Raw genomic sequence first — 230686 nt, 5'->3', positions numbered from 1 at the left:
AAGCAGGTCCGCGAAACCCTCGGCAAGATCATGACCGAATCCCAGGTCGTAGCCAGCGGCAACGCCGTCTCCGCGGCCGTCGACTCGGTGACCGGCGACCAGTACCGGGTCACGGTTTTCGCGATCCAGCGCACCCAGAACGTCCAGCAGAAGGACCCGGCCTCGGTGCCGAACCTGCTGACGGTCACCGTCGCCAAGAACGGTGGCGCCTGGCAGGTCACCGATTACGGTCCACAGAAGGTCGCCCCCTAAGCCATGTCACCTGGTCGCGGCCGGCCGCCGCAGCCCGGTATCGCGCAGGCCCGGCGCGCGCAGATCACCGAAGCGGCCTACGTCGTCTTCGCCGCACAGGGCTACGAGGACACCACGATCGAGGAGATCGCGCGGCAGGCCGGGCTGGGGCACGGCACCGTCTATCGGTACTTCGCGTCCAAATCCGAGATCCTGCACAGTGTTTTCGACTATTCGATCGAGCGGTTGCTGTCCGCGATCGAGCTCGAGCCGCTATTCGAGCCGGCCGAGTCGCTGGCGGATCTGCTCGCCCGGGTACAGCGGATGTGCGCCGGTCTGCCTGAATTGCTCGCGCGGGAACCGGAATTGGTGAAACTGATCATGGTGGAGGCCGGGGCGGCCGACGACGAACTGCTGCTGCGATTGCGCGGGCTGGCCGATCTGATGATGTCGACGCTGGCGCGCGCCCTGGCCGAGGGGCAGGCGGCGGGCTGGGTACGGGCCGAGGTGAACCCTCAGGTCTACGCGCACACCTTGATGTCACTGAGCATTCCCGGCCTGATCCGGGTGGTGCGCGCAGGACAGGTTGTTCCCGCGGAACTGACCAGGTACATGGCTGTCGCCACGCTGATGGCCCGTAGCGCGCTCGCGGTAGACCGGCCATGACCCAGCGCACCTCCGCCGAAGAGCGGGCCGCGGCGGTGCAGGCCGCGCGTCGCGGAGCGCTGGTCGCCTCGGCGCGCGCGCTCATCCTGGCGCGCGGCTACCACGGCGTGTCCGCCGCCGATATCGCCGAGCACGCCGGGCTCAGCCACGGCTCCTTCTACACCTATTTCGGCAGCCGCCGCGAAATCCTCGACGCCGTGTTCGACGACTGGTTCCGCGAGTTCCGCGACTACGCGCTGGCGGGTCTGGCCGATCGTCCCGCTCCGACGCTCGACGCGGCCGTCGAGGCGATCGCCCATGTGGTGCGCAGGCTGCTGGAACTCGCCCGCAACGATTCCGAGCTGGTGCTGTTCCTCGCGTTCAAGGCGGCGGCCATCGACGCCGAGGTCGCACAGCGGCTGTCCGACAACTACGGCCGCTCGGTCGCGCACGCCGATATCTTTCTCCGGCTCGGCATCGCGCACGGCTACTTCCGGGACGACCTGGACATCCCGACCGCCGCCGAGCTCCTGGCCTCGATCGCGCTGGCCACTGTCCTCGGGCAGCTCCAGGGCCTGTACCCGCCCGATGCCGATCCGGTCGTCGCCGTGTGCGATTTCGTCCGGTTCGCGCTGGCCGCGCGGATGTGACACAAGTCTCAATTCGCCTGGGGAATCTGCCGCTGAGCGGGGCGCTCCGTCGGCTGCTCCATTTGTTCACCGGCCGTTAAGTTTATGTTCACCTACCGCGACCACTCTGTGACCTTCCAAACCAGACCGCGCGCCCGGTTATAGCCGCGGAATCTGAACCCGAATCAGCCAGGAATCGCGTCCCCATGACATTGCGCAAACTGTTCCCCCTCGCGGTCATCGTCACCCTCTCGGCCGTGCCCGTCTTCGCCTCCGCCGAGGTCCCCGGCGTTCCGGAGCCCCTGCGGCAGCCCGCTCAGCAATTGCAGCAGCAGGCGCAACAGGCCCAGCAGGGCCTCCCGCAGGACCAGCAGAACCAGGTCCAGGGCTTGGTCCAGCAACTCCCGGCCCCGCTCGCCGGCCTGCTCCCGCCCCCGGAACCGCTCTTCGCCGACGACCTCGACGGCTGGATCAAGAACGCGCTCTACGTCCTGTCCAAGCACGGCATCCCCGGCAGCTACGAGGGCATCCACCGCAACATCCTCCGCGAATCCGGCGGCAACCCCCACGCCATCAACCTCTGGGACTCCAACGCCGCCGCCGGCATCCCCTCCAAGGGCCTCCTCCAGGTAATCGACCCCACCTTCGAGCGCTACCACGTCGAAGGCACCTCCTGGGACATCTACGACCCCATCGCCAACATCGCCGCCGCCTGCAATTACGCCGCCGCCCGCTACGGCTCCATCGACAACGTCTTCGGCGCCTACTGAGGCCGAATGCTGGGATGGCTCGGCGAGTTTCCGACCGCCTAGTGTGAGGCGATGGCGTTGTTCGTGCATTTGAGTCCGGAGAAGTATGTCCGGCGTATTCGTCGTGCGGGTATTCGTGCGGAGAGTGGTTACGGTGTGCGAACCGGCGTGTACTGCATGCCGATGCTGCCGTCGTATGTGATTGCGCACCAATGGGTTCGGGAGTTGCGCCGGGGTGGTCAGCGGCTGTTCGTTGCCGTCGACTTCCGGATTCCGGACGATGAAGTCGTGCTCGTGGGGCATTTCGCGAAGCATGGTGCGGAGGCCACTGCGGCTGCGGCGTCGGCGTTGATCGCCGAGGCCGACGACCCCCGCGGGTATGAAATCTTCGTCCCGCGGGCGATTCCCGCGGCCGCCATCCATCGAGTTCGTCACGTGCGGCAAGTAAGTGGCTGGCGCTATGCGCCGGATCAGCACGGTCGGCCGCCCTGCGCCTGCCCGGTCTGCTTGCCCGTCGGCGCCTTCAAAGCGGCTGACATTCGCGCTCGCTTCGGTGACCCGCCCGCACCCACCAAACCCGCCTTGTTGCAACAACTCCGAGACGCTGCGGATGACTCCGATGTCATGAGCGCGCTGTGGGGCCTTGGCGCCAGAAGTCGTGGCGACGCAGCCGATCTCGCATACCTCGTCGACCATCCGAATGCCGAAGTTCGCGAAGTCCTCGCTGAGGCGCTCCGAAAATTCCGCGGCCGGGACGCCCGAGAGCTCCTCGCCCGCCTCGCCCTCGATCCACATCCAGACGTTCGCGCCGCAGCCCTCGGCTGACCGTGTGAGCGGTACATGGTTGAGGCAAACGCTGAGTAGAACCCCGTGGTGTGCCGCTCAGGGCTCCTTAGCGTCGGCTGGTGGCGTGGTTGAGGCGGGTGGCGATGGCGTTCAGTTGGGTGATGAGTTCTGCGGGTTCGTGGACTTCGAAGTCGACGCCCAGGGCGATCAGGCGGTGGGCCAACCACTCTGGGGAGTCGTCTCGGGTGGCTTCGAGGCGGCAGGAGTGGGCGGTGAGTGGGGTGAGGTCGCCGGGGGAGTCGCCCAGGCGGCCGGAAATCTGGTGGGCTGGGGCTTGGATGGTGGCCGAGACGTGGAATTCTGGTGTGCCCCAGTCGGTTCGCTGGCCCGCTACGTAAGCGGCGGCGTCCGCTGCGGGTAGGGGGCGGGGGGTGAAGCGGGCGCCGGTGGGGTGGGGGGTGGTGATGCGGTCTACGCGGAAGATGCGCCAGTCGGCGCGGTCCAGGTCGTGGCCGACGAGGTACCAGCGGCGGCGGGAGCTGACTACGCCGAGGGGTTCGATGTGGCGGCGGGAAGCGGTGCCGCCGGTGTAGGTGAAACGGACGCGCTCGGTGTTGGTTACGGCTGCGGCCAGGGTGGTGAGCACCTCCGGGTCGACGGTGGGGCCGTCGTCGGTGGGGAGAGCCACCGCGGTGCCGAGGACTTTGACGCGGCGGCGGAGTTTCGCGGGCAGTACCTGGTCGAGTTTGGTGAGGGCGCGGACCGCGGCTTCATCGATGCCGGTGATGGCGGAGGCCGCGGCGGTGCGCAGGCCGACGGCGATGGCGACGGCTTCCTCGTCGTCGAGGAGCAGTGGTGGCATGGCTTTGCCCGCTACGAGGCGGTAGCCGCCGGTCGCGCCGAGAGTGGCTTCGACTGGGTAGCCGAGGTCGCGGAGGCGGTCGATGTCGCGGCGGACGGTGCGGTCGGTGACGCCGAGGCGCAGGGCCAGCTCGCTGCCCGGCCATTCGCGCGGCGTTTGGAGCAGGGAGAGCAGGCGCAGCAGGCGAGCGGGGGTGTCGGTCATGGTTTTCAGGATTCTAGAGAACTAGGACCTGAATGGTCCTAGATGGCTCCTAACTTGGTCGACATGACTTCGATCAGAACTTTCCGCATCGACATTCCGCAGGCCGACCTCGATGACCTGCACGACCGGCTTGCTCGGACCCGGTGGGCGGCGCAGCTGCCGGGTAACCCCTCCGATCGTGGGGTGCCGGTCGAGTACCTGAAGGAGCTGGCCGAGTACTGGCGGACCGAGTTCGATTGGCGCGCACAGGAAGCGGCGTTGAACGAGTTGCCGCAGTTCGTGACCGAGATCGAAGGGCTGGACGTGCATTTCGTGCATGTGCGGTCGCCGGAGCCGGACGCGCTGCCGTTGCTCCTGACCCACGGGTGGCCGAACACGTTCGTGGAATTCACGAAAACCGTTGGGCTGCTGGCGGACCCGCGTGCGCACGGACTGGATTCGGCGCAGGCCTTCCACGTGGTGATTCCGTCGGTGCCGGGTTTCGCTTTCTCGGAAGGCCCACGGGAGGAAGGGATGACGATCAAGCGGGTGGCCCGGATGTGGGTGGAGTTGATGGCCCGCCTCGGATACGAGCGCTACGGGACGCAGGGCGGGGATCTAGGTGCTTATGTCGCACCGGAAATGGCGATCGCGGCGCCGGAGAGGGTGGTGGGCGTGCATCTCGACGGCGGCATCGGCATGCCCACCGAGGCGGATGTCCCGACCATGTCCGCCGACGAGCGCGCGGAGTGGGACATGATGCAGCAGTGGATGTCCGGCGGCGTCAATCACCATGAGGTGCTGAAGGCGGCGCCGCAGACGTTCGCGCAGGCGTGGACCGATTCGCCGGTGGGCCTCTTGGCTTGGCTCATGCGGAAATTCGACGAGTTCACGCCGCTGGCCGACAAAGCCGAGGACGTGATGGATCGCGATCACCTGCTGACGAACATCAGCCTGTACTGGTTCACGAATACCGTGGCGTCATCGTCCTGGCCGATGTACGAAGGCCTGGGCAAAGCGGGCGGATTCGAATGGCCCAGCGGACAGAAGCTGGTGCCGACCGGGACCTACGGCGGCGGTTCAGCGCTGATGCGCCGACTTGCCGAGCAGGACAACGACATCGTGCACTGGCCGGAGGGCAACACCGGAAACCACTTCGTGGCGATGGAAGTTCCGGAGATGCATGCCGCCGATATCCGCGCGTTCTTCGCGAAGTTGAGCTAGCTGGTGGGCTTGCGCAGGTCCTCGTTGATGGAGGCGGGGGCCTGCGGGGCCGGGATGGCATCGCCGGAACCGGTGTTCGGGCCGGGTTCCGCGGGCGCATCCGGCGCGGGCGGCGGCGGCAGATCCGGCACGGAGAACAGTCCGACGGTCGGCGTCATCACGCAGTTCGCGAACGGGTAGTTGATGACACCCCACATCGAGGCGATCACGGTGCCCGGCCCGGAATTCACCGTCTTGGTGAGCGAGGGCAGGCCCGCCTCGGTGCGGTCGTCGAGAATGTCGATGCCGCTCGCGCCGTTGTTGACGTTGACCCACGCGACAACCAGGCCGGAGTTCAGCGGAATGCCGGTGTGCGCGGGGGAGGCGCTGAAGCGCAGCGAGCCCGGGGACGGGTTCGGGGTTTCGGCGAGCTGCGGGCCCAGGGAATTGGCGGCGGCGATGATCGTGGTGATCGGGCCGTTGCTACCGCAGCCGAAGGTGGGGGCGGCGTAGGCGAAGGGTGTCCAGCCGGGGGTGATCCCGCGCAGCTGGGAGACGTCGACGAGCTGGGTGTACTGCGAGAGCGCGGCGACACCGGCCTGGCCGGACACGTCCGCGCCGGCTTTTTCGGTGAGCTGGGCGAGTGCGCCCTGGATATCGGGGCTGTTCGGCTCGGCCGAGGCCGGACCCGCCATGGTCAGAACCGCGCCGATGCCGAGAGATGTCACTGCCGCCGTCGCCCGCGCGATGGTTCTGCCGTTCACTCAAATTCTCCTCGAAATAAACCAGGGGGTCCCCATACCCCGTCGCCAGCAACGTACCAGTTCCCCGTCTCGCTCGCGCCCCTGCGTGTTGTCTCCATGTGATCCCCCTGACAGCGCACGATTACCAGAGGGTAAGTTCGGCTCGGAAGTACGAGACATGGACGGAGTCCTGTATGAAAATATCCCTGTCCCCCGACGAGATCGCCTTCCGCGACGAATTGCGAAGGTTCTATCGGACCGAGATCCCCGCTGAGATCCGCGAACGCGTCCGCTACGGCCGCGAGTTGTCCAAAGAGCAGATCGTCACGGCAAACAAAATCCTGAACGACCACGGTCTCGCCGTGCCGAACTGGCCGGTGGAGTGGGGTGGCAAGGACTGGACCCCGATGCAGCGCCACATCTGGCAGGACGAGATGCAGCTGGCCTCGGTGCCCGAGCCGCTGACGTTCAACGCCCAGATGGTCGGCCCGGTCATCGCGCAGTTCGGCTCCCAGGAGATCAAGGAGCGCTTCCTGCCGCCCACCGCGGCGCTGGACATCTGGTGGTGCCAGGGCTTCTCCGAGCCGGACGCCGGTTCGGACCTCGCCTCGCTGCGCACCACCGCGGTGCGCGACGGCGATTCCTACATCGTCAACGGCCAGAAGATCTGGACCACCCTGGGCCAGTACGCCGACTGGATCTTCTGCCTGGTGCGCACCGACCCGAACGCCCCGAAGAAGCAGGCCGGCATCTCGTTCCTGCTCTTCGACGTCAAGAGCTCCGGCGTCACCATGCGCCCGATCAAGCTGATCGACGGCGGCTACGAGGTCAACGAGGTCTTCTTCGAGAACGTCCGGGTGCCCGCCGATCAGCTGGTCGGCGAGGAGAACATGGGCTGGACCTACGCGAAGTTCCTGCTCGGCAACGAGCGCACCGGCATCACCGGCGTCGGCCGCACCAAGGTCAAGATCGGGGTCGCGAAAGAGTACGCGCGCCAGACCCGCTCGGGTGCGGGCACCACACTGCTGGAGGACCCGCTGTTCGCGGCCCGCGTCGCCGAGCTGGAGAACGAGCTGCTCGCCCTGGAGCTCACCCAGCTGCGCGTGGTCTCCAATTCCGAGGAGGGCAAGCCGAATCCGGCCTCCTCGGTGCTGAAACTGCGCGGCTCCGAATTGCAGCAGGCGGCCACCGAGTTGCTGCTCGACATCGCCGGCCCGGACGCGCTCCCGGTGGACGCCGAGGACATCGCCTCCCCGGAATGGGCCCAGCACAGCGGCCCCGGCTACCTGAACTACCGCAAGACGACCATCTACGGAGGTTCGAGCGAAGTGCAGCGCTCCATCATTTCCTCCACGATCCTGGGATTGTGAGGCGACACCATGGATTTCGAACTTACCGACGAGCAGGTCATGCTCCGGGACACCGTCCGTGATCTGCTGGCGCGCAACTACGACCCGGAGTCCCGGCTGAAGGTCACCGACACCGAGCTCGGCTGGAGCCGCGATGTCTGGCGGCAGCTCGCCGAACTGGGCGTGCTGGGCCTGAGTTTCAGCGAGGAAGACGGCGGCATGGACGCCGGACCGGTGGAGACCATGGTGGTGCTGGAGGAGATCGGCCGCCGGCTCGCGCCCGAACCGCTCCTCGACGCCGTCCTGGTGCCCGGTGGTCTGGTGGCGGCGGTCGGCTCGGCCGAACAGCGGCAGCGGATCCTGCCCGAGGTCGCGGCGGGCGAGAAGCTGCTCGCCTTCGCGCACAGCGAGCCGGGCACCCGCTGGCCCGCGGCCGAACTGTCCACCAAGGCGGTGGCGCAGGGTGATTCGTACACCGTGACCGGCATCAAGAACCCGGTCGGGCACGGCGACTGCGCCGACGAGCTCGTGGTCAGCGCGACGCTGCCGGACGGCGGCCTCGGCCTGTTCCTGGTCGCCGCCGACGCCAGCGGCGTCAGCCGCAAGTCCTACCGCACGGTGGACGGGCAGCGCGGCGCGCAGATCGAGTTCGCCTCCGCCCCGGCCGAACTGCTGGGCGCGGCAGCCGAAGCGGTCCAGACGGCGATCGTGCACGCTCAGGCCCTGCTCTGCGCCGAATCCATCGGCGCGATGGAAGAGGCGCTGCGGCTGACCACCGATTACCTGAAGGCCCGCAAGCAGTTCGGCGTCACGCTCTCGAAGTTCCAGACGCTGACCCAGCGGGCCGCCAATATGTATGTCTCGCTGGAACTGGCGCGCAGCATGAGCCTGTACGCCAACGCGGCCCTGGCCGACGGCAAGGCCGATCCGGTGATCGCCTCGCGGGCTCGGTTGCAGGTCAGCCGTTCCGCCCGGCACGTCGGGCAGGAAGCCATCCAGATGCACGGCGGTATCGGCGTCACCGCGGAGTACCCGGTGAGCCACTACGTCGCGCGGCTCACCGCGATCGAGCGGACGCTCGGTGGCGCGCTGGAGCATTTGCAGGTGCTCAGTGCCGCGGTTGGCGAGTACGACCAGCCGGAGCTGTAGGACCCCGAAAGAGAAAGGCCGCCTTGCGCTGACAAGGCGGCCTTTTTCGTGCGGTCTACTCGGTGGGCGGCACCGGCGTCGAAGTTGCCACGGGGTCCGTGGTTTCCACCGGGACCGCCGCGTCGATGGGCGCCGGGGCCGGCATCGGGCTTTCGATCGGGGTGACGACTTCCACCGGGGCGGCTTCGGTGGGCGCGGGCGTTTCCTCGACCGGAGGTGGGGCGGCCGCGGTCGTCGTCGGCACCGGCGGGCGCCGGGTCGTCGTCGGCTCCTCGGGTTCGGTTGTCCGAGGGCGGGTCCGAGTGGTGGTCGGCTCGTCGGACTCGGTGGTGCGCGGTGTCGTCGGCCGGGTGGTGCGCGGGCGCGTGCTGGTCTCGGTTTCGCCCGGGATGTCGATCTCGCTGTCCGGGGGCGTGGTCATCGGCGTATATCCCGCGGGGCGGCGCGGCGGACCGGCCGGCGCCACCTGCCAGGTGGGGGACGGCGGGATGACGACTTTCTGTGCCGTCACCGTGGTTCCGTTCTGTACGGCCATCGCGGCGGACGGTCCGGATTTCAACGGTGGGGGCGGCACGTAGGTGTCGTGCTTGCCGACTCCGCACGCGCCGATGAGAACGAGCCCGACGGAAACCGCCCCCGCTGCGATCGCCGGACCGGTGATCTTGGCCCTGTTGCTCACCATCGGGACACTCCTGCTGTGTAATCGAGTGGGGCTCACCTTAATCGAGGTCCGGCACTGCGGCTACCACGGCACGGGTGTTTCACCAGCTCACACTTCGATTTAAAATACTCGTAATTCAGATATCGAAATGATGACTATTGCGTGTCGTTGGCACGTGTCGTCCTCGAACCAACCGGTGTGGTCGTAGCGTGTGTGAGCAAAGTTACGTGTGCGACGCCTGTACCCAGATGAGAGATTTGCCGAGGGCTCGAGAACCCTATTGCGACAACAACTCTGATCGAAGTCGGGTTAGAGGGAGTGGATGATGGGAGCTTACTCGACAACTCCGCTGCGAGCCGAGTCCGAAGCCGCCGATCCGGCAGCTACCGCACCATCGCAGCCCCAGGGGTCGAAACCGCCGCAGCGTCTGTCCACGATCCTCTCGCGGACCTTCGCCTGGCTGTTCTTCATCGGCGGCGTCGTCGGCGCCGCGCTCGGCATCGCCGGGCTGCATGTCGAAATCGCGGTGGCCGGGTTGATACTGGCCTGCACCGCCGGACTGGTGCTACTCAAGTTGCGACACGACCGTGGAGTTCGTGCCGAAACCGATTGAGTCACAATCGAACCCGGAGTTGGTTGCCGAAGCCGCTAGTGCCGTGCAGGATTGGCTGATGGCTGGACGTGATCGTAGGCAGACGGCGATCACCAGTGATGTCACCGAATTTCTGGGTCGCGCGGAGCCGTTCCTGCGCCAGAACGCGCTGCGCAACACGGTGATCGCGACTGCCGTCGGCAACCTGCTCGGTGCGAAGCACGCGCCGGGCGAGCAGTCGTGGTTCGTGTCGGTGCTCGACGACGCCGGGGAGGTCGCCGGTGTCGCTGCGCGCTCGGGCCGCAACGACATCTATCTCGGTGATCTCCCGGTGGACAGCGCCGGTGCGGTGGCGGAGGCGTTCGCCGGAGTGATTTCGCAAGCGGGTGGCGTCGAGGGCCCCTCGGAAGTGGTGTGGCCCTTCGCCGAACGCTGGTGTGCGCTGCGGCGGGTCGGCTACAAACAGGACTACGCCGTGCGGCTCTACCGGCTCGGAGCGCTGCATATTCCCCAGGTGCCCGGATCGCCCCGGCGTGCAACGGAATCCGATATCGCGCTGTGCGTGGCGTGGTCCGACGCCATGCAGGCGGAGGTCGGGCTGACCGGTCCGGGCCTGCCGATCGAGGCGTTGCGCCGGCGGATCGCGGCGGGCTGGTGGTGGTTGTGGGAGCGAGAGGGCCGCCCGGTCTGCCTGGCCGCGCATCAGGTGCCGGCCTACGGCTGGTCCCGGATCGGGCCGGTCTACACCCCACCGGCGGAACGCGGCCACGGCTACGCTGCCGCGCTGTCCGCGCACGTCTCGCGGCTGCTGCGGTCGCAGGGGCTCGACATCTGCCTGTTCGCCGACACGGACAATCCCACGTCCAACAAGATCTACCGGGGTATCGGGTTCGAACCGGTGCGCGAATACGTGCACTACCAATTCGGGTAGTCGACGGAATTCGCTAGCGCGCGACCCATTCGAAGGCATCCGCCTTGGAGCGGGCGCCCGCCGCGGTGCGTGAACGGTTCGGCTCGCCGAGTTCGGTGAGCAGGTCCTCGGTCACGCCGACCATGGCGGCCAGCGTCGCGGGGGTGAACCAGTCGGGGCGAGTGGCGAAGAGGATGTCTTCGGAGGCGGTGTTGCCGCTGGCGCCGGGAGCGAAGGGGCAGCCGCCGAGGCCGCCGAGCGAGCCGTCGACCATGGTCGCGCCTGCCGCGATGGCCGCGAGGGTGTTGGCGACGCCCATGCCCCAGGTGTCGTGGCCATGGAAGACGATGCGGCGCTTCGGGGTTTGCGCGCGGACCGCGGCGATCAGCGCGCTCACCTGAGCCGGATGCGCTTGGCCGAGGGTGTCGGCGAGCACGATGTCGGTGGCGCCGTCGGTGCGCGGGTCGTTGGCGATCGCGAGGACGCGTTGCGGGTCGACCGGGCCGTCGAACGGGCAGGTGAAGCTGGTGGCCAGGCAGAGCTGGATGGCGCCGCCCACCTCGCGGGCGATACGCACCGCGTCGGGCATGGCGGCCACGCTGTCCTCGGCGGTGCGGCCGATATTGGCCATGTTGTGCGCGTCGGAGACCGACAGGCAGTACTGGAAGTTGCGCACGCCCGCTGTCGCGGCCTTCTCGACGTGGCGCGGCGTCGCGACCCAGAGCCAGCAGCGCTGTAGCTCTTCGGGGGTGAGGGCGGCGACGAGGTCCATGGTGTTCGCCATCGGCGGCACCAGATCGGGCCGCGCCATGGAGCCGATCTCCAGCTCGGGGACCCCGAGCGCCAGGAGACGGCGCACGATCTCGACCTTGCGGTCGGTGGGGAGCACCTTGCCGGTGAGCTGCAAGCCGTCGCGCAGGGTCACATCCCGCAGGACTGCTGTCACTTCTCTTCCCGCGACTGCGCGGGTACGCACATCACGCCTGCCCAGGATCTCCGATTCGTGCCGGCCGGATTCGGATGCACTGTCGGCCTGCTCGGCGCCGGAGAACGGAGCTCACCTCTGCTGCGTCCTGCCGGGCGTCTGCGTCCACGCCGCCTACTCATGCCCGGCACCCTATCGGCGTTGGCCGCGTTGCGCGAGCACCGGCCCCCACGTCGGCGTGCTGATCTTGCCGGGGCGCGGGTGGCGCGATTACGCGTCGCCGGTGTTCAGCGCGGCTATTTCCTGCTCGGTCAGACCGAGCAATCCCGAGAGCACCTCGCTGGTGTGCTCGCCGAGATCGGGGCCCACATTGCGGATCGGCAGCGACTGCCCGCCGATGACCGGGACGATGCCGGTGAAGCCGACTTCCTTGGGTTCGGGCTCGCCGACGTCCACCGGGAAGGACTGAATCATATTGCGCGACTTCAGCTGTTCGTCGGCAACCAGATCGGCGGCGGTGTAGATCGGACCGCAGGGAATGGCGGCCTCCTCGAGGATCTTCAGGGCCTCGTCGCGGGTATGCCGGATGGTCCATTCGGCGATCGAGGCGTCCAGCCGTTCCCGATTGGTCCAGCGTCCCCAGTTGTCCTGGAGTTCCGGATCGGCGGCCAGGTCGGGACGGTCGATGACCCGCATGTAGCGCTGGAAGATGGCATCGCCGTTGCCGCCGATGATGATGCTCACCCCGTCGCTGCACGGGTAGGCGTTGCTCGGGGCGATGCCCTCCATCCGGCCGCCGACCCGTTCGCGTTTGATGCCGTAGGCCAGATAGTCGGGGACCAGCGATTCCATGACCGAGAGAATGGATTCGTTGAGGGCGACGTCGATGATGCGCTGTTCCAGCGGCACTCGCTCGACGCGCTCGCGCTGGAACAGGGCCATCACGGTGCCGAACGCGGCGTAGATGCCCGCGATGGAGTCGCCGATGGAGACGCCCACGCGGACCGGCGGACGATCCGGGTCGCCCACCAATTCGCGCAGGCCCCCGACGGCTTCGGCGACCGCCGCGAAGCCGGGGCGCTGGGCGAGCGGGCCGGTCTGGCCGTAGGCGGAGATGCGGGTGATCACCAGATTCGGGTTGGCCTCGGACAACGCCTCCGGGCCCAGACCCCACTTCTCCAGGATCCCGGGCCGGAAATTCTCCAGCAGCACGTCGCACTGCTCGAGCAGGTCGAGGACGATCCGGCGTCCCGCATCGGTTCGCAAGTCCAGGGTGATGGACTTCTTGTTCCGGTTGATAGTGCGGTAGAGCATCGAGGTATCGCCGCCGTAGAGCCGCCAATTGCGCAGCTCGTCACCGGTTTTCGGGCGTTCCACCTTGATCACCTCGGCGCCGAAGTCACCGAGGATGCGCCCGGCCGTCGGTGCGGCCACGTAGTTGCCCAGTTCCAGAACGCGCACACCGTCGAGCGGCCGAATCTCCATCGTCACAGCGCCCACGATAGGGCGCGATCCCCATGGATCGCGCCCGACCGGTTCTCAAGCGGCCTTGGCCGCGATCTGCTCGACGACCGAGTAGTGCTCGGCGTTGCCCTCGATGATGGTGCTCTGCTCGCCGTCCACGCCGACCGGGATGTCGCCCGCCAGGGTGATTCGGGTCAGACGGCGCGGCTGGCCGTCGTAGTCGTCGACGGCGTAGTGCTGGGTGGCGCGGTTGTCCCAGATCGCCACATCGCCGAGCTGCCAGTTCCAGCGGGTGGTGTTCTCCAGCTTGATGACCCGGTTCTGCAGCAGCTGGAACAGCGCCTGCGACTCGGCGGCGGTGAGGCCGACGAAGTTCTTCACGAAATGCCCGAGCAGCAGCGCGCGTTCACCGGTGACCGGGTGCACGCGCACCACCGGATGCTCGGTCTCGTAGTAGGTCGACTCGAATTCCGCGCGGTAGGCCTTGCCCTGCTCGTTGGCCGCGTGCCGGTCGCTGCGGTCGGCCGCGTAGTCGTAGGCGTTGGTGTGGCGGGCGCGCAGGTTGTGCACCAGCGCCTGCAGCGGCGCGGGCAGCGACTCGTAGGCGGCGACGGTGGAGGCCCAGGTGGTGGAGCCGCCGTACTCGGGCAGGTGCACCGCGCGCAGGATCGACGCCTTCGGAATGCGGTCCACGAAGGTGACATCGGTGTGCCAGCTGTTGGCGCGGCCGTACTCGGAATCGATGGGCAGCGACTTGACGCCCTTGGAGGTGACGGTCGGGTGCGGGGTGGTGGGGGTGCCCAGCAGCTCCGCGAACTCGTATTGGCCGTCCTCGGTCAGCTGGTCTTGACCGCGGAAGAAGATCACCTTGTGCTCGTGCAGCGCATCCTGGATCAGCGCGACCGTATCGGCGTCCAGATCACCACCCAACCGGACGCCGTCGATGCGCGCGCCGATCCGGCTGCCGAGTTTGACCACTGTTGCTGAATCGACGGACATTGGTGTGCCTTTCGCTTGAACGTTTTGCTGTGTTCGAGCACACCAGCGGGACCGCCGGCCGAACAGGTTTACCCTCAGCCGGATCGAAAGCCGTTACCCGACTTGCTCGCGCAGGTAGGCGATATCGTCGGCGACGCCGTCCGCCGGGGTTTCCAGCACCACCGGGGCGCCCGCGGTGCGGCACACCTCGGCGAGCAACTCCGGATCAATGGTGCCTTCGGACAGATTGGCGTGCCGGTCGGCGCCGGAATTGAACTCGTCGCGCGAGGAATTCAAGTGCACCAGGTCGATCCGGCCGGTAATGGCTTTGATCCGCTCGACCACGCCGACCAGCTCCTCGCCGCCCGCCCAGGCGTGGCAGGTATCCAGGCAGAAACCGGCGCCGAAATCACCGACCGCGTCCCACAGCCGGGCGATGGAATCGAAATGCCGGGCCATGGCGTGATTGCCGCCCGCGGTGTTCTCGATCAGGATCGGTACCGCGAAGCCGCCCTTGTCCTGCTGGCGTTCGAACAGCTTGCGCCAGTTCACGATGCCGGCCTCGATCTCGGCGTCGGACCGGACGTGGCCGCCGTGCACGACCAAGCCGAACGCGCCCAGCTCGGCGGCGGCCGCGGCCTGCAGGGCCACGGCTTGGCGCGAGGGCATGCGCAGCCGGTTGTTCGTGCTCGCCACATTGATCTGATACGAGGAGTGGATCACCACGTCGATCTCGCTGGCCTTGATCTGCTCGGCCAGCGGATGCGGTGTCGGTTTGTCCCAGCTCTGCGGATCCACAACGAAGAACTGGACGACTTCGGCGCCGAGTTTCTCACCCAGGCCGATCGGGTCGCTGTCCTGCCTCACGTGAGCGCCGAGTTTCATGCGACCGAGCTTAGGCCGGGCCACCGACAAACCAGCGCGAGCGGGCGATAATCGAGTTGTTGCGGGAGCGTGGGCCGGCGAGATACACCGGTAGGATCCGCGTGCTCGGCCCGATGAGGGGGTGTCCACCTGTGTTGCATGCTGGCGAGGTCTTTGCCGGTTATGTCGTCAAACGCGTGCTCGGCCAAGGCGGCATGGGCACCGTCTACCTGGCGCAGCATCCGCGGCTGCCCCGGCTGACGGCGCTGAAGCTGCTGGACCGGGAGCTGTACCGCGACGACGAGATCCGCCAGCGATTCGAGCGCGAGGCCGACCTGGTCGCCCAGCTCGATCACCCGAACATCGTCACCGTCTACGACCGCGGCGCCGAGGACGACCAGCTGTGGATCTCGATGCAGTTCGTGGCCGGCTCGGACGCCGCCAGCGCGGACGTCGACGCGATGGCCCCGGCGCGGGCGGTGCACATCATCTCCGACACCGCCGCCGCCCTGGACTTCGCGCACGCTAACGGTGTGCTGCACCGGGACGTGAAACCGGCGAACATCCTGCTGGCCAAGGCGCCGATCGGGCAGCCGGAACGGGTGCTGCTCACCGATTTCGGGATCGCGGCCATGCGGAACTCCGACAACACGCTGTCCTCGGTGGGGCAGATCACCGCCACCCTCGCCTACGCCGCGCCGGAACAGCTCAGCGGCACGCCGATGGACCACCGGGCCGATCAGTATTCGCTGGCGTGCACGTTGTTCTGGATGCTCACCGGGACGCCGCCGTTCGCCGGCGGGAATCCGGCGGTGGTGATGAACGGTCATCTCTTCGGGCCGGTGCCGTCGCTGCGGCAGGGGCGGCCCGGACTGCCGCCCGCGCTGGACGGGGTGCTGGCGCGAGCGTTGGCCAAGCGGCCCGACGATCGGTTCGCCTGCTGCACCGATTTCGCGGCGGCGGCTCGGCAGGCGCTGGCTTCCGTTGGGCCGCAACCGCATTCGGCCCAGGGGCGGCCGCCGCAACAAGCTCCGCATGCCGGCTATCCCGGGGCCTGGCCGCACCCCGGGTATGCGCCGCCTGTCTACCCCGGGTACGGCCCGCAGCCGACCCGGTCATACCAGGGACATCCACCGCAGCCGACTAATCCGTACACGGGGTACGGTCCGCCGGGCCGACCCCCGATGTACCCGAATCCGCCTGGGCCGTCGGCATATCCGCCCGCGGCCGCGGGCTACACCTCGGGAGTTCCCCCGGTGCCTGGAGTTCCGCCGGTCCCGGGCGTTCCGCCGGTCCCGGGCGTTCCGCCGGGAAGGGGCGTTCCGCCGGCGAACGGTATGCCGCTGAACTTGCAGCGGCCGCCGGTGCCGGGAAGAGCGGTTGCGCCTGGAGTACCCCCGATTTCGGGCGGGCCGCCCGTCGCGGGCAGGCCGCCGACATCGGGTCCGCGGCCTTCGCCCCCGAGTTCAGGGCGAAACCCCTTGCCACCCAGGGGAACCGATCCGCCGCGTCCTGCCAGCCCGCCGCGTCCCACGGACCCGCCGCGTCCCGCCGACCGGCCGCGAACCGACCCGCCCGCTCGCTCGGAAAGTGCTGCGCCGCAACGCCCGCCGTCGGGCACCCGCCGGACTGTGCGACCCATCACTATCGCGCTACCCGATGCCCCTATTCGCCGTGGTCGCCCGCCCACCGGCGAACAGAACACTCCGCCATAGGGATTCGCTATAGATCGTCGCCTGGAACGCCCTGGCTCCCATCCGCGATACCCGTTCGTCGGGCATTGAGGGTGTGTGACAACTGCTAGGGTTTCCGTATTCCGCGGTCGGGCGACGCCCTGATCGCGTTCTCGTGCTGTACGCCTGGCACCGGTGGGTCCCGGTGCGGGCGGGAAGTGGAGCAAGACATGCTGGCCAGCGGTGATGTTTTCGCCGGCTATGTCATCGAACGGCAATTAGGCCGCGGTGGCATGGGCTCGGTTTACCTGGCGAAACATCCGCGGCTGCCGCGGATGACGGCGCTGAAGCTGTTGAACCGGGAGATGTTTCACGACGAGGAGGTGCGGGCGCGGTTCGAACGGGAGGCGGATCTGGTCGCCCGGCTCGACCACCCCAATATCGTCACGGTGTACGACCGCGGGCTCGAGGACGAGCAGCTGTGGATCTCCATGCAATTCATCGACGGGATCGACGCCGCCTCGGTGGAGCCGCAGTCGCTGCCGCCGGCGCGGGCCGTGCAGATCATCAAGGAAACCGGTGAGGCGCTCGACTACGCGCACGGCATGGGTGTGCTGCACCGGGATGTGAAACCGGCCAATATTCTGCTGGCCCGGTCCGGTAGCGGGCGCGGCGAGCGGGTCTACCTGACCGACTTCGGTATCGCCCGATTGCGCGATGACACCGGCCATCTCACCCAGACCGGCACCTTCACCGCGACCCTCGCCTATGCCTCACCGGAGCAGCTGACCGGTTCGCCGCTGGATCATCGCTCGGATCAGTACTCGCTGGCGTGCACGCTGTTCTGGCTGTTCACCGGCACCGGCCCGTTCGCCTCGACGAACCCGGCGCAGGTGATCCAGGGTCATCTGCAAACCGCCGCGCCCGCGCTGAGCAGTGTGCGGCAGGGGCTGCCGTACGCGCTGGACGGGGTGCTGGCCAAGGCGATGGCCAAGCGGCCCGACGACCGGTTCAACTCGTGCTCGGAATTCGCGGCGGCCGCGCAGCAGGCGCTGACGGATCGCAGTCAGCCGGCGATTCCGCTGGTCGGTGGTCTGCATCCGGTGACCGGGCCGCAGTTCCCGACCGCGCACACCTCCACTCCGCAGCTGCCGACGGCGGGCGGGATGCATCCGTCCAATCCGCAGGTGCCGACCTATCAGATGGGGCAGGCCAGCGGCCCGCATTCGCTGTCCGGTGCGCCGACGGCGATCACGCCCGCGCCGCGGCTGGCCCAGCACACCATGCCGGTGGGATCGACTGCGCAGCAAACGAATTCGAGCGCGCCCTACGCCCAGCAGCACGCCTACGGCCCGCAGGGCGGGTACAACGCGCCGCCGCGCACGCCGATGGGTCCGCGGCCGGGCGGGCTGCCGCGCAAGTCCAACGCGGGCGTGATCGTCGGCGTGGTCGTCGGTGCGGTGGTGCTGGTGGTCGCGTTGCTGGCCGTCATCGGCGTCGTCGTGGGCGACGACCCGGAGACGACGCCGACCCGCACCGCCACCGCCTCGGCGACCGCGACGGCCACCTCCGCCAGCAATGCGCCCGCGACGACCGCGAGCGTGGCGGCGATCAGCCGCGAGTTCCCGAGCCTGGTCCCGGCCGAAACAGCCGGCGACTCCGGGTACAACGGCGCCACCTGCAGTTCGCACACGACCAGCGCGCCGCCGAATCCGACCGACGGCACACCGGATTTCGGTAAGTGGGGCTACGCGTGGGACTGCTTCGGCGGCGGCGACAACGAGGACCCGTTCTACACGATCTACATGTACAACTCGGCCGCCGACGCCCAGGCGGCGGTGAACAATCTGCCCAAGGATGCCACCAAGTCCAACGACACCAACGGCGGAAAGTCCTACACCAACTACAAATTCACCGATAGCGGCCCGAAGATGGTGACCGTGTTCAGCGGATCGCGCGGGCAGTACCTGATGTACACCGACGGCATCGTCGACACCCACGAGGAGGTGCTGCGCTGGTGGCGCTCGGCCCCGCTCTGAGGGTTAGAGAACCGATTCCACCGCGTCGCGCAGAGCGGCATCCGCGGGGGTGACGGTCGGCCGGAAGCGCCCGGCCACCTTGCCTTCGCGGTCGATCAGGAACTTCTCGAAGTTCCACTGGATGTCACCGGCGGCGCCCTCGGCGTCGGCGGTCTGCACCAGCTCGGCGTACAGCGGATGCCGATTTTCCCCGTTGACCTCGGTCTTCTCCAGCAACGGGAAGTCCACGCCGTAGGTGGTGGCACAGAACTGCGCGATCTCCTCCGCGCTGCCGGGCTCCTGCCCCATGAACTGGTTGCACGGCACACCGACCACGGTGAAGCCCTTCGGCCCGTAGGTCTGCTGCAGCTCCACCAGGCCCGAATACTGCGGCGTCAGACCACATTTCGAGGCCACATTGACCAGCAGCACGGCCTTGTCGCCGGCCAGCTCGGCCAGCGTGGTCGGCGCGCCGTCCAGGGTGCGCAGCGCGGTATCACGAATCGTCATTCGCCCCACGCTACTGGATCCTGCCCTGGTAGGACTCGGGCCCGAAGTACTACTACCAGGGGAGTCAGGGGAAATCCGGATGGCGCGGGGGGAGATCGCCCGACAGACTGGAGGGCATGACTTCGCACGCTCTGGGTACCGACACCGCTGAACAGGCGGCTACGACCGATGTCGCGGCCCGTGCAATAGATGTGTCCAAGGTTTACGGCTCGGGAGATACACAGGTCAAGGCCCTGGACGGGGTGTCGGCCGAGTTCGCTAAGGGGGAGTTCACCGCGATCATGGGTCCGTCCGGATCCGGCAAGTCGACCCTGATGCACTGCCTGGCAGGTCTGGACAGCGCGTCCTCGGGCGTAGTCCAGATCGGTGACACCGATCTCACCAACCTCTCGGACAAGCAGATGACGGCGCTGCGCCGGGACCGGATCGGGTTCGTGTTCCAGGCCTTCAATCTGGTGCCGACGCTCACCGCCTTGGAGAACATCACGCTGCCGCTGGATATCGCGGGGCGTAAGCCGGATCAGGAATGGCTCGATACCGTGCTGAAGCGGCTCGGGTTGACCGACCGGCTGACGCACCGGCCCAGCGAGCTATCCGGTGGTCAGCAGCAGCGGGTGGCTTGCGCGCGGGCGCTGGCGGGGAAGCCGGAGATCATCTTCGGCGACGAGCCGACCGGCAATCTCGATTCCCGTTCCTCCGGCGAGGTGCTCTCGATCCTGCGGGCCGCCGTGGACGAGTTCGGGCAGACGGTCGTGATCGTCACCCACGAACCGCATGCCGCCGGGTTCGCCGACCGGGTGGTGTTCCTGGCCGACGGGCGCATCGTCGACGAATTGCGCGATCCCACAGCCGAGTCCGTGCTGGACAAGATGAAGGCGCTGGAAACACTCTGATGTCTGCGAATCCCATGCGCAAGGTCGCCTTGCGCAACCTCGCCGCCCATAAAGTCAGACTGGCTCTGACCGTGTTGTCGGTCATCCTCGGCACGGCGTTCATCGCCGGATCCTTCGTTTTCACCGACACTTTGCAGCGCACCTTCGACGGGATCTTCGAAGGTCAGGCCAAGGGCGTCGACGTGCGGGTGAGCCCGGAGTCGCAGCAGTCCTTCGGTGTCCCGCAGGGTGCGGTGGACAAGGTCACGAAGATCGAGGGCGTGCGCGCGGTCGCGCCCGGCGTGAACGGTCCGCTGGTGCTGCTGAATTCGGCGGGCAAGCCGGTGCAGACCGGCGGCGCGCCGAGCTGGGGGCAGTCCTATGTGCCGCCGGAGCAGGCGGTCGAGGAGCCGCCGAAGTTCGTGCAGGGCGCGCCGCCGGGCAAGGCGGGCGAGATCGCGATCAACTCCGGGGGCGCCGAACGCTCCGGGTTGAAGGTCGGCGATCGCGCCAAGGTGATCATCCCGGCCCGCAGCACCCAGGAACGCCCGGCGCTCGAGGTCACGGTCACCGGCATCTACGACGTCCCTTCGGACACGGGCGGTTTCATCGGTCTGCTGTTCGAGGACAAGCAGGCGCGCGGGCTGTTCACCGACGGCTCGCACGTGGCCTATATCGATATCGCCGCCCAGCCCGGTGTCGCCGTCAACGACCTGCGAGACCGAATCGCCGCCGAGGTCAAGGGTTTCAAGGTCCAGAACGGCGACCAGGTGCGCGAGGACATGAAAGCGCAGCTGGGGGAGGCGCTGAAGTTCATCAACTACTTCCTGCTCGCCTTCGGCGCGATCGCGCTGATCGTGGGCACCTTCATCATCTACAACACCTTCTCCATGATCGTGGCGCAGCGGCTGCGGGAGTTGGCGCTGCTGCGCGCGGTCGGCGCGAGCCGGCAGCAGGTGGGCCGGACGGTGGTGTCCGAGGCGCTCGTCATCGGAATCATCGGCAGCGTCATCGGTTTGGCCGCGGGCGTGGCCCTTGCCTATGGGTTGTCCGCCGCGCTGAACGCCTTCGATCTGGGCTTGCCGACGGGTTCCATGGCGGTGCTGCCCCGCACCATCATCGTCGGTCTGATCGTCGGTGTCGGGGTCACGGTGATCAGCGCCTACGCCCCCGCGCGCAGGGCGGCGAAGATTCCGCCGGTCGAGGCGATGCGTGAGGAGTACAAGTCGGGCGATGAACCGCTGCGGCTGGGCCAGGTCATCGGTTCGGCTCTCAAGGTTCCGGGTCTGGCACGGGTGCTGGCCGGGAATTCGCTGCGACTGCGCACGACTGCCGGTTCCGTGCTCGGCGTCGCCGGTATCGCGGCGGTCGTGATCGGTGCACAGGGCACCGGAGGTCGCGCGGCGAGCATCGTCGGCGGCGGTGCGCTGGCGTTGATCCTGGCGGTGCTGCTGGTGCTGCCGGCGCTGTCTCGTCCGGTCGTCGGCGGGCTCGGTGTGCTGATCCGGCCCTTCGGGCCGATCGGGCACATGGCCCGCAACAACGCGGTCCGCAATCCGCGCCGTACAGCGGCAACGGCTTTCGCGCTGACGCTGGGTTTGATGCTGGTCTCCGCCATCGGCATGCTCGGGGCCTCGGCCAAGGCCAGCGTGAGCGTGCTGGTCGACAAGGGCATCGCGGCCGATTACACCCTCGCGGGGCCGCAGAACTCGATGATCGGGCTGTCACTCGGGGTGCCCGACGCGGTCCGCAAGGGCGTGCCGGACGCGGCCGACGTGGTCGGCTTCCGTGGTGCGGCCTTCCGGGTCGACACCGATCAGATGCGCGGCGTGTCGCCGGACGCACCGATGGACAACGTGTTCAACACCGAAATCATGCAGGGCTCCCGCACGCTCGGCGAAGGCAATGTGCTGGTCTCCGAGAGTGAAACCGCCGAGCATCGGTGGCAGGTCGGCCAGCGGATCGAACTGACCACACTGGACAAGAACCAGAAGATACCCGCCACCATCGCCGGTGTGTACCGGGACAATCCGCTGCTCGGCGACATGGTGCTCGCACCGCAGGTATTCGACAAGGTCATGCCGCCGTCCTTCCAGAACAACTTCTTCGTTCTGGTCAGCGCGAAACCGGGCGTCGATCTGGGGGCCATGCGCACCCAGCTGGAAAAGGCCACCGAGGAGTTCGCGGTGGTTCAGGTCCAGGACCGGGAGCAGGTCAAGGGCGCTCAGGGCCAGCAGATCAACACCATGCTCGCGATCCTCTACGGCCTACTCGCCTTGGCGGTGGTGATCGCCATCCTCGGCATCATCAACACCTTGGCGCTGTCGGTGGTGGAGCGGCGGCGCGAAATCGGTATGCTGCGGGCGGTCGGCACCCAGCGCGCCCAGGTTCGCCGCACCATCTACCTGGAGTCCATGCTGATCGCCGTTTTCGGCGCCATCGTGGGCGTGATCATGGGCCTCGGGCTGGGCGTCGGATTCCTGCGCACCCTCGCCGATCTGGGCATCGACCAGATCGCGATTCCCTGGACCCAGCTCGTCGTGGTGCTGATCAGCTCCGCGGTGGTCGGCGTGCTCGCCGCGCTGTGGCCGGGTATCCGGGCGGCGCGGACACCGCCACTGGCCGCCATCGCGGATCTGTAAGCAGCTCAACCTGATTGCGGACGCCGGAACCACTGTGGTTCCGGCGTCCGGTCAGCTCATGTGGCGTGCGAACCAGTCCGGGCTCGGGCCGCCGTACTCGCCGCTCGGCGGGTTGGGGCCGAATTCGGTGCAGTAGTCGATGGCCAGTTCCTCGACGACGGTGTGCACGTCGACCGCGCGCCAGGCCGGTGGAATAGCCGATGCTCCGAAACAGGCGCCGAGGATGCTGCCGCAGATCGCGCCGGTGGCGTCGCTGTCACCGGAGTGGTTGACCGCGAGCAGGATTCCGTTGCGGACCATCTGCTCCGGCGTGCCGCCGACGGTCTGCGCGGCGAGTGCCGCGTAGACGGCGATGGCCAGCGCTTCCGGGCCGATCCAGCCGGGGCCCAGCGCTTCGGTGTCCTCCGGGCGCGGGATCCGGGCGCCCACCCGGTCGGCCAGCCGGACCGCGGCATCCAGGGCTTTCGAAGTTTCCTCGTGCCGTTCGTATTTGCGCAGTTCGGTACGCGCCCGGTCGATGGCGGCGCGCAGATCGGTGCCGCGGACCAGCTCGTAGACGATGATCGCCAGGGTGCCCGCGGGCAGCCAGCCGCTCGGATTGCCATGCGTGAGCGCCGCCGCATCACAACCCAATTCGAAGACGATCTCGACCGCCAAGCCGGTGCGGTCGAGCAGATAGCCGAAACCGCACGGTGCGGAGCGGGCCAGGGCGGCGCAGCCTTTGGAATCGTTGACCGGCTCGGTGCGGGTACCCAACGGCGCGAACGGTTTTCCACGCGCGCCTGCCTTCTGCAGAGCGGAGATCACCGCCAGGCCGTTGCCGCGGCGAGCGACCAGTGCCGGGTGCACCGCGAGTCTGCTGTGCAGCTCGGTCTCCTGCTCGGGGATCTCGACCCCCTGGCCGCGCAGCCACACCAGGAATCCCTGCTGCATCATGCCGAGGGTGGCGCCGCCGCTGCCTTTCGCCCGGGCCCGCACCGAGCCCTTGATCAGCGCTTCCATCGTGAACAGCGCCAGCTGGGTTTCCTCGGAGATCTTGCCCTCGAACCGATCGCCGGTGACGCCGTTCGGGCCGTAGCGCTGGCGGATATCGACCAGCAGCAGGTTCTCTATCGGGGCGCCCAGTGCATCGCCGACCGCGCCGCCCAGCAGGGAACCGTGTACCCGATCCGCTACCGCGCGAAGGGAGCTCGAGCGGAGGGGTTGCTCGGTCGGACGGTTCGGAGGTCGCCGATCCGGCTGGGGAGGCCTGTGGATAGTTCGGGGCTGCTCCGGTTTGCGCCAGGCTTCCAGCGCTGCCTCGGCGAACTCGCAGCAGGTGCGGAAGCGGTGGTCCGGATCCTTGGCCATGGCCTTCGCGAGCACCGTATCCAGTCCGGCGGGGAGATCCGGGCGGGCGGCGCGCAGCGAAGGCGGTGGCGACTGCACGTGCCCCCACATGATCGCCGCGATATTCGGCGCGTCGTAGGGACCGTAGCCCGTCAGCATCCGGAACAGGGTGCAGGCCAGCGAGTATTGGTCGGCGCGATAGTCGACGGGTGCGGCGATCAGCTGCTCGGGGGAAGCGTAGGCCAGGGTCGCGACCAGGGTGCCCGTGCGGGTGAGGCGGCCGGAGTCGGCGAGCAGTTTCGCGATCCCGAAGTCGGTGAGCAGCACCCGCTCGGTGAAGCCGGGGCCCGCGCCCGCCGAGCGGGACAGCAGGATATTGGCGGGCTTCACGTCCCGGTGCAGCACACCCTGGGTGTGCGCGTAATCGAGCGCGCCCGCCGTCTGGTGCAGGATCTGCATCGCGCGCGCGACCGGCATCGCGTTGACCGGGATCGCCGCCGTGTCCACGCCGTCGACGTACTGCATCGAGATCCACAGATGGTTGTCCTCGATGCCGCGGTCGTGCACGGTGATGATGTTGGGGTGGTCCAGCTGGGCGACCAGGTCGGCTTCGCGTTCGAACCGGCCGCGGGTCTCCTTGTCGCCGAACAGCTCCCGGTGCAGCAGTTTCAACGCCAGCAGCTTCGGCAGCCGGGGATGCCGGGCCGCGTACACCGCGCCCATCCCGCCGCGCCCCAGCTCGCGTTCGATCACGAAGCCGGCGAATACATCACCACGGCGCAACATCCGTGCCCCCCACATCCAGCGAGCTCAATCGTTAGCAGCCTAGCCAACTCCTAGGCCGCCAATCCCGCGTCGGAGCGGTTCCCGCGCCTACCATCAGTTAGCTGAAAGTTAGCCACCCATCGATAAGGAGCTTTGATCATGGCAATTCTGGAGACCGTTCTTACCCTCGTCACCTCCGCGCTCGACCTGGCCACCCAGCTGTCCGGATTCGGGTCGGTCGGATCCTGATGGATTCCGCCTTGTCCGTCCTGTCCCTGGCGAGCACTGCGCTCACCACCTATCAGACCGTGATCGATCTGGTGGGCGCCATCATCTGAGCGCCCGCGCTTACCGAGGTCCCCCGGGCGTCCGGCCCTTGGGGGACCTCGTCGTCGGCTCTACCGTCGCCCCCGATCCCGCGCCGCGGCCCAAGCGTGCACGTCACCACGATCGATAGCGACAGCGAGCAGATCCGGGAAGGCGTCGGGCGTGCAGGCGAAGGCGGGGACGCCGAGTGCGGCGAGCGCCGCGGCATTGTCGTGGTCGTAGGCGGGCGCGCCGTCATCGGAGAGGGCGAGCAGCACCAGCACCTGCACCCCGGATTCGCGCATGGCGTTGACCCGGCGCAGCATTTCCGCGCGGATACCGCCCTCGTACAGATCCGAGATCAGCACGAACAGCGTGTCGGCGGGGCGGGTGATCAGGGACTGGCAGTAGGCCAGGGCCTGATTGATATCGGTGCCGCCGCCGAGTTGGGTCCCGAACAGCACGTCGACCGGGTCGGTGAGCTGGTCGGTCAGGTCCGCGACCTCGGTGTCGAAGACGACCAGCGAGGTGCGCAGCGCCCGCATCGACGCCAGCACCGCGCCGAACACCGACGCGTACACCACGCTGGCGGCCATCGATCCGGACTGATCGATCGCCAGCACCACATCCCGCCGCACCGCCTGCGCGGTCCGCCCGTACCCGACCAGCCGCTCCGGCACCACGGTCCGCTGCTCGGGCAGGTAGTGCGCGAGGTTCTTCCGAATCGTCTTGTCCCAGTCGATATCCCGGGGTTTCGGCCGTGTCGTCCGGGCCGCCCGGTTCAGCGCACCCGTCACCGCCGCCCGGGTATGCGCGGCGATCCGCTCCTCGATTTCCCGCACCACCTGCCGCACGACGACACGCGCTGTCGCCCTGGTGGTTTCCGGCAGCACCGAATTCAGCCCGAGCAACGTGCCCACCAGATGCACGTCCGGCTGCACCGCCTCCAGCAACTCCGGCTCCAGCAGCAACTGCGTCAACTCCAGCCGCTCCACCGCATCTCGCTGCAACACCTCCACCACCGAAGACGGAAAGTACCGCCGAATATCCCCGAGCCACCGCGCCACTCGCGGCGCGGACCCCGCCAGCCCACCCGTCCGTTTCCCGGCCGCCTCCTCATCCCCGCTGTTGTACAAACTCCCCAGCGCCTGATCCATCGCGAGATCATCCGCGTCTCCGAGCCCCCCGCCCTCCACCTCAGCCGCGGCCCCCAACACCAACCGCCACCGCCGGTGCGCGTCTCGGTCGTCGTTGCCGGTGGCGTGTTCGGGGGTCATGGGGTGGCTCCGAGGATTTGGGCGACGGCGGTCATCGCGGGAGTTCCGCGGGCTGGGTCGAGCATCGGGGGTGGGGTTTCGGGGGTTTCCGGGGTGCGGAGGGTGTTGGCGATGGCGCGGCGTTCGGCGGGTTCGAAGGTGCTGAAGGTGCGGCGGAGGAGGGGGAGGGTGGTGATGAATTGGTCTTCGGTGAGGGTGTGCAGCCAGGTGTCGATGAGGTGCAGGAGTTGGCGGTCGTGGACGAGGAGGAGGCCGCGGCTGCCGAGGAAGCCGTCGATCCAGGCGGCTTTGGCGGCGGGAGTTGGGCCGATGGACAGGGCCGCGGAGAGCCTTCGGGCGGAGTCGGGTCGGTCGATGCGGCCGGCGTCGGAGAGCAGGCGGACGGCGCGGCCGACCAGAGCACCGTGGACGTCTTCGCGGTCGGCGAGGCGGTGCAGGGCGGCTAGCCATTCGGTGGTGGCCCAGGGGTTGTCGCGGGTGTGGATGGCGGTGTGGGCGGCGTCGAGTTGGGTGCGGAGGTGCTCGGCGGCGGTGGTGTCCAAGGCGGTGACCGCGCTCGGGAGGCCCGCGCAGATGCGGACCAGCAGGCTGTCGGCGACGTGGGCCAGGGCGGCGGTGTCGGTGCCGCGGACGTCGCCGTAGCGCAGGGTGCCGATCAAGCTGGGGAGGGCGGCGAGCAGGTGGGTGACGTCGTGGTCCAGGGCCGCAACGGTTTCCAGGCGGGCGACCAAACCCGCGGTGGCCGGACCGAGGTCGGCGAGGAGCGCGGATTCCAAGGCGGCGGTGAGGTCGGCGAGGTCGATGTCGGGGCGGGCGGCGGTGTCGAGCACCTTGGCGGCGGCCGCGGCGGCGATGGTGGTGCCCCAGCGCGAGGCCTCGATGACCGCGACCGCGAACTCCGGCCGCCAGCGCAGCGACCAGCTCTCCCGGAACGTGCCGGTGCCCCGGATATCGCTGGATACCTCGGTACCCCAGGGGATTCCGAGCAGCCGCAGCCGGTGCAGCAAATGCGACCGCTGGCGTTCGCGGTCCTTACGCAGATCCAGGTCGAGGGCTTTCGCTTGCGGCTCTTGCTTCATCCGCAGCGTCCGGATCCGGGCCCGCAGGTCGGCGTCCAGCGGAACCGCGGGCGCACCGTCGGGCACCGACCCGAGCGCCTCGCCGACGACGAGCTCGGAGTTGACCACCCGTACGAGTGTCTCCTCGCCACCGCACATCACCGCCCGCACGGCTTCGGTCACCTCCGACAGCCCCGCCAACGGCCGCCCCCGCAACACCGCCAAAGTCTCTGCCAGCCGCACCGATTCGATGACATGCGCACTCGACACCGGCAGATCCTGCGCTCGCAACACCCCCGCCACCTTGGTCAGCCACCGCACCACCGGCTGCTCGGTCGCACTGAACAAATGGTGATACCAACCCGGCGAATCGATCCCCGCCCCATACCCCGACGCGGTCGCCAACCGCGAATGCGTCCACGGCACCCACGTCACCGTCGCCTTCACCTTCGGCAACCCCTTGAGCAACCGCGCATCCGGCGCCGCGGGCCCGAGCGGCCCGGCCAACGCCGGCGCATGCCACGCCCCACACACCACCGCCACCCGCCCCACCCCACCCTTGAGCGCCTTCCGCAGCACCTGCCGCATATACGCCTCACGCCGCAATGTGTGCGCATCCACGCGAGCCTCGGTGCGCAGTGCCGCCATGGCTTCGGTGATGGCGTCGAAAGCGTCCAGGTGCGGGGCGGATTCGAGGACGGTGTCCCACCAGCGTTCAGTGTCGTCGTGGCCGGCGGCGGCCGCGAGTTCGGCTACCGGGTCGATGGCGTCGCCGGGTTCTTCGCAGGCGGCCAAGACCATAGTTGAGGGGAGGTCGCAGAAGTGGACGGGCACACCGTGATCCGCGGCGTATCGCATGGCCTGCCACTCCGGGGAGAAGACGGCGAAGGGCCAGAATGCCGCGCGGGCAGGTTGATCCGGGACGTAAGCGAGCAAGGCGACGGGCGGGGCCATGCCTTCGGCGGCGACGAAGCCGACCAGAGGGTCGGCGTCGGCGGGGCCTTCGATCAGGATCGTGTCGGGCTGGAAGTCGTTGAGCGCCTGCAGGAGTGAGCGGGCCGAGCCCGGCCCGTGATGGCGTATCCCGAAGACTCGCGTTTGCGGGTCCGTGGCCGCCGAGGTCATTCGCTGATTTCGCGGCAGGCGCGGTAGAAGTCGGACCAGTCGGGGCGTTCGCGGACTACGGCTTCCAGGTATTCGGTCCAGATGGCGGTGTCGGAGACCGGGTCCTTGATGATGGCGCCGAGGACCGAGCCGGCGATATCGGCGGGGCGGAGGGTGCCGTCACCGAAGTGGGCGGACAGGGCGATGCCGTTGGTGATGACGGAGATGGCCTCGGCGGTGGAGAGGGTGCCGGAGGGGGATTTGAGGGCGGTGCGGCCGTCGGCGGTGCTGCCGGAGCGGAGTTCGCGGAAGACGCGGACGACGCGGCGGACCTCGTCGGCGGCGGGGATAGCGGGCAATTCCAAAGCCGCCCCGAGCTGTTCGACGCGGCGGATGACGATGGCGACCTCGTCGTCCTCGCTGGCGGGGAGCGGGAGCACGACGGTGTTGAAGCGGCGGCGCAGTGCCGAGGAGAGCTCGTTGACGCCGCGGTCCCGGTCGTTGGCGGTGGCGATGATGTTGAAGCCCTTGGCGGCCTGGACCTGGATGCCGAGTTCGGGGACCGGCAGGGTCTTCTCCGACAGGATGGTGATCAGGGCGTCCTGTACATCGGAGGGGATGCGGGTGAGCTCCTCGAGGCGGGCGATCGCGCCGGTGCGCATGGCGGTCATGACCGGGGAGGCGACCAGCGCGCCTTCGCTCGGGCCCTCGGCGAGCAGCCGCGCGTAGTTCCAGCCGTAACGGATCGATTCCTCGGCCGTGCCGGAGGTGCCCTGGACCAGGAGGGTGGAGGCGCCGCTGATGGCAGCCGAAAGGTGTTCCGACACCCAGGTTTTGGCCGTGCCGGGCACGCCGAGCAGCAGTAGCGCACGGTCGGTGGCGAGAGTGGCGACCGCGACCTCCATCAGCCGCCGCGGGCCCACATACTTCGGACTGATCACGGTGCCGTCGTCGAGCACGCCGCCCAGCAGATAGGTCACCACCGCCCACGGCGACATCCGCCAGCCCGGCGGGCGCGGACGATCGTCGGTGGCGGCGAGCGCGGCCAGTTCGGCGGCGTAAGCCTGTTCGGCGTGCGGGCGCAGCAGCTCCGGCACGAGATCGGTAGTGGTCACTGCAGCTCCTCGAGCATCATCGAGCGGTGGGTGAGATCGCGGGCGAGCCGATCGAATGCTTGCTGCCAGCCGGGGTCTTCGCAACGCCGGGCCACCACGGCGGCCATCCCCGCCGCACTGACCGGCAGATGCGCGGCCGCGGCCACCAGCAACGACCGATGCGCCGCGGGCCCGGATCCGTGCGCCCCGGCCCGCTGCGCCGCGACCCGCGAACGTTCGAACAACAACAGAATCAGATGCTGCGCCAGCGCTTCCGGCCACGGATGCCCCATCGCCGGCAGCAGCGCCTCGATCTCGGAGATCCAGGCCCCATCCAACCGCAGCAGATGCCGCACCCGATCGTCCTCGGGCAGCAGCGCGAACAGCTCGCGTCGGCGCAGCAACGCCACATCCGAAGGCACTCCCGCTTCGAACAGCGCTTTCGCCCACGCGGAATCATGTTGTGCCAGCGTGGCATCCACCCAGCCGTCGAACAGCGGCTGCCGGAACCGCTCGTCCACTCCGACCCGGATCACCTCCTCGGGGATGCAGAATTCCTGATCCGGCGAACCCGAGTAGACAACGCCTTCACCCTTCCGGCGAACGGCGGGGTTGCCCTCGGTTAGCGGTGACGTTGTGGGCATGGGCGGGGACGAGGGGTGATCTCCCGCAGCGGAATTGGCTGGACCATTCGAAACGCCTGAGGACGTGTTGGTCGCGCTGATCAATGTCTGCCAGTGGTGAAGCGGTGTCGCGGCGACCAATTGGCGGAGCCGCCCGGCGGTGGGATCGGGTGTTCCATTCCAGCGGTAGGTGAATTCGACTGGGCGGTCGAACATCCCGTCGCGGCGTGCGGCGGTGTCGAGCGGGTTGGGCAAGTCGATGACGAATCGCGCCGCGCCGGGCGCTGTGGATGGCTCGATGCGGAGCCAGGCCCGTGCCCGCGCCGTCATGCGCTGGCCGAACGCCGAATCCGGTAGCAGCGCCAGGAGACCAGAGGCGGTGCGCCGTACATCGGCGCGGCGATCATCCAGTGCGGCTTCGAGTAGTGATTCGTCCTTCACCGACAGCGCCTCTGAGAACGTGGCCAGTAGTTCAGCTTTGACCGCCCCGGATTCCTTCGGCCAAGCTTGCGTGAGCATCTCTCGGGCAGCGTCCGGATCCCGGTGGCGCAGGCGTGTGAACCACGCCAGCCGTTCGGCGGGTTTGGCGGACAGCCAGCTCGCCGGGGTATCGCCGGCGCCACCCTCGGACTCGCTAGGCCACTCTAGTTTTCGCCAGTCCGGATGCTGTGCCGCGAGCCATCGCCCGCGTTCCCCGGCCAAGCGCAGCAGGAGCGGGCGCAATCCCGCATGAGCGCTGGCCTGCTCGAGCAGCAGGGCGCACAGCGCATCGGGTGCCCGGAAATCGTGCGGCGCTGCGGCATCGAACCATTCCGGCAGAAACACCGAACGCTCGCGCAGCATCTTGGCCAGCCGTTGAGCCGCGGCGGCGGGCAGTTGCCGCCGTGCGTCGTCGGGAGCGGGCTCCGGCAGGTCCGTACTGGTGGCAAGCGCGCCGCCGCGTGCGAAAGCGTCCTGCAGCGCCACGGATTCGAGTAGCAGCATTGCCGGGTCAGTGGTCAGTCGCCCGGCCACCTCGCCGACCTGCTCTCCCAATTGGGCGGTGTCCACAGCTCGTCGCGCGGTGCCCAGCAAGGCGACCGAGGTCAGGTGTTCGCTTCCGGCGGTCGCCGCGGAGCCGCGCACTCCAGGCCCGCGCTCGGCCTCGAGATCGATCACCTCGCCTGTGGCGAACACCGAGAACGGCACCAGTCCGGCCGCCGTCCACTCGCCGATCACCGTCACCGGATGCCCGCCGGAGATCCCCAGCAGCTGCCACGGAGTCTCGCCCTCAGTCAACGGCAGCGCCGCGCCACTGGATTCCGTTATCTGCCAGCCATTTTCGTCGACGACCGGAACGACGTCGGTGAGTAGAACCGGCCATGCCCACAGCCACGGATCAGCGGCCAGCGCCCGCGCTTGCGCGGCCAATGCGAGACTAACCGTTCCCGCGAAGTTGGCGGATTCGGATGCGCGCGGCAGCGTGGTGAACGGCTCGTCACCGTCGTAACGCTCGCCCCACAACGCGCGCAGCGGTGCCGCACCTGGGTAGTAGTGCACATCCGCCTCGGCCATCATGCCCAGAGCGGGCACGTCCTTCGGAAAATCCGCCGTGCCGAAACTGTGCTCGACCAGCAGCGCCCACCGCTGAGTCCGACGGCCGTACAACCAAGTTCGCCGGGTATGCAGCCGCTCTTCCTCGGTCATCCGGACGCCGAGCACCATCCACTGGTCACGTACCGCCGGTTCCTCGCGCACACTCGCGGTGCGCGTGGGATACCCGATATGCGTCCGCACGCTGGCCTGCAATGGAGGAGCGAGCTCCGCGAGCCGCCGGTGCGCCGCGATGAGCAGGTGCAACCGCGCGTACTCACGCAGTAAAAGCTCGGGCCAATCCGCGTGGCCCGCGACGATTTCGGGCAGTCGCCGCAGCACCGCCGCCACCCCGGGCGCTTGCGCGTCGACCATCCGGGCCGCCATCGCCGCGAAGACCTTTCGCGATCGATCGGTCTGGGCGAGCCCGGTGCGCACCTGGTCCCCGAGCCAGATGTCGAGTTCCGCCAGCCCAGCGCCGACCCGCACCTCGCGCTGTCGCGCGGCAGGTGTGCTGACCTGCGCTCCGGTCTGGTTCATCGCCGCCCCATTCTCGTCCGTTGACCGAATTCCTACCGCACCCCACCGACAGATGACCGTCCTCCGAGCCAACCGAATTGTGCACCTGCCGGATTCGGCCGGAAAGACACCCTTGCGCTGAATGTCCGATATCTGGCATCCTGTTCTGTTCGGCTCCGTCCGAGCCACCCATTCCGGGTGCCACACTTCGAGCTGCCCGCGTGGGTTGGCGAGGGGTGGACATCGAGTGTGGGGGGCTCATTCGATGGCCATACCATCCTTCGCGGGCAGATTCGGATCTCTCCGAGTAGTCCCCGCCGCCGGTGGGCGAAATTCCCGCTGTCGGGTAGCGTTTCGCTCGAATTTGCCGATCGGGGTGGAGGGTTTGTCGTATGGCCGATGCGGCCACCGAGGCAGTACCGCGCCTCACGGAGGTGGTGGCTCGCCGCCTTGCCGATGATCCCGCGGTCACCCCGGATGTCGCGCAGGCTGTGCTGCGCGCGCTGGGTGGCGCCGAATCCACGGACCGGACAATTGGTTTCGACGATACCGGGATTTTCCTGAAGGCGATCCGGGTGCGCGGCTTCCGCGGCATCGGCCAGGAGACGACCCTGGAGCTGCCGCCCGGCCCCGGCCTGACGCTGGTGGTGGGCCGCAACGGCAGCGGCAAGTCGAGTTTCGCCGAGGCCGCCGAGCTGGCGCTGACGGGTGGTAATCGCCGCTGGGACGGGCGATCGGCCGCTTGGCGCGAAGGCTGGCGCAACCTGCACACCGGCGATTCGACCCGCATCGAACTGGAATTGCTCACCGCCGGAAGCGATCCCGAGATCACCATCGTGAAGGAGTGGCAGCCGCAAGCGCAGCTGGCGGAGGCGCACTGGACCGAAAACCGGGCCACGCAGGCGAATTCACGCTTCGACCCCACCCGCTGGGCGCCGGTCCTCGAGCTCTACCGCCCGTTCCTGTCCTACAGCGAACTCGGCGCGCTGGTCGACGGCAAACCGAGCGACCTGTTCGACGCGCTGCACCAGCTGCTCGGCCTGGACGAACTGACGGTGGCGCAGGAGCGAATCCGGTCCCGCCGCTTGTCCTTGGAGCGCGCGGCCCGCGATTCCCGAGTGGAACGGGTGGCTCTGGTCGACGCGCTGGACGCGCTCGCCGACGACCGCGCCACCCGCATGGCCAAGTTGCTGCGCCCCGCCCAGCCCGATTTGACCGCGGTGAGCCGTCACATGTCCGGCCGCGCCGACGACGCGAGCGGCCCCGACGGCTTGCGCGCCATCGTCCGCCTCGCCCTGCCGACCAGCGAACAGGTGGACGAGATCGCCGACCGGCTGGCCGCCTGCGGCGCGGCCCTGGAACGCGACGCGACCGCCGACGCCGAAGCGGACCTGCGGGTCCTGGAGTTGTTGCGCCGCGCGCGCGTGCACGCCGACGCCAGTGGCGACTGCCCCTGCCCGGTGTGCGGCCGCGGCACCCTCGACACGGACTGGGCCCGTGCCGCCGACGCCGAGATCGCCCAGCTGTCAGCCCGGGTCGACGCGCTGACGACCGCCAAGACCCGCTTGCGGGAGGCCACTCGCGCCGCGCGTTCGCTGCCCGATCAGGTCCCGCCGGAGCTGGATTTCGATCCGCGCAACCCGCCGACCGTCGACACCACCGCGGTCCACCGCGCCTGGTCGGACTGGTCCGCCCTGGCTTCCACCGACTACACCCCGGATCTTCCGGATCGCTTGCGCAGTGCGCACTCCCGGCTCGTCGACGAACTCGCGCTGCTACAGCAGGGCACCCGCAAGGAGCTCGACCGGCTCGACGAGGTGTGGGCCCCGCTGGTCCCGCGTATCGCGAGCTGGCTGGACAACGCGCGCCAAGTCGCCTTGCGCGCCGGCGAACTGCGCACCGCCAAACGCGCCGAGGACTGGCTCAAGTCGGCCACCTCCGGTCTGCGCGACGAGCGCATGTCCCCGCTGGAGACCACCGCCCGCTGGGTGTGGCGCACCCTGCGCCAGCAGAGCAATGTCGAACTCGGCGGAATTCGCTTGCAGGGCAACGCCGGAACCGCCCGGCGTGTGCTGCTGGACGTCACCGTCGACGAGGTGGAGAGCGCCGCCCTGGGCGTGATGAGCCAGGGCGAACTGCACGCGCTGGGCCTGTCGTTGTTCCTGCCGCGGGCCACCGTCGAGCACAGTCCGTTCCGTTTCGTCATGATCGACGATCCGGTGCAGGCCATGGACCCGGCGAAGGTGGACGGCCTGGCCCGGGTGCTGGCCGCGGTCGCCGCCACCCGGCAGGTCATCGTGTTCACCCACGACGAGCGCCTGGCCGAGGCGGTCCGCCGAATGCAGTTGGCGGCAAGGGTTTTGGAAGTGCAGCGGCGGGAGCGTTCGGTGGTGGAGGTGCGGGTGTCCAGCGACCCGGTGCGCCGCTATCTCGACGACGCGCGCTCGCTGGTCCGCACCCCACAGCTCCCGCCCGCCATCGCCGACGAACTGGTCGCCACCTGCTGCCGGTCCGCGGTGGAGGCCGCCAGCCAGGCCCGAGCCCGGCGCAACCTGCTCGTCGAGGGCATGCATCACCGGGAGGTGGAACGCCATCTGGAATCGGCGCACACCACCCGGGCCATGGTGGCGCTGGCGGTGATGGGCGTGACCTACAACGTCGACGACCTGAACGCCCACCTCGCCACCGAGGCGAAATGGCTGGTCCCCGCGCTGCGGGACGTCACCGCCGCAGCGCACGTGCCGATCGATCGCACCATGCGCGAGTTGATCACGAGCACCGAACGGCTCATCGCGTGGCTGACCAAATGAACGGCCCGCACCGCAACGGTGCGCCCAACGCCCCACGGCGGCGATCGAAGTCGCGCCGCCCCAGGCGACGGCCGCCCCGCCCGACGGTGGACGAACGTTTCGAAGCCGTCGACCGACTATTGGACGGCGAGGTGACCGACGCGGGCGGCGTGTGGTCCCGCGCGACGGCCTGGATTCTGCGCCTGGCCTTGGAACAGGCGGTGGACCAGTTGTGGCTGCGTACCACACCGGAATTGGCGCGCTGCCCGATGCGCGCGCAACTGCTGGCCCTGCGCGTCTATGCCGGACCGGACACGGCCGCGCAGGTAGCGACGGTATGGGCGGCGCTCTCGCGCGCCGCCCACCATCATGATTACGAGCTCGCCCCGAGCGTCACCGAACTGCGCCGCTGGCGGGATCAGACCGCCGCCATCGCCGCGGTGCTCGCCCGGGTCGAATAGCTCAGAACAGCCACAACCTCGACGACAGCGTGTCCAGCAAGCGCAGCAGGCTCGAACCGAGCCCCGACAGCGTGCTCAATGGACCGAAAGGCCCCATCACCAGCTCCTTTGTTCGTAGCGAAACACACCCGCAACGGTGATTCGGTGTGCTCGAGCCTATGGACCGGTAGCGGCTGCGACAATCACCGCCATGGCTGAGTCGCAGATGTGCCCGTGCCGGCGCGGGGAACCGTTCGGCGAATGCTGCGGACCCGTACTCGCCGGGGCCCGGCCCGCGCCCACGGCCGAAGCGCTGATGCGTTCGCGATACACCGCTTTCGCCGTCGGCGACACCGGCTATCTGAAGCGGTCCTGGCATTCCGGTCACCGGCCCGCGGAGCTCGACCTCGATCCGGAGCAGCGCTGGCTGTTCCTGGAGATCGTCCGCACCGACCGGGGCGGCCCTTTCGACGACACCGGCCTCGTCGAATTCATCGCCCACTACCGCGCCGATGGGCAGCGGGGGCAGCTGCACGAGGTCAGCCGGTTCGTCCGCGAGGACGGCGCGTGGGTCTATCTCGATGGCGTGATCGAACCCTGAGCTGCCGCGTAGGGTGACAGTGTCACCGCACCGAGGGGGTTGGAAAATGAAGCCACAGTACTGGTTTCGCTGGTTGACCATGCAGGGCATGCTGCGCATGGCGGTGCGTAAGCAAGCCCGTGGCGGCGACCCGCTCGCGCAGTTGCTCGGCGGCGCGGGCCGGCCCGCTGATTCCTTCGCCCTCATCGACCAGCTGCGCAGCCAGGGCAGAGTGGCGCGGGTTCCGGTGGGGAAGTTCACCGCCGACCACGAACTCACTCGAATCGTGCTGCGCGACAACCACTTCGGCAAAGTTCCGGTGGCCGGCACCGGCGGCAAGATGGCCGCGCTGACGGCCGTGCTGGCCCGGCGCATCCCGCTGCCCGCGAATCCGGTCGAGGCGCCATCCATGCTGGTGATCGACCCGCCCGAGCACAGCAGGATGCGTCGCCCGGTCACCTCCGCCTTCACCCCGCGGGCCACCGCCCGGCTGCGCGAGCGCGTCGAAGCCGTCACCACCGAACTGCTCGACGCGTTCCCCGCCAACGGCTCCGCCGACCTCGTCGAATCCTTTGCCGCGCAGGTCCCCAGCGCGATCATCACCGACATGCTCGGCTTCCCACAGGCCGACCGCGCCATGTTCCTGGAGTGGGGCGACCACATCGCGCCACTGCTCGATATCGGTCTGGACTGGCGCAGCTTCCGCCGCGCTTTCGCCGCGCAGGACCGGATGGACGTCTATCTCGACACGCACCTGCAACGCCTGCGCCGGGAGCCGGGTGAGGACATCCTCTCCAGCCTCGTCACCTCCGGTGATCTCGACGACCGCGAACTCAAGGCAACCGCCGGACTGCTGATGGCGGCGGGCTTCGAAACCACGGTCAACCTGATCGGCAATTGCGTCGTCCGGCTGCTGGAAAACCCGGACCAACTGGAGCGCCTGCGGGCCGAACCGGGCCTGTGGCCCAACGCGATCGAGGAATCCCTGCGGCTGGACGCGCCGGTACAGACCACCGCCCGGCTCGTCCTCGAACCGTTCGAACTCGGCGACGTGGCCCTCCGCGAAGGCAGCCTCGTGGTGGTGTCTCTGGCGGGCGCGAACCGCGACCCCGCCGTATTCGAAGATCCGCACCGCTTCGACGTCGCCCGCGAAAACGCCAAGGACCACCTGTCTTTCAGCAGCGGCATCCATGTCTGTCTCGGCGCCAGCCTGGCCCGGATGGAAGCCACCCACGCCGTCCGCGCGCTGTTCGAGCGCTTCCCCGAGCTGCGGCTCGAAGGAGAACCGAAGCGGCGCGAGACCTACACGCTGCACGGCTACGAACGCCTGCCGGTCCGGCTGGGCCGGGCGGCCGAAACCTCGGTCAGCTGAAGCCGACGGCCTGATCACCCCAGGCGGCGTGCAGGTCTCGATCGGGGTTGTCGACCACGCGATCGATGGCGTCGATGAGCAGCGTCGTGCGGGTGGCCGGCTGGTACGGCGGCCAGTGCTTGGAACCGTCCAGCGCCGCGGGCACACCGTGTGCGGCGAAAGCCAGCCAGCGCCGCATCATCCGGCCCGAGACCTCGGTTGCCACTTTGCGCCCACCGAGCCAGAACGTCGGGTCATGGTTGAGTGTGCCGAAATTGCCGAAGACATAGGGCAATTCGGTGGCGTGCCCGGCGCCGACGCGGGCCGCGCGCAGCATCGGGGTGGCGTGGTCGAAGCGGTAGGTCCAGGTGGGTGAATGGTGGGCGTGCGCGTCGGCCACCCAGTGCGCGGGCATGCGGAACGCGGCGTCGGTCGACATCGCCAAGGCCCCACGGGTTTTCGCCAGATCCGGGTATGCGGAGGTGATCTCGGCGATGCGCTCGGCCGACATGTCCGGGTGATTGGCGGCGACATCGTTGAGCATGAGGTTCACCGCGTCCGGGGTGACCGGCATGATCGGGGACCGGAACAGGCGGAACAGCGAGGCCTCGTCCTTGTTGGTGCCGATCATCAGCGGCATCCGGTGCGAGCGACCGAGCTGGAAGCGGTGAATCGGGTACTCCGGCAACAGTCCACCGTCGACCACCGGCGCCGCCGCCAACCGGCCCGGCTCCTTCATCGGCACCTCGTCCATGAGCACGCCCGCGGCCTGGACGAGCCGGTCGACGGGCAGATCGATCAGATCCATGGTCTGCGCCGGGGAGAGCTCCAGCAGTTCCAGGAAGCGCTGGGCGATGCCCGCCGCGCGCTCCTGGCTCAGCACCGTCGTCGCGGGCGGGCTCTGCGCGATCGCCTTGTGGAACAGGCCGCTGGTGCGCGGCGAGGTCATCAGCGCGGTGACACAGCCCGCCCCCGAGGATTCACCGAACAGCGTCACATTGCCGGGGTCCCCGCCGAAGCCGGCGATATTGTCGCGCACCCATTCCAGGGCCGCGATCTGATCGTGCAGGCCCAGATTCGGGGTGAAGCCGTGGAACAGCGAGGACAGATCGAGGAAACCGAGCGCGCCGATCCGGTAGTTGACCCCGACCACCACCACGTCACCGGTTTCGGCGAGTTTGCGCCCGTCGTAGATGGCCTGGGCGGCGGTGCCGAGACAGTAGGCGCCGCCGTGCACCCACACCATGACCGGGCGCGGCTCGCCGGATGCCTTCGCGCCCACGCTGTTCGGCGGCGCCCACACGTTCAGCCACAGGCAGTCCTCGCCCATCGTCAGCACCGAATCGACCGGCACCATGTTGCCCATGGTCTGCGGGGCGATCTCGCCGAACAGCGCGCAGTCGCGGATTCCGTCCCAGCGCTCCGGCGGCACCGGCGGCCGGAAACGTTTCGCGCCGCGCACCGGGGCCGCGTAGGGGATGGAGCGCCACACCGCGACCGGGCCGTCCCAGTGGCCGCGGACCCGGCCCGAGGTGGTCGGTACGACAGGGCCGGCGTCGCCTAGTTCGGCGTCGGGTTCGGTCTCGAACTGCGTCGTCATGGTCCGTACCTCCTCATTCGAGAGTACTTCCAGACGGTGCGGGCGCCCGCGAACCGCACCGAGGGTGGGTCAGGCGATACGCTGGGGCGATGCCGAGCTACAACTTCCGGTGCCGGACCTGCGGTGACACCTTCGAAGTCACCCGGCCGATGGCCGAATCCTCGAATCCCGCGGATTGCCCGAGCGGCCACGGCGACACCGTCAAGCTGCTGACCACGTTCGGGACGGTGAACCGCGGCGGCGGCAGCCCGGCCCCGGCCGCGGCGTCCCGTCCCGCCGGTGGTGGCTGCTGTGGCGGCGGCTGCTGCGGCTAGCGGGGTTTGCCGAATTCCTCGATCAGCACCGGATACTGCTCCGCGCCATGGCCGGCGGCGACCGAGCGATCCGCCATCGCCTTGATCAGCTTCGGCAGTTCGGCGTTGACGCCCAGCGCCTCGGCCTCCTCGATCATGTGCGCCATCGCGCGCACGTCGGTCTCCAGGGTCGACACCTCCGCCGGGTAGGCGCCGCGGTCGATCTGCTCGGCGTATCCGGGTAGCCAGTCGGCCACACCGGCCGCGATGGTGCGCGCGAACGGCGCGAAGGTCGCGGCGTCCACACCGGCGGTGCGGAGCATGGCCGTGCCTTGCAGCCAGGCGTTGAGGACACTCCACATCATGGTCAGGCCCGCTACGTCGTACAGGGACGCGAGCCCGTGGTCGGCACCGAGATAGCTGACTGTGCCGAGCGCCTCGAGGACCGGCTCGAAGGCTTCGAAGTCCGCCTGCGGGCCACTGTGCAGGATCACGGCATCGGCGGTTCCGATGGCCGGCGGGACGGCCATGATGGCGCCGTCCAGGTAGCGGGCGCCGCGCTGCTCGGCCCACCGGGCGGCCTCCCGGGCCTGGCCGGAGGAGCCCGAGGTCAGGTTGAGCAGCATCGTGCCGGTCAGGTCGGCGTCGTCGAGCAGCTCGTACACGGCCTGGTAGTCGGTCAGGCAGATGATCGTCAGGGAACTGGCGCGCACCGCGTCGGCGACCGTCGGCGCGAGCACCGCACCCTGGCCGACCAGCTCGTCGGCCTTGGCGGCCGTGCGGTTCCATACGGTGGTCGGATGCCCGGCTTTCAGGAACGCCCCGGCGAGTGTCGCGCCCATCAATCCGAGTCCGACGACGGTCACTGAGCTGTCTGTTTGCTTGGTCATGGCACCATCGTCAACGTTGATACCGGTGTGAAGGTCAAGTGAGGTTTTCGATGCGTATCGGGGAACTGAGTCGCCGGACGGGCGTCAACGCACATCAGTTGCGCTACTACGAGTCCCAGGGCTTGCTCGAAGCGGAGCGTGCGGGCAACGGTTATCGCGAGTACGACGAGGACGCCGTGCTGCGGGTGCAGCAGATCCGGCACCTGCTCGCGGCCGGGCTGTCCTCCGAGGACATCGCGTACCTGCTGCCCTGTGCGGTCGGCGCGACCCCCGAGCTGGTCGGGTGTCCCGAGTTGCTGACCGCGATGCGGTCCCGGCTGCGGCGCCTGGAGGATCAGATGGACCGGCTCGCGCGATCCCGCGCCGCGCTCAACGACTACATCGCGGCGGCCGAGCGCACGGGCGCCGAGAACTACCCGCCCTTCGACGAACTGGCCGCGGTACCGGCCTAGGCCTTGTGGTCGGCGTGGCCGAGGTCGCGCTCCGGAGCGACCCGGTCCCGCACCCGCTGCTTGAGCACCGCGATCTCGGGAAACCCGCCGTCGGCCTTGCGTTCCCACACCTGCTCGCCGTCGACGGTGATGCGGAAGACCCCGCCCTCGCCGGGGATCAGCGCGACCTCACCGAGTTCGGTGCCGAAGGTGCTCAGCAGCTCCTGCGCCATCCAGCTCGCGCGCAACAGCCAGCGGCATTGGGTGCAGTACTCGATCGCGACGCGTGCCATGGCGTCAACGCTAGATCAGACCGCCGAGGTGGCCGGGGTGTGGGCACGGGTGCCGAGCCGGACCGGCAGCTGTTCGTAACCGTGCAGGGTGAACAGCTTGCGGCGCTGCGGCGGCCCCGCGAGTTGCAGGTCGGGGAAGCGGTCGAACAGCGCGCGCAGTGCGTAGGTGGCCTCCATCCGCGCCAGGCTGGCGCCCAGGCAGACGTGCACGCCGCTGCTGAAAGTCAGGTGGTCCTTGGCATTTTCGCGGCCCACGTCGAATCGCGTCGGGTCCTCGAAGACCCCGGGGTCCCGGTTCGCTCCGGCCAGCGACACCACGACGGTATTGCCCTTGCGCAGGCGGATTCCCGCGATCTCGACGTCCTCGAGGGCCGAGCGGGCGGTGGTCTGCACGGGAGCGTCGATCCGCAGCACCTCCTCCACGGCATTGGGCCACAGTTCCGGTTCGGCGCGCAGCCGGGCCAGCTGGTCGGGATGCGAAAGCAGTTGGACGACACCGTTTCCGATGAGATTGACGGTGGTCTCGAACCCGGCGCCCATGAGCAGGCTGGCGGTGGCCTTGAGCCCGTAGGTGTCGAGTTCGCCGGCGGTGACCAGGCTGGAGAGAATGTCCTCGCCCGGCTCGCGGCGCAGGCGTTCGATGTGCCCGTCGAGGTAGTCGTTCATCACCTCCATGGCATCGAGCGCGGTGCGGTGCGCCTTGCGGGAGATGCCGATGTCCAGCAGCGGGGTCGCGGCATCGCCCCAGGCCAGGAACATTCCTTTGTCTTCGCGCGGGAAGCCGAGCATTTCGGAGATGATCGCGATCGGCACCTGCGCGGCGAAGGCGGCGATGAGATCGGCGGAGCCGCCGGAAGGCAACTCCTCGAGCAGTTCCTCGGTCACCGTTTCCACGCGCTCGCGCAACCTGCGGATCGCGCGCGGGGTGAACGCCGCCGCGACCGGACGGCGCATCTTCGTGTGGTCGGGCGGATCGATCACCAGCATCGAGGGTGGCTCGACGGGATTGGGCGGCAACGGGTATCGCTCGACGAACCGCTGTAGCGGGGCCGGGAGATCGAAACTCTGATTCGCGCGCACCCCGAACCGGGGGTCGCGCAGGATCGCGCGGATCAGCTCGTGATCGGCCGAGGCCCAGGCGATCGGCGTCCGGACCAGCCGCCCCTGCCCGCGCAACTGCTCGATCAGCGGATACGGATCGGTGAAACCCTGTGGGCCGCCCATCAATTGGGCGAAAGGCTGGCCGCGCCGAGCTTGCGTGCGCAGGACCAGCCGGGGCAGACCCTGGACGGAAAACCACCGGAACCAATACTGGGGTTTCATCTCTCACCAACCTCGTCGTCGCGGATAGTTCCACCGTACGGATCGCCGTGGGAGCTGAGAACGTGCTCCGGTTGGACGAACGACCTATACCTGGGTAGGAGCCGTCCCGATCATGGCCGATCTACCGCTGCGCCGTAACCCGTTCCGAGGCGATCCGCCGCTCCCGCGCGGCCGGATCCGGGTTGACCACCTGCACCAGCGACGCACCCGCCGTCAGCACCGCGACGAACCCGTCGATCAGCTCCGCCGGCGTCTCCCACGGCGTGCTGGACAGCACCCGGTCGCCCTCGCCGAAACCCTGTCGCATCGCGGACCGCTTGGCCTCGGCCAGCACCTCGGCGACCGGCATGCCCTCCAGCGCGACACCGGCGCCGCGCGGCAGGAACTGATCGCCGTGCACCCGCACATGGGTCGCGAAATCGGTGACACCCAGCGGCAGATCGCGCACCGGCGCCCCGAGTGGATCCAGCGACAGCGCCGCGACCTCGCCGATGCCATCGGCGTCGTCGATCCGGGCGGCGGTCACCAGTGCGAGTTCGGCATCCGGGTCCGGCCGCAGCACGACTTCCGCGCCGGCCCACCAGCAACCGAGCAGCACCGCGGCGGTCTGCCAGTGCGCGGGCAACAGCAGTGCCACCCGGGCGCCCGGTGTCAGGCCGAATTCGTCGCGAATCAGGTTGGCGGTCTTGGCCGCCCAGTTCGCCAGCGTCAGCCCGGACAGTTCGATGCGGGCGCCGGTGGCGTCGTCGTAATAGGTCACGCGGGGTGCGGCGGGTTCGCGCGCGAGGATCGGGTCGAGCACCGACTCGGTCAGGGTCGTGTGCTCACGCATTGTTCAGTTCACGCATTTCGGTCCGTTCTGGCCAGCGGAGATCGGTGGGGCGGGCGGCACCGGTGTCGCCGACGTCGACGACGAACCGGTGAAGTCGAACATGGAACTCGCGGCCGAGCCCGGACCAGAATAGTCGCTTGCCAGCACGACGCTGACCGCTTCCGGCGACATCATCGGATCCGCGACGACGGTGAGTCCGCCCAGGACCCGCGCCACCTCCTTGGCCTTGGCGTTCGAGGTGCTCGCCGCCAGGACCCGCGTGCTCATCACGCTGCCGCCGTTGTAGTTGCCGACCTGGCCTGGCTGGAAACCCTTGACGGCCAGCGCCTGTGACACCTTCGAGGCCAGCCCGCCGACACCGCTGGCATTGAGGACGCTCACCGTCACGGTCGTCGGATCGAAGCTGGGCTCCTCGGACTCGTCGGACTTGCCGTCCACCAGCGCCGAGACGAACGCCTTCACCATGCGCGGCTCCACCCGGACCACGGATTCACCGTCGTTGGTCATGCCGTTGAGGTCGGCCACCGGGATGGTCTCGAATTTCACATGCCCGCCGGAGAGGTCCTTGAGCTGCTTGAGGAACGAGATCACATCCCAGCTGCCGTCCAGCACCACCGTGCGCCCGACCGCGGAGCTGAGGTCCTGCAGCCGCATCGGGTTGCTGAGGGTCCGCGCGCTGAGCATCTGATTGGTCAGCTGCGCCAGGAAGACCTGCTGACGGACGATCCGGTCGATGTCGCCGCGCGGCAGGTTGTGCCGCTGGCGCACGAAGCTGAGTGCCTGCGCGCCGTTGAGGCGCTGGCGTCCGGCGGGGAAGTCCGCGCCCGACATCCACTCGTCCACCGGCTCGTTCAGGCACACCTCCACGCCGCCGACCGCATCGGTGAGCAGTACGAAGCCCAGAAAGCTGATTTCGGCGTAGTGGTCGACGGTGAGGCCGGTGAGCGTGCCGACGGACTTGATCAGCGCCTGCCGCCCGGCCTGGATGGACTGCGTCTCCGCCGAGGACTCCGAGACGCCCTGGGCCAGCAGTTTTTCCTTCAGGGTCAGCTTGGTGGCGCCGTAGGCCGAGTTGATTTTGCTGGGGCCGATGCCGGGCACTTCGACGTAGCTGTCGCGGGGGATGGAGATGGCGGTCGCGGACCGGCCGTCGTTCGGGACGCGCACCAGCATGATGGTGTCGGTGTTCATGCCGACTTCGTCGCCGGCGTGCAGCATCGCCCGTTCGTCCGCGCTGAGCGGGTTGCCGTGCGCGTCGGTGCGGCTGTCCACACCGACCAGCAGGATGTCGGTGGCACCGTCGCGCTGGCCGCCCAGGCCCAGATCGCTGATCCGCTCGATGCCCGAGACCAGCGAATCGATACTGCGCCAGGCGAATCCGGTGAGCACGAACACCAGCACCGCACCGGCCGCGACCACGATGCGGCCGAGGCCCACCGATCTCTCTCCAGTCACTCTCAGCGTCCTTCCAACTGACCCGATGCCCGCCTTCCGCCGCCCCGCAACCGCCCGAATGCCTGAACCCCGGACTTCTTGGGGCTCAAGGCTAACCGGCGGTTACCAGACCGGAGCGCACCCGCAGGCTGCACGGCGTGCCAGACTGCACTCCGTGACCGGATCGCCCGAATCGTTTGCTCACCTCGTCGTGACCGGCGCGCACGGCCAAGTGGGGCGCGAGTTGCTGCGCCTGGCGCCCGGTGCGCGCGCCTACGGCCGCGGCGACCTCGACATCACCGACCCCGGCGCCGTCGCCGCTGTGTGTACCCCGGGAACCGTGGTGCTCAACTGCGCGGCCTACACCGCGGTGGATCAGGCCGAAACCGACCCGGAAGCCGCTTTCGCGGCCAATGCGACCGGACCCGCCGTCCTCGCCGCTGCCTGCGCGCGGGCCGATGCCCGGCTCATTCACCTCTCGACCGACTATGTCTTCGGTGGTACCCACAATCGGCCTTATGACACGGGCGATACGACCGCGCCCGCAACGGTTTACGGCCGCACCAAACTGGCGGGGGAGCAGGCGATCATGGACTCGGGCGCGCACGCCCACATCGTGCGCACCGCATGGGTATACGCGGGCGGCACAGGCGATTTCGTCGGCACCATGCGGCGGCTGGAACGCGAACGCGACACCATCGACGTGGTGAACGACCAGCTCGGATCGCCCACCTACGCCGCCGACCTGGCCGTGGGCCTGCTGGAGCTGGCCGGACGCCCGGACGCGCCACGCCTACTGCACGCCACCAACACCGGCCAGGCCACCTGGTTCGACCTGGCTCGCGCGGTCTTCGAGGAGGTCGGCGCGGACCCCGCCCGAGTGCGGCCCTGCGACTCGTCCGCATTCCCGAGACCCGCACCGCGCCCGGCGTATTCGGTCCTGTCCAACCGCGCCTGGATCGAGGCGGGTCTGACCCCGCTCCGCCCTTGGCGAGAAGCCCTCCACGCCGCTCTGCACTGATTTCCACAACCCTGCCGCCCGGGACCGCTTGCCGCGCGCAAACTTCCGGCAGTGCGCCCGTCAGTCTCCCTGGACTCGGGGACGCGCGGGCGCGGCGCGGCGACTAGGCTCCAGAGCCGTGAGCGCTTCCGATCAGTTGGCCCCTGGTGGCCTGGCCGTTGTCACGGTGACTTATTCACCTGGCGAACATCTCGAGCACTTCATCTCCACCCTGGCCACCGCCACCAGCGAGAAACCGCAGGTGATCCTGGCCGACAACGGATCCACCGACGGGACGCCCGAACTGGCCGCCGAGGCCAACGCGCACGTGCGCCTGCTGCGCACCGGCGGCAATATCGGTTACGGCGGCGCCATCAACCGCGCGGTCGCCGAGATCGACCCGAGCATCGAGTTCATCGTCATCGCCAACCCGGACATCCGCTGGAGCACCGACTCCATCGATCAGCTGCTCACCGCCGCCCAGCGCTGGCCGCGCGCGGGCGCCCTGGGCCCGCTGGTGCGCGAACCCGACGGCAGCGTCTACCCGTCCGCCCGCGCGGTGCCCGGCCTGCTCGACGGTGCTGGCCACGCCATCCTCGGCTCCGTCTGGCCCGGCAACCCGTGGACCCAGCGCTACCGCCGCGACAACGAGCAGCTCGCCGAACGCACCGTCGGCTGGCTGTCGGGCTCCTGCCTGCTAGTTCGCCGCCAGGCCTTCGACTCCATCGACGGTTTCGACTCCCGCTACTTCATGTACATGGAGGACGTGGACTTCGGCGACCGGATGGGCAAGGCCGGCTGGCACAACGTGTTCGTGCCGACCGCCGAGGTCACCCACGCCAAAGGTCATGCCGCCGGCAAGCATCCGGAACTGATGCTGCCCGCGCACCACGCCAGTGCCTACCGCTTCCAGGCCGATCGGCATCCGCACTGGTGGCAGGCACCGCTGCGGCTGGCACTGCGGGCCGGACTTGCGATTCGCGAGCGGATTGCGGTTCGATCGGCGCTGCGCCAGCAGGCGCGCGAAGCAGCTCAGTAGCCGCACAGCAAGCTAGCCTGGATCAGGCATGTGCCCTGGCGGAAATGATCCAGAAGTGAACGGGGAACGTTGATGGGCAGTGACCCTGCAAAGAACGCAGGCAACACCGACGCGGTGATCCTGGTCGGGGGCAAGGGCACCCGGCTGCGTCCGCTCACCCTTTCGGCGCCCAAGCCGATGTTGCCGACCGCCGGGCTGCCCTTCCTCACGCACCTGCTCGCGCGCATCGCCGACGCCGGGATCACCCACGTGGTGCTCGGCACCTCGTTCAAGGCCGAGGTGTTCGAGGAACACTTCGGCGACGGCGCCGAGCTCGGCCTGGAGCTCGAGTACGTCACCGAGACCGAACCGCTGGGCACCGGCGGCGGCATCCGCAACGTGCTGTCCAAGCTGCGCGCCGACAACGTGATGGTCTTCAACGGTGACGTGCTCGGCGGCACCGACCTCGGCGCGATCCTCGACACCCACGAGAACACCAACGCCGACGTCACCCTGCACCTGGTGCGGGTGAGCGACCCGCGCGCGTTCGGCTGTGTGCCCACCGACGAGAACGGCCGCGTCACCGCCTTCCTGGAGAAGACCCAGGATCCGCCGACCGACCAGATCAACGCCGGCTGCTACGTCTTCCGCCGCGAATACATCGAGAAGATCCCGCCCGGCCGCCCGGTCTCGGTGGAACGCGAGGTCTTCCCGGCGTTGCTCGCCGAGGGCGCGAAGGTGCAGGGCCACGTCGACTCCTCCTACTGGCGCGACATGGGCACTCCGGAAGACTTCGTCCGCGGCTCCGCCGACCTCGTCCGCGGCATCGCCCCCTCCCCGGCCCTGCCCGGCCAGCGCGGCGAATCCCTGGTCCACCCGGGCGCGGGCGTAGCCCCCGGCGCGCTGCTCATCGGCGGCACCGTTGTCGGCCGCGGCGCGGAAATCGGTGCGGGCGCACGCTTGGACGGCGCGGTCGTCTTCGACGGCGCGGTCATCGAAGCAGGCGCGACGGTGGAGCGCTCCATCATCGGCTTCGGCGCTCGCATCGGCCCCCGCGCTCTCGTCCGCGACGGCGTCATCGGCGACGGCGCGAACGTCGGCGCTCGCTGTGAGCTGTTGCGCGGTGCCAGAGTCTGGCCGGGCGTCGAGATCCCGGATGGCGGCATCCGCTTCTCGACCGACGTCTGAGTCAGCTCTTCCAGAGGTAGCGCGTCTTCGGGCGACCGGCTCGGCCGTAGTCGGAGCGGCGCAGGACCAGGCCGTCGTCGGCGAGTTTCTCCAGGTACCGCCATGCCGTGATGCGGGAGACGCCGATGGAGGTGGCGGTGTCGGCGGCGGTCATGCCTTCGGCGGCGTCGCGGACGACGCGCGAGATTTCCTCGAGTGTTTGGGGCGCAACGCCTTTGGGTGCGCTGGCGCGTTGGTCTGTGGTGCGCAGGGCGGACAGCGCTCGATCGATGTCGTTCTGCGTGATCGCGGATTCCCCTGCGGGCAAGGCGGTTCGGAATTCGCGGTAGCGCTCGAGTTTTTCGCGGAACGCGGCGAAGGTGAAGGGCTTGAGCAGGTAGAGGACGACGCCGTGGGAGACCGCAGTGCGGACCAGGGCGAGGTCGCGAGCCGAGGTGATCGCGATGACGTCGGGGCGGGGAGCGAGGCCGGAGAGCGCGGCGGCGACATCCAGACCGCTGGTGTCGGGCAGCCCGATGTCCATGAGTACCAAGTCGATCGGCGTGCCCTCGGCGGCGGCTTCGGCGGCGGCGCGCATGGCGTCGCGGCCGGTGTGGGCGATGCCGGCCGGGGTGAAGCCCTCGATGCGGGCGACGTAGGCGTGGTGCGCCTCGGCGATCAAGGGTTCGTCTTCGACGATGAGCACTCGGATCACGATTGTTCCTGTCTAACTGCGTTATTCGCGGTGTCGCGTGGGATTGCCACGGTCACCGCACTTTCTGGGTTTCGCTCGGTGCCGATGACACCGCCGTGGCGGCCGACGAGCCGGTGCACCAGCGCCAGCCCGAGACCTTGGTGGTCAGATTTGGTGGTGTAGCCGCGCTCCGCGGCGCGGGCGAAGGCTTCCTGCGACATACCGGGACCGCTGTCGGCGACCCGGACCAGCAATGCGGAAGGCTCCGGCGGTCCGGACTCGCCCCCCGGCCCGGAATCCTGTTGCCGGACAGTGACTTCCACCCACCCTCCCGCTCGATCTGCAGCAGCGTCGATCGCGTTGTCGATGAGGTTGCCGACCAGGGTGACTGCCTCGTGGGCGGACAGCGGCGCGGTCGAATCCAGCGCGGTGTCCTCGGAAATGGTGAGCTCGACACCGCGTTCGGCGGCTTGGTTCACCTTGCCCAGCAGCAGCGCCGCCAGCGCCGGATCCCCGACGGCGGCGAGCAAACGGTCGATGAGATTCTGCGAGAGCTCGAGTTCGGCGGTGGCGAACTGCACGGCTTCCTCGTGCTTGCCGAGTTCGACCATGGTGACCACGGTGTGCAGCCGGTTCGCCGATTCGTGGGCCTGCGCGCGCAGCGACTCGGCGAAACCGCGCACCGAGTCGAGTTCGCCCATGACGGTGCGCAATTCGGTGTGATCGCGGATCGTCATGACGGTGCCGAGCGGCGCCCGCCCGGACTGCACGATGTCCTGGTTGACGAGCAGGATCCGGTCCCCGGTGACATGCATTTCGTCGCGCACCACGCCCCAGCTCATGCGCTGCATCGACACCGGCAGGTCCGCGCGGTGCACCGGCCCGTCCGGCAGGTCCAGCAATCGGCGCGCCTCGTCGTTCACCACCTCGGCCGCTTCGTTCGTGCCGAACACGACCAGACCTTCGTGGATGGAGTGCAGGACCGCGTCGTGCTGTTCGTACATCACGCGTAGTTCGTCGGGTGCGAGCCCGTGGGTCTGCCGGCGTAGTCGGCGGCTCAGCAGGAAGGACCCGGCCGCCGCGACCAGCAGACCGAGCAGCGCCACGCTCAGGATCTTCGGCAGCTGATTGCCGATCTCCTCGCTGATGCGCGCCCGGGTCACCCCCGCGGACACCAGGGCGATGATCCGCCCGGACTCGTCGCGCACCGGGGTGACCGCGCGGATGGAGGGCCCGAGAGTGCCGGTGAAGGTCTCGGTGAAGGTCTCCCCGGCCAGCGCGCGATCGATGTTGCCGCTGAACGGGTGGCCGATCTGCGCCGGATTGGTGTGCGTGTATCGGGTCCGGTCCGGCCCCATCACCACGATGAAGTCCATGCCGGTCTGGACCCGGATCCCCTCGGTCACCGGTTGCAGCAGGGCGGTCGGATCGGGGGAGCGGACCGCGGCCGCGGTGGACGGGACCTTCGCCACGGTCACCGCGACGTCGATGGTCTCCTGCTCGGTGGTCCGATCGCTGGTGCGCCGCGCGTCGAATACCGCCAGCACCGCCCCGATTCCGATCACCAGCGCGATCACGATCAGCTGCAGCACGAACGCCTGTGCGGCGAGGGATAGTCGACCTCGTCTCACCTGCCGACCTCCAAACGCACGAGCTGAACGTAATGCAATAAACCGTGACCCAGGTCACCCGGGTCGTCATCATTTTGCACAGGGGTCCACAGGCCCGTTCACGCCGGTACCTTCGGAAGGCAATCCTCGCCATGAGCGACACAACTACACAGGGGACGAGCGCGCCCAAGCGCGATCGCACCCATTGGCTATATCTGGGCGTTCTGGCGGCGGTTGTCGCCGGCGTCATCGTCGGCAAGGTGGCCCCGGAGTTCGCGGTCTCGCTGGAACCGCTGGGCAAGATCTTCGTCAATCTGATCAAGATGATGATCGCGCCCGTCATCTTCTGCACCATCGTGCTCGGTATCGGCTCGGTGCGCGCCGCGGCCACCGTCGGCAAGGTCGGCGGCCTGGCCTTCGCCTACTTCCTGGTCATGTCGACCGCGGCCCTGGGTATCGGCCTGGTGGTCGGTAACCTGCTCGAGCCCGGCTCGGGCCTGAACGTCAGCAAGGCCGCCGCCAGCCAGGGCGCCAAGTACGCCGACCAGGCGCACGCCGCGGGCGGCACCTGGGAATTCATCCAGAACATCGTGCCGACGACGCTGGTGTCCGCGCTGACCTCGGGCAGTGTGCTGCAAGCGCTGTTCGTCGCGCTGCTGGTCGGGTTCGCGCTGCAGGCCATGGGCAAGACAGGCGAACCGATCCTGCGCGGCATCGCGGCCATGCAGAAGCTGGTGTTCCGGGTCCTGGTGATGATCCTGTGGCTGGCCCCGATCGGCGCGTTCGGCGCGATCGCGACCGTGGTCGGCAAGACCGGCTGGTCCGCGGTGGTGCAGCTGGCCACGCTGATGCTCGCCTTCTACCTGACCTGCCTGGTGTTCGTCTTCGGTGTGCTCGGTGTGCTGATCCGGGTGGTCTCGCGGGTCTCGATCTTCAAGCTGGTGCGCTACCTGGCCCGCGAGTACATGCTGATCGTGGGCACCTCGTCCTCGGAGTCGGCGCTGCCGCGCCTGATCGCGAAGATGGAGCACCTCGGCATCGAGAAGACCACGGTGGGTGTCGTTGTGCCGACCGGGTATTCGTTCAACCTCGACGGCACCGCCATCTACCTGACCATGGCTTCGATCTTCATCGCCGACGCGATGGGCAAGCCGCTGAGCATCGGCGAGCAGGTCGGCCTGCTGGTGTTCATGATCGTGGCGTCGAAGGGCGCGGCGGGCGTCACCGGCGCGGGCCTGGCGACGCTGGCGGGCGGCCTGCAGAGCCATCGGCCGGAACTGCTCGACGGCGTCGGCCTGATCGTCGGCATCGACCGGTTCATGTCCGAGGCCCGCGCGGTCACCAACTTCTCCGGCAACGCGGTCGCCACCGTGCTCATCGGCACCTGGACCAAGACCCTCGACCCGGAACGCGTGCGCGCGGTGCTGAACAAGGAGATTCCGTTCGACGAGCAGACCATGGTCGATGACCACGGTCCCGCCGAAGACAACCCAGACCTCGAGCCGGGAGAACCCGAAAAATCCCTCCAACCGGCTTGATTCGGTCCTGACGTCCCGGCCATAAGCAGGGACATCGGGGCAGTGCCGGCGGTCGGTCGCTCTACCGGCCATCGGCACACCAAACCACGAAGGGCCCGCGAATCCGCGGGCCCTTCGTTGTGTGTTTTTCAGGAAGCCCACTTCTCGGGATTCAGGTAGTGCTGGGTGATGGCGGTGGCGTGGCCGTGCCCGAAGCCGTGCTCGGTCTTGAGCCAGCCGACGAGCTCCTTGAATGAGGTCAGTCCGGTTTCCTGCATGGCCGCCTTCCACTCGTCGATCGAGCGGCCGTACTTGGCCTCGATGGACGGGAAGTAGGAAGCGGGTCCGTGCGGCTGGGTGGCGGCCATGGTGTTCTCCTTGCTCGTAGTCGCGTTACCCCTATTGACGGGGGCGCCGCCGGAAATTCATCGGTGGGTCGTTCAGGCCGCGACGGGAACCTGAGCGATCCGGCGCTCCCAGATCAGCAGCGCGCCGGTGAGGGCGACGAAGACGGCGGTCAGGCCGTGCACGCTGAGGGCGGTCGCGGTCGACCCGTCCCAGCGGAGGATGGTGAGCATGTCGCCGAACGGGATCAGCGCCATCGCCAGGGTGGTGATGCCGAGCGCGTAGCGCTGTTTGGCGGCGAGCAGCGCCAGGATGATGACGCCGGTCCCGATATCGCGCACGCCCTTGACGTTCAGGAACCCGGCGGCATCACCCTGCGGCCAGGCCGGGAGGCCGAAACCGCTGGCGGTGGCGTCGGGGAGGAACTGGTAGCTCACACCGACGTAGATGATGAAGAGCCCCCCGATGAGGGAGAAGACGGTGGCGATGCGCGAGACGTTCATGGTGACTCCTGTTGTGCGGCACCGGTATCCCCGGTGCTCTTTTTTCTAGCGGCGCTAGGTTCGATAGCAACTGTAAACGAGCTTCGGTAGTTTGTCTAGCGCTGCTAGAATTTCGATCATGAGCCCGCAAACCCGCAAGGAACGCGAACGCGCCGAACGGCATCAGCGCATCATCGACACCGCCCGTGAACTCGCCGAAACCGAGGGCTGGGAGGCGGTGACGGTGCGCAAACTCGCCGAACGCATCGAGTACAGCCAGCCCGTGCTCTACAGCCACTTCGCCGGCAAGTCGGCCATCGTCTCCGCCGTCGCACTCGAGGGAATCATCGATCTCACAACAGCTTTGCGCGCCGCGCGCGAGTCCGCCGCCTCCCCGGAGGACGCTCTCGGCAAGGTGGCCCGCGCCTACCTGACCTTCGCCGCCGACAACTCGGCCCGCTACGACGCGATGTTCGTGCAGAAGACCGACCTCGCCTTCGGTCCCGACGCTCCCCAGCCCCTCCGCGACGCATTCGCCGAAATCCAGGCATTGTTCGTCCCCTTCGCCGACAAATCCGACCTCGCGGCCCGAACCGAGGTCGCCTGGAGCTCTATGCACGGCATCGCGACCCTCGACCGCTCCGGCCGCCTGGTCGATGACCTGCGCGAGCAACGCCTGGCCATCCTCGTGGACGAGTGGCTCGCGGCCGTTCAGCGGTAGCGTGGGGTTATGGCTGATGTCGCAGTGGTCGGTTCCGGACCCAACGGACTAGCCGCGGCGGTGATTCTGGCGCGGGCAGGTCTCTCGGTGGAGGTCTTCGAGGCCCAGCCCACCGCCGGTGGCGGTTGCCGCACCGACGAGCTCACCCTGCCCGGCTATCACCACGACGTGTGCGCCGGTGCGCATCCGATGGCGTTGGCCTCCCCGTTCTTTCGCGCGTTCGACCTGAAGGCGCACGGCGTCGATCTGCTCACGCCCGAGGTGTCTTTCGCGCATCCGCTCGACGGTGGCCGCGCCGGGTTGGCCTGGCGCGATCTCGATCGAACCGTGGCCGGGCTCGGCCGCGACGGCGCCGCGTGGCGCGGCCTGTTCGAACCGCTGGTGCGGGACTGGCAGGGCGTCGTCGATGTCGCGATGTCGGATCTGCGCCGTCCACCCGCCGGTCTGGCCACCGCCGCGCGCTTCGGCCTGCGCCTGCTCGAACAGGGATCTCCCCTGTGGAACAAGCGTTTTCAGGATGACGTCGCGCCGGCGCTGCTGAGCGGCGTTGCCGCGCACGCGATTACGCAGCCACGCGCACTCCCCGCCGTGGGCGCGGGCCTGCTGCTCGGCACGCTCGCCTACGCGGGCGGCTGGGTCCTGCCGCGGGGCGGCAGTCAAGCCATCCCGAACGCGCTCATCACCGAACTCGAACGTCTCGGCCGCAAGGTCTACACCGGTCAGCGGGTCGACTCGCTCGCCGAATTCGGTACCGCCCGTGCGGTAATCCTCGACACCTCCCCGGCGGAACTCCTGCGTATCGGCGGGGATCGGCTGCCGCAGCGGTATGCGAATCAGCTCGGCCGGGTCCGCTACGGCGGCGCGGCATGCAAGGTCGATTTCGCGCTCTCGGGTCCGGTTCCGTGGCGCGCCAACGGGTGTGAGCTCGCGGGCACCCTGCACCTGGCCGGCACTCGCGAGGAAATTATGACCGCCGAAGCCGCCGTCGCCGCGGGCCGGCACGCCGAACGGCCCTACGTGCTGGCCATCCAGCCCGGGGTTGTCGACGACACCCGCGCCCCGGCGGGCGGGCACACCTTCTACACCTACGCGCACGTCCCGAACGGCTCCACCCGCGACATCAGCGATCAGGTTGTCGCCCAGGTGGAACGCTTCGCCCCCGGTTTCTCCGATCTCATCCTGGCCAAGCACGTGTGGACCGCCGCCGAGCTCCCGGCGCACAATGCCAACTACTTCGGCGGCGACATCTCGGCGGGGGCGATGAACCTGCGCCAGACGGCTTTCCGGCCGATCGCCCGCTGGAATCCCTATGCCACAGCAATTCCCGGCGTCTACATGTGCTCCGCGTCGACCCCGCCCGGACCGGGTGTGCACGGCATGAACGGAATGCATGCCGCCCGGCATGTGCTGCGGCGCGAATTCGGTATCCGCACAAGCCCGTTGGAGCTGCTGGAGCGCTAGCTCGGGAGCGGCTTCGGGCGGTAGATCTCCGGCTCCAGATAGACCACGTCGACGTTCGGCACAGCCATGCGCACCCGGTCCTCGGCGTCGTTGATCGCGTCCGCGACCTCGGTGACATCCAGGAACGGCGTCATCCGGATCTTCGCGGCCACCATGAGCTGATCCGGCGCGAGGTATTCGGTCCGCAAGCGCAGCACCTGATCGATGCGGTTGCCGTCGACCAGGTGCGCCCGGATCGCGGCGTCCTCCGCCGGGGTGGCGCCCTCGCCGATGAGCAGGCTCTTCATCTCCACGATCAGGATGACGGCGATGACACCGAGCAGGATGCCGATGGCCAGGGTGCCGATGCCGTCCCAGATCGGGTTGCCGGTCAGCATGGTCAGGCCGACGCCGGCGAAGGCGAAGGTCAGGCCGATCAGGGCCCCGCTGTCCTCCAGCAGCACCACGGGCAGTTCGGGATTGCGGGAGTCGCGGATGAACTGCCACCAGCTGCCACGGCCCTTGAGGCTGCGGGATTCCCGCATGCCGGTGCGCAGGCTGAAGGTTTCCAGGCACAGTGCGACCACGAGGATGACGATCGCCACGATCGGCTTCTCCAGGTGCTCCGGATCGCGAATCTTGTTGAACCCGTCATGGATCGCGGTGAGCGAGCCGAGGGTGAACAGCACCAGCGCCACCACGAACGCGTAGAAGTAGCGGTTGCGCCCGTAGCCGAAGGGGTGCTTCGCGTCGGCCTCGTGCTCGGAGCGCTTCTGCCCGATCAGCAGCAGACCCTGATTACCGGTGTCGGCGACCGAATGGATCGCCTCGGCCATCATCGACGAGGATCCGGTGATGAGGGCGCCCGCGAACTTCGCCACGGTGATCCCGGCGTTCGCGCCCAGCGCCGCGAAGATCGCTGTCCTGCTGCTGCCGGCTGACATGCCGCCAAACTACCGGCGGCCGGTCCGAACCGGCCGCCGACACACCTGCTGCTAGACGTGATCCGCGCGGTACAGGTCCGGCTCCAGGTAGATCATCCGGGCGGCCGGAACGGCGGCGCGCACGCGCGCCTCGGCTTCGTCGATGGCGGTGGCGATCTCGGCGATCTCGAGGCCGGGGGCGATGGCGACCTTCGCCGCGACCAGGATCTCCTCCGGGCCGATGTACTGCGTCTTGACGTGGATGAGACTGGTGATCTGGGTGCCGTCGACCAGGTTCTCCTTGATCAGCTTGTCCTCGGCGGCCGTGGCACCCTCGCCGATCAGCAGGCTGTGCATCTCGATGATCAGGATGATCGCGATGACACCCAGCAACAGGCCGATCGCCAGGGTGCCGATGCCGTCCCAGATCGCATTGCCGGTCAGCATGGTCAGGCCGACGCCGCCGAGCGCCAGCATCAGACCGACCAGCGCGCCCAGGTCCTCCAGCAGGACGACCGGCAGCTCGGGGCTGCGCGAGGTGCGGATGAACCGCCACCAGGTCGCGTTGCCCTTGAACGGGCGGGATTCCTTGATCGCGGTCCGGAAGCTGTAGGTCTCCAGGCCGATGGCGATCACCAGGATCACGACCGCGACGATCGCCGTGGACAGCGGCTCCGGATGCTGAATCTTGTGGATGCCCTCGTAGATCGCGTAGATCGAGCCGATGGTGAACAGCACCAGGGCGACCACGAAGGAGTAGAAGTATCGGCTGCGGCCATAACCGAACTGATGCAGCTCGTCGGCTTCCTTCTCGGCTTTGCGCTGTCCGAGCAGCAGCAGACCCTGGTTGGAGGTGTCGGCCACCGAGTGCACCGCCTCGGCCAGCATCGAGGCCGAACCGGTGATCGCCGCACCGATGAACTTCGCCACGGCGATACCCGCGTTGGCTGTCAACGCGGCGATAATCGCCTTCTTGCCACCACCAGCAGACATGTCTGGAATGCCCCTCTCCGTCTCACCCGATCCCGGATAACTTAGCGTGTCTGCGGGAAAAGCGGCCGAGGTGCGTCAGTACGACGTCGAGTCTCCGCCGACACACGCGCAGAACACCTGGGCCTCGCCGTCGATCGCGCAGGCGTGAATTTCCTTGTCGGAGGCGGAGATCCAGGCCGCGGATCCACGTTGAAGCAACAGTTCGTCGCCGTCCTGGCGCAGCAGAACGGTGCCGGCCGTGCACAGCACGATGCCCGGCCCGGCCGCCGTCAGCGGTACCTCGGCGCCGGGTTGCAGGTCGACGCGGCGCAGCGCGAATTCCGGGGCGGGCGTGCGGTAGCGCAACGACCCGTCGGGCGCGTACTCCGGCAGCACCACCGGCAGGTCGATCGGCTCGAAGTCCAAGACCCGCAACAGCTCCGGCACATCGACATGCTTCGGCGTGAGGCCGCCGCGCAGCACATTGTCGGAGTTGGCCATGATCTCCACGCCGACCCCGCGCAGGTAGGCATGCAGGTTGCCGGCCGCCAGGAACAGGCCCTGCCCGGGCTCCAGGGTGAGCCGGTTCAGCAGCAGTGCGGCCAGCACCCCCGCGTCACCGGGGTAGGCCTCGGCGAGTTCCAGCGCGGTCTGCACCTCGGGAATGAAGAGCCGCTCGCCCCGGCCGTGCAGGTAGCGCACGCAGCCGTCGAGTACCGCGGGCAGCAGCGATTCGAGCGCGTTCTGCGGCAGCGTGATCCAGGTCGTGAACAACGTGCGCAGCCCAGCGGAATCCGGTTGCGCCGCAAGGAGATCCGCGAACGGCATGAGGCCGGGCACGTCGAGGGCGCGGAGCAGCGCGACGGTGCGGCGCGGATCGCGGAACCCGGCGAGGGCCTCGAATCGGTCCAGCGCCACCACCAGTTCGGGCTTGTGGTTGTCGTCGCGGTAGTTGCGCATCGGCGAATCCAGCGGCACCCGTGCGCGGTTCTCCCGCTCCCAGCCGACCTTGGCCTGCTCCATGCTCGGATGCGCCTGCAGCGACAGCGGTTCCTCCGCGGCCAAGATCTTCAGCAGGAACGGCAGCTTGCCGCCGAATTCCGGTGCGGCCGAACCGAGTTCCCGGCCCGGGTCGGCGGCCAGGAAATCCAGCAGCGAGCGGGTGCCGTGCCCGAGTCGCACGTGTGCCGGATCGGCGGGGTGCGCGCCGAACCACAGTTCGGCTTCGGGATGCGCAGACGGAACCGGTCGGCCGCACAGTTGCGCCAGTGCGGTGCGCGAACCCCAAGCGTAGGAACGAAGTGCACCAACGAGTTCGTGCACTAGTAGCGTCCCCCGTCGAAATGCTCGCCGTCGGTGTTCGCCGGGGCACTGCTGCCGACCAGCCGCAGATAGGCCGCGGCCATCTCCAGGCGCAGTGCGAGGATCGCGAGTTGTTCGAGTTCGGTGCCGTGGCCCGAGCTGCCGGGCCGCCGCGCGGCCGGGTCGTCGATCTTGGCCGCGGCCGGCACGCTCGGGTCGGCCAGCGTGGCCTGCAGCAGGTCGACATCGGCGCTGACCAGGTCGGCGTCCACCAGACCCGATCCGCCGCCGAAGACCGCGATCCGGCGCCGCGCGGCGGCCTGGTCGGGGTCGGCGCTGAGCACGAATACCCGGACGCGCTCCACCGCTACGGGACCGTCGAGTTCCTCGTCGTGGAACAGCGGATCGAAATCGGGGGAGGTGCTGCCCGCGGCGGCGGCGATGTGCGGTTGCGCGGCAACGGCTTCGGCCAGATCCACCCCGGCGGCCACCCGCCCAGCGGACTGCAACAGCACCTCGGCGCCGTGCTCGGCCAATTGGGCCGCGGCGGGGGAATCACCGGCCAGCACGATCCCGCGCTGCTGCATACGCGCGGCGAGGGTCTTGGCCGGATTGTGGAAGACGTCGCTGTGCGGCCCGTCGCGCAACGCCTCGGCGTCCAGCACGTCGGCGAGCGCGGTGAGGTCGGGCACGGCGTTGGCGGTGCGGGTCGGGTCGACCAGGCGCAGCACGGCGATACCGGCGGCCAGGAAGCGCAGCATGCGGTTGTGCGCGAGCACCTGGACCCGCGGCTCCAGAATTGCGGCGCGGCCGGCCGCGGCGGCCCGCAGCGGGCCCTCCAGCGGCGCGGCGACGATGACTTCGGCGCCGCGGTGCACGGCCCGGTCCACCGAATCGATCAGGCGCGGATCACCCGCGTCGTCACCGGCCACCAGCACCACGTCGAGCGGGCCCACCCAGGGCGGCAGCGTGGCCGCGGAGACGATGGGCAGACTGGCGCGGTCGCCGAGGGCGGCGATCAGCAGGTTCGCGGCGCGCGCGGCCCGGCCGGGACCACAGACCAGCACCACGCTGCGAGGTCGTAAGCCGGTGAGGCGAGCGAGCACATCCTCACCGACGGCTGCCGCGGTCGCACGAACCTGCGCGCCGCCGGAAGCGGCCGAGCGCAGGGCCCCGCCGGTATCGGCGGCCTCGAGCGAAGCGGCATCGTCGAGGTCGAGCACCGGTGTTCCAGCGATCATCGGGCGTCCCACCTCCCCTCATCGCGCTGCTGTGATTCCACTATTCCAGTCAGGAGCGGACGATGCTCAGAATCTCCGTCACAAGCTGGTCTACTTCTTCCGGCGATCGGGCTTCGACGTTGAGCCGGAGCAACGGTTCGGTATTCGATGCGCGCAGGTTGAACCAGGCGTCGTCGGGGAGCTGGACGGTCACGCCGTCGAGCCGGTCCACCGCTTTCGCACGATCACCGAACGCTTCCAGCACAGCCAGCGTCCGCTCCTTCGCGTCCGCCACTGTCGAGTTGATCTCCCCGGAGCCCGCATATGTTTCATAGGAGGCCATGAGCTCGGAGATCGGCCGGTCGGATTCGCCGAGCGCGGCCAGCACGTGCAGCGCCGCGAGCATGCCGGAGTCGGCGCCCCAGAAGTCGCGGAAGTAGTAGTGCGCGGAGTGCTCACCACCGAAAACCGCACCGGTGGAGGCCATTTCCTGCTTGATGAAGGAGTGCCCGACGCGGGTGCGCACCGGCGTGCCGCCCAGGCTGGTCACCAGCTCGGGCACCGCGTGCGAGGTGATCAGGTTGTGGATGATCACCGCACCGGGCTCCTTGGTGAGCTCACGCTCCGCGACCAGCGCCGTGATCGCGGAGGGCGAAATCGGGTCGCCCTTCTCGTCGACGACGAAGCAGCGGTCGGCGTCGCCATCGAACGCCAGTCCGATATCGGCGCCGGACTTGCGCACCAGGTCCTGCAGATCGACCAGGTTCTTGGGATCGAGCGGGTTGGCCTCGTGGTTGGGGAAGGAGCCGTCCAGCTCGAAGTAGAGCGGCACGACCTTCAGCTGTGACAGCGTGCCCAGCACCTCGGGGACGGTGTGCCCGCCCATGCCGTTGCCCGCGTCCACCGCGATGGTGAGAGGGCGGATGTCGTCCAGCTCGACCAGGCTGCGCAGATAGGTCGCGTAGGCGGTCAGCAGGTCGACTTCGGTGGCGGTGCCGCGGGCGCCGTCGAAGGTGGGCACCCCGGTGGTCACCTCGGCGGCGATCGTCGCCAGACCGGTGTCCTGGCCGACCGGCAGCGCGTTGGCGCGGCACAGCTTGATGCCGTTGTACTTGGCCGGATTGTGGCTCGCGGTGAACATGGCCCCGGGGCAGCCGAGGTTGCCGGAGGAGAAGTAGAGCTGGTCGGTGGAAGCCAGGCCGATGTGCACCACATCCAGGCCCTGAGCGAGTACCCCGTCGGCGAACGCGGCGGCCAGGCCGGGGGAGGATTCACGCATGTCGTGGCCGATGGTCACGCGGGTCGCGCCCTCGTCGCGCATCAGGCGCGCGAAGGCGGCGCCGACATCGCCGACGAATTGCGCGTCGATCTGTTCTCCGACAACACCGCGGACGTCGTAGGCCTTGATGACCGCGTTCACGGACTCGGCAGAGCGGGCGACTGTCATGCGCACCACCCTAGTGTGCACAGGCACACCGGAACTCAGCTGGGCGGAGTTGGGCGCAGCAACGCGTGGTCCCCGCGGCACGGCGATGCGGGTTTTCAGCTGGGCGGAGTTGGGCGCAGCAACGCGTGGTCCCCGCGGCACGGCGATGCGGGTTTTCAGCTGGGCGGGTCCGGGAGAACACGTAGGTGACCGCGACGGCCGGTGCGGGCGGTGCGTGGCGGCGGGGGAGAGGCGTAGTCGCGGTAGCCGCGATCGGCTGCCGGCTCGGGCGGACGGCGGCGTAGACCGGCCTCGCGCACTGCCTCGGCCAACGCGGTCAGATCGTCGTCATCCGGTGTGCTGGAAGAGAATCCGCCTTCGTGCCGGACCAGCTCCCACCCCTTGGGGGCGGTGATCCGGGATCCGTGGGTTTCACACAGATCCCAGGAGTGCGGTTCGGCGACGGTGGCCAGCGGGCCGACGACTGCCGTGGAGTCGGAGTACACATAGGTGAGCGTCGCGACGGCCGGATTCTTGCAGCCTGGTCGGCAACAACGACGCATGGGGATCACGCCGAGAAGAGTAACCCCCCTGGCGCTTTCGCGGGCTCAGACACGCTCTAGATCACCCGATTCGGGCTATTCGGGATCGATGATCTCGGGGTCGACGCCCAGGTAGGTGGCGATCTGCTGCACCAGCACCTCGCGCAGCAGGTCGACGAGATCGTCCGGGTCACCCGCCCGCAGTTCCAGGGGTTTGCGGAAGAGCACGACCCGGGCCCGGGTGGCGGCGCCGTGCCGATCCACCCCGGCGGGGATCAACCGGGACAGCGGCACCGGCCCGTCGGCCACCACCTCGTCCGGCCAGGTGACCGAATCCGGGTGCAGCGGACGGATTTTCGGCACATCGTCGACCGCGATGTCGAGTTTGGTGAGGCGGTCGTGCCAGCGGCCGTCCAGGGGGGCGAACGCCTCCAGGACGAGCCGGTCGAACTGCTGGCCGCGGGTACGCCAAGCCGGCACGGTCGGGGGAAGCATGGGCCCGCGCACCCCACGGCCGCGGCGGATCACCGACCGGGCGGTCGGGGGTCGTCGGTTGCGGGAGCGTGCCATAGAGAGAAACTTACTGGGGTACTCAGGCAAACTCGCGCCGACCTCGGTAGTGAGGCCGGCGCGAGTCTGCGCTGTCAGAGAAATCGGTACTGCGGGTCTATCCGATGCCGCGTTTGAGTCGGCGGCGCTCCCGCTCGGAGAGACCGCCCCAGATACCGAAGCGTTCGTCGTGGGCGAGTGCGTACTCCAGGCACTCGTCACGAACCTCGCAGCCCATGCAGATCCGTTTCGCCTCGCGGGTCGAGCCGCCCTTCTCGGGGAAGAACGCCTCCGGATCGGTCTGCGCGCACAGGGCACGCTCTTGCCACTGTTCTTCGATTGTTTCGAACATCTCGTCGAAGCCCGTGACGATCAGGCTCAGCCGGGGTGCTGGGACGACCTCGGGGTGCGAGAGCTCATCACCCACCTGGTATTGATTGCCGCCGATGTCTGCGCAGACGCCACGTGCTGCGCCTGCTGTGGAATCGGTTGGCGTGACCATATCGTCGGCCATCGCTCCGCCTCCTCACTGTGTGTTAGCGCAGAATGATTCTTTCCGTCGGACCAACACGCACACCGACGGCACTACCCCGCGACGTTGTCCCGCGGACATCCCCGAGCTCGTCATTCCGGTGCGAACATGCGTTCGAAAAGCTGTCCGCGCCTTGAGGTCTCGCGCGAACCCGGAATGACATGACTGTGATTAGACACGCCGGACGTGTCGATGGTCAAGCCGCCGACGCTATTCCGTTACTATCCGCCGCCGTTTTCCGTCCTGATCTTGGTGTCTGCCATAGCAAATGGATAGCAAATGCGTTGTTGCGGTCGGGCGCGTCGGTTACGCCTAGGCTGTGCGGATGTGACTGCACAACAAGCGGACGGCGCCGCGGTGCGCGCGCCGAAGATCGCCGTCCTGGTCGGTGGGGTAGGTGGCGCGCGCTTCCTGCAAGGTGTCCGGGAACTGCTGCCCGACGCCGATGTCTCGGCGATCGTGAACGTCGGCGACGACGTCTGGATGCACGGCCTCCGAATCTGCCCCGACCTCGATACCTGCATGTACACGCTGGGTGCGGGCATCGATACCGAGCGTGGCTGGGGCCGGGTGGGCGAAACCTGGCACGCCAAGGAAGAGCTGGCGAAATACAACGCGCAGCCGGATTGGTTCGGCCTCGGCGATCGGGATATCGCCACGCACTTGATTCGAACTGAAATGTTGCGTGCCGGATACCCGCTTTCGGCGGTTACCGAAGCGCTGTGTAACCGGTGGCAGCCCGGCGTCAAACTCATCCCGGCAACCGACGATCGATGTGAAACGCATGTCGTTGTGAGCGATCCGGAGAACCCTGGCGAACGTCGCGCGATCCATTTCCAGGAGTGGTGGGTGCGCTATCGAGCCAACCTCGAAACACACGGATTTGCCACAATCGGGGCAGATGAAGCAAAACCGGCACCAAATGTGACGGAGATCATAGCGGGGGCCGATGCCGTTATTTTGGCCCCGTCGAACCCCGTTGTCAGCATCGGTTCCATCCTCGCCGTGCCCGGAATCCGGGGCGCGCTGCGCACCACCGAGGCGAAGGTGATCGGGGTGTCCGGAGTGATCGACGGCAAGCCGTTGCGCGGCATGGCCGACGAATGCCTGTCGGTGATCGGCGTGGAAACCACCGCCGAGGCGATCGGCCGCCACTACGGCGCCCGCTCGGCCACCGGCATCCTGGACGGCTGGCTGATCCACACCACCGACACCGCCGACGTGCCCGGTGTCGAGGTGCGCAGCGTACCGCTGCTCATGACCGACCCGCCGACGACCGCTGAAATCGTCCGGGAGGCATTGGATCTCGCGGAGGTGAAGTGGTGAATCCGATCGTTGATCATGCCGCGACCGAGCTGACGATTCTGCCGATCACCGGTTTGCCCGAATTCCGGCCCGGCGACGACCTGGCCGCACACATCGCCGAATGCGCGCCGTGGCTGGCAGACGGCGACATCCTCGTGGTCACCAGCAAGATCGTGGCCAAGGCCGAGGGGCGGATCGTCGCCGCGCCCCTGGATCCGGAGGAACGCGACACCGCACGCCGGGCGCTGGTCGATCAGGAAGCGGTACGGGTGCTCGCGCGCAAGGGCCGCACCCTGATCACCGAGAACAAGCTGGGCATCGTGCAGGCGGCCTCCGGCGTCGACGGCTCCAATGTGGAGCAGGGCGAATTGGTGCTGCTGCCCGCCGACCCCGACGCCAGTGCCAAGGCGCTGCGCTCCGCGCTCGCCGAAAAGCTCGGCGTGACCGTCGCCGTCGTCATCACCGACACCATGGGCCGGGCCTGGCGCAACGGCCAGACCGACGCCGCCATCGGCGCGGCCGGTCTGCGGGTGCTGCACGACTACGCGGGGGCGGTCGACGCGCAGGGCAACGAACTGCAGGTCACCCAGATCGCGCTGGCCGACGAGCTCGCCGCCGCCGCGGATCTGGTCAAGGGCAAGCTCGGCGGGTTGCCGGTCGCGGTGGTGCGCGGGCTGCCGGTCACCGACGACGGGTCGAGCGCGCGGGACCTGCTGCGCGGCGGCACCGACGATCTGTTCTGGCTCGGCACCGCCGAGGCCATCGAGCAGGGCCGGCGCGAGGCGATCCTGTTGCGCCGCTCGGTGCGCCAATTCGCCGATACTCCGGTCGATCCGGAACGCATCCGGGCCGCGGTGGGTGTGGCGCTGACCGCACCCGCTCCGCATCACACCCGTCCGGTCCGCTTCGTCTGGCTGCGTGATCCGGCCCGCCGCGCCGCGTTGCTCGAGGCGATGGCGGACAAGTGGCGCACCGATCTCGGTGGCGACGGCCGCACCCCCGAGAGTGTGGAGCGCCGAGTCGCCCGGGGCCGCATCCTTTTCGACGCCCCCGAGGTGATCATCCCGTTCTGCGTCCCCGACGGCGCGCACGACTATCCCGACGAGCGCCGCCGCGCCGCCGAGAAGACCATGTTCACCGTCGCGGTCGGCGCCGCGGTGCAGGGTCTGCTGGTGGCCCTGGCCACCGAGGGCATCGGCAGCTGCTGGATCGGGTCGACCATCTTCGCCCCGGAGGTCACCCGTGCGGTGCTCGGGCTGGACGCCGACTGGAACCCGTTGGGCGCCATCGCGATCGGTCATCCGCCGGCGGATCTCGCGCCGCGTCCGGTGCCCGGCCCGGGTTCGAGCCTTGTCGAATTGTGAGAGTGCAGGACTCCGATGACCGCTGAGTCGCTGCATGCCTCGGCCACCAAGCTGCTCGAAACCTGGAACCCCGCAACGGGTCCCGAGCGCTCGCTGCGGGAGGCCGTGCTCGCCTTCCTGGGCTCCGCGCCGCGGGGGTGCCTGCGCGAGCATGCCGCCGGGCACATCACCGCGTCCGCGGTGGTCTACTCCCACGACGGTCGCGAGGTGCTGCTGACGCTGCACCCCCGAGTCGGACTCTGGATCCAGCTCGGCGGGCACTGCGAGGAGAGCGACGAGACCGTCGCCGACGCCGCACTGCGTGAGGCGACCGAGGAGTCCGGGATCGAGGGCTTGGTCCTGGATCCGGAACTGTATGGCGTGCAGGCGCATCCGATCACCTGCTCGCTGGGTGTGCCGACGCGGCACCTGGATCTGCTGTTCCGGATCACCGCTCCGGCGGGCGCGGTGCCGGTACGCAGCCACGAGTCGACGGATCTGCGCTGGTGGCCGGTCGACGCGCTGCCGCCGAATGCCGAAGTGCTGCTGCGCTGATCGGCTGTCTCGCGGTGCGCCGGAACCCCGGCCGAAACATGTTGATACCAAATCGTTGCAGACGGCATCGGCCCCGATGCCGGGCTGTTGCTCCGGGATTCGAGGAGCCGATCGGTCCCCGCGCACCCCGGTAAACCACCGGGCGAGAGGCGCTCGGCGCCCCTGCGGACCCCAATGGCCGCGGCCTGCGATGCGTGGGTCGCGGCGGCCCGCCGGCTCGATCGGCGCTGGTCCCGGCCTCTCCCGCAAGGACTTTCAAGTCAGGGCACCCTTGGTTTGCTCGACGTGTGCGGTGACCCCCGTCACATGTGAGTTCACGGAAATACCGACTGCCATGGTTGTAACTGCTGCCACGTTTCCCCGCTCAGGGTCGCTGTAACGGACGTAAAGTCTGTAAGTATTCTCATGCGTCGGAGTTAGGGTTCTTATTTAGCGGGGCAAACGTGCAATCGGCTGGCAAACCTGCGGGGTCTCCCGATCCCAAACGCCATCTGTGGGTTCTCGGCCTGATCGCTCCCTCTTGCGCTCTCCTGCCCTCCCAGCTGGTGCTTCACACCGGGCAACCGGTGTTCTGGTGGATCGGGCCGATCATCGTGCTCATCGTCATCCCGATCCTGGATTGGCTGGTGGGCGAGGACGGCAGCAACCCGCGTGACGAGGACTACGAACTGTTGTCCAACGACCGCTACTACCGTTGGTGCACTTACCTTTTCCTGCCGATCCAGTTGGCCGGTCTGGGCATCGCCTGTTTCATGTGGGCCGGCAATGACCTCAGCGTCCTCGACAAGCTCGGCCTCGCGGCGACTCTCGGTTTCGTCAGCGGCATCGGCATCAACGCCGCGCACGAGCTCGGGCACCGGGTGGAGCATCTGGAGCGCTGGCTGGCGAAAGTCGCGCTCGCGCAGTCCTGCTACGGCCACTTCTTCGTGGAGCACAACCGCGGCCACCACGTCCGGGTCGCGACACCGGAGGACCCGGCCAGTGGACGACTAGGCGAATCCCTGTGGGAGTTCCTGCCGCGCAGCGTGATCGGCGGTTTCCGCTCGGCCATCGGGCTGGAACGCGAGCGCCTGGCGCGCAAGGGCAAGCGCTGGTGGAGCCCGCACAACCACATCCTGCAGGCCTGGTCGATGTCGATCGTGCTGTTCGGCGGCCTGGTCGCGGTCTTCGGCATCGGCGCGCTGCCATACCTGTTGCTACAGGCGGTGATCGGGGCGGCGCTGCTGGAAACCGTGAACTACGTCGAGCATTACGGGCTACTACGCGAGCGGCGGCCCAACGGGAACTACGCGCGCTGCTCCGCGCGCGACAGCTGGAACAGCGACCGCCTCGTCACCAACATCTTCCTGTTCCACCTGCAGCGGCACAGCGACCACCACGCCAACCCGGGCCGCCGCTACCAAACCCTGCGCAGCTCTATGCAGGCTCCGCAACTGCCCGCCGGATACGCCTCGATGATCGTGTTCGCGGCCATCCCGCCGCTGTGGCGGGCGGTGATGGACCAGCGCGTTATCGCGCACTACGACGGCGATATCAGCCGCGCCAACATCCAGCCACGCAAGCGCCGCCGCATGCTCGCGGCGAAGGAGGCGACCGCGTAACCCGTGCGCGTCGTCTCCGACTAGCCTTGGTCGCGGAACTGTCGACCAGGAGAGGCTGATGACGACCTCAGAACTTACCGCCGATGTGCGCAACGGCATCGATTACAAAGTGGCCGATCTGTCGCTGGCCGAGTTCGGCCGCAAGGAGATCCGGCTCGCGGAACACGAGATGCCGGGCCTGATGGCGCTGCGCCGCGAGTACCACGACGTGCAGCCGCTCAAGGGCGCGCGTGTCTCCGGCTCGCTGCACATGACGGTGCAGACCGCGGTGCTCATCGAGACCCTGGTCGCGCTCGGCGCGCAGGTTCGCTGGGCTTCGTGCAACATCTTCTCCACCCAGGACCATGCCGCCGCGGCCATCGTCGTCGGGCCGCACGGCACCGTCGAGGAGCCCAAGGGCGTCCCGGTTTTCGCCTGGAAGGGCGAGAGCCTGGAGGAGTACTGGTGGGCCGCCGAGCAGATGCTCACCTGGCCGGAGGAACCGGCCAACATGATCCTCGACGACGGCGGCGACGCCACCATGCTGGTGCTGCGCGGCGCGCAGTTCGAGAAGGCCGGCGTGGTCCCGCCCGACGACGAGAGTCACTCGGCCGAGTACAAGGTGTTCCTGAACCTGCTGCGCACCAGCCTCGAAGCCGACAAGTCCAAGTGGACCAAGGTCGCCGAGAGCGTCAAGGGCGTCACCGAGGAGACCACCACCGGCGTGCTGCGGCTGTACCAGTTCGCGGCCGCGGGTGAGCTGGTGTTCCCGGCCATCAACGTCAACGACTCGGTCACCAAGTCGAAGTTCGACAACAAGTACGGCACCCGGCACTCGCTGATCGACGGCATCAACCGCGGCACCGACGTCCTCATCGGCGGCAAGAAGGTGCTCATCTGCGGTTACGGCGACGTCGGCAAGGGCTGCGCGGAATCGCTTGCGGGCCAGGGCGCCCGGGTGCAGGTCACCGAGATCGACCCGATCAACGCGCTGCAGGCGCTGATGGACGGCTACGACGTGGTCACCGTCGAGCAGGCGATCGGCGATGCCGACATCGTCATCACCTCGACCGGCAACAAGGACATCATCACCCTCGATCACATGAAGGCGATGAAGGATCACTCGATCCTCGGCAATATCGGTCACTTCGACAACGAGATCGATATGGCCGGGCTGGAGCGCTCCGGCGCGACCCGGATCAACATCAAGCCGCAGGTCGACGAGTGGACCTTCAAGGAGTCCGGCAAGGCGATCATCGTGCTGTCGGAGGGCCGCCTGCTGAACCTGGGCAACGCCACCGGCCACCCGTCGTTCGTGATGTCGAACAGCTTCTCCAACCAGGTCATCGCGCAGATCGAACTGTGGACCAAGCCGGAGGAGTACGACAACGAGGTCTACCGCCTGCCCAAGGCCCTCGATGAGAAGGTCGCCAAGATCCACGTCGAGGCGCTCGGCGGCACGCTGACCAAGCTCAGCAAGGATCAGGCGGAGTACATCGGCGTCGATGTCGAAGGGCCGTACAAGCCCGAGCACTACCGGTACTGATTCGTTTCACGCACAGAGCATTTCGGCCGGTCACCTTTGGGTGGCCGGCCGAAGTCGTCAGCTAGGGGGCGGGGCAGACGCTGCCCGTGTTGTTCTTGAGATAGCAGGCGAGGTTCTCCGCGAGCTTCGAGGAACCGGACGAGCTGCCGCTGGACGTGCCGTCGGACGGCGCCGCGCCGGCAGCGGGTGCGGCGAGGGTCAGGCCGGCGGCTAGAGCGATTGCGGCGATTCCGGCTTTGGCGATCTTGATTTTCGACATCCACGCATTGAATCAGTGAAACTTCACATTTGGGACCCGGGGTGAGGCCCCCAATTCCTTGGTCTGGCCGACCGGTAGCCTCCTCGACCATGGGTCTTCTGGTGGCGGTGGAGGGTCTCGACGGTGCGGGCAAGCGCACCCTGATCGAGGCGACAACCACCCGGCTGCGCGCGAACGGGCTGCGGGTCAGCACCCTGGCCTTCCCGCGCTACGGCAAATCGGTGCACGCCGATCTGGCCGCGGAGGCACTGCGCGGAGCGCACGGCGACCTGGCGCAATCGGTGAATGCGATGGCGTTGCTGTTCGCGCTGGACCGGGCCGATGCGGGCGCCGAGCTGACGAAGCTGTTGCTGGACAACGACATCGTCATCCTGGACCGCTACGTCGCCTCCAACGCGGCCTACAACGCGGCCCGCCTCGAGCAATCGTCCGACAGTGAGATCGCCCGCTGGGTGGCCGAATTGGAGTTCGTCCGCTTCGGCCTGCCGACGCCGGATCTGCAATTGTTGCTGGACGTCGATACCGATCTCGCGGCCGAACGCGCCCGCAAGCGCGGCGAACTCGACGCGACACGCGCACTGGATGCCTACGAACGCGACGGCGGATTACAGCGGCGCACCCTCGAGGTCTATCGTGAGCTGGCCGAAGGCAGTTGGCACAGTCCTTGGTGGAGAATACGATCCGATGACGATCCGGCATCGCTGGCCGTGCGATTGGCCGAATTGGTTGCCGGATAAGGTTGGATGTGCGGCGGGTTCGCACCAGTGTTGGCGTGGCGGCCCGTTCCTGGCCTGGGAGATGACACCATAGTAATTATGAAGCCCAAGATTCTGGTCGTCGACGACGATATGGCGCTCGCTGAGATGCTCACGATCGTCTTGCGCGGGGAAGGGTTCGACCCGCATGTGGTCGGCGACGGCACACAGGCCCTCGCGGCGGTTCGGGAGATCCGCCCCGATCTGGTGTTGCTGGACCTGATGCTGCCCGGCATGAACGGCATCGATGTATGCCGCGTGCTGCGGGCCGATTCCGGCGTTCCGATCGTGATGCTCACCGCCAAGACCGACACGGTCGACGTGGTGCTCGGTTTGGAGTCCGGCGCCGACGATTACATCGTCAAGCCGTTCAAGCCGAAGGAGCTCGTCGCCCGCGTGCGTGCGCGTTTGCGGCGCACCGAGGACGAGCCGGCCGAACTGCTCTCCATCGCCGACATCGTCATCGACGTGCCCGCGCACAAGGTGACCCGCGGTGGTGCGCAGATCTCGCTGACTCCACTGGAATTCGATCTCCTCGTCGCCCTGGCCCGCAAGCCGCGGCAGGTGTTCACCCGTGAAGTCCTGCTGGAGCAGGTCTGGGGTTACCGGCATGCCGCCGACACCCGTCTGGTGAACGTGCACGTGCAGCGTTTGCGCGCGAAGGTCGAAAAGGATCCCGAGAATCCGGAGATCGTGCTTACCGTGCGCGGGGTCGGGTACAAGGCCGGACCTCCGTGAGCGAAAACCCGGAGCGCCCGGGCGACACTTCCGGGGGAGGAGAGCGGTCGCCCGAGGCGCCGGGACTTGCTGTGCGCTTGGAAGAATCGCTCGCGCCGGTGGTGGCCTGGCTCAAGGAGGTCGGCACCGGCCTCGGTCATGTCTGGCGCCGGTCGCTGCAGCTGCGTGTCATCGTCTCCACGCTGACGCTGTCGCTGATCGTCATCACCATCCTCGGCGTGGTGCTGACTTCGCAGATCACCGATCGCCTGCTGGACGCGAAAATCAATGCGGCGGTCGAGGAAATGGACCGGGCCCGCAATACTGTCGAAACCCAGCTGGTGGGCGCCCATGACGCAGCCTCCCAGGAACAACGCCTCGCCGACGCCCGGAGTGCCCTGTCCGATCGGGCGGGTGGCACCGGTTCCTCTGGCGCGGCAGGAAGTTTCGATTCTGCGCTAGCAATGGTCGGCGGCGTGCCGCAACAACCGATCGTCGTTGGGCTGATCGACGAGGTCCCCGAGGAGCTGCGCCGGTTCGTCCAGCGCAACCAGGTCAGCTACCAGTTCGCGATTGTCTCCGACCTCAACGGTTATCACGGACGCGCCCTCATCATCGGCAGTCCGAGCGCCGAGGTGCCGACGCTGGAGATCTATCTGATCTTCATGCTGTCCAACGAGGAACGCAGCCTGTCGCTGATGCGCGGCACCATGATGATCGGCGGCCTGGTGCTGCTGGTGTTGCTGGCCGCGATCACCGCGCTGGTCACCCGCCAGGTGGTGCTGCCGATCCGCTCCGCCGCGCGCATCGCCAGCCGCTTCGCCGACGGCCGCCTCAAGGAACGCATGCTGGTGCGCGGCGAGGACGACATGGCGCGGCTGGCCCAGGCGTTCAACGAGATGGCCGAGAGCCTGTCCAACCAGATCACCCAGCTCGAGGAGTTCGGCAATCTGCAACGCCGGTTCACCTCCGATGTCAGCCACGAACTGCGCACCCCGCTGACCACCGTGCGGATGGCCGCGGATCTGATCCACGGCAGCAGCGACGATCTCGATCCCGCCCTCGCGCGCAGCTCCGAACTGCTGGTCACCGAACTGGACCGGTTCGAGGGCCTGCTCAACGACCTGCTCGAGATCAGCCGGCACGACGCCGGTGTGGCCGAGCTGCAGGTGGAGTCGCTGGATCTGCGGATGTGCGCGCGGGCCGCCATCTCCACGGTCCGGCACCTGGCCAAGGACAGCGGCGTCGAGGTCGTCATCGACCTGCCCGAGGAACCCCTGGTCGCCGAGGTGGATCCGCGCCGCGTGGAACGCGTGCTGCGTAATCTGCTCGCCAACGCCCTCGACCACAGCGAAGGCAAACCGGTGCTGATCCGGATGCGCGGTGATGTCGACGTCAACGCCGTCGCGGTGGTGGTGCGTGATCAGGGTGTCGGCCTGCGGCCCGGCGAGGAGAAGCTGGTCTTCAACCGGTTCTGGCGTTCGGACCCGTCGCGGATGCGGCGTTCCGGCGGCACCGGCCTGGGCCTGTCGATCAGTGTGGAGGACGCGAACCTGCACGAGGGCCGCCTGGAAGCCTGGGGCGAGGCCGGTGTCGGCGCGAGCTTCCGGCTCACACTGCCGCTGGTGCGCGGGCGCAAGATGGGCCCGAGCCCGCTGCCGCTGGAACCGCTGCTGCGCAAGCCGTCCATGCCGGTCGAGCTGGATGCCGAGGACAACGCCGATGTGGCGAGTCAGCCGTTCCATCTGGTGGAGCATTCCGAGAACGGCAACTCCACGGCCGCGGGGACGGCCTCACCACCGGACGGCGCGGAGCCGCCCGGACCCGGCGTGCTCACCGAACCCGGAGACAAACAGTCATGACTGTGTCTACCCACCCCGTCAGCTCCGCCACCCGGCTGGCCGCGCTCGCGGTCTGCGCCCTGGCGGCGCTGACGGCACTGACGGGCTGTGCCAGCCTGCCGGAGAATTCCTCGCCGCAGGCCCTGGGCACCATCAATCGGGAACCCACCCCGGACGGGCCGCCGCCGCCGATCGAGAACCGCGACCCCGACCTGCTGCTGCGCGATTTCCTGGCGGCCACCGCCGACCCGTCTAACCGGCACCTGGCCGCCCGCCAGTTCATGACCCCGGCCGCGTCCACCGCGTGGGACGACTCGGTCAGCACCACCATCGTGGAACGACCGGACACCCTGCGCGAATCCCGCAGCAGCGACAAGGCCACCTATGTGATCCGCGCCCGGAAGGTCGCGGAGCTGGCGGCCGATGGCTCCTATCGCGCTGTCGAGGGCCCGCCGCTGGAAAACAAGATCGAGATGAGCAAGGTCGACGGGCAGTGGCGCATCGACGAACTGCCCGACGGGGTGGTGATGGACGAGGCCGCCTTCGCCAAGTCCTACCGGCGCTACGTGCTCTACTTCGTCGATCCGACCGGTACCACGCTGATCCCGGACCTGCGCTGGATCGCCGCGCCCAAGAATCAGCTGGCCGCGCGCCTGCTCACGCTGATCAGCTCGGGCACGCAGCCCGCGCTGGCGCCGGTGGTCCGCAACGAACTCACCGCGCCGGTGTCGGTACGCGGCCAGATCACCAAGGCCAACGGCGATCCGGACGAGGTCGGCGTCGGGTTGGGCGGCGTGCGAATAGATTTCGCGGGCGCTTCGAGCCTGAGTCCGCGTGACCGCGAGCTGCTGGCCGGGCAGGTGGTGCTCACGCTGGCGGGCGCCGAGGTCCTCGGCCCGTACATGCTGCTGGCCGACGGCAAACCGCTCGACGATCGTTTCGCCGCCACCGGCTGGTCGGTCGCCGACGTGCAGCAGCTCAGCCCCGCGGTGCAGAGCCAGAACCGAATCGGCCTGCACGCCTTGCGCGGTGGGGCGCTGGCCCAGGTCACCGAGACCGGCGTGCTCAACGCGCCCGGCTACTTCGGCACCGTGAACAACCTGCAGGCGGCGGCGATCTCGCCGGATGGCCAGTTCGTCGCGGCGGTCGCCGAATCCGGCCGCCCCGCGCCCGAGCCACAGCGCACCCTGATGGTCGGCAGCTATGGCGGCACCGCCTTCCCGATCGCCGAGGGCGGCAGTATCAGCCGGCCGTCCTGGAACTCCGACGGGAGCGCGGCCTGGGTGGTGATCGACGGCGAGAAGGTCATCCGGGCGGTCAACGACCGCGCCACCGGGACCGTCTCGCCCCAGGAGGTCGATATCTCGGCGTTGAAGGCGGCGCAGGCGGATCCGATGCTGCGGCTGCCGATCACCGAGCTGCGCATCTCCCGCACCGGTGTGCGGGCCGCGCTGATCGCCGACGGCAAGGTCTACGTCGCGGTGGTCGAACGCCGGCCGAACGGAACCTACGCGCTGACTTCGCCTTTGGCGATCGCGGTCGGGCTCAGCACCCGCGCGGTCTCGCTGAGCTGGCTGACCGCCGACGCGATCATGATCGCCCGCGAGGGCAATATCGACCCGGTCAGCACGGTCTCGATCGACGGGTCCGAGCTGACCTCGCAGATCAGCCAGAACCTGACGCCGCCGGTCCAGTTGGTGAGCGCGTCACCGCAGCACCAGTACGTGGCGGATTCCCGTGCGGTGCTGGAGCTGACGCGGAATCCCGATGGCGGCGAGCCGTATTGGCGTGAGGTGCCGGGCCTGGGCACGAGCGCGGTACCGGTGCTGCCGGGCTGACCTGTCGGTGCCCGGGCGCAGACTCGGGCGATGGGGACACTGCTGGATCTGATCCTGCCCAACTCCTGCGCGGGGTGTGACTGCCCGGGGACAGGGTGGTGCGCGGACTGTGACGGCACGCTGGGCCCGCCGGTGCGGGTGCGCCCGCGGGCCGACCCCGGGGTCCCGTGCTGGGCGCTGAGCCCCTATGCGGGCCCACCTAGACGCGCGGTACTCGCGGCCAAGGAACGCGGCCGGCACGATCTGGCGGAGCCGCTCGGGCAGGCCCTCGCGACCGGCTTGGCGCGGCTGCGCGCGGACCGTCGCACCCTCGTGCTCGTGCCCGCTCCGAGCCGTTCCAGGGCCGCCCGGCAACGCGGTGGCGACCCTGTGGTTCGCACCGCTCGCGCGGCCGCGCGGTGGCTGTCCGATTGCCAGGTGGCGCCGGTACTGCGGGTGTGGCGGGGTGTCCGGGATTCGGTGGGGTTGACACCATATGAGCGACAACACAATCTGCGCGGCCGGATCACGGTGCCGCCGCAGCCCGCCGTCTTTGCCGCTTTTGCCGAGAAAGCCGAGGTAGTGCTGGTCGACGACGTGCTGACCACCGGTGCGACAGCCCGGGAATCGGTGCGCGCGCTGACTGCCGCGGGTATCCGCACCCGGGCGGTTTTGGTGACATGTACTGCTTGACTCCGGGAAATTTGCGTGAATAGTGGCGCACTCGCAAATGTCGTACTAGCGTCGCGGACACACACCCAACCGGGAGTTTGGAGGTGGCGCCTCGGACAATCCTCGTGCTGCGCGATTCCCGCGCGATCCCCCCGCGAACCATGGAATCAGACACTGCTCGGCACGGCTCAAACCCGCCGCACGTGAGTCAACAGGTGCGGCCAGATCCGGGAGGTACGCGTGACGACTTCTTCACGACCTTCAGTGAAAGATGCAGATCCTTCGGTGCAAAGTGGCGCCGCTCTGGACACCACGGAACAACCCGATGCGGAGCGGCCAAAGGCTCCCAGCGCGGAAGTCGTGGTCAAGGGCCGCAACGTCGAGGTACCAGATCATTACCGAATCTATGTCGCGGAAAAGCTCTCCCGACTCGAACGCTTCGATCCGTCGATCTTCATCTTCGACGTCGAGCTGTTCCACGAACGAAACCGGCGGCAGCGCAAGGCCTGCCAGCGCGTCGAGATCACCGCGCGCGGTAAGGGCCCCATCGTCCGGGCCGAGGCCTGCGCGGACAGCTTCTACGCCGCGCTCGAGTCGGTGACCGACAAGCTGGAAAGCCGGCTGCGCCGCACCAAGGACCGGCGCAAGGTGCACTACGGCGAGAAGACCCCGGTCTCGGTCGCCGAGGCCACCGCCGACCTGATCGACGAGTCGCTGTTCACGCGCTCGAACGGCCATGCGGCACACGACCATCCGGTCGAAAAGCGCTCCGAAGACGCGCAGGATGGGTCGGATTACCAGCCCGCCGGGCCGGGCCACGTGGTACGCACCAAGGTGCACAGCGCGACTCCGATGACCGTCGACGACGCCCTCTATCAGATGGAACTCGTCGGCCACGATTTCTTCCTGTTCCAGGATCGGGAGACCGACCGACCGTCGGTTGTCTATCGTCGGCACGCTTTCGACTACGGCCTCATCCGGCTCGCATAGAAGTGCCATTCACCCGGCCGGATCGTCCGCATCGGACGGAACCGGCCGGGTGCTTCAGGATTTAGGGCTTCCCCTGGTCAGCGACCGCGGAAGAACGTGCGGTGCAGCAGTGATTCGCGCCGCGGCGGCCGCAGCGCCTCCAGCATCACCAGATCCGCGAACGATTCGGCATCACGCTCGCGTGCCGTCCCGTAATCGGTGCGGCCCAGCACATGGGTGATGGATTCCGCCGAAATCGAGGGCAGCAGTTCGCTGATCGCCGCGATCGAGTGCGGCGCCTCGGGCTCGGCGCTTTCCGGCCCGTGGCCGAGCAGCATGTGCCCGAGTTCGTGGGCGATGATGTGCTCGGCATGCCATTGCGTGGTGTCCGCGCCGTAGACGATGACATCGCTGTCCCGCTTGGCGATCCACAGCCCGCTACCCGTGCCGCAACCGCTGCCGGCCAGCACCGCGGTGTCCACCGGATGCAGGGTGATCTCGCGGCCGCGGTACTCCGCCACGGCATCGAGATAGATATGCAAATTCCAAGGGTGCGGTATCGGTACGTCCCGGGAGACCTCCCGAAACCGGTCGTCCAAACCCGCCATGCGTCCGGTTCTCCTACAGCAGTTCTGCGATCCCGCCCCGTGCAGGAACAGATGCTACCGAGTTTTTGACCCAGACACTGCCTCGGTGCTCTGGATGACGGCGGTCAGCCGCCCAGGATCCACATCCGATCCGCGCAGCGCGATGCTGGCGACGTTCGCGTCGCGCATGGTCGCGAGCAATTCGAGCTCCCGGTCGATCGCGAAGGCGAGGGGGCTAGAGCCGGTCAGATAGTCAGGTTTCACGCCGAAGCAGTGGGCGAGCGCGGCCAGCACGTCGGCGCCGACGGCGGAGGTGTCGTATTCGTCGAACATGCCGTCGCGCATCCGCTCCAGATGTTCGGCGGGAATCGTGCGCAGCAGCGCCTTACTGACCTGTTCGGCGACCGATGCGGTGCTGCGTTCCGGCGCCGAACGCGGGTGCATGGTCGCGAACAGGCGATTGATCTTGCGGCTCAGCGGTAGTCGCGCGGCGTCCTCGGTCATCGCCTGACTACCTTTCCATCCCACGGGCGTTGGCCGCTACCCATCTCGCGTGGAAACGTGCTTCGGTGGCGGAGTCCACATCTGTGAAGCGGCCCGCCAGCCAGCGCCGGTAGCGCCGTTCGCGCACCTCGTCCGGGTCGCTGACCTCGGCGGGGATCTCCAGCAGGTGCGAGAACGCCATGGCGACCAGCGGATGCAGGTCCCGGCCCGGTCCGCCGTTGCGTTCCAGCATGGCGGTCGCGTAGCGGGCCGAGAGCCGGGAGACGACGCCGTTGAGTTCGGAAACAGCCGCCAGTACAGCGGGTTCGGTGACGCCGGCGTGCTCGACCGAGTCGTTGAGCCGGCCCGCGGAGGCCAGTAAACCGGTCAGGTCGGCGATGTCGAAGCGGATCGAATCGGGCCCCGAGACGATCGATTCGTCGCCCGCGTCCGGGGCGGTTTCGCGCGCGGTGGGCGCGCCGCCGGCGTAGGTGCGGGCGGCGCTGCCCGGCAGCCAGCGCAGCGGCACATCCAGTTTGTTCAGGGTGTGCGTGCTGATCGCGGCGGTGCCGTCCTCGATCTTGCGGATGGTTGGGGCGGAGGGGCCGCCCAGGTCGCCGATCTGCATCTGGGTCAGGCCGAGCTCGTCTCGGCGTTCCTTGATGATCCGGCCGAAGCGCTTCTGCCGCGACAGCTCCGAAGTGCTTTGCATAGTGGTCTTCATCGTAGGCCCCCCCATCATTTCAAGACAAGTTTACAGAAACTGTTTGAAAAGATAATGGAAAACTTGCTACTGTTCTTTCGCGCCGAGCGAGCAACGTCGGCCTGAGCGGTTTCTTCCAGGAGTTGATTCCGGGGCGAGCAGGGGCGTTGCCGGGATCGGCGTCCAAGGTCTGCCTTCGCAACGGCGCGCAGGCAGACTCAGGGCTCAGCGGCTTCTGGAGGGGATCGCTGAGCCCTTTGTTTCGCGCGGAGGCCTCCCCGCCCGGTGGGGTGTGGGGAGGCCCGCTTCGGGCTGCCCGTAGACCTGAAACTTACTTGAGAGTAAGTTTATGTGCGACTGGTCTATCGAAGGGAATTCCCATGGCTACCAAAGCTGCTCGCCGTGCGGTGATCGTCTCCGGTGCGCGCACCCCGTTCCTGCGCGCCTTCACCGATTACACCCGCATGGACTCCATCGCTCTCGCCGACGCCGCCGTCCGCGGACTGCTGGAGCGCACCGGGCTGCCGGGCGCGCAGGTCCAGGCCATCGTCTGGGGCGGGGTCATCCTGCCCAGCGCCGCACCGAACATCGCGCGCGAGATCGCCCTGGACCTGAAGCTGGACGCGGGCTGCGAAGGCTACACCGTCACCCGCGCCTGCGCCTCCGGCCTGCAGGCCGTGACGTCCGCGGCCGCCGCCATCGAACGCGGCGAATACGACATCATGATCGCCGGCGGCAGCGACTCCACCAGCAACGCCGAGGTGAAACTCCCGCAGAAGCTGGTACACGCCGGTGCGCCACTGGCTTTGGGCAAGCCGAAGGTCAAGGACTACCTGTCCGCGGCCGCGCAACTGGCCCCGTTCACCGACATCCTCCCGACCCGCCCCAAGATCGCCGAGCGCACCACCGGCGAGGTGATGGGGGAGTCGGCCGAGAAGATGGCCCGCATCCACGGCGTCACCCGCGCCGAACAGGACGAGTTCGCCGCCCGCTCACACCAGCGCGCCGCCGCCGCCATCGATTCCGGCCGCTTCGCCGACGAGGTCCTGCGCGTGCGCACCCCCGAGGGTGCCGACATCGAGCGTGATGGCCTGGTCCGGTCCGACACGAGCGCGGCCAAACTCGCGAAGCTGAAGCCGGTCTTCGCCAAGGACGGCACCGTCACCGCCGGCAACGCCAGCCCGCTCACCGACGGCGCCTCGGCGGTCCTGCTGATGAGTGAGGAGAAGGCCATCGAACTCGGCTACCACCCGCTGGCCGCCTTCCGGTCCTGGAGCTACGTCAGCGTCGACCCTGCCGATCAGGTCCTTATCGGCCCGGCCATCTCGATGCCCCGCGCCCTCGAGAAGGCCGGAATGTCGCTGTCCGACATCGATTTCGTCGACATCCACGAGGCCTTCGCCGCCCAGACGCTCTCCGTGGTGCGCGCCCTCGGCAGCGCCGACTGGGCCAAGACCCGCCTGGACCGCGACACCGCCGTCGGTGAGATCGACATCGACACCTTGAACGTGCACGGCGGCTCGGTCTCCCTGGGCCATCCCTTCGGCGCCACCGGCGCGCGCATGGTCACCACCATGGCCAACGAACTCGCCCGCACCGGCAAGAACACCGCCCTGCTCGGCATCTGCGCCGCGGGCGGCATCGGCGCCTCGGCCATCCTCGAACGCGTGTAGAAAACGAGAAAGGCGCCCATGGATTTCCATGGGCGCCTTCCTCGTTCAGTGCCTAGTGCTTGCGGCGACCCTTCGGGGCGCGCTTGCCCTTGCTCTGGGTGCGGGCCGCTTCCCGGCGTTCCCGGCGGGTGCTGCTGTCGCCGTCGCTGCCGTACTCCTCGGCGTCGCTGTGCACGGTGGCGTTGCCGTCCTCGGCGGGGCCGTAGTAGCTGAGGCCGCGCTCGGTGCGCTCGTCGATGCCCTTGGCGCGCAACGCGGCCGGAGCCGTGGTGCCGGCCGGGGGGACCTGGTCGGTGGGCAGCGGGCGCGGCGCGTTCGCACCGAGCGGGGACCGCAGGCCCGGATCGACCGAGACGCCTTCGGGTTGCGGCTGCTGCACCTCGACCTGCAGGTTGAACAGGAAGCCGACCGACTCCTCCTTCAGACCCTCGAGCATCGCCGCGAACATGTCGAAGCCCTCGCGCTGGTATTCGACCAGCGGGTCGCGCTGCGCCATGGCGCGCAGGCCGATGCCCTCCTTGAGGTAATCCATCTCGTAGAGGTGCTCGCGCCATTTGCGGTCCAGCACCGAAAGCAGCACCTGGCGTTCGAGATTGCGCATGGAGCCCGCGCCGGCCAGGCCGTCGATCTCCTGCTCGCGCTTCTCGTAGGCGGTGTGCGCGTCCTCGAGCAGGGCGTCCAGGAGTTCCTCGCGGGTCAGGTCGCCGGCTTCGCCGACGCCGGTCTCACCGGTCAGATTCTTGTAGTCCACGCTCACCGGGTACAGCGTCTTGAGCGCTGTCCACAGCTTTTCCAGATCCCAGTCCTCGACGTAGCCCTCGGCGGTGGCGCCGTCGACGTAGGCGGTGATCACGTCGGTGATCATCTCCTGGACCTGGCCCTCCATGTCCTCGCCGCGCAGGATCCGGTTGCGCTCGCCGTAGATGATGGTGCGCTGCTGGTTCATCACCTCGTCGTACTTGAGGACGTTCTTGCGGATCTCGAAGTTCTGCTGCTCGACCTGGGTCTGCGCGCTCTTGATGGCCTTGGAGACCATCTTCGCCTCGATCGGCACATCGTCGGGCAGGTTGAGGCGGGTCATGATCGCCTCGAGGGCCGCGCCGTTGAAGCGCCGCATCAGTTCGTCGCCCAGCGACAGGTAGAACCGGGACTCACCCGGGTCGCCCTGCCGGCCGGAACGACCGCGCAGCTGGTTGTCGATACGCCGGGATTCGTGCCGTTCGGTGCCGAGCACGTACAGGCCACCGGCCTCGCGCACCGCCGCGGCATCTTCCTCGGTCTGCTGCTTGACCTGCTCGAGCGCAGAATGCCAGGCGGCTTCGTACTCGTCCGGGGTTTCCACCGGATCCAGGCCCTGCTTGCGCAGCAGGATGTCGGCGATGATGTCCGGGTTGCCGCCGAGCACGACGTCGGTACCACGACCCGCCATATTGGTGGCGACCGTCACCGCGCCGGGCCGACCGGCCTCGGCGATGATCTCGGCTTCCTTCTCGTGGAACTTCGCGTTCAGCACGTTGTGCGGGATGCCGCGCTTGGTGAACTGCTTGGACAGGTACTCCGAGCGCTCCACGCTGGTGGTACCGATCAGCACCGGCTGGCCGTTTTCGTGCCGTTCGATGCAGTCGTCGACCACGGCGGCGAACTTGGCCTCTTCGGTCTTGTAGATCAGGTCGGACTGGTCCGCGCGGATCATCGGCTTGTTGGTCGGAATCGGGACCACGCCCAGGCCGTAGATCGAATGCAGTTCGGCCGCTTCGGTTTCGGCGGTACCGGTCATGCCGGACAGCTTGTCGTAGAGGCGGAAGTAGTTCTGCAGCGTGATCGTGGCCAGCGTCTGGTTCTCCGGCTGGATCTCGACCTTCTCCTTGGCCTCGATCGCCTGGTGCATGCCCTCGTTGTAGCGGCGGCCGACCAGGATGCGTCCGGTGAACTCGTCGACGATGATGACCTCGCCGTCGCGGACGATGTAGTCCTTGTCCTTCTGGTACAGCTCCTTGGCCTTGATGGAGTTGTTCAGATAGCTGACCAGCGGGGAGTTCGCGGCCTCGTAGAGGTTGTCGATGCCGAGCTGATCCTCGACGAACTCGACGCCGGCCTCGTGCACGCCGATGGTGCGCTTCTTGATGTCGACCTCGTAGTGCAGGTCCTTCTTCAACAGCGGGGCGATGCGCGCGAACTCGGCGTACCACTTCGAGGAGGCGTCGGCCGGGCCCGAGATGATCAGCGGGGTACGGGCCTCGTCGATCAGGATGGAGTCGACCTCGTCGACCACGGCGAAGTTGTGGCCGCGCTGCACCAGGTCGTCGAGCGAGTGCGTCATGTTGTCGCGCAGGTAGTCGAAGCCGAACTCGTTGTTCGTGCCGTAGGTGATGTCGGCGGCGTAGGCGGCGCGGCGCTGGGCCGGGTTCATGCCGCCGAGGATGACGTCGACCTCGAGGCCGAGGAAACGGTGCACGCGGCCCATCCACTCGGCGTCGCGCTTGGCCAGGTAGTCGTTGACCGTGACGACGTGCACGCCGTCGCCGGAGAGCGCGTTCAGGTAGGCCGGCAGCACACAGGTCAGGGTCTTGCCCTCACCGGTCTTCATCTCGGAGATGTTGCCGAGATGCAGTGCGGCGCCACCCATCAGCTGCACCTTGTAGTGCTTCTGGTTCAGCACGCGCCAGGACGCCTCGCGGGCCACCGCGAACGCTTCGAGCAGCAGCTCGTCGAGAGTTTCCCCGTCGGCGTAGCGCTCCCTGAACTCGTCGGTCTTGGCACGCAGCTCAACGTCGGTGAGCGCCTCGAATTCCGACTCGAGCGCGATCACCTCGTCGGCGAGATGGGCCAGCCGCTTGACCGTGCGGCCCTCACCAATCCGTAGCAACCTCGTCAGTGTCAGCGCAGGCACGAGTCTCGTCAGTCCTCTGGTCGGTGTGTCATATGTCGGCCCCCGCCCCGCCAATTCACCTAGCGGGTCCGCAGCACGCTCCATGGTAATTGCCGGGCCCATGGTAGGCGCCGGTGACCAGCGGCGAACGGGTCGCCTCGGGGTTGTCGCGGATACGGCGGCTTTCTTCTCTCACCGTAGCCGAGCAGGATGACTCGCGTCGCTTACGATGGAATGCGTCCGCCGTGTCGAAGGGCGGCAGGGGCAGCGCAGCTCGCAGACCTCTCTCCAGGGGAGCGAAAGCCGTTATGGGGCAGCATGATCGGCAGCGACGGCAATCGTTCGACCAGGTAAGCGCAAGGAGTAGCGGGCAGCGTGATCACAAGGTTGACGCCGCAGGACGCGTCTTTCTTCCGGCTGGAGTCCAGTAGCAATCCGATCCACATCGGCGCGCTCGCGATCGTTCGCAACACCGATCAGCACCCGGGGGTCGGATACGACCGCCTGGTCGACCTGGTCGAGAGCCGATTGGCGCTGGTGCCGCGCTATCGCCGCAAGGTGCGCGAGATCCCGTTCGCCCTGGGCCGCCCGGTGTGGGTGGAGGACAGCGGCTTCGACATCACCTATCACATTCGCAGGTCGGCGCTGCCGCATCCGGGCACCGACGAACAGCTGCACGACCTGGTGGCGCGGCTGGCCTCGCGCCCGCTGGATCAGACCCGCCCGCTGTGGGAGATGTATCTGATCGAGGGCTTGTCCGGCGGCCGGTCCGCGATCTTCACCAAGACCCATTCGGCCCTGGTCGACGGGGACAGCGCGCTGGAGATCGGGCACGTCATCCTGGATGTGAGCCAGGCGCCGCGCGGTCTGGCCGACGATGCCTGGGTCGCGCCGCGCGAACCCCGCGACAGCGAACTGCTGCTCGGCGCGCTGGCGCACCTGGCCGCGCAGCCGCGCGATGTGCTCGAGGTCGCTCGCGATGCCAGCGCGGACGCGTTCGCCACGGTCGCCGCCGCGGGCAAGGCGCTGGACTCGGTGATCTCGGCGGTGCGCGCGGCCACCACCGGCGCACCCGACAGCCCGCTCAACACCAAGACCTCCCGCAACCGCCGCTTCGATGTGGTGCGCAGCGATCTGGAGGACTACCGCACCATCCGCAAACGCTTCGACTGCTCGATCAACGACGCCATCCTCGCGGTCGTCACGGGGGCCTTACGGAATTGGCTGCTTTCGCGCGGCGAATCGCTCACCGAGTCCTCGGCGGTGCGCGCGGTGGTCCCGATGTCGGTGTACGTCGACGGGGCCGACGAGCTGAAACCGGCGAGCGAGGTGTCCTCGTTTCTCATCGATCTGCCGGTCGGCGAACCCAATCCGGTGATGCGGCTGTCGCACATCGCGCATGCCACCGAGGCCAACGGCAAGCATCGGCGCGGGGTGCGGGCGCGCACCCTGGTGCACCTGGCCGGATTCGCACCGGCGAGCCTTCATGCCATGAGTGTGCGCGCGGCGAGTACTTTCGCAGAGCACACGTTCAATTTGGTGATCACCAACGCGCCGGGTCCGCAAACGCCGATGTTCATCGGCGGCGCGCGGATGCTGGAGATGTATCCGGTGTCGCCGCTGCTGCGCAATCAGGCCTCGAGTATCGGGATCACGTCCTACGACGGACATGTGTTCTACGGGCTCAACGCCGATCGCGACGCGATGGCCGACATCGGCGTACTGGCCGCCGCGGTCCACGAATCCATGGAGGAGATGCTCGGTGCCTGTGTCTGACGAGAAGATGCGCGTCTACATTCCGGCCACGGTGCCGATGCTGCGCACGCTGGTCGCCGAGCGCGAGATCTTCCCGCTCGGCGCGACGGCGTTCGCGGTCACCCCGACCTTGCGTGAGGCCTATGCCTCCGGGGACGACGACGAACTGGCCGAGGTGGCGATGATGGAGGCCGCGCGCGCTTCGCTGCGGCTGCTGGCCGGTGAACGCGACGACGCGGATGACTCGGGCAGCCCCGCGGAGAGCGAGCCGAGCCGCCCGATCTACCGGCGCGCGGTGATCGCCGCCGACGTGATCGGCGCCAAGCACCGTCCCGATCTGGACGACGCCGTGGTGAAGCTGGCAGGCCCGTTGACCTACAACCAGATCGCGTCCGTGCACGTCGACCTGGCCGACGCCGAACCGCAGGTGGCCAAGGCCGTGGACGTCATCGACGCCGCCGACCTGGGCGATACCGACGCCGAGTTCGTGCTCGGTGACGCCGAGGATCACCAGCTCGCCTGGTACGCGGCGCAGGAACTGCCGTTCTTGCTCGACCTGCTCTGAGCCCGGGCAGGACACGCTAACCTACGATGCCGTAACCTTGCGGTCGGAGTAGCCCGCACTGAGCGAGTCTTGCGAGCTGCAAATCAGACACAGGAGATATACGGCACCGATGGTCTTCAAGAATGTGCGCGAGTGGCTGGAAGCACCGGCCGCGAGTGTCGCCGAGCGTGGCGGCCGGCTGAACGTGTTGCGCGGCGCTGTCGCCCGGGTGACCACACCGCTGCTGCCCGACGACTACCTGCACCTGGCCAACCCGCTGTGGTCGGCACGTGAGTTGCGCGGCCGAGTTGTCGAGGTGCGCAAGGAAACCGCGGATTCGGCGACTTTGGTGATCAAGCCGGGCTGGGGTTTCGATTTCAAATATCAGCCGGGCCAGTACATCGGCATCGGCATTCTGGTCGAGGGCCGCTGGCACTGGCGCTCCTACTCGCTGACCTGCCCGCCGAACTGGTCCGAGCCGGGCCACGGCGGCAAGCGCGTCATCTCCATCGCGGTCAAGGCGATGCCGGAGGGCTTCCTGTCCAGCCATCTGGTCAACGGCGTCAAGCCCGGCGCTGTCATCCGCTTGCAGGCGCCGCAGGGCCGGTTCGTGATGTCGTTCCCGCCGCCCGACAAGGTGCTGTTCCTCACCGCGGGCAGCGGTATCACCCCGGTGATGGCGATGCTGCGCGGGATGGACCGGCGTGAGCGCGTCACCGATGTGGTGCACCTGCACTCCGCGCGCACCGCCGAGGACGTGATGTTCGGCAACGAGCTGCGCGCGCTGCACGACCGGCACCCGAGCTTCAGCACGCATCTGCATCTCACCGGCGAGAACGGCAAGTTCAAGCTGACCGATCTGGACGAGCGTTTCCCGGATTGGCGCGACCGCGAGACCTGGGCCTGTGGTCCGGCGGCGATGCTCGACGAGATCGAGAAGCACTGGCGCGAGGCGGGCCTGTCGGACAAGTTGCACGTGGAGCGGTTCGAGGCGGAACGCTCCGCGATCGGCGAGGGTGGCACCGTCACCTTCGCCAAGTCCGACCGCAGCGTCGAGGTGGACGGGGCGACCAGTCTGCTCGAAGCGGGCGAGTCGGCCGGGGTTCAGATGCCGTTCGGCTGCCGGATGGGTATCTGCCAAACCTGTGTGCTGACATTGAGTTCCGGCCATGCCCGTGATTTGCGCAACGGTGACGAGAAGCGCGAAGGCGACAAGGTGCAGACCTGCATCTCCGCCGCCGCCGGTGACTGCACGCTCGAAATCTGAGCGAACATCCCTGGTAGGAACGACACGGCCGGGGTAAACAACTACTGACAAATGGGGCAGCAGCGCAGCTGCGGGGTGGGTGGACACAGGTAAGCTCGGGCTGAGTTCGAGCCGACGAAGGGACCCGGGTGGCAATCACCGACATCAAGGCATTCGCGCACCTCACCGAAGCCGATATCGAGATGCTGGGCCAAGAGCTCGATGCGATTCGACGTTCCGTCGAGCTGTCGCGCGGCGAACGTGACGCGAAGTACATCCGCCGCACCATCGCCGCGCAGCGCGGCCTGGAAGTGGCCGGACGCGCAATCCTTTTCGGCAGTCGCAATCGGTGGGCCTGGCTCACCGGTACCGCGCTGCTGTCGGTCGCCAAGATCGTCGAGAACATGGAGCTCGGGCACAACATCAGCCACGGGCAGTGGGACTGGATGAACGATCCGGAGATCCACTCCACCAACTGGGAGTGGGATCAGACGGGTCCGTCGTCGCAGTGGCGGCGCGCGCACAACTACTCCCATCACACCTACACCAACGTGCTCGGCAAGGACGAGGACCTCGGCTTCGGCATCCTGCGGATGACTCGTGACGAGCCTTGGCGCCGCGTGCATCTGGTGCAGCCTGTCGCCAACCTGATCCTGGCCGCCACCTTCGAGTGGGGCATCGCGCTGCACGACTGGGATGCCGAGAAGGAACTCTCCGGTCACCCCAAGAAGTGGAACTCCGAGCCGAACAAGGAGTTCGCGCGCAAAGCGGCCCGCCAGGTCGCCAAGGACTTCGTGTTCTATCCGGCGCTCACCGGGCCGGCGTGGAAGTCGACGCTGAAGGCCAACGCCACCGCCAACCTGGCCCGCAACCTGTGGGCCTACGCGGTGATCTTCTGCGGCCATTTCCCCGACGGCGCCGAGAAGTTCACCGTCGAGCAGCTCGATGGTGAGACCAGCGGCGAGTGGTACCTGCGCCAGATGCTGGGCAGCGCCAACTTCAAGGCCGGGCCCGCGATGGCGTTCATGAGCGGCAACCTGTGCTACCAGATCGAGCATCACCTGTTCCCGGATCTGCCGAGCAACCGGTACGCCGAGGTCGCGGTCAAGGTTCGTGAACTGTGCGACAAGTACGACCTGCCCTACACCACCGGCTCGCTGGGCAAGCAGTACCTGCTCGCGTTCCGCACCATCCACAAGCTCGCGCTGCCGGACAAGTTCCTCAAGCGCACCGCCGACGATGCCCCGGAAACGTCCTCGGAGCGCAAGTTCGCGGGCATCACCCTGCCTTCGCTACCTACCGCGGCGCAGATGCAGGAGACGTGGCACGACACCCACATCATCCCCGTCGATCCCGCGACCGGGCAGCGCTACGGCCTGCGCTCGGCGATGCAGGAGGCGAGGGTCGTGCTGAAGGCGAAAGCCAAGCACGAGAAGGAAGTTCTGCGTGAGGCCCGGCGCGCGCTGAAGGAGAAAGCGCGCCAGGAGAAGCAGATGCTGCGCGAAGCCGGTGTGGCACTGCAGGAGCGGGCCCGCCACGAGCAGGAAACGTTGCGGCACAAGCCGTTCTGGGCTAAGGCGACACGCCGATTCGGGTAACGGCTTAGCATCGTTCCGTCACGATTTCAATGCGGGATTTGCCACACTTTCAGCTCGAATCTCACAACCTACGGTCACGTAACTTACGGTACTGTAACCGGCATGGCGATCTCGGATGTCAAGGAATACGCACACCTCACCCCGGAGGATGTCGAAGCAATCGGGGCCGAACTCGATGCCATCCGCCGTGAGGTCGAGTCCGCACGTGGTGAAAGCGATGCCCGCTACATTCGCAACGTGATCCGGCTCCAGCGTGCTCTGGAAATCAGCGGCCGCGGTGTCCTGTTCTTCAGTCTGTTCCCGCCGGCCTGGGTCGCGGGCGCCGCGCTGCTCGGCACGGCCAAGATCATCGAGAACATGGAGATCGGCCACAACGTCATGCACGGCCAGTGGGACTGGATGAACGATCCGGAAATCCACTCCACCAACTGGGAATGGGACAACGCGGGCCCGTCCGAGCACTGGAAGATCACCCACAACTTCCTGCACCACAAGTACACCAACGTGCTCGGCATGGACGACGACATCGGCTACGGCCTGCTGCGCGTCACCCGCGATCAGCGCTGGTCCCCGTTCTACCTGGGCCAGCCGGTGTACAACCTGCTGCTGCAGATGTTCTTCGAATACGGCGTCGCCATCCAGCATCTGGAGCTCGGCAAGGTCGCCAAGAAGAAGTGGGCGCCCGGCAGCCCGGAGCGGATCCAGTTCGAGGAAGACCGCAAGCTGGTGCTGAAGAAGATCGGCAAGCAGGCCGCCAAGGACTACCTGATCTTCCCGCTGCTCACCGGTCCCGCGTTCTTCGGCACGCTGACCGCGAACCTGGCCGCCAACGTGATGCGCAACGTCTGGACCAACGCCGTCATCTTCTGCGGCCACTTCCCCGACGGCGCGGAGAAGTTCACCAAGGGCGATGTGCTGACCGAGACCCAGGGCGAGTGGTACCTGCGCCAGATGCTGGGCAGCGCCAACATCTCCGGCGGCAAGGTCCTGCACTTCATGACCGGCAACCTCAGCCACCAGATCGAACACCACCTCTTCCCCGACCTGCCGTCCAACCATCTGGCCGGCATCGCGGTGCGGGTGCGGGCCATGTGCGAGAAGTACGACCTGCCCTACACCACCGGTTCGCTGCCGGTGCAGTACTTCAAGTCGTGGCGCACCATCATGAAGCTGTCGCTGCCCAACAAGTACCTGCGCCGCGGCACCGACGATGCCCCGGAGACCAAGTCGGAGAAGGCCTTCGGCGGCTCCGCGCTGATCGACCCGGCCACCGGTAAGCGCGTCGGCCTACGCACGGCGCTGAAGGAAGGCCGCAGACGGATCACCCGCCGCGAGCCGGTTTCGGTCGGCTAGCACCAAACACTCCGAATCGGGAGCCCAGCTGAGCTGGGCTCCCGATTTTTGTTTCGTCGGCCCGAGCGGCCGCCGCGACTCGCCCGCCGACCGTGGTGTTCCGTCGGCAGCACCGGCCTGATGCTTAAAGTGCCTGGCTATGGCCGGTTTCCGGAGATGTGCCCTGGTGCTGGCGCTGGGTGGCGTGGCCGTGTTCTCGGGGCCCGGACAGCTCGCGACTGCCACGCCGCGCCCGCTACCGCTCGGCGGGGGTATGGGTGTCGCGTTGCCGCACGGGGTGCCGATGGCCGAGGCGCGGCGGTTCCACGCCTGCACACTCACCGCCGTCGGCTACGACGCGATGGACAACCTCATCGGAATCACCAACGCCCACTGCGTTTATGACGATGACGGCCACCAGTGGCCCGGTGACGAGGTGCTGGCGCACTCGGCGGTCGCGGTCGCGGCCGGGCAGCGGGAGGCGATCGGGCGGGTGGCACACATCAGCGGCGGCAATCCGATCATCCCGGGCCCCAACGGTATCGGGCTGGACTACGCGGTCATCGTCTTCGATCGAGACAAGGTCGTCGCGGCGCCGACGATCGCGGGTGTTCCGATCCGGCGTATCGCCCCGCCCCCGCCGCCGGGTGCGCACGTGTGCAAACAGGGCATCACCACCGGCCTCACCTGCGGAGTCATGCTCCGCACCAGCGGCCCCTACATCGTGAACACCATCGCCGAAGGCGCGGGCGACTCCGGTTCGCCCGTCGTCGCGGGTGATGCCCTGATCGCCACCCAGTGGGTGACCGGTGCGGGCACCGCGATGACCGCCATCCTCGCCGACCTCGATCGCCGGGGCGGCCCGGGCGCCGGTTTCCGCCTTGCCACTGCTTGACTGGACCGGTGAGTGCTCAGGAGTTGTACGAGGTCATCCGGCGGCGGCGCGACGTGCGCGCCGAGTTCACCGGCGAACCGGTGGACGAGGCCACCCTGCTGCGGATTCTCGATGCCGCCCACCGCGCGCCCAGCGTCGGGAACTCGCAGCCGTGGGACTTCATCGTGGTGCGGGACCCGGCGACCCTGCGCACGTTCGCCGACCACGTCGCGAGCAAGCGCGTCGAGTTCCACGACTCCCTCCCGCCGGACCGCGCCGCCACCTTCGACCCCATCAAGATCGAGGGCATCACCGAGTCCGGCACCGGCATCGTCGTCACCTACCGGCACGACCGCGGCGGCCCACAGGTCCTCGGCCGCGCCACGGTCCCCGAAACCGGCGTCTACTCAGCGGTTCTCGCCATCCAGAACCTCTGGCTCGCGGCGACCGCCGAAGGAATCGGCGTCGGCTGGGTCTCCTTCTACGACCCGGAGTTCCTCACCGACCTCGTCGACCTGCCCGAGCACCTCCAGCTCGTCGCCTGGCTCTGCGTCGGCCCGGTCCACGAATTCCAGGAAGTCCCCGACCTGGAACGCTTCGGCTGGCGCACCGGCCGCCCGCTAGCGGAGGCGATCCATCGAGAAACCTTCGGCGCTCAGGACGCTCCGCCGGCCAGGTCGTCCGCGTACCCACGAAGCCCTGGTTCATAGCGCTTGATCTCCGGGGTGTCGAGGCGATCGACCACCAGCCGCAGCAGCGTGGCCATGGCTTGGTCGGAGCGGCCGGACGCATGCAAGGTCAGCGCGACGAAGACCCGGAGCGATTCGGAATCCGGAAACTCGGCGCAAGCCTGCTGCAGCACCTGCATCGACTCGTCGTACCGCTCGAGATTGCGCAGTGAGCTCCCGTACTGCAACAGGCAGCGCCGCTTGGTGTCGCCGCTCAGCCCGGGCAGCGCCTGCTCGTAGTACTCGATCGCCTTCTTCTCTTGTCCCGCAGTGTCATACGAGCCGCCGACCTCGTACAGCACATACGGGTTGCCCGGATGCTCCGCGAGCAACTTCTCGAAGAAGTCGATCGTCGGCTGCATATGCTCCCGATCCCTTTTCGCGAACGCCTCTGCGATGGTCTCGGCCAGCTCCGGAGTCAATTCTTCGCGCACAGACCCTGCTCTCCCTAGCGACTGATGTCCGCAATGGAACCGCACATTCTTCGTCGCGGCAATCCCTTTGTCAGGCCCCCGGATCCGGTACTTTGTGCCCGTGGACCGCGCTGCCGTGCAGGCTTGGGTCGAAGAATACGAGCGTGCCTGGCGTACGCCAGGCACGGAATCGCTCGACGGGCTATTCGCGCCCGGGGTCGGGTACCTGGTGTCTCCGTGGGCGGAGCCGATCGATGGGCTCGACGCGCTGGCCGAATTCTGGGAGCAGGGGCGCGACGGGCCCGACGAGGCGTTCCGGATGGAAGCCGAAGTTGTTGCGGTCGAGGGGGATACGGCCGTGATCCGGGTGGAGGTCGAGTACGAGCGAGATGATCCCGCGCGGTGGCGCGACATCTGGATTCTGTGCTTCGACTCCGTCGGGCGGTGCACCTGGTTCGAGGAATGGCCGTTCGCCCCAGGTTCGCATTAGGACTAGGTGTGGGTGCGGAACCACGGGTCGTTGGAATCGATGGCGGTCAGCAGCATGCGGATGGCGGCGACCCGGCGTTCCTTGCCGGGCAACAGGTCCAGGGCGCATTCGGGGTCGATAGGTGGGCCGAGGTGGGTGCAGCCGCGGGGGCAGTCCTGGATGGCTGCGGCGAGGTCGGTGAAGGCGGCGATGACATCGTCGGGGGTGATGTGGGCCAGGCCGAAGGAACGGACGCCGGGGGTGTCGATGACCCAGCCGCCCGCCGGTAGCGGCAGGGCGACGGATTGGGTGGAGGTGTGGCGGCCCTTGCCGACACCGGAGACGATGCCGACGGCCCGATCCGCGTCGGGGACAAGACGATTCACCAAGGTGGACTTGCCGACGCCGGAGTGGCCGATGAAGGCGGTCAGCTTGTTGTCGAGCAGGGCGTTGACCGGTTCCAGCGGATCGTCGACGCCGCCGTAGACGATGGTGAGGTCGAGATCATCGAAGGCGGTGGCGAAATCGGATTCGGCGACCAGATCGTGCTTGGTCAGGCACAGAATCGGGCGCAGCCCACCGGCATACGCGGCGACCATGGCGCGCTCCACGAAACCGGTGCGCGGCGGCGGGTCGGCGAGGGCGACCACGATGAACAGCTGCTCGGCGTTGCCGACCACGATGCGCTCGAACGGATCGGTGTCATCGGCGGTGCGGCGCAACACCGTTCGGCGATCGGCGACCCGCACGATGCGCGCCAGGCTGTCGGGCTTGCCGGACAGGTCACCGACCACGTCCACCTGATCGCCCACCACGATCGGGGTGCGGCCCAGCTCGCGGGCCCGCATCGCCACGATCAGCCGTTCCGGATCGCCGCCGAGCACGCAACCCCAGCGGCCGCGGTCCACCGAGACCACCATCGCGGCTTCCGCGTCATTGTGCTGCGGACGGGTTTTCGTGCGCGGACGGGTGCTCTTACCAGGACGAACCCGGACATCGGTTTCGTCGTAGCTCGAAGAGCTACGCCCCCTGCTCAGTTCGACACTCCGCTAGGCGCGAGCATCTGCTCCCACAGCTCCACGAAGCCGGGCAGCGTCTTCGCGGTGGTGCCGATGTCCTCGATCTCGATGCCGGGCACCTTCAGGCCGAGGATCGCGCCCGCGGTCGCCATCCGGTGGTCGGCGTAGGAATGCCAACGGCCGCCGTGCAATTCGGCCGGGACGATCTCGAGCCCGTCCTCGGTTTCGGTGACCTTGCCGCCGAGCCGGTTGATCTCGGTGGACAGCGCCGCCAGCCGGTCGGTCTCGTGCCCGCGCAGATGCGCGATGCCGCGCAGCACGGACGGGGACTCGGCGAGCGCGGCGAGGGCGGCCACGGTGGGGGTGAGCTCGCCGACGTCGTGCAGATCGATATCGATGCCCGCGAGGCGGTCCGGCCCGTGCACGGTGAGGATGCCGTCGACGTTGCCCGCCTCCGCACCCATCCGCACCAGGATCTCCCGGATGACATCGCCCGGCTGGGTGGTGATCCGTGGCCAGTGCGGAATGCTTACCGCGCCGCCGGTGATCGCCGCGGCGGCCAGGAAGGGCGTCGCGTTCGACAGGTCCGGTTCGACTTCCCAGTCGACCGCGCGGATCGGGCCGGGGTGCACCGTCCAAGTCTGCGCCTTGCGGCTATCGGCCGGCGCCTCCACCGACACGTCGGCGCGCCGCAGCATCTCCACCGTCATCTCGATATGCGGCATGGACGGCAGCGCCTTGCCGTCGTGATGCACGGTGAGACCCTGGTCGAAACGCGCGCCGGAAAGCAGCAGCCCGGAGACGAACTGCGAGGAACCGGACGCGTCGATGGTGACGGCGCCGCCGCGCAGCGCGCCCTTGCCGTGCACGGTGAAGGGCAGGGTGTCGCCGTCGATCTCGGCGCCGAGCCCGCGCAGCGCGTCGAGGATGGTGCGCAGCGGACGGGCCCGGGCCTGCGCGTCACCGTCGAAGGCCACGTCCCCGGCGGCCAGCGTGGCGGCCGGGGGAAGGAAGCGCATGACCGTGCCGGCCAGCCCGCAGTCGACGGACCCGGTACCGAGCGCGGCGGGGGTCACGGTGACGGTGTCGCCCTCGCCTTCGATGCGCGTGCCCATGGCCCGCAGCGCCTCGATCATCAGATTGGTGTCGCGACTGCGCAGCGCCCCGGTGATCGTCGAGGGACCGTCGGCCAAAGCCGCCAGAATCAATGCCCGATTGGTGATCGATTTCGATCCGGGCAGGGTAACGGTGGCGTGGACGGGAACATCGACATGGGGCGCTTGCCAATAAGTCACAGGTCCATCTTCGCCCATACAACCCACCGACACGCGGGCGGTCCAGGGATCCAGCACCTCAGGGTGAACGCCGAGCGCAGCGAGGCAAGCCCGAAGCAGTGCGGCACCGGGGAAGCGAAGCGCCCCCGGTGCCCATCCGAACTCCGGTCGGCAGGGCGAAAGCCGAGCGTAGCGAGGTGCCGCCCTGCCGACCCCCTTACTTGTGGCGTCCGTGCAGGAACGGGACCATCTTGCGGAGCAGGTTCATGGTGGAGTCGCTGCGGGAATAGGACAAAAGGGCCATGCCCGGAATCGCGAAGCGCTGCACCGCGATCGAGTGCGGGCGGGCGAATTCGCGCAGGCCGGGCTCGCCGTGGATGCGGCCGATACCGGAATCGCCGACGCCGCCGAAGGGCAGGCCGGGGATGGCGGCGAAGGCCAGCACCGAGTTCACCGAGGTGGCGCCCACGCGCAGGCGGCGCGCGATCTCCAGGCCGTTCTTCTTGGAGTAGACCGCCGAGGACAGCCCGTACTTGGACTTGTTGGCCAGCTCCACCGCCTCGTCGACACCGTCGACGGTCTTGATGGTGACGGTGGGGCCGAAGGTTTCCTCGGCGACTGCCTCGGAGTCCTCGTCCACGTCGACCAGCACGACCGGCTCGATGAAAGGACCCTTGACCGACTCCGGGCCGCCCAGCACCGCGGTGCCGCCCTTCTTCAGCGCGTCCTCGATGTGGCGGCGCACGATATCGATCTGGCTCGGCATGGTCATCGGGCCGTAGTGCGACTTGGCGCCGGAGCCCGGCTTCACCTCGGACAGGATCCGCTTGACCTCGGCGACGAATTCCTCACGCACCGAACGGTCCACGTACACCCGCTCCACACCGGCGCAGGTCTGGCCGCTATTAGAAGTGGCGCCCCAGGCGACCGCGTCGGCGGCGGCCTTCACATCGGCGTCACCCGCGACGATCACCGCGTCCTTGCCGCCGGCTTCCAGCAGCACCGGAGTCAGGGTGTCGGCGGCAGCCGCCATGATCTTCTTGGCGGTCGCGGTGGAACCGGTGAAGGCGATCTTGTCGACGCCCGCGCGGACCAGCGCGGCCCCGGTCTCGCCGTATCCGTTGACGGTCTCGAAAATGCCTTCGGGCAGTTCCGGATTGGCCTTCTTGAACGCTGCGGTGAGGAAGTTGCCGATGCCGGTGGAGTACTCGCTCGGCTTGAACACCACGGTGTTGCCCGCGGCGAGCGCGTAACCGATGGAGCCGTTGGGGGTGTAGACCGGGTAGTTCCACGGCCCGATCACGCCGACCACACCGAGCGGGCGGTGCTCGATCCGGGCGGAGAAGTTCGCCATCAGCGGGCCGGGGGAGACCTTCTTCGGGCCGAGGACCTTCTTGACGTTCTTGGCGGCCCAGGCGATGTGCTCGAGCGCCAGCATCAACTCCAGGAAGGCGTCGTCGAGCGGCTTGCCGTTCTCCCGGTGGATCAGGGTGCAGAACTCCTCGGAGTCCGTCACGAGCTGGGATTCCCAGCGCTGCAGGTACTTCCGGCGTTCGGCGTAGGTCAGAGCGCCCCAGGTCGTGGCGGCGGTGCGGGCCTTGGCGACGGCCGCGCGCACCGCGTCCTCGTCGTCGATGGTGTAAGTGGCGATGACCTCCCCGGTGGCCGGATCGACCGACGTCAGCAACGTTTCGGGGGTGGTCTCGGTGGTGGTCACGGTGGAACTCTCCTCTTACCTCTGCGGCGGCCCGGTCGGTGCGCGCACCGGAGTGGACGAGGTGTGATCCACCCCATCCGATGAGAGGATGTTATGCGAAAACTCTCACCAGGTCACCAGTCAACTTCAATTGTCCCCGGAAAGTGTCAGGGGATGGTGGGACTATCGAGATATGTGCGGACGATATGCGACCACCACGAACCCCGGCAAGCTCGCCGTGGAATTGGACGCCCTGGACGAGACGGGAAGCGAAAACGATTCGGGCGGAAACAATTTCACCAATTACAACGTCGCGCCGACCACCCAGGTGCTGACCGTGGTGGAACGCCACGACCACGGCCACCCCGACGACGACCCGAAGCTGCGGATTCGCCGCATGCGCTGGGGCCTGATCCCGCTGTGGACCAAGGTCGCCGAGCCCGGCGTCCCCGCCAAGGGCAAACCGCTGTTCAACGCCCGGGCCGACAAGGCCGCCACCACGCCCTCGTTCCGGGACGCGGTGAAATACCGGCGCTGCCTGGTCCCGATGGACGGCTGGTACGAGTGGCTCGTCGAGCCGGACGCCAGCAAGAAGGGCAAGGTGGCCAAGCAGCCCTATTTCATGGCCAACGCCGACGGTTCCCGGCTCTATATGGCCGGTCTGTGGTCGGTGTGGCGGGATAAATCCCTGCCCGACAGCGATCCGCTGCTGTCCTGCACCATCCTCACCACCGACGCGATCGGCGATCTGACCAGCATCCACGACCGGATGCCGCTGCCGATGCCGCGTGAGCACTGGGATGCCTGGCTGGATCCGGACCATCCGGCCCCCGCCGAACTGCTGGAGACACCCACCCCCGACCGGATCTCCGGGATCGTGGCGCGGCCGGTCTCGCAACTGGTGAACAGCGTGCGCAACAACGGCCCGGAGCTGCTCGAACCCCTGGAGGGTGGCACGAAAACGGCCGAGCAGATCAGATTGCTCTGATTCGCTCGGCCGGTGCTGTGTTTGTTCAGAGTTTGCAGGGCACCGATTCGCTGGCGAGACTCAAACCGCACTTGATGACGCCCGCGCCCAGATCGATCATCTTGGTGACCAGTCCGCCGCCCAGCTTCTCGGCCTTCTCCGCCTTCTTCTCGCCCTCGTCGGGAGCGGACTTGCCGGGGGCGCCGGGCTGCTGGCCGGGGTTGATGACCACAGGTTCGGCGCCGGCCGGGAGGGTGGACACCGGGCCGAGCGTCAGAGCTAAAGCTCCCAGTGCCGCGACGAGCGAGCGGGAGACGAGACGGTGCTGAGACTTCATGAGCATCACATCCTCGGGTCGGACGAATCGGACCTAGCTGGAGCTCGATCGCCCTAATTACCGCACAGATCGGCGACGAGCTGTTGGATGCCACACGGTCTGTTTTCGCTCAGGCGGTGATCGGTGCGGTCACCGCCGCCGCCAACCGAACCAGGTCAGCGGGCGCGAGTTCGATCTCCAGCCCACGCCGCCCCGCACTGCACAGCATCCGGTCCCACGTCAGCGCCGACTCGTCCACCACGGTCGGCAGCTGCTTGCGCTGGCCGAGCGGGGAGATTCCGCCGAGCACGTAGCCGGTGGTCTTCTCGGCCTTCGTCTTGTCCGCCATGGTCGCCTTCGGCGCGCCGAGCGCGGCCGCGGCGGCCTTGAGCGACAACGTATTCGGCACCGGCAGCACCGCCACCGCGAGGGTCCCGGTGGACAGTTCGATCACCAGGGTCTTGAAGATCTGCCCCGGCTGCACGCCGAGTTCCGCGCCGAGCGCGTCGACCGCCTCGGTGCCGTAGGAATCCGAGCGCGGATCGTGGGTGTAAGCGTGCACGCGATGCGCCACCCCCGACTTGGTCAGGGTGCGGATCGCCGGTGTCGAGGCTCCAGCCATGGCTGTGACTGTAATTCGTGGCCCGGGAACACCGGGACGCCCGTGCCTGTTGCATGCCATAGCAGCCAGTTGTTGACGTGTAAGGAGAATCCGGTGCCCGTACTGCTCGACGAACGTCCGGTATGGACCGGGGCCCCGCCCGTGGACACGCAGTTCCCGATCGATATGCCGGTGCCGGTAGATTTGGCAGGTACCGCTATCGAAGGGACAGGTGTGACGAGCGACGATGACGTGGTGGACGACAGTGCCCCCGCTGTAGTCGACGAGGCGGAACTGGCACAGCGGTTCGAGCGCGACGCGCTCCCGATGCTGGACCAGCTCTATGGCGCCGCGCTGCGCATGACCAGGAACCCCGCCGACGCCGAGGACCTGGTGCAGGAGACCTTCGTCAAGGCGTTCCAAGGGTTCAAGAGCTTCCGGGAGGGCACCAACCTGCGGGCGTGGCTGTACCGGATCCTCACCAACACCTACATCAACTCCTACCGCAAGAAGCAGCGGCAGCCCGCGCAGTACCCGACCGACGAGATCTCCGACTGGCAGCTCGCGGCCACCGCCGAGCACACCTCGACGGGCCTGCGTTCGGCCGAGGTGGAGGCGCTGGACGCGCTGCCCGACGACGACATCAAGGCGGCGCTGCAGGAGCTTCCCGAGGAGTTCCGGATGGCGGTGTACTACGCCGACGTCGAAGGTTTCCCGTACAAGGAGATCGCCGACATCATGGGCACCCCCATCGGTACCGTGATGTCCCGGCTGCACCGCGGCCGCAAGCAACTGAAGGGTTTGCTCGCCGACGTGGCGCGCGAGCGCGGGTTCAACCGCGGTGAACGGCAGGAGGTCAAGCAGTGAGTGACGACATGGAGCTCGACTGCCGGGCCGTGCTGGCCGATGTCTGGCTGATGCTCGACGGTGAGTGTGACGACGCCACCCGGGCTCGGTTGCAGCACCACATGGATCACTGCTCGCCCTGCATCGAGGCCTATGGCATCGAGGAGAAGGTCAAGGGCCTGCTCAGCCGCAAATGCGGCGGCGACCGGGCACCCGATTCGCTGCGGGACCGGCTGACCATCGAGATCCGGCGGTCGATCACGATTACCGAGATCGAGACCAAAGAGTCCTGAGACCAAAGCATTGAGCGGCCCGCGCTTCCATTGGAAGTGCGGGCCGCTCGGTGTTCTTCACACGTGCGCTACGCCTCAGGCGTTGGGCCGCTTGCCGTGGTTGGCTGCGCTTCCCTTGCGGCTGCGCTTCTTACGTCCACGCTTACCCATGAGTAGGCTCCCTTCTGATTGAAGGCCATTCTTTCACGTGTGGTTGGCTGTACCTTCAGCGGCAGGGTTGTTCCGAGTTGCAGACCGAACCGAAGAATGGGGTGTCCATGGCCGAGGAAGTGCGCGCGGAGATGGTGTCGACTGTCCTGACCGTCGACGTCAAGGTCGGCGACAAGGTGCACGTCGACCAGGCGCTCATCCTGCTCGAGTCCATGAAGATGGAGATCCCCGTGCTCACCGAGGTCGAGGGTGAGGTCACCGAGGTCGCGGTGCAGCCGGGCCAGGTCCTGCAGGCGGGCGATCTGATCGCCGTGATCTCCTGATCGAAGCGTAGATCCAACGTGTCGACCCTCAGTGAGCTACTCGCCGAACACACCGACCTCCCCGGTACCGCCGTGGACCATCTGCAACGGGTGGTGGGCGATTGGCAGTTGCTCGCCGATCTGTCCTTCGCGGACCTGCTGCTCTGGGTCGGCGCCGGACCGGTCACCGACGGCGCCGACGTGGTGTGCGTCGCGCAGTGCCGCCCGACCACTGCGGCCACCGTGCACCTCGAGGACAAGGTCGGCACCACCGCCACCCCCAACGATCATCCGCAGGTCTTCGACGCGCTGCTGAGCGGCAAGATCGTGCGCGCGGACAGCGACGGCGAGGCGGCGGGCGTCTATCACCCGCATCCGGTGCACGCGATCCGCGAGGCCATTCCGGTGCGCTGCGGCGACGACGTGATCGCGGTGCTGTCCCGGGACACCGACATGCAGCGTTCCCGGGTCCGCAGCACGCTGGAGATGGCCTATGTGGCCTGCGCCGACGACCTGTGCCAGATGATCGCCGAGGGCACCTTCCCGACCACCGAGGACCGCGCGGCCACGCACTCCAGTCCACGCGCCGGTGACGGTTTCATCCGGATCGACACCGCGGGCATCGTGGTCTACGCCAGCCCGAACGCGCTGTCGGCCTATCACCGGATGGGTCTGCAGAGCGATCTGGCCGGACAGGATCTCGCGGTCACCACCCGCTCGCTGATCACCGATCCGTTCGACGCCCAGGAAGTGGTCGGCGACATCCAGGCCGCGCTGGCCGGGCGCACCGGCCGCCGCATGGAGGTCGAGGCGCGCGGCGCCACCGTGCTGCTGCGCACCCTGGTGCTGCGCCCGCACGGCGAATTGGCCGGTGCCGCAGTGCTTGTCCGCGACGTCACCGAGGTCAAGCGCCGCGACCGCGCGCTGTTGTCCAAGGATGCGACCATCCGTGAGATTCATCACCGGGTGAAGAACAACCTGCAGACGGTGGCCGCGCTGCTGCGCCTGCAGGCCCGCCGCACCGAGAACGAGGAGGCGCAGGTCGCGCTGACCGAATCGGTGCGTCGCGTGACTTCCATTGCCTCCGTACACGAAATGCTGTCCATGTCGGTGGACGAAGAGGTCGATCTCGACGAGGTCGTGGACCGGCTGCTGCCGATCATGGCCGATGTCGCCACCGTGCACACCACGCGGATCAAGGTGCGCCGCGCCGGCTCGCTGGGCGTCTTCTCGGCCGAGCGCGCGACTCCGCTGGTGATGGTGCTGACCGAGCTGGTGCAGAACGCTATCGAGCACGCCTTCGATTCGGGCGAAAACGGCACGGTGACAATCCGTTCCGAGCGCTCGGCGCGCTGGCTGGATGTGATCATCAGCGATGACGGCCGGGGTCTGCCCGCCGGCTTCAGCCTGGAATCCTCCGACCGCCTCGGCCTGCAGATCGTGCGCACGCTGGTGACGGCGGAATTGGGCGGCTCGATCGGCCTGCATCCGGGAGCGGATGTCGGCACCGACGCGGTGCTGCGAGTTCCGCTGGGGCGCCGCTCCGGTCGCTGAAACGGCACCGGCTTTTTACCCTATTCGGCTGAGCCGCAAACATATTCGGAGCGCAAATAAGCCCGGCACCTGTTGGTGCCGGGCCGAATGCGTTTCCGGGCCGGGGCTGTATGGCCCGGGAAACGCCGGTGTCGCCTAATTCTCAGACGACGGTGCGGGTCCGGGTGCGCGCGTTACGACGCTTGAGCGCCCGGCGCTCGTCTTCGCTCATTCCACCCCACACGCCGGCATCCTGACCGGACTTCAGGGCCCAGGACAGGCAATCGGCTGTGACGGGGCAGCGAGCGCAGACCAGCTTGGCATCGGCAATCTGCGCGAGCGCAGGACCACTGTTACCCACCGGGAAGAACAGTTCAGGGTCCTCGTCACGACAGATGGCCTTGTGGCGCCAGTCCATTCCTCTGCTCCTTTGCTGGGCGCCACAAAAGGCGCCTTTGATGGTTTGTGGATCGTTCACTTGTGCAACGGAGAAGTTTCCGCACGGTTGCTTGTGAATGCTTTCACGAACACCGTAGATGTCAATAGGTATCTGGTGCACCGTGGGGAAGCTCACGCTCTCAAAGTTCCCTGCGTGGGAACCTGCGGGCTCCTTTGTACTCGCTCTACCCGGTTTTCGCAGCGCAACGTGATGTTTCACATCGCGTTTCTTGTTCAACGAGGCTGTGGGGCCACTACTTCGAGCACACCCGGCACCGAGGTGAAATCCACCACGTTGCGCTTCCCGATAAAGTCGCCATCGATTTGCAGGCCGATCGGCGCCGGTGACTCGATCCGCACCGACGGCACGTCGTCTTGGCGAAACAGGTTGCGGGACTTGGGATTTCCGTCGGTGGCGAGCAACTGCCGGGCGAGCAGCAACGTGGGGAGAACATCCATCGAACGCACGGCAAACAGACCGAGGCCCGCCTCGAAGGTGGTGCCCGGGTTGGTGTGCACCGGGGTGTCGTTCAGGTAGGTCCACGGACTGGTGTTCGTTACGAACGCGTAATGAACCTCGTCGACGGGCGCGTGTCCGGGGATCGCCACCCGGACGCTCGGCTCCTTGCCCTTGGCCTTGAAGAACTGCCGAACGGTTGTGCGAAGGTAGCGGGCCGGGGTGGCGGGATGGCCGTTGGCGCGGCTGGCATCGATCGCCTCGCACACGTCGGCGTCCAGGCCGACACCGGCGCTGAAGGTGAACCAGCGGTCGTCGGCCAGGCCGAGGCCGATCTTGCGGTCCCGGTTCACCGTGAGCAGGTCGATCAGCTGATTGGTCGCGGTCACCGGATCCGGGGAGATGCCCAGTGCCCGGGCGAAGACGTTCGCGGACCCGCCGGGAATGACACCCAGCCGGGGCCGCCAGACCTGGTCGTCCTCGACCTGCGGCAGCGGCAGGAAACCGTTGATCGTCTCGTTCACCGTCCCATCGCCGCCGTGCACGACGATCAGGTCCATCTCGTTGGTGGAAGCCCACTGGGCCAGCTCGGCCGCGTGGCCGCGATGCTGGGTGTGCGCAACGGTCAGCTGGGTGCGGCTCTCCAGCGCGTGTGCCAGCAGATCCCTGGTCTCCGGGGTGGTGGAAGTGGCATTCGGATTCACGATCAGCAGGGTCCGCACGGTCGGAAGCCTAGTTGGCGGCGGTAAACGGTCCGAAATGCCGTCCCGGGGGTCCGGCTCGTAGGCTTGGCGCGTGGTTGACAGCGACAGGAATGCGGCAAACGCGGGCGTGCCCGCGACGGTGCGCGGCGCGGGCGGGCTGGTGGCGCTGGAGGGCTCCGTCGCGGTGACCGCCGCCATAGTGCTGGTGGTACGCGGGTTGCTCGGGCACGAGCAGTCGGCGGTCAGCGGCTACGGCACCGCCGCGTGGTTCGGCATCCTCGGCGGCGCGGTGCTGGCCGCGGGTGTCGGGTTGCTCACCGGGCACCGCTGGGGCCGCGCCATCGCGGTGATCGCGCAGATCCTGCTGCTGCCGGTGGCCTGGTCGCTGCTCACCGATTCGCGTCAGCCGGTGTACGGGACGCTGCTCGGTGTCGTCGCGATCGCCTCGCTGGGGTTGCTGTTCGCGCCGGCGTCCAACCGCTGGATGACCGAGGGCTACGGCGTCGACCCCAGCGCGGAACGCAAGGCCTGACGGCAGAGTTGGTCTGCCTGCCGGGTGGTTTCGGGCTGGCGGTACTTCGGGGTGAGGGCCAGTACCTGCGCGCACGCGGTGTCCAGATCGATGCGGTGCCCGACCGAGACGAAGACCGGTTTCACGCCGGTCCGGGTGCGCAGCGCGCGTCCGACGACCTCGCCGTCGATGCGTAGATCGGTCGCGCTGCCGCGTTCCGGATCCGGCTCGGTGTAGTTGCCCCACACCGTTTTCGCGACGCCGATGGTGGGTACACCGGTGAGGATGCCGAGGTGGCAGGCGAAACCGAAGCGGCGCGGGTGGGCCAGGCCCTGGCTGTCGCAGATCAGCAGATCGGGTGTGGTGGCGAGCTTTTCGAGCACAGCCAGCGAGGTCGGCAGCTCGCGGAAGGCGAGCAGGCCCGGTACATACGGGAAATCCGTTGTGCCGTGGGCGATAGCGGTTTCGAGCGGCGCCAGCGATGTCGCGTCCAGCACGACCGCCGCCGCGGCGACCACGCCGGACTCGTCGTAGGCCGAGTCGAGTCCGGCGATGGTGTGGAATTCCGGTGGCCGCGGGTTGGTCTGATCGACGAGGGGACGTAGTTCGTCCTGCAGCGCCATGGCCTGTTCTGCCGTCGTGGGCCAGGTTTCCGGCACCGTCACTCGCATCGTTGTCGTCCTGGAGATCAGCGAGCTTGCTTCGCCAGCTGCAGGAGTTCGCCACCGGCGAGGCGATAGCCGACCCAGTCGTTCTGCTCGACCGCGCCCAGGGACCGGTAGAAGTCGATCGAGGGGGTGTTCCAGGTGAGCACCGCCCAGTCCACCCGGCTGTAGCCGTTGTCCGCCGCTTCCTTGGCGAGCGCGGCGAGCAAAGCCTTGCCGTAGCCCTTGCCGCGGGTCTCCGGCTTCACATAGAGGTCTTCCAGGTAGATGCCGTGGGTGCCCTTCCAGGTGGAGAAGTTGAGGAACCAGATGGCGGTACCGACGATCCCGGTCTCGTCTTCGACGACGTGCGCGAAAAGCGCTGGGGCCGAACCGAACAGCGAGCTGTGCAGCTGGTCCACGCTGAGCGTGCACTCTTCGCGGGCACGCTCGTATTCGGCGAGGTCGTAGACCAGCTCGACCATGGCGGGCACGTCGGCGGGGGTGGCACGGCGGACGACGGCATGGCCGGGGTGGGTCATCGTTTTGCTCCATTCAGCTGCGGAACGAGGTTGTGCGCGTGGATGGTCCGGTCGTCATGGTCGTAGCCGAGCAGGGTGGTCGCGGCGGTCGACATGGCGAAGCGGCGGCCTTCGATCAGTTCCAGTTCGGCCCAGCGGGTGATCAGGGCTCGGGAGAAGTGCCCGTGGCCGACCAGCACCACGTCCCGTTCCCGCAACTTCGGTTCCGCGGTGGCGAGCACCCGATCGGCGCGGGCCTGGACCTGTGCTGCCGATTCGCCACCGGGCACCGCACCGGTCCAGATGGTCCAGCCGGGGGCGGTTTCGCGGATCTGCGTGGTGGTCAAACCCTCGTAGTCGCCGTAATCCCATTCGACCAGGTTGTCCTCGAGCGTGAAATCGGTGAACCCCGCCAGCTCCGCGGTGCGCACAGCCCGCTGCAGCGGACTGACGAGCACCAGCGGATCGCGCAACTTCAGCTCGGCCAGGAGCGGCCCCGCGGCTCTGGCCTGTTCCTCCCCGAGCTCGGTCAGCGGCAGATCCGTGCGGCCGGTGTGCTGGCGTTGCCTGGACCAGGCGGTTTCGCCGTGCCGGAGCAGGACTAGTCGGGCGTCGTCGCGTTCGGACATGTAACCATCATGCTCGAAGTCAGCTGCCGAGGGCGTAGAGGTCCTCGCCGCGCTTCTCCAGCACGATCCCGCCGGCCACGGCGAGCGAGATCGGGGAGGAGCCGTCGTACCCGGCGCGGTCGACCGGGATGCGTTGCACCTCAGCACCATTGGCCGGATCGAGCGCCGCGATACCGCCGGTGACGGGCAGCAGCAGCTTGCCCGCCATCAGTGCGGGGGTGCCGAGCGCGCCGGGCGCGGTCCACATCGGGTCGAAGGTGCTCGCGTGCAAGGCGATCAGGCTGTTTCCGGTGAACACCAGATAGGCCGAGCCGATCCGCGCGGTGCTGGTATTCGCCGCCAGTGGCGCCGAAAGCTGATGCACCACAACCGGATTCCCGGTCGAGTCATAGATCGAAAGCCGCGGTGGGGTGGTCTCGCCGCCGGGTTGGGTGACGCCGGGCAGATACAGCGCGATCCGGCTGTCCGACACCGCGATCACCCGGGCGTCGGGGGAATCGGCGCCGGGCCCGCTGAGCAGGCGCGAACCGTGCTCCTCGGGCACCGTGTTGTCCTTGGGCGCCGGATTGAGCACGCTCAGCCGGTTGACGCCGGCGTCCTCGGGGCAGCGTTCCAGCACCGCCAGCCGGGTCGGGCTGGAGCCCGCCGAGAGCAGTGTGCAGTCTTTGCGCGGCTGGGTTTTCACGTTCACCGGCGCGTCCACGTATCCGTACTCCAGGGTGCGCACCAGATCCGAGCGCCAGATTTCCAGCCGCTTGTCGCCCTGGGCCAGCACATAGGTCCCGTCGACGGACAGCCGTACTTCCGGATCCATATAGCTGCTGCGGGCGGTGCGCCGGTCGCCGTTGTCCCCGGCGAGCAGCGTGGCCTGACTGCAGCCGCGCTGATCCTTGTACACCGCCACAACCGTGCCGAATTGGGATTCGATTCCGCACAGCGGCATATCCCGGCGGTACCGCCACAACTCCGCGCCGGTACGCGGATCACGTCCGGTGACAGTGCCGGCCTCGCCGGTGATCACCGCGCCCCCGGCGATCATCGCCCGGGGCGCGGCACCGTCCGGCGCGTGCCAGAGCTCGTGCAGGGACGCAGGCAGTTTGTCCGCGGTGGGTGGCGCCGACGCCGGGGTCGCCGCGGTCACCGATTCGGTGCCGGTGGCATCGCCACGGGCCCACACCACCAGCGCCGCGACCACCACGAGCGTGGCGATCGCGACTGCGGAGATGATGTCGGCGCGCGTTCGCCGCTCGGGTGCGAGCACGCTTGCGAGACTAGCGGATCCGCCGAATTATGCCGAAGTGGTCACACCCGGGGCTTCGACCGCGGCGGTCTCGGCGGTGTCCCCCGCGGGCTTGCGGCGACGCCGGGTGCGGGCCGGCTTTTCGGCCGAATCCGCTTCCGCCGCACCGTTTTCCGCGCTGGCGCTACCGTTCTCGGCCGTGGCCTCCGCGGCGGGCTTGCGGGTGCGCCGGCGCTTGACAGGGGCCTCGGCGGCCGCCTCGTCGCCATTGCTGGTGACCTCGGCGTCCACGGCCTTACCGGCATCATCGGCCGGGGCCTCGGCGGCCGCGGTCTTGCGGGTGCGCCGGCGCGCGGGCTTCTCCTCCGGTACGGCGGCCTCTTCCGAAACCGGCTCGGTGCCGTTGGCCTCGACGGCCTCGACGCCTTCGTCCGCGGGCTTGCGGCGGCGGCGACGGCGAGCGGGCTGCTCCGCGCTGTCCGCGGTCGAATCCGCCTCGGCGGTCTCGGTCTCGGTCACAGCTTCGGCCACACCATTGCTCGACGCGACCTCGACATCACCGCCCGACTTGCGGCGACGACGGCGACGCCGTCCGGGCGCCTCGGAATCGTCCGAAACAGCCTCGGCGGCAACGCTTTCCGTGCTGCTGCCGGTGCCGTTCTCGGCGGCCTCGTCCAGCGGCTGACCGCGCAGCGTCCGCTTGCGGTTGCGCTTACGCGGGGCCCGGGCCTCGCGCTCGACGACGACGGCGTCCTCGTCGCGCGCGGGCTTGGCCTTGCGGAGCTGACCCGTCGCATCGGCCGGAATTCCCAGTTCGCTGAACAGGTGCGGCGACCGCGAATACGTCTCGACCGGCTCCGGAATCCCCAGGCCGAGCGCCTTGTCGATACCCGCCCAGCGGTTCAGCTCGTCCCAGTCGATCAGCGTGACCGCGACACCGGTGCGCCCGGCGCGACCGGTACGGCCGATCCGGTGCACGTAGGTCTTCTCGTCCTCGGGGCACTGGTAGTTGATGACGTGGGTGACATCGTCGATGTCGATACCGCGGGCGGCCACGTCGGTGGCGACCAGCACGTCGATCTTGCCGGTGCGGAACTTGGTCAGCGCCTTCTCACGCGCGATCTGCCCGAGGTCGCCGTGCACCGCGCCGACCGCGAAACCGCGCTCGGCCAGTTCGTCGGCCACCTTCTGCGCGGTGCGCTTGGTGCGGGTGAAGATCATGGTCGCGCCGCGGCTCTCGGCCTGCAGGATCTTGGCCACCAGTTCGCTCTTGTCCATCGCGTGCGCGCGGTAGACGAACTGCGTGGTGCGGTCGTGCACCGAGGAGGCATGCGCTTCTTCGGCCCGGATGTGCGTCGGCTTGGTCAGGAAGGTGCGGGCCAGGGTGATGATCGGGCCCGGCATGGTGGCCGAGAACAGCATGGTCTGGCGCTTGTCCGGAACCATGGTGAGGATGCGCTCGATGTCGGGCAGGAAGCCGAGGTCCAGCATCTCGTCGGCCTCGTCCAGGACCAGCACGCCGACCTTGCCGAGGATCAGGTGGCCCTGGTTCGCGAGATCCAGCAGGCGGCCCGGGGTACCGACGACTACGTCGACGCCGTCGCGCAGCGCGGCGATCTGGGTGTCGTAGGGGCGTCCGCCGTAGATCGAGGCGACCTTCAGCGCGCCCTGATGGTTCTTCAGGTACTTGCCGGCGTTCACCAGGTCGGAGGTGACCTGAATGCACAGCTCGCGGGTCGGCACGATGATCAGCGCGCGCGGGGTTCCGTCCAGCGGGGTGGTGCCGGTATCGGCACTGGCCACGCGGTGCAGCAGCGGCACGCCGAAGCCGAAGGTCTTGCCCATGCCGGTGCGGGCCTGACCGATGAGGTCTTCGCCGGCCAGGGCCAGCGGCAGGGTCAGTTCTTGAATGGCGAAGGTGCGGTCGATGCCGATCTCGCCGAGTGCGCGGACGATTTCGTCGCGGACGCCCAATTCGGCGAATGTCGGGCCCAGGTGCGATTCATCCAGTTCGGCGGTCAACAGAGTCTCCGCCAGACCGGGCTCTTGTTCGACAGTGATCTTGCTCAGGGTTCGTGCCTTCCTCGTAGCGCGTCACGCGCGCACGAGACGTGGGGCGGGCCGGTCGGCCCACGGTGACCACGTATCCGCCTGTGATGTTCACCGACTGGGCCGCTGGCGCGATGTTCGTGACGGGTGCCGTCGATACGGCAGCTACCTGGGACATCGGCGCGGCGCTAGGGTGATGCGGATCTGGTGCGCGCACATTTTCTCGGACATCGGGATTCGCCGCTTCGAGCGCGAAACTTTCCGTTGTCCACGGTGATTGTAGCGTGATATTGTGCGCGCCCCGAATTGCCGCCTCCGCAATTGCGAAATCGGCCGTGCGGGCGGGCGGAAATCGCGACAAACCGGGCTTGCGTGTTACCGCTGGTACCGGGATGTGAGACATTCTTCTGGTGAGTTTCGCTGACACCGTCTCAACTGCCGCGCGCAATGCCTGGGCGCTGACCTTCGGCCCGGGCGTCGAAGCCCCGAATCCCACTCCGTCGACGGTGCTTTCCGACGCGCCCCATCGCACGCTACGCCGTTTCGAAAGCGACGAATTCGACCGCACCGCAAACGATTCCGCGGTCCTGCTGGTGCCGCCGCTGGCCGCGCCCGCCACCTGCTTCGACCTGCGCCCGGATCAGAGCCTGGCCCGGTTCCTGCTGGAAACCGGCCGCGCGCCCTATGTCGTGGACTACGGCGAGATCACCTTCGCCGACCGCCGGCTGGGCTTCGAGGACTGGATCGACGAAATCCTGCCCGACGCCATCCTGCGCACCTCCGCCGACCGCGGCGGCGCACCCGTCGACCTGATCGGCTGGTCCATCGGCGGCACCCTGGCGCTGCTCACCGCCGCCGCGCACGCGCACCTGCCGATCCGCTCGATCACCGCGGTCGGCGCGCCCCTGAACTACGACAAGATGACCGGCATCCCGCAGCTGCGCGCGGTCGCGAAACTGACCGGCGGCATCGGCACTTCGACCGCGGTGCGCGCCATCGGCGGCATCCCCGCCGGGCTCACCCAGGCGGCCTACCGGGTCACCGCGTGGGAACGCGAACTCAAACGCCCCTGGTTCGTGGCGAGCAATATCGCCCGCACCGAATCCCTGGCCAAGATGGAGTCCATCGACCGCTTCATGGCCGAGATGCCCGGCTACCCGGGCCGCTTCTACGGCCAGCTGTGGGGGCGGTTCATTCTCAACAACGACATCGGCAAAGGCGTGCTGCGGCTCGGCGATCGCACCATCGCCCTGGCCGACGTCACCGCGCACGTGCTGCTGGTCGGCGGGCCCTCCGATGTCATCACCCCGGCCGCCGCCGTCGAGTCGGGTACCCGCACGCTCACCGGCGCGGCCACGCTGCGCTACGAGACCGCGCCGGGCAGCCACCTGGGCATCCTCACCGGCGAGACCGCCCGCGACAGCACCTGGACATACCTGGACAAATTCCTGTCCGAGCTCTGAGGGGAGCGCGGTCCGCAGGTTTGCCCGGACGCGACTAGGCTGGGCGCTTATGGGAGAACAGAGTTCGGGAGCACTGGGATTTTCGTTGACCGATGAGGCGATCGCGCCGATCGACTCGGACCATCCCGGAGTCACCGACCTGTTCGCCGTCCTCGCCTACGGCGAGATCTCGGCGTTCTACCGGCTGGCCGAGGAGGCCAAGCTGTCGCCCACGCTGCGCGGCAAGGTCGCGGTCGCCAAGATGGCCGCCTCCGAGATGCGGCATTTCGAGACCTTGGAGTCGGCGCTGTCCGCGCGCGGCGCCGACGTCTTCGACGCGATGGCCCCGTTCGTGCGCGCCCTGGACGCCTACCACGACTCCACCGACCCCTCCACCTGGCTGGAGTCGATGGTGAAGTTCTATGTCGGTGACGGCATCGCCGCCGACTTCTACACCGAGATCGCGGACTCGCTGCCCGACGACGTGGCGAACGTGGTGCGCGACGTGCTCGCCGAGACCAGCCACTCCGAGTTCGTGGTGGAAGAGGTGCGCAGCGCGGTCGAGACCAGTCGTTCCGAGCGCGACCGGCTCACGCTGTGGGGCCGCCGCCTGCTGGGCGAGGCGATCACCCAGGCGCAGTACGTGATGGCCCAGCGCGACGAGCTCACCGAGCTGGTGCTCGGCTCGGCCGGCGATCTCAACGGCATCGCCGCGCTGTTCGAGCGCATGCAGGACAGCCACGCCAAGCGCATGGCTGTCCTGGGCCTCTGAATTACCCTGCGGGCCCGGCCAATTGCGCGATCACGAGATAATTGTTGTCGGTGGGTTCACCATCGACGACATCGCAGTTCGCGAGGATCAGCCGGCCCGGCACCGGCTTGCGCAGGTCGTTGTTGCTGAGCAGCGACCCTTTCGCCAGTGGGCCAACGCTTTCCACCGTGTACTCCAGCACGCCGTTGGGCGTGCGGAGCACCACCCGGTCACCCGGCTGGACCACCCGCAGTGCCCGGAAGGGCGCGGCGCGTTTCGAGTAGTTGTGGCCGGCCACCAGGACTGTCTGCTTGGTTTCCGTTCCGGGCAAACCGCTTTCACCCCACCACACCGGCAATTCGTCGACCGGATTCAACTGCTGTCCACTGGCACCGCCGCGCATCAACTTCTCGGGATGTAGCGGACTGCTGAGATAGGTCTCACCGGTGGGGGAGCGGAGTTCGATGTCGGTCGGCTCGGCGGGCGCGATCACCGCACCGTCCGGTGCCGCCGCGATATGCGACGGCACCGGTGCGCGGTCCGGCGGTGGCAACGACACACTGTCCTCGCCACATCCGGCGACCGCGCCCAGCACGGCCACGCAGGCCACCCAGTAGCGGGCGTTACGCATGCGCCGACTTGTGGGTTCGCTTGCGGCGCACCACCAGTGTGGTGGCGGTCGCCGCCGCGCCGACAGCGCCCGCGCCGACGGCCAGGGCCACCAGCATCGGCAGGTTCGAGCCGCCGTCGGAGGAGTCGCCGAGCGCCAGGTCCACCGGCGGCAGTTCGCCGGCCAGCGTTTCGACACCGTTGGCATCGGCCCGGTAGTAGTCGACGACCTCGAATTCGCCCTTGCCGTTGAAGATTCCGACCAGCTTCATGCCGGTTTCCAGCACGATGACGGCGGTTTCGGTCAGCTTGGTGATGTTGATGCCGGTGAAGAGCTGACCGCCCAGGATCAGCGTCGCGGCGAGCGCGACACCGGCGGCGATCGCAGCCTCGAGCTGTGCCTTCAGGTCCAGCTGGGCCTGCAATGCCGCCGTGAGCGCCACCTGCGCGGCATCCAGCTTGACCTGCCATTCGGTGACGAGTGCGGCCGCCGCGTCGGCATCGGCTTTCAACTGCAACGCCAGCGCCAGGTCGGCTCCCGCCTGCACCGCGGCCGAAGCATCGAAGGCCGCTTTGGCGGCGAGCTGCAGTTCGTTCAGCTTGGCGGTCGCGCTGGTCACTCCGGTTTGCGCGGCAGCGACTGCCGCCGACACCTTGGCCTCCGCCGCGATGCCTGCCAGTGCCGCCGCCTTCGCGGCGTTCTTCTGGATCGTCGAGATCGCCGCCAGCGCGGCATCCGCGTCGACCTGCGCCTTGGCCGCGAACTCCGCGGCGGCGGTCGCCTCGAGCCGGGCTTGCGCGGCGGCCTCGAGCTTCAGACTGGCCTCGGCGCCGGTGGCGGCCGCTGCCTGTGCCTCCAGCGCGGCGGCCTTGTCGGCGGCCGCACGGGCGGCAGCCGCTGCTTCGTCCGCGGCCTTCTTCGCCGCGGCAGCCGCGGTCTGGGCGGCGGCGACATCGGCCTGAGCCTTGACGGTGACCTGCGTAGCGATGACGAGATCCTGGTCGGCCTTCGCGGCGGCCGCGGCCGCCCGCGAGGCGTCGAGCTTCGCCTGAGCCGAGGTCACAGCTGCCTGCGCGGTGGCGTCACCGGCGTGGGCGGCAGCGGCCGCGACGGCGGCGGCATGCTCCTGCTCGGCGGTCGCCGTGGCCGCGGCGGCCGCGTCGACCGCGAGCGCGGCCTGCGCCCGCGCGTCGAGATCGGCCTGGGTCAGCGCGGTGCTGACCTGCACTCCGGTCTGGTTCTCGAATCCGAGTGTCCCCGCCTGCGTGGGGAACGGCACGTCGATCGTCGGCACGGTCACGGCGGGGACCGGAACGTGCACCGCCACGGACGGTAACTCCACGTTGGGGACCGGTACCTGGACGGAAGGTAATTGCGCGGTCGGAACCGGCACCTGCACAGTCACATTCGGCAGTTGCGCCGTCGGTACCGGGATCTGCGCCGTCGGAACGGGCAGGTTCAAACCCGGTGCGGGTGCTGTGGAGGTCGGTGCCGGCGCACTGGAGGTCGGTGCGGGGGTGCTGGAAGATGGGGCAGCTGTCTCCGAGGTCGGCTCGGCTGCCGCGATGGGTCCGGTTACTCCGGTGGCGAGCGCTAGAACGGCGCCGGCTGCTGCCAGCCGCCGTAGTCGAGACATGGCAATGGAACGCTCCGACATCAGGTTTACGACCCTCTCACTTTCGTTGCTTCCGGCGCCGGGAAGCGGGGTCGCCCTTGCCCCGACAACGTCGGGCAACCAGAACGCACGTGCGCCGTGCAGGCGACTTGTTCAGCGCCTGCACCAATGTCGTCGCACAGCGAACAGTTGTTACCGGGTCCTATCGATCAGTCTCCGGAGACCAGGCGCAAGCCGCGCGCGCTGGTCTCGACCTTGTCGGTCAGCCACACGACGACGCTCTGATCGCGGTCCGCGGACATCATTTCGAACGGCACCTCGACAGTCCCGTGCTCGGGATGGTCGAAATGCAATGTGCCGGAGGCGTCCTCACCGATGCGATGGGTTTTCCACCGCTTCGCGAATTCGGGTTCCTTGCGCAGCGCGTCGATGGTGGCGCGCAGGGTGTCGTCGGCGGGCCAGCGGGATTTCGCACGATGCAGTGCGGCCACGAAATGATCCGCGGCGGCCGACCAATCCCGAATTACCTTGCGTGCGTTCGGGTTCATGAAGGTGAACCACGCCAAATTCGGCCCGTGCTCACCGTCCAGGAAGCCCAGCGGAGTGACGAAATCGGCCCACGCCGAATTCCAGCCGAGCACATTCAAGCGCCGGCCGACGACGAAAGCGGGGGTGGGATTCAGGGCCCGCAGAATAATCTCGATGGACTCCGGCAGCTGCTCCTGCGGCGTACTGGCGCCGGGGCACAGGCCGGAATCCTCCTTGCAGGTCGAGGCCGCACCGGAGGCGAGGGCGAGCATGCTGAAGTGCCGCCGATCGGTGTCATCGAGCAGCAGCGCGTCGGCGAGGGCGCCGATCACCGCCGCCGAGGGATTGCGATCCCGGCCCTGTTCCAGCCGGGCCAGGTAGTCGACGCTGACACCAGCGCGCACCGCCACTTCCTCACGGCGCAGCCCAGGGGTGCGCCGACGCCCACCGGTGGGCATCCCGACGTCGGCCGGGCGCAGTTCGTTGCGCCTGGCGATCAGGAAATCCGCGAACAAGTTTTCCTCTGCCACCGTTCCATGGTGCCTTGTCCGCGGATCCCTAGCCTCGCCCTGTCAGTGCCTGGATAGGTTGCTCACAGGTCGTGCGCCACGATGTCGGCGATATTGCGCTCGGCCAGCGCGGTAATGGTGACGAACGGGTTGACGCTGGTGTTGCCGGGAATCAGTGAGCCATCGATCACATACAGCCCCGCGTACCCGGGCAACCGGCCGTAGTTGTCGGTGGCTTCGTTGAGCACGCAGCCGCCGAGCGGGTGATAGGTGAAGTCGTCGCCCCAGGTCTTGTAGACGCCGAACAGGTCGGTCCGGTAGATGGTGCCTTCCTTCTTGTTGATCTTGTCGAAGATGCGTTTCGCGGCGTCGATGGCCGGCTGGTTCTGCGCGGCGCTCCAGTTCAGATCCACCTTGCCCGTGCCCGAATTGAACTGGAACTGACCGCGATTGGGGTTCTTGGTGATCGCCAGATACAGGCTGACGTAGGTCTCCAGACCGGACGGGAACGGCGCCACCTCCGCGAAAGCCGGTCCGCCGGCATCGGCCCAGTTGTCGATGCCCAGGCACGGAATGCTCGATTGCAGTTTCCCGGTGCCGTCCCACATGTGATTGGCGCGGCCCACCATGACGTTGCCGTTGTTGCCCCACTTCTTGCCGACCGCGTCGGGCAGATCGCCCAGCTTGCCCTTGGCCTTCATCGCCACCAGCAGTTTGGCGGTTCCGATGCTGCCCGCGGCGAAGAAGACTTTCTGCGCCACAACTGATTTGGTCGCGACCGTGCCGCCCTTGGTATCGATCTGGCGCATCTCCACGGTGTACCCGCCCGCGGTCGGCGACACCGCCGTCACCTCGTGCATGGGCGTGATCCGGACCTTGCCGGTGCCGGTGGCCGCGGCCAGGTAGGTCTTGTCCAGCGAGCGCTTACCGTGGTTGTTGCCGTAGATGACCTCACCGTCCAGCGCCGACCGCGTGACCTGCCCGGCCTGCTCCTTCTTCATGTACTCGAAGTCGTAGACGTTCGGCACGAAGGTCCAGCCGAAGCCCGAGCGCTCCGCGTGCTTGCGTCCGACCCGGGCGAAGCCGTAGCACTCGGCGCTCTCGAACCAGGTCCGATCGAGGTTGTTCACGCCGAGCGTGCTGTTGGCGCGCGGGAAGAAGGTGCTGTACATCTCGTCGGCGTTCACCGACGGCAGGATCGCCCCGAAGTTCTCCCGTTTGGGTGTCACAGCCATGCCGCCGTTGACCAGCGAGCCACCGCCGACGCCACGCCCCTGATAGACGCGCACGCCGCCGAACTGCTCGGAATCCAGGACGCCCGTGTACTTTTCGATGTCCTTGTTGTACGAGCCGCCCGCGAAGTAGCCGACCGGTTGATCGGTGCGCTCGCGCAGCCAGTAGGAGCGCCCGTCCGGTTTCAGGACCGGGCAGAAGATCTTGCCGTCGGAGCCGGGCGTGGTCCAGGACATGCCCATCTCGACGACGGTTACCTCGACTCCGGCCTGGGCCAGGCGTAGTGCGGCGACCGAGCCGCCGTAGCCGCTGCCGATGACGAGCGCGGGGATCTTGTCGCCGTCGGCCAGCGGTGCCGCGGTGGCGCGCGCCATGGATCTGCCCGCGATCACGGCGGCAACAGTGACACCTGTTGCAGCCAGGAACCCCCGTCTGCTCACCCCCCGGCCGGACCGATTACCAACAGGCGTTTCGTAGGTATGAATGGACAAACCGAGGCTCCTCATCGAGTCATGGACGGGAACCTGTTATAGCGATGTGAAACACGGTCATGTCGGACTATCCGGACATGGCGGAAAAGTTCCGGCGTACCGCGGGGTAGGGGTGAGTGAACCGAATGTTCAACGGTGCGAGGTTTATCCCCGCACTGGGAGTACCAGGATAACGGCGGTCTGGTTACCGGCCCGCTCAGCCGCGATCGTGGTGCCATGACAACTTCGGAATCCACCACCACCCAGACCCTGAAGCCCGGCGCCTGGACGCTGGATGCGGCGCACTCCTCGGTCGCCTTCACCGTGCGTCACCTCGGCATCGCGAAGGTGCGCGGCACCTTCACCAAGTTCGAGACCGAGTTCGTCGTCGACGAAGCCGGCGCGGCCACCCTGGGCGCCACCATCTACCTGGACTCCTTCGACACCGGCAACCCCGACCGCGACGGGCACGTGCGCACCGCCGACTTCCTCGACGTCGCCAATCGCCCCACCCTGACCTTCCGCGCGCTCGCGCCGGTCGAGATCGCCGAGACCTTCACCGTCGAAGGCGAGGCCACGCTGGGCCAGATCACCAAGCCGGTCACCCTCGAGGTCGAGTGGGGCGGCGTGCAGCCGCATCCCGCCACCGGTGACCCGCACGCCGGGTTCTCGGCCACCGGCACCATCAAGCGCACCGATTTCGGTGTCGGCGGGCCGATGCCCGGCATGCTCAGCGATGCCGTCAAGGTCGAGCTCGAGATCCAGCTCGTCCAGCCCAAGTAGTTCGTGTTCGCTGTCAGCACAGGCAGGCTGCTGCCCGGGCACACAGGCCCTGGACTAGCCTTGATTCGACAGCACAGGACTCTAGGTTCGGAGGTTGGCCGTGGAGGTCAAGATCGGTATTTCGGATAGCCCGCGCGAGCTCATCATCAACAGCTCGCAGACCGCCGATGAGGTCGAGGCGCTGGTGTCCGGTGCACTGAGCGGCGGAAGCGGCATCGTGTCGCTGACCGACGACAAGGGTCGCAAGTTCCTGATCCAGGCCTCGAAGGTTTCCTACGTGGAGATCGGCACCCCGGCCAGCGGCCGCGTCGGCTTCGCCACGGTCTGAGCACCCCAAACGGCACTGAGCCCCTGCCTCCGAGGAGGACAGGGGCTCAGTCGTATTCGGCTGGGAGCCGCGCGCTTTCAGGAGCCGAGGCTGCGCGGCACACCGTCGATCGGGTGCAGCGGCACATGCGACAGACCGCCCCAGGCCAGCGTGACCGTGGTGTCGATGGCATCGTCCTTGGGGATCGGCCGGTCGGCCTCCAGCCAGTAGCGGGCGGTGGTCTGGCTCGCTCCGACCAGGCCGACGGCCAGGATGCGAGCCCGATACGGATCCAGGCCGGAGTCGTGCGCGACCAGATCGAAGACCGCGTCCACGCAGGCCTCGGTGGCCTGCTCGACCCGGCGCTGCACCTGCGGCTCGGAGGTCAGGTCGGACTCGAAAACCAGTCGGAAGCCTTGCATCTCGTTGTCGACGAAGTCGAAGTAGGCGGCGACGGCGGCACGCACGCGCTGCTTGTTGTCGGTGGTGGAGCGCAGCGCCTGGCGCACGCTCGACACCAGCATGTCGACGTAGTTCTGCAGCACCGCAAGATACAGCTCGAGTTTGCTGGTGAAGTGCTGGTAGAGCACCGGCTTGCTGACTCCGGCGCACTGGGAGATCTCGTCCATGCCCGCCGCGTGGTAGCCGCGCAGCACGAAAATCTCGCTGGCCGCGTGGAGTAGCTGCTGTCGCCGTTCATCCCGGGGCAGCCTGGTACCGCGTTTAGCAGGTGCCATGGCCTCGGACGATGATCTACGGGACGGCATCCGGTCCACGAGGTCGGTCATTTCGGCTCTCCCAGTCGAAGCCCCGGCTGAAGGGGTGGTGCACCGGGTATCCCCTGAACGATACCCGGTCGTAGGTCACACGCGGAGCCGGGTTACGCAACAACCCCCACTCCATGAGATATCGCACAGCGAACGTCTGATGCCTCGCGTAGCGAGTCTTTCGTACTCGCGGTGATGCTCACTTGTCCACTGTGAGAGTCTGTTAGCCGTGACCGACCGAACGGAAACTCCGTCCGGAGGCGGGCGTGACACGCACCGCCCCGGCTCCGTCGCGTCCGGTTCCGTCACATCGGAACCTCCACCGCGGCGTGATCGCGACGGTGTAGAGATCTACGACCCCCTCGGCCTGTACCCGTCCGGGGACGACGACCAGACCGATCGTTCCTATCAGCCGCTGCGTGCGCGCTGGGATCCGACCGCGCCCGAGGAGGGCAAGAATCGCGCCCACCGCCCGGGCCGGGTGGTGAAGAAGCAGAGCCGGTTGGGCCGCTTCGTCTCCACCTACGGCTGGCGGGCCTACGCGCTGCCGGTACTGGCCGTGGTCACCGTGCTGGTGGTCGTCGACGCGGTGCGGGCCGGCCCGGACGTGGCAGGCTCCGGCAATCCCGGCTTCGGTGCCCTGAGCCCGCGGGGAGCCTCGGCGGACATCATCGGCGCACCGCCCGGCGACGGGCAATTCCCCGCCGATCTGCCCACCGGGGCGCTGCCCCAGGGCGGTCCCTTCACCGACGCGGGCGCGGGCACCTGGCGGGTCATACCGGGCGCGGCCGAGGTCGGTACCGACGCCGCGAACGTCTTCACCTACTCCGTGGAGATCGAGGACGGTATCGACACCTCCGGCATCGGCGGTGACGCCGCGGTCGCGAAAATGGTCGACTCCACCCTGTCCAATCCGAAGAGCTGGTCGCACGACAAGCAGTTCGGTTTCCGGCGAATCGATCAGGGCCAGCCCGATTTCCGAGTCTCGCTCACCTCCCGCCAGACCACCCGCAAGGCCTGCGGGTTCGACATTCCGATCGACTCGTCCTGCTACAACGCCGGTACCGGCCGGGTGCTGTTGTCGGAGGTGCGCTGGGTGCGCGGTGCGCTGGCGTTCGAGGGCGACATCGGGTCCTACCGGCAGTACCAGATCAACCACGAGATCGGTCACGCCATCGGCTACCACCAGCATCAGCCGTGCGAGACCGACGGCGGCCTGGCGCCGATCATGATGCAGCAGACCTTCGGCACCAAGAACAACGACATCGCCGCGCTCGACCCGTTCGGCATGGTTCCGATGGACGGGAAGCGCTGCCGGTTCAATCCGTGGCCCTATCCGCGGGGCTGACTGACCCCCGTGACTTAGTGGCACGGTCGTACGGGACGATGGATCGGGAAGAACGGCCCGGCTTCCGGCGTTGCATACGCTGAGCTACGAGGCCTAACCGATTCGAGGAGAGTCCGGACCATGCCCTTGGGAAGTACAGCATCAGCAAAATCCCTGCCGCCGCTGGTCGAGCCGGCCGCGGAGCTGACCCGGGACGAGGTCGCCCGCTACAGCCGCCACCTGATCATCCCGGATCTCGGGATGGACGGGCAGAAGCGACTGAAGAACGCCAAGGTGCTGGTGATCGGCGCCGGTGGCCTGGGTTCGCCCGCGCTGCTGTACCTGGCCGCTGCCGGTGTCGGCACGCTGGGCATCGTCGAGTTCGACGAGGTGGACGCCTCCAACCTGCAGCGCCAGATCATCCACGGTGAGTCCGATATCGGCCGCTCCAAGGCCGACAGCGCGCGGGATTCGATCCTGGAGATCAACTCCGGGATCACCGTCAACCTGCACAAGATCCGGCTGGAGCCGGAGAACGCGATCGAGCTGTTCGAGCAGTACGACCTGATCGTCGACGGCACCGACAATTTCGCCACCCGCTACCTGGTGAACGACGCCGCGGTGCTGGCGCACAAGCCGTACGTGTGGGGTTCGATCTACCGCTTCGAGGGTCAGGTGTCGGTCTTCTGGGAAGACGCCCCCGACGATCGCGGCCTCAACTACCGCGACCTCTACCCGGAGGCCCCGCCGCCGGGCATGGTCCCGTCCTGCGCCGAGGGTGGCGTGCTGGGTGTGCTGTGCGCGTCCATCGGTTCGATCATGGTGACCGAGGCGATCAAGCTGCTGACCGGCATGGGTGACCCGCTGCTCGGCCGTCTGATGGTCTACGACGCACTGGACATGAGCTACCGCACCATCAAGCTGCGCCGCGACCCGGAACGTCAGCCGATCACCGAACTGATCGACTACGACGCGTTCTGCGGTGTGGTGTCGGAGGAGGGGCAGGCCGCCGCGGCCGAGTCCACCATCACCGCGCGCGAGCTGAAGGAACTGCTGGACGCGGGCAAGGAGATCGAGCTGATCGATGTCCGCGAACCCGTCGAGTGGGACATCGTCCATATCGAGGGCGCGAAGCTGATCCCCAAGGACCGCATCCTTTCCGGTGAGGCGCTCTCCGAACTGCCGCAGAACCGCCCGATCGTGCTGCACTGCAAGACCGGTATCCGTTCCGCGGAGGCACTGGCCGCGCTCAAGCAGGCGGGCTTCTCCGACGCCACCCACGTGCAGGGCGGAATTGTGGCCTGGGCCAAGCAGATCGACAACTCGCTGCCGGTTTACTAGTGGTTTGGGCGCGCCTTGGGCGCGTCCTACCAAACTCGGCGGTACCGTACGGCCGTGACTTCTGTGGAACCTCCCGAGCACGTGCGCGCCACGTTCGGTCTGCGCGAAGTGACGCCGGTTGCGTTGGGGGACTGGGACGGTGGCTGGCGCTGCGGTGACGTCGTCCTCAGCCCCGTCGCCGACCACGCCCGCGCGGCGTGGTCGGCCAAGATCCGCGAAGCCCTCAAAGTGGACGGCCTCCGCATAGCCCGCCCGGTGCGCGCCACCGACGGCCGCTACGTCGTCTCCGGCTGGCGCGCCGACACCTACCTCGAGGGCACCCCCGAACCTCGCCACGACGAAGTCGTTTCGGTATCCCTGCGCCTGCACCAGGCCACCGCCAAACTCGAACGCCCCCGCTTCCTCGTGCAACCCCCCGTCGCCCCCTGGGTCGACGTAGACGTCTTCGTAGCCGCCGACCGCGCCGCCTGGGAGCCGGTCCCGCTCCGCAGCCTCCGCGCCGGCGGAACCCTGCCGACCACCTCACCGGACGGTCAGCGCAGCATCGAGCTGATCGGCCAGCTCGCGACCCTCCGCAAACCCGTCCAGGCCGCTCCGCAACTCGTCCACGGAGACCTCTTCGGCACAGTCCTTTTCGCCGGCGTCTTCACCCCCGGCCTCTCCGACATCACCCCCTACTGGCGCCCACCGGCCTGGGCCGCCGGCGTAATCGTCATCGACGCGCTCGCCTGGGGCGGCGCCGACGACGGCCTCCTGGACCGCTGGCGCGCCCTCCCCGAATGGCCCCAAATGCTCTTGCGCGCAGTCATGTTCAGGCTCGCCGTCCACGCCCTCCACCCCCGCTCCACCCCAGAGGCGTTCCCCGGCTTAGCCCGCACTGCCGACATGGTCCGCCTGATGCTTTAGAACTCCGCGGTATGGACAGTCGAATGCCGCACCGAGACAACAGTTCTCGGTGCGGCATTCGGCCTTCAGGTGCGGCGGTTACACGTTGGCGTAGGCCAGGGAGGGCACCCGGCCGATGGCGAACGAGGACCGCAGGTAGAAGAACCAGGTGACGCTGGCCATCACCAGGAAGGCCACGGCGTAGGCCCAGAACGCCGCGTTCATGCTGCCGAAGTTGATGTTGGACAGGCGAAGTGCTTGCTGGAGAAGGTAGCCGCCGGAGGCGCCGATCGCGCCGATGACGCCGATCGCGGCACCCGCTTGACGTTTGGCGGAGCCGAGAGCTTCGGTGATTTCCATGCCGTGTTCGGAGGCATGCTTCTTGGCTACCGCGGAGAAGATGGACGGGATCATCCGGTAGGTGGACCCGTTGCCGATTCCGGTGAGTACGAACAGCATCAGGAACGCCGCGAGGTAGAGCGGGAAGCTCTTCATTTCCAGCGCCGCCATGATCAGGGCGACGGCCACCGACATACCGCCGAAGACGAACACGGTGATCTTCGCGCCGCCGATCTTGTCGGAGACCCAGCCACCGAAGGGACGGCTGAACGAGCCGACGAAGGCCCCGAGGAAGGCGAGGTTACCGAGGGTGGTGATCCAGCCGATCTGCGCCAGGTGCGGGAAGTTGGCCTTGATCAGGGTCGGGAAGGCGAAGGAGAACCCGATGAAGGAACCGAAGGTGCCGATGTAGAGGAACGACATCACCCAGGTGTGCCGGTTGGTCAGCGCCAGCTTGTAGGACTTGCCGTCGGACTTGGCAGTGGAGATGGAGTCCATGTAGCGCAGTGCGCCGAAGGTGGCGATCAGGATGAACGGCACCCAGACCAGCACGGAGAGCGTGATGCCGAAGCGGTAACCCGCCGGATCCTTGGCCAGCAGGTGCGTACCGAGGGTGATCACCAGCGGCAGGACCAGCTGGGTCTGTGCCACGCCGAGGTTGCCGCCGGCGGCGTTGATGCCGAGGGCCGCACCCTTTTTCCCTTCCGGGAAGAAGAACGAGATGTTGGCCATCGACGACGAGAAGTTGCCGCCACCGAAACCGGCGAGCGCCGCCAGCACCATGAACACCCACATGGGGGTGCTGGGCTGGTTCACGAAGTAGGCCAGGCCCAGGGTGGGGATGAGCAGCATCGCCGCGCTGAACGCGGTGAAGGCGCGGCCGCCGAATTTGGGGATGGCAAAGGTGTAGGGGATGCGCAGGGCCGCGCCGACCAGGGTCGGGGTGGAGGTGAGCAGCAGCGCGTTGCTCACCGCGACCGGGTTGCCCTTGCCGAGTCCGGCCAGGAAGTCGAAGCCGGCCAGACCCATGCTGGTCACCACGGTGCCCCAGATGACCCAGACGGAGAAGCCCAGGTTCTCGGCGAACACCGAGAAGATCAGGTTCTTGCGGGCGGTCTTGTTGCCGCCGGATTCCCAGAATTTCGTGTTGTCGGGCTCCCAGTGGTCGAGCCAGCGTCCTCGCTTCTGGTGCTCGAACCCGGGGGTTTCCGACTGCTGGCCGGTGGCAGCAACTGTGGCAGTCATCGGCTTCCTCTCGATTGCCTCGCTGGTGGGTCGAGTCAAAAGGTAGAAGCCGCTTGTTGCGTCCCAATGGCCTTCGGTGACGTTCCCGGCAAATCCGACTCACATTGGGGAAACGCGGTCGGTGACCAGTTGGTTACTTGTCGTTCTGAATACGGGACCAGTTGGACTTATGTTTGCTGCCGCAATTAAGGCGGTAACTAGCGGTCGGGATATTCCGCGATCAGTGACGCGAGGAAACAGCGCGCGGCGGCCGCGGCGGCTTCGGGATCACCATCGATGACGGCCTGCACCAGCTCGATGTGCTCGGCGTCGTAGGAGTCGTCGGATTTCGAGGTTCGTGCCCGGATCACCTGCTCGATGGTCGGCAGCAGCGAGTCGTAGAACTCGAGGTACACCGCGTTGTGGCTGGCGACCACGATCGCGCGGTGCAGTTCCACGTCGGCGGTGATGGCCGCGTGGTTGCCCTCGTCCCATTTGTTCTCGTTGCGCACGTCGAGTAGCCGGCGCAGTGTCGCGATGTCGCTGTCGTCGCGCCGCCGCGCGGCCAGCGCGGCCGCGTTGGTGTCGAGCGCCAGGCGCAGCTCGAGCACGTCGCGCTCTTCCGCGTCGGCGAAGTACTTACCGAGCGTGCCGCCGACCTCCGAGGCCGCGACCACATAGGTGCCCGAGCCTTGCCGCCTTTCGAGCATGCCGGCGTGCACGAGCGCCTGGACGGCCTCGCGCACGGTATTGCGGCCCGTCCCGGTGAGCTCGGTGAGCTCCGGTTCGGTGGGGATTCGAGAGCCGATAGGCCAACGCTCTGAACGGATTTCGGCACGCAGCTGCTCTGTTACCTGGGCAATGAGGCTGGTGCGCCGGACTGGTTGCACCGAAACAGAGTACCGCCCGTCACAAATCGTTGCCTCCTATCGTCGGGTCATCCTATGATTTCGGGGTGACAGCAACCCTCTCGGAAACCACAGTCCACGCGGAAACCGCAACCCCTCGACCCGGCATCGCCCGGGTCGAGCAGCGTAAGCGTGGGCTGATCGAGGGTCGGTTGCTCGTGCTGCTGGCGATCGTGATGTCCGCACTCACCCTGCGCGTCGCCGTGACCGCGTTCAGCCCGCTCGCCGAGCGGATCGGCGCGGATATCGGTTACTCGACCGCCGTCATCGGTGTCTTCGGCATGATCCCGGCCGCCATGTTCGCGCTGTCCGGCCTGATCACGCCGATCATGGTGAGCAGATTCGGACTGGAACGCACCGCGATGTTCGCCATGCTGACGGCGGGCGGCGGCATGCTGATCCGGGCCGTGGTCCCGAACACCGGCGAACTCTTGGCTTTCTCCGCGCTCGCTCTGGCCGGCATGGGTATCGGCAATGTCGTGATCCCGCCACTGGTCAAGCGCTACTTCTCCGATCGGCTCGCGATCGTCAGCTCGCTGTACATCACGATGGTCCAGCTGGGCACGGTGATTCCGGCGCTGATCGCGGTGCCGGTGGCCAACGCGCACGGCTGGCGCATCTCGCTCGGCCTGTGGGCCGCGATCGGCTTCGCCGCGGCGCTGCCCTGGGTCTGGGTGCTGCGCGCCCGGCGCGGGCGCGATCTGGCCGACACCACCGGGCTGCCCTCGGGCGACGAGCCCAAGGGCCGGGTCTGGCGGTCGCCGCTGGCCTGGGGCATGGCCGGCATGTTCGGTATGACCTCGCTGATCACCTACGCCATGTTCGCCTGGCTGCCGCGCATCCTGGAGGACGCGGGCGCCAGTGACGCGTTCGGCGGCACCATGGTCGGGCTGTTCGCCCTGGTCGGGTTGTCCGCGGCGTTCACCGCGCCGACGCTGGTGGCCAAGGTGCGCAACCCGTTCCCGTTCGTCCTCGCCTTCGCCGCGTGCTTCTTCGTCTCCTTCGCGGGTCTGCTGATCGCGCCGATGAGCGTGCCGCTGCTGTGGGTTCTGCTGCTGGGCCTGGGGCCGAGCACCTTCCCGATGTGCTTGACCCTGATCAACATGCGCACCCGTAGCTCGCAGGGTTCGGCGACGCTGTCCGGGTTCGCCCAGGGCGTCGGTTACGCCGTGGCCTGCTCCGGTCCGCTGGTGTTCGGCATGCTGCACACCGCCACCGGCGGCTGGGCCGCTCCGTTCGCGCTGCTCGTCGTCGCGGTGCTGGTGATGCTGGCCGGTGCCTGGCAGGCGTGCAAGCCGCAGATGCTCGAAGACACCTGGCACTGATTCGAGTTGCGGGCCGGCGGGTGTGGCCGCATGATGGTGCGCGTCACACCTCACGGAGTTTCCTTTTCGATTTCGGGTCTTATTCACCCACGGAAACCCTTGTGTCACATGCCCGAAACATTCCGGCGAAACTCACCTCGCTGACCGGAGAATCGTGAGCAACCGTTGATATAGCGGCAATTCAGGGCAGCATTCCGGCAATACCCGCTCTCTACCGTTTGGGCTAACCGATTTTGGGAGGCCCTCGTTGAGCACGCTGACGCGTAACCGCAACATCGAGCACTGGGATGCCGAGGATGTCGCCGCCTGGGAAGCCGGCGGCAAGGACGTTGCCAAGCGAAACCTGATCTGGTCCGTGATCGCCGAGCACGTCGGATTCTCGGTCTGGTCCATCTGGTCGGTGATGGTGCTGTTCATGCCCACCGACAAGTACGGCATCGACGCGGCCGGCAAGTTCTTCCTGATGGCGGTGCCGACGCTGACCGGCGCGGTCCTGCGCATCCCGTACACCGTGGCCACCGCCAAGTTCGGCGGGCGCAACTGGACCGTGTTCTCCGCGCTGCTGCTGCTCATCCCGACGCTGCTCACGCTGTACTTCATCAACCAGCCGGGCACCTCGTACACCACCTTCCTGATCGTGGCGGCGTTCGCCGGTTTCGGCGGCGGCAACTTCGCCTCCTCGATGACCAACATCAACGCCTTCTACCCGCAGCGGCTCAAGGGCTGGGCGCTCGGCCTGAACGCCGGCGGCGGCAACATCGGCGTGCCGGTCATCCAGCTGATCGGCCTGCTGGTGATCGCGACCCTCGGGAATGGCTACGCCTCGCTGATCTGCGCGATCTACCTGGTCTTCGTGGCGGTCGCCGGTCTGGGCGCGGCGCTGTACATGGACAACCTGACCAACCAGAAGGCCGACCTGTCCTACATGGTCTCGGCGCTGAAGGTGCCGCAGTCCTGGGCGATCGCGTTCCTCTACATCGGCACCTTCGGTTCGTTCATCGGCTACAGCTTCGCCTTCGGGCAGGTGCTGCAGATCAGCTTCAAGGCCGGTGGCGACATCGCCGCGCAGGCCGCGCTGCATGCCGCGCAGATCGCGTTCATCGGCCCGCTGCTGGGCTCGCTCGCTCGCCCGTACGGCGGCAAGTGGGCCGACCGGGTCGGCGGCAGCAAGGTCACCCTCTACGTCTTCGGCGCGATGATGGCCGCCGCGGTGCTGGTGGTCGCGGCGAGCACAGTCGGTGACAGCAACGGCGGCGTGCCCAGCGGCGGCGTAATGGCCGCGCTGGTAACGGGTTTCATCGCACTGTTCGTGCTCTCGGGTATCGGAAACGGCGCGGTCACCAAGATCATCCCGTCGGTCTTCGACGCCAAGTCGCGCAGCCTGGACCTGCCCGAGTCGGCCCGCGCCGCCTGGTCGCAGAACTGCTCGGGTGCGCTCATCGGTTTCGTCGGCGCCATCGGCGCGCTCGGCGGCGTCGGCATCAACCTGGTGCTGCGCTCCTCCTATGCCTCGACCAACTCCGCGACCACAGCGTTCTGGGTCTTCATGCTCTTCTACGTGGCTTGCGCCGCGGTGGTCTACCTGGTCTTCCTGCGCCGCCCGACCGCCACCGACTCCGACATCGTCGCCGAGGCCGAAGCCCTCGTCCTCGAGGCCGAAAGCACCTCTTCCAGCTCGTCGGCTCGCGCCTGACACCCGACCCCCTCCAGGGAGGACATCTCATGAACAACGAATCCCGCAAGACCGCGGTGGTCGTCGGCCATGGCATGGTCGGGCACCGCTTCGTCGAAGCCCTGCGTGCCCGCGACGAGGCCGGTCAATGGCAGGTCATCGTGCTCAGCGAAGAGGACCAGCCCGCCTACGACCGCGTCGGCCTGTCCTCCTACGTCGGCGCCTGGGACCCGAAAGAGCTTGCCCTGCAGGGCAACACCTACGACGGTGACGAGCTGGTGGACCTGCGCCTGGGCGTGCGGGCCGACGGCATCGACCGCGCCACCCGCAAGGTGACCACCTCCGCCGGTGAGGTCATCGCCTACGACGCACTGGTGCTCGCGACCGGTTCCTACGCCTTCGTGCCGCCGGTGCCGGGGCACGACTCCGAGGGCTGCTACGTCTACCGCACCCTGGCGGACCTGGACGGCATCCGGGCCGCGGCCGAGGCCGCCGGGCCGGGCGCGGTCGGCCTGGTGGTCGGCGGTGGCCTGCTCGGCCTGGAGGCCGCCAACGCGCTGCGGCTGCTCGGCATGACCCCGCACGTGGTGGAGTTCGCGCCGCGGCTGATGCCGGTGCAGGTCGACGAGGGTGGTGGCGCCATCCTGCAGAAGCTGGTCACCGACCTGGGCCTGCACGTGCACACCGGCGTCGGTACCTCGGCCATCGCGGTCGTCGAGGACGCCCCGGTCGCCGAACGGCTGGAGATCACCCTGTCCAACGAGACCGCGGTGCGCGCCGCGGTGGTCGTTTTCGCCGCCGGTATCCGGCCGCGTGACGAGATCGCCAAGACCGCCGGCCTCGAGGTCGGACCGCGCGGCGGTGTCATCACCGACCTGGGTCTGCAGACCTCCGACCCGAACATCTACGCCGTCGGCGAGGTCGCCGCGATCGAGGGCGTCTGCTACGGCCTGGTCGCTCCCGGCTACACCACCGCCGAAATCGTGGCGGACCGATTGCTCGGTGGCGCAGGGGAATTCCCGGGCGCGGACCTCTCGACCAAGCTGAAGCTGCTCGGTGTGGACGTGGCCAGCTTCGGTGACGCCTTCGGCAGCACCGAGGGTGCGCTGTCGGTCGTGCTGCACGACGCGGCCAAGGGCACCTACGCGAAACTCGTTGTCTCCGATGATGCGAAGACTCTGCTGGGCGGCATCCTGGTCGGTGACGCGTCGGCCTACGCGGCGCTGCGCCCGCTGGTCGGTTCGCCGCTGCCGGCCGATCCCGCCGCGCTCATCTCCCCGGCCGGTGCCGAATTGAGTGCCGACGCGCTGCCCGACGACGCCCAGATCTGTTCCTGCAACAACGTTTCCAAGGGTTCGATCTGCGGCGCCATCGCCGAGGGCGCCTGCGATGTACCAGCCATCAAGGGCTGCACGAACGCCGGAACCTCCTGTGGCGGTTGCGTTCCGATGCTCAAGAAGCTGCTGGAGCAGTCGGGCGTCGAGGTTTCCAAGTCGCTGTGTGAGCACTTCGCGCAGTCGCGGGCCGAGCTGTTCCACATCGTCCAGTCGACCGGCATCCGCAAGTTCTCCGAGCTGATCGCCAAGCACGGCAAGGGATCCGGCTGCGATATCTGCAAGCCGACCGTCGCCTCCATCCTGGCCTCGACCTCGAGCGAGCACATCCTCGACGGCGAGCAGGCCGCGCTGCAGGACACCAACGACCACTTCCTGGCCAACCTGCAGAAGAACGGCACCTACTCGGTGGTGCCGCGCATGCCCGGCGGCGAAGTCACCGCCGAGCAGCTCATCACCATCGGTGAGGTGGCCAAGGAGTTCGGCCTGTACGTGAAGGTCACCGGTGGTCAGCGCATCGACCTGTTCGGCGCGCGAGTGGAGCAGTTGCCGCTGATCTGGAAGCGCCTGGTCGAGGCGGGCATGGAATCCGGTCACGCCTACGGCAAGTCGCTACGCACCGTGAAGTCCTGCGTCGGGTCCACCTGGTGCCGCTACGGTCAGCAGGACTCGGTCGGCATGGCCGTGCTGCTCGAAAAGCGTTACCGCGGTTTGCGTTCCCCGCACAAGCTGAAGCTGGCCGTGTCGGGTTGCGCCCGCGAGTGCGCGGAGGCGCGCGGCAAGGACGTCGGCGTCATCGCCACCGAGAACGGCTGGAACCTCTACGTCGGCGGCAACGGCGGCCTGACCCCGAAGCACGCGGTGCTGCTGGCCGGTGAACTGGATGACGAGACGCTGATCCGCTACATCGACCGCTACCTGATGTTCTACATCCGGACTGCCGATCGTTTGCAGCGCACCGCCCCGTGGCAGGAAGCGCTCGAGGGCGGCCTGGATTACCTCAAGCAGGTCATCTGTGAGGACAGCCTCGGGATCGCCGCGGATCTGGAGCTCGCGATGGCTCAGCATGTCGATGGCTACCGCGACGAATGGGCCGCCGTGCTCGACGACGAGGAGAAGCTTTCGCGCTTCGTTTCCTTCGTCAACGCCCCCGCGGAGGCCGATCCGACGATTTCGTTCGACGACAGCGGCGAGCGGAAGGTGCCGGTGCTGTTGGGTACGCCACAAATCCCGGCTGCTACGCCCGGGAAATGACGGCTTAACCCCATAGAAACAGGACGCCGGTACCAATAGGTAAGGCGTTTGGAGGATGACACCGATGACCGTGATCGATACCCCCGGCATTGCACCAGCTACCACCATCGGGTGGACGCAGGCTTGCCGTCTCGACTACCTGATCCCCGGCCGCGGCGTGGCGGTGTTGCTGAGAGGTGGCCAGCAGGCCGCGCTGTTCCTACATACCGACGGCATTCTGTACGCCGTAGGCAATATTGATCCGTTCGGGCGGGCCGCGGTCATGTCCCGCGGACTCGTCGGCGACCGCGGCGGTGTGCCCGTAGTGGCCTCGCCGCTGCTGAAGCAGGCCTTCTCGCTGCTCGACGGCCGCTGCCTGGACGACGAAACCGCCGCGCTCCCGGTCTACGCCGTGCGCGTGGACGACGGCATCGTGTCGGTAGCCAACGAACCGGCGGAGACCCCATGACCGCCGCCGACCAGGGTGCTTGCCTGGCCGGGTTCACCATCGGCATCACCGCGGCTCGCCGCGCCGAGGAATTCGGCACGCTGCTGACCCGCCGCGGCGCGAATATCGTGTCCGCCCCGGCGATCCGGATCATTCCGCTGGCCGACGACACCGAGCTGGAGCGGGTCACCCGCAAGCTCGTCGAAGAACCGCCGCAGATCACCGTCGCCACCACCGGAATCGGGTTCCGCGGCTGGATGGAAGCCGCCGAAGGGTGGGGTCTGGCCGAAGAGCTGCGCGCCACCCTGGCATCCACCCGGATGCTGGCTCGCGGCCCGAAAGCCAAGGGCGCCATCCGCGCCGCCGAACTGCGCGAGGAATGGTCACCGGCTTCGGAGTCTTCGGCCGAGGTGCTCGACCATCTGCTCGCCGAAGGTGTGGAGGGCGTGCGCATCGCCGTCCAGCTGCACGGCGCGACCACCGAATGGGAGCCGGTCCCGGACTTCTGTGAGGTATTGCGTTGTGCCGGTGCGGATGTCGTGCCGGTCCCCGTGTACCGGTGGACTCCGCCGCAGGATCAGGGTCCGATGGATCAGCTGATCGAGGCGATCGTCACCGCGAACCTGGACTGCGTGACCTTCACCAGTGCGCCCGCCGTGGCGTCACTTCTGATGCGCGCCAAGGAAACCGGTCTCCTGGAAGGTGTGCTGCACGCGCTGCGCGGACGGGTGCTGCCCGCATGTGTCGGCCCGATCACCGCGGCGCCGCTGGAGGAACTGGGTGTGCCCACCTCCATGCCTGGCCGGGCCCGGCTGGGTGCGCTGGCGCGGCACGTCGCCGAGGAACTTCCGCGGCGCGCCAACCGGATTCAGGCCGCCGGGCATCACATCAGCGTGCGTGGTGCGTGTGTCGTCGTCGACGGGACGGTGCGGCAGCTGGCGCCCGCGCCGATGGCGTTGATGCGCTCGCTCGCCCGGCAGCCCGGCCGCGTGGTGTCCCGCGAGGACCTGCTGGGCGCGCTCCCCGGCGGCGGTGACGACACCCATGCCGTGGAAACCGCTATCGCCCGCCTCCGCGCTGGTCTCGGTACGCCGAAAGCCATTCAGACAGTAGTGAAACGGGGCTACCGGCTCGCACTGGACGCCGCCGAATGCGCCGACGACAACCTCCGTCCGGCCGCCCCGCCGGCCCGCCCGCACGGCATCGCCACCCCGGCACGCGCACCGCGGTATGCCCAGACGATGGGCAGCTGGTGACGACGCCGGCCCTGGTGCTGGTGGCGCATGGCACCAGAAGCACGCGCGGCGTCGAGATGATCGCCGCGCTCGCCGAAGCGGTGGCCGCTGAGTTAGGCGCTCCGGCACGGGGTTCCGCGGAGGTCGCTCCGGCGGTACGCACCGCATTCGTCGACGTGCTCGGCCCGTCTCCGTCGGAGGTCCTGCGCGACCTGCACTCCGATGCGGAAGTCGTTCCCGCCGTGGTGGTCCCGGCCTTCCTCGCCTCGGGCTACCACGTCTACCAGGACGTCCCCCGCGAAGTCGGCGAGAGCTCGCACCCCGCGGTAGTCGTCACCCCCGCCATGGGCCCGGACCCGGCCCTGGCCCGCATCATGGCCCTGCGTCTGCGGGCGGCGGGCTGGCGACCCGGTGACGCGGTCGTCTTCGCCGCCGCCGGCTCCTCGGACGCCCGGGCCCGCCACGACGTTCGCCGCGCCGCCGCGATGCTCACCGACCATCTCGGCGTCCCGGTCCGCATCGCCTACGTCGCCACGGGCGCACCCCGCGTCCCCGAAGTCGTTGCCGACCTGCGCGATTCCGGCGCCGAACGGGTCTTCATCGCCTCCTACCTGCTCGCCCAGGGGCTGTTCCAGCAACGCCTGCACGATGCGGGCGCCGACGGCGTCGCCGAACCCATCGGCGTGCACCCGGCCGTGGTCCGGCTGATCGCCGACCGCTACCGCACGGCAACTCGGGAATTGGCGCAGGCGCGTCTGGCGTCCTGAACTTGTCGGTCCCCTGGTCCACACTGTGACCTATGGCATACGACGAAGAGCTGGCCGAGCGGATTCGTGAACTGATCGAACCCGGTCCGCATCTGGTCGAGAAGAAGATGTTCGGTGGCCTGGCCTTCATGGTGGGCGGCAATATGGCCGTCGCCGCCAGCGGCAAGGGCGGCCTCCTGGTCCGCGTCGACCCGAAAGAAGAAGACGACCTGCTCGAGGCCGACTTCGTCGAAATCATGGTGATGGGTGGTCGCGAGGCGCACGGCTGGCTCCGGGTCACGCCCGAAGCCGTCGACGACGACGCGATCCTGCGTGAGTGGGTCGACCGTGGCGTCACCTACGCACGCTCGTTGCCTTCCAAGAAGAAATAGCGAAAAAGATCTTCGGAAAGTTTTTGAAGATGTGTCGAAGTGGGGGGAGTGGCTCCGACCTATGGGTGACAGCAGGTCGGAAACACACACGAGGAGCACATCATGGCCGTCACCACTTTCTTCTGGTTCGAGTCCGCCGCCGAAGCGGCCGCGCAGCGGTATGTCGAGATCGTCCCCAACTCGCGCGTGCTGAATATCGCGCGGCTCGCAGATGGGTCGGCGTTCACCGTGGATCTCGAGCTGGACGGGCAGCGGGTCACGCTGCTGAATGGCGGGCCGGGTCACCCGCTGACGGACGCGGCGTCGATCCAACTGATCGTGGACACCCAGGAGGAGATCGATCGCCTGTGGGACGCGCTGGTCGAGGGTGGGCAGCCGGGGCCGTGCGGCTGGCTGACCGATCGGTTCGGGCTGAGCTGGCAGGTGGCGCCGTCGGTGTTGCCGCAGTTGATGATCGGCGAGGATCCGGCGAAGACGGCCGCGGTCGCCGCAGCGTTGCAGACCATGTCGAAGATCGACGCGAAGACCCTGCAGGACGCCTACGACCAAGCGTGACAGGCGAAATGGAATCCGCTCGCACCTGGGGTGCGGGCGGATTTTGCGCAGCGCCGAATCGAATCGGAAATGCGGCTGCTGAGGCCGGTTTTACGCGATACAGTTTCCCCGCGCTGTACAGCGCGGTCGGTAGGGAGGACTCGACCATGGTAGGAAACAATGGGCCGGGGGACGTGACCCAACAATCGGATCAGCCGGGGGGCGATCAAGGTCCGCCGACGCTGGATCGGGTTGTCGCGGAATATGGTCCGATGCCGGAGCCGATGGTGCGCGCCATGGGTGTGCGCCTCGCCGAGGCGCTGGCAGCCATGCACGCGCTGCGACAGGTGTTCGGGGATCTGCGGCGCGAAACGGTGCTGATGGATGCCGACGGGGCCCGGCTCGGGCGCGCGCACCTGCCCGCCGGCCGGGAAGTGTCGCCCGCCGACGATGTGTACGCGCTGGGCGGGGTGCTGGTGTTCGCCGCGACCGGGCGCACTCCGTTCCTGGAGAACGGGCTGGACGCGCTGCCGCCAGGTCTGCGAACAGTGTTGCGGGACTGCCTGTCCGACGATCCCAGCCGCCGGCCCAGAGCAGGGGAGCTGGCGCGGGCGCTGGCGGACGCACCGGAGCAGACGACGCGGCTCTCGCCCTCGTTCGCGGGCGATACGCAGGCCACGCAGCGATTCTTGCCGGACGCGGCTACCGTTCCGGTGCCGCCCCAATTCGGTGCCGCACAGCAGCATTCACGCACGCGAATGCCGTGGATCATTGCCGCTGTCTGCGGCCTGCTCGTCGTGATCATTCTGGCGACCGTCGGAGTCGTTGCCGCGACGCGCGACGACGGAGCTCAGACAGCCGGTGACACCAGTACCAGTCCGAGCGGAAAAGCCGATCCGGCAACCAAATACACCGCCGCGAGCCTAGGTGATGCGTGTGCCCTATTGGATCTGCCCGCCGCGGAGAAGGTGATCGGCAAGCAGAGCGGGACACCGCTGGGCGACAGGATCGAACTACCGTCGATCGCGGACACGCTCTCCTGCAACACCATGAACGACCACGGTTTCATCATGCTGCACATCGAGCTTTCGGATCAGATGTCGACTGTGCGGCAGCTGTACGACCTGCATCGGGCCACTGGGCTCGGCACAACCGGGTCCGGGGTGACCGCCAAGACGGTAAGCGGGATCGGTGAAGACGCCTATCTCGTTGTGCACGAACCTAATAGCGGCAACACCCAGCAGATCGGATGCCAGCTCGGGTTCCTCCAGTCGAACGTGATCGCCATCGTGAACCTGCACCTGTCCGAGGACGACGGCAGTACCCGCGACAAGCTGGCGGAATACTGCCAGCACCAGGCCAGAACCGTGCTCGGGAGACTGAAGTGACGCAGCAGGGAGCAACGGGGCCGAGCAAGGCGCCGTGGTTGGTGGCGGCCGTGAGCGTGCTCGTCCTCGCGGCGACCGTGGTATTCGCGGTGGTGATGTTGTCCGGCGGCAGCGATGACAAGAGCCCCGCGGGTGCGTCCGGCACCACTACGTACCAGCCCGGCGATCAGTCCATCGACAAGGTCGGTAAGTATAAGCCCGGCAAAGTCGAAAATGCCTGTGCTGCATTAGATCTCGCAGCCATCGAGCGACTCGGCTACCCGGCGGAGGGCAAGCCCATCCACGAGGAAACCAATACCGGGACCGGCGGCAGTCTCGAATGCTCGGCGGGTTTCCAGAACGCGAGTCTCGCCGGGCAGGCGAACTTCGACTGGCATTCCGCCGACGAGCTCTTCGAGCAGTCCAAGGCCAGTGCCATCGCGGCGCCGCCCGCCGGCACCACCGCGGCCGCCCTCTCCAATCTGGGCGCGTCCGCCTACTACACGCTGGAAGACAGTAGCGTTGCCAGCCGCACCGATATCGAAGTGAAGGTGGAGGCGAAGGACGAGAACCTGTTCGTGCGCATCACCTTCCGGGTGTCCGGCTTCGATATCCAGGCCGACCGCGAGGCTGTCCGGCAGGCCGCGGAATTCCAGGCGCGCACCATGATGGACCGCCTGCGGTGACCACCGAGACCGTCGGGCCGTACACGGTGATCGGCCGGATCGGCTCCGGCGGCATGGGCGATGTACTGCTCGGCCGCTCACCCGGCGGACGACAGGTCGCCATCAAGGTGGTGCATCGGCATCTGGCCCACGACACCGAGTTTCGCGCCCGGTTCGCCCGTGAAGTGCAGGCGGCCCGCGCGGTCGGCGGCTTCTACACGGCCGCGGTGGTGGATGCCGACTGGGAGGCGTCGCAGCCGTGGCTGGCCACGGAATACATTGCGGGACAGTCGTTGAAGCAGCTGGTAACCGACTTCGGACCGCTGCCGGAGGAGTCCGTGGCGGAGCTGGCGGCCGGCATCGTCGAGGCGCTGTCGGCGATTCACTCGGCGGGCGTGACGCACCGGGATCTCACCCCGGGCAATGTGCTGCTCACCGAATCCGGCCCGCGCGTCATCGATTTCGGCATCGCGAAGCTGATCACGGAGACGCAATCGGTCACGGCCACCGGCGCCCTCATCGGCACGCCGGGCTACATGTCGCCGGAGCATGTGCTCGGCGGTGCGGTCGGCCCGGCCAGTGATGTGTTCTCGCTCGGCTCGGTGCTCACCCTGGCCGCCACCGGGCACGGGCCGTTCGAGGACAAGAGCACGGCGCGGGTGCTGGACCGGGTAGCGCACGCCGCGCCGAACCTGGACGGGTTGCGCGAAGGGCGGCTGTACCGAATCATCGTGGCCTGCTTGAACAAAGACGCCGACGCCCGGCCCTCGACCGCAGATCTCCTGGAAGCGCTGGGCGATCAGCGCACGGAAACAACGCCGCACCGGTGGCTGCCGCCGCCGATGATGCAGGCGGTGGCGGCGCCGCCGTCGGTCGAGCCGGTGGGACCGGAGCGCAGGACGAGCCGCCGGATGGTGCTGGCCGCGGCCGGGGTGGGCCTGGCGGTGGTGGCGGGCGTGGCCGTCGCCAGTAAGGTCGCCGCGGACCGGCTCCATGTGAAAGCGCCTGCCGCCCAGCGGAGTCCAGGGGGAACGCTGCGGTGGAAAGCCGATGTCGGGACCTTTGTCGGCCTCGACTACGCGCCGGAGCCGCCTGTGGTCGCCGGGAACGCCGTATACACCGGGAGTATCGACGGCTCGATATACGCGATCGAACTCGGCTCCGGCTCGGTTCGCTGGAAAGCTCCTACGCACCGGCAGCCTGCGCACGGTCCAGTGCATTCCGGCGGGAAGGTGTTCGCCGCCAACGTCAGTCGCGGACTGACCGCCTTCGATGCCGCGACCGGAAGCCCACTGTGGGAGAAGGACGGCATCAGCAGTGCTATCGCCGCCGACGGCGGCCTGGTCTTCAGTTCGCTGTCCTCGCTCAGCAATGGGATCGTCGCCTTCGACGCCGCGACCGGGGAGCAGCGCTGGAGCGCACTCACAGATGCGCGCACCAGCAATGTGCCGATCTTCGCCGGCGGTGGCGCGGTCGTGACGGTGACCGATGACGGGGAACTCTGCCTGCTCGATGCCGCGTCCGGCGCGGTGCGCTGGCGGGTGCGCGACACGAAGGAGCGCTTCTACGGACTGAATACCCCGATTGTTTCCGGTGGCGCCGTCTTCATGTCGACCTCGAGCACCGTCCGCGCCTTGGATATCGGCACCGGTACCCAGTTGTGGTCATTCGACCGCTTCGGCGGATCGGTGGCCGTGGTGCGCGGCGATACCGTCTTCGTCTCCGGCTACGACCGGGCCTACGCCTTCGATGCCGCGGACGGCACCGTGAAGTGGCTGTATCGCGCCGAGGACAAGCTGTCCAACGTGCTCGCGGTGGGCACGGACTCGGTGTATTGCGTCGGTGAGAAAAGGCTTTTCACGCTCGACAGTGGTTCCGGCGAGCAGCGCTGGACGTTCGACGCCGAGGGCAAGCTGGGCGGTGTCGCGTTCGGATCCGGCACTGTGTACGCGGTGTGCGACGACCGTAATCTCTACGCGATCAACGCATGAACGCGCCGCAGATTCCGCAGCCGGTGCAGCGACTGGCCGACGACGATCCCGGCACCATCGGAAGGTATCGGCTGCTCGGACGGCTCGGTTCGGGCGGTATGGGCGCGGTTTTCCTCGCGGTGTCGCCCGGGCGGCGGCTCGTGGCGGTCAAGATGGTGCATCCGCATCTGGCCCGGGACCGGGAGTTCCGGCAGCGTTTCGCCCGTGAGGTGCAGGCCGCGCGGGCGGTGGGCGGATTCCACACGCCGGCCGTCGTCGATGCCGATGTCTCCGGTGTGATGCCGTGGAGCGCGACCGAGTACATCGCCGCGCCGGCCCTGGACCAGGTGGTGGCCCGATTCGGGCCGCTGCCGGTGGAATCGGTCTGGGAGCTCGCGCGCGGTATGGCCGAGGCGTTGCAGGCCATCCATGCCGCGCAGGTCGTGCACCGCGATCTGAAGCCGTCGAATGTGCTCATCGCCGCCGACGGGCCGCGGGTCATCGACTTCGGCATCGCCCAGGCCCTGGGTGAGGGCCAGACGTTCACCCTCACCGGCGGCGTGATCGGCACGCCCGCCTACATGTCGCCGGAGCAGGCGCGCGGTGATTTCACCGGACCCGCGAGTGATGTGTTCGCCCTGGGGTCGGTGCTGGTTTTCGCGGCCTCGGGCCGGGGGCCGTTCGGCGACGGTGATGCCATGGCACTGCTCATGCGGGTGGCCAACGGCGCCCCGGATCTCTCCGGAGCGCCACCGGGAACCCTGGGCGACATTGTGGCGCAATGTCTTTCGGGCAATCCAGCGGACCGGCCGCGTCCGGCCGATCTACTCGCCCTGCTGAACCGGCCCGCTCGGCCCGCACCGCAGGACTGGCTACCGCCGGTGGTATCGGAAGGCACCCGCGCGTATTCGCGTGCAATCGCCGATATCACCCAGCAAGCCGACTTCGAATTCGTGCCCGCAACGCGGCGGTTCCGGCCCGAGCTGCTGATCGCACTGCTCGCGGTGATCGCCCTGGTAGTGGCGGGCGGTCTCGCCTATAGAGCGCTACGTGATGCCGGAAACGACACGGCCACAACGACTTCGACCGCACCGACGACTGCTGCGGCCAAACCGGTCCGAATTCCGGCCGAGGTGAGCCCTCGCACACTGTCCATTTCCGCCGACGGCTCCCAGCTCTTCGTTGTCGGTACCACCGGCGGCGGCGAGTTCCTCAGTAGGGTCGGCGGCGTCCAATTCATCGACACGAAGACGAATGCGCCCATCCGCACCGTCAAGTTCGATCTGGACATGTCCGGCGAAGCGGTGGTCGCCCCCGACGGCCGCCGCATCTATGCACCGTCCAAAGCGCGAAAGGTCGTGCGGATCCTGGACGGGGTAACCGGGGCGGAGATCGGTGAGCTGGGCCCGATCGAAGCGCCGAGGGTCGCGGGGATGTCCCGGGACAGCAAGCTGATCTACGTACCCGACGGCGACGGACTCGCGGTATTCGACGCTGAAACGAAAGCCCGTGTCGGAGACCGTATCCCGATCGGCCGCGCGCCTGGTCGAAGCTGGCCGCTCCCGGATGGCAGCAAGTGGTTCATCAGCGAATACGACACGCTGAACCTGGCCGAGAAGGACATCACCGTGTACCAACCCGGCACCGGTGCGATCACCACAATCGGAATCGGCACCAGCCCCCATGACCTGGCCTTCTCCGCCGACGGCACCCGCGCCGCAGTGGCCACCTTCAACGCCAACCGCGTCATCCTTATCGACACCGCCTCCGAAACCGTCACCGGCAGCGTCGATCTCGGCACGCAAACCGCCGGTGTCGCCCTCTCCGCCGACGGTTCCCGCGCCTACGTCTCCTTGCTGTCCACCGCGACCATCGCGGTCATCGATACGGCGACCGCGGCGGTGGTCGACACCATCAGAGCCGAACAGGAGCCCCAAGGCCTGGCCATCTCCGCCGACAACCTCTACGTAGCCAACGCCGGTTCCGGCTCCATCTCCGTCATCGCCCTGAGCTGACCGGCTCCGGTCAGGAGCCCCAGCGCTCCGGGGTGACGGGGGCTTCCCAGGCACCGGCGTAGCGCTTGGTGTCGGGCGCGTTGGATTCCTTTGCGCGGTAGACGATGTAGGGCCGCGTGAGGTAGCCGATGGGGGCGCTGAACATGTGGACCAGGCGGGTGTAGGGCCACATGCCGAGCAGGGCGAGGACGACCAGACCGTGGGCCTGGAAGGTCCAGGGGGTGCCGACCATCAGTTCCGGCTGCGGGTTGAGCGTGAAAAGGCTACGGAACCAGGGGGATACGGTTTCGCGGTAGTTGTAGGTGCCCCACAGCAGGTTGCTGCCCCAGGTGTTGAGCAGGCCGGTGACCAGGGCGGCGGTCAGCAGGGCGTACATCAGCTTGTCGTTGCCGGTGGTGGCCTTGCGGACCGCGGTCACCGTCCAGCGCCGGTACAGCAGGATGCCGACGCCTGCCAGGACCATCAGTCCCGCAACGGATCCCGCTCCGACGGCGATGATGTGATAGGTGTGCTCGGAGATGCCGACCGCGGCGGTCCAGGACTCCGGAATCAGCACGCCGAGCACGTGTCCGCCGAACACCCCGAGCATCCCGAAGTGGAACAGCGGGCTGCCCAGGCGCAGCAACCGGCTCTCATAGATCTGGGAAGATCGTGTGGTCCAGCCGAATTGGTCGTTGCGGTAGCGCCAGACGTGCCCGAGCACGAACGAGGTGAACGCCACGTAGGGCAGGATCAGCCACAGTTCGGTGGGCAGCTGCGGGACAAAGTTCATCGACGGCCTCCGGCGGTGTCGAACATGGCGGGGTCCATCGCGAAGGGGTCGAGGCCGACCTCTTCCTCGGGTGGACCCTGCGCGGCGAGTTCGGCGATCTTGCGGCGGTCGGCGGTGGTCAGCGGCGGCAGCGTCGCGATCACGGCGCCGAGGATCCCGGCGTAGGGAGATCCGGTGTCGGACAGCGACAGCCGCAGCAGCTCGATCACCGGAAGATGCTCGCCGAGCAGCCGTTCGCCGCCGATCGGGTCGACGGTGGCGGCGAATTCCAGCAGCACCGGAAGGTGGTCGGGCAGTTCGTGATCGCCCAACTCCACGCCCGCGTGCTTGTATGCGTGCTTGAACCGCAGCAACGCCATCCCGCGTTTGCGGGTGTCACCGTAGGCGTAGAAGGTCAGGTGCATGCTGGCGCGGCGGCGCAGGTCGAAGGTTTCGACGTAGGAAGCCGCGAGCTCCAGCGGCGGGGTGGCCCGCAGGTGGTCCAGCAGCCCGGTGAAGTAGGGCCGCATGTGTTCCGGCAATTCCGCTGTCGCGCTGGATAACTGGTCCAGCATGGCCAGCGCCGACTCGTTCGGATAGTCCAGCAGCAGTGCTGCCATCCGCCAGACGAGCCGCCGCTCGTGTTCGGAAATCCGGATCGCAGGTTCGGGCCGACGCCGCACTTTCAACAAGCTCATTGCGCTGCTCCGTTGACGGTGACGGACGGCGATCCCGGACCGGCGCCGTTGCCCGCCGGAATCGTCGTGCCGTTCGCGGCAGCGCCGTTGCTGCCGTTGCTTGTTGTGCCGTGGGATCCGGAACCGTTGGCGCCGTTGGTCCCGGACCCGTTGGCTCCAGCGCTGTCTCCCGACCCCCCTGTATCTACCCACCCCGTCGGCTTCGCCTCCTGCCGTCCCCCTTGGGTCGGTATCAGCCCACTGGTGCTCTTCCCATCCCAGTTCAGCAGGTTGATCCGACCCGACTTCTCCTCGGGCGCTGCGCCATTGGTGTCGGTGAGGTGGAACTTCTCCACCATCTGGTCGAACGCGGTCATGCCGGGCCCGCCGTCGGTGTCCAGGCTGCAGCCGGTGGCGAGGGCGTCCAGCTGATGCGCCTCGGAACCGGCTCCGTTCGGAATCACGTACCGGTCTTCGTATTTCGCGATCGCGAGCAGCCGGTACAGCGCCTCGATCTCTTCGGGCTGCAAACGCACGTTCGGCGCGATCGAGGGATCCGGTTCCTCGCCGAGATTGACCGACCGCATGAACGAGCGCATCCCAGCCAGCCGTTGCAGCGCGGCCCGCACCGGGCCCACATCACCGGCGGTGAACAGTTCGGCCAGGTACTCCACCGGAATGCGCAGCGCGTCGATGGCGCCGAACAGGTTTCGCGCGTCCTCGCCGTCGTGGCCGGTCTCGGACAGCACGTCGACCACCGGCGACAGCGGCGGGACGTACCAGACCATCGGCATGGTCCGGTATTCCGGATGCAGCGGCAACGCGATCTGGTAGTCGACGATCAGTTTGTAGCACGGCGAATTCTGTGCCGCCTCAATCCATTCCGGCGAAATTCCGGCGCGCTCGGCTTCGGCGACGACGCGCGGATCGTGCGGGTTCAGGAACACCCCGAGCTGCGAGGGGTACAGGTCCTTGGTGTTGGTGACCGAAGCCGCCTCCTGCACCTTGTCGGCGTCGTAGAGCATGACGCCGATGTAGCGCAGCCGCCCCACACAGGTTTCCGAGCACACCGTCGGGATGCCGACTTCCACGCGCGGGTAGCAGAAGGTGCATTTCTCCGCCTTGCCCGTCTTGTGGTTGAAGTAGATCTTCTTGTACGGGCACGCGGTGACGCACTGCCGCCAGCCACGGCACTTGTCCTGGTCCACCAGCACGATGCCGTCTTCGGCGCGCTTGTAGATCGCGCCGGAGGGGCACGAGGCCGCGCACGACGGGTTGAGGCAGTGCTCGCAGATCCGCGGCAGGTAGAACATGAAGGTCTCTTCGAACTCCAGTTTCACCTTCTCCGACAGGCGGCCCAGCAGCGGGTCCTTGCCGACCTGCTCCGGGCCGGAGCCGAGGTCGTCGTCCCAGTTGGCGCCCCAGGTGACCTGCGTATCCTCGCCGGTGATCAGCGATTTCGGCCGCGCCACCGGAACGGTGTCGGTGGGCGGGCTGGACAGCAGGTTGTCGTAGTCGTAGCTCCACGGCTCGTAATAGTCCGACACCGTGGGCATATCGGGATTGGCGAAGATGTTGAGCAGCCGTTTCATGCGCGACCCCGACTTCAGGGTCAGCTTGCCGCGCTTGGTGAGCGTCCAGCCGCCCTTCCACTTCTCCTGATCCTGGTACTGCCGTGGATAACCCTGTCCCGGACGGGTTTCCACGTTGTTGAACCAGACGTACTCGGTGCCTCCACGATTGGTCCAGGCCTGCTTACAGGTGACCGAGCAGGTGTGGCAGCCGATGCATTTGTCCAGGTTCATCACCATGGCCATTTGTGCCATAACGCGCATAACTCAGTACTCCACCTTCTGCGAGCGGCGACGAATCGTAGTGACCTCGTCGCGTTGATTTCCGGTGGGGCCGTGGTAGTTCAGCGCGAAGGACTGCTGGGCGTACCCGCCGATGAGATGTGAGGGCTTGATCATGATCCGGGTCAGCGCGTTGTGGATACCGCCGCGCTTGCCGCGTCCCGCCTGCTTCTCCGAGGTGCCCTCGATGCGCGGCACGTCCACGGCCCGGTCCTGGGCGTGGTACATGAACACAGTGCCCTCGGGCATACGGTGCGAGACGATGGCGCGCGCCACGACGATGCCGTTGCGGTTGATCGCCTCGATCCAATCGTTGTCGGCGACACCGATTTTCGCGGCGTCCTTCTCCGACATCCAGATCGACTGCCCGCCGCGGGAGAGCGTGAGCATGTGCAGGTTGTCCTGGTAGGCGGAGTGGATCGACCACTTCGAGTGCGGCGTCAGGTATCGCACGGTGACACCGTGCTCGCCGACATCGCCGACGCCGGGTTCGCTGAACAGCGCGGTCATATCCAGCGGCGGCCGGAAGATCGGCAGCTGTTCGCCGAGTTCGATCATCCAGTCGTGGTCGAGGTAGAAGTGCTGGCGGCCGGTGAGGGTGTGCCAGGGCTTGAGCCGCTCGGTATTGATGGTGAACGGAGAGTAACGGCGGCCACCCGTCTCGCTGCCGGACCATTCCGGCGAGGTGATCACCGGAACCGGGCGCGCCTGGGTGTCTTTGAAGGTGATCTGCTTGCCCTCGTGCTCGGCGGCCAGATCCGCGAGCTGGGTGCCGGTGCGCCGTTCCAGCGCCTCGAAACCCTCGACAGCCAGTCGGCCGTTGGTGGTGCCGGACAGCGCCAGGATCGTCTCGGCGGCGTGGGTGTCCTTGGCCAGTGACGGGCGGCCCTGCGCCACACCGGAAACCACGGTGCCGTTCACCCCGGCGAGGTAGGCGACTTCCTTCTCGGGATGGGTGGTGACGCCCTTGGTGGTGAGTCCGAGCGTCTCGACCAGCGGTCCGAGGGCCGCCATCTTCTCGGCGATGTTCGGGTAGTCCCGTTCCACCACAACCAGTTTCGGCATGGTCTTGCCCGGAATCGGTTCGCACTCACCGGCTTTCCAGTCGAGTACGCGCCCACCGGCCTGCGCCAGCGCATCGGGGGAGTCGTGCTGCAACGGCACCGCGACGATGTCATTGCGCTTGCCCAGGTGCTTTTCGGCCATCCAGGAGAACCCGCGGGCGATCCGATGGAAGGCGTCGAAGTCCGTCTTGGCCTCCCACGGCGGCGAGATCGCCGGGGAGAACGCGTGCACGAACGGGTGCATGTCGGTGGAGGACAGGTCGTGCTTCTCGTACCAGGTGGCGGCGGGCAGCACGATGTCGGAGAACAGCGTGGTGCTGGTCATCCGGAAGTCCAGGGACAGCAGCAGATCCAGCTTCCCGGTGGGCGCCTCCTCGCGCCACACCAGCTCCTGCGGCCGCACTCCGGTGGCGTCGGTGGTCTGCACGTTGGAGTCCGCGCCGAGCAGGTGCTTGTGGAAGTACTCGTTGCCCTTGCCAGAGGAGCCGAGCAGGTTGGCCCGCCACACGGTGAGCACGCGCGGGAAGTTCTCCGGAGCGTCGGGATCCTCGCAGGCGAAACGCAATTCGTCGGATTTCAACCCGTCGACGACATGGTCGGCGGCCGACTTGCCCGCGGCTTCGGCTTCATCGGCGAGGTCGAGCGGATTGCGGTTGAACGTGGGGTAGCTCGGCATCCAGCCGAGGCGACTGGCCAGCGCGATGTTGTCGGCCGCGGTGCGCCCGGCGAAGGTGCCCTTGCCCAGCGGTGAGGCGAACGACTGCGAGGTGAACGGGTCGTAGCGCCACTGGTCGTTGGTCAGGTACCAGAACACGGTGCCCTGCATCTGCCGCGGCGGGCGCTGCCAGTCCAAGCCGAAAGCCAAAGTGGACCAGCCGGTTACGGGGCGACACTTCTCCTGGCCCACGTAATGCGCCCAGCCGCCGCCGTTCACGCCCTGACATCCGGTGAGCAGGGTGAGGGTGAAGAACGCCCGGTAGATCTGATCGGAGTGGAACCAGTGGTTGGTGCCCGCGCCCATCAGAATCATGGACCGGCCGCCGGAACGGTCGGCGTTGTCGGCGAATTCGCGGGCGATCCGGATCGCCTGCTGGGCCGGCACGCCGGTGACGGTTTCCTGCCAGGCCGGGGTGTAGGGCTGGGAGGCGTCGTCGTAGCCGGTCGCCCAGTCGCCGGGCAGGCCGTCGCGCGCCACGCCGTACTGCGCGAGCAACAGGTCGAACACCGTGGTCACGCGCCGTCCCGCCACCATGCGCGTGGGGACGCCGCGCACCACCACACCGGCGGTGTCGGTGTCGAAGCGCGGCATCCGCACCGCGACGGGCTCCGCGCCCTCGGTGCCGTACAGCGTCAGCAGCGGGTCGACGCCCTCCAGGTCGAGGTTCCACTTGCCCGCGTCCTCCGCCGTGAACCGGTGTCCCAACGACCCGTTCGGCGCCACGGGCTGACCGGCATCGTCGAGCAGCACCGGCTTGTGCGCCGCGGTCTCATCGCTGGAGCCCAGATCCGCCGCGGTGAGGAACTTTCCTGCCAGCGCGCCATCGTGGTGGTAGTTGCCCTCGGCGTCCCAGCCGGCCGGGTCGTCCATGCACACCAGGTACGGCAGGTCGGTGAACTTCTTGATGTAGTCCAGGAACCGGGGCACCTGCTTCTCGAGGAAGAACTCCCGCAGGATCACGTGGCCCATCGACATGGCCAGCGCGGCGTCGGTGCCTGGCCGCGCCGCCACCCACTCGTCGGCGAACTTGGTGTTGTCGGCGTAGTCGGGCGAGACCACCACGACCTTCTGCCCGCGGTAGCGCGCCTCGGTCATGTAGTGCGCGTCCGGGGTCCGGGTCACCGGGACGTTCGAGCCCCACATGATCAGGTAACCGGCGTCGAACCAGTCCGCCGACTCCGGCACGTCGGTCTGATCGCCGAACACCTGCGGCGAAGCCACCGGCAGGTCGGCGTACCAGTCGTAGAACGACAGCATGGAGCCGCCGAGCAGCGAGATGAACCGCGCGCCGACGGCATGGCTGACCATCGACATCGCCGGAATGGGGGAGAACCCCGCCACCCGGTCCGGTCCGTACTTCTTGATCGTGTGCACGTGTGCGGCGGCGGCGATCTCGGCGGCCTCCCACCACTCGGCCCGCACGAATCCGCCCTTGCCGCGCGCGGTCTTGTATCGCTTGGCCTGCTCCGGGTCCTCGACGATGGATTCCCAGGCCAGCACCGGATCCTTGAGCCGCTCCTTGGCCGCCCGGTACAGCTCCAGCAGCACGCCGCGGACATACGGATACCGCACGCGCGCGGGCGAATAGGTGTACCAGGAGAACGACGCGCCGCGGGGGCAGCCGCGCGGTTCGTACTCGGGCTTGTCCGCGCCGACCGAGGGGTAGTCGGTCTGCTGCGATTCCCAGGTGATCACGCCGTCCTTGACGTAGATCTTCCAGGAGCAGGACCCGGTGCAGTTCACGCCGTGGGTGGAGCGCACCACCTTGTCGTGCGCCCAGCGGTCGCGATAGAACTCGTCGGCGCCGCGCCCGCCTACTTTGTGCAGGCTGCGCTGGTCGTCGGAGATCTCGCCGGTCTGAAAGTATTTCCCCAGCCGGAGCAAAGCATCACCGGCGGCAGCGGATGGCAGGCTTGCAGAATTAACCACGACGCCCCCTTCGGGTGAGTGAATCGGGCTGTTGCACCGACTCTAAGGAGGGTTGGACGCGCGGCAAAATGATTCTCTCACAGCTTGCCGAGGCCGTCTGTGCGTTGTGAGGTCGGCGCAACACACCGGTCACTGCGCGGTTGCGACGAAACTCGCCCGCCATCGATGCGACCAGCCTATATACGGGCTGACCGGGCGAAATGCGGCTTCTGGCAGGTGTTTCGGGGGCTTGGCGGTGAAGCTTTGGAAACCGTGGGTTCTCGGCTGCTTAATATTTGTTTACACAACCGCAGGGTCGCCGAGGCCGCGGCTACGGCGTGCCGAAGGGTCCGGTATCGCACCGTCCGGGGACCATCTTTATCGATCTTCTATCGATTCGCTCGAGGTTTGCCATTTATTCGGCCCGAGCAGATTATTCTGCATTCATGCAGCGATTCGAGGCGGTGATCGAGGCGGCCAGCGGTGGTGGCGCGTACGTGCCGGTGCCGGCCGAGGTCATCGCCGCGCTGGGCGGAGGAGGAAGGATCAAGGTGCAAGCGACCTTCGACAACATCGCCTACCGCGGTTCCATCACGAATATGGGGGCGGGCCCGTGCCTGGGCATGCTCAAGGGGATCCGCGACGAAATCGGTAAGGAGCCCGGCGACACCGTCGTCGTCACCGTCGCACCCGACACCACAGCACGCATCGTCGTCGTCCCCGAAGATCTGGCCGCCGCCCTGGAAGCCGCTGGGGTCCGTGCCGGTTTCGACCAACTGTCCTACACCGACCGGCGTCAGCTGGTCGCCGCGATCACCGAGGCCAAGCGCCCGGACACCCGGGTTCGCCGTATCGAGAAAGCTGTCGCCGCGTCTAGCTGAAGGAGTTAGTGCCGTGCCACGCAAAACCGACATCGCTGACGATCACCTACTACGGCCGCCGAGTTTCGGCGGCCTGCTCCGCAGACTCCGGGACGAGCGCCATATGTCCCGGGAGAAACTGGCCTTCGCGGCGGGGGTGAGCGCCAGCTACATCACCCACCTCGAAGGCGGCGACCGCGAGCATCCGACCAGGGCCGTGGTGGACGCGCTCATCGGCTACCTCGACGGCATCCGCCCGCTGCTGCCGGTCGAGCGCAGGCATCTCTACGATCTCGCCGGTCTCGTCGAAGACGCCTTCCCCAGCGTCGAGAAGCTGCGCTCGGTGATCGACGAGGACATGCGCCAAGGGCTGCTGGTGCACCGCCCTAACCCCGCCAGTTACATCGATACCCGCTGGAATGTGTTGTCCTGCAACGATGTCTACGCCGACATGTTCCCCGGCCTGGTCGAGGACGTGAACGTGCTGCGCTGGTTCTTCGGCAACGAGATGTCGAAGAAGGTCATGGTCGAGTGGGAGCGTGAGGCCGGACTCACCGTCAACTGGCTGCGCGGCCTGATCGGCCAGACCGGCGACACCGCCTGGGCCACCTCGCTCCTCGAAGAACTCGGCGGCTATCCCGAATTCCGCAGCATGTGGGCCGCGGGCGGCACCGCCTACGGCCGCGAAACCCCCGACATGCTGCTGCGCGACCCGCGCACCGGCGACACCTACAACCTGTCCGTGCAGATGTTCCGCGTGGACTCCACCAACCATCCCGGCCGGATGCAGTTCTTCCTCGGCGTCCGCCAGCCCGGCATGACGCCGGCGACCTAGGGCTGAATCTCGGCGAAGGTATCGACCCACCGATGCGGCGGGCGGGGCGGATTGGGCTCGCCGGGTCGGTGGATGCCGACGGCGGACCAGCCCGCTTCGACCGCCGCGTCGAGCTCGTCGGGGTGATCCGACAGGAACAGGATCGCCGCGGGTTCGACGCCGATCACGCTCGCGATCTTGTCGTAGGAGGCGGCCTCGCGTTTCGGGCCGGCGCTCGACAAGTCGAAGTACCCGCTGATCAGCGGGCTCAGCGCACCGCCGCGCGCGAAGTCGAACCAATCTTGTTGATTGCGAACCGAACCCGAGGAATAGACGTACAGCCGCAATCCGGCGGCGTGCCAGGCGGTGAGGGCGGGCGCCACGTCGGGGAAGAACTCGCCGTGCAGCGCCCCGGCCCGGAACCCTTCCGCGCAGATGACGCCCTGCGCGGTCTTCAACGGTTCTGCCTTCACGTCGGAATTCAGCCAGTTACACAGGATCTCGGCGATCTCCGCCGGATCCGCGTCCGGGCGACCAGCCTGTTCGCGGGTGCCTGTGATCACGGAAGCCGCTGCACCGGAGGCATTCTCGGCCAGCCACTCCGGCAGCCGGGCGCGCGTGTACCCGTACAGGTCCTCGCGCACCGAGCTGGTCGGACTGGTCGTGCCCTCGATATCGACGACGACGGCTTTCATCGAGCCGCCAGCAGTTCGTCGAGGGTCGGGAACCCCGAGCTGATCTTGTCGCCGGTGAAATCGCCGATCCAGCCGTCTTCTTCCTCGAAGAACCGGACCGCGACGAAGTCGGGCCGGGTGCCCATGTCGAACCAGTGCAGCGTGCCCGCGGGCACCGAGACCAGGTCGCCCGCCTCACACACGGTGGCCAGCACTTCGTCGCCGAGGTGCAGGTAGAAGCAGCCCTGGCCGGCCGCGAAGAAGCGCACCTCGTCCTCGGCGTGGCGGTGTTCGTCGAGGAACTTCGCCCGCGCGCCCTCGGCGATGGCCGGCCACTCCGGGTTGGCGTCGTCGGGGTGGATGCGGGCGATGTCGATGTGGCGGTAGCGGCCCGAGGCGTTCAGGTTCGCGATGCGTTCGGCGTATTCGGCGAGCAGTTCGTCCGAGGGGATGTCGGCGGCGTTGGTCAGTGTCGGCCAGTGCTCGAAACTGATGCCGCGCTTGGCCAATTCGGCGGTGATCACGGCGTCGTCGTTGGTGCGGACCTTGACCTCGGCGGCGTCGTCGGCAGCCATCACCTGTAGCAAAGTCATTGTCTTATCCAATCTCTGAGTTCGAGGAGGGTGCGGCGTACGCCTGCTGCCCGCCGGTTCGGATCACCAGCTCGCACAGCGCCTCGAGACATTCGGCGCGATCGCGGGCCGTGGCTAAATTGTCCCCCCATGCGGTGATGCCGTGGCCCGCGATGCCCAATACTGGCGGGGCGTCCGGATTCTCGTCGAGATAGCGCTCGATATCGGCGCCGATGCGTGGGACATCGGGCCAGTTCGGGAAGACCGGGATATCGATGGCATCGGTGCGGCCGAGGCCCTTGATCAGCTCGAAGTCGGTGATTCGCAGCAGGGTCAACTCGTCGCGGGACCCGGCCCGGGTCGAAAGGGTTGTGGCGTAAGGGGGGTGGATGTGGACCACGGCCCCCGCCGCCGTAGCGCGGTAGATGGCGGTGTGGATCGTGGTCTCCGCCGAGGGCTTTCGGTTCTGTCCGGGGAGCGGCGCGGAATCGGTGACCGTGACCGCGACCATGTCGTGGTCGGTCAGCTCGCCCTTGGGGCGGCCGCTGGCGGTGACGACCGCCCAATGTGCCGCGCGCACCGAGATATTGCCCGCGGTGCCGGGCATCCATCCGCGCTGATGCAGCTGGCGTGCGATGTGTGCGATGGCCGTCGCGATCGGCGGCGGGATGACGAACTCGTCCGTCGGTTTCGGAATGGACACGCGCACTGGCGATTCGCCGCCGTATACGACGCCGTTCTCCGTGACGACCGCCGTCACCAACTCTGCGGGCGTGACATCGAATGCGGGGTTGAACACCGCGGTGCCTTCGGGAGCCGTTGCGACAGTACCGAATCCGGCAACCTCGGCGGCGGCCCGTTGCTCGACGACGATCTCGCGACCGGTCGCCATGTTCAAGTCCCGCGTGGATTCCGGGGCCACCACGATGAACGGAATGCCGTGGTGGCGTGCGGCAATGGCCAGCGCGTAGGTTCCGATCTTGTTGGCGACATCACCGTTGGCCGTGACCCGATCCGCACCCACGATCACACAGTCGACCTGACCGGTTGCCATCGCCCACGCGGCAGCGGAATCGATGGTGAGCCGGTGCGGAATGCCGGCCTCGGCCAGTTCCCACGCGGTCAGCCGCGCACCCTGCAGCAGCGGGCGAGTCTCGTCGACGAGCACGTCCTCGATCAGCCCGCGCTCGTGCAGCACCCGGAGCGCGCCGATCGCGGTGCCGAACGCGCTGGTCGCCAGTCGTCCGGTGTTGCAGTGGGTGAGCATGCGCAGCGGGCGGCCCGAAATCAGGCGCTGCACCAGGTCGGCGGCGTGCGTGGCGGCGGCCCGGTTGACGCGGCCGTCTTCGGCCAGCATGTCCAGGGTTTCGGCGAGTACCGCGTCCGCGCCCGCGGGCACCTTCGAGACCACTCGGCGCACGGCCCAGGCCAGATTCACGGCGGTGGGGCGGGCTTCGGCGATCCGCACTGCCTCGGCCTCGACACCGGCCACATCGACAACACCGCCGGCGGTGTGCACGCGGGTGGCGAGGACCACGCCGAACGCGCCCGCGATGCCGATCGCGGGCGCGCCGCGGATCGCGAGCGTCTTGATCGCGTCGATGACCTGATCGACGGTGGACAGCCGCAGTTCGCGCACCTCGTGCGGCAACCCGCGCTGGTCGATGGTGACCAGCACACCGTCGTCCCAGACCAGGGAGCTGTCTTCCATCGGGTGCATCCTTATTCTGTCGAGCCGCATTCTGCCTGGTAAACGGTATCCGACCAGGGGCGGGCGCCCGAAATCACCCTCATTCGGCGACGAACTCCGCTTCCCGTTCCACCGCCTCGATCGTGGCCTGCGGCACCTGGACCGGACCCGGGGTGTAGCTGACCGCACGCAGGTCGCCGGTGTAGCGGAACGGGCCGCGGCGTTCGCGTAGGTCCCAGGACACCGGGCCGCGCGCGTCGATACCGACGGAGATGCCGGTCCACGGCGCCATGCCGACGAGTTGCACCTGGTCGTGCAGCTCGGCGCGGTGCGCACCGGCTTCGATCCGGAAGTCCCAGCGCAGGTGCGGGCGCACAGCCGCCGACACCGTGATGCGCTCGAGGCCGGGTGTCAGTTCGGCGGAGGCGGTGCCGTAGATGCCGTAGCTGTTGACGCCCAGCACAACGCGGCCGTCTTCGATGTAGATCAGATACCCGCCCAGCGGATCACCGTGTGCGACAAGGACACCCTCGTCGCCGGGCTGGTAACCGCCCAGGTGGACGTCGATGGTGAAGTCGCGGAAAGCGATCAGGCGCTGGGAACGGTAGCGCTCCAGGGTCGGTGTGCCGGGTAGCAGTCGCAGGGGGGCGGCGAACCGGGCTTCCTCCGGGCGGCGGCGAGCCAGGTCCTGGCGGGTCAGCAGCGGGAAAACGGAGTTGTTCCAGGCGGATTCGTCCCAGGCGGCGGCCAGCTCGGCGGCCTTGTCCGGGTACTGCTCCGAAACATCGTGCAGCTCGGTCGGATCGGCGCGGACATCGAACAACTGCCAGTCCGGGGTGTCCACATCGCGGCCGGGTTCGTGCAGCGACAGCAGTTTCCAGCCGTCTCGGTAGAATCCGCGATGCCCGGTCATCTCCGAGTATTGCTCGGTGTGCTTGGTGACCGCCCGCGGATCGCGCAGCAGATCGGCGGCGGAGATGCCATCGAAGTCCTTGGCGGGCAGGCCGTTCCGGACCGTGGGCCGCTGTAGTCCGGCCAGGTCCAGCAGCGTCGGCGCGAGATCGGTGACATAGGCGTATTCCTGCCGGATGCCGTTGTCGTCCGCGGTGCGCGGTAAACCCTTGGGCCAGGACACGAGCAACGGCACCCGGACACCGCCGGCGAAGGTTTGTCCCTTGTAGAAGCGGAACGGTGTGTTGGAGGCCTGCCCCCAGCCGCGCGGATAGTGCACGCCGAGCTTGGCGCTGCCGATCAGCTCCTCGTCGTGTGGCACGTCACCGACCCAGGCGGGATCGTCGATGTGCGCGAACTCCGCGAAGTAGGTGCGGGTGCCCTCCGGCCCGCCCTCCGCGGTGCCGCCGTTGTCGGAGGTGAACACCACGATGGTGTTGTCGAGTTCGCCGAATTCCTCGACCACGTCCAGGATGCGCCCCAGGCTCTGGTCGATGCTGTCGACCATCGCCGCGTACACCTCCATGTACCGCGCGAACCGCCGCTGCTCGTCCGCGGTCAGCGAATCCCATTCCGCCGCTTCGTAACCGGGCTCGGTATTGCGCGGCTTCTGCTGCGTCCCGGGCGGGAACAAGCCGTCCGCCAGTTGCGCGGCGAACCGGCTCTGCCGCAACTTGTCCCAGCCCTCGGCGTAGCGGCCGCGGTACTTGTCCAGATCCGCCGGTTTGGCCTGCAACGGTCCGTGCATCGCGACGTGCGCGAAGTAAAGAAAGAACGGTTTCGCCGCGTCGTGGGCGCGCAGATCCTTGAGGTAGGAGACCGCCTTGTCGGTCAGATCGTCGGTGAGGTAATAGCCCTCCGGGTACTCCTCGACGTCCACGACGGAGGAATCCGACACCAGCTGATTCGGGTAGTAGAAGGAGTTCAAGCCTTCCAGCGAGCCGTAGTAGCGGTCGAACCCGCGCTGCGTCGGCCATGAATCCCGGTGCGCCGCGGGGTTCATCGTGGCGTCGCGCACCAGATGCCACTTACCGACGGCGTAGGTGGCGTAACCGTTGCCGCGCAGGATCTCCGGCAGGGTCAGCACGTCGTCGGCCAGCTCCAGCCGCAGTCCGGGATAGCCGGGATCGGCATTGGCGACAAAGCCGAAACCCGCACGGTGCGCGTTGATTCCGGTCAGCAGCGACGCGCGCGAGGGCGAGCACAGCGGCGTGGTGTGATAGTTCGACAGCCGGACGCCGTTGGCGGCCAGCCGATTCAGCGTGGGAGTGTCGATCTCGGAGCCGAACGGGCCGATATCGCTGTAACCCATATCGTCTACCAGCACCACGATGATGTTCGGCGCGTCGGCCGGGGCGGTAGGCGGATAGGTCCATTCGGGGGTGGAGTCGGCGGTGGTGCGGCCGACGCTGCCGCCGAAGGACTCGTAGCCACGGGCGTGGGGTGGAACAGGCATTGGATCAGTAGAAACCGTAAAACCCCCAGGTCACCAGGTTTAGACGCACGGTGCGCGCAACCGGTGCCAGGAGCTTGCTGGCGGTGTTAGCTCAGTACCATGAGCTCTACCCCGGGCGCGCCCATCGGCCGCCGTAGCTTCCTGCGCAACACCGGAATCGCCGCTTTCGCGATCCTCGGCACCGGTGCGCTGGCCGCCTGCACCTCCGCGGTGAACCAGCAGCGCGGCGGCGGCGACAACGCGGCCCCCGTGCGCGGCGGCACGCTGAAGTACGGCGTCCTCCTCGACCTGGTGCCCGCCAATATCCTCACCAACACCGGCACCACGCCCTACGTCGTCGGTCTCGTGTTCGAGTCGCTGGTGCGCTACCCGCACGACAAGCTGGAGCCGCAGCCGCTGCTGGCCGAGAAGTGGACCCTCGCCCCCGATGGCACCTCGATCACCCTGGAGCTGCGCGAGGACGTGAAGTTCCACAGCGGCCGGGCCTTCACCTCCAAGGACGTCGAGTTCTCACTGCGCACCTACGCCGACGCGAAGTGGTCGGCGCAGTTGAAGAGCACCGCGACCGCCATCACCGGATTCGACACCACCGACCCGCACAAGATCGTGCTGACCTTCGCGCACCCGCTGGCCAATATCTTCGATCTGCTCGACACCGTGCCGATCCTGGACCGTGAATCCATCGATCAGCTCGGCACCGGTGAGAAGCTCGTCGGCACCGGGCCGTTCCGCTTCGTGCAGCGAATCCCGAACTCGCAGATCATCTTCGAGCGAAATCCGCACTACTGGGTGCCAGAGCGGCCGTACCTGGATCGAGTCGAGCTCACCGTCATCCCGGACAACCAGGCCCAGCTCAACGCGCTCAAGTCCGGCCAGCTGCACTACGCCGACGGCATTACCTACCGGGATGTCGAAAACCTGGGCAAGACAGATGGTTTCCGGACTTTCCCGTTCGAGGGCGCGGAGCTGCAGGTGTATGTCGGCGTGAACGTGCAGGATCCGGCGCTCTCGGATGTGCGGTTGCGGCAGGCGATCGCCTACGCCATCGATCGGGAGCGGATCGTGAGCGAGGTATTCCGTGGCGCCGGTTACGCCGTGAATGTCCCGTGGCCCAAGGGTTCTCCGGCTTTCGACGCCGCCCGCAACAGTCGATACGCCCGCGATGTGAACAAGGCGAAGCAGCTGCTCGCGCAGCTACCCAAGCCGCCGAAGATCCCGCTGACCTACAGCTCCACGGTCAGCACCTACGAGGCGTCCGCGCAGATCGTGCAGGCCAACCTGGCCGAAGTCGGCATCGAGGTCGAACTCGTGCCGACCGACAACGCCACCTTCATCCGGCAGTTGATCGGCGCGCAATTCCCCGGCCTGTGGCTCACCGATCATTCGTGGGCGCAGTTCGTGCCCTCCACCCTCACCGTCAGCGCGTACCCGTTCAACGCGCGCAAGAACGCCTCCCGCTACGAATCGCCCGCCTACGTTGCCGCGGCCGACGGCGCGTGGAAACTGAAGCAGGGCACCGGATCCGAAGCGACGCAGGCCTACCAGGCGCTCAGTGACCAACTGCTGGAGGGTCTGTTCCTCATCGAGATCGGCGTCCGCTTCCCGCAGGGTGCGCAGACCAAGAAGCTGCACGGCTTCAACTGGACCAAGCGTCGTGAATCCGTGCTGACGGAGGCGTTCCTGGCATGACCGCCTACCTGCTGCGCCGGGTTCCGTCGGCGGTGGCGGTGCTTTTCGGCGCCTCGGTGCTGATCTTCCTGCTGCTGCGGGCGGTGCCCGGTGATCCGGCGAGCACGCTGGCCGGACCGGACGCGACACCGGAATCGATTGCCGCCATCCGCCATCAGCTCGGCCTGGACCGCTCCGTACCGGCGCAATATCTGAGCTGGCTGCACGGGCTACTCACCGGTGATCTGGGGCGGTCCTACATCATCGGCGGCCAGATCGGTGACCTGATCGCCCGCGGCCTCACCAATACCCTTGTGCTGGCCGGATCTTCGCTGCTACTGGCGGTGGCTGTGAGTCTCGCAGTGAGTGTCTCGGCGGTGCTGTGGGAGTGGCGCTGGCTCAATGCCATTGTGGCGGCCGCCAATACGGTGGCCGTCGCGGTGCCCGCGTTCGTCACCGGTGTGCTGCTGGTGCTGTTCTTCGCGATCGCTGTTCCGATCCTGCCCGCGGGCGGTATCCCGCCGGACGGGTTCGCGGCGCACCCCGATATCACCGTGCAGTATCTGCTGCTGCCCTCGGTCTGCCTGGCGCTGCCGGTGAGTGCCGCGCTTACCCGCTTCCTCACCGAAGCACTGCGCACCGAATTGGGGAAGCCGTATGTCCTCACTGCGCGGTCGCTGGGCATCTCGCACCGGGAGATCGTGACGCGCGGCGCATTGCGAAACGCCCTGCCCACCATGCTGACCGTGCTCGGCATCCAGTCCGGCTCACTGCTCGGCGGTGCCGTGCTGGTGGAGGCCACCTTCGCCTGGCCGGGAATCGGGCAGCTCATAGAGCAGGGCATCAACCGGCGCGACTATCCGGTGGTGCAGGCGCTGCTGCTGTTCTCGGTGGCGGTGTTCGTCGCGATCCAGCTGACTACCGACATCGTGCACGCCTATCTGGATCCACGGATTCGTATCGGAGGCACGGCATGACCCAGGTATCGGCGGTCGAAGCGCCGGACACCGTTGAATCCGCACGCCCACAGTGGCATGCCCTGCGCCGGGGGCAGGGTTTGGCCGGTCTGCTGCTGGTCGGCGGTATCGCGCTGCTCGGACTGCTGGCCGGGGCCGTCGCGAAATATGATCCGCTGCAGCAAATTCCGTCGGCCAACCTGCTCGGCCCCAGCGGCGAGCACTGGTTCGGTACCGACAACCTCAACCGCGATCTGTTCGCGCGGGTGCTGCACGGTATCCGCGTCAACCTGTTCGTCGGATTCGTCGCGGTTCCCCTCGGGGCGGTGCTCGGTTCGCTGGCGGGGCTGCTGTCCAGCCTGAACTCCGTCGCCGATGTGATCACCCAGCGCGTGTTCGATCTGCTGCTGGCCTTCCCGGCCCTGATCCTGGCCATCGCGCTGGCCGCGGTCACCGGTCCGGGCGTGCACACGGTGATCATCGTGATCGTCGCGGTCGAAATCCCCTTGTTCGGCAGGCAGATTCGCACGGCCATCCTCGCGGTGCGGGAACAGCCGTTCGTCGAGGCCGCCGAGGTCATCGGCGCCGGTTCCTGGTGGACCCTGCGGAAACACGTGCTGCCCAATGTGCTCGAACCGCTCGGGGTGCAGCTGGCCCTGTCGATGTCGCTCGCGGTCTTCGTGGAAGCCGCGATGAGCTTCATCGGTATCGGGGTGCGGCCGCCGGATCCCTCGCTCGGCGGGACCATCGCCGATTCCATCGCCTATCTGGACGCCAACCCGGCATTCGCGGTGGGGCCGCTACTGGTGGTCTCCGGACTGACGCTCGGGTTCCTGTTCATCGCTCAGGCGCTGGGCCGGGCTAGGAGAATCGCATGAAAACAGCAGTGCTCGAATCGGATTCGGCGGCTGCTCGGCTCGAAGCCGACCCGGAGCCGGTTGTGCCGGTGCTGGCGATCCGGAACCTGAAGGTGCGCTTCGGATCCCGCACTGTTGTGCATGGCGTCGACGTCGAGGTGCGGCCCGGGGAAGTCGTGGCACTCGTGGGTGAATCGGGATCCGGTAAGTCGCTCACCGCCCGGGCCGCCCTCGGCTTGCTGCCCGCCGGGGCCACCGCGAGCGGGTCTATTCGGCTCGTGGGCACCGAAGTCGTCGGCGCCTCCGAAGTCGAACTGCATGCCCTGCGGGGCATCCGCGCCGCGATGGTGTTCCAGGAGCCGCAGACCGCGCTCAACCCGGTGCAGAAGATCGGTACGCAGCTCGTCCAGGCATTGCGCGCCCATCATGCGCGCACCGAGTCGGGGGCACTGTCGAAGGCCGCGGCGCGCGCCCGTGCCGTGGAACTGCTTCGGATGGTGGAGATTCCGGAGCCGGAACGCCGGGTCGACTGGTATCCGCACCAACTGTCCGGCGGGCAGAAGCAGCGTGTGGTCATCGCCCTGGCGCTGTCGGGCGAACCCGACCTGCTCGTCGCCGACGAACCCACCACCGCCCTGGACGTCACCGTGCAAGCCGAAATTCTCGAGCTGCTGCGCGCGTTGCGCCGATCCCACGGCACCGCAGTACTTTTCATCACCCACAACCTGGGCGTCGTCGCCGAGATCGCCGACCGCGTCGTGGTGCTGCGCGCCGGGCGCGTGGTCGAAGAGCGGGCTGTGCACGAGCTTTTCGCGGATCCCCGTGCGGACTACACCCGAGAGCTACTGGCCGCGGTGCCGCGTCTTCCTGGTGCGGACGAACCTGCACAGAAGGTCGCGGCCGGACCTGCGCTCGGCGTGGCCGCCGAGACCGCGCCGAGTCGTGCGCCCGAAACCGGCAGTCGCACTGCGGGGTCGGGGACCGCTGTGGATACCGCCGGTACAGCGCCTGAAGCAGTGCTGCAGATCAGCGATCTGAGTGTCGTCTATCGCGGACGCGGCGGCGACAAGGATTTCCAGGCTTTGCGCGACATTTCGCTCACTCTCGGGCCAGGTGAAGTGGTCGGGCTGGTGGGCGAATCCGGCTCGGGGAAAAGCACACTCGGTCGCGCCGCACTCGGACTTGTGCCTGCGCACACGGGGACGATCGAGCTGACGGGTCTTCCACTCGGGGGCTTGGCCAAACGGGAGCTGCGTGCACTGCGCAAACACGTCGCGCTGGTGCACCAGGATGTCACCGCCTCCCTCGACCCGCGACGCAGCATCGAAGAGGCGATCGGTGAGCCCTTGATCGTGCACCGGGCCGCCTCCGGCGCGCTGCTACGCGAAAAAGTCGGAGCGCTACTGGAATCCGTGCGTCTGCCGCGCGACTACGCGACTCGCCGGCCGGGTGAATTGTCCGGCGGCCAACGCCAGCGCGTGGCGCTCGCGCGCGCCCTGGCCTTGTCTCCGCGACTACTGGTCGCCGACGAGCCGACCAGTGCGCTCGACGTCTCGGTGCAGGCTCAGGTGCTCGACCTGTTCGCTGATCTGCGCGCCGAATACGGTTTCGCCTGCCTGTTCATCAGCCATGATCTCGCGGTGGTGCACCAGGTCGCGGATCGAGTCGTGGTGCTACGCGGCGGCGCGATCGTCGAAACCGGCGATGTCGCGGACGTTTTCCGGGACCCGGAGCACGCATACACTCGTGCGCTGCTCGATGCTGTCCCGCTTCCGGACCCGGAGCTGGCGCGGCGCGGCAGTTAGGCGGCCCAGGTTCTCGGTATGTCGGCCGGGTGGGGTGTTGACCAGCCTAAACTGAGGCGATGACCGGGAAGCAGCTGCGGATAGGCATGGGGCGGCGCGGTGGCTGGCTCGCGCTGGTGGTCGGAATCGCCGCGTTCGGCCTTCTCGAGGCCGTGGTGCTGCATCTGATCGTGAAAGCTGTTGCACCGCAGCCGATTGTCCTGTTGGTCGACGTCGTGGTCGGTGCGCTGACGGCGCTGTTCGTCATCGCCGTGGCGTCCCCGTCGTGGAGCGTGCATCGGGTGACCAGAGACGCGCTCCGGGCCCGTTTCGGCTGGCTTGCGGCAGCGAACGTGCCGCTGGCCGTCATCGCCTCGGTCACCCCGTATCAGCCGTCGCTGCGGCGTCCGGCGCAGCTCGGCCTGGACTTCGACGAGGACACGGCGATGCTGTCGCTGATCCGGTCACCGTCCTCGCCATTGTTGCGAGTCGACCTGACCACCGCGATCGCCGCCCGGACCCAGCTCCTGCGCCGGGTGTCGGCACGTGCACTGCTACTGAGTACGGATGATCCGGAGCGGCTTCGCGCCGCGCTCCTGCCCGAATGACAGTGTCAGCTCGGCAGTTCCGCCCGCAACTGGGCGGCGCGCTTGCGCGGGTCGTAGTCCGGCCCCACACCCTCGACCAGCACCAGGTTGCCGTCGATGTGGTCGGCGCGCAGCCGCAGGATCTCCTGGTAGGCGGGGGAGTGGTACCAGGCGCGGGCGCGTTCGACGTCGGGAAATTCCAACAACACCATGGTCCCCGGCCAGTCGCCCTCCAAGACCTCCAGCGGCGGGCCGTGCACGAGGAAGCGGCCGCCGAACGGGTCGAGGGTGGCCTGGACGCGTTCCAGGTATTCCAGGATGTCGACGTGCGGGCGGCGGGTGTGCAGATGCGCGAAACCATAGGCGGGCATTGGCGTTTCCTTCGACGAGGGCTCTACCTCGACGGTAAGTGCAGTCGCTACGCCCGACAATTACCTGGCAGGTAACGCTCCCGCGTCAGGTATGCAGCGGGAGGAATTCGACCGGGGTGCCGTCGGTGGCGTGCGCGGGGACGATGACCAGGCCGTCGCGGTCGATCAGGCCGCCGAGGTGTGCGGTGGAGCGATGCGGTTCGGCGAGGAAACCGCCGAAGGGGGCGCGGCGGGCCGGAAGCACGCGAGCGACCGGGCCAGCGACGGAGTAAGCGTTGTGCAGCGGGCCGATGTAGGGGCGGGCCGGGTGAGCGCCGGTGCGGCCCTCGACAATGGCGGGTGCCAAGGCCATCAGCGTGGCTACCGCCGCGAACGGATTGCCAGGCAGGCCGAGAAGCGTTGTGTGGGTGGAGAGTTCGGCGACCACGGTGGAACCGCCGGGGCGGAGTTCGAGGCGCGGCACCAGAAGTTCGGCATCGGTGCGAGTGATCGCGCCGCGTAACTGGTCGGCGGCGCCGCCGCCGGTCGCGCCGACGATGACCAGCAGATCGAATTCGCCTGCCGTACTGAGGACATCGTCGAAGCCGCTGGGGGTGTCGCGCAGATGTACCCGGTCGACCGTGCGAATGCCGTACCAGGACAAGACATCCGGGAGGATCGGCCCGATCGAGTCGCGGGTCTGGCCGGTCTGCAGCGGGCCGTCACTGCGGATCTCGTCGCCGGTCATCACGATTCTGGCGCGCACCGGGCCGCGCACCATCGCCTCGGTCACCTCCACGCTCGCCGCCGCCGAGATCAGCCCGGAGGTAACCGGGGTGGCCTCGGCGGCAATGAGATCACCGGGACTGTGGTCGTCGCCGCGGCGGCGGATGTCGTCGCGCACCGGAGAATCAGGTAGCCGGTGCAGCACGTTTTCCGCTGTGAGACTGGTGAATTCGTCCCGCAGGACGGCGCTGGTGCCGTCCGGGACGTGCGCGCCGGTGGCGATGCGCACCGCCTCGCCGGGCAGCAGGCCGACCGGGCGCTGGCCACCCGCGAAGCCGATATCGCGGCGCAACTGCCAGGGGCCGTCCCCGGCGACCGCGTAACCGTCCATGGCGGACACGTCGAACCGCGGCAGCGCCCCAGCGGCGAGGATCGGTGCGGCGAGCGCGGCGCCGCGCACGGCCCGCAGCTCGGTCTCGTATGCGGTGAGCTTGGAAAGTCTGGCGCGCACCAGGTTTCGAGCCTCGTCGAGCGGCAGCGGCCGGCTCGATGGGACGGCGTCGTCGGGGGTGTCGGCCGTTGCTGCCGCCTGGGTGGCGGCTCCGTCGGCTGTCGCCTGCGCGCGCCGCACCTCCTCGGCGGTATCGCAGTCCGCGACCCCCGTCAGGTGCACGGTCACCGTCTCATCCGGAATCAGCGCCTTCATCGGCTGATTCACCAGCGTATCCAGCTCCGCCAGCGCCGCAACCAGCGCCGACCGCCGCCACACCCCGATCAAATACTGCGGCCGCCCCGACGTGTCCGCCGCGAACACCGCGTCCGCACCGGTTTCGTTTTCGTGCCTGAGCAATTCCCCGATCGCGGTGTCGGTCAGGAACGGCATGTCCGCGGCCAGCACGACGACCAGCGGGGCGGGCCCTGGATGCAGCGCGTGCAGCCCCACCTCGATCGCAGCCACCGGCCCCGACCCCGGCGGCACCTCCCGCACCTGCAGAATCGACGGATCCAGCTCGGGCCGGTGCGGCCCCACCACCACGGTCCGCGCACAGCCGGCGACCGCCGCGAGCGCCGCATCCAGCATGGACCGCCCGCCGATCACGATCGCCGGTTTGTCCACCCCGCCCATCCGGCTGGCCCGCCCACCGGCGAGCACAATCGCGTCGACGGCGGTCACGGTAGGCGAGTCGAGGCTAGAGACAACATGGCCGACATGCTAATTCGTCGGGCCGTCCCACCCCGCACACCCAGCCGAGCCTCGGCAAGCCGCCGCAGGTCACCGGCCGAATTTTCGGCGGGTCGATAAAGTCTCCAGACGATCGGATCAGCGCCGGTGGCCCAATCCGATCTGACGAGAGAACACTCGCAGCCAGCGTCCGGACCGGGCTGTCGACACTCGCCGCGCTCGGCGACCAGCGGGACCGGGTCCATGAACACATCCCCGATGACCGCCAGCGGGCCGCCGAGGCGACTCGCCCCGCTGGAACAAGATCATCAGGCAGCTGTGGCGGGTGCTACTCGGGAAATGCCGCCACAGCTGCCTGGTGATCGACTGTCCAGCAAGGGGTTACACCGGCGTGAAGTCGGAATAGGTTGTCAGGACGCTGAATTCGTTGGTTTCGGGGTCGGCCAGCGTGAAGGCGTCGGTGGAGAAGTCGGGTTCGGCGGTGATGAGTGGGGTGGCGCCGGCGGCACGCAGGCGGCGGACGTCTTCGGCGGGGTTACCGGCGGGCAGCGAGGTCAGGTTGAGGCGTAGTCGGTTGCGGCCGGATTTCTCGTCCGGTGTGCGGACGAATTCGAGCCAGCAGCCCAGCCCGGTTGCCGAACGTAGGCCCGCCACTTCGGTTCCCGTGTGGCTGACCGGCCAGCCCGAGGCGGTGGACCAGAACTCGGACAGGCGGGCCGGGTCGCGGGTGTCGACGACGATGGCGGCGACCGCGCCGGTGTCGACGTAGTGTTCGCGCGGTTCCAGGACACAGAACTCGTTGCCCTCGGGATCGGCGAGCACGGCCCACGGGACGCTGCCCTGGCCGACGTCGATGCGGCGGGCGCCGAGGGACAGGGCCCGATCGACCTGGACGCGTTGGTGATCCATGGAGCGGCTGGCGAGGTCGAGATGGATGCGGTTCTTCCCGGTCTTCTGCCGGGTGGCCGGTAGGAAGGTGAGGGCGATGTCCAACCCGGCGGGATCGGGAGCGGCCACGTCCACTTCATGCGGGCGGTCCAGCGTTACCATCCAACCGAGTAATTCGGCCCAGAAATCCGCGACGGCCCGGGGCCGGTCTGCCTCGAACACGACACACGCCAGTCGAGTGGACATCCGACAACGGTAACCCGACGGGGCCGGCTAATCCGGAAGTTCGGAAAACCGGAAACGGGCGTCCCGCAAGTCCACTCGTCCGTCCCGGATCGGGACACCCTCCTCGGCGAGTCGCTGCAGCTGGCGATGCGCGAGGTGCGGCGCGGGCCGGCCACCGGCGCCGAGCACGCGGTGCCAGGGCAGATCGGCGGAGTCGGTGCGCATGATCCAGCCGACGGTGCGCGGTGTGGACAATCCGGCCGCGGCCGCGATGTCACCGTAGGTGGCGACGCGGCCGACAGGGATCTGGGCCACGAGGGCGCGTACCAATTCGATCTGGGCGTCGGTGGTGGGCATCGGCTTCCTACAGCGCCGCTCGGATCAGCTCCGCCGTCTCGGCGGGCCGGGCCTGGGGCACCATGTGATCGCAATCGAATTCGTGCACCGTGAGCCGAGCGCCGAGGTGCGCGGCGAGCGCTTCGCGGAACGCCGGCGTCACGAACGGCGGCTGCACCTTCATCGCCTGCACCAGCACCGTCGGCAGCTCGGCGGGCGGCAGTACGAACTCGCGCGCCAGCTGGCCCCAGTAGGAGGTGATCGCGGGCACGCTGAACCGCCAGGCCACCCGCCCGTCGGCGGTCGGCACCAGGTGCTCGGCGAGTTCGGCGTCCAGCACCCGGGATTCGACGTCGTGCCAAGCGCTGGCCAGCTTGTCCTGCCGGGCCTGCTCGATGTCGGCGTAATCCGGGTGTGTGATGCCGCGCAGCGCGATGTCGTGCAGCAGACCGGGTTCGATCGCGATCGCGGGATCGAGCAGGACCAGACCGCGCACCAACTCCGGATGCCGATGCGCCAGGTGGATTCCTGCCGCGCCACCGAACGAATGGCCGACCACCAGCACCGGTGCTGTGGTCTCCGCGGCGAGCAGGTCCGCCAGATCGGTGACGATCGTCTCGAAATCCCACGGCGGCAGCGCGGTGGAGCGACCGTGCCCGCGCAGATCCGGCGCGATGATCCGGACGTCGGGCAGGTGCTCCTCGGCCAGCGCCGCCCACCGCTTCCCATGCCCGGTCAACCCGTGCAGCGCGAGCACCACCGGCCCCGCGGCGGGCCCGAATCGATGAACATTCAAAGTCGACACCCGCCCCATTGTGTCGGCTCGGGTGTCCGCTCGCATGACCAGTCCGGCCGGAGCCGGGTCAAGAACCGGATCCGGCTCCCCAACTGGCATGCTGCGCAGTCTGTTCCGGAGCGGAGAGCATGCGCGGGTCGCTGCCGTCGCGGTTCATCACCCAGAGTTCGGCGCCGCTCTCGGGGGCGGAGCGGGCGCGGGTGTACAGGATCTGCGCCCCGTCAGGGGAGAACGCCGGGTGCACGGTCCAGTCGTCGGTGAGGGGCCGTACGTCGTTGCCCTCGGTGTCCATCACATACAGCTCGGAGCGATTCTTTCCGCCGCGGTTGCTGGCGAACACGATGGTCGCGCCGTCCGGACTGAAGACCGGGTTGCTGTTGTAGTGGTCGGCCAGCAGGGGCCGGGCGCCGGTGCCGTCGGAGGCCATCGTCCAGATCGCGCCGTTTCGAGTGAACGCGATCTTCGAACCGTCGGGTGCGAACGCCGGACTCTGCGAGGACGCCTGGTTGGGTCCGGTGGGGGCGGGCAGATCGCCGAGTTGTTCCAGTTCGCCGCCGTCGGTGTTCATCACGAAGATCGCGCCGCCGCGGGCGAAGGCGATCCGGGTGCCGTCGGGGGAGAAGACCGGCTCGTATCCGCCTTCGGCGAGTTTGCGGAGGCCGCTGCCGTCGGGGGCCATCGTCGAGATCCAACCGCCACCGATCACCAGCTTCGACCCATCGGCGGCGAAGTTCGGATCGGTGCCGGCGGCGATCCGGGTGACCCCGGTGCCGTCGGGATTCATGACGAAGATCGACTTCGAGTCGTCGAACGCGATCTTGGCCGGACGTGGCGCGGTTTTCGCCGGCTCCGGCGAGGGCCCGCCGGAGGATCCGCAGCCGGCGGTCAGCCCCGCCAGCGCAAGGGTGATGGCGGCGGCCCGCAGCACACGGCTTCGTCTCTGGCGCATGCCGCCCAACCTATCCGGTCCGGCGAACCGGAGCCGCGCGGAATCTGTCTGAGGGACAGGGCATTATCGCTAGCACTGATCGAGGAGGGTGCATGGATGACGAACAGGCCACCGCCGAGGTGCGGGCGCGGATCGAGGAGAGTTTCGCCCGCCAGGGGCTGATGCGGCATCTCGGCGCGCGGCTCGCCCACGTCGCGCCGGGCCGGGTGCACATCGTGCTGCCGAACCGCCCCGAGGTGACCCAGCAGCACGGTTACATCCATGCCGGAGCCACCAGCGCCATCGCCGACAGCGCCGGCGGGTACGCGGGCTTCACCTTGTTTCCGGAGAACTCGTCCGTCCTCACCGTCGAATACAAGATCAACCTCCTGGCTCCCGCGTCCGGCGACTACCTCGAAGCGGTAGGCACGGTCCTGAAGCCTGGCCGCACCCTGACCATCTGCAACTTGGAGGTCTTCGCCATCCAGGGTGACCAACGCACCCTCATCGCCACCGGCCAGCAAACCCTCATCTGTATGAACGGAAAACCAGACCGCTGAGGTTCTCTCGACAAGGACGAATATCGTGTTCTGGGACATGGCCGAGGCAAAACGCCGAGAGGCTCCACGGTGATGTCCCACTTGAACTGTTAGCGCCCGTGGTGAGGCTAGGGGAGGTTGTTCACCAGGCGGGTCAGTGATTTCCAGGGGGTCCGGAACAGGTAGGTGAACTGGCGGCGACGGTGATGTTGACTACGTCCGTACGGAGTGGCCGCTCGGTGTGTCGGTCGTGTCTGTTGCAATAGCCCGCGTGGTGCAGTCGAATAGCGCGGTGCGACTTGTTCGCCGGAACGCAGTGGCACCCGGGGCGCGGCTCTGGGGCGCTGAGGTGCGCGCGCTGTTCGAGGCCCATGCTGCGGAGGTGGCAGCGCGTCCGGGGTGGCGTCCGTGGCAGGTGCTCGGTGGGCCGGGCACGGGTAAGACCGCGTTGCTGATCGACTTGGCCGCCGAACGGATCGCGGGAGGCGCGGATCCGGAATCGGTGCTGCTCCTGACCCATTCCAAGCAGGCGGCGCGGGGTGTGCGCGATGCGATTACCGCGCGGCTGTCCGGTCCCGACGGCCTCGATGGCGGGGTGCCCGGCGCCACGCGCGAGCCGCTGGTGCGGACGCTGCACTCCTACGCGTTCTCGGTGTTGCGCCGGCATGCGCTGGTGCACAACAACCCGCCACCGCGTTTGCTGACCGGTGCCGAGCAGGATGCCGTGCTGCGCGAAATGCTGCGCGGGGACTTGACAGACATCGCCGACGGAAACGACGCGCTGTGGCCGCAGCGACTCCAGCCAGCGCTTGCCCTCGGCGGGTTCGCCGAACAGTTGCGGGATCTCATGCTGCGGGCCACCGAACGCGGCATCGGGCCCGAGGATCTGATCAAGCTGGGCCGGGAACACGGCAAGTCCGAATGGGTCGCGGCGGGCAAGTTCGCGGTGCGCTACGAGCAGGCGATGCTGTTGCGCTGGTCGGTCGGCGTGGAAGCGCCCGAAGCTACCGCCCCGGCGCTGGACGCCGCCGAACTCATCGGCGCCGCCCTCGACGCCCTGGCCGCCGACGCGACTCTGCTTGCCGCCGAACGTAACCGCATCCGATACCTGCTGGTCGACGACGCACAGCATCTGGACCCACAGGCCGCGCTGCTGGTCCGGGTGATCGGCACCGCCGCGCACACCGTCGTCGTCGCGGGCGATCCGGACCAGTCGATCTTCACCTTCCGCGGCGCCGACTCCAGCTTCGTCGCCGACTTGGACGTCCCCGCCGACCGCCGAATCATCCTGCGACGCAACCAAAGATCCGGCGCCACCGTGCATTTGGCGCTGGCCCGGGTCGCCGCCAGGTTGCCGGCCAGCGCCCCGCACCGCTTCACCCTGCCCAACCGCGCCGACGCCCCAGAGGACGACGGCACCACCGTCCGGGTCCGCGTCCTGGCCACCCCGGCCAAGGAAGCCGCACTGATCGCTGACCATTTGCGGCGCGCCCACCTCACCCATGGGGTGCCGTGGTCGAACATGGCCGTGATCGTGCGCTCGGTGCCACTCTCCCTCGCCCCATTACGCCGCGCCCTGCTCGCCGCCGGAGTCCCGGTGCAACAGCCCGCCCTCGACGTACCGCTGGCCCGGCGCCGCGGCGCGGCCTGGATGCTGCTCGCATTGCGCGCCCTGCTCGCCTCGGAACGGTCCCGGCGCGCCGCCGCGGACATGTTCACCGCCGACGATGCCCTCGATCTCCTCGGCGGCCCCCTCGGCGGCGCCGACCAGATCACCCTGCGCCGCCTGCGCCGCGGTATCCGCCGCAGTGTGCTGGAGTCACAGCGGAAACCAGCCCGCACCGGTGCGGCCGACAACGATGATCTGGAACGAACAGGCGAGGTCGGCAACCTCCGCGACGACCCCGACGCCGGCCTCCTCGGCGAATCCGATTGGCCACCTGCCGACATCGACCCAACCGACGGTCAAGATCCCGATGCTGATGTCTCCTCGCGCCCAGAGGATGACCGAATTGTCAGCGAGTCCGATTGGCTGCGAGTCGAGTCCGACGATCCCACAGAACCAGGGTCGGCTCTGGATAGCGCTGTGTCGGCGGACGGCCATGGCCCAGGTGCGGACACCGAGGCGCACGCGGACGACCCCGACTGGGGTTCCTACGATCCGGAGCAGTGGGTCAGCGAATCTGATTGGTACGGAGATGATTCGGGCTGGGGTCTGGAGGTCGCCGAGCATGCTGACGACAGCAGGCGGGGGCGGCCGCCGGTAGTGCCTACCGAGCCGGAGCGGCGTGAGATCGGCGCGGTTGCTGATGTTTCGGAGGATGCCGCCGAGTCGGTCATGGATCTCGCTTCGCTGATCGAATTGTCCTCGGCGGAAGTGTTGCGCGGCTTGCTGATCGGTGAGATCGATCGCGGCATCATGGACAAGCTCACCGATGTCGAGGCTCGGCCGTTGCGGCGGGTGCTCGATGCGCTCGATCGGGCGGCGAAGGCGCGGAAGGGCGGGCCGGGGCTCGAAGATGTGATGTGGGCGCTGTGGATTACCTCGCAGTTGGAGCGGCGCTGGGTGTCGCAGTCCGAACGGGGTGGTGCGGTGGGTATGCAGGCCGACCGCGATCTGGACGCCGCCGTCGGATTGTTCGACGCGGCCGCTGCGTACGTGGACCGGCTGCCCCGGGCGAGTATCGAGGGTTTCGTCGAATATCTTGTGCAGCAGGAGATTCCGCAGGACACCGCGCCGTTGACCGCGCCCGGTGAAGCGGTCGCGTTGCTCAGTGCGCATGCGGCGGCGGGCCGCGAGTGGGACGTGGTCGCCGTCGCCGCTGTGCAGGAAGGGATCTGGCCGAACACGCGCCCGCGCGGCACACTGTTGCACACCGAGGATCTGGTCGATCTCACGGCGGGTATCGACCTCGGCGAGCAAGTCAGTCGCGCCGCGCCGATCCTGGCCGAGGAACGCCGGCTGCTGCTGGTCGCCTGCAGCCGGGCCCGGCGGTCACTGCTGGTCACCGCGGTCGAATCCGTGTCGGGCGAGCGGGATCTCGTGCCGTCCCGCTTCCTGGCCGAACTGCTCGGCCACGACGACGACAGCGAACCCGGCGTGCTCCCCATCGCCGATCCGGGACGCGCCTTGGTCATGCACTCCCTGGTCGCCGAATTACGTGGCGTGGTCTGCGATCCCGACTCCGACCCGGAACGCCGCGGCCGCGCCGCCCACCAGCTGGCCCGGCTCGCGCAGGCCGGAGTGCCCGGCACCCACCCCGAAGACTGGTACGGCACAAGCGATCTCAGCTCCGATGACACCCTGTGGGCCGATGACGACAGTGCGGTCGCCCTGTCCCCGTCCACCGTGGAGCTGCTGCGCACCTGCCCGCTGCGCTGGGCGCTGGAACGTCACGGCGGCACCGATGGCGACAACCCGCACGCCGTCAAAGGCAACCTGGTGCACACCTTGGTGCAGGCGCTGGCGGGCCGCGTTCCCGAATCCCAGGTCCGCGCCGCCCTCGACAAGGCTTGGCGCGCCATCGATCCCGGGACCGGCTGGCATTCCCGTCAGGAACTCCGCCGCACCGAGGCCATGCTGGAAACCTTCATGGCCTGGGTCCACAACACCCGCGGCGAACTCACCCAGGCCGGCGTCGAAATCCCCGTCGACTGCGAACTACCCGCCCGAACCGAAGCCGAACGCGCCGTGCGCATCCGCGGCCGCGTCGACCGCCTGGAACGCGACGCCCTGGGCCGCTTCGTCATCGTCGACGTGAAAACCGGCAAATCCCCGATCACCAAACAGGCCGCCGTAGACCACGCCCAGCTCGCCACTTACCAGGTCGCGGCAGCCATGGGCGCCCTCGACGCTGCCCTCGCCGAAGGCGAGAGTGCCACGATGGACGCCACGGCTGATACCGAATCCGCCGACGCGCCAGCTGAATCCGCCGTTCCTGCCGAAGGAACCGAAGCTGGACCGACCGGCGAGCCCGGCGGCGCCCGCCTCGTCTACGTGGCCAAGCCCAGCGCCAAGGAAGGCGCCACCCAGCGCCTGCAGCCACCCCTGGACGCGGAAGCCCTCGACCATTGGCGCACCACCATCCACGACGCCGCCGCCTCCACCCGGGGCCCCAGCTACCTCGCCATGCGCAACGACGGCTGCCGCCACTGCGCCGTCGCGGGCTCCTGCCCCGTCCAGGACACCGGACGGCAGGTGACCGACGAATGAGCGCACCCTGCCGGTCCCGTGTGGACCGCCGCGTACGGCCAATCGCGGCCTGTCGCAAAGCAACTCCTCGCCGACGCTGGTTTGCGGTTGCGCGCGGGCGTGGCTTGACCGGTGCGGATCGTTTCGGGGCGCGCACATGAGTCAAGTGACCCCGCAGCAGCTGGCCGACGCGCTCGGACTGCCGCCGCCGACAGACGAACAGGCAGCTGTCATCGCGGCACCTGCGGGTCCGACGCTGGTGGTGGCCGGTGCGGGCGCGGGTAAAACCGAGACGATGGCCGCCCGGGTCGTCTGGATGGTGGCCAATCGGCTGGTATTGCCGGATCAGGTGCTCGGGCTGACATTCACGCGAAAAGCCGCGCAGCAGTTGACCTCTCGTATCCGGACCAGGCTCGCTCGATTGGCGGGCGCGCCGTTGCTGCGGGAGCTGGACTCGACCGGGGATCTGCGTGCCCAGCTGGCCGGTGCGGAGCCGGAGATCAGCACCTATCACTCGTACGCGGGCAGGCTGCTGACCGAACACGGGCTGTTGCTGCCGGTGGAACCCTCGGCGACGCTGCTCACCCAGACCCAGCTGTGGCAGCTCGCGCACCAGGTCGTACGCAACTGGGACGGCGACCTGGACACCGATCGCACCCCGGTGTCGGTGACCGAGGCGGTGCTGGCGCTGTCCGGTCAGCTCGCCGAGCATCTGGTGGAGGCCGAACAGCTGGCCGAGGCGCACACCGAGCTGGAGAAACTGGTCTACACGCTGCCCGCGGGACCACGCCAGCGCGGCGGGCCCAGCCAGACGCTGCGCAGCATCCTCGATGTCCAGAAGGAACGCGTCGCCCTGTTGCCCTTGGTGCAGCAGCTGTCCGAAGCGTTACGTCGCCGTGGCGCACTGGATTTCGGCGCCCAGATGTCGCTCGCGGCTCGGCTCGCCGCCGAACATCACGAGGTCGCCGCCGCCGAACGCGCGCGTTTCCGCCTCGTCCTCCTCGACGAATACCAGGACACGGGTCATGCCCAGCGTGTCCTGCTCGCTTCGCTTTTCGGCGGTTCCACACCACAGTCCGGTGCACAACGTCTGGCTGTCACCGCGGTCGGTGACCCGATGCAGTCCATCTACGGCTGGCGCGGTGCGTCCGCCGCGAACCTGCCGCGGTTCGCCACCGACTTCCCCACCGCACCAGGCGTTCCCGCGCCGACCTTGCCGCTGCTCACCAGCTGGCGTAATCCGCCCGAGGCACTCGCGATCGCCAATCTGGTCGCAGATCCGCTGCGCCGCAGCGCCATCGACAAGGGCGGCGTCACCGTTGACGCCCTGCGCGCCAAACCCGATGCGGGCCAGGGCATCGTCGAACTCGCGCTCACCGAAACCGTGGCCGGGGAACGGCAATGGATCGCTGAGCAGATCGCGGCGGAGTGGGCGGTCCGCCGCGCGGCCGACGAGCCGCCGCCCACCTCCGCGGTGCTCGTGCGCCGCAATGCCGATGCCTCGCCGCTCGCGGAAGCCTTACGTGCGCAAGGCCTTCCGGTAGAGATCGTCGGGCTCGGTGGTCTGCTCGCCACCCCGGAGGTCGCCGATATCGTCGCAACCCTGCGCCTGATCGCCGAGCCCGCGGCGGGCAGTGCCGCCATGCGCATCCTCACCGGCGCCCGCTGGCGCATCGGTGTCGCGGATATCGCCGCGCTTGCCCGGCGAGCCCGCGACCTGTCGATCAGCAGGCTCTCGGGTGGCGACTCGGGGGAGATCACCGACAGCACCACCCTCGCGGCAGCGCTGCGCGAGGTGGCTCCCGAACCCGCCGAGCAAGCCGGGCTCGCCGATGCGATCGCCGATCCCGGTGACGCGGAGAACTATTCGGACTCCGGCATCGCCCGCATCGAAGCGCTCGGCCGCGAACTCGGCGCATTGCGCGAACGCAGCGGCCAGCCCTTGGCCGAACTCGTCGCCGATGTCGAACGCACCATCGGTGTCGGAGTGGAAACCCAGGCCCGTCGGGCGATGGCCGGAACCGGCGCGGGCCGTGAACATTTGGACGCCTTCGCCGAGGTCGTCGCGGGTTACGCCGCCGATACCGGTGCCTCGCTGAGCGGTCTGCTCGCCTTCTTCGCCGCCGCCGAATCGGTCGAAAACGGTTTGGAGCCAGGCGAAGTGGAAGTCGCCAAGGACCGCGTGCAGGTGCTGACGGTGCACGCCGCCAAGGGCCTGGAGTGGGAGATCGTCGCGGTGCCGCACGTGGTGCGCGGCGTGTTCCCCTCCGGCGCCGCATCCGGCACCTGGCTCGGCGCACTGGCCGAACTCCCGACGACCCTGCGCGGCGACCGCATCCAGGATGACGCCGCCGAGGGCGTCCCGGTGCTCGACCTGTCCGACCTCTACGACCGCGCCGACCTGGAACGCGCCATCAAGTCGCACAAGGAGGCCCTGGACCGCCGCCGCCTCGACGAGGACCGCCGCCTGTTCTATGTCGCGCTCACCAGAACCGAACGCGTACTCCTGGTTTCGGCACACCACTGGGCCGAAACCGGTTCGTCCCCCAAGGGCCCTTCCGACTTCCTCCTGGAACTGAAGCACGCCGCCGACACCGACGGCGGCATCGACGTCCCGCGCTGGGACGACCCGCCCGAACCCGATGCCGTCAACCCCTTCACCGACAACCCCGCCACCGCCGAATGGCCCCGCGACCCCCTCGGCAACCGCCGCGACCCCATCGAACAAGGCGCCGCCATGGTCCGCGCCGCCTTGGCGGAACTGCGCGCCCGCCCGGCGACTTCCGACTCCGCCCGCGACATATCGGGCGCGGCCGATCCGCAGCCAGCCCCACACGACGAATTGCCCGCTGCGGCTGCGCACTCCGCCCCGTGGGACGACAAGACTCCACGCCCCAGCCTGGCCACACCGTGGGAGCGCGCCGAGAGGACCACCGTCTCGGTCCCGTTGCCCCCGGATTTCGTGCGCCCCGCCGCACCTGCTGACGATCGCCCCGCGGTTTCAGGCCAACTCGTCCAGCCGACAGACGATCTTCCACCTCCACCAGAGGATCCCGAAGGCACACCGTGGGAAGACATTCCACCCCCTCCGGAAGAGTCAGCTCCGCCACTGGACGAACCGGCCCCGCCGCCGGACGATTTCGCACACCCGCTGGTCGAATTCGCCGCATTCGACGATGTCCCGCCCCTGCTGGACGAATTCGCTCCGCTCCCAGACGATTTCATCCCCCCGCCGGACGATTACACCCCACCCTCCGACCCGGATGATCCGGATGGCTGGGCCGCCGACGTCGACGCCCTGCTGGCCGAATTCGAAGCCGACCAGGCCGCCGCGCAAGAAGTCGAACTGCCGGGCCAGATTCCGGCCACCGCGCTGGTGGAAATGCGCGCCGACCCGGCGAAACTCGCGCGCCGCCTGCGTCGTCCGCTGCCGTTCCCGCCGAACCCGCTGGCGCGCCGCGGCACCGCCTTCCATGCCTGGGTACAGCGCTGGTTCAGCGACAGCCGTCTGGTCGGCTTGGATCAACTCCCCGGCGTCGGCGAACTCGAAACCGCCGACCAGGGCGTCGATGCCGAGCTCACCCGCATGCAGGACGCGTTCTTGAACTCACCGTGGGCCAACCGCAGCCCGGTCGAGGTGGAGATCCCGTTCGAAACCTCGATCGCGGGCACGGTCATCCGCGGCCGCATGGACGCCGTCTTCGCCGAACCCGGCGGCGGCTGGGTCGTCGTCGACTGGAAGACCGGCGCCGTACCCACTCACGGCGACGAACCGGCCGTCGCCATGCAGCTGGCCATCTACCGCCTGGCCTGGGCCCGCCTGATGGCCGCCCGCACCGGCGCCACCGAAGCCGCCATGCTCGAAAAGATCAGCGCCGCTTTCCATTACGTCCGTACGGGCCGTACCGTCGCCCCCAGCTCGCTGCCGGGCCCGGCCGAACTCGCCGATCTCATTCACACCTCGGCCCCACCCACTGGATGAAACGCGGCGTCGTTTTCCCGCCGGATCCCGCACGCCGAATGCGTGAGTCTGTGGTGATGACCGAATACCTGATCCATCCGATCACCGAACCCGGCGCCGGCACTGTCCCGATGGCCGCTCAGGGTGGTGAACCGCTGCGCTGCTGCCTGCGAGACGCGGTCGAGGGCGAGGCGATCGTGCTGTTCAACTACGAGCCGCCACTTCCGGAAAGCCCGTACCGGGAGAGGGGCGCGGTGTTCACACACGCCGGCAAATGCCCCGGCCCGGACTCGCTGTCCAGCTACCCGCCGGAATGGCTGGGCCGACCACAGGTGCTGCGCGCCTACGACATTCGCGGCTGGATCCATCCGGCGACGCGCGTCCACGACGGCACCTACCCGGAGGCAGCGCTAGCGGCGGTGCTCGCCGAGCCCGGGGTGGTGGCAGTGCACAGTCGCAACATCGCCTACGGCTGCTTCATGTTCCGCGTCACCGTGCCCGGCGACTCAACGGGATCTGGAGCGGAAGCCGGTATAGGTGCGAGCCTGCCCGGGTAGTTGCCGCGGCACGATCGAGTCGAACGGTTTCGGCATGACGAAGTGCAACACCCCATAGCCTCGAATCCATGCCCCTCGGACACCTCGGCGTGAACGTCAGCGACCTGCCTACGGCCCGCGCCTACTACGACGAACTCCTGCCCATGCTGGGTTTCGAACCGTTCGTCGCCGGCCCGGCCGAATTCTCCTACCGCCCCGCGGGCGGGAAGATCGGCACGGTCCTGTTCTTCTACCAGGCCCTCGAGGCAACCGACTATTCCCGCCATCGGGTTGGCTTGCAGCACTTGGCCTTCATGGTCAAGACACCCGCCGAAGTGGACGCGATCCACGACTGGGCCCGGGCCCGCGGTGCCGAGATCATCGAGCCGCCACAGGAATTCCCGCAGTATCACCCGGGCTATTACGCGGCCTTCTTCCACGGCCCCGACGGCTTCATGCTCGAGGTCGTCTGCCACAAGGGCTGACACCCCCGCACCAGGTATTGCGCCTCGGCCGGGCATCTCGCCGTTCGCGCGGTAGGCTCCCGTGTCGTGCCGGAGCGAGATGTCATGCCGGAGTTCGTCGGGAGCAGCGACAGGGGTGGTGAGACCGGTGTTGAGTGAGTTCGAGGAGAACGCGAACAAGCGGGGAGTCTCGTCCCGCCCGCATTTCGCGCTGGTCGGTCTGCTGCGGATCCCGGAAGTTCAGACGAGTCCGTGGACACAGCTGCTTCGCCGGGTGCTGTTCGCGGTGGCGCTGCTGTTCACCGCGGCGACGGTTGTGTACATCGGGCGGCACGGCTATCGGGACGTGTCCGAGGACGAGCTGTCGTTCCTGGACGCGTTCTACTACGCGACGGTGTCGCTGTCGACCACCGGCTACGGCGATATCTCCCCGGTGTCACCGGCGGCGCGGCTGGCCAACATCGTCATCATCACGCCGCTGCGCGTGCTGTTCCTCATCGTGCTCGTCGGTACCACCCTCGGCGTGCTCACCGAACGTTCCCGGCAAGCATTCAAGATTCAGCGTTGGAGGCGCAGCGTGCGTAATCACACCGTGGTTGTCGGATACGGCACGAAGGGGCGGACCGCGATCGACGCCATGCTCGGCGACGGCGTGCAGCCGGCCGACGTCGTGGTGGTCGACACCGATCTCGAGGTATTGGACGCCGCCGCCAACGCGGGCCTGGTGACCGTGCACGGTTCGGCCACCCGGTCGGATATCTTGCGTCTGGCGGGTGTGCAGAACGCGTCCTCGGTGGTCGTGGCCGCCAACCGCGACGACACCGCCGTGCTGATCACCCTCACCGCCCGCGAGCTGAACAAGGCCGCGAAGATCGTGGTCGCGGTGCGCGAGGCCGAGAACACCCATCTGCTGCGGCAGTCCGGCGCGGACTCGGTCGTGGTGTCCTCGGAGACGGCGGGCCGCCTGCTGGGCGTCGCCACCACCACGCCGAACGTCGTGGAGATCATGGAGGACCTGCTCACCCCGGAGCAGGGTTTCGCGGTCGCCGAACGCGAGGTGGAGCCGTCCGAAATCGGTGGTTCCCCACGGCATCTCAGCGACATCGTGCTGGGCGTGGTGCGTGACGGAACCCTGGTCCGAGTGGGCGAGCCCGCGGTCGACGCCATCGAGGCCGGCGACAAACTGCTCTACATTCGCCGCACGCAGAAGTGATCCGCCAGGGGGCTAGCATCGAAGCGTGTCGTTTCAGCTGAATGGTGTCCCCCTGCTCTCGCGTTCCGTCGTCGACCGGGCCGAGGAGACCCGCACCGACGAGCAAGCGCTGAAGGAAGGCTGGGCCCAGGCCCGGTTGCTGCGGGTGAACAAGCGCGGCCAGGTCCGATTCGAGGACGGCGCACTGGTTCTGGATGCGGCCACCGACCTGTCCGCCGAGCCGAACCCGGCCGGGGTGTTCCTCGGTATCGGCGAGGGCTGCCATGTCTGGGCGGTCCGGGACGACGAGATCACCGGCACCCTGATGGACCTGCGCGTCGCCGCGAACGAGGTCGACGACTACACCGCGGGCTTGCTGTCCACCGCGATCGCCCTGCTGAACTGGCACGACAAGGCCGGATTCAGCGCCGCCGACGGCAGCGTCACGGTCGCGGCGAAGGGCGGCTGGTCGCGGGTAACCGAGGGCGGATACGAGGAGTTCCCGCGCATCGATCCCGCGGTGATCTGCCTGATCCACGACGGCGGCGACCGCGTGCTGCTGGCCCGCCAGCACACCTGGCCGAAGACGCTGTTCTCCCTGCTGGCCGGTTTCGTGGAGGCGGGCGAATCGCTCGAACGCTGCGTGGAGCGCGAGGTGAAGGAGGAGGTCGGCGTCGATCTGCGCGACATCCACTACCTCGGCAGCCAGCCGTGGCCGTTCCCGCGGTCGCTGATGCTCGGCTTCGCCGCCGTCGCCGACCCGGAACAGCCGCTGGTCTTCTCCGACGGTGAGATCGCCGAGGCCTACTGGTTCACCCGCGCCGAGGTCCGCGAGGCGCTGGCGCTGGGCGACTGGTCCGCGCAGAAAGAAGGCACCCGCCTGCTGCTGCCCGGGTCGATCTCCATCGCCCGCACCATCGTCGAATCCTGGGCCGAACTCGAGTCCTAGGACAGCGTCGCGAGATGCTGTTTGACGGCGGCCAGCGACGGGTTGGTCGCCGTGGAACCGTCGGCGAACTTCACCGTCGGCACCACGTGGTTGCCGTTGTTGACGCTGCCGACGAATTCGGCCGAGGCCGGGTCCTGCTCGATATCGACCTCGACATAGCTGATGCCGGACTCGTCCAGCTGCTTCTTCAGCCGTCGGCAGTAGCCGCACCAGGTGGTCGAGTACATGGTCAGATCAACCTTTGCGTCAGTCACGGACCCTTCAACGCTCTGTGCCCTCATCCTGTTCCTGGATAGAGCGCCGGTACTCCCACAGCAGCGGTGGCAGGATCACCGCGGCCAGTCCGCAGACCAGGCCCAGCGCACCGATGTGCGGTGCGAAGATGCCGAGCGCCACAGCGCACATGGCACACGGAACCGGCCAGGTGAGACTCCATTTCCAGCCCGCGGGCGTGCACACCCCGACGAAGGCGTTGATGGCGAAATACGCCGCCACGCCACCGCACAGCACCCAGCCGATGCCTGCGGTCAGATGCCCGGAGGCATGATCGATAGTGAGGCCGAGCCCGCCGGCGATGGTGGCGATCGCCCCGGTGAGGAAGCAGTGCATGACCATCACGTGCCGGCGCGACATCCCGGTCTCGGTGCCGCCCAGCAGCCGGCTCACCACACCGCCGTACAACAGCGTCAGGGCCCACAGCCCGGCCAGGATCACGAAGGCCGCGAAGCCGAGCACCAGCACCCGGGCGGTCCACGCGACCGCACCCACCGCGGCGATGACCGCGATCACACCCTCGCCGAGCACGATGATCACGTAGAGGCCCAGGCGTTCGCCCAGATGCACCGGATCGGCGTGCAGCGCTTCGAGTTTCGGTACCCGCGAGGCGTCGAAATCCCTGCTGCGCCGCATCCGTTTCAGGCGCCGGTCGAACTGATCCTGCACTCCGGCCAGTAGCTTGTCCCCGCTGATGAAAAACATGACCACCAGGTCGATGGCCAGCCCAACCGCCCAGCACCAGTACTTCCAGGGTTCGGGCACCCACAGCGATACGACCCAGGGCAACACCCCCGCACCCATCTCGATGACCGGCCAGTCGACCACCACCTTGCCGCGCCCCCACAGCCGTCCGGACGCGATTCGCACGACCACGTAGACGGCAGCGAAGGCGGTCGCATGCCGTTCCGGCAGCCCGGCAACGGCGGCCGCCATCACCCCCAGGCCGAGCATCGCCGACAGCATCAGCATCACCCGGGTGTGGTCCCGGGCGATATTGCCGTACAGCATGATTACCGCCCACACCATCCAAAACGCAAGGTAGAGCACCACATACAGGCCGAAGTCCGCGAGCGTCGGGCCGTGATGCAGCAGATGGGTGAGCTGTTGGAGGCCCGCGACGGCGACCAGATCGAAGAACAGCTCCATCCAGGAGGCGTGCCGGTCTCGCGCTTCTTCCGATTCCTGCGGAGTCTCGGTGGTCACCGAGACAGTAAAAGCCTGGGCGGTCGGCTTCCCGGCACCGCCACGCCGTCCACCCCGGACACCGATCCGTCCTGTGTGAAAAGGTCGACTCCACCTGCACCGATAGGTACAGTTATGGAGTCACGCGAGTGATGCCGAGGGCGGTGGGACGCCGTTTTGCGAGAACGACGCCCCACCTGGTTGGGGATTTACCTAGTCAGCCCTCGGCGGACCAAGTGGTAAATGAGCGCCCCGGCGATTACGGCACTTCCGATGACACAGAAGAGCACGCCGTAATCGACCGGGGTATCACTCTTCACCCGGCGATGTTTCGCCATTCCCCACCACCTCCCTCCTGGGCGCGGCGTGGACCACGCCTGGCGTCGACCAGCTGGTGGACAACTCCAGGCCACCGCCCCTCGGGTGGAGGTGAGGCCACCATATGCAGATCAACCGACAGAATGCGTTGAAATACAGGCACTTTCGCGCACAGCAGCAAATTCCTGGCGTGTCGCTACTCCGGTGTGGCGCTGGCAGGGCTGTGGTGACGCGTCCGCTTGTCGGACCCGGCTGTCATGATGGTGCGCGTGCCCCTCGACCTCGCTGCCCTGGATCCCGAGCAGGCTGCCGCCGTGAAGGCGCCGCGGGGGCCGGTGTGCGTGCTAGCCGGGGCGGGGACGGGCAAAACCAGGACGATTACCCATCGGATCGCGCATTTGGTGACGTCGGGGCACGTGAAAGCCGACCAGGTGCTGGCGGTGACGTTCACCGCGCGGGCGGCGGGGGAGATGCGCAGCCGGCTGCGCGATCTGGGGCTCGGCGGTGATGCGAATCAGGTGCAGGCCAGGACATTTCACGCCGCCGCACTGCGCCAGCTCAAATACTTCTGGCCGCAGATCGTGGGTGATGTGCCGTGGCGGCTGATCGATGGGAAGTTCCAGATCGTGGCGCAGGCCGCGCATCGCGCCGGGCTGTCGGGGTCCACGGAGACGGTGCGGGATCTGCTCAGTGAGATCGAGTGGGCGAAGGGCACGCTGATCGCGCCGGAGGACTATCCGGCGGCGGTGGCCAAGCATCGGCGGGAGACGCCGAACGACCCGGCGCGAATCGCCGAGGTGTATTCGGCGTACGAGAGTTTGAAGACCACGCCGGATGGGCTGCTGCTGGATTTCGATGACCTGCTGCTGCACACCGCCGCCGCGTTGGAGGACTATCCCGCCGTCGCGGACGAATTCCGCAGTCGCTACCGCAGTTTCGTGGTCGATGAGTATCAGGACGTCACGCCGTTGCAGCAGCGAGTGCTCGACGCCTGGCTGGGCGATCGCGACGACCTGACCGTGGTCGGCGACGCGAACCAGACGATCTACTCCTTCACCGGCGCGACGCCGTCCTATCTGCTCGACTTCTCGCGCCGCTTCCCCGAGGCGACGGTGGTCCGGCTGGAACGCGACTACCGCTCGACTCCGCAGGTGGTCTCGCTGGCCAACCGGGTGATCGGCGCTGCCCGCGGCCGTATCGCCGGGACCAGGTTGCAGCTGATCGGGCAGCGCCCCGACGGTCCGGAACCGTTGTTCGCCGAGCACGACGACGCCCCCGCCGAGGCCGCGGCGGTGGCCAAGCAGATCAAGAAACTGATCGCCGACGGCGTCCCCGCGGCGGAGATCGCGGTGCTGTACCGGATCAACGCGCAATCCGAGGCCTACGAGCAGGCGCTCACCGAAAAAGGCATCCCGTATCAGGTGCGCGGTGGTGAGGGCTTCTTCCATCGGGCCGAGGTCAGGCAGGCCATGAGCGTGCTGCGCCAGGCCGCGTCCCGCGAGGATCTGCCGGTGGAGTCGCGCCGCGGAAGCCCACTGGTCACCCTGGTGAAGGCGGTACTCGCCCCGGTCGGGCTCACCACCGAGGAACCCGCCGGCGCCCAGGCCCGGGAGAAATGGGAATCGCTGGTCGCGCTGGTCCGGCTCACCGAGGAACTCCTGGCCGTGGACGAGGAACTCGATCTCGGCGGGCTGCTGCGCGAACTGGCCGCCCGGGCCGAGGCCCGGCACCCACCGACCGTCCAGGGCGTCACCCTGGCGTCGCTGCATGCCGCCAAGGGCCTGGAATGGGACGCGGTGTTCCTCGTCGGCCTGGTCGACGGCACCATGCCGATCCAGCACGTGCTCGCCGCCGACGGCGCGGTCGCCGATGTCGCCGCCCTCGAGGAGGAGCGGAGGCTTTTCTACGTGGGCGTCACCCGGGCTCGCGAGCACCTGCGATTGTCCTGGGCGCTGGCGCGTAACCAGGGCAGCCGGCGCACCCGGCGCCGGTCCCGGTTCCTCAACGGTCTGGTCCCGGATGACTCGCCCGCCTCCCGCATCGCCGCGCCGGTGCAGGAGAAGAAGGGGGGCGGGATCCGCCCGGCCTGCCGGGTGTGCGCGAAACCGCTGATCGGCACCTATGCCACCATGCTGGGCCGATGCCGCCGCTGCCCGGCGGAGCTGGACAACGTCCTGCTCGAAGCGCTGCGGGAGTGGCGCGCGGAGAAGGCCGAAGCGCTGCGGGTGCGCGAGTTCGTCATCTTCACCGACACCACACTCACCGCGATCGCCGAGCAGTTGCCCGCCGACGACCGGGCGCTCGGGGCGATCGCCGGCATCGGAGCCAAGAAAATCACCGATTACGGCGCGGATGTGCTCGCGATCGTCGCGTCCCGGATGCGCACTCGCACCCAGTGATGCCCAGGCCCTGCCGAGGGTGATCGAGCCCACGCGCGTCCGAAACCCGCTGAGGCCGTAGATCGCTCGGAGAAACCCACAAAACCGCAGGTAGAAAATAGGTTGTCGGTTTCTCCGACATTGCATATGGTGGGAACACGCACCGGGAGGTAATCCCAGCGCGCACAGTTGACGGATCGAACGAGACAAGGAGGGAGGCAGACCAATGAACAGCAGCACAAGCACAAGAAGCTTCAGCGCTCTCAGCGTTGTGGCTGGTGCCGCCATGTCGGCCTCCCGGGGGATCTCCGCTTTGCAGGGGATCGGTCTGTCCGGCGTCAGCGCATTCGGAACCAAGGTCGATGTGACGGCGAAAGCTGTCTCGTTTACGCACCCGATTTGCGTCCAGCGACAGGCAGACAAGCCCAGCGGGGCATGGCATCTGACGGCTGCTCAGGCAGCAGTCGGCGCCTTCGTCATCGATTCCGGTTATGAGCCGGCGGGTCACAACCCCGCCGCCGCCGGACCGGTCGATATGGCGAACCGCCTCCGCTCCGCAGAAGACCCAGCGACCGTGATCAGAATTCGACAGAGATGTCGAATTAGGTAGGGGACACCCCCAACCTCCTGGCCACGGATCGCAACCCGCGAAACCGTGGCCATAGTTTTTAAGTGGCCCTTCAGCCGTTTGGAAGCGGTTTCGTGGAAAAAGTAACGAACCGCTGCAAACGAAACTGAAGGAGAACGACGTGTTCACCGCAGAAAAGTGGCCGGACGCCGCTACTGACGTGACATGCCGCACTGTGGCTCGGTCCACCCGTACTCGGGAGGCCACTGCGACCGTTCCTTGCCGTGCCGGAGATCCTGATCTCTGGTTCGCCGAGAGCCCGGCGCAGTTGGAGGAAGCCAAGGCCCTGTGCGCGGCCTGCCCGATCCGTAAGGGCTGCCTGACCGCAGCCATCGACCGAGGCGAGCCGTGGGGTGTTTGGGGCGGTGAGATCTTCGACCAGGGTGTCGTGATCGCCCGCAAGCGTCCGCGTGGTCGTCCGCGCAAGGTCGCGGTCCCGGCATGAGTGGCGATAGTCCACTCATGCCGCGACTGACGGCATACCTCCCTCCGGTCCTCGCGGCCCAGCGGGCCCTAGCCGGCCGCTGGCGAGCCCAGGAACGAGAAAGCATACGAACCGCTCACCGCATGATCTGGTGGGCGGCTCGTTTGCGTTGTGAGGCAAGTCGATTGCGTGTCACTCGGTCCAGCCGTCGGGGTGTCGGCTGGACCGAGGGGCATGTGTCCTATTGCGCGGCAGCGGCTCTCAGCTGGTGAGCTCGCCGCGCTCTTCGCGCAATCCGGGCAGCCACTGGTTGGCCAGCCCCATGAACGGCAGCTCCGCGTCCAGCTGCGCCAGGATCCCCACGGATCCGCCGAGCACCCGGAAGATCATCACGTGCTCGGCCGGAAGCTGCATCGCCCGTGAGGTTTTCATCTCCGCACTGGTGATGTCGGTGGCCTTGCCCGCCACCCGCTGCATCCACCGGCGGGTGAAGTGGAACGATTCGGTCCGGATCGGGTCGGTGAACGGCCGCAGGAAGTCGGCGATCTCCCGGTGGGTGACGGTACGGCCGGGAATGATCCAGCCGTTGTCGTAGAGCACCTGGGTGAGTTCGTCGAAGCGTTCTTCGACGGCCAGCCCCAGGATCTGCCCGAGGATCTTCGGGAAACCGTCGGGCAGCGGCGCGCAGGCGCCGAAGTCGATGACCGCGAGCCGGCCGTCGGGCAGCATCATGAAGTTGCCCGGATGCGGGTCGGCGTGCAGCAGGCCGGCGATCTCGGGCGAGGAGAAGTGGAACTCGCCCATCAGGCCGGCCACCCGGTTGCGCAGCTCGTAGCTGCCCTCCGGATCGGCCGCGCCCTCGGCGATGATCTTGGAAACCGGCGTGCCGTCCAGCCATTCGGTGACGATCACCTTCGGCGCACCCGCCACCACCTTGGGAACCACGATGTGCGGGTGCCCTTCGAAGGCCTTGGCGAAGGCCCGCTGGTTCCGTGCCTCGTTGCGGTAGTCCAGCTCTTCCTCGGTGCGCTCGGTGATCTCGGCGAGGATCGGCTTCACATCCGCGCCCGGGATCACCGTGGCGATCAAGCCGGTCATCCGCGACAGCGTCTTGAGGTCGGCGCGCAGCGCCTCGTCCGCGCCCGGGTACTGCACCTTTACGGCGACGACGCGACCATCCGACCACACCGCCTTGTGCACCTGCCCGATGCTGGCCGAGGCGGCCGGGGTGTCGTCGAAGGACTGAAACCGTTGCCGCCACTGGGTGCCCAGCTGCACATCCAGCACCCGGTGCACAGTGGCGGTGGGCATGGGCGGCGCCGCGGCCTGCAGTTTGGTGAGCGCCTCGCGGTAGTGCTCGCCGAACTCCTCGGGGATAGCGGCCTCCATCACGCTCAGCGCCTGCCCGAATTTCATTGCGCCGCCTTTGAGTTCACCGAGCACGGTGAACAACTGCTCGGCGGCCTTCTGGTTGAGCTGGGAGTTGATTTCGGACTTGTCGCCTCCGGCCAGCTTCTTGCCGAACCCGACGGCGGCCCGGCCGGCGATCCCCAGCGGAATCTTGGCTAACTTGGCATTTCGGGATGAGCGACGGCGCACAATCTCAGACACGTACCCATCATGGCCGACGGACCCCCGGGTTTGCCATGGCAATTTCGAGACTCGTGCGTCACTCATCTGGTCCACCTGCGCAAACACTGTGGCATCCGCAGGCCGGATGGGGTGCCCAATCCCGGCGCTCGATCCGATGGGAGTCCAGATCCAGCTCGAGGGTGGCGTCGAGGGTGCCCAATGTCCGTGTGGCCGAGCAGGCCAAGATCGACTCCAGCTCGCCCAGCGCTAGCGCGGCGGTTGCCGCCACCGCGGCCGTCGAGGCCTGCCCGACCCGGCCGAGCAATTGCGCCGCCAGATGCGGCCAGGCCGGGTCGAGATCGGTGCGGGTCAGGTCGGCGCAGCGCAGGCAGCTGGTCTGACCGGGCAACACCAGCGGCCCGACGATGCCCTTGCCATCGCGGATGCGTACCGCGAGATGCGGGATCTGGTGTAGCACAAGGTCGTTGGTGAGCCGTGGATCGGTGACAACCTCGTCGGTGAGCAGCACCAGCCCGCAGCGCCAGCCGCTGACCGGAGTGTCGGGGGTGGAGCCGCGGGAGCGGACGGGTCGAATCCCCAAGCGGCGTACGCCGATACAGAGGGCATCGGAGAGCGGGCCGAAGCCGTGCACCCGGATCGACCGGATCCGCCCCACCGGCGCTTGTGGCTGGATCAGCAGGCCCGCCTCTTCGATGGCGGTCAGCAGCGCCACCGCCTGCGCCGGCAGGACGCCGGATTCCTCGGCGAGCCAGAGGATCTGGGGACGGGTGCGCATCCCGTCCAGCAGCCGGAGGAAGCTGAGCACGGTGGCGGTGTCGAGGTCGTCGGGGTCGAGCACAACGGCGGTGTCCGGGTCCCAGCCCAGCTGCACCGCGCCGGAGGGGCGCACCAGGATCATCACCCGGGGATGCAGCATCGGCCCGCAGGGGCCGTCTACGGCGAGATGTGTCGATGTCATGTGCCGAGTATGGGCATCCGCGCCTACCCCGAAGCTGACGAAAACCCCTGTTGCACACAGGGGTTTCCGATTTTCACAGGACAGTGTCTAGGACGTGCCGGAGTCCTCGGGCTTGTCATCCTCGCCCGGCGACTTCTTGCCGGGTTCGCCCTCGGACTTCGCGGCGTTGCCCGAATCCCGTTCCCGCGCTTCGGTTTCGGCCAGCTGCGCCAGCGGGTCGTCGAATGCGCCGGTGCCGCCGCCGATCACCGAGTCGATGAACCCGGCCGGGTGATCCAGATCGTTGGAGTCGGGCAGCAGGTCCGGGTGCGCCCACACGCCGTCGCGCTTTTCCATGCCCGCGTCGTCGGTGAGCCGCTTCCACAGCGCCGCCGCCTCGCGCAGCTTGCGCGGCCGCAGCTCCAGCCCGACCAGGGTCGCGAAGGTCTGCTCGGCCGGGCCGCCGGTGGCGCGGCGGCGTCGCAAGGTTTCGGCCAGCGCGCCCGCACCGGGCAGCCGTTCGCCGACCGCCTCGGCGACCACGACCTGCACCCAGCCTTCGATCAGCGCGAGCAGCGTCTCCAGGCGCTCCAGCGCCTGCTTCTGCTCCGGGCTGGTCTGCGGCTCGAACGCGCCCTGCGACAACAACTCCTGCAGCTTGGCCGGATCGCTCAGGGCCATCGGGTCGATGCCCTGCGCGGCCTCCTCGATGGAGGAGAAATCCATCTTGATGCCGCGCGCGTAGCTCTCTACTGCGCCGAGCACCTGCTGGCGCAGCCACGGCACGTGCCCGAACAGGCGCTGATGGGCGGCCTCGCGTGCGGCGAGGAACACCATGATCTCGCTTTCGGGCTGGTCCAGGCCCGCGCTGAACTCGGAGATCGCCGCGGGCAGCAGCGCCGCCGTGCCGGTCGGGCCGAGGGGCAGACCGATATCGGTGGAGGTCAGCACCTCCTTGGCGAGCTGTCCGAGCGCCTGCCCGAGCTGCGAACCGAAGGCCAGGCCGCCCATCTGGCTGAGCATGCCCATCATCGGGGCGGCCATTTCCTTGGCCTCCTCCGGCAGCTGCGCGGTCCACATGCCGTTGACCTGCTGGGCCACCGGATCACAGAGCCGCTTCCAGGTCGGGACCGTCTCCTCGATCCAGTCGTTGGCGGTCCAGGCGACGGTCTTGGTCGCGCCCGCGGGCAGCGTGGTCGCGCCGTCGAGCCACAGCTCGGCCAGGTGCGCGGCGTCGGCGATGGCCTTGGTGGTGCCCTCGGTCACCGGCGGCACATCGGCGCCCAGCTGCTGGCGCGCGAGGCGCTTGGCGACGTCGTAGTTCACCGGGCCGGACTGCGCGCTACCCGGCTGCCCCATGCCGCTCAGCATCTGGCCGAGCTGGGTCAGCATCTGGCCGAGCTGGGACGGATCGAAGCCGCCACCGGCGCCGCCCATGGCGAAGTTGAACGGGTCGTTGGCCCCGGGACCTTGGGATTCGTCGCGTTTGCGCGCATCGTCGTCGTCACGGTCCGAGAAGCCGAACGGCATGTCACTCATGTCTCTCACGCTACTCGTTCGGCCCTGGTGGTTGATGTTCGCGCGTCGCGAAATCGGGTCGACGCGCGGAGGCTGTAAATGGCTGCCTCTGCCGCCGTGGCGCGGGGTCTATCACTATGGTGGGCCTGGTGAATCGTCGGATCTGGACCCTGCTGGCCGCCCTCGTCCCGGTGCTCGTACTCGGGGTGCTGGGCACTGTCGTCACTGTGCCCTACGTCGCACTCGGCCCCGGCCCCACCTTCAACACCCTCGGTGAGGTGGACGGCAAGCAGGTGGTGGACGTGCGCGGCACCGAGGTCGATCCGACGACCGGACACCTCAATATGACCACCGTGTCGGTGCGCGACGGCCTCAACCTGTTCGAGGCCTTCGGCTTCTGGGCCAGCGGCGAGCACGGCCTGGTGCCGCGCGCCGAGGTGTACCCGCCCGGGGTGCCGCGCGAAGAGATCGACAAGTCCAATCAGCAGGACTTCAAGGATTCCGAGGGCAATGCCGAGGTCGCCGCGCTGCACTACCTGAAGCTCCCGACCGTGGTGCTGGTGCGCAAGGTCGGCGACGAAGGTCCGGCCAAGGACATCCTGAGCGCCGGTGACGAGATCGTCAGCATCAACGGCGCTCCGATCGCCGCGCCCAAAGATGTGGTGACCGCGGTGTCCTCGCAGGCGCCGGGCAGCAAGCTCACCATCGTGCTGCGCCGCGACAACGCCGAGCAGACGGTCGAGATCACCCTCGCCGCCCGCCCGGACGACCCGGCCAAGGGCTATCTCGGCGTCACCCCGGCCGAAGGCGCGCGCCCGCCCATGGAGGTCACCTTCAACCTCGCCGACATCGGTGGCCCGTCGGCCGGACTGATGTTCAGCCTCGCGCTCATCGACAAGCTCTCCCCTGGTGAGCTCGACGGCGGCAGGTTCGTCGCGGGCACCGGCACCATCGAGCAGGACGGCAAGGTGGGCCCGATCGGCGGCATCCAGTACAAGATGATGGCCGCACGCGAAGCCGGCGCGGAAACCTTCCTGGTCCCCGCCGCCAACTGCAACGAGGCCCGGGCCCGCACGCCCGACGGCCTGCGCCTGGTGAAGGTCGAAAACCTCGACGGCGCGGTGCAATCCCTGGCCGAGATCAATGCCGGGCGCGAGCCGGTGAGCTGCGGCTGATCAGTCCTCGAAGCCTTCCTCGAACGTGTGATGCAGCGCCTCCAGCACGTTCGGGGCCAGGTTCGGGTAGGTGCGCAGGTCGAGGGTCGGGAAGCTGTCGTCCTCGTCGGGCTTGATCTGCAACAGCGCCAGCTGCATTCCTTCGCGCAGCACACCGGCGAACAGGCGGGCGGCGCGCCGGTCCGGATGGGCGTGCGCGGCGGCGCGGGCGGCGGCGTCGGCGGCCTCGTGGTCGGCCAGCAGCGGGGTGAGCGCGTCATCCAGGGTGCTTTCCGCGTCCGGCGGCAGCACCACGATCTCCTGCACCAGCACGCAACCCCGCACGGCGGGCGGCCAGGTGGTGGTCGCCAGGAACTCGTCGAGCGCCATGGAACCGCCGGTGATGTCGTCCGGGAACGCTTCCTGGGCAATCGGAGTCAGCTCGTTGCCCTGGTCCAGCTGATCGAGCAGGCCGGGTTCGGCGGCGACCAGGTCAGCGGTGGGCACCAGCGCGAACATCTGCGGCGGCCGCCCCCAGCCCTCGGCGTCGGCGAACTCCGCCACTTCGCGTACGGCGCGGGACAGAACGACTTCGGCGTGCAGGTCTGCGGTCACCGAAACATCCTCGCATCACTCCCGGAGACGCGGACACAGACACCGCATGAGACCAGCGGGCACCTTTCGGTGTCCGTTTCCGTAGAGTAGGCGCGAGACGGTCCGAGAAGTGTGGACCGCTGGAACATTCGGACTGCGGCGCCCACCGGTGACGGTGCGGGCGCCGCCGGATCTTGGAGCGTGGCATCGTGGGCATGCGGCCCCCAACCGGCTTGTCGTTGTCCCGCCGCAGCCGAGTGCTGCTGGTGGCGGCCATTGTTCTGGCGGCGCTACTGCTGCTCGGACCGCGGCTGACCGATACCTACACCAATTGGCTGTGGTTCGGCGAAGTCGGTTACCGGAACGTCTATCTGACCGTATTGCGGTCCCGCGTCATCCTTTTCGTGGCGGTCGGGTTGTTCGTCGGTCTCGTCGTCTGGCTGGCGTTGCTGCTGGCCTACCGGACCCGGCCGGTGTTCGTGCCGGTCGCCGGGCCCAACGATCCGATCGCGCGCTACCGCACCACGGTGATGAGCCGGCTGCGGCTGTTCGGCGTCGGCATCCCGGTGCTGTTCGGCCTGCTGTCGGGCCTGGTGGCGCAGTCGAATTGGGTGACGTTGCAGCTGTTCCTCAACGGCGGCGACTTCGGCCAGACCGATCCGCAGTTCAATCTCGACGTCAGTTTCTACGCTTTCGATCTGCCGTTCTACCGGATGATCCTGAACTGGCTGTTCGTCGCGATCGTGATCGCGTTCTTCGCCAGCCTGGTCACCCACTACATCTTCGGCGGCCTGCGGCTGAGCGGCCGCGAGGGTGTGCTGACCCGGCCCGCGCGCGTGCAGCTCGCGGTCATCGCCGGACTCTTCGTGCTGCTCAAGGCCGTTGCCTATTGGTTCGACCGCTACGAGCTGCTCTCCAGCGCCCGTAAGGCGCCGATCTTCGAGGGTGGCTCGTTCACCGATATCAACGCGGTGCTGCCCGGCAAGCTGATCCTGCTGGCGATCGCGGTGATCTGCGCGATCGCGTTCTTCGCCGGCATCGTCCTGCGCGATCTGCGGCTGCCCGCGATGGCGGCGGCGCTGCTGGTGCTCTCCTCGATCCTGGTCGGCGCGGTGTATCCGATGATCGTGGAACAGTTCTCGGTGCGCCCGAACGCCGCGGAGAAGGAAGCCGAATACATCGAGCGCAATATCGAGGCGACGCGGCAGGCCTACGGCATCACCAAGGACAAGATCGAATACAAGGATTACAAGGGCGAGAGCAAGAAGAGCCCGCTCGAGGTCCCGGTCGACGCCGCCACCATCGGCAATGCCCGGCTGCTCGATCCGAACATCCTCTCGCCCACCTTCACACAGCTGCAGCAGCGGAAGAACTTCTACGGCTTCCCGGAGTCGCTGGACATCGACCGCTACAACATCAACGGCGACGTGCAGGACTACATCGTCGCCGCGCGCGAACTGCACCCGGCGGCGCTGACCGGCGGCCAGACCAACTGGATCAACGAGCACACCGTCTACACCCACGGCAACGGCTTCGTGGCCGCGCCGGCCAACCGGGTGAACAAGCCGCAGGCGGATGCGAACCAGACCTCCAGCGGTTCCAGCGACAGCGGTTACCCGATCTTCATGGTCAGCGATCTGGCCACCGCGCCGGACAAGCAGCACATCAGGGTCGACCAGCCGCGCGTCTACTTCGGTGAGCTGATCGCACAGACCAACACCGACTACGCCATCGTCGGCGGCCCCGAGGGCCAGGCCCCGCGCGAATACGATTCCGACACCGCGTCTTACACCTACACGGGTGCGGGCGGCGTGCCGATCGGCAACTGGTTCAACCGGCTGGCCTTCGCGGCCAAGTACGCCGAGCGCAACCTGTTGTTCTCCTCGGCCATCGGCGAGGACTCGAAGATCATCTTCAACCGCAGTCCGAAGGATCGGGTGCAGAAGGTCGCGCCGTGGCTGACCACGGACGGCAACGCGTACCCGGCGGTGATCGAAGGCCGCATCAAGTGGATCGTCGATGCCTACACCACGCTGGACAAGTACCCGTACGCGCAGACCACCTCGCTGGAGGGCGCGATGGAGGACAGCATCGACCAGAAGACCGGTCGCGTGCTGCCGCGCAAGGAAGTCAGCTACATCCGTAACTCGGTGAAGGCCACCGTCGACGCCTACGACGGCACGGTGACCCTTTACGAAACCGACTCCACCGACCCGGTGCTGAAGGCCTGGCGCGGAGTGTTCCCGGGCGCGGTCAAGCCGGAGAGCGAGATCTCGCCGGAGCTGCGCGCGCATCTGCGCTACCCGGAGGATCTGTTCAAGGTGCAGCGCGAAATGCTGACCAAGTACCACGTGGACAATCCGCGAGAGTTCTTCACCAACAACGCCTTCTGGTCGGTGCCCACTGATCCGACCATCGAGAGCCAGGGCGGCACCTACAAGCAGCCGCCGTACTACGTGCTGCTCGGTGACCCGAAGTCGGACAAGCCGGTGTTCAACCTGACCAGTGCCATGGTGGGCTTCGGCAACCGGCAGTATCTGACGGCCTATATCTCGGTGCGCTCGGATCCGGACGGGTATGGCAAGTTCACGATTCTGCGTTTGCCCACCGACACCCAGACCCAGGGTCCGCAGCAGACGCAGAACAGCATGTTGGCGGCGGGCAAGGTGTCACAGGAAAAGACGCTGTTGTCGAACTCGAACAAGATCAAGTACGGCAACCTGCTGACCTTGCCGATCGCCGACGGCGGCATCCTGTATGTGGAGCCGTTCTACAACGAGCGCAATACCGGCACCTCGACCTTCCCGCAGTTGCTGCGCGTGCTGGTCAGCTACCGCGATGAAGGGGGCAGCGTGCGGGTCGGCTATGCCCCGACCTTCGCCGAAGCGCTGAACGAGGTGCTGCCCGGTGCGGGCGCGCTGGCCACCGCGCCCGGTGGCGATCCGGCGACCCGGCCGAAGCCGGGCACCTTGCCCCCGGCGCCGGACACAACGCAGCCGCAGCCCGGCACCACCCCGGTGCCCGGCACGGTGACGCCGCCGACCGGGTCGTCGGCGGCCAAGGACGCGGCCGCCGCGGAGCTGAACCGGAAGATCGAGTCGGTACGCACCGCCATGAAGACCGGTGACTTCTCCGAACTCGGCCGGGCGCTGAACGAACTGGAGGTCGCGGTGAAGGCCTACCAGGAAGCCAAGTAGGCCCACCCGCCGCCCGACCACCACCCCTCATCGAGACGCTGCGCGTCGCTGCTACAACAGAAACGGCCCCGCTGATCCCCAGTGATCAGCGGGGCCGTTCCTGTATGCACTGGGCAGGCCGGGTTCGGCGGCCCGCCCAGCGAGTCTTCTTAGTTGCCGGCCACCGAGTCGATGATCGGGGCGTGCTGATCCAGCAGCTGCAGGTACAGATCCTTCACCCCGGCCTGCGCGGCGACATCGGCGCCGACGCTCTTGGCCTGGTCGACTGCGGCCTTGGGGGAGAACGGGATCGCGGCCTGGATGGCCGGGGCCGGTTCGGGCTCCGGCGCCGGGGCGGGTTCGGGCTCGAGGCCCGAGGAGACGCCTTCGGTCAGGCGGCTACCGCAGGTGGGCCAGGCGCCGACGCCCTGGCTGTTGAGCACGTTCTCCGCGACCCGGATCTGCTCGGCCTTGCTGGCGTTGTGGGCGTAGCCGGTGCCACCGTTGGCCACCCAGGTGGAGTGGCTGAACTGCAGGCCGCCGTAGTAGCCGTTGCCGGTGTTGATGCCCCAGTTGCCACCGCTCTCGCACTGTGCGACGCCGTCCCAGTTGTGGGTGGCGGCTTCTGCGGTGCCGGCGGCGAGTGTGAACGGGACGGCAACAAGGGCGCCGGTGACAGCCGCGAGGCCGAGGGCGCGGGCGTTGAACTTCCGGTTCTCAGACATATGTTTTCCCTCCCTGTGCCCACCTCCGCGACGATGTCCGTCGTGGCCCTGCCCCCAGGAGTCGGGGATCCTCGAACCGCGGGACAGGGTTACCGGCGTGCGACGGTTCGAGTTCTAGCCCATCCGCAGATTGCCTCCGGGCCGAGCACGACGGTAACGAACAAATCTCGGCAGATCACGTCTTGATAACAAGGGAATTGCATGAAGCGAATAACGCGAATATTGGGCTTTATGCAGGTCGGTAATGCAATGGGAACGGATTCCGGACGGTCGGTTATAGCACCGTAATGTGTCGGGCGTCACAGGCAAATTGTGATGCGGGGCACGTTTGAAACGTGTTATCTAGATCGAATACGCGCGCACGCGGATTTAGAAGAGTGCAAATCGGAGAATCCGGACTGAATTACGCAGCCGGATCCCCGGGGCGGCGGCGACGCGCTACCGGGCTCGGCTCCGAGTCGGCCGACCATCCGGTGACGGGCGTGCTGAGCTGGGCAAACCCGCCCGATGGCCAGTGATTTGCCATCTGAGCGTAGACCTGTGTAATGTTGTGTTTACCGACGCGGGGTGGAGCAGCTCGGTAGCTCGCTGGGCTCATAACCCAGAGGTCGCAGGTTCAAATCCTGTCCCCGCTACTACAAGACCCAGGTCAGAATTTCTGACCTGGGTCTTTTTCTATTTCCCTGCTCACTCAGGCGTAGCGATGATCGCTGACTACTGCTCGCCGGCGCGGTTCGAGGCCCGCGGCGACCAAGTAGGCTCCGCCGCCGGCGAGGGCGAGTACCCAGTACGGGCTCGCGCCGTCCAGGAAGAGCGCCGCCGAAGAGGTGAGGGCGAGCCAGGCCCCGAGCGCATACTGCAGTACGTCGCGATAGGCGGCTCCGCCCGCGAGATAGAGCAATCCGACGATCAGGCCGGAGCCCGTCGGCCAGAGCAGCATCTTCAGATCGTCCTGGCCGAGCGCCGAGCTCAGTGCCGTGATGACGAAGAACAGAGCGCCGAAGCCGATGAGCCAGGAGGCGGCCAGCAGATTGCCGACCATCGCGTCGTGACCGGTGGCGGAACGCTGGGCCTTCATGCTCACCATGATGGTGACGACCAGTGCGACTGCCAGTCCGGTGATCAGCAGGACGCTCGGCACCGCGGACGGGAGCCGCAGGACGGGATCGTCACCGTGGGACAGGGCGTACGCGCCGTGGCCGAACAGCCATGCCGCGCCGAAGCTCAGATAGCTCGGCCGGTTGTCCAGAATGACGCGCAGTGTGGACGCGGTATTCGAATTGTGCTGAGACATAACGGTTCTCCAGTGTGAAATCGGATAATTCAGAATGCGGATTCGGATAATTCAGGACAGGGTGTCGGCGACGATGACGACTTTTCCGACGACGGTGCTGGACTCGGCGAGTTCCATGGCCCGCGCGGCGTCGGACAGCGGGATGCGGGCCGCGACCTGAGCGCGCAGTGCGCCCTGGGCGGCGAGGTCGAACACCTTGCCCAAGTCCTCGGTGATGCGGTTGCGGAAACGGGTGAGATTGCGCTTGCCCGCCCACAAATTGAAGAAATGCGCATTTCGCTTGTTGGGCAGCGCATTCCACGCCAGCAGGCGGGCGAACAGCTTCAGCACGGGCAGCCGGGAATCGCCTTCGTCGTCCTTGGTCGCCGCGGTGCCGTAGGAGACCAGCGTCCCGTGTGGAGCGAGCAGCCGGAAGGAATCGCGAATGCCGGGGCCGCCGATGTGATCGAACACGGCATCCACGCCCTCGGGTGCCAGCGCTCGAACCTGTTGCGGCACATCGCCGCGGTAGTCGATCCAGGTCGCGCCGAGCGCTTCGACGGCCGTCGCGTTGCGGGCGGAGGCGGTGCCGATGACCCGAATCCCCTTGGCGCGGGCCAATTGAACGAGTGTCGAGCCGACGCCGCCGTTCGCGCCGTGCACCAGAATGGTCTGCCCGGGCTGCACCTTCGCGGTCCGATAGAGCATCTGCCACGCTGTGATCCCGTTCACCACAAAGGTTTCCGCTTCAGCCGCGTCCAAGGCCGCGGGTACCCGCACCAGATCCTGGGCATCGAGCAGAGCGTGACTGGTCCAGCCACCGATCTTGGTCAAGGCGGCGACGCGTCTGCCGATCAGGGCCGGATCGGCATCGGTCCCGACCGCGGTGACGGTCCCGACCAAGTCGTACCCGGGCACGAACGGGAACGCGGGCTGGTCGTAGTACTTGCCGCGCCGCATCTGCTGCTCGGCGAAGGAGACGCCGCTCGCCTCGACCTGGACTAGGGCCTGACCTGGTCCCGGCGCGGGTAGTTCTCGCTTGGCGACCAGCAGGCCGCTGGGCTCGACGCGGCCGGGCAGGACGATCTCGGTGGCGATGGTGGACATGTTCTCTCCTAGTGTGTGACTGGTCAATCACTCGATGGGTCGAAAAATGCCCCCGCGAGGGGGCAGTGGATCAGGTCAGTGGGCGTTGGGGTGGCGGATGCCTGCGGTGAGGATCGTGGCCCAGGGGCTGTTGTCGCCGTCCAGGCCGAGGGTGGTGATGAGGTGACAGAGTTGCCCGAAGGCGATGAAGCGCTGCACCAACTCGTCCGCGGCGCCCGAACGCTGTTTGGCGAGGTCGGTGACCCGCCCCAGGCCGGCGCGCAGGGCCGCGCCGATTTCCGGGACATCCGCGACGGACTGGGCGTGCACCTGCAACATGAGCAGACTCTTGTCGCTGATGAGTTCGGCGTAGGCGCCGCCCATTTCGTGCAGGATCTGCTCCGGGCTCGCTCCGTCGGCGCGGGCGGCGCCGGACGACAGCGCGCGCTCGATCAGCTCGAAGCAGCGCTCCAGCGCGGCGACGAAGAGCGCGACCTTGCCGGGGAACAGTTTGAAGACATAGGCCGGCGAGATCTGAGCCGTCGCCGCCACCGTGCTGATCGGTGTGCCGTGATAACCGGTCCGGGCGAACTCGGTGATCGCGGCGTCGACGACGGTGTCGCGGCGCGCATCCGATCGGGAGAGGGTGACTCCGCTCTTGCTCATGTGAGTGACTGTACACTCACTCTTTGGGTGGCCGCAAGACCCTGGGGCGGATCAGGGGTCAGGCGTTCTCGTCGAGGAAGACGGTGATCGCGTCGATCCGGTGGCTGCTCGCGGCGAAGTCGACGAACGCGACTCCCGGCGCCCCGTCCAGCTCCACGGAGATCGAGACGGTCCGGCCTGCGGCGATCAGCTTGTCCCAGCGCATGTTCCGGGTCCGGTTGGTGAACTCCTCCACCGATACCGTGCTGCCCGCAGGCAGTTGGAGGACGGTGCTGTCGTCGAGCAGGGTGCGCACGCGGCCGATATCCGTGGCCGCGGCGGCCGAGAACAGCTGTGTCACAGCGGTTTTCCCGGCCTTTCCCACACTGCGGATCGCCCGCATCATGCCGAACGTGCCGCCGAGGCCCTGGTTCGCGATCAGTTGCGGGCCGAGTTTCGCCGAGGCGGTCAGGCCGCGGACGCCGGTGCGCAGCATGAGCTGGGTGACCATGGCCGGGAACTCCCAATGTGCCGCCAGCCGAACGATTTTCCAGTCGCCGTCCAGTGCGGCGAGGTCGTAGCGCAGGTGCATCGGCACCCGGACCATCGCCCCCGTGGACATGGTGGTCTCGATGTACAGGTCGCGCACTACCGAGTGGCCGCCGACGAGATCGGCGGCGACGTCGAAGGCGATGCCGTTCGGTGCGATGAACGTGTCATAGAAACGCTCGATGGCGGCGCGTCCGACGTGCGGGCGCGATCCGACCGGGTCGTTGACTTCGGCGTCCGCGGTGAACAGGTTCACCCAGGCGGATTTGTCGTGCGCGGCAACGGCTCGCGGTGAGGCCAGTACCGCCGCGAGCAGTGCCTCGGCCGTCGGGTTCAGCGCCATGGGAGTTCCTCCGCGGTCGTGGTCCAGGACTGTGACCCATGGTAGAACATGTTCTAATTCACGTGCGAGATGTCTCACCTTTCAAGGATTTCGATGGACTGGTATACCGGGAACACCACCTACGACACCGTGCTCACGGTGGCGTTCGCTTTCGCCGCCTTCGTACTGGTCGGGGGCATGTTCGCGCAGAGCCCGTACGGCCGGTTCGCCTCCACGAAGGTGGGCTTCAATCTGAATCCGAAGCTCGGCTGGTGGTTGATGGAGATTCCCGCGACGGTGGTCTTCGCGGTGTTCTATCTGACCGGGCCGAATCGGTTCGAGCCGGTGCCGCTGGTGCTGGCCGCGATCTGGTTGCTGCACTACGGAAATCGCGGCTGGTTCTTTCCGCTGTCGATCCGGCAGGTGCCCGGCAAGCGCAGCAGTTTCAATGTCTCGGTGATGGCGGCGGGCATGTTCGTCACCGCGCTGCACGGCTATTTGAACGGGTCGTTCTTCAGCCACGACTACCTGAACCAGTACGGCACCGAATGGTTGACCGATCCGCGGTTCCTCGGCGGATTGGCGATCTACCTGGGCGGGTTCGCGCTATTGGTGCGCTCGGAGTGGATCGTGCGCAATCTGCGCGACAAGAACAACCCGGGCGCGATCGATTACAAGGTTCCCTTCGGCGGCGGCTTCCGCTACGTCACCAGCCCGGCCTATCTCGGTGAACTCCTCGCCTGGGCTGGATTCGCTCTGCTCACTTGGAATTTGGCCGGTCTGGTGATCTTCCTGATCACGGCGGGCAATCTGGTGCCGCGCGCGTTCGCCACGCACAAGTGGTACCGGGAGAAGTTCGCCGACTACCCGCCCGAGCGGAAAGCGTTGATCCCCTACGTCATCTGACCCCAGACCGCGCGCGAACCGGAGTCGCCGACGCGATAGACCTGCACTGTGGCGGCAGCACTCGCGACGATCGTGAGCACGGCGATCACCCAGACAATCAGGCGCGCAAGCGGTTTGCCGCGCTGCTCGCGCAGGAACACGACCAGCAGCGCGGCCGCCGCGATCAGCAGCGGCACCGCGAAGTAGTTCATGGTGCCGCCCAGATCCATATGCTTCTGCAATGCTTCCGACGGGCCGAAACGCTCGGCGAACGTTTCCCCGGCCTGGATGGTGACCGGCGTCAGCACGGCCGTGATCGCGGCGAGCGCCACGGCCGGCCAGATCAGGCGCTGCCGCGCGGCGGGCCACACCGCGCACAGCACCAGCAACAGTGCCGTCAGCGGCACGAATACCACGATGACGTGCACCAGCAGCACGTGCGCGGGCAAACCGTTGATCGTCGACATGAGGCGCTCCCAGTTCGGTTCGGCCTCAGTATCGCCGATCAGGCCGCTGCCGCGCGGAATACCGCGGCGGCATTTCGCGCCCGAGTTCGACGTCAGTTCATGGCGGGGTCGGGTAGTGCTCCCTCGGCGGCGCGCAGGCGCTCGCTGACTCGGGTGAGCAGGTCGATGGAATCTTCGGAGAGGCCGATGGTGGTGCGCACGAGGCGGCGCAGCGCGGGACTGGACAACTGCCGGACGAGGACGAGGTCGTGATCGCGGTCGTGGCCGCGATGGTCGAGATCCACAGGGGTGCTCACAATCTGATTACTCAGGTGAAGAAGACGCTCAGGTACTAGGCGCGTGAGTTAACGGAATTACTCCGCTAGGGGGATTCGGTCGCGGGCATGACATAGCCACAGCGACACACACTGTCTCTCGCGGCCCCGTGGGCCGCGAGCCGGAGCCGGTCGACGCCGGATCACAGCTCCTTGGTTTCGGGCTGCTCCGGCTCCCCGGCTTTGTCGAGCTCAGGCGCGGGTTCGGCGACCCGGTGAGCTCGCTTGGATCCCCAGCCGGCCGCGGACTCGGCTCGGTTACGTTCGATCATGTGCGGATAGTGCAATTCGAACGCGGGACGTTCTGATCTGATGCGCGGCAGTTCGTAGAAGTTGTGCCGCGGCGGCGGGCAGGTGGTCGCCCACTCCAGCGAATTCCCGTAACCCCACGGGTCGTCCACGGTCGCGACCTCACCGTAGCGGTAACTCCTGAAGACGTTCCAGACGAACGGCAGCATCGAAGCGCCGAGCAGGAACGCGCCGATCGTGGAAATCGTATTGAGCGTGGTGAATCCGTCGCTCGGCAGATAGTCGGCGTAGCGGCGCGGCATGCCCTCGTTGCCCAGCCAGTGCTGCACCAGGAACGTGGTGTGGAAGCCGATGAAGGTGGTCCAGAAGTGGAATTTGGCCAGCCGCTCGTCGAGCATGCGGCCGGTCATCTTCGGGAACCAGAAGTAGATGCCGGCGAAGGTGGCGAACACGATGGTGCCGAAGAGCACGTAGTGGAAGTGCGCGACCACGAAATAGCTGTCGGTGACGTGGAAGTCCAGCGGCGGCGAAGCCAGGATGACGCCGGACAGGCCGCCGAACAGGAACGTCACCAGGAAGCCGAGCGAGAACAGCATGGGCGACTCGAAGGTGAGCTGTCCGCGCCACATGGTGCAGATCCAGTTGAAGAACTTCACCCCGGTGGGCACGGCGATCAGGAACGTCATCATCGAAAAGAACGGCAGCAGAACGGCTCCCGTGGCGTACATGTGGTGCGCCCAGACCGCCACCGAGAGGCCGCCGATGGACAGCGTCGCGTAAACCAGCGTGCTGTAACCGAATAGCGGCTTGCGACTGAAGACCGGGAAGATCTCGGTGACGATGCCGAAGAACGGCAGTGCCACGATATAGACCTCCGGATGCCCGAAGAACCAGAACAGGTGCTGCCACAGCAGGATCCCGCCGGTGGCCGGATCGTAGATGTGCGCGCCCAGATGCCGATCCGCGAACAGCCCCATCAGTGCCGCGGTCAGAATCGGAAAGGCAAGCAGCACAAGCACGCTCGTCACCAGGATGTTCCAGGTGAAGATCGGCAGCCGGAACATGGTCATGCCCGGTGCGCGCAGGCAGACCACCGTGGTGATCATGTTGACGCCGCCGAGGATGGTGCCGACGCCGGACAGCGCCAAACCCATGATCCACAGGTCCCCGCCGACGCCGGGGGAGTGCTGGAAGTCGCTGAGCGGGGTGTATCCGGTCCAGCCGAAGTCGGCGGGGCCGCCGGGGGTGAGGAAGCCGGCGGTGGCAATGGTGGCGCCGAACAGATACAGCCAGTAGCTGAAGGCATTCAGGCGCGGGAAGGCGACGTCGGGCGCGCCGATCTGCAACGGCAGCACGGCGTTCGCGAATCCGAACAGGATCGGGGTCGCGTAGAACAGCAGCATGATCGTGCCGTGCATGGTGAAGAGCTGGTTGTACTGCTCGGTGGACAGGAAATGTAAACCGGGACGGGCTAATTCGGCGCGCATGAGCAACGCCATCAGGCCACCGATGAAGAAGAACGTCATCGCGCTGGTCAGGTACATGACCCCCAGCACCTTGGGGTCGGTGGTGGTGATCATCTTCCACAGGTACGAGCCCTTCGGCCCGAGCCGCCGCGGGTAGGGCCGAATGGCCTGAACCTCGGTTCCAGTCACTGCCATGGTGGTCGCCACCTTCCATCACCGCCGACCAGCCTGTGACGGGGATTATGCGCCTGTTCGATCACCGACATGCGGAGTTTGGGGCAACACATGGGATTACCGGCTGACCAGCGCCCACGGTATGAGACGCATCTCCGCCCACGGTGTGATGTGTGACACCGCAGTAGCTCGTAGCGTTGAGCTGCGCCGATAGGCGGTGCGACAAGGCGACAGGCGGGGGCCGGCATGAAGACATGGATCCGCTGGGCGGTCATCAACGGCCTGCCCGGAGTGGTGCTCAGAGCGCAGGCGCGGCGGGGCAACCCGCTGGCCCAGTACCTGACCGATCCGGCGGCCCGGGAGGACCCCTATCCGTTCGGTGACCGCATCCGGGCCCGCGGCCGCTTGGTCGCCATTCCGTACTCCTATGTGACAGCCGATTATGAGCTTTGCCGAACAGTGCTGCGGCACAAGGATTTCGGCGTCACACCGCCGGAGGCGTTCACCGTATTCAAGCCGGTCCAGCGGCTGATCAAGGCGACCGATCTGAAGATCGCCAGCCCGGTGGAACCGCCGGCCATGCTCATGGTGGACCCGCCGGTGCACACCCGCTACCGCAAGCTGGTCGCCCAGGCTTTCACGCCGCGCGCCGTTGCCCGGCTGCGGGACCGAATCAGCGAGGTCACCACCGACCTGCTCGACGACCTCGCCCAGCACGAAAATGCCGATCTGATCGAGCAATTCGCGCTGCTGCTGCCGATCGCGATCATCTCCGAGATCCTCGGCATCCCCGCCGAGAAACGTGACGACCTGCTCGACGCCGGGCATGCCGGGTCGCCGCTGCTCGATATCGGCATCTCCTGGAAGACATTCCGGACGGCCAACGACGCGTTGCGCGAAGCCCAGGACTACCTCGTCGAGCACATCGCGGAGTTGCGTGCGAACCCGGGCGACAACATCCTCAGCGACCTGGCGACCGGCGGTGAGCTCACCGACACCGAATTGCTCTACAGCGCAGCGCTTATCGCGGGCGCTGGCTTCGAGACCACGGTCAATCTGATCGGCAACGGGATCATGGCGCTGCACCAGCATCCCGAACAGCTCGATCTACTGCGCGCCGAACCCGCCCGCTGGCCCGGCGCCGTCGAGGAGATCCTGCGTTACGACAGTCCGGTGCAGATGACGGCACGAACGGCGTTGCGCGACATCGAGATCGCCGGTGTGCGGATCGCGAAGGGGGAGATGGTGGCGCTGCTGCTCGGCTGCGCCAACCGTGACCCGAAGATGTTCGACAACCCGAACGTCTTCGACGTCACCCGCGCGAACGCCCGTGAGCATCTGTCGTTCAGCAGCGGTGTGCACGCCTGCCTGGGGGCCAGCCTGGCTCGGATGGAGGGGGCGGTCGCGCTGCAGGCGCTCTACGATCGCTTCCCGAATCTGCGGGTAGCCGACGCGCCGCAACGGCGCGGTCTGCTGAATTTGCGTGGCTTCCAGCACATTCCGGTATCGACCGGTGTCGGCGCGCGGGTGGCGGCCGGTTAGGAGGCCGCGTCCCGGCAGCGCTCGATCAGCGCCGCGCCCATCTTCTGAGCGCGGCGCGCGGCCAGCCGGTCCCCTTCGGCGGCGGAGACGATCGAGCCCTTCATCAGGATGTGCCAGGAGCGGGCGAAATCGTCCGGATCGTCCAGGCCCGCTTCCTCGGCGCGGCTGCGGACCATGTCCCGGATGGTGGCGAGGTGGCCGATGCTGGCGATCCCGGTGGGATGGTTCGCGCCCATTTCCAGCAACACATTGACGAAGGTGCAGGTGTCGAAACCCTCGGTGGTGAACCATTCGTCGAATACGTCGAAGATGGCCAGCAGCCGCTGCTCCGGGGTTTCGCCCCGCAGGTGGGACTGCTTCTCGATGAACCCGAAGGTCCATAGCTTCTCGCGGCGTTCCAAGACCGCGAGCACCAGGTCGTCCTTGGTCCGGAAATGCCGGTACAGCGTGGCTTTCGCGATGCCCGCTCGCGCGATGACCTCGTCGATGCCCACAGCACGGATGCCGCGCCGCGTGAACAATTCGTAGGCGGCGGACAGGATACGTTCGCGGGCACCGACGACGGGGTCTTCGCGCGCAGCCATGAAACAAGCCTAAACCGCGACAGCGTGCCGCGGTTCAGGCCTTCCGGTCAATGCCGCCGCGCTTCGGCGCGCTCGCGGGCCGCCTCGGCCCGTTCGCGCGCTGCTTCGGCAAGGTTGGCGCTGCGTTCCCGCGCGGTGTGCGCGAGCTCGGGTCCACGTTCGCGGGCGGTCTCGGCCAAGTCCGCGCTGTGCTTCTGTGCGGCCTCGGCGAATTCGAGACCCCGCTGCCGGGCGACCTCGGCCAGTTCCGCCGCACGCTCGCGGGCGATTTCGGCGAATTCGGCGCCCCGCTTCTTGGCGATTTCGGCCCACTCGGAGCCGTGCTCCTTGGCGTACTCGGCCCACTCGGAGCCGTGTTCCTTTGCCGTGGAGGCGATTTCCGGCCCGCGGTGCTTGGCGACCTCGGCGAGTTCGGAGCCGCGATGCTGGGCGGTCTCGGCGAGCACGGCGCCCTTGGCCGCGGCGACCTCACCGAACTTCTGTGCCCGCACCGCCGCGCCGTGTGCCCGTTCCCGCAGCACCTCGCCGGTCTGCGAGTCCGAGGACCCGGTGAACGGCAGCGCCGCGGCGGCGGCCGCCGCGGCCTTGCGGCCCCGCCAGCCCAGGGACGGCTTGCCCTCGGTGTCGGCGGCGGCGATCATCAGGCCGCCGAGCAGGCTGACATCCTTGAGGAAGGCGGTCCGCTTGGCGCTCTTGCGGTCCGGATCCTCCTCATCCCAGAAGTTCTGTTCGGTCACGGTGGCCGGTACGACGGTCGCGGCGAGCACGAGCGAAGCCAGGCGCGGCGCCTTGCCCAATGCCAGCAGCACACCGGCTGAGACCTGGGCGAACGCGTTCACCCGCACCACGGTGCCCGGGTCGGCGGGGAGTTTCGCCGCGTATTTGTCGGGCAGTGAGCGTTCACCGCGCTGGACCAGCGTGGCGGCCGTCTTCGCCCGCGGCTCGGGATGGATCAGCGTGTCGACCCCGTCGACAATGAACGTGGTCGCAAGCATCGGTCGGGCAAGTCGGCGTAGCAGCATGGCGGGCAACCCTTTCCTCGGTGGCTTAGTGGTCGGGTTCCCGCGCATTCTCCCGCCAAACAACAAGATCAACCGGCGGCGACACGGCTTCTACCTGCGCGAATTCGGAGGGGTCCGGCAATGCGGTGAGAAATTCGGTGATGGTGGCGGTCACGGCGGCCGGATCCTCCATCATCGGCAGGTGCCCGCAGTCGGCCAGTACCACGCTGGTGTGGGGGTGCAGGGTGGTCGCGTCGAGGGCGGCGCCGGCGGTCGCGGAGAGGATGCGGTTCTGTGCGCCCCAGATGGTGCAGATCGGCGGGAAGTCCGGGCCGGGGACGAAGGTGTCCAGCGCCCGGAAGGCCGGGAAATCCTGGACCAGCCGATCCAGCGCGATCAAACGGCCGGGATCGCCCCACGGGCCCGTCAGCTTGGCGGATTTCTGCAGCTTCCCGGCCCGTCCACGCGAGCCGAGCTGGTTGGCGACGATCATTCCGGCCACCGGACCGGGCAGGGCGAGGCGGCGAGCCAAGGGCGCCAGCGGCAGTTTCGCCGACAGCCAGGCCAACGGCGCCTGCTGACCCTTGTACACGGTGTTCCAGGTGAGCGGATTGATCAGCACCAGCCCCCGCACCTGCGCCGGGCGGGTGATGGTGTAGCTGAGCGAGATGGCGCTGCCGAGGCAGTTGCCGACGAGAACCACACCGGTCAGATGGTGTGCGTCCAGGAACGCGTCGAGCATGCGGACATAGTCGAGGAGCCGGTATCCCGTTGCGGGACGCTGGGATTCGCCGTAGCCGGGCAGGTCGAGCACGAAAACCTCGTGGTCCCGCCGCAATTCGGCGACCTGGTCGTCCCAGATCCGCCGCGACGCGCCCGCGTTGTGCAGCAGCACGATCGGTGGTCCGTCACCGGCGCGGTCGTAGACCACGGTGCGTCCGTGGTGCGCGAAAGTGGCCACATCGCCTCCTTGCGATCGGGAGGCCTCGTTGCGCCCCCGCTCTACCGACCACGGTAATCCGATTGCGACGGCAGGGCGGGAAAAGTCAGGCGCCGGCGCGCAGGAACTGGCCGGTGCGCTGTTTTCCGAGTATCTCTGCCGCCGCGCCGTTTCCGAAGACGTACTCGCCATTGATCAGGACGGCGGTCACGGTGTCATCGTTGCGGTTGACCATGCGGGACAGGTTGTCGAACTCGGGGATGGGGGACTCGGCGTAGGCCTCCACGGCGTCGTCGAGGTGGGCGGGGTCGAGGACGACGATGTCGGCGCGATCTCCTGGGCGCAGGTGCCCGGCGTCCAGGCCGTACCAGTCGGCGAGTTCACCGGTGAGGCGGTGCACGGCGCGTTCCAGCGAGAGGAACGGCTTGCCCGCCTGTTCGGCCAGGTGGACCCGGCGGAGCAGGCGCAGGCCGAAGTTGTAGAAGGCCATATTGCGCAGGTGCGCGCCGGCGTCGGAGAAGCCCAGTTGCACACCGGGGTCGGCGGCGAAACGGTCCAGGACTTCCGGGCGGTGGTTGGAAATCGTGGTGTGCCACCGCACCTTTCCGCCGTGCTCCACCACCAGGTCGAGGAAGGCGTCGACCGGATGCAGGCCCCCGCGGTCCAGACCCACTTGGCCGAAGGTCTTTCCGACGACCGAGGCGTCCGGGCACTCGACGATTTCGGCGTCGAAGAAGTCGCGGTGCCAGACCCGGGGGCCGTACTTCTTGTCGTAGTCCTTGCGGAAGCGGCGTCGATAGGCCTCGTCGCGCAGCAACTCGCGGCGTTCGTCGAGCTGGTTGGACAGGTGCAATGCCGCTGCACCGGAACCGAATTCCTCGAATACGGGCAGGTCGATGCCGTCGGAGTACACCTCGAACGGCACCGGCAGGTGCTGCCACCGGAAGTCGCCGCCGAGGCCGTTGATCACCTTCGCGATCAGCGGGAAGAGCTGCGCCACCGCGGGAATGGCCTTGATGTCGGCCGCGGACAGCAGGCTCACCTTCAGCGGTTTGCGGAAGAAGCCGAGGCTGCTGGCCGCCATCGCGACCAGGCTCTGCGGTTTCGCCACATCCGGACCGCCCTGTAATGCACGGCCGCGCTTGCGCAGAATCGCGTTGAGCCTGCGGCGTTCCCGGATGGTCGCGTAGGTCGAGGGCAGTGTGCGGGACCGGCACAGCTCGCCGTCGACCTTGTCGAACATCAGTTGCTGCGAAGACATTCCGATGAATCCGGCGTCCAGCGCTGCGGCGAGCTTGGCCACCATCGCCGTCAATTCGGCTGCGGTGGGCCGGACATCGGACCGGGTGGCCCGATCCAGGCCCATCTCCGCGGCGCGGATATCGGAGTGCCCGATGAACGCGGCCAGGTTGGGACCCAGCGGTAGCGCTTCGAGCGCCCGGACGTATTCGGCTGCGCTGGACCAGGTCTTGGCTGCGCTGACCGCTTCGATGACGTGTTTGCGCGGAATCGCTTCCACGCGGCCGAACAGGTCACCGGCGTCGGTGGCGCCGACGTGCACGGTCGAGAGCGAACACGAGCCGAGGAAGACCGTGGTGATGCCATGTCGCACGGACTCGGCCAGCGCCGGGCCTGTCAGCACCTCGACGTCGTAATGGGTGTGGATATCGAGCATTCCGGGGAGCACCCATTTGCCGGTGGCGTCGATGACGTTCGGGCACTCGGCCTCGGCGAGCGGTTCGGGCGAGACGGCCGCGATGCGCCCGTCCCGGATCCCGAGGTGGCGGACCGCGGAGGGCGCACCGGTGCCGTCGAACCAGCGGCCGCCCTTGATGATGGTGTCGTACATGGCTTCTCAGACTTCGAGACCGCTCCGCATGACCTTGCCGGTGGCATTGCGGGGCAGCGGGGTGGTGGTGAGCCGCCAGCGGGCGGGCACCTTGTAATACGCGAGCCGTTCCTCGGCGAACGCGGTCAGTTCCTGTTCGGTGGTGGCGTCCGGGTTGTCGACCACGACCAGCGCGGCGACCTGCTGGCCGAGGTCGTCGTCGGGCACGCCGACGACGGCGCTCTCGCGGACCGCCGGATGCTCGTCGAGGGCCTGCTCGACCTCGGTCGGGTAGACGTTCTCACCGCCGCGCAGGATGAGATCCGAACGGCGGCCGGACAGCCGGAGCCGGCCCTGCTCGAGAATGCCGATATCGCCGGTGCGCAGCCAGCGGTCGGGGGTGATCGCGGCGGCGGTGGCTTTGTCGTCGTTCCAGTAGCCAAGCATCACGTACTGGCTGCGGACACAGATCTCGCCCTCGACGCCTTCGGCGACGGGTTCGCCTGCCGCATCCCGGATTTCGAGGCTCACGCCGATCACGGGGCGACCCACGGTATCCGGGAACGCGGCCAGCTCCTGCGGTGCGGCAATGGTTGCGGCGGTGGAGCATTCGGTCATGCCGTAACTGGTCACCAGCGCGGTCCGGGCCACCGGAAGCTGCTCGCGCAGCTTGTTCTGCAACGCCGCCGAGGACGGCGCGGAGTTCAGTGAGAACGCGGCCAGCGAGGACAGGTCGTATTTCGACAGATCGACTTCGAGCATGCGGGTCGCCATGGTGGGCATGGCGCCCCAGTTGGTGATGCGTTCGGCTTCGATGAGCCGCAGCACCCGGTCGGCGTCGAAACCGCCCTGGTAGATCACGCAGGTGTCGCCGGTGACCAGGCGCGGAATCACCAAGTTGTGCAGGCTGGCGATATGGAAAAGCGGTGAGGTGACCAGGAATCGCCGGCCTTTGGGTGCACCGTCGTCCGTTCCGCCGGTGAACGCCGCGGCCATCGCATCGTTGAATCGGTGATAGTCGATGACGGACAACAGGTTTCGCTGTGAATGTACTGCGCCCTTGGGTCGGCCGCTGGTGCCGCTGGTGTAGAGGATGACGGCTGGATCGTCCTCGCCGACCTGTACCTCGGGCAGTGCGTCGTGGTGGCCGGAGAACTCCTCGATCAGCGCCGGGAGGTTGTCCGCCATGGTCAGCACTGGAATATCGGTGGTCAGCCCGGCCAGCCGCTCCGCCCGTTTGGCGTCGGCGATCAGCACCTTGGGGGTGGCGTGCTCGAGGCCGTAGCTGATCTCGCGGGGTGTCCACCAGGCGTTGTAGCCGACGGCGATGGCGCCGAGAAGTTGTGTCGCCCAGAAGGACACCACCCATTCGATGGTGTTCGCCGCGAGGAGCCCGACCCGGTCACCCTGCCGGACGCCGTAGCGTTCCTGCAGCGCCCAGGCCAGCGCGACGGCCTCGGTCTTGTGCTCGGCGTAGGTCATCCGGCGGTCTTCGGTGACCAGGTACTCGCGGTCGCCCAGCGCCGCGGATGCCGCCAGCACGTCGGCCAGCGACTTCTTGCGGTCCTTGAGTACGGGGATCTTCGCGCCGAGTACATCTTCGACGGCGATTTCGAAGGGCCCGCCCGGGCCGGTCAAGCGTCCGGCGATCTGGGCCGCCATCGCCTGGAGGTCAACAGGTTTGGTCATGAAACTTCCTCTTGGCTAGCAATGCTGTGCAGCGAAATCTGGTCAGGGCACCAGGACGGCGCGGCCTTGGATGAGCCCTTTGTCCAAGCGGTCCAAAGCTTCGCGGCCGTCGGCCAGATCGAAGCGTTCGACTTCGACCCGCACCGCGCCGGATTGGGCCAGCGCCACCGAACTGATCAAATCGGATTTGGTGCCGCCGTAGGACTTTCGTACCGAAGCGCCCCACGGCCAGCCCGGGCCGCCGGCCGGTCCCGCGGTGATCTCCGGTGCGCCGCCGCCGAGGCCGATCATCCGGTAGGCGCCGTTGGGCGCTACCGATTCGACGGCGAGGTTCGCGGTCGAATCGATGCCGACGAAATCGAACACCGCGTCGGCGCCGCGTCCGCCGGTGCGATCCAGGATCGCCTGGGCGGTGCCGGTGTCGCACAGCAGGCCTTCGGCCGCGCCGCAGCGGGCCGCCAGTTCCAGCTTCTCCGCGGCGATATCGACAGCGATGACGCGGGTGGCGGTCGTGGCGGTAAGGATCTGCACCGCGACATGTCCCAGCCCGCCGATGCCGATGACCACCGCCGTCGAGCCCGGCCGCAGCTGTGCCCGGGCGCCTTCGATCGCGTGGTAGCTGGAGAGCGCGGCGTCCGCGAGCGGCGCGGCCTGCAAGAAGTCCAGATCGCCGATGGGCACGAAAGAGCTTGCGGGAATGCGGATGTACTCGGCCATGCCACCGTCGGGACCGAGCCCGGGGCAAGGTGGCATCGCCACCCGGCCGGCGGCGAGGCACACATTCTCGTTGCCGCTCACACATTCCCGGCAGGTCCCGCAGGACCAGCACAGGTAGACCAATCCGCGTTCGCCGACGGTCCGGCCGTCGACATTGCCGCCGACCGCCTCGATGGTTCCGGCGATCTCGTGCCCGAGGGTGAGTGGATCGTCCCGGAGTTTGAACGGAAGCTGCAGGACATGCAGGTCGGAATGGCAGATGCCGGCGGCGCCGACGCGCAGCAGCAAGTCGGTCGGGCCGATGTCGGGAACCGGAATCTCACGCATCTCGAGGGTGCCGGGTCCGGTCAGCTGTAGCGCTCTCATGCGGTCACCGCCGCGTAGGTGGCCCGCAGATACGCATCCGCCCGGGCCGACCCGATGATCCCGGGTTCCATCTTGTTCATGGTGTAGGCGAAGGTCATTCGGCGATCCAGGTCGTTGACGACGATGGACCCGCCGTACCCGGACCACCAGCACACCCGGCCCTCCGGGACCTCCGGCGCGGTCTGCCGCTGCGGCAGCCCGTAGCCGATGCCGAACCGCAGCGGCACCATCAGCGCATGGTCGAGGCCGTCGGATTGCTGTTCGAAGATGAGATCGATGGTCTTGCCGGACAGGAACTCTCGTCCGTCGAGGGTGCCTCCGTTGGAGACCAGCGATTGCAACCGGGCCACCGAACGGGCGTTGCCGTGCCCGTTGATCGCGCCGATTTCGGCCTGCTGCCACTCCGGTGTCGGTGTCATGGCCTCGACGTCGAGCAGGGGACTGGTGAGCGTCTTGACCAGGATGCTTTCCTGATCGAGCAGCGACATATCGAATTCCAGTGCGGGCGGCGGGATCAACGTCGCGATGCGCTCCCGATGTTCGGGACCGGTGCCGATGTGGAAATCCGCGCCCAGCGGCCCGGCCAGCTCGTCGGCGAAGAAGGCGCCCAGCGTGCGTCCGGTGATGCGACGTACCGCTTCGCCGACCAGGTGCCCGTAGTTGAGGCAGTGGTAGCCCGACGCGGTACCCGGCGCCCACCACGGTGGCTGGGCGGCCAGCCGCGCGGCGGCGGCCTCGGCGTCGTAGATGTCCGCGATCTCGATCGGTGGCTGCCACCCCGACACTCCGGAGGTGTGACCGAGGATGTGCCGAACCTCGATGTCGCCCTTGCCATTTGCCTTGAATTCTGGCCAGTAGTGCGCAACCTTCTGGTACACATCCAGCGCGCCACGGTCGACGAGCAGCAGCGCGGACAGCGCGGTCATGGTCTTGCTGATGGAGAAGACGTTGACGATGGTGTCGGATTCCCAGGGCCGGGTGCGTTCCAGGTCGAGGTGACCGCCCCAGATGTCGACGACCGGCTCGCCGTCGACGACGACGGCGATCGAGGCGCCCAGCTCCGCGCCGGAGGCGAGCTGGTTCGCCAATTCCGCTCGGAGACCGGCGAATTGGTCGGTGCATGATCCCGCGGTGGTTCCCGTGGTCGATGTCATCGGTCTACTCCGCCGGCTCGAGAACGCGAACGGGGACCGGCAGTGCGTTCCCCGTGGCCGCGGCACGCTTGGCGCCCCGGGCCATTTCCTTGATCATGTCGCGCACATACGGTTCGAATTCGATCTGGATCGTGTGCCGCGGAGAGTTGTAGTAACGCTCGCGTTTGGCTTGTTCGTCCGCCTCGATGGTCGTGTGCATCTCCTGCTCCGACGGCGGCAGGTACTTGCCGGTGAGGTAGGCCGCGACCAGCTTGCTCTGCTGTTCGGCGAAGTTCACCAACGTCGGAAGTGGCTGGGCCAGGCCGAGATAGAAAAGGTTGTCCACGCCGGGTTTCATCATGTGCTTGAACAGCGGTAGTCGATTGTCGCTGTCGGGCAACAGTTCCGGGTCGGAGAAGAACGGGAAGCTGATGTGATACCCGGTGGCGCAGACGATCACGTCCACCTCTTCGGTGCTGTCGTCGGCGAACCGCACCCGCGAACCCTCGAGCGCGATGATGGCCGGTTTGAAGGCGATATCGCCACAACCGGCGCGGTAGAGGAACTCCTCGCTGGCGGAGGGGTGCGCCTCGAACGGCTCGTGGTCCGGCTTGGGCAGACCGTAGAACTCCATGTCCCCGCGGAACTTTCGCACGAACCGCTGCCGGAGCTTCAGGCCGAGCTTGCGCGGCATCCAGGCGGGCATGCTCCGCTTGTCGCCGACCGTGCCGTTCACGTATTTCGGCAGCACCCACACCCCGCGCCGGGCCGAGACGATGAGCTTTTCGGCGAGATAGCGCCGGGACAGCTCGGAGGCGATATCCAGCCCGGAGTTGCCCATGCCGACCACCACGACCTTCTTCCCGCGCATATCCACCGGGTCGAACGGGTCGTTGTAGGCGTGGCTGTGCATCAGCACGCCATCGAATTTGCCCGGATAGTCCGGTGTCCGGGGATCCCAGTGGTGCCCGTTGCAGACGATCAGCGCGTCGTAGCCGCGGGCGCGGCCATCGCTGGTGGTGACCAGCCAGGAGCCATCGGATTGGCGTTCGGCCGCCGTCACCTTGGTGTTGAAGGTGATCTTGTCGCGCAGGCCGAAATGGTCCACGTAATTCTTGAAGTACTCGAACAGCTGCGAGTGGTGCGGGAAATCCGGCCAGTCGTCCGGGGCCGGATAGTCCTCGAAAGCCAAGCGGAACTTGGAGGTATCGATGTGCAGGCTCTGGTAGCAGGCGGACATGCCATTCGGATTCTTGAAATACCAGTTCCCGCCGACCTCGTCGGAGGCCTCGAAGCAGTCGAACGGAATGCCGTACTCGTGCAGGCGTTTCGCGGCGGTGATCCCGGACGGCCCGGCGCCGATGACGCAGACCCGGGGAAAATTCTGTGGAGTCAAGTCGGTGATCCTCATCTGAAAGCTGCCGTCGCCGAGAGCCGTTGGTCCCGGAGTGACGTAGGCAACAAAGTAACACTGGCTAGACGCGCTGTCTAGTGAGTGACATGATGTCCAGTGTGACTAAGGCGAGCTTGCGCGACGAACAGAAACTGCAGACCAGAGCCAAGTTGATCGAGGGTGCGAAAGCCCTGTTCAGCGGCCAGGGTTACGCGTCTGTCCGGGTCGACGACATCGCCGCCGCCGTCGGTTGCAGCCGTGCCACCTTCTATCTGCACTTCACCGGCAAGCTCGACATCCTGCGCGCGGTAGCCGAACAGAGCACCGCGCCGAGCGCGTTGCACTTCTATGAGGATCTGGACCGGGTACTCGACACCGGTTCGCGCGCGGAGTTCGTCGCCTGGATGACGCGCGCCATCGAATGGTTCCAGGAATACAAGGACCTACTGCCGGCCTGGGATGAGGCCACCGCGCTGGAGCCGGAGTTCCGGGAGATCGCCAAGCAGGGCATCCTCGCGCTGCCCAATGCCATGACCTCGTATCTGGCGCGCTGGCCCGCCGACCGCAAAGACGAGGCCCGGCTTCGCGTGGAACTGCTTGTGGCCCAATTGGAACGGTTCTTCACGCGCTGGGCCATGCAGGGCACGATCGATGTCACCGCGGCGCAGGCGGCCGAGGTGCTCACCGATATTTGGTTCCCCGCTTTACAAGCACCGCGTTAGCCGGAAAGTGGCAGGACCTCCGGGGCGCCGCCATCGGGGGTTTTGGTCAGGGTGGTGAAGATGCCGTCGAGCGGCATCGTCAGCTCGATGGCGACCGGGAACGATTGCCGCGGCGCCGAGGCGCAATCCGGATGGCACACGCTGCGCGACTCCATGCCGCGGCCGAAGGCGCCGGTGTCGGTCCAGCTGTCCCAGGTGATCCGATCGATGATCATGTTGTTGTCCGCGCAGGTGAGGACGATCGCGGCAGGCCGAACCTCGCGCCGGCGCTGGCAGTTCGCGATCGCGACCGGGATAACCGGTGCGGGCGTAGGCGCCACCGTGGTTCCCCCGTGCTCGGTCGCGATGTCGTGCTGGCCCACCAGATCGGCCGGCACGACGGCGTCGTCCTGGTCCCGTTCGCACGCCGGGATCGAGACGACCGCGGCAATGACCAGGGGTGTGACGCCGGCGATTCTGCGCATGGAACTCCTCCTGCTGTCTTCACGTCGGACGATGGCTTGAATGTAACTGAGAGTTTGCTGAAGCTTGGGATATGTGCGTGCGCAACTCTTCGGACAGCTGTGCGAATGCTCGATTCGGCAACGCGGTGCAAATCTGTCGGTGCGGTGCGGCATCATCTGTGCACGCAGCCCTTCACGACGAACCGCAGTCAGTCACCAAACCGCTCGGAGTGCATCATGCCGTCCCCCAGGACCAAGCCCAAGCCATTGTCGGACACGGAGATTCAACAGATCGCCTCGGACATCGCAGGCGGCCGTCCACCGATGGTGTGGTTCACCGCTGCCGCGGTCGGCGTGCCGGAGGGCCGGTCCGGCAAAGTGATAGCGCTCGGCGACCCGGCCGACGGAGATTTTCTCCAGGTCCGCCCGACCGGATCGAAAGATGTACTGTCCTTCTCTCCCACCGAAGTGACGTTGACCAAGCCGCCGCGTAATCCCGAGAAGGCGGCCAGCTCGAGAACTGCTCAGCCGAAGTCAACCAGGAAGGAATCCACTGTGACCCAGCCGTCGACCATGTCGAGCGCTGCGAACCAGCCCGCCCCCGCCCCGGTGGCAGACATCATGAAACCGATTGGCGCGCAGCCGGAATCGGGCGAATCGGGCACCGATGCCAAGGCTGCCGCGAAACCGGCCGCCGCCAAGCCGGTCAAGTCCACCGCGGTCCGCAAGGCGAAGGCCCCCGAGGTCACCGTGACGCTGAACGGCACCTCCGACGGCGAATGGACCGTCGAGGTGATCAACGGCAAGAAGCGCACGGTGCGCGGGTTGCCGGTGCAGAGCTCCGCGGTGGCCCAGGCCGCCAAGATCCTGCATCCCGAAGTCGCCGAGGTGGTTTCGGGCATTCTGGACGCGGCCCGGCAGGTGCAGGAACAGAAGGTCGCCGCTTTACAGGCCGAACTCGAACAGGCCCGTCGGCTACTGGACGAACTCGCCGACTGAGTGTCGGCTCACTGAGCGTTAGACCGCGGTACTCGTTGTCCGGGAAGCCGGGCGCCAACTCCGGCGCCCGGCTTCCGCGGGTGCCGGCGCCGGTGTCGCGACGCCACGGCGACTGACCGGCTGCTGGGTCTTCCAGGTGCTCGCCGGGGTGGCGGTGTGGCGCATATCGTCGTGGAAGGCGTACCCCAGCCCGTACTCCTTGGCGTGGTACATCGCCGAATCCGCTTCCCGGATCAAGTCGTAGATGCTCGCATCCGACGTGCGCGGGCCGGTACAGGCGATGCCGACGCTGGTGGTGATCGGCACCTCACCGGCGCTCAACTCGAACGGCCGCACGAACGCGCCCAGCAGCCGTTCGGCCAGCATCGCGGCCTCCTGCCGTCCCAGCGGCGCCAGCACCACGAATTCGTCGCCGCCGTAGCGGGCGACCACGTCGTCGCGGCGCACCACCCGCCGAATCCTGGAGGCGGCGTTGGCGATCAGCTCGTCGCCGACCGCGTGCCCGTAGCTGTCGTTGACGCCCTTGAAGCCGTCCAGGTCGATGAACAGCAGGCACAGCGGTTGCCCGGCCCAGTGCTCGCTGTTGCGGTTGAGGGCGCGCAGCAGTGCGGCTCGGTTCAGCAGGCCGGTGAGCATGTCGTGGTCGGCCTGGTATTGCGCGCGGCGTTCACTGCGCTGGCTGCGCTGGATCGCCCGCTCGCTGCGCACCAGCACCCCGATGAGCAAGAGCGCGAACAACGACGACACCACCACCCGGTCCACCGTGCCCAGGCCCGAACCCACCACCGGCACCAGGGATGCCACGATCAGCGCGACCGCGATGAAACTGGCCCGCTGCCGGGAATGATGCGGGTGGATCCGGCGCTGGCCGCCGATGTAGGTCATCGTCGGGTGCAGTGCCGCGACGCCGCCGATCGCGTACCCGATCAGCAGCGGCGTTACCAGCACCTCGTGCCCGAAGGTGGCGGTGCCGACGGTGTCGAGGCTGTAGCCGAGATCGCCGACCAGCATGGCGAACAGCGCGACGTGCAGTAGCCGCAGGGAGGTATCCGACCGCGCCGAGGTGGCCACCGAATGCGCGACCAGGGTGAGTAGCAACGCGTCCAGCACCGGATAGATGGCCGCGGCGGCGGTATCGGCCGTGTTCGCGCCCGTTTGCAGGATTGGTGAGATCAGGAATGTCCAGGACGCCAGGAGTGCGCCGAGTCCGATCAGCGCGGAATCGAGCAGCAGATCGTAATTTCCGCGGACTTGGCGCGGCCGGAGCCAGAGCGTCGCGGCGACCCCGATACCGCAATACCCTGCCAGGGTGAATAAATCGTCGAACGGACTCACTGAATCCGAGGTGAATTCGCGAAGTGCGGTCCCCACGCCGGACAGTCCTGCCGATACGAACAGCAGGTACCAGGGCAGCGGTTGGGCGGGCCGGTGCCGCCGCAGCCCGATCGCGATCATGACCTGTGCGGACCCGACGACGACCAGCACGGTCAGCAACGCCAGGGCCTGGGAATCGATGACCAGCGGCAGGGCGATCATCGCGGATGCGCCTACCAGAAGCAGCGCGCACCAGGGCATTCCGAAGAAAATTGGTTCGTTCGTCGCTTGCTCTTCGCTGACTGTCATCAGCCCCCCTTGGTCGCTCCGTCCTCGGTGAACAGCGCGGCGTAATAGGTCTGAGAATCCTCCACCGCGACTTCGACGTTCGCCAGCCGGTCGCCCATCGCCCGCATGCGGTCGATGATCGATCGGTGAGTGTTGTTGTATGAGCAGATGTCCCAACCGACCGCGGCGCGCTCGGCCACCAAAACCTGGACAACTGATTTGATCATGGCATGAAATGTGGCCCCTTGTCGTGCACTTGGGGTCACAAGAGTGAAACCCCCATAGTAGATCGCGTTTCGGGCGGCGTGTTCGGGAAAACGCGCCCGGAAGTAATCCGGGCTGATCCACGGCACTGTTTCCAGATGCCGGGTCAGCGTAGTGAGACCGATCGGCTCGCCGGTTGTGTTGCGCGCCACATGTTTTTGTATGCGGGGGTCGACCATTTCGGCGTGGAATTCCTCGGGATGCAACACTTGCCGCGCGACCGCCCGGGTACGCATCGGGCCGAAAGCGTCCTCGTAGAGCTTGGCGAACTGCTCGATCTGGTCTTCGGGAATCTCGGTCTCGATGGTGACTCGAGGCTCGGGTTCGACCATCTCAGCTCCACGGTGTCGTGTGATAGGCCGCCAGCACCAACGCGCAGGCCGGGTCCCCGGCGCACCTCGTCGCGGTGATCGAAAGCTGAACGGGCCCAAAGCTTTCGGGGCGATTAGCGGTCATATCGTGTAGGCTGGTTCGGATCAAATGCTCGACCTCCTCGGGTGTCTCCGCTTCGTGCTCCACGAAAAGCCCTGCGCCGGAACCATCATCACGCAGGACCCAGCCGATTCCAGCGGCCGCGGACACCCCGACCTCGGTCGCATGCTGTACGGCATAGACACAGTAAAGCCGATCACCCCATGCGATCGGCTTGCGTACGCGTTCACCGCGTTCGAGCACGGCGCGTGGCGGGATCACGGAGGACAGCCGAATCAAGTTGGCATCACCCACTCCCAGCTCACGAAGCGCCGCATCGAAAGCCGACATCATCGTCGGCCCGACCCCGGTCGCGGCGCCGATCTCGATCGTCAGTGGCGCCCCGTCGTCGGAGGGCACGCCGGTATGTGCGGCGCGTATCCGGCCGAGGGGCGGGCGTAGTCGTCGATCGATCCACTGCAGCCCGAGTAAGCCGCTGCGTGGGGTTGTGTGAATCATAGTGCCCTCCCACTGAAACATCCGACCCATTTTGCAGGTCGATTTTGCGTCAAATTGACTCTGCGTCACGATCCGCGATCCCGCGCGGGGTCTCGGAGAATCCAATGCTCACCCGGCGTGTCGCTGGGGACGGCTCCGATACCGTTGCCGCCGTAGGGTTTTCGTGTGGGATTGGTCACGTCATAGGACGGTTGTTCGAACGGCGCGGGACCGTCCCGGGCGTCACTAACCAACTGACCAGCTTTATCGCCGAATGTGGTCTTGCGGCGCGGCGCGGGCGCGCACAGTAGATGGCAGCCGAGAATGTCCGGCGGGAACCGCACTCGCAGGACCATGCTCGACGCCAGGTTTCACCGCCAGGAGGGACGACGCTGTGCCGCTTGCCGACTCACCCGTGAACGTAACCGCTTCGACTGGACAGTTTTTGGCCGACGGGCAACTGCGGCTGGACGCCGCGCCGGTCGACTACGCGCTGGTCGCCTTGTACTTCGTGTTCGTCCTCGGGATCGGCCTGCTGGCCAGGTCGAGGGTGTCCAGCAGTATCGACTTCTTCCTGTCGGGGCGGTCGCTGCCCGCGTGGGTGACCGGTCTGGCGTTCATCTCCGCGAACCTCGGCGCGGTCGAGATCATGGGAATGTCGGCCAACGGCGCCCAGTTCGGGTTCCCGACCTTCCACTACTTCTGGATCGGCGCGGTGCCGGCCATGCTGTTCCTCGGCGTGGTGATGATGCCGTTCTACTACGGCTCCAAGGTGCGCAGCGTGCCGGAGTTCATGCGCCGGCGGTTCGGCACCGGCGCACATCTGGTGAACGCGCTGAGTTTCGCGATCGCGCAGGTGCTCATCGCGGGCGTGAACCTGTATCTGCTCGGATCCATCGTGAACGTGCTGCTCGGCTGGCCGCTGTGGATCTCGGTGATCGTCGCGGCGGTAGTCGTGCTGTCCTACATCACCCTCGGCGGGCTCTCGGCCGCGATCTACAACGAGGTGCTGCAGTTCTTCGTCATCGTGGCGGCGCTGCTGCCGCTGACGCTGGTCGGTCTGCACCGGGTCGGCGGCTGGGACGGCTTGAAGGACAAGGTTTCCGGGTCACCGGGCGGCTCGGCACAGTTGAGTTCGTGGCCGGGCAACGAGCTCAGCGGATTCACCGACAACTTCCTGTCGGTGCTGGGCATCGTGTTCGGGCTCGGGTTCGTGCTGTCGTTCGGGTACTGGACCACCAACTTCGTCGAGGTGCAGCGCGCCCTGGCGACGCACTCGATCTCGGCGGCGCGGCGCACACCCATCCTCGGCGCGTACCCGAAGATGTTCATCCCGCTGATCGTGGTGATCCCCGGCATGATCAGCGCGGTGCTGGTGCCGCAGATGGCGGAGTTCAAGCAGGCCAAGGCGGCGGATCCGGACTACAGCGGAGACGTCAAGTACAACGACGCGCTGCTGTACCTGATGAAAGAGGTGCTGCCGAACGGGCTGCTGGGCGTCGGCCTGGCGGGTCTGCTCGCGGCGTTCATGGCGGGTATGGCGGCCAACATCTCCGCCTTCAACACCGTGTTCAGCTTCGACCTGTGGCAGCAGTACGTGGTCAAGGAAAAACCCGATCACTACTACCTGACCGTCGGGCGCATGGCGACCGTCGGCGCCACCTTCGCGGCGATCTTCACCGCGATGATCGCCGGCAACTTCAGCAACATCATGGACTACCTGCAGACACTGTTCAGCTTCTTCAACGCCCCGCTGTTCGCGACGTTCATCCTCGGCATGTTCTGGAAACGGATGACGCCGACCGCGGGCTGGATGGGCTTGGTCTGCGGAACGCTGTCCGCCGTAACCGTTTTCCTGATGCACGAGGCGGGCGTGTTCACCCTGTCCGGCCAGGGCGCCAGCTTCGTGGCCGCCGGTGTCGCCTTCGCCGTCGACATCGTGGTCAGCGTCGCCGTCACCATGGTGACGCAGCCCAAGCCCGCGGCCGAGCTGGTCGGCCTGGTGTACTCCGAAACTCCCGAGGAGATGCGCACCGACCCGGAACAGGCCTCGCTGCCCTGGTACCAGCGCCCCGTCCTGCTCGCGGGGATCGCGCTGGTACTCGTCATCGTCCTCAACGTGCTCGCCGGATAAAGGAGTCCCGCAATGCTTTTCGACATCCGCACCATCGTCGGCGCGCTGCTGGCTCTCTACGGCATCATCCTCACCATCACCGGGCTGGTCGCCAATACCGCCGCGGAGAAGGCCAAGACCGGCGACTGGAACATCAACCTGTGGGCCGGTCTGGGCATGCTCGCCGCCGGACTGCTGTTCATCGGCTGGGCCGCGCTCCGGCCGGTGGTCCCGGATCAGGTGCCGGTGGAATCCGACGAGTAGTAGTCGGGACGAAGCCTCGCTGGCGCTCGGCTTTCGTCCCGCCTACTGAGTCCGGAGGGGCACCGGGGGCGCTTCGCTTCCCCGGTGCCGCACTGCTTCGGGCTTGCCTCGCTTCGCTCGGCGTTCACCCTGAGGTACTGGGGCGGTGGGGGGAGTTACGCGGAGGTGGGGCGTGCGCGTTGCGTCAGACCGACGAGCACGTCGACGACCAGGAAGGCGACTAGGCTGAGGCCGACGAGTGGTATGAACCAGCCGATACCGGCGGCCGCCACGACGAGCGGCACCGTGATCCACGGCGAGGTCTTGCGCAGCACGCCTCGGCGCGGCGCCCGGCCGAACGCCGAACCGCCCCGGGTGGGTCTGCGCTGCCACCACATTCGGTAGCCGTAGCAGATCACGAAGATCAGCCCGACCATCGCCACCAGCAGCAGCAGCTGGTTCGGCAGGCCGAACAGCAGGCCCATGTGGAAGGCGATGCCCCAGTTGGTGAGCTTGGCCATCAGGGGCCAATCGGCGTAGGCGAGCCGGTCGGTGACCTGCCCGGTGCTGCCGTCCACGGCGACCGCGTCGACGGTGTAGGTGCCGGGCAGCCGCCGTTCCTTCACCACGAACGCCTGGCCGGGCTTGGCCGGAATGGCGATCTCCGAACCCTGGGTGACGCCGTCGGCGCGGGCCACGGCGTACACGACATCGAGCTGGCCGATCCGCTGCTCCGGGTTCTCCGGCTTCGGCATCTCATGGCCGGCGTGCTGGTGATCGCCGCCGGAAGCCGGTGCGGGCGTGGATGATCCGGGCAGCTTCGCGCTCACCGACGGCGTGACCCAGCTCAGCTGCTCGCGCAGTTCGGTGACATTGGCGCCGGCGTAGGTGGACCAGGTCATGCCGGTCGCCGCGATCAGCAGCAGCACCGGCGCCGTCCAGATGCCGATCGCGCCATGCCAGTTCATGGTCTTGGCGCGGCCACCCTTGGAGCGGTCCGGCCGTAGCAGCCACGTCGCCGAGTTCCGGTTGCGGCGGCCGCGCACCCGGCGGAACCAGAGCACCAGGCCGGCGAGCGCGATGATCCACAGCCAGGATGCCGCGAGTTCGGCGTACAGTCGGCCGGTTTCACCGAGGTGCAGGCTGCGGTGCAGCTGGTCGATCCAGGTGCGTAACGGCAGTGCGCCCGAGCTGCCGTAGACGACGGAGTCGCCGACCGGCTGCGCGGTGTATGGGTTGACGAACACCGCGCGGCGCTCGGACTCCCCGAGGGACGGGTCATTGAAGATGACCCGGGTGGTATCCGCGGTGCCGGGTGCGGGGGAGACCGCGACCAGAGCCAGGTTCGGCTGAGTCGCGACGGCCGCACGGACCTGGTCGGCCAGCGGCTTCGGGGTGCCCTGCGGCTCGACCTGCAACAGGTCCTTCGAGGTGACGTCCTCCAGGATCGGCGAGATCGCATAGAGCGCGCCGGTGACGGCGGCGATCAGGATGAACGGCGCGATGAACACGCCCGCATAGAAGTGCAGCCGCATCGCCAGGGCTTGCAGGCCGTTGCGGGTCGCGGGTTTGCCCGGACCGGCGGGGTCGGAGGGGGACGCCGAGGTATCGGCGGGGAGAGTTTCAGTTGTACTCACGGTCTTTTCGCTTCGTCGGGTTGGAGACCCGGGCGCGCTTCGGTACCGGCCGAGGGCAGGCCGTTCAGGCGCGGCGCAGCACGACAACGTCGGCTGTTACCGGGTGTGGCGGAATTCAGACGAGAGCGATGCGCGGCGGACCCCGAGTCCGCAGGGTTTCGGCCGCGAGAATGCGCAGGATGACGTGGTCCCGATGCGTGGTCCGCAACGGGGCGGGCTCGGGAATGACCGGCGTGCGATAGCGCGCGGGCAGTACCCGCGCGAGTACGGCGGTGCCGATCCGGTACGCGGCTTCCGCGCCGCGGATGACGAACGCGGCCAGGCAGGCGGCGACGATGTGCGCGGTGAGCATGGCGGGAGTCAGCTGTGCATCGCCGTGATGCATATGCCCGGAGCTGATGCCCATGGTGAAGTGACCGAGCAACTGACCCGCGACCAGTGCGGCGACCAATCCGCCCGCGGTGTCGCGCAACGGCGAGATGCCCGCGACGAGCGCCCCGACCACCGCCGAGGCCGCGGCCAGCAGCACGAGGGTGGTGCCGCCCGGCGCCATCCCGCCGGAAGCCCAGCCGTGCGCGGCGATCGAGATAGCCCCCGAGATCGATCCGGCCGCCCCGCCGCGCACCCGCGCGACGGCGCTGCGGTACTCCGCAGCGGTCCGGCCGAACTGTCTACTCACCCGCTGATGATAACCGACCGTTCACCGGCGGAATCCCGTCCGGACAGAGCCGCGAAAATCAAGGTTGGCCAGCAATTTCCGTCCGTAGATTTCGCACCGGCTCAGGTCCGAGCCGGCCTGGTGCGAACCGGCAGATCGTAGGTGCGCTGGACGCTGCTGCGCCCGCCACCGAGGTCCGTGCCGTACACGTGCAGCGTGATCGCTGTGTCGTTGCCAGGATTGCGCACCTTGTGGATGTCGCCGGGCGGTGCGAAGCCGCTGACCGCGCCGGTGCCGTTCACCGATTGCCCGAGCAGGGTGAGATGGTCGCCGTCGTCGCGATAGAGCGTCTCCTCTTCCACGCCCTGCAGCACGGCGAACGCGCACCACGCGATGTGGTCGTGGATGCGGGTCTCCTGCCCGGGCCGCCAGATAACCGCCTGGATCGAGAACTGCTCCTCGGTATGCAGATAGACCCGTCCGATCCCGGCCTCGGAGCCGCGGCGTTCGTCTTCGGTGAGGATGTCGGTGCGGGGGTGGCGGGCCCGGAGTACCTCGGCGACAGCGGTCGCGATGCGGTGCGGATCACCTGCGTGCAGGGCGGGCCGGATGCCGTCGATGAGCCGGGACAGTCCGGGACGGGTCTGCGTCAGTATTTCCATGTCTTCGAGCGTGCGCGCTCGAAATCAATAGGTCTAATGCCAATCTTCTTGGGAGAACATAGATATCGTTGATGGATGTTGGACGTGGGACGCCTGCGCGTGCTCGTCGCGGTGGCCCGCACCGGCTCGGTCACCGCCGCCGCGCGGGAACTGCACTTTTCGCAACCCTCGGTGAGCCACCACCTGGCCCGGCTGGAAGCCGAGACGGGCGCGCAGTTGACCCAGCGGGCCGGGCGCGGGATCCGGCTCACCGAGGCGGGCCGGTTGCTCGCCGAACGCGCCGCCGAGATCCTCGGACGGCTCGACATCGCCTCGATGGAACTGTCCGCGCACGTCGGGCTGCGCGCCGGCAAGGTGCGGGTGGCGACTTTCGCCTCGGCGATGCTCATGCTGATGCCGCGCGTCGCCGAACGCCTCGCCGCCGAGCATCCGGGTCTGGAGCTGGAATTGACCGACACGCATCCGCCGGAGGCGCTGCACATGCTGCGCGTCGGCGAGGTGGATGTGGCGCTGGCCTACCGCAACGAACACGCTGTCGAAGACTCCGGCGTCCGGCTGAGCTATCTGTTCGACGACCCGACCTGCCTGCTCACCCGGCTCGGCGACGATCGTGATTCCGTTGCCGCACACCGGGATACGCGCTGGATCGCAGGATGTGAGCGGCAACGCGACAACCTGGTCCGGGTGTGCGCCGACGCGGGCTTCACCCCGAAGATCGCCTGCACCACCGACGATATCGCCACCAAGCAGGCGCTGGTCGCGAGCGGCGTCGGGGTGACGCTGATCCCGCGGCTCGCGCTCGAGGCCTATCAGCATCCGGGTGTCGCGGCCTTCGAGGTGCCGGGCTCCGCGCGCCACATCTATGCCGCCACCTACGGCGAACCGCCGGACCCGCCGCCGACCCGGGCGCTGCTGGCGGCACTCAGCGCCGTCACACAACAGCGCCCGCACTCGGAATGAGCACGGGCGCTGTGGGTTTCGACGATCAGGCGTCGACTTCCATCTCGATCAGCGGCTTGCGCAGCAGCTTGCCGGTCGCGTTGCGCGGCAGCTCGTCGAGGAAGATCACCTCACGCGGCACCTTGTACCGCGCCAGGTTCGCCCGCACGAAATCCTTGAGCTCCTGCGCGTCCCGCTTGGACTCCGGGCTGGGCACCACGACCGCGCGCAGGCGCTTGCCGTATTCGCGGTCGTCCACGCCGACCACGGCCGCCTCGAAGATGTCCTCGCGGCCCGCGAGCAGGTTCTCCACCTCCAGCGGGAAGACGTTCTCGCCGCCGGAGACGATCATGTCGTCGTCGCGGCCGTCGATGTAGAGCAGGCCGTCGGCGTCGAAATGCCCGACGTCACCGCTGGACATCAGGGTGCCGACCATCTCCTTGTTGCGGCCGTCGGTGTAGCCGGAGAAGGCGAAACCGTTGTCCACGAAGATGGTTCCGGTGACGTTCGGCGCAGTGATCGGCTTACGCTTCTCATCCAGCAGCGAGATCCGGATACCGACCGGCGGCTTACCGGCGGTGGTCGGCGACTTGCGCAGCTCCGCCGGGTTGGCGACGGTCATGACCGCGCATTCGGTGGACCCGTACAGGTTGTAGAGGCTGTCGCCGAAGTAGTCGAGGCTACGGGTGACCACGTCCGGCGCGATCGCCGAACCGGCCGCGAAGATCACCTTGATGGTGCGCGGGTCGTATTTGGCCAGCACGTCTTCGGGCAGGTCCAGGATGCGCTGCAGCATGGTCGGCACCACGATCAGCGAATCCGCCTGGTGCTTGACGATGTTCGCCAGGGTCTGCTCGGGGTCGAAGCGACGCTGCTGGAAGACCACCCGGTTGCCCAGCGCCAGCCCGAGGGTGAACTGGGACAGGCCGGTGCCGTGGAAGATGGGCGCGGCCATGATCATGGTGCCGCCCCGGGGCAGCGGCACCCGGTCCAGGAACTGCGCCGAGGCGATCGGGCTGACCCGGTCGCGCGGCGCGCCCTTCGGCGTGCCGGTGGTGCCGGAGGTCAGGATGATCATGCCGCCCGGCTTTTCGGGCGCGGGATGGGTGGCCGTGGACTGGCCCGCCGACACCGATTCGATGGTCGGAATCGAGGGATCGGCGTTGTCCTTGGCGTCCACCCAGGTGAGCACCCGCGGAATGTCGGCGGGGATGGCGCTCATCAGGTCGAAGAATTCGCTGTCGTGCAGCACCGCCTTGACCTTTTCGCGGGCGGCGACGTCGGCGAACTGCGGCTTGGCGAACCCGGTGTTCATCAGCACCGCGCGCACGCCGAGCTTGCCGGCGGCGAGCAGGCTCAGCACCATGCCGCGGTGATCGCGAGCCAGCAGGGCGATCACATCACCGGGCTGCAGGCCCTGCGCGGCCAGGCCACGGGCCAGCGCGCTGGACTGCTCGTCGAGCTGGCCGAAGGTCAGTTCACCGCGCTCGTCGACAATGGCCGCGGCCTTGGGGGTGCCCTGCGCGGCGTGCATGACCACACCGGCGAACGGGCCGAACTTCAGGACATTGATCGCGGACTTGGCGGCGTGATCGAGGCGGAGCGGATTGAACAGCCCGCGCTTACGCATGACGTTGACGCCGGAAGCTAGATCGCCCACCTTGCGGGCGGTGCCGGACAGAGACATCGAGAACAACCTTCCGCGATCCCACTCATCGAGCCGACCCCTGGGCAGACCACGAGCAGTGGTGTAGACCGCAACATCGAGATCCAGTGCTGGCGCTAACAATAGCAAGCGTCTGTGACGCGCTGTGTCATGTATCTCACGCAGCACAAAGGCCCCGCAGGAGATGCGGGGCCCTTCGCGGTGTTTCTAGGCCTTGACGTCGTATTCCACGAGAACCCGGCGGAGCAGCTTGCCGGTCGGGTTGCGCGGCAGGTCGTCGAGGAAGACCACGTCGCGCGGCACCTTGTAGCGGGCCAGGTTGTCGCGGACGTAGGCCTTGATCTCCTCGGCCTGCGGGCTTTGGCCCGGCTCCGGCACGATGAAGGCGCGCAACCGCTTGCCGAACTCCACGTCGTCCACGCCGATGACCGCGGCATCGAACACGTCCGGACGCTCCAGCAGCAGGTTCTCCACTTCCTGCGGGAAGACGTTCTCGCCGCCGGAGACGATCATGTCGTCGTCGCGGCCGTCCACCATGAGCAGGCCGTGCTCGTTGAAATGACCGACATCGCCGCTGGACATGTAGCCGTCGATGATCTGCTTGTGCCGGCCGTCGGTGTAACCCTCGAACGGAGCGCCGGAGCGGATGAAGATGCGCGCGGTCGTGCCGATCGCGGTGACCGGCTTGTCGTTGTCGTCGTAGAGCCGCACCTCGCAGGTGACGGGCGCGCGGCCGACGGTGCCGGGGGACAGCGCCAGCTCCTCCGGGTTGGCGACCGTCGCGACCGCGCATTCGGTGGAGCCGTACAGGTTGTAGAGCACCGGGCCGAAGGTCTGCGTGGCCTTGACGCACAACTCGGGCGAAAGCGCCGAACCGGCCAGCAGGATGCAGTTCAGCGCGGAGATGTCGTACTTGGCGCGGACCTCGGCGGGCAGTTCGACCATGCGGTGCAGCATGGTCGGCACCGCGACCAGCATTTCCGCCTTGTGGTCGGCGATCATCTTCAGCGTGGCTTCGGCGTCGAAGCGGCGGCGCACCACCACCTTGTTGCCGATGGAACCGGCGAGCATCCAGGTGGCCAGGCCGGTGCTGTGGAAGATGGGCGAGACGATGACCTGAGTTCCCCTGTTGGGGAACGGGATCCGGTCCGCCAGCTGCGCGGGCGCGACCGGGGTGATCTTGCTGCGCGGCGCGCCCTTGGGCAGCCCGGTGGTGCCGCTGGTGAGGATGATGAAACCGCCGGGCTTCTTCGGGGCGGGCAGTTCGGCGGCGGAGTTGGCGGCGACCAGGTCGTCGAGAGTCTCAGCGCCGGAGGGCAATTCGGTGCCTTCGTCGACCCAGGTGAGGTAGCGCGGCATGTCCGCGGGCAGTGCGTCGAGCAGCCCGAGGAACTCGCTGTCGTGCAGCACCGCCTTGACTTGCTCGCGGGCGCAGACCTCGGCGAACTGCGGCTTGGCGAAACCGGTGTTCATCAACGCGATGCGCACGCCGAGCTTGCCCGCCGCGGCCATGGACAGGATCAGGCCGCGATGGTCGCGCGCCAGCACGCCGATCACCATGCCCTCGGTGATCCCGGCGGCCTGCAAACCCCTTGCGATGGCATTGGATTGGTCGTCGAGCTGCTTGTAGGTCAGCTCGCCGCGCTCGTCGACCAAGGCGGGATTGTCCGGCACGACGCGGGCGGAATGGCGGATCGCGGTGGCTTGCGGGCCGTACACCTGCGAATCCTTGACGGTCTTCAGCGATTCCAGCGGCTTGCGCGGATCGGTGACCCCCCTCTTACGAAGAACCCCCAGCGCTTTCACAACTTCCAGCGCGTGCGCCACCTTCATGCGTACACCCTCCACTGCCAATCTCGCGAGGCTCGCGGCCCCGGCATTAAATGTCCACACCGTAACAGTGCGTAGCGTAGGTCACATTGATCTGAATCGGATTGGTTTCACTCGGTTCCGTCCGGGGGCACTTCGGGCAGGCCCTCACTCGCCCGCAGCTTCTCCGCGAGGCTGGTCAGCAGGTTCTGTGAGTCCTCGGAGAGGTCGAAAGCCCGGGCCGAGAGGCGGCGCAAGCCGTAGCCCTGCAGCTGCGACAGCAACTCCAGGTCGTGGTCGACCTTCCGCGCGTAGGCGTTGTTGAAGAAGTAGTCCGGTTTGACTTTGAAGAACCGGGCGAGGGCGGCCACGGTTTCGTCCGATGGATTTCTGCGCCGGCCCGAACGCAGTTGGGACAGATAGGGTTTGGAGATCGGGTGGCCCGAGGCCGTCAGCGCCGCGGCGACCTCGGCGTTGGTGTGCGGTTTGCGGCCGGGTGGGCGCACCGTCTCGAACAGCTTGTTCAAGCGCTGGCTGAAGGTCGGTCGGGGCGCGGCGGCGGGGGATTCGTCGAGGAAGTGGATCACGGCATGTGTGTTCTCCAGTGCGGCGGCGCGGGCGCGAAGCTCGAGTACGCGGGTCGAAGCGATGGTCAATTCCCTTGTCCGCGTCGGCGAAGTACCCAGCGAGGACTGCTCGAGGAGGTCGGCGATCCGGGCGGTCTCCGCGCCCGCGGTCACGTTGTCGTCGTAGGTCATCACTGCTCCTTCCCGGCGAGGCGATTGATCCAGGCGTACTCGAGCCGCAGCCGGGCCCAGCGGCGTTCCACCGCTTTCGCGCTGGGCCAGCCGAACAGCCCCGCGATCTCGGCGGCGGTGTAACCGGCGGCCTTGCCCCACACCATGTTTCGGTCCCGCTCGGACAGCCTGGCCAAATACGTATAGAGCACGGCCCGATTCACCACGGACTCGGCGAAATCGGGTCCGGACGCGGATTCGCGATAGTCGCCCGAGGAGATCGGGTCGGTACCGGTGCAGATATCCGACAACTCGCCGGTGCGCCGGTATTTTCGGAAGGCGTCGATGAAGGCATACAGGCACGCGCGGATGAAGTAGGCCGACAGGCTCGCGCCGCCGTCCTTGCTCCAACCGTTGCCCGCCAAGGCTTTTCGCCGGAAGCTGGCCAGTGCGGCCGAGACCGAATCGTTGGCCAGATCTTCGCTCAGCCGGACCGCGACGAGTTCTCGTTCGTGCACTGACGGACACAGCTCGCGGCCCAGGGCGTTCGTCTCGGCGAAGATGTGCCCGGACCGTAGCCAGGCGGTCAGCACCACCAGCCCGTACCGGACCAAGCGGTCCGCGAGGACATCCCACGCGGGCCCGCGGAATCCGGTTGCCCGGACCATTTCGAAAAGTTCCTGCTCGGCGAACTCGATCATGGGATCGAGCCGCACGGGTCTGCCATCGGCTGGTTCTTGCGCGTCGTTGGCCACCCCACCACCTCCTGCACGGCTTTTTTCAAAGTAGTAGGCGGTGTTCGGGGGCGTAACCCCCTGTAGCGCAACGATTGAGCAAACCTGATGTGTCAGCTAATGCTGTCAGCGTCGTGAGCTGGCCAAAGCGACCAGAAGCGGGACAACGCGGTTGGCGGGCACCTCGAAACGGCCGCGCCCCGCGGTCTGTAGCCAACCGACAGCAGCCAGCTGGCGCAAATGGTGATAGATCTGGCCGGAGGTGCCCACCTCGGGCAGTCCGGCCAGCTCCGCGGCGGTGCGGCGACCGGCGAGAATGGCCCGCAGCAGCCGTAGTCGCACCGGACTGCCGAGTGCGGCAAGGCATTCGGCGGCCTCGTCGGCGTCGTCCAGTAGCAGGTCGTCGGTGCTGAACATGGTCTGCCAGCTGTACTGCTCACCGGGCGGTAGTCGCACCGACCCGGTGAACAGCACACCCCCGTTCAGCTCGTCCGCGGCCGCGTATTCCTGCTTCAGCCGGTGCAGCGCCCACAATTCCTCGTCCACCGGCATGGCGATTTGTACCGGTACCTCTTGTGCGGCTTCGAGTTTCGCGAGCCGCCGCTCCAACTCTGTGACGCGTTCTTCCAGACCCACGTTACGAGATTACGAAACTACGTATCTTCAGGCAACAGTTTGTTTCTTCCCCTATCACTGCTGGTCAGGGGCAGCTGTAGACGAGGGTGTAGGTGGACTCGCCGGCGCTCGAGGCGTAGCCGCCGGTGCCGGAGATCCCGGTCAGTTCACCGGTACCGGACCCGGGCACGACCGACCAGTCCGCGCGGGAATCGCCGGTGGCGGTGAAGGTTCCGGTCAATCGCAGGACGAAGCTGCCGGTGCGCCCGCCCAGCGTGCCGCGGGTGCGTTGCAGGCTGTCGAAGGTGCCGCTGCCGTCGGGGTTGGTGAACATCAGGCCCTGCCAGTCGGCGTCGCCCTCGAGGTCGCCGCGGTAGAGGTCGAAGCCCCTGGCGGTGGCCAGTTTCGGTGCGGTCGCGTCGATCTCGGCGTATTCGGTCTGGTCCCAGGATTTCGATTCGATGGTGCCGGTCGCGGTGGTCGTTTCGCTCATGGTTTCGACGGTATTTCCGGCGCGGTGCGGTGGTCTTGAACAAACGCGAACACGCGCGACAATGGGGCGATGGATCCGACCACGGATGCCCCGCCGCGCGGGTTGCTCGATCCCCGGGCAGGGGACGGGCTGTATCGGGAGACGCTGATTCCGGCCGCCGCGGACCTGTCCGGCATTGTGGCGCACCATTGGGCCGTGCACTGGGATCTGCGTGGTCGCGAGCCCTATACGGTCGAAGTGCTGCCGCATCCGGCGGTGATCCTGGTCGTCGAGAACGGGAACTGTCGCGTGCACGGGGTGCTCCGCGGGAAATTCAGTCAGGACCTCGAGGGGTGCGGCGATATCTTCGGCACCACGTTCCGCCCGGCCGGATTTCACGCATTGCTGCGGCGGTCCGTTGCTGTGCTCACCGATCGGGTGCTGCCGGGCGCGGAGATCTTCGGTTCCGATGCCGATCTTTTCGCCGCTCGAATTGCCGCCGCCACCGACACCGCGGAACGTCAGGAATTGTCGGAACGATTTGTCCGCCAATACCTTTCCGTCCCTGTCGCTACGGTCGTACTTGTCAACGAGATCGTCGACGAGATTTCTTCCGACCGCACGATCTTGCGCGTCGACGATCTCACCGCACGCTTCGGAACAGGAAAACGCAGTCTGCAGAAGCTGTTTCGCGATCACGTGGGCGTCTCGCCGAAGTGGGTAATTCAGCGTTACCGCCTGCACGAGGCCGCGCAGCGCCTGGACAGCGCCGATGCCGACCTGGCGACCGTGGCCGCCGAACTCGGATACGCCGATCAAGCCCATTTCGCCCGGGACTTCAAATCCGCGACAGGCCGACCCCCGGCTGCCTACCGTGGTTGATCCGGGGAACGTCTGTAGGGTGTGGGCGTGGAATTGATCAAGTCGTTCACGACCGAACAATTCGAGTCCGCCCTCGCCTCCTGGGAATGGATCGGCCTGGAGGGCAAGACACCGCTGTGCGCGTCATTATTCGGCGATGTCTTCTTCGACTCCGAAGAAGGCCTGTGGTGGCTCGACACCCTCAACGGCGAACTCACCCGTCCCTGGGACAACGCCGACGACCTGGAAAAAGACCTGGACACCGAGGACGGCATGGAGCAGTACCTGCTCGCCACCTTGGCTGCCGACACCGCGGAAACAGGCCTCGTCCCGGCGGAGAACGAGGTCTACGACTTCACCCAGCCCCCGATCCTCGGCGGTGAACTCGAAGTCGGCAACGTCCAGGTCAACGACTTCGTCTCCGCCCTCAATGTCGCCGGCCAAATCCATGCCCGCGTGGCCGACCTCCCGCCCGGCGCCGAGGTCGACCCGCAACTCCTGGTTATCGAATAGAACCGGTGTTCGTCCGCTTGGGCAGGTAGAACATCAAGGCCCACATCACGGCGAGGACGCCGCCGACCCACCACAGCACGCCGGTGAAGGCGTCGCGGTTGAGCGCGCCGTCGGGTGAGCCGCCGGTGGCGGCGAAGAACACGAGGCCGTTCAGGGCGATGCCGAGGGCGTAGCCCAGCTGGAGAGCGGTGTTGAACAGGCCGGAGGCCGAACCGGCGCTGTCGGGCGGAACCTTCGCCAGCGTCAGATCGGCGATCGGTCCGCTGATCATGCCGAGGCCGAACCCGAGCAACAGGACCGGGACAGCCATCGCGAGCAAGGTCAGATTCTCGTGCCCGCCGCTGACCTGGAGCCCGTAGGCCGCCATCGAGGCGAGAGCGATCAGGGCTCCGGCCTGCGGCAGCCGACGCGCGAAGCGACCGGCGGTCTTCGTCGCGAGCATCGCACCGGCCAATTCGCCGACGGCGAGCAGCACGAACGCCAAGGCCGCCAGCAGCGGGCTCATGTGCAGGCCGCGCTGCAGGTACAGCGTCCAGGTCATGAAGAACAGGCCGCACAGCAGACCCATCATCAGCTGCGCGGACAGACCACCGGAGAACTGCTTGCCCTGGAACAACGAAAGCACCACCAGCGGGCCATCGTTCTTGCGGAGTTGCTGGTGGCGCAGGAAGACGCCGAGCACGAGCAGACCGCCGGCGAGCATCGCGAAACACCACAGCGGCCAGCCGTGGGCGTGGCCCTCGGTGAGCGGGAAGACGATCAGCACCAGCGCGATCGCGGACAGTAGTACGCCCGCGAGGTCGAGCCGGTCGGCATTGGCCGCGGTCGACTCGGTGATGAACTTGCGTCCGAGGACGATCACGGCGAGCCCGACGGGCACGTTGATCAAGAAGATCGGCCGCCAGGACAGCCCGAACAGGTCGGCTTCGGTGAGCACGCCGCCCAGCACCGGGCCCACGACGCTGCCCATCGCGAGAACCGCTCCGAAGAGACCGAAAGCCCTGCTGCGATTTTCGCCGGCGAACGTGACATGGAGGGTCGCCAGGACCTGCGGCATCATCACCGCGGCGGCACCCCCTTGCAGCACGCGGGCGGCGATCAGCATGCCGGGGCCGGCCGCGAGCCCGCACAGCAGCGAGGCCACGGTGAACCCGACAGTGCCCAGCAGGAACACCTTGCGCCGGCCGTAGATGTCGCCGAGCCTGCCACCGGTGATCAGCCCGAGAGCGAAGGTCAGCGCGTAACCCGCGGTCACCCATTGCACGGCGGCCGGTCCCGCGCCGAGCGACGCTTGCAGGGTGGGGATGGCGGTAAGGACGACCGAATCGTCGACGATGTTCATGAGCTCGCCGGTCAGCAGGACCGCGAGCGCAATCCTGGCGGCCGCCGGCATCGCCGAGGATGCACCCGGTGAGGTGCGAGCGGTGTGCTCGGGTTCGTTGTCGAGCATGGGGGAATTCACGGTGGGACTCCTGTTCAGGAATCGGGGAGCTCGCCGTCAACCGCACCGGGGCCGGACAACACAAAACCCGGGGCAGTAGGCAGAGCTGCACCCGGGAACGACAGAAACTGCAGGGAGGGTGACAAACTCAGGCCAGCGCAACGTCCGCCCCGGACACGTCCGAACGATCAGGACATGGGGGAACTACGGACGGCTACATGGCCTGGGATATAAGTCACCACCTCGATCCACTACAGAAGGAACAGGAATTCCGTGTCTGCCACCGAGAAATCTCGGAGCAGCGACTCGACCACGGTACGGCACTCGCGAGGTCCCGCGCATCCCATATTTGCGGGGTCGACCCTCGCCCGGTCAGCGACCGGGAAATCACTTGTCAGCCGAGCCCGCTAGTAACGAAGATCGCTACGCATGGACGGCTCACCAGGGATCCGCATCCGCACCGCTACCGAACGCGACGAACGCGCACTAGCGGCTATCGACCACGCCACTTGGACTCCGGAGGTGGCCCCCGTCCCCCTGTGGTCGTTGGACACACCCTTCTTCAATGACGAAACCTCACCGAAGAACGTCCTACTCGCCCACGAGGACAACCAAGTTCTGGGATATCTAAAACTCCGCCCGTCCCCCATGCCCGCATCCAGCGGCCATGTCCAGGAAATCAACGGCTTCGCCGTAACCCCCCATCACCAAGGCCGCGGCATCGGCCACCGCCTCCTCGACGCCGCCTTGCACGAAGCAACCAACCGCCGCGCCCGCCGCATCACCCTCAGAGTCCTAGGCACCAACACCCGCGCTCAGGCAATCTATCTCGCCCACGGCTACCGCATCGAAGGCCGACTCGTCGGCCAGTTTCTCCTCGGAGACCGCTACGTCGACGACGTCCTGATGGCCCTCGAAATCGGGCCCCCGCGCAACGAGGCCGCTCGGCTGAACACACGCTGATGCCACGTGGCGCGCGGCTCTACCGCAGCGCTGCGGAACAACCCAAAGTGCCAGGGGCCGACGCCATCTCAGATTCAGCAATGCACTTGTACTGGCTCCATTCGAGGGCACCCTCGGGCACCTGAACCAGATCCGGCCCGGATCGGGTCCTGACAGCAAGTGTGTACGAGCCGCTGGTCGCGCTGCACGAACCGACAAGCCGAAGACGTCGGAAGATCAACGGGCAGAGATCATCTCAGCGTCTTTCTATGCCGATTTCAGTGCGTCCGGGAAGCCTGCCCCGCCAGGAGGTCGGGTATGCAGCGGCAGGGTGTGGCTGTTAAAAGTCTGCTACCAAACCATCTCTGGCCGGTGCGTGCCCGCTTTGAGGATTGGAATCCCCCAGAGTGGCGGGCCCCGGTTATTTCCGCCCAGATCCATACTGGCCATCCACCGCATCCCCAGGTGCTTAATGCTGCAACAACTGTGTGGGAGGTTCCTGGTGCTCGATACCGACATTGCGACATGGTCGAAGCGTGCGCTGGTGCTGCTTACGGCCGCGCTGGTCGCGCCGGTTGCGCTCGCGAGCGCAGCACCCCCATCCAAGCCGCAGCTCAAAATTATGGACGACCAACCGTCGTGCAATGTGAAGGCACTTCCGGTGGGCGCTCCGGACCGTAAACAGGCGATCCTTACCGCCACGATACGAACTGTCTTCGGTTCGGGACTGGGACAAGCCGGTGATCGCGTGACCGTCAAGGCGGGGGCCGGGACCGCGGCGGTGAAAGCATCCGGGGGGAAAACCCTCAAGGGCCGGTTCTTGGACACCACGCAGACCGCGATCCTGTTTCCCCACGGCCAACTCGGGGACCAGTGGTCGAAAAAGTCCGGTATATACGGAATGCCGGTGGGCTACGTCAATCTTGCGGTCGCCGCCCCGGTTACCCTCGATGGGCCTGACCAACAGCTCGAGCAGGGAGCCAGCACGGGCTCGGTGGACATCAGCGTTCGCAACGAACGCACCGGCGCAACCGCCACGACAACGGTTGCCCTCGACAGGTGCAACGTGCTGCAGGCTGTTAAGGCCTCGCCCGACAGTCCTGTTTTATACCTGGACGACCCCGATTATTCACGGTGTGATCTGATCGGCGATCCGAAGGCGAAGGACGTGGTGTCGGTCTGGCTGCACGATAAGGTCGAATCGAACGGCTGGAAATCCGGCGCCCCGGTGCGGCTCGAGCTAACTGGCAAGATCACCGTCACCTACAGCAATGGCGACACCCTCGATGGCGCATTGTCGCCCGCTGCCTTTGACGCAGCCGCATGGAGTGTGCCACCTGACTCGAAGAACCACCACGGCATGCTGGGCCAACAAAGCGGGGGTTTGCATCTGACCAGTGCCGGCCAGATGGCAGTCGATCCGAAACGAGACATGAAGCAGGTCGCCGTGACCACGACGCTCACCGGCACCCGCTCAGGAAACCCCAAACAGACTGCAACGACCAGCAAAACAATGACCTGCCAACGACACCCCTACATGTCAGACTGACCCGAAAAATTGTCAACGCCGGTCGAATCTTGGAGTGCCGTCGACAGGAAGATCAACGACCCCAAGGACATCGGGCGTCGTCCGAACGCACCCTCAGGCCCCATTCAGCGCTCTTCGGCCTGTTCGACAACGACTCTGGCGCCGGTACCCCGACCTGTGGCGCTGCCTGCGGTTAGTCGTCGGGAGAGGCGCGGCGGTTGCGCTTGGTGACACCGCGTCGCTTCTTCGCGGCGATGCGACGTTCCTTTGCTCCGCGTGAGGGCTTGGTGGCGCGGCGAACGGGTGGTGGGGCGGCAGCGGCGTCACGGAGTAGCGAGGCCAGGCGTTCGCGGGCGGTCGCGCGGTTTTGTAGTTGTGCGCGTTGTTCTGATGCGGCGATCGTGAGGACCCCGTTGATCAGGCGGGTGGACAGGCGATCGAGCATCCGGGTGCGGAGCCATTCCGGTACGGAGGGCGAGTTGGCGAGGTCGAAGGACAGTTCTACGCGGCTGTCGGTGGTGTTGACGTGTTGTCCTCCCGGACCGGACGACCGCGAGAACCGCTCGCGCAACTCGGACCCTGGTATCACCAGGGTCCGAGTCACGGTCAGGTCCTCTGCCATGATCCGTCGCCGCTCTTTCCGATCCGCGAGTCGACTAGGCCAGGGCGGTCTAGTCGCGACTGACGTGACCTAGCCATTCACGATAGCGAGGACGTGTCGGTGGACAAGCAGAGCACGCTGAGCTG

The 230686-nt window shown here is 67.6% G+C and carries 207 protein-coding genes, 1 tRNA gene and 1 pseudogene (1 of these 209 only partly in view); 101 read left to right on the top strand and 108 right to left on the bottom strand.

Annotated features, from left to right (window positions below):
* The 5 genes from IBX22_RS11345 to IBX22_RS11325 all read left to right on the top strand — a co-directional run.
* On the top strand, positions 1–252 hold the 3' end of the coding sequence (locus IBX22_RS11345) for a hypothetical protein (protein ID WP_194815235.1). It extends 363 nt beyond the left edge of the window; only the last 252 of its 615 coding nucleotides appear in the window; its start codon lies off the left edge, out of view; its stop codon occupies positions 250–252.
* A gap of 3 nt (positions 253–255) precedes the next feature.
* On the top strand, positions 256–897 hold the full coding sequence (locus IBX22_RS11340) for a TetR/AcrR family transcriptional regulator (RefSeq protein WP_194815234.1): 642 nt from the start codon (positions 256–258) through the stop codon (positions 895–897).
* The gene (locus tag IBX22_RS11335; RefSeq protein ID WP_194815233.1) at positions 894–1526 is read left to right on the top strand and encodes a TetR/AcrR family transcriptional regulator; all 633 of its coding nucleotides are present in this window, start codon (positions 894–896) and stop codon (positions 1524–1526) included. The genes IBX22_RS11340 and IBX22_RS11335 overlap by 4 nt, the downstream gene beginning before the upstream one ends.
* A gap of 185 nt (positions 1527–1711) precedes the next feature.
* Complete coding sequence (locus IBX22_RS11330) at positions 1712–2275, top strand: transglycosylase SLT domain-containing protein (protein WP_228538299.1); 564 nt, start codon at positions 1712–1714, stop codon at positions 2273–2275.
* Positions 2276–2326: 51 nt separating this feature from the next.
* Positions 2327–3079 carry a HEAT repeat domain-containing protein gene (locus tag IBX22_RS11325; protein ID WP_194815232.1) on the top strand — a complete coding sequence of 251 codons (753 nt, stop codon included), beginning with the start codon at positions 2327–2329 and terminating at the stop codon, positions 3077–3079.
* 67 nt (positions 3080–3146) lie between these two features.
* On the opposite strand, the gene IBX22_RS11320 is transcribed toward IBX22_RS11325, so the two are convergent.
* The gene (locus tag IBX22_RS11320) at positions 3147–4106 is read right to left on the bottom strand and encodes a YafY family protein (RefSeq protein ID WP_194815231.1); all 960 of its coding nucleotides are present in this window, start codon (positions 4104–4106) and stop codon (positions 3147–3149) included.
* 63 nt (positions 4107–4169) lie between these two features.
* Here IBX22_RS11320 and IBX22_RS11315 point away from each other — a divergent pair, with 63 nt between their 5' ends.
* Entirely contained in the window at positions 4170–5309 is a 1140-nt protein-coding gene (locus IBX22_RS11315; protein WP_194815230.1) for an epoxide hydrolase family protein, read from the top strand.
* On the opposite strand, the gene IBX22_RS11310 is transcribed toward IBX22_RS11315, so the two are convergent.
* Complete coding sequence (locus tag IBX22_RS11310; RefSeq protein ID WP_194815229.1) at positions 5306–6052, bottom strand: hypothetical protein; 747 nt, start codon at positions 6050–6052, stop codon at positions 5306–5308. The two genes, IBX22_RS11315 and IBX22_RS11310, sit on opposite strands and share 4 nt — an antisense overlap.
* A 173-nt stretch (positions 6053–6225) precedes the next feature.
* Here IBX22_RS11310 and IBX22_RS11305 point away from each other — a divergent pair, with 173 nt between their 5' ends.
* Positions 6226–7401 carry an acyl-CoA dehydrogenase family protein gene (locus tag IBX22_RS11305; RefSeq protein ID WP_194815228.1) on the top strand — a complete coding sequence of 392 codons (1176 nt, stop codon included), beginning with the start codon at positions 6226–6228 and terminating at the stop codon, positions 7399–7401.
* Positions 7402–7410: 9 nt separating this feature from the next.
* The gene (locus IBX22_RS11300; RefSeq protein WP_194815227.1) at positions 7411–8529 is read left to right on the top strand and encodes an acyl-CoA dehydrogenase family protein; all 1119 of its coding nucleotides are present in this window, start codon (positions 7411–7413) and stop codon (positions 8527–8529) included.
* A gap of 55 nt (positions 8530–8584) precedes the next feature.
* Here IBX22_RS11300 and IBX22_RS11295 read toward each other — a convergent pair whose 3' ends face one another.
* Positions 8585–9211: a hypothetical protein gene (locus IBX22_RS11295; protein WP_194815226.1), complete on the bottom strand. Its 627-nt coding sequence runs from the start codon at positions 9209–9211 to the stop codon at positions 8585–8587.
* A gap of 301 nt (positions 9212–9512) precedes the next feature.
* On the opposite strand from IBX22_RS11295, the gene IBX22_RS11290 reads away from it, so the two are divergent.
* The gene (locus IBX22_RS11290) at positions 9513–9803 is read left to right on the top strand and encodes a hypothetical protein (protein ID WP_228538298.1); all 291 of its coding nucleotides are present in this window, start codon (positions 9513–9515) and stop codon (positions 9801–9803) included.
* Positions 9804–9861: 58 nt separating this feature from the next.
* Positions 9862–10713, top strand: coding sequence for a GNAT family N-acetyltransferase (locus IBX22_RS11285; RefSeq protein WP_194815225.1), 852 nt, complete (start codon positions 9862–9864; stop codon positions 10711–10713).
* A gap of 13 nt (positions 10714–10726) precedes the next feature.
* Here the strand turns inward: IBX22_RS11285 and IBX22_RS11280 are convergent, their stop codons facing one another.
* From IBX22_RS11280 to IBX22_RS11265, 4 genes are all read right to left on the bottom strand, one after another.
* On the bottom strand, positions 10727–11638 hold the full coding sequence (locus IBX22_RS11280; protein WP_194815224.1) for a hydroxymethylglutaryl-CoA lyase: 912 nt from the start codon (positions 11636–11638) through the stop codon (positions 10727–10729).
* Positions 11639–11887: 249 nt separating this feature from the next.
* Entirely contained in the window at positions 11888–13102 is a 1215-nt protein-coding gene (locus tag IBX22_RS11275; protein WP_194815753.1) for a CaiB/BaiF CoA-transferase family protein, read from the bottom strand.
* Between the two features lie 54 nt (positions 13103–13156).
* On the bottom strand, positions 13157–14080 hold the full coding sequence (locus IBX22_RS11270) for a TauD/TfdA family dioxygenase (RefSeq protein ID WP_194815223.1): 924 nt from the start codon (positions 14078–14080) through the stop codon (positions 13157–13159).
* A gap of 93 nt (positions 14081–14173) precedes the next feature.
* Entirely contained in the window at positions 14174–14944 is a 771-nt protein-coding gene (locus IBX22_RS11265; protein WP_194815222.1) for a deoxyribonuclease IV, read from the bottom strand.
* Between the two features lie 131 nt (positions 14945–15075).
* Here IBX22_RS11265 and IBX22_RS11260 point away from each other — a divergent pair, with 131 nt between their 5' ends.
* Positions 15076–16638: a protein kinase gene (locus IBX22_RS11260; RefSeq protein ID WP_194815221.1), complete on the top strand. Its 1563-nt coding sequence runs from the start codon at positions 15076–15078 to the stop codon at positions 16636–16638.
* Between the two features lie 188 nt (positions 16639–16826).
* Positions 16827–18635 (top strand): protein kinase, encoded by a 1809-nt coding sequence (locus IBX22_RS11255; protein ID WP_194815220.1) that lies wholly within the window; start codon positions 16827–16829, stop codon positions 18633–18635.
* Positions 18636–18638: 3 nt separating this feature from the next.
* Here IBX22_RS11255 and IBX22_RS11250 read toward each other — a convergent pair whose 3' ends face one another.
* Complete coding sequence (locus tag IBX22_RS11250; RefSeq protein WP_194815219.1) at positions 18639–19124, bottom strand: glutathione peroxidase; 486 nt, start codon at positions 19122–19124, stop codon at positions 18639–18641.
* 116 nt (positions 19125–19240) lie between these two features.
* Here IBX22_RS11250 and IBX22_RS11245 point away from each other — a divergent pair, with 116 nt between their 5' ends.
* The gene (locus tag IBX22_RS11245) at positions 19241–20017 is read left to right on the top strand and encodes an ABC transporter ATP-binding protein (protein ID WP_194815218.1); all 777 of its coding nucleotides are present in this window, start codon (positions 19241–19243) and stop codon (positions 20015–20017) included.
* Positions 20017–22638 (top strand): ABC transporter permease, encoded by a 2622-nt coding sequence (locus IBX22_RS11240; protein WP_228538297.1) that lies wholly within the window; start codon positions 20017–20019, stop codon positions 22636–22638. Before IBX22_RS11245 ends, IBX22_RS11240 begins: the two co-directional genes overlap by 1 nt.
* Positions 22639–22689: 51 nt before the next feature.
* Here the strand turns inward: IBX22_RS11240 and IBX22_RS37420 are convergent, their stop codons facing one another.
* The 5 genes from IBX22_RS37420 to IBX22_RS37415 form a co-directional block, all read right to left on the bottom strand.
* The gene (locus tag IBX22_RS37420) at positions 22690–24753 is read right to left on the bottom strand and encodes an ADP-ribosylglycohydrolase family protein (RefSeq protein WP_228538296.1); all 2064 of its coding nucleotides are present in this window, start codon (positions 24751–24753) and stop codon (positions 22690–22692) included.
* A 377-nt stretch (positions 24754–25130) separates the two neighbouring features.
* Positions 25131–26315: a VWA domain-containing protein gene (locus tag IBX22_RS11225; RefSeq protein ID WP_194815217.1), complete on the bottom strand. Its 1185-nt coding sequence runs from the start codon at positions 26313–26315 to the stop codon at positions 25131–25133.
* Entirely contained in the window at positions 26312–28498 is a 2187-nt protein-coding gene (locus IBX22_RS11220) for a DUF5682 family protein (RefSeq protein WP_194815216.1), read from the bottom strand. Before IBX22_RS11220 ends, IBX22_RS11225 begins: the two co-directional genes overlap by 4 nt.
* Positions 28495–29592, bottom strand: a complete 1098-nt coding sequence (locus tag IBX22_RS11215) for an AAA family ATPase (RefSeq protein WP_194815215.1) — start codon at positions 29590–29592, stop codon at positions 28495–28497. Before IBX22_RS11215 ends, IBX22_RS11220 begins: the two co-directional genes overlap by 4 nt.
* The gene (locus tag IBX22_RS37415) at positions 29589–32306 is read right to left on the bottom strand and encodes a DUF5691 domain-containing protein (protein WP_228538295.1); all 2718 of its coding nucleotides are present in this window, start codon (positions 32304–32306) and stop codon (positions 29589–29591) included. The genes IBX22_RS11215 and IBX22_RS37415 overlap by 4 nt, the downstream gene beginning before the upstream one ends.
* A 371-nt stretch (positions 32307–32677) precedes the next feature.
* Here IBX22_RS37415 and IBX22_RS11205 point away from each other — a divergent pair, with 371 nt between their 5' ends.
* The 4 genes from IBX22_RS11205 to IBX22_RS11190 all read left to right on the top strand — a co-directional run bounded on the left by IBX22_RS11205 (position 32678) and on the right by IBX22_RS11190 (position 37466).
* Positions 32678–35095 carry an ATP-binding protein gene (locus IBX22_RS11205; protein ID WP_194815214.1) on the top strand — a complete coding sequence of 806 codons (2418 nt, stop codon included), beginning with the start codon at positions 32678–32680 and terminating at the stop codon, positions 35093–35095.
* The gene (locus IBX22_RS11200) at positions 35080–35535 is read left to right on the top strand and encodes a hypothetical protein (RefSeq protein WP_309234538.1); all 456 of its coding nucleotides are present in this window, start codon (positions 35080–35082) and stop codon (positions 35533–35535) included. Before IBX22_RS11205 ends, IBX22_RS11200 begins: the two co-directional genes overlap by 16 nt.
* Before the next feature lie 190 nt (positions 35536–35725).
* Positions 35726–36115 carry a YchJ family protein gene (locus tag IBX22_RS11195; RefSeq protein WP_228538294.1) on the top strand — a complete coding sequence of 130 codons (390 nt, stop codon included), beginning with the start codon at positions 35726–35728 and terminating at the stop codon, positions 36113–36115.
* A 46-nt stretch (positions 36116–36161) separates the two neighbouring features.
* The gene (locus tag IBX22_RS11190) at positions 36162–37466 is read left to right on the top strand and encodes a cytochrome P450 (protein ID WP_194815213.1); all 1305 of its coding nucleotides are present in this window, start codon (positions 36162–36164) and stop codon (positions 37464–37466) included.
* Here IBX22_RS11190 and IBX22_RS11185 read toward each other — a convergent pair.
* The gene (locus IBX22_RS11185) at positions 37459–39045 is read right to left on the bottom strand and encodes a carboxylesterase/lipase family protein (RefSeq protein WP_194815212.1); all 1587 of its coding nucleotides are present in this window, start codon (positions 39043–39045) and stop codon (positions 37459–37461) included. The genes IBX22_RS11190 and IBX22_RS11185 overlap by 8 nt on opposite strands.
* 89 nt (positions 39046–39134) lie before the next feature.
* Between IBX22_RS11185 and IBX22_RS11180 the strand changes: the two genes are divergently transcribed.
* Positions 39135–39359: a zinc ribbon domain-containing protein gene (locus IBX22_RS11180; protein WP_194815211.1), complete on the top strand. Its 225-nt coding sequence runs from the start codon at positions 39135–39137 to the stop codon at positions 39357–39359.
* Here IBX22_RS11180 and IBX22_RS11175 read toward each other — a convergent pair.
* Positions 39356–40228 (bottom strand): NAD(P)-dependent oxidoreductase, encoded by an 873-nt coding sequence (locus tag IBX22_RS11175; protein ID WP_194815210.1) that lies wholly within the window; start codon positions 40226–40228, stop codon positions 39356–39358. The two genes, IBX22_RS11180 and IBX22_RS11175, sit on opposite strands and share 4 nt — an antisense overlap.
* A 50-nt stretch (positions 40229–40278) precedes the next feature.
* Here IBX22_RS11175 and IBX22_RS11170 point away from each other — a divergent pair, with 50 nt between their 5' ends.
* Complete coding sequence (locus IBX22_RS11170; RefSeq protein WP_194815209.1) at positions 40279–40680, top strand: MerR family transcriptional regulator; 402 nt, start codon at positions 40279–40281, stop codon at positions 40678–40680.
* Here IBX22_RS11170 and IBX22_RS11165 read toward each other — a convergent pair.
* The 4 genes from IBX22_RS11165 to IBX22_RS11150 form a co-directional block, all read right to left on the bottom strand.
* Entirely contained in the window at positions 40677–40952 is a 276-nt protein-coding gene (locus IBX22_RS11165; RefSeq protein ID WP_194815208.1) for a SelT/SelW/SelH family protein, read from the bottom strand. The two genes, IBX22_RS11170 and IBX22_RS11165, sit on opposite strands and share 4 nt — an antisense overlap.
* 15 nt (positions 40953–40967) lie before the next feature.
* A complete protein-coding gene (locus IBX22_RS11160) occupies positions 40968–42275 on the bottom strand; it encodes a cytochrome P450 (protein ID WP_194815207.1) in 1308 nt (435 codons plus the stop codon).
* A gap of 121 nt (positions 42276–42396) precedes the next feature.
* A complete protein-coding gene (locus tag IBX22_RS11155) occupies positions 42397–43107 on the bottom strand; it encodes a TIGR03089 family protein (protein WP_194815206.1) in 711 nt (236 codons plus the stop codon).
* A gap of 3 nt (positions 43108–43110) precedes the next feature.
* Positions 43111–44562, bottom strand: a complete 1452-nt coding sequence (locus IBX22_RS11150; RefSeq protein WP_309234536.1) for an LCP family protein — start codon at positions 44560–44562, stop codon at positions 43111–43113.
* Positions 44563–44716: 154 nt separating this feature from the next.
* Here IBX22_RS11150 and rfbD point away from each other — a divergent pair, with 154 nt between their 5' ends.
* The 3 genes from rfbD to IBX22_RS11135 all read left to right on the top strand — a co-directional run bounded on the left by rfbD (position 44717) and on the right by IBX22_RS11135 (position 47747).
* Positions 44717–45562 (top strand): dTDP-4-dehydrorhamnose reductase, encoded by an 846-nt coding sequence (rfbD, locus tag IBX22_RS11145; protein ID WP_309234535.1) that lies wholly within the window; start codon positions 44717–44719, stop codon positions 45560–45562.
* Between the two features lie 118 nt (positions 45563–45680).
* Positions 45681–46580: a glycosyltransferase family 2 protein gene (locus IBX22_RS11140; RefSeq protein WP_309234533.1), complete on the top strand. Its 900-nt coding sequence runs from the start codon at positions 45681–45683 to the stop codon at positions 46578–46580.
* A gap of 72 nt (positions 46581–46652) precedes the next feature.
* Positions 46653–47747 (top strand): sugar phosphate nucleotidyltransferase, encoded by a 1095-nt coding sequence (locus IBX22_RS11135; protein ID WP_194815204.1) that lies wholly within the window; start codon positions 46653–46655, stop codon positions 47745–47747.
* Between the two features lies 1 nt (position 47748).
* On the opposite strand, the gene IBX22_RS11130 is transcribed toward IBX22_RS11135, so the two are convergent.
* Together IBX22_RS11130 and IBX22_RS11125 are read right to left on the bottom strand one after the other, a co-directional pair.
* Positions 47749–48441, bottom strand: a complete 693-nt coding sequence (locus IBX22_RS11130; protein WP_194815203.1) for a response regulator — start codon at positions 48439–48441, stop codon at positions 47749–47751.
* On the bottom strand, positions 48438–50051 hold the full coding sequence (locus tag IBX22_RS11125) for a sensor histidine kinase (protein WP_194815202.1): 1614 nt from the start codon (positions 50049–50051) through the stop codon (positions 48438–48440). The genes IBX22_RS11130 and IBX22_RS11125 overlap by 4 nt, the downstream gene beginning before the upstream one ends.
* 131 nt (positions 50052–50182) lie before the next feature.
* On the opposite strand from IBX22_RS11125, the gene IBX22_RS11120 reads away from it, so the two are divergent.
* Positions 50183–51568: a cation:dicarboxylate symporter family transporter gene (locus IBX22_RS11120; RefSeq protein ID WP_194815201.1), complete on the top strand. Its 1386-nt coding sequence runs from the start codon at positions 50183–50185 to the stop codon at positions 51566–51568.
* Positions 51569–51696: 128 nt separating this feature from the next.
* Here the strand turns inward: IBX22_RS11120 and IBX22_RS11115 are convergent, their stop codons facing one another.
* Together IBX22_RS11115 and IBX22_RS11110 are read right to left on the bottom strand one after the other, a co-directional pair.
* Entirely contained in the window at positions 51697–51915 is a 219-nt protein-coding gene (locus IBX22_RS11115) for a DUF4287 domain-containing protein (protein WP_194815200.1), read from the bottom strand.
* 72 nt (positions 51916–51987) lie between these two features.
* Complete coding sequence (locus IBX22_RS11110; protein WP_194815199.1) at positions 51988–52395, bottom strand: DUF4267 domain-containing protein; 408 nt, start codon at positions 52393–52395, stop codon at positions 51988–51990.
* Positions 52396–52513: 118 nt separating this feature from the next.
* On the opposite strand from IBX22_RS11110, the gene IBX22_RS11105 reads away from it, so the two are divergent.
* Together IBX22_RS11105 and IBX22_RS11100 are read left to right on the top strand one after the other, a co-directional pair.
* Entirely contained in the window at positions 52514–53095 is a 582-nt protein-coding gene (locus IBX22_RS11105; protein ID WP_194815198.1) for a TetR/AcrR family transcriptional regulator, read from the top strand.
* Between the two features lie 9 nt (positions 53096–53104).
* Positions 53105–54556 (top strand): NAD(P)/FAD-dependent oxidoreductase, encoded by a 1452-nt coding sequence (locus tag IBX22_RS11100; protein WP_194815197.1) that lies wholly within the window; start codon positions 53105–53107, stop codon positions 54554–54556.
* Here the strand turns inward: IBX22_RS11100 and IBX22_RS11095 are convergent.
* The 8 genes from IBX22_RS11095 to IBX22_RS11060 form a co-directional block, all read right to left on the bottom strand.
* Positions 54553–55479, bottom strand: coding sequence for a cation diffusion facilitator family transporter (locus tag IBX22_RS11095; protein ID WP_194815196.1), 927 nt, complete (start codon positions 55477–55479; stop codon positions 54553–54555). The two genes, IBX22_RS11100 and IBX22_RS11095, sit on opposite strands and share 4 nt — an antisense overlap.
* A 51-nt stretch (positions 55480–55530) precedes the next feature.
* The gene (locus IBX22_RS11090; RefSeq protein ID WP_194815195.1) at positions 55531–56451 is read right to left on the bottom strand and encodes a cation diffusion facilitator family transporter; all 921 of its coding nucleotides are present in this window, start codon (positions 56449–56451) and stop codon (positions 55531–55533) included.
* A gap of 75 nt (positions 56452–56526) precedes the next feature.
* On the bottom strand, positions 56527–57753 hold the full coding sequence (gene manA, locus IBX22_RS11085) for a mannose-6-phosphate isomerase, class I (RefSeq protein ID WP_194815194.1): 1227 nt from the start codon (positions 57751–57753) through the stop codon (positions 56527–56529).
* Positions 57753–58973: a tobH protein gene (locus IBX22_RS11080; RefSeq protein ID WP_194815193.1), complete on the bottom strand. Its 1221-nt coding sequence runs from the start codon at positions 58971–58973 to the stop codon at positions 57753–57755. The genes manA and IBX22_RS11080 overlap by 1 nt, the downstream gene beginning before the upstream one ends.
* A 49-nt stretch (positions 58974–59022) precedes the next feature.
* Positions 59023–60399, bottom strand: a complete 1377-nt coding sequence (locus tag IBX22_RS11075; protein WP_194815192.1) for a phosphomannomutase/phosphoglucomutase — start codon at positions 60397–60399, stop codon at positions 59023–59025.
* 155 nt (positions 60400–60554) lie between these two features.
* Positions 60555–60941 (bottom strand): DUF3499 domain-containing protein, encoded by a 387-nt coding sequence (locus IBX22_RS11070; RefSeq protein ID WP_228538736.1) that lies wholly within the window; start codon positions 60939–60941, stop codon positions 60555–60557.
* 75 nt (positions 60942–61016) lie between these two features.
* A complete protein-coding gene (locus IBX22_RS11065; protein ID WP_194815190.1) occupies positions 61017–61490 on the bottom strand; it encodes a metallopeptidase family protein in 474 nt (157 codons plus the stop codon).
* Between the two features lie 97 nt (positions 61491–61587).
* A complete protein-coding gene (locus IBX22_RS11060; protein ID WP_194815746.1) occupies positions 61588–61821 on the bottom strand; it encodes a WhiB family transcriptional regulator in 234 nt (77 codons plus the stop codon).
* 507 nt (positions 61822–62328) lie between these two features.
* On the opposite strand from IBX22_RS11060, the gene cofD reads away from it, so the two are divergent.
* From cofD to ahcY, 5 genes are all read left to right on the top strand, one after another.
* Complete coding sequence (gene cofD, locus IBX22_RS11055) at positions 62329–63327, top strand: 2-phospho-L-lactate transferase (RefSeq protein WP_309234532.1); 999 nt, start codon at positions 62329–62331, stop codon at positions 63325–63327.
* The gene (locus tag IBX22_RS11050) at positions 63324–64670 is read left to right on the top strand and encodes a coenzyme F420-0:L-glutamate ligase (protein ID WP_194815188.1); all 1347 of its coding nucleotides are present in this window, start codon (positions 63324–63326) and stop codon (positions 64668–64670) included. The genes cofD and IBX22_RS11050 overlap by 4 nt, the downstream gene beginning before the upstream one ends.
* A gap of 15 nt (positions 64671–64685) precedes the next feature.
* A complete protein-coding gene (locus IBX22_RS11045) occupies positions 64686–65204 on the top strand; it encodes an NUDIX hydrolase (RefSeq protein ID WP_194815187.1) in 519 nt (172 codons plus the stop codon).
* A 443-nt stretch (positions 65205–65647) separates the two neighbouring features.
* Entirely contained in the window at positions 65648–66805 is a 1158-nt protein-coding gene (locus IBX22_RS11040) for an alkane 1-monooxygenase (protein ID WP_194815186.1), read from the top strand.
* 58 nt (positions 66806–66863) lie between these two features.
* Complete coding sequence (gene ahcY, locus IBX22_RS11035; RefSeq protein ID WP_194815185.1) at positions 66864–68330, top strand: adenosylhomocysteinase; 1467 nt, start codon at positions 66864–66866, stop codon at positions 68328–68330.
* A 61-nt stretch (positions 68331–68391) separates the two neighbouring features.
* Here the strand turns inward: ahcY and IBX22_RS11030 are convergent, their stop codons facing one another.
* Entirely contained in the window at positions 68392–68589 is a 198-nt protein-coding gene (locus tag IBX22_RS11030; RefSeq protein WP_194815184.1) for a hypothetical protein, read from the bottom strand.
* 89 nt (positions 68590–68678) lie between these two features.
* Between IBX22_RS11030 and IBX22_RS11025 the strand changes: the two genes are divergently transcribed.
* The 6 genes from IBX22_RS11025 to hpf all read left to right on the top strand — a co-directional run bounded on the left by IBX22_RS11025 (position 68679) and on the right by hpf (position 75381).
* Positions 68679–69326: a dTMP kinase gene (locus IBX22_RS11025; protein ID WP_194815183.1), complete on the top strand. Its 648-nt coding sequence runs from the start codon at positions 68679–68681 to the stop codon at positions 69324–69326.
* Between the two features lie 78 nt (positions 69327–69404).
* Complete coding sequence (gene mtrA, locus IBX22_RS11020) at positions 69405–70082, top strand: MtrAB system response regulator MtrA (protein ID WP_069163595.1); 678 nt, start codon at positions 69405–69407, stop codon at positions 70080–70082.
* Positions 70083–70153: 71 nt separating this feature from the next.
* Positions 70154–71923 (top strand): MtrAB system histidine kinase MtrB, encoded by a 1770-nt coding sequence (gene mtrB, locus IBX22_RS11015; RefSeq protein WP_375540216.1) that lies wholly within the window; start codon positions 70154–70156, stop codon positions 71921–71923.
* Positions 71920–73740, top strand: coding sequence for an MtrAB system accessory lipoprotein LpqB (lpqB, locus tag IBX22_RS11010; RefSeq protein WP_194815182.1), 1821 nt, complete (start codon positions 71920–71922; stop codon positions 73738–73740). Before mtrB ends, lpqB begins: the two co-directional genes overlap by 4 nt.
* Before the next feature lie 30 nt (positions 73741–73770).
* On the top strand, positions 73771–74412 hold the full coding sequence (locus IBX22_RS11005; RefSeq protein WP_194815181.1) for a ComF family protein: 642 nt from the start codon (positions 73771–73773) through the stop codon (positions 74410–74412).
* A gap of 282 nt (positions 74413–74694) precedes the next feature.
* A complete protein-coding gene (hpf, locus tag IBX22_RS11000) occupies positions 74695–75381 on the top strand; it encodes a ribosome hibernation-promoting factor, HPF/YfiA family (RefSeq protein ID WP_228538731.1) in 687 nt (228 codons plus the stop codon).
* 77 nt (positions 75382–75458) lie between these two features.
* Here hpf and IBX22_RS10995 read toward each other — a convergent pair whose 3' ends face one another.
* The 3 genes from IBX22_RS10995 to IBX22_RS10985 are packed head-to-tail and all read right to left on the bottom strand — an operon-like array spanning position 75459 to position 77142.
* On the bottom strand, positions 75459–75968 hold the full coding sequence (locus tag IBX22_RS10995) for a hypothetical protein (RefSeq protein ID WP_194815179.1): 510 nt from the start codon (positions 75966–75968) through the stop codon (positions 75459–75461).
* Positions 75969–76022: 54 nt separating this feature from the next.
* Positions 76023–76451, bottom strand: a complete 429-nt coding sequence (locus IBX22_RS10990; protein WP_194815178.1) for a hypothetical protein — start codon at positions 76449–76451, stop codon at positions 76023–76025.
* A 7-nt stretch (positions 76452–76458) separates the two neighbouring features.
* Positions 76459–77142, bottom strand: a complete 684-nt coding sequence (locus IBX22_RS10985; protein WP_194815177.1) for a helix-turn-helix domain-containing protein — start codon at positions 77140–77142, stop codon at positions 76459–76461.
* 371 nt (positions 77143–77513) lie between these two features.
* On the opposite strand from IBX22_RS10985, the gene IBX22_RS10980 reads away from it, so the two are divergent.
* A complete protein-coding gene (locus tag IBX22_RS10980) occupies positions 77514–78806 on the top strand; it encodes an acetyl-CoA C-acyltransferase (protein WP_194815176.1) in 1293 nt (430 codons plus the stop codon).
* 52 nt (positions 78807–78858) lie between these two features.
* On the opposite strand, the gene secA is transcribed toward IBX22_RS10980, so the two are convergent.
* A complete protein-coding gene (gene secA, locus IBX22_RS10975) occupies positions 78859–81696 on the bottom strand; it encodes a preprotein translocase subunit SecA (protein WP_194815175.1) in 2838 nt (945 codons plus the stop codon).
* Between the two features lie 354 nt (positions 81697–82050).
* On the opposite strand from secA, the gene IBX22_RS10970 reads away from it, so the two are divergent.
* The 7 genes from IBX22_RS10970 to bluB all read left to right on the top strand — a co-directional run bounded on the left by IBX22_RS10970 (position 82051) and on the right by bluB (position 89734).
* Positions 82051–83451 carry a wax ester/triacylglycerol synthase family O-acyltransferase gene (locus IBX22_RS10970; RefSeq protein ID WP_194815174.1) on the top strand — a complete coding sequence of 467 codons (1401 nt, stop codon included), beginning with the start codon at positions 82051–82053 and terminating at the stop codon, positions 83449–83451.
* A 7-nt stretch (positions 83452–83458) separates the two neighbouring features.
* Positions 83459–83995, top strand: coding sequence for a DUF6912 family protein (locus tag IBX22_RS10965; protein WP_194815745.1), 537 nt, complete (start codon positions 83459–83461; stop codon positions 83993–83995).
* Between the two features lie 109 nt (positions 83996–84104).
* The gene (locus IBX22_RS10960; RefSeq protein ID WP_194815173.1) at positions 84105–85241 is read left to right on the top strand and encodes a ferredoxin reductase; all 1137 of its coding nucleotides are present in this window, start codon (positions 84105–84107) and stop codon (positions 85239–85241) included.
* 128 nt (positions 85242–85369) lie between these two features.
* Positions 85370–86818, top strand: coding sequence for a fatty acid desaturase (locus tag IBX22_RS10955; RefSeq protein WP_194815172.1), 1449 nt, complete (start codon positions 85370–85372; stop codon positions 86816–86818).
* Positions 86819–86920: 102 nt separating this feature from the next.
* On the top strand, positions 86921–88171 hold the full coding sequence (locus IBX22_RS10950) for an acyl-CoA desaturase (RefSeq protein WP_194815171.1): 1251 nt from the start codon (positions 86921–86923) through the stop codon (positions 88169–88171).
* Positions 88172–88310: 139 nt separating this feature from the next.
* Positions 88311–89045 (top strand): peptidase S1, encoded by a 735-nt coding sequence (locus tag IBX22_RS10945; RefSeq protein ID WP_194815170.1) that lies wholly within the window; start codon positions 88311–88313, stop codon positions 89043–89045.
* Complete coding sequence (gene bluB / locus IBX22_RS10940) at positions 89042–89734, top strand: 5,6-dimethylbenzimidazole synthase (protein WP_194815169.1); 693 nt, start codon at positions 89042–89044, stop codon at positions 89732–89734. Before IBX22_RS10945 ends, bluB begins: the two co-directional genes overlap by 4 nt.
* On the opposite strand, the gene IBX22_RS10935 is transcribed toward bluB, so the two are convergent.
* Positions 89680–90186, bottom strand: a complete 507-nt coding sequence (locus IBX22_RS10935; protein ID WP_309234529.1) for a tetratricopeptide repeat protein — start codon at positions 90184–90186, stop codon at positions 89680–89682. The two genes, bluB and IBX22_RS10935, sit on opposite strands and share 55 nt — an antisense overlap.
* A gap of 100 nt (positions 90187–90286) precedes the next feature.
* Between IBX22_RS10935 and IBX22_RS10930 the strand changes: the two genes are divergently transcribed.
* Positions 90287–90655, top strand: a complete 369-nt coding sequence (locus IBX22_RS10930; RefSeq protein WP_309234528.1) for a nuclear transport factor 2 family protein — start codon at positions 90287–90289, stop codon at positions 90653–90655.
* Between the two features lie 2 nt (positions 90656–90657).
* Here IBX22_RS10930 and rsgA read toward each other — a convergent pair whose 3' ends face one another.
* From rsgA to IBX22_RS10915, 3 genes are all read right to left on the bottom strand, one after another.
* Positions 90658–91554: a ribosome small subunit-dependent GTPase A gene (rsgA, locus tag IBX22_RS10925; protein ID WP_194815168.1), complete on the bottom strand. Its 897-nt coding sequence runs from the start codon at positions 91552–91554 to the stop codon at positions 90658–90660.
* Between the two features lie 113 nt (positions 91555–91667).
* Entirely contained in the window at positions 91668–92966 is a 1299-nt protein-coding gene (gene aroA / locus IBX22_RS10920) for a 3-phosphoshikimate 1-carboxyvinyltransferase (protein ID WP_194815167.1), read from the bottom strand.
* Between the two features lie 178 nt (positions 92967–93144).
* Positions 93145–94644, bottom strand: a complete 1500-nt coding sequence (locus IBX22_RS10915) for an aldehyde dehydrogenase family protein (protein WP_194815166.1) — start codon at positions 94642–94644, stop codon at positions 93145–93147.
* Between the two features lie 172 nt (positions 94645–94816).
* Between IBX22_RS10915 and IBX22_RS10910 the strand changes: the two genes are divergently transcribed.
* Entirely contained in the window at positions 94817–95611 is a 795-nt protein-coding gene (locus tag IBX22_RS10910) for an SOS response-associated peptidase (protein ID WP_194815165.1), read from the top strand.
* Between the two features lie 25 nt (positions 95612–95636).
* On the opposite strand, the gene IBX22_RS10905 is transcribed toward IBX22_RS10910, so the two are convergent.
* Both IBX22_RS10905 and ybaK read right to left on the bottom strand, forming a co-directional pair.
* Positions 95637–95927, bottom strand: coding sequence for a hypothetical protein (locus IBX22_RS10905; RefSeq protein ID WP_194815164.1), 291 nt, complete (start codon positions 95925–95927; stop codon positions 95637–95639).
* A gap of 109 nt (positions 95928–96036) precedes the next feature.
* Complete coding sequence (ybaK, locus tag IBX22_RS10900) at positions 96037–96528, bottom strand: Cys-tRNA(Pro) deacylase (RefSeq protein ID WP_194815163.1); 492 nt, start codon at positions 96526–96528, stop codon at positions 96037–96039.
* A gap of 165 nt (positions 96529–96693) precedes the next feature.
* Between ybaK and IBX22_RS10895 the strand changes: the two genes are divergently transcribed.
* Positions 96694–97374 carry a sigma-70 family RNA polymerase sigma factor gene (locus tag IBX22_RS10895; RefSeq protein WP_228538724.1) on the top strand — a complete coding sequence of 227 codons (681 nt, stop codon included), beginning with the start codon at positions 96694–96696 and terminating at the stop codon, positions 97372–97374.
* 8 nt (positions 97375–97382) lie between these two features.
* Positions 97383–97646, top strand: coding sequence for a mycothiol system anti-sigma-R factor (gene rsrA, locus IBX22_RS10890; RefSeq protein WP_194815741.1), 264 nt, complete (start codon positions 97383–97385; stop codon positions 97644–97646).
* Positions 97647–97721: 75 nt separating this feature from the next.
* Here the strand turns inward: rsrA and IBX22_RS38525 are convergent, their stop codons facing one another.
* A complete protein-coding gene (locus IBX22_RS38525; RefSeq protein ID WP_095887907.1) occupies positions 97722–97796 on the bottom strand; it encodes a 50S ribosomal protein bL37 in 75 nt (24 codons plus the stop codon).
* A gap of 107 nt (positions 97797–97903) precedes the next feature.
* On the opposite strand from IBX22_RS38525, the gene IBX22_RS10885 reads away from it, so the two are divergent.
* Both IBX22_RS10885 and IBX22_RS10880 read left to right on the top strand, forming a co-directional pair.
* Positions 97904–98119 carry a biotin/lipoyl-binding carrier protein gene (locus IBX22_RS10885; protein ID WP_194815162.1) on the top strand — a complete coding sequence of 72 codons (216 nt, stop codon included), beginning with the start codon at positions 97904–97906 and terminating at the stop codon, positions 98117–98119.
* Between the two features lie 18 nt (positions 98120–98137).
* Positions 98138–99652, top strand: coding sequence for a sensor histidine kinase (locus IBX22_RS10880; protein ID WP_194815161.1), 1515 nt, complete (start codon positions 98138–98140; stop codon positions 99650–99652).
* A 142-nt stretch (positions 99653–99794) separates the two neighbouring features.
* Here IBX22_RS10880 and IBX22_RS10875 read toward each other — a convergent pair whose 3' ends face one another.
* Both IBX22_RS10875 and IBX22_RS10870 read right to left on the bottom strand, forming a co-directional pair.
* Positions 99795–100049, bottom strand: a complete 255-nt coding sequence (locus tag IBX22_RS10875; RefSeq protein WP_011211115.1) for a WhiB family transcriptional regulator — start codon at positions 100047–100049, stop codon at positions 99795–99797.
* A gap of 254 nt (positions 100050–100303) precedes the next feature.
* Positions 100304–101248: a diacylglycerol kinase family protein gene (locus IBX22_RS10870; RefSeq protein ID WP_194815160.1), complete on the bottom strand. Its 945-nt coding sequence runs from the start codon at positions 101246–101248 to the stop codon at positions 100304–100306.
* Between the two features lie 73 nt (positions 101249–101321).
* On the opposite strand from IBX22_RS10870, the gene IBX22_RS10865 reads away from it, so the two are divergent.
* Positions 101322–101762, top strand: coding sequence for a hypothetical protein (locus IBX22_RS10865; RefSeq protein WP_309234527.1), 441 nt, complete (start codon positions 101322–101324; stop codon positions 101760–101762).
* On the opposite strand, the gene IBX22_RS10860 is transcribed toward IBX22_RS10865, so the two are convergent.
* The 5 genes and pseudogenes from IBX22_RS10860 to IBX22_RS38520 all read right to left on the bottom strand — a co-directional run.
* Positions 101726–102412 carry an endonuclease V gene (locus IBX22_RS10860; RefSeq protein WP_194815159.1) on the bottom strand — a complete coding sequence of 229 codons (687 nt, stop codon included), beginning with the start codon at positions 102410–102412 and terminating at the stop codon, positions 101726–101728. The two genes, IBX22_RS10865 and IBX22_RS10860, sit on opposite strands and share 37 nt — an antisense overlap.
* A 17-nt stretch (positions 102413–102429) precedes the next feature.
* The gene (locus IBX22_RS10855; RefSeq protein WP_194815158.1) at positions 102430–102927 is read right to left on the bottom strand and encodes a GNAT family N-acetyltransferase; all 498 of its coding nucleotides are present in this window, start codon (positions 102925–102927) and stop codon (positions 102430–102432) included.
* Entirely contained in the window at positions 102924–103535 is a 612-nt protein-coding gene (locus tag IBX22_RS10850) for an acid phosphatase (RefSeq protein ID WP_194815157.1), read from the bottom strand. The genes IBX22_RS10855 and IBX22_RS10850 overlap by 4 nt, the downstream gene beginning before the upstream one ends.
* Positions 103536–103554: 19 nt before the next feature.
* Positions 103555–104796, bottom strand: a complete 1242-nt coding sequence (locus tag IBX22_RS10845; protein WP_194815156.1) for a hypothetical protein — start codon at positions 104794–104796, stop codon at positions 103555–103557.
* A 761-nt stretch (positions 104797–105557) separates the two neighbouring features.
* A pseudogene (locus tag IBX22_RS38520) lies at positions 105558–106812 on the bottom strand (DEAD/DEAH box helicase); the annotation flags it as partial.
* 422 nt (positions 106813–107234) lie between these two features.
* Between IBX22_RS38520 and IBX22_RS10835 the strand changes: the two are divergent.
* Both IBX22_RS10835 and IBX22_RS10830 read left to right on the top strand, forming a co-directional pair.
* Positions 107235–108287, top strand: coding sequence for an alpha/beta fold hydrolase (locus IBX22_RS10835; protein ID WP_194815155.1), 1053 nt, complete (start codon positions 107235–107237; stop codon positions 108285–108287).
* 49 nt (positions 108288–108336) lie between these two features.
* Positions 108337–109038, top strand: coding sequence for a ferritin-like fold-containing protein (locus IBX22_RS10830; protein WP_194815154.1), 702 nt, complete (start codon positions 108337–108339; stop codon positions 109036–109038).
* A gap of 1 nt (position 109039) precedes the next feature.
* On the opposite strand, the gene IBX22_RS10825 is transcribed toward IBX22_RS10830, so the two are convergent.
* From IBX22_RS10825 to IBX22_RS10810, 4 genes are all read right to left on the bottom strand, one after another.
* Positions 109040–109648, bottom strand: coding sequence for a sortase domain-bontaining protein (locus IBX22_RS10825; RefSeq protein ID WP_194815153.1), 609 nt, complete (start codon positions 109646–109648; stop codon positions 109040–109042).
* Positions 109641–110954 (bottom strand): hypothetical protein, encoded by a 1314-nt coding sequence (locus tag IBX22_RS10820; RefSeq protein WP_194815152.1) that lies wholly within the window; start codon positions 110952–110954, stop codon positions 109641–109643. Before IBX22_RS10820 ends, IBX22_RS10825 begins: the two co-directional genes overlap by 8 nt.
* 497 nt (positions 110955–111451) lie before the next feature.
* Complete coding sequence (locus tag IBX22_RS10815) at positions 111452–112300, bottom strand: helix-turn-helix transcriptional regulator (protein WP_309234525.1); 849 nt, start codon at positions 112298–112300, stop codon at positions 111452–111454.
* A 62-nt stretch (positions 112301–112362) separates the two neighbouring features.
* Entirely contained in the window at positions 112363–113886 is a 1524-nt protein-coding gene (locus IBX22_RS10810) for a GMC oxidoreductase (protein ID WP_228538718.1), read from the bottom strand.
* Positions 113887–114219: 333 nt separating this feature from the next.
* Here IBX22_RS10810 and IBX22_RS10805 point away from each other — a divergent pair, with 333 nt between their 5' ends.
* Positions 114220–114765, top strand: a complete 546-nt coding sequence (locus IBX22_RS10805) for a YceI family protein (RefSeq protein ID WP_194815150.1) — start codon at positions 114220–114222, stop codon at positions 114763–114765.
* A gap of 100 nt (positions 114766–114865) precedes the next feature.
* Positions 114866–115093, top strand: coding sequence for a DUF3107 domain-containing protein (locus IBX22_RS10800; RefSeq protein ID WP_194815149.1), 228 nt, complete (start codon positions 114866–114868; stop codon positions 115091–115093).
* Between the two features lie 77 nt (positions 115094–115170).
* Here IBX22_RS10800 and IBX22_RS10795 read toward each other — a convergent pair whose 3' ends face one another.
* Positions 115171–115860 (bottom strand): TetR/AcrR family transcriptional regulator, encoded by a 690-nt coding sequence (locus tag IBX22_RS10795; RefSeq protein WP_194815148.1) that lies wholly within the window; start codon positions 115858–115860, stop codon positions 115171–115173.
* A gap of 208 nt (positions 115861–116068) precedes the next feature.
* On the opposite strand from IBX22_RS10795, the gene IBX22_RS10790 reads away from it, so the two are divergent.
* The 3 genes from IBX22_RS10790 to IBX22_RS10780 all read left to right on the top strand — a co-directional run bounded on the left by IBX22_RS10790 (position 116069) and on the right by IBX22_RS10780 (position 119413).
* Positions 116069–117187 (top strand): DUF3152 domain-containing protein, encoded by a 1119-nt coding sequence (locus IBX22_RS10790; RefSeq protein WP_194815147.1) that lies wholly within the window; start codon positions 116069–116071, stop codon positions 117185–117187.
* Positions 117188–117307: 120 nt separating this feature from the next.
* Positions 117308–118507, top strand: a complete 1200-nt coding sequence (gene moeZ / locus IBX22_RS10785) for an adenylyltransferase/sulfurtransferase MoeZ (RefSeq protein WP_194815146.1) — start codon at positions 117308–117310, stop codon at positions 118505–118507.
* Positions 118508–118561: 54 nt separating this feature from the next.
* Entirely contained in the window at positions 118562–119413 is an 852-nt protein-coding gene (locus tag IBX22_RS10780; RefSeq protein ID WP_194815145.1) for a TIGR02569 family protein, read from the top strand.
* A gap of 78 nt (positions 119414–119491) precedes the next feature.
* Here IBX22_RS10780 and IBX22_RS10775 read toward each other — a convergent pair whose 3' ends face one another.
* Positions 119492–120976: an MFS transporter gene (locus tag IBX22_RS10775; RefSeq protein WP_194815144.1), complete on the bottom strand. Its 1485-nt coding sequence runs from the start codon at positions 120974–120976 to the stop codon at positions 119492–119494.
* Between the two features lie 197 nt (positions 120977–121173).
* Positions 121174–121845, bottom strand: a complete 672-nt coding sequence (locus IBX22_RS10770; protein WP_194815143.1) for a FadR/GntR family transcriptional regulator — start codon at positions 121843–121845, stop codon at positions 121174–121176.
* A 65-nt stretch (positions 121846–121910) separates the two neighbouring features.
* Here IBX22_RS10770 and IBX22_RS10765 point away from each other — a divergent pair, with 65 nt between their 5' ends.
* The 12 genes from IBX22_RS10765 (at position 121911) to IBX22_RS37410 (ending at position 136799) form a co-directional block, all read left to right on the top strand.
* Positions 121911–123188 (top strand): CynX/NimT family MFS transporter, encoded by a 1278-nt coding sequence (locus IBX22_RS10765; protein WP_375540215.1) that lies wholly within the window; start codon positions 121911–121913, stop codon positions 123186–123188.
* A gap of 247 nt (positions 123189–123435) precedes the next feature.
* On the top strand, positions 123436–124881 hold the full coding sequence (locus IBX22_RS10760; protein WP_194815142.1) for a NarK/NasA family nitrate transporter: 1446 nt from the start codon (positions 123436–123438) through the stop codon (positions 124879–124881).
* Positions 124882–124910: 29 nt separating this feature from the next.
* A complete protein-coding gene (nirB, locus tag IBX22_RS10755; protein WP_194815141.1) occupies positions 124911–127448 on the top strand; it encodes a nitrite reductase large subunit NirB in 2538 nt (845 codons plus the stop codon).
* Positions 127449–127512: 64 nt separating this feature from the next.
* On the top strand, positions 127513–127896 hold the full coding sequence (gene nirD, locus IBX22_RS10750) for a nitrite reductase small subunit NirD (RefSeq protein ID WP_194815140.1): 384 nt from the start codon (positions 127513–127515) through the stop codon (positions 127894–127896).
* Positions 127893–129131, top strand: a complete 1239-nt coding sequence (locus IBX22_RS10745) for a uroporphyrinogen-III synthase (protein ID WP_194815139.1) — start codon at positions 127893–127895, stop codon at positions 129129–129131. Before nirD ends, IBX22_RS10745 begins: the two co-directional genes overlap by 4 nt.
* Positions 129128–129877: a sirohydrochlorin chelatase gene (locus tag IBX22_RS10740; RefSeq protein ID WP_194815138.1), complete on the top strand. Its 750-nt coding sequence runs from the start codon at positions 129128–129130 to the stop codon at positions 129875–129877. The genes IBX22_RS10745 and IBX22_RS10740 overlap by 4 nt, the downstream gene beginning before the upstream one ends.
* A gap of 32 nt (positions 129878–129909) precedes the next feature.
* Positions 129910–130248 carry a TfoX/Sxy family protein gene (locus IBX22_RS10735; protein WP_194815137.1) on the top strand — a complete coding sequence of 113 codons (339 nt, stop codon included), beginning with the start codon at positions 129910–129912 and terminating at the stop codon, positions 130246–130248.
* 102 nt (positions 130249–130350) lie between these two features.
* Complete coding sequence (locus IBX22_RS10730; protein WP_194815136.1) at positions 130351–130803, top strand: VOC family protein; 453 nt, start codon at positions 130351–130353, stop codon at positions 130801–130803.
* Positions 130804–131054: 251 nt separating this feature from the next.
* A complete protein-coding gene (locus IBX22_RS10725) occupies positions 131055–132170 on the top strand; it encodes a hypothetical protein (protein WP_194815135.1) in 1116 nt (371 codons plus the stop codon).
* The gene (locus IBX22_RS10720) at positions 132167–132835 is read left to right on the top strand and encodes a hypothetical protein (RefSeq protein ID WP_194815134.1); all 669 of its coding nucleotides are present in this window, start codon (positions 132167–132169) and stop codon (positions 132833–132835) included. Before IBX22_RS10725 ends, IBX22_RS10720 begins: the two co-directional genes overlap by 4 nt.
* Complete coding sequence (locus IBX22_RS38275) at positions 132832–134805, top strand: PQQ-binding-like beta-propeller repeat protein (RefSeq protein WP_194815133.1); 1974 nt, start codon at positions 132832–132834, stop codon at positions 134803–134805. The genes IBX22_RS10720 and IBX22_RS38275 overlap by 4 nt, the downstream gene beginning before the upstream one ends.
* Entirely contained in the window at positions 134802–136799 is a 1998-nt protein-coding gene (locus IBX22_RS37410) for a protein kinase (protein ID WP_228538291.1), read from the top strand. Before IBX22_RS38275 ends, IBX22_RS37410 begins: the two co-directional genes overlap by 4 nt.
* 10 nt (positions 136800–136809) lie before the next feature.
* Here IBX22_RS37410 and narI read toward each other — a convergent pair whose 3' ends face one another.
* Genes narI through IBX22_RS10690 form a run of 4 tightly spaced genes read right to left on the bottom strand, consistent with a single transcriptional unit; the run spans position 136810 to position 143791 of the window.
* The gene (gene narI / locus IBX22_RS10705; protein ID WP_194815132.1) at positions 136810–137571 is read right to left on the bottom strand and encodes a respiratory nitrate reductase subunit gamma; all 762 of its coding nucleotides are present in this window, start codon (positions 137569–137571) and stop codon (positions 136810–136812) included.
* Positions 137568–138248 (bottom strand): nitrate reductase molybdenum cofactor assembly chaperone, encoded by a 681-nt coding sequence (gene narJ / locus IBX22_RS10700; protein ID WP_194815131.1) that lies wholly within the window; start codon positions 138246–138248, stop codon positions 137568–137570. Before narJ ends, narI begins: the two co-directional genes overlap by 4 nt.
* Entirely contained in the window at positions 138245–140053 is a 1809-nt protein-coding gene (gene narH, locus IBX22_RS10695) for a nitrate reductase subunit beta (protein ID WP_228538712.1), read from the bottom strand. The genes narJ and narH overlap by 4 nt, the downstream gene beginning before the upstream one ends.
* 12 nt (positions 140054–140065) lie before the next feature.
* Positions 140066–143791: a nitrate reductase subunit alpha gene (locus IBX22_RS10690; protein ID WP_194815129.1), complete on the bottom strand. Its 3726-nt coding sequence runs from the start codon at positions 143789–143791 to the stop codon at positions 140066–140068.
* 425 nt (positions 143792–144216) lie between these two features.
* Between IBX22_RS10690 and IBX22_RS10685 the strand changes: the two genes are divergently transcribed.
* Positions 144217–144651, top strand: coding sequence for a YdeI/OmpD-associated family protein (locus tag IBX22_RS10685; protein ID WP_194815128.1), 435 nt, complete (start codon positions 144217–144219; stop codon positions 144649–144651).
* A 13-nt stretch (positions 144652–144664) separates the two neighbouring features.
* Positions 144665–145465: a helix-turn-helix transcriptional regulator gene (locus IBX22_RS10680; protein ID WP_309234524.1), complete on the top strand. Its 801-nt coding sequence runs from the start codon at positions 144665–144667 to the stop codon at positions 145463–145465.
* Here the strand turns inward: IBX22_RS10680 and mtnC are convergent.
* The 4 genes from mtnC to IBX22_RS10660 form a co-directional block, all read right to left on the bottom strand.
* Positions 145462–146139, bottom strand: a complete 678-nt coding sequence (mtnC, locus tag IBX22_RS10675; RefSeq protein ID WP_194815127.1) for an acireductone synthase — start codon at positions 146137–146139, stop codon at positions 145462–145464. The genes IBX22_RS10680 and mtnC overlap by 4 nt on opposite strands.
* The gene (locus IBX22_RS10670; RefSeq protein WP_194815126.1) at positions 146136–146711 is read right to left on the bottom strand and encodes an acireductone dioxygenase; all 576 of its coding nucleotides are present in this window, start codon (positions 146709–146711) and stop codon (positions 146136–146138) included. The genes mtnC and IBX22_RS10670 overlap by 4 nt, the downstream gene beginning before the upstream one ends.
* Positions 146712–146715: 4 nt before the next feature.
* The gene (gene mtnA / locus IBX22_RS10665; protein ID WP_194815125.1) at positions 146716–148401 is read right to left on the bottom strand and encodes an S-methyl-5-thioribose-1-phosphate isomerase; all 1686 of its coding nucleotides are present in this window, start codon (positions 148399–148401) and stop codon (positions 146716–146718) included.
* A gap of 79 nt (positions 148402–148480) precedes the next feature.
* Positions 148481–150787: an arylsulfatase gene (locus tag IBX22_RS10660; RefSeq protein ID WP_194815124.1), complete on the bottom strand. Its 2307-nt coding sequence runs from the start codon at positions 150785–150787 to the stop codon at positions 148481–148483.
* 99 nt (positions 150788–150886) lie between these two features.
* Between IBX22_RS10660 and IBX22_RS10655 the strand changes: the two genes are divergently transcribed.
* The 5 genes from IBX22_RS10655 to IBX22_RS10635 are packed head-to-tail and all read left to right on the top strand — an operon-like array spanning position 150887 to position 156660.
* Complete coding sequence (locus IBX22_RS10655) at positions 150887–152476, top strand: ABC transporter substrate-binding protein (RefSeq protein WP_194815123.1); 1590 nt, start codon at positions 150887–150889, stop codon at positions 152474–152476.
* Positions 152473–153432, top strand: a complete 960-nt coding sequence (locus IBX22_RS10650; RefSeq protein ID WP_194815122.1) for an ABC transporter permease — start codon at positions 152473–152475, stop codon at positions 153430–153432. Before IBX22_RS10655 ends, IBX22_RS10650 begins: the two co-directional genes overlap by 4 nt.
* Positions 153429–154289, top strand: coding sequence for an ABC transporter permease (locus IBX22_RS10645; protein ID WP_194815121.1), 861 nt, complete (start codon positions 153429–153431; stop codon positions 154287–154289). The genes IBX22_RS10650 and IBX22_RS10645 overlap by 4 nt, the downstream gene beginning before the upstream one ends.
* Positions 154286–156073: an ABC transporter ATP-binding protein gene (locus IBX22_RS10640; protein WP_194815120.1), complete on the top strand. Its 1788-nt coding sequence runs from the start codon at positions 154286–154288 to the stop codon at positions 156071–156073. The genes IBX22_RS10645 and IBX22_RS10640 overlap by 4 nt, the downstream gene beginning before the upstream one ends.
* Positions 156074–156132: 59 nt before the next feature.
* Positions 156133–156660: a hypothetical protein gene (locus tag IBX22_RS10635; RefSeq protein ID WP_194815119.1), complete on the top strand. Its 528-nt coding sequence runs from the start codon at positions 156133–156135 to the stop codon at positions 156658–156660.
* A 5-nt stretch (positions 156661–156665) separates the two neighbouring features.
* Here the strand turns inward: IBX22_RS10635 and IBX22_RS10630 are convergent, their stop codons facing one another.
* From IBX22_RS10630 to IBX22_RS10605, 6 genes are all read right to left on the bottom strand, one after another.
* Complete coding sequence (locus IBX22_RS10630; RefSeq protein ID WP_194815118.1) at positions 156666–157010, bottom strand: DUF1330 domain-containing protein; 345 nt, start codon at positions 157008–157010, stop codon at positions 156666–156668.
* Between the two features lie 85 nt (positions 157011–157095).
* Entirely contained in the window at positions 157096–158889 is a 1794-nt protein-coding gene (locus IBX22_RS10625) for an NTP transferase domain-containing protein (RefSeq protein WP_194815117.1), read from the bottom strand.
* Between the two features lie 390 nt (positions 158890–159279).
* Positions 159280–160032, bottom strand: a complete 753-nt coding sequence (locus tag IBX22_RS10620) for a VOC family protein (RefSeq protein ID WP_194815116.1) — start codon at positions 160030–160032, stop codon at positions 159280–159282.
* Between the two features lie 27 nt (positions 160033–160059).
* Complete coding sequence (locus IBX22_RS10615) at positions 160060–160368, bottom strand: MGMT family protein (RefSeq protein WP_194815115.1); 309 nt, start codon at positions 160366–160368, stop codon at positions 160060–160062.
* A 7-nt stretch (positions 160369–160375) separates the two neighbouring features.
* Entirely contained in the window at positions 160376–161161 is a 786-nt protein-coding gene (locus tag IBX22_RS10610; protein ID WP_194815737.1) for an alpha/beta hydrolase, read from the bottom strand.
* A 49-nt stretch (positions 161162–161210) separates the two neighbouring features.
* Positions 161211–162092, bottom strand: a complete 882-nt coding sequence (locus IBX22_RS10605; protein WP_194815114.1) for a PD40 domain-containing protein — start codon at positions 162090–162092, stop codon at positions 161211–161213.
* Between the two features lie 92 nt (positions 162093–162184).
* Between IBX22_RS10605 and IBX22_RS10600 the strand changes: the two genes are divergently transcribed.
* From IBX22_RS10600 to nudC, 7 genes are all read left to right on the top strand, one after another.
* Positions 162185–162631, top strand: a complete 447-nt coding sequence (locus IBX22_RS10600; RefSeq protein ID WP_194815113.1) for a PaaI family thioesterase — start codon at positions 162185–162187, stop codon at positions 162629–162631.
* A 229-nt stretch (positions 162632–162860) separates the two neighbouring features.
* Positions 162861–166823 (top strand): ATP-dependent helicase, encoded by a 3963-nt coding sequence (locus IBX22_RS10595; RefSeq protein WP_375540214.1) that lies wholly within the window; start codon positions 162861–162863, stop codon positions 166821–166823.
* A gap of 136 nt (positions 166824–166959) precedes the next feature.
* Complete coding sequence (locus IBX22_RS10590; RefSeq protein ID WP_228538290.1) at positions 166960–170784, top strand: ATP-dependent helicase; 3825 nt, start codon at positions 166960–166962, stop codon at positions 170782–170784.
* Positions 170781–171320 carry a DUF1203 domain-containing protein gene (locus IBX22_RS10580; protein WP_309234523.1) on the top strand — a complete coding sequence of 180 codons (540 nt, stop codon included), beginning with the start codon at positions 170781–170783 and terminating at the stop codon, positions 171318–171320. Before IBX22_RS10590 ends, IBX22_RS10580 begins: the two co-directional genes overlap by 4 nt.
* Positions 171321–171388: 68 nt before the next feature.
* On the top strand, positions 171389–171784 hold the full coding sequence (locus IBX22_RS10575) for a VOC family protein (protein ID WP_194815111.1): 396 nt from the start codon (positions 171389–171391) through the stop codon (positions 171782–171784).
* Positions 171785–171911: 127 nt separating this feature from the next.
* Positions 171912–172976: a potassium channel family protein gene (locus IBX22_RS10570; protein ID WP_309234522.1), complete on the top strand. Its 1065-nt coding sequence runs from the start codon at positions 171912–171914 to the stop codon at positions 172974–172976.
* A 25-nt stretch (positions 172977–173001) separates the two neighbouring features.
* Positions 173002–173904: an NAD(+) diphosphatase gene (gene nudC, locus IBX22_RS10565; RefSeq protein WP_194815109.1), complete on the top strand. Its 903-nt coding sequence runs from the start codon at positions 173002–173004 to the stop codon at positions 173902–173904.
* Here nudC and IBX22_RS10560 read toward each other — a convergent pair.
* Together IBX22_RS10560 and IBX22_RS10555 are read right to left on the bottom strand one after the other, a co-directional pair.
* Complete coding sequence (locus IBX22_RS10560) at positions 173901–174185, bottom strand: mycoredoxin (protein ID WP_194815108.1); 285 nt, start codon at positions 174183–174185, stop codon at positions 173901–173903. The genes nudC and IBX22_RS10560 overlap by 4 nt on opposite strands.
* Positions 174166–175383, bottom strand: a complete 1218-nt coding sequence (locus IBX22_RS10555; protein ID WP_309234521.1) for a low temperature requirement protein A — start codon at positions 175381–175383, stop codon at positions 174166–174168. Before IBX22_RS10555 ends, IBX22_RS10560 begins: the two co-directional genes overlap by 20 nt.
* Before the next feature lie 554 nt (positions 175384–175937).
* Here IBX22_RS10555 and IBX22_RS10550 point away from each other — a divergent pair.
* Positions 175938–178079 (top strand): ATP-dependent DNA helicase UvrD2, encoded by a 2142-nt coding sequence (locus IBX22_RS10550; RefSeq protein ID WP_194815733.1) that lies wholly within the window; start codon positions 175938–175940, stop codon positions 178077–178079.
* 728 nt (positions 178080–178807) lie between these two features.
* The gene (locus IBX22_RS10545) at positions 178808–179131 is read left to right on the top strand and encodes a WhiB family transcriptional regulator (RefSeq protein ID WP_375540213.1); all 324 of its coding nucleotides are present in this window, start codon (positions 178808–178810) and stop codon (positions 179129–179131) included.
* Between the two features lie 240 nt (positions 179132–179371).
* Here the strand turns inward: IBX22_RS10545 and IBX22_RS10540 are convergent, their stop codons facing one another.
* From IBX22_RS10540 to IBX22_RS10530, 3 genes are all read right to left on the bottom strand, one after another.
* Positions 179372–180721, bottom strand: a complete 1350-nt coding sequence (locus IBX22_RS10540; protein WP_309234520.1) for an AarF/UbiB family protein — start codon at positions 180719–180721, stop codon at positions 179372–179374.
* 58 nt (positions 180722–180779) lie between these two features.
* Entirely contained in the window at positions 180780–181661 is an 882-nt protein-coding gene (locus tag IBX22_RS10535; RefSeq protein ID WP_228538289.1) for a TOMM precursor leader peptide-binding protein, read from the bottom strand.
* 87 nt (positions 181662–181748) lie between these two features.
* Entirely contained in the window at positions 181749–183179 is a 1431-nt protein-coding gene (locus tag IBX22_RS10530) for a zinc-dependent metalloprotease (protein WP_194815106.1), read from the bottom strand.
* Positions 183180–183307: 128 nt separating this feature from the next.
* Between IBX22_RS10530 and IBX22_RS10525 the strand changes: the two genes are divergently transcribed.
* A complete protein-coding gene (locus IBX22_RS10525; protein ID WP_194815105.1) occupies positions 183308–184333 on the top strand; it encodes a PDZ domain-containing protein in 1026 nt (341 codons plus the stop codon).
* Here the strand turns inward: IBX22_RS10525 and IBX22_RS10520 are convergent, their stop codons facing one another.
* Positions 184334–184927, bottom strand: a complete 594-nt coding sequence (locus IBX22_RS10520; RefSeq protein WP_194815104.1) for a PPA1309 family protein — start codon at positions 184925–184927, stop codon at positions 184334–184336.
* A gap of 188 nt (positions 184928–185115) precedes the next feature.
* On the opposite strand from IBX22_RS10520, the gene IBX22_RS10515 reads away from it, so the two are divergent.
* Positions 185116–188103: a UPF0182 family protein gene (locus tag IBX22_RS10515; protein WP_194815103.1), complete on the top strand. Its 2988-nt coding sequence runs from the start codon at positions 185116–185118 to the stop codon at positions 188101–188103.
* 149 nt (positions 188104–188252) lie between these two features.
* Here IBX22_RS10515 and IBX22_RS10510 read toward each other — a convergent pair whose 3' ends face one another.
* Entirely contained in the window at positions 188253–188807 is a 555-nt protein-coding gene (locus IBX22_RS10510) for a transglycosylase family protein (RefSeq protein ID WP_194815102.1), read from the bottom strand.
* Between the two features lie 561 nt (positions 188808–189368).
* Between IBX22_RS10510 and IBX22_RS10505 the strand changes: the two genes are divergently transcribed.
* A tRNA-Met gene (locus tag IBX22_RS10505) sits at positions 189369–189442 on the top strand.
* 56 nt (positions 189443–189498) lie between these two features.
* Here the strand turns inward: IBX22_RS10505 and IBX22_RS10500 are convergent.
* From IBX22_RS10500 to IBX22_RS10485, 4 genes are all read right to left on the bottom strand, one after another.
* Positions 189499–190101 carry an ABC transporter permease gene (locus IBX22_RS10500; protein WP_194815101.1) on the bottom strand — a complete coding sequence of 201 codons (603 nt, stop codon included), beginning with the start codon at positions 190099–190101 and terminating at the stop codon, positions 189499–189501.
* Between the two features lie 51 nt (positions 190102–190152).
* Positions 190153–191187, bottom strand: coding sequence for a medium chain dehydrogenase/reductase family protein (locus tag IBX22_RS10495; RefSeq protein ID WP_194815100.1), 1035 nt, complete (start codon positions 191185–191187; stop codon positions 190153–190155).
* A gap of 75 nt (positions 191188–191262) precedes the next feature.
* Positions 191263–191832, bottom strand: coding sequence for a TetR/AcrR family transcriptional regulator (locus IBX22_RS10490; RefSeq protein ID WP_194815099.1), 570 nt, complete (start codon positions 191830–191832; stop codon positions 191263–191265).
* Positions 191833–191890: 58 nt separating this feature from the next.
* A complete protein-coding gene (locus IBX22_RS10485; RefSeq protein ID WP_194815098.1) occupies positions 191891–192703 on the bottom strand; it encodes a nuclear transport factor 2 family protein in 813 nt (270 codons plus the stop codon).
* 93 nt (positions 192704–192796) lie between these two features.
* Here IBX22_RS10485 and IBX22_RS10480 point away from each other — a divergent pair, with 93 nt between their 5' ends.
* Complete coding sequence (locus IBX22_RS10480; RefSeq protein ID WP_194815097.1) at positions 192797–193588, top strand: methyltransferase; 792 nt, start codon at positions 192797–192799, stop codon at positions 193586–193588.
* Here the strand turns inward: IBX22_RS10480 and IBX22_RS10475 are convergent.
* From IBX22_RS10475 to ctaD, 3 genes are all read right to left on the bottom strand, one after another.
* Entirely contained in the window at positions 193576–194034 is a 459-nt protein-coding gene (locus IBX22_RS10475; protein ID WP_194815096.1) for a DUF2231 domain-containing protein, read from the bottom strand. The genes IBX22_RS10480 and IBX22_RS10475 overlap by 13 nt on opposite strands.
* A 92-nt stretch (positions 194035–194126) precedes the next feature.
* Complete coding sequence (locus tag IBX22_RS10470; RefSeq protein ID WP_194815095.1) at positions 194127–194330, bottom strand: hypothetical protein; 204 nt, start codon at positions 194328–194330, stop codon at positions 194127–194129.
* A gap of 161 nt (positions 194331–194491) precedes the next feature.
* Positions 194492–196258, bottom strand: a complete 1767-nt coding sequence (gene ctaD, locus IBX22_RS10465) for a cytochrome c oxidase subunit I (protein ID WP_194815094.1) — start codon at positions 196256–196258, stop codon at positions 194492–194494.
* A 225-nt stretch (positions 196259–196483) separates the two neighbouring features.
* On the opposite strand from ctaD, the gene IBX22_RS10460 reads away from it, so the two are divergent.
* Entirely contained in the window at positions 196484–197779 is a 1296-nt protein-coding gene (locus tag IBX22_RS10460; protein ID WP_194815093.1) for a cytochrome P450, read from the top strand.
* Here IBX22_RS10460 and IBX22_RS10455 read toward each other — a convergent pair.
* The 8 genes from IBX22_RS10455 to IBX22_RS10420 all read right to left on the bottom strand — a co-directional run bounded on the left by IBX22_RS10455 (position 197776) and on the right by IBX22_RS10420 (position 207433).
* Complete coding sequence (locus IBX22_RS10455; protein ID WP_194815092.1) at positions 197776–198363, bottom strand: TetR/AcrR family transcriptional regulator; 588 nt, start codon at positions 198361–198363, stop codon at positions 197776–197778. The two genes, IBX22_RS10460 and IBX22_RS10455, sit on opposite strands and share 4 nt — an antisense overlap.
* 47 nt (positions 198364–198410) lie before the next feature.
* Positions 198411–199385, bottom strand: coding sequence for a DoxX family protein (locus tag IBX22_RS10450; RefSeq protein ID WP_194815091.1), 975 nt, complete (start codon positions 199383–199385; stop codon positions 198411–198413).
* A 25-nt stretch (positions 199386–199410) separates the two neighbouring features.
* Complete coding sequence (locus IBX22_RS10445) at positions 199411–200325, bottom strand: alpha/beta fold hydrolase (RefSeq protein WP_194815090.1); 915 nt, start codon at positions 200323–200325, stop codon at positions 199411–199413.
* Positions 200326–200410: 85 nt separating this feature from the next.
* On the bottom strand, positions 200411–202153 hold the full coding sequence (locus IBX22_RS10440; RefSeq protein ID WP_194815089.1) for an amidohydrolase family protein: 1743 nt from the start codon (positions 202151–202153) through the stop codon (positions 200411–200413).
* A gap of 6 nt (positions 202154–202159) precedes the next feature.
* Positions 202160–203821: a class I adenylate-forming enzyme family protein gene (locus tag IBX22_RS10435; RefSeq protein WP_194815088.1), complete on the bottom strand. Its 1662-nt coding sequence runs from the start codon at positions 203819–203821 to the stop codon at positions 202160–202162.
* Positions 203822–203863: 42 nt separating this feature from the next.
* Complete coding sequence (locus IBX22_RS10430) at positions 203864–204904, bottom strand: NAD(P)-dependent alcohol dehydrogenase (RefSeq protein ID WP_194815087.1); 1041 nt, start codon at positions 204902–204904, stop codon at positions 203864–203866.
* Complete coding sequence (locus tag IBX22_RS10425; protein ID WP_194815086.1) at positions 204901–206058, bottom strand: serine hydrolase; 1158 nt, start codon at positions 206056–206058, stop codon at positions 204901–204903. The genes IBX22_RS10430 and IBX22_RS10425 overlap by 4 nt, the downstream gene beginning before the upstream one ends.
* A gap of 4 nt (positions 206059–206062) precedes the next feature.
* Positions 206063–207433 (bottom strand): NAD(P)/FAD-dependent oxidoreductase, encoded by a 1371-nt coding sequence (locus IBX22_RS10420; RefSeq protein ID WP_228538286.1) that lies wholly within the window; start codon positions 207431–207433, stop codon positions 206063–206065.
* 107 nt (positions 207434–207540) lie between these two features.
* On the opposite strand from IBX22_RS10420, the gene IBX22_RS10415 reads away from it, so the two are divergent.
* Entirely contained in the window at positions 207541–208152 is a 612-nt protein-coding gene (locus IBX22_RS10415) for a TetR/AcrR family transcriptional regulator (RefSeq protein ID WP_228538702.1), read from the top strand.
* On the opposite strand, the gene IBX22_RS10410 is transcribed toward IBX22_RS10415, so the two are convergent.
* Positions 208149–208616 carry a hypothetical protein gene (locus IBX22_RS10410; RefSeq protein ID WP_194815083.1) on the bottom strand — a complete coding sequence of 156 codons (468 nt, stop codon included), beginning with the start codon at positions 208614–208616 and terminating at the stop codon, positions 208149–208151. The two genes, IBX22_RS10415 and IBX22_RS10410, sit on opposite strands and share 4 nt — an antisense overlap.
* Before the next feature lie 216 nt (positions 208617–208832).
* Between IBX22_RS10410 and IBX22_RS10405 the strand changes: the two genes are divergently transcribed.
* Entirely contained in the window at positions 208833–209594 is a 762-nt protein-coding gene (locus IBX22_RS10405) for a DUF6319 family protein (RefSeq protein ID WP_194815082.1), read from the top strand.
* Between the two features lie 18 nt (positions 209595–209612).
* On the opposite strand, the gene IBX22_RS10400 is transcribed toward IBX22_RS10405, so the two are convergent.
* Genes IBX22_RS10400 through IBX22_RS10390 form a run of 3 tightly spaced genes read right to left on the bottom strand, consistent with a single transcriptional unit; the run spans position 209613 to position 212390 of the window.
* Positions 209613–211217, bottom strand: coding sequence for a GGDEF domain-containing protein (locus IBX22_RS10400; RefSeq protein ID WP_194815081.1), 1605 nt, complete (start codon positions 211215–211217; stop codon positions 209613–209615).
* Positions 211217–211792, bottom strand: a complete 576-nt coding sequence (locus IBX22_RS10395; RefSeq protein WP_194815080.1) for a hypothetical protein — start codon at positions 211790–211792, stop codon at positions 211217–211219. The genes IBX22_RS10400 and IBX22_RS10395 overlap by 1 nt, the downstream gene beginning before the upstream one ends.
* Position 211793: 1 nt before the next feature.
* Positions 211794–212390: a pyruvoyl-dependent arginine decarboxylase gene (locus IBX22_RS10390; RefSeq protein WP_228538285.1), complete on the bottom strand. Its 597-nt coding sequence runs from the start codon at positions 212388–212390 to the stop codon at positions 211794–211796.
* A gap of 424 nt (positions 212391–212814) precedes the next feature.
* On the opposite strand from IBX22_RS10390, the gene IBX22_RS10385 reads away from it, so the two are divergent.
* Together IBX22_RS10385 and IBX22_RS10380 are read left to right on the top strand one after the other, a co-directional pair.
* Positions 212815–214503 carry a sodium:solute symporter family protein gene (locus IBX22_RS10385; RefSeq protein WP_228538284.1) on the top strand — a complete coding sequence of 563 codons (1689 nt, stop codon included), beginning with the start codon at positions 212815–212817 and terminating at the stop codon, positions 214501–214503.
* Between the two features lie 12 nt (positions 214504–214515).
* On the top strand, positions 214516–214746 hold the full coding sequence (locus IBX22_RS10380; RefSeq protein ID WP_194815079.1) for a hypothetical protein: 231 nt from the start codon (positions 214516–214518) through the stop codon (positions 214744–214746).
* Between the two features lie 155 nt (positions 214747–214901).
* On the opposite strand, the gene IBX22_RS10375 is transcribed toward IBX22_RS10380, so the two are convergent.
* The 3 genes from IBX22_RS10375 to IBX22_RS10365 all read right to left on the bottom strand — a co-directional run bounded on the left by IBX22_RS10375 (position 214902) and on the right by IBX22_RS10365 (position 217682).
* The gene (locus IBX22_RS10375; protein ID WP_309234519.1) at positions 214902–216362 is read right to left on the bottom strand and encodes a PepSY-associated TM helix domain-containing protein; all 1461 of its coding nucleotides are present in this window, start codon (positions 216360–216362) and stop codon (positions 214902–214904) included.
* A 115-nt stretch (positions 216363–216477) separates the two neighbouring features.
* Entirely contained in the window at positions 216478–217041 is a 564-nt protein-coding gene (locus tag IBX22_RS10370; RefSeq protein WP_194815078.1) for a hypothetical protein, read from the bottom strand.
* A 101-nt stretch (positions 217042–217142) separates the two neighbouring features.
* Positions 217143–217682 (bottom strand): cysteine dioxygenase family protein, encoded by a 540-nt coding sequence (locus IBX22_RS10365; protein WP_228538283.1) that lies wholly within the window; start codon positions 217680–217682, stop codon positions 217143–217145.
* Positions 217683–217757: 75 nt separating this feature from the next.
* On the opposite strand from IBX22_RS10365, the gene IBX22_RS10360 reads away from it, so the two are divergent.
* Positions 217758–218642: a LysR family transcriptional regulator gene (locus tag IBX22_RS10360; RefSeq protein WP_194815077.1), complete on the top strand. Its 885-nt coding sequence runs from the start codon at positions 217758–217760 to the stop codon at positions 218640–218642.
* A gap of 25 nt (positions 218643–218667) precedes the next feature.
* On the opposite strand, the gene IBX22_RS10355 is transcribed toward IBX22_RS10360, so the two are convergent.
* The 6 genes from IBX22_RS10355 to IBX22_RS10330 all read right to left on the bottom strand — a co-directional run bounded on the left by IBX22_RS10355 (position 218668) and on the right by IBX22_RS10330 (position 224675).
* Positions 218668–220308 carry an acyl-CoA synthetase gene (locus tag IBX22_RS10355; protein ID WP_194815076.1) on the bottom strand — a complete coding sequence of 547 codons (1641 nt, stop codon included), beginning with the start codon at positions 220306–220308 and terminating at the stop codon, positions 218668–218670.
* Between the two features lie 186 nt (positions 220309–220494).
* Positions 220495–222120 (bottom strand): acyl-CoA synthetase, encoded by a 1626-nt coding sequence (locus IBX22_RS10350; protein WP_194815075.1) that lies wholly within the window; start codon positions 222118–222120, stop codon positions 220495–220497.
* Between the two features lie 107 nt (positions 222121–222227).
* Positions 222228–222680, bottom strand: coding sequence for a helix-turn-helix domain-containing protein (locus IBX22_RS10345; RefSeq protein WP_194815726.1), 453 nt, complete (start codon positions 222678–222680; stop codon positions 222228–222230).
* 173 nt (positions 222681–222853) lie between these two features.
* Complete coding sequence (locus IBX22_RS10340; RefSeq protein WP_194815074.1) at positions 222854–223588, bottom strand: RNA polymerase sigma factor; 735 nt, start codon at positions 223586–223588, stop codon at positions 222854–222856.
* A 105-nt stretch (positions 223589–223693) separates the two neighbouring features.
* The gene (locus IBX22_RS10335; RefSeq protein WP_194815073.1) at positions 223694–224203 is read right to left on the bottom strand and encodes a winged helix-turn-helix domain-containing protein; all 510 of its coding nucleotides are present in this window, start codon (positions 224201–224203) and stop codon (positions 223694–223696) included.
* A 64-nt stretch (positions 224204–224267) separates the two neighbouring features.
* Positions 224268–224675: a DUF3224 domain-containing protein gene (locus IBX22_RS10330; protein ID WP_194815072.1), complete on the bottom strand. Its 408-nt coding sequence runs from the start codon at positions 224673–224675 to the stop codon at positions 224268–224270.
* A 69-nt stretch (positions 224676–224744) separates the two neighbouring features.
* Here IBX22_RS10330 and IBX22_RS10325 point away from each other — a divergent pair, with 69 nt between their 5' ends.
* Positions 224745–225536 (top strand): AraC family transcriptional regulator, encoded by a 792-nt coding sequence (locus IBX22_RS10325; protein WP_194815071.1) that lies wholly within the window; start codon positions 224745–224747, stop codon positions 225534–225536.
* Between the two features lie 27 nt (positions 225537–225563).
* Entirely contained in the window at positions 225564–226028 is a 465-nt protein-coding gene (locus tag IBX22_RS10320) for a T6SS immunity protein Tdi1 domain-containing protein (protein ID WP_194815070.1), read from the top strand.
* Here the strand turns inward: IBX22_RS10320 and IBX22_RS10315 are convergent.
* Entirely contained in the window at positions 226018–227490 is a 1473-nt protein-coding gene (locus IBX22_RS10315; protein ID WP_194815069.1) for an MFS transporter, read from the bottom strand. The genes IBX22_RS10320 and IBX22_RS10315 overlap by 11 nt on opposite strands.
* A gap of 408 nt (positions 227491–227898) precedes the next feature.
* Here IBX22_RS10315 and IBX22_RS10310 point away from each other — a divergent pair, with 408 nt between their 5' ends.
* Positions 227899–228432: a GNAT family N-acetyltransferase gene (locus tag IBX22_RS10310; protein ID WP_194815068.1), complete on the top strand. Its 534-nt coding sequence runs from the start codon at positions 227899–227901 to the stop codon at positions 228430–228432.
* A gap of 481 nt (positions 228433–228913) precedes the next feature.
* On the top strand, positions 228914–229960 hold the full coding sequence (locus IBX22_RS10305) for a hypothetical protein (RefSeq protein WP_194815067.1): 1047 nt from the start codon (positions 228914–228916) through the stop codon (positions 229958–229960).
* A gap of 172 nt (positions 229961–230132) precedes the next feature.
* Here the strand turns inward: IBX22_RS10305 and arfB are convergent, their stop codons facing one another.
* Positions 230133–230561: an alternative ribosome rescue aminoacyl-tRNA hydrolase ArfB gene (gene arfB, locus IBX22_RS10300; RefSeq protein ID WP_194815066.1), complete on the bottom strand. Its 429-nt coding sequence runs from the start codon at positions 230559–230561 to the stop codon at positions 230133–230135.
* Between the last annotated feature and the right edge of the window lie 125 nt (positions 230562–230686).

This window comes from Nocardia sp. XZ_19_385 (assembly GCF_015355755.1).
Taxonomy (GTDB): domain Bacteria; phylum Actinomycetota; class Actinomycetes; order Mycobacteriales; family Mycobacteriaceae; genus Nocardia.
Note: the sequence above shows the minus strand (reverse complement) of the source record. Positions and strands in the feature narration are given on the sequence as shown.

What these genes read in the sequence shown, in the direction of transcription:
- IBX22_RS11340 (WP_194815234.1), top strand. Translation starts at nt 256, where the DNA reads ATGTCACCTGGTCGCGGCCGGCCGCCGCAGCCCGGTATCGCGCAGGCC.
- IBX22_RS11335 (WP_194815233.1), top strand. Translation starts at nt 894, where the DNA reads ATGACCCAGCGCACCTCCGCCGAAGAGCGGGCCGCGGCGGTGCAGGCC.
- IBX22_RS11330 (WP_228538299.1), top strand. Translation starts at nt 1,712, where the DNA reads ATGACATTGCGCAAACTGTTCCCCCTCGCGGTCATCGTCACCCTCTCG.
- IBX22_RS11325 (WP_194815232.1), top strand. Translation starts at nt 2,327, where the DNA reads ATGGCGTTGTTCGTGCATTTGAGTCCGGAGAAGTATGTCCGGCGTATT.
- IBX22_RS11320 (WP_194815231.1), bottom strand. Translation starts at nt 4,106, where the DNA reads ATGACCGACACCCCCGCTCGCCTGCTGCGCCTGCTCTCCCTGCTCCAA.
- IBX22_RS11315 (WP_194815230.1), top strand. Translation starts at nt 4,170, where the DNA reads ATGACTTCGATCAGAACTTTCCGCATCGACATTCCGCAGGCCGACCTC.
- IBX22_RS11305 (WP_194815228.1), top strand. Translation starts at nt 6,226, where the DNA reads ATGAAAATATCCCTGTCCCCCGACGAGATCGCCTTCCGCGACGAATTG.
- IBX22_RS11300 (WP_194815227.1), top strand. Translation starts at nt 7,411, where the DNA reads ATGGATTTCGAACTTACCGACGAGCAGGTCATGCTCCGGGACACCGTC.
- IBX22_RS11295 (WP_194815226.1), bottom strand. Translation starts at nt 9,211, where the DNA reads ATGGTGAGCAACAGGGCCAAGATCACCGGTCCGGCGATCGCAGCGGGG.
- IBX22_RS11290 (WP_228538298.1), top strand. Translation starts at nt 9,513, where the DNA reads ATGATGGGAGCTTACTCGACAACTCCGCTGCGAGCCGAGTCCGAAGCC.
- IBX22_RS11285 (WP_194815225.1), top strand. Translation starts at nt 9,862, where the DNA reads ATGGCTGGACGTGATCGTAGGCAGACGGCGATCACCAGTGATGTCACC.
- IBX22_RS11275 (WP_194815753.1), bottom strand. Translation starts at nt 13,102, where the DNA reads ATGGAGATTCGGCCGCTCGACGGTGTGCGCGTTCTGGAACTGGGCAAC.
- IBX22_RS11270 (WP_194815223.1), bottom strand. Translation starts at nt 14,080, where the DNA reads ATGTCCGTCGATTCAGCAACAGTGGTCAAACTCGGCAGCCGGATCGGC.
- IBX22_RS11265 (WP_194815222.1), bottom strand. Translation starts at nt 14,944, where the DNA reads ATGAAACTCGGCGCTCACGTGAGGCAGGACAGCGACCCGATCGGCCTG.
- IBX22_RS11255 (WP_194815220.1), top strand. Translation starts at nt 16,827, where the DNA reads ATGCTGGCCAGCGGTGATGTTTTCGCCGGCTATGTCATCGAACGGCAA.
- IBX22_RS11250 (WP_194815219.1), bottom strand. Translation starts at nt 19,124, where the DNA reads ATGACGATTCGTGATACCGCGCTGCGCACCCTGGACGGCGCGCCGACC.
- IBX22_RS11245 (WP_194815218.1), top strand. Translation starts at nt 19,241, where the DNA reads ATGACTTCGCACGCTCTGGGTACCGACACCGCTGAACAGGCGGCTACG.
- IBX22_RS11240 (WP_228538297.1), top strand. Translation starts at nt 20,017, where the DNA reads ATGTCTGCGAATCCCATGCGCAAGGTCGCCTTGCGCAACCTCGCCGCC.
- IBX22_RS37420 (WP_228538296.1), bottom strand. Translation starts at nt 24,753, where the DNA reads ATGTTGCGCCGTGGTGATGTATTCGCCGGCTTCGTGATCGAACGCGAG.
- IBX22_RS11225 (WP_194815217.1), bottom strand. Translation starts at nt 26,315, where the DNA reads ATGACCCCCGAACACGCCACCGGCAACGACGACCGAGACGCGCACCGG.
- IBX22_RS11220 (WP_194815216.1), bottom strand. Translation starts at nt 28,498, where the DNA reads ATGACCTCGGCGGCCACGGACCCGCAAACGCGAGTCTTCGGGATACGC.
- IBX22_RS37415 (WP_228538295.1), bottom strand. Translation starts at nt 32,306, where the DNA reads ATGAACCAGACCGGAGCGCAGGTCAGCACACCTGCCGCGCGACAGCGC.
- IBX22_RS11205 (WP_194815214.1), top strand. Translation starts at nt 32,678, where the DNA reads ATGGCCGATGCGGCCACCGAGGCAGTACCGCGCCTCACGGAGGTGGTG.
- IBX22_RS11195 (WP_228538294.1), top strand. Translation starts at nt 35,726, where the DNA reads ATGGCTGAGTCGCAGATGTGCCCGTGCCGGCGCGGGGAACCGTTCGGC.
- IBX22_RS11190 (WP_194815213.1), top strand. Translation starts at nt 36,162, where the DNA reads ATGAAGCCACAGTACTGGTTTCGCTGGTTGACCATGCAGGGCATGCTG.
- IBX22_RS11185 (WP_194815212.1), bottom strand. Translation starts at nt 39,045, where the DNA reads ATGACGACGCAGTTCGAGACCGAACCCGACGCCGAACTAGGCGACGCC.
- IBX22_RS11180 (WP_194815211.1), top strand. Translation starts at nt 39,135, where the DNA reads ATGCCGAGCTACAACTTCCGGTGCCGGACCTGCGGTGACACCTTCGAA.
- IBX22_RS11175 (WP_194815210.1), bottom strand. Translation starts at nt 40,228, where the DNA reads ATGACCAAGCAAACAGACAGCTCAGTGACCGTCGTCGGACTCGGATTG.
- IBX22_RS11170 (WP_194815209.1), top strand. Translation starts at nt 40,279, where the DNA reads ATGCGTATCGGGGAACTGAGTCGCCGGACGGGCGTCAACGCACATCAG.
- IBX22_RS11165 (WP_194815208.1), bottom strand. Translation starts at nt 40,952, where the DNA reads ATGGCACGCGTCGCGATCGAGTACTGCACCCAATGCCGCTGGCTGTTG.
- IBX22_RS11160 (WP_194815207.1), bottom strand. Translation starts at nt 42,275, where the DNA reads ATGAAACCCCAGTATTGGTTCCGGTGGTTTTCCGTCCAGGGTCTGCCC.
- IBX22_RS11155 (WP_194815206.1), bottom strand. Translation starts at nt 43,107, where the DNA reads ATGCGTGAGCACACGACCCTGACCGAGTCGGTGCTCGACCCGATCCTC.
- IBX22_RS11135 (WP_194815204.1), top strand. Translation starts at nt 46,653, where the DNA reads ATGGGCAGTGACCCTGCAAAGAACGCAGGCAACACCGACGCGGTGATC.
- IBX22_RS11120 (WP_194815201.1), top strand. Translation starts at nt 50,183, where the DNA reads ATGAGCGACACAACTACACAGGGGACGAGCGCGCCCAAGCGCGATCGC.
- IBX22_RS11115 (WP_194815200.1), bottom strand. Translation starts at nt 51,915, where the DNA reads ATGGCCGCCACCCAGCCGCACGGACCCGCTTCCTACTTCCCGTCCATC.
- IBX22_RS11110 (WP_194815199.1), bottom strand. Translation starts at nt 52,395, where the DNA reads ATGAACGTCTCGCGCATCGCCACCGTCTTCTCCCTCATCGGGGGGCTC.
- IBX22_RS11105 (WP_194815198.1), top strand. Translation starts at nt 52,514, where the DNA reads ATGAGCCCGCAAACCCGCAAGGAACGCGAACGCGCCGAACGGCATCAG.
- IBX22_RS11100 (WP_194815197.1), top strand. Translation starts at nt 53,105, where the DNA reads ATGGCTGATGTCGCAGTGGTCGGTTCCGGACCCAACGGACTAGCCGCG.
- IBX22_RS11095 (WP_194815196.1), bottom strand. Translation starts at nt 55,479, where the DNA reads ATGTCAGCCGGCAGCAGCAGGACAGCGATCTTCGCGGCGCTGGGCGCG.
- IBX22_RS11090 (WP_194815195.1), bottom strand. Translation starts at nt 56,451, where the DNA reads ATGTCTGCTGGTGGTGGCAAGAAGGCGATTATCGCCGCGTTGACAGCC.
- IBX22_RS11080 (WP_194815193.1), bottom strand. Translation starts at nt 58,973, where the DNA reads ATGATCGCTGGAACACCGGTGCTCGACCTCGACGATGCCGCTTCGCTC.
- IBX22_RS11075 (WP_194815192.1), bottom strand. Translation starts at nt 60,399, where the DNA reads ATGACAGTCGCCCGCTCTGCCGAGTCCGTGAACGCGGTCATCAAGGCC.
- IBX22_RS11070 (WP_228538736.1), bottom strand. Translation starts at nt 60,941, where the DNA reads ATGCGTCGTTGTTGCCGACCAGGCTGCAAGAATCCGGCCGTCGCGACG.
- IBX22_RS11065 (WP_194815190.1), bottom strand. Translation starts at nt 61,490, where the DNA reads ATGGCACGCTCCCGCAACCGACGACCCCCGACCGCCCGGTCGGTGATC.
- IBX22_RS11060 (WP_194815746.1), bottom strand. Translation starts at nt 61,821, where the DNA reads ATGTTCGAAACAATCGAAGAACAGTGGCAAGAGCGTGCCCTGTGCGCG.
- IBX22_RS11045 (WP_194815187.1), top strand. Translation starts at nt 64,686, where the DNA reads ATGACCGCTGAGTCGCTGCATGCCTCGGCCACCAAGCTGCTCGAAACC.
- ahcY (WP_194815185.1), top strand. Translation starts at nt 66,864, where the DNA reads ATGACGACCTCAGAACTTACCGCCGATGTGCGCAACGGCATCGATTAC.
- IBX22_RS11030 (WP_194815184.1), bottom strand. Translation starts at nt 68,589, where the DNA reads ATGTCGAAAATCAAGATCGCCAAAGCCGGAATCGCCGCAATCGCTCTA.
- IBX22_RS11025 (WP_194815183.1), top strand. Translation starts at nt 68,679, where the DNA reads ATGGGTCTTCTGGTGGCGGTGGAGGGTCTCGACGGTGCGGGCAAGCGC.
- mtrA (WP_069163595.1), top strand. Translation starts at nt 69,405, where the DNA reads ATGAAGCCCAAGATTCTGGTCGTCGACGACGATATGGCGCTCGCTGAG.
- lpqB (WP_194815182.1), top strand. Translation starts at nt 71,920, where the DNA reads ATGACTGTGTCTACCCACCCCGTCAGCTCCGCCACCCGGCTGGCCGCG.
- IBX22_RS11005 (WP_194815181.1), top strand. Translation starts at nt 73,771, where the DNA reads ATGGGGACACTGCTGGATCTGATCCTGCCCAACTCCTGCGCGGGGTGT.
- IBX22_RS10995 (WP_194815179.1), bottom strand. Translation starts at nt 75,968, where the DNA reads ATGGCGGGTTTGGACGACCGGTTTCGGGAGGTCTCCCGGGACGTACCG.
- IBX22_RS10990 (WP_194815178.1), bottom strand. Translation starts at nt 76,451, where the DNA reads ATGACCGAGGACGCCGCGCGACTACCGCTGAGCCGCAAGATCAATCGC.
- IBX22_RS10985 (WP_194815177.1), bottom strand. Translation starts at nt 77,142, where the DNA reads ATGCAAAGCACTTCGGAGCTGTCGCGGCAGAAGCGCTTCGGCCGGATC.
- IBX22_RS10980 (WP_194815176.1), top strand. Translation starts at nt 77,514, where the DNA reads ATGGCTACCAAAGCTGCTCGCCGTGCGGTGATCGTCTCCGGTGCGCGC.
- IBX22_RS10965 (WP_194815745.1), top strand. Translation starts at nt 83,459, where the DNA reads ATGCGCGTCTACATTCCGGCCACGGTGCCGATGCTGCGCACGCTGGTC.
- IBX22_RS10960 (WP_194815173.1), top strand. Translation starts at nt 84,105, where the DNA reads ATGGTCTTCAAGAATGTGCGCGAGTGGCTGGAAGCACCGGCCGCGAGT.
- IBX22_RS10950 (WP_194815171.1), top strand. Translation starts at nt 86,921, where the DNA reads ATGGCGATCTCGGATGTCAAGGAATACGCACACCTCACCCCGGAGGAT.
- IBX22_RS10945 (WP_194815170.1), top strand. Translation starts at nt 88,311, where the DNA reads ATGGCCGGTTTCCGGAGATGTGCCCTGGTGCTGGCGCTGGGTGGCGTG.
- rsgA (WP_194815168.1), bottom strand. Translation starts at nt 91,554, where the DNA reads ATGGTGGTCTCGGTGGACCGCGGCCGCTGGGGTTGCGTGCTCGGCGGC.
- aroA (WP_194815167.1), bottom strand. Translation starts at nt 92,966, where the DNA reads ATGGGCGAAGATGGACCTGTGACTTATTGGCAAGCGCCCCATGTCGAT.
- IBX22_RS10910 (WP_194815165.1), top strand. Translation starts at nt 94,817, where the DNA reads ATGTGCGGACGATATGCGACCACCACGAACCCCGGCAAGCTCGCCGTG.
- IBX22_RS10905 (WP_194815164.1), bottom strand. Translation starts at nt 95,927, where the DNA reads ATGAAGTCTCAGCACCGTCTCGTCTCCCGCTCGCTCGTCGCGGCACTG.
- ybaK (WP_194815163.1), bottom strand. Translation starts at nt 96,528, where the DNA reads ATGGCTGGAGCCTCGACACCGGCGATCCGCACCCTGACCAAGTCGGGG.
- IBX22_RS10895 (WP_228538724.1), top strand. Translation starts at nt 96,694, where the DNA reads ATGCCGGTGCCGGTAGATTTGGCAGGTACCGCTATCGAAGGGACAGGT.
- rsrA (WP_194815741.1), top strand. Translation starts at nt 97,383, where the DNA reads ATGGAGCTCGACTGCCGGGCCGTGCTGGCCGATGTCTGGCTGATGCTC.
- IBX22_RS10885 (WP_194815162.1), top strand. Translation starts at nt 97,904, where the DNA reads ATGGCCGAGGAAGTGCGCGCGGAGATGGTGTCGACTGTCCTGACCGTC.
- IBX22_RS10875 (WP_011211115.1), bottom strand. Translation starts at nt 100,049, where the DNA reads ATGGACTGGCGCCACAAGGCCATCTGTCGTGACGAGGACCCTGAACTG.
- IBX22_RS10860 (WP_194815159.1), bottom strand. Translation starts at nt 102,412, where the DNA reads ATGCGAGTGACGGTGCCGGAAACCTGGCCCACGACGGCAGAACAGGCC.
- IBX22_RS10855 (WP_194815158.1), bottom strand. Translation starts at nt 102,927, where the DNA reads ATGACCCACCCCGGCCATGCCGTCGTCCGCCGTGCCACCCCCGCCGAC.
- IBX22_RS10850 (WP_194815157.1), bottom strand. Translation starts at nt 103,535, where the DNA reads ATGTCCGAACGCGACGACGCCCGACTAGTCCTGCTCCGGCACGGCGAA.
- IBX22_RS10830 (WP_194815154.1), top strand. Translation starts at nt 108,337, where the DNA reads ATGGGAGAACAGAGTTCGGGAGCACTGGGATTTTCGTTGACCGATGAG.
- IBX22_RS10825 (WP_194815153.1), bottom strand. Translation starts at nt 109,648, where the DNA reads ATGCGTAACGCCCGCTACTGGGTGGCCTGCGTGGCCGTGCTGGGCGCG.
- IBX22_RS10810 (WP_228538718.1), bottom strand. Translation starts at nt 113,886, where the DNA reads ATGGCGCGCGCCACCGCGGCACCGCTGGCCGACGGCGACAAGATCCCC.
- IBX22_RS10805 (WP_194815150.1), top strand. Translation starts at nt 114,220, where the DNA reads ATGACAACTTCGGAATCCACCACCACCCAGACCCTGAAGCCCGGCGCC.
- IBX22_RS10795 (WP_194815148.1), bottom strand. Translation starts at nt 115,860, where the DNA reads ATGACCGACCTCGTGGACCGGATGCCGTCCCGTAGATCATCGTCCGAG.
- moeZ (WP_194815146.1), top strand. Translation starts at nt 117,308, where the DNA reads ATGCCCTTGGGAAGTACAGCATCAGCAAAATCCCTGCCGCCGCTGGTC.
- IBX22_RS10775 (WP_194815144.1), bottom strand. Translation starts at nt 120,976, where the DNA reads ATGACTGCCACAGTTGCTGCCACCGGCCAGCAGTCGGAAACCCCCGGG.
- nirB (WP_194815141.1), top strand. Translation starts at nt 124,911, where the DNA reads ATGAACAACGAATCCCGCAAGACCGCGGTGGTCGTCGGCCATGGCATG.
- nirD (WP_194815140.1), top strand. Translation starts at nt 127,513, where the DNA reads ATGACCGTGATCGATACCCCCGGCATTGCACCAGCTACCACCATCGGG.
- IBX22_RS10745 (WP_194815139.1), top strand. Translation starts at nt 127,893, where the DNA reads ATGACCGCCGCCGACCAGGGTGCTTGCCTGGCCGGGTTCACCATCGGC.
- IBX22_RS10735 (WP_194815137.1), top strand. Translation starts at nt 129,910, where the DNA reads ATGGCATACGACGAAGAGCTGGCCGAGCGGATTCGTGAACTGATCGAA.
- IBX22_RS10730 (WP_194815136.1), top strand. Translation starts at nt 130,351, where the DNA reads ATGGCCGTCACCACTTTCTTCTGGTTCGAGTCCGCCGCCGAAGCGGCC.
- IBX22_RS10725 (WP_194815135.1), top strand. Translation starts at nt 131,055, where the DNA reads ATGCCGGAGCCGATGGTGCGCGCCATGGGTGTGCGCCTCGCCGAGGCG.
- IBX22_RS37410 (WP_228538291.1), top strand. Translation starts at nt 134,802, where the DNA reads ATGAACGCGCCGCAGATTCCGCAGCCGGTGCAGCGACTGGCCGACGAC.
- narI (WP_194815132.1), bottom strand. Translation starts at nt 137,571, where the DNA reads ATGAACTTTGTCCCGCAGCTGCCCACCGAACTGTGGCTGATCCTGCCC.
- narJ (WP_194815131.1), bottom strand. Translation starts at nt 138,248, where the DNA reads ATGAGCTTGTTGAAAGTGCGGCGTCGGCCCGAACCTGCGATCCGGATT.
- narH (WP_228538712.1), bottom strand. Translation starts at nt 140,053, where the DNA reads ATGGCACAAATGGCCATGGTGATGAACCTGGACAAATGCATCGGCTGC.
- IBX22_RS10685 (WP_194815128.1), top strand. Translation starts at nt 144,217, where the DNA reads ATGCAGCGATTCGAGGCGGTGATCGAGGCGGCCAGCGGTGGTGGCGCG.
- mtnC (WP_194815127.1), bottom strand. Translation starts at nt 146,139, where the DNA reads ATGAAAGCCGTCGTCGTCGATATCGAGGGCACGACCAGTCCGACCAGC.
- IBX22_RS10670 (WP_194815126.1), bottom strand. Translation starts at nt 146,711, where the DNA reads ATGACTTTGCTACAGGTGATGGCTGCCGACGACGCCGCCGAGGTCAAG.
- mtnA (WP_194815125.1), bottom strand. Translation starts at nt 148,401, where the DNA reads ATGGAAGACAGCTCCCTGGTCTGGGACGACGGTGTGCTGGTCACCATC.
- IBX22_RS10660 (WP_194815124.1), bottom strand. Translation starts at nt 150,787, where the DNA reads ATGCCTGTTCCACCCCACGCCCGTGGCTACGAGTCCTTCGGCGGCAGC.
- IBX22_RS10655 (WP_194815123.1), top strand. Translation starts at nt 150,887, where the DNA reads ATGAGCTCTACCCCGGGCGCGCCCATCGGCCGCCGTAGCTTCCTGCGC.
- IBX22_RS10650 (WP_194815122.1), top strand. Translation starts at nt 152,473, where the DNA reads ATGACCGCCTACCTGCTGCGCCGGGTTCCGTCGGCGGTGGCGGTGCTT.
- IBX22_RS10645 (WP_194815121.1), top strand. Translation starts at nt 153,429, where the DNA reads ATGACCCAGGTATCGGCGGTCGAAGCGCCGGACACCGTTGAATCCGCA.
- IBX22_RS10640 (WP_194815120.1), top strand. Translation starts at nt 154,286, where the DNA reads ATGAAAACAGCAGTGCTCGAATCGGATTCGGCGGCTGCTCGGCTCGAA.
- IBX22_RS10635 (WP_194815119.1), top strand. Translation starts at nt 156,133, where the DNA reads ATGACCGGGAAGCAGCTGCGGATAGGCATGGGGCGGCGCGGTGGCTGG.
- IBX22_RS10630 (WP_194815118.1), bottom strand. Translation starts at nt 157,010, where the DNA reads ATGCCCGCCTATGGTTTCGCGCATCTGCACACCCGCCGCCCGCACGTC.
- IBX22_RS10620 (WP_194815116.1), bottom strand. Translation starts at nt 160,032, where the DNA reads ATGTCCACTCGACTGGCGTGTGTCGTGTTCGAGGCAGACCGGCCCCGG.
- IBX22_RS10615 (WP_194815115.1), bottom strand. Translation starts at nt 160,368, where the DNA reads ATGCCCACCACCGACGCCCAGATCGAATTGGTACGCGCCCTCGTGGCC.
- IBX22_RS10610 (WP_194815737.1), bottom strand. Translation starts at nt 161,161, where the DNA reads ATGGGGCGGGTGTCGACTTTGAATGTTCATCGATTCGGGCCCGCCGCG.
- IBX22_RS10605 (WP_194815114.1), bottom strand. Translation starts at nt 162,092, where the DNA reads ATGCGCCAGAGACGAAGCCGTGTGCTGCGGGCCGCCGCCATCACCCTT.
- IBX22_RS10600 (WP_194815113.1), top strand. Translation starts at nt 162,185, where the DNA reads ATGGATGACGAACAGGCCACCGCCGAGGTGCGGGCGCGGATCGAGGAG.
- IBX22_RS10590 (WP_228538290.1), top strand. Translation starts at nt 166,960, where the DNA reads ATGAGTCAAGTGACCCCGCAGCAGCTGGCCGACGCGCTCGGACTGCCG.
- IBX22_RS10580 (WP_309234523.1), top strand. Translation starts at nt 170,781, where the DNA reads ATGAAACGCGGCGTCGTTTTCCCGCCGGATCCCGCACGCCGAATGCGT.
- IBX22_RS10575 (WP_194815111.1), top strand. Translation starts at nt 171,389, where the DNA reads ATGCCCCTCGGACACCTCGGCGTGAACGTCAGCGACCTGCCTACGGCC.
- IBX22_RS10560 (WP_194815108.1), bottom strand. Translation starts at nt 174,185, where the DNA reads ATGAGGGCACAGAGCGTTGAAGGGTCCGTGACTGACGCAAAGGTTGAT.
- IBX22_RS10550 (WP_194815733.1), top strand. Translation starts at nt 175,938, where the DNA reads ATGATGGTGCGCGTGCCCCTCGACCTCGCTGCCCTGGATCCCGAGCAG.
- IBX22_RS10535 (WP_228538289.1), bottom strand. Translation starts at nt 181,661, where the DNA reads ATGACATCGACACATCTCGCCGTAGACGGCCCCTGCGGGCCGATGCTG.
- IBX22_RS10530 (WP_194815106.1), bottom strand. Translation starts at nt 183,179, where the DNA reads ATGAGTGACATGCCGTTCGGCTTCTCGGACCGTGACGACGACGATGCG.
- IBX22_RS10510 (WP_194815102.1), bottom strand. Translation starts at nt 188,807, where the DNA reads ATGTCTGAGAACCGGAAGTTCAACGCCCGCGCCCTCGGCCTCGCGGCT.
- IBX22_RS10500 (WP_194815101.1), bottom strand. Translation starts at nt 190,101, where the DNA reads ATGTCTCAGCACAATTCGAATACCGCGTCCACACTGCGCGTCATTCTG.
- IBX22_RS10495 (WP_194815100.1), bottom strand. Translation starts at nt 191,187, where the DNA reads ATGTCCACCATCGCCACCGAGATCGTCCTGCCCGGCCGCGTCGAGCCC.
- IBX22_RS10490 (WP_194815099.1), bottom strand. Translation starts at nt 191,832, where the DNA reads ATGAGCAAGAGCGGAGTCACCCTCTCCCGATCGGATGCGCGCCGCGAC.
- IBX22_RS10485 (WP_194815098.1), bottom strand. Translation starts at nt 192,703, where the DNA reads ATGGCGCTGAACCCGACGGCCGAGGCACTGCTCGCGGCGGTACTGGCC.
- IBX22_RS10480 (WP_194815097.1), top strand. Translation starts at nt 192,797, where the DNA reads ATGGACTGGTATACCGGGAACACCACCTACGACACCGTGCTCACGGTG.
- IBX22_RS10475 (WP_194815096.1), bottom strand. Translation starts at nt 194,034, where the DNA reads ATGTCGACGATCAACGGTTTGCCCGCGCACGTGCTGCTGGTGCACGTC.
- ctaD (WP_194815094.1), bottom strand. Translation starts at nt 196,258, where the DNA reads ATGGCAGTGACTGGAACCGAGGTTCAGGCCATTCGGCCCTACCCGCGG.
- IBX22_RS10460 (WP_194815093.1), top strand. Translation starts at nt 196,484, where the DNA reads ATGAAGACATGGATCCGCTGGGCGGTCATCAACGGCCTGCCCGGAGTG.
- IBX22_RS10455 (WP_194815092.1), bottom strand. Translation starts at nt 198,363, where the DNA reads ATGGCTGCGCGCGAAGACCCCGTCGTCGGTGCCCGCGAACGTATCCTG.
- IBX22_RS10450 (WP_194815091.1), bottom strand. Translation starts at nt 199,385, where the DNA reads ATGCTGCTACGCCGACTTGCCCGACCGATGCTTGCGACCACGTTCATT.
- IBX22_RS10440 (WP_194815089.1), bottom strand. Translation starts at nt 202,153, where the DNA reads ATGTACGACACCATCATCAAGGGCGGCCGCTGGTTCGACGGCACCGGT.
- IBX22_RS10435 (WP_194815088.1), bottom strand. Translation starts at nt 203,821, where the DNA reads ATGACCAAACCTGTTGACCTCCAGGCGATGGCGGCCCAGATCGCCGGA.
- IBX22_RS10430 (WP_194815087.1), bottom strand. Translation starts at nt 204,904, where the DNA reads ATGAGAGCGCTACAGCTGACCGGACCCGGCACCCTCGAGATGCGTGAG.
- IBX22_RS10425 (WP_194815086.1), bottom strand. Translation starts at nt 206,058, where the DNA reads ATGACATCGACCACGGGAACCACCGCGGGATCATGCACCGACCAATTC.
- IBX22_RS10415 (WP_228538702.1), top strand. Translation starts at nt 207,541, where the DNA reads ATGTCCAGTGTGACTAAGGCGAGCTTGCGCGACGAACAGAAACTGCAG.
- IBX22_RS10410 (WP_194815083.1), bottom strand. Translation starts at nt 208,616, where the DNA reads ATGCGCAGAATCGCCGGCGTCACACCCCTGGTCATTGCCGCGGTCGTC.
- IBX22_RS10405 (WP_194815082.1), top strand. Translation starts at nt 208,833, where the DNA reads ATGCCGTCCCCCAGGACCAAGCCCAAGCCATTGTCGGACACGGAGATT.
- IBX22_RS10400 (WP_194815081.1), bottom strand. Translation starts at nt 211,217, where the DNA reads ATGACAGTCAGCGAAGAGCAAGCGACGAACGAACCAATTTTCTTCGGA.
- IBX22_RS10395 (WP_194815080.1), bottom strand. Translation starts at nt 211,792, where the DNA reads ATGGTCGAACCCGAGCCTCGAGTCACCATCGAGACCGAGATTCCCGAA.
- IBX22_RS10390 (WP_228538285.1), bottom strand. Translation starts at nt 212,390, where the DNA reads ATGATTCACACAACCCCACGCAGCGGCTTACTCGGGCTGCAGTGGATC.
- IBX22_RS10380 (WP_194815079.1), top strand. Translation starts at nt 214,516, where the DNA reads ATGCTTTTCGACATCCGCACCATCGTCGGCGCGCTGCTGGCTCTCTAC.
- IBX22_RS10365 (WP_228538283.1), bottom strand. Translation starts at nt 217,682, where the DNA reads ATGGAAATACTGACGCAGACCCGTCCCGGACTGTCCCGGCTCATCGAC.
- IBX22_RS10360 (WP_194815077.1), top strand. Translation starts at nt 217,758, where the DNA reads ATGTTGGACGTGGGACGCCTGCGCGTGCTCGTCGCGGTGGCCCGCACC.
- IBX22_RS10355 (WP_194815076.1), bottom strand. Translation starts at nt 220,308, where the DNA reads ATGTCTCTGTCCGGCACCGCCCGCAAGGTGGGCGATCTAGCTTCCGGC.
- IBX22_RS10350 (WP_194815075.1), bottom strand. Translation starts at nt 222,120, where the DNA reads ATGAAGGTGGCGCACGCGCTGGAAGTTGTGAAAGCGCTGGGGGTTCTT.
- IBX22_RS10330 (WP_194815072.1), bottom strand. Translation starts at nt 224,675, where the DNA reads ATGAGCGAAACGACCACCGCGACCGGCACCATCGAATCGAAATCCTGG.
- IBX22_RS10325 (WP_194815071.1), top strand. Translation starts at nt 224,745, where the DNA reads ATGGATCCGACCACGGATGCCCCGCCGCGCGGGTTGCTCGATCCCCGG.
- IBX22_RS10310 (WP_194815068.1), top strand. Translation starts at nt 227,899, where the DNA reads ATGGACGGCTCACCAGGGATCCGCATCCGCACCGCTACCGAACGCGAC.
- arfB (WP_194815066.1), bottom strand. Translation starts at nt 230,561, where the DNA reads ATGGCAGAGGACCTGACCGTGACTCGGACCCTGGTGATACCAGGGTCC.